At 46.9% G+C, this 230,686-nt stretch carries 196 protein-coding genes and 2 pseudogenes (2 of these 198 cut by a window edge); 85 read left to right on the top strand and 113 right to left on the bottom strand.

Annotation, left to right across the window (positions count from 1 at the left end; all coding sequences use genetic code 11):
- The 9 genes from ACJJI4_RS06905 to ACJJI4_RS06865 form a co-directional block, all read right to left on the bottom strand.
- A protein-coding gene (locus ACJJI4_RS06905) for an RHS repeat-associated core domain-containing protein (protein ID WP_444927528.1) crosses the window boundary here: on the bottom strand, window positions 1-4,884 show its 5' portion. The gene continues 39 nt to the left of window position 1, outside the view; 4,884 of the gene's 4,923 nt are visible here — the first part of the coding sequence; it begins with the start codon at window positions 4,882-4,884; its stop codon lies off the left edge, out of view.
- A 365-nt stretch (window positions 4,885-5,249) separates the two neighbouring features.
- Window positions 5,250-5,969, bottom strand: coding sequence for a hypothetical protein (locus ACJJI4_RS06900; RefSeq protein ID WP_444927527.1), 720 nt, complete (start codon window positions 5,967-5,969; stop codon window positions 5,250-5,252).
- A gap of 51 nt (window positions 5,970-6,020) precedes the next feature.
- On the bottom strand, window positions 6,021-7,202 hold the full coding sequence (locus ACJJI4_RS06895; RefSeq protein WP_444927526.1) for a hypothetical protein: 1,182 nt from the start codon (window positions 7,200-7,202) through the stop codon (window positions 6,021-6,023).
- 601 nt (window positions 7,203-7,803) lie between these two features.
- Window positions 7,804-8,712 (bottom strand): phytanoyl-CoA dioxygenase family protein, encoded by a 909-nt coding sequence (locus ACJJI4_RS06890; RefSeq protein WP_444927525.1) that lies wholly within the window; start codon window positions 8,710-8,712, stop codon window positions 7,804-7,806.
- Window positions 8,637-9,029: a hypothetical protein gene (locus ACJJI4_RS06885; RefSeq protein ID WP_444927524.1), complete on the bottom strand. Its 393-nt coding sequence runs from the start codon at window positions 9,027-9,029 to the stop codon at window positions 8,637-8,639. Before ACJJI4_RS06885 ends, ACJJI4_RS06890 begins: the two co-directional genes overlap by 76 nt.
- Before the next feature lie 36 nt (window positions 9,030-9,065).
- A complete protein-coding gene (locus tag ACJJI4_RS06880) occupies window positions 9,066-10,292 on the bottom strand; it encodes a phytanoyl-CoA dioxygenase family protein (protein WP_444927523.1) in 1,227 nt (408 codons plus the stop codon).
- Between the two features lie 67 nt (window positions 10,293-10,359).
- Window positions 10,360-12,366, bottom strand: a complete 2,007-nt coding sequence (locus tag ACJJI4_RS06875) for an alkyl/aryl-sulfatase (protein WP_444927522.1) — start codon at window positions 12,364-12,366, stop codon at window positions 10,360-10,362.
- 176 nt (window positions 12,367-12,542) lie between these two features.
- Entirely contained in the window at window positions 12,543-13,697 is a 1,155-nt protein-coding gene (locus ACJJI4_RS06870) for an acyl-CoA dehydrogenase family protein (RefSeq protein ID WP_444927521.1), read from the bottom strand.
- A 254-nt stretch (window positions 13,698-13,951) separates the two neighbouring features.
- Window positions 13,952-14,461 carry an Lrp/AsnC ligand binding domain-containing protein gene (locus ACJJI4_RS06865; protein WP_108732847.1) on the bottom strand — a complete coding sequence of 170 codons (510 nt, stop codon included), beginning with the start codon at window positions 14,459-14,461 and terminating at the stop codon, window positions 13,952-13,954.
- 141 nt (window positions 14,462-14,602) lie between these two features.
- Between ACJJI4_RS06865 and putA the strand changes: the two genes are divergently transcribed.
- The gene (gene putA / locus ACJJI4_RS06860) at window positions 14,603-17,749 is read left to right on the top strand and encodes a bifunctional proline dehydrogenase/L-glutamate gamma-semialdehyde dehydrogenase PutA (RefSeq protein WP_444927520.1); all 3,147 of its coding nucleotides are present in this window, start codon (window positions 14,603-14,605) and stop codon (window positions 17,747-17,749) included.
- Window positions 17,750-17,907: 158 nt separating this feature from the next.
- Here the strand turns inward: putA and ACJJI4_RS06855 are convergent, their stop codons facing one another.
- Window positions 17,908-18,243, bottom strand: a complete 336-nt coding sequence (locus ACJJI4_RS06855; RefSeq protein ID WP_444927519.1) for a hypothetical protein — start codon at window positions 18,241-18,243, stop codon at window positions 17,908-17,910.
- Between the two features lie 698 nt (window positions 18,244-18,941).
- Here ACJJI4_RS06855 and ACJJI4_RS06850 point away from each other — a divergent pair.
- Both ACJJI4_RS06850 and ACJJI4_RS06845 read left to right on the top strand, forming a co-directional pair.
- Complete coding sequence (locus ACJJI4_RS06850; protein WP_444927518.1) at window positions 18,942-20,921, top strand: alkyl/aryl-sulfatase; 1,980 nt, start codon at window positions 18,942-18,944, stop codon at window positions 20,919-20,921.
- Window positions 20,922-21,636: 715 nt separating this feature from the next.
- Complete coding sequence (locus tag ACJJI4_RS06845; protein WP_444927517.1) at window positions 21,637-22,320, top strand: hypothetical protein; 684 nt, start codon at window positions 21,637-21,639, stop codon at window positions 22,318-22,320.
- Between the two features lie 528 nt (window positions 22,321-22,848).
- Here the strand turns inward: ACJJI4_RS06845 and ACJJI4_RS06840 are convergent.
- The 5 genes from ACJJI4_RS06840 to ACJJI4_RS06820 all read right to left on the bottom strand — a co-directional run bounded on the left by ACJJI4_RS06840 (window position 22,849) and on the right by ACJJI4_RS06820 (window position 27,432).
- The gene (locus tag ACJJI4_RS06840; RefSeq protein ID WP_444927516.1) at window positions 22,849-23,904 is read right to left on the bottom strand and encodes an acyltransferase family protein; all 1,056 of its coding nucleotides are present in this window, start codon (window positions 23,902-23,904) and stop codon (window positions 22,849-22,851) included.
- Between the two features lie 861 nt (window positions 23,905-24,765).
- Window positions 24,766-25,647: an acyltransferase family protein gene (locus ACJJI4_RS06835; RefSeq protein WP_444928221.1), complete on the bottom strand. Its 882-nt coding sequence runs from the start codon at window positions 25,645-25,647 to the stop codon at window positions 24,766-24,768.
- Entirely contained in the window at window positions 25,647-25,922 is a 276-nt protein-coding gene (locus tag ACJJI4_RS06830) for a hypothetical protein (RefSeq protein WP_444927515.1), read from the bottom strand. Before ACJJI4_RS06830 ends, ACJJI4_RS06835 begins: the two co-directional genes overlap by 1 nt.
- A gap of 64 nt (window positions 25,923-25,986) precedes the next feature.
- Window positions 25,987-26,154 carry an IS3 family transposase gene (locus tag ACJJI4_RS06825; protein WP_444927514.1) on the bottom strand — a complete coding sequence of 56 codons (168 nt, stop codon included), beginning with the start codon at window positions 26,152-26,154 and terminating at the stop codon, window positions 25,987-25,989.
- A gap of 456 nt (window positions 26,155-26,610) precedes the next feature.
- Window positions 26,611-27,432, bottom strand: a complete 822-nt coding sequence (locus tag ACJJI4_RS06820; protein ID WP_444927513.1) for a trypsin-like serine protease — start codon at window positions 27,430-27,432, stop codon at window positions 26,611-26,613.
- Window positions 27,433-28,361: 929 nt separating this feature from the next.
- Here ACJJI4_RS06820 and ACJJI4_RS06815 point away from each other — a divergent pair.
- On the top strand, window positions 28,362-28,604 hold the full coding sequence (locus ACJJI4_RS06815; protein WP_444927512.1) for a transposase: 243 nt from the start codon (window positions 28,362-28,364) through the stop codon (window positions 28,602-28,604).
- Between the two features lie 661 nt (window positions 28,605-29,265).
- Here the strand turns inward: ACJJI4_RS06815 and ltrA (ACJJI4_RS06810) are convergent.
- The 7 genes from ltrA (ACJJI4_RS06810) to ACJJI4_RS06780 all read right to left on the bottom strand — a co-directional run bounded on the left by ltrA (ACJJI4_RS06810) (window position 29,266) and on the right by ACJJI4_RS06780 (window position 36,187).
- Window positions 29,266-30,555, bottom strand: coding sequence for a group II intron reverse transcriptase/maturase (gene ltrA, locus ACJJI4_RS06810; protein WP_444925282.1), 1,290 nt, complete (start codon window positions 30,553-30,555; stop codon window positions 29,266-29,268).
- Window positions 30,556-31,187: 632 nt separating this feature from the next.
- A complete protein-coding gene (locus ACJJI4_RS06805; protein ID WP_444927511.1) occupies window positions 31,188-31,631 on the bottom strand; it encodes a DUF4240 domain-containing protein in 444 nt (147 codons plus the stop codon).
- Window positions 31,632-31,763: 132 nt separating this feature from the next.
- Window positions 31,764-33,053 (bottom strand): group II intron reverse transcriptase/maturase, encoded by a 1,290-nt coding sequence (gene ltrA / locus ACJJI4_RS06800; RefSeq protein WP_444925282.1) that lies wholly within the window; start codon window positions 33,051-33,053, stop codon window positions 31,764-31,766.
- 686 nt (window positions 33,054-33,739) lie between these two features.
- Window positions 33,740-34,096, bottom strand: a complete 357-nt coding sequence (locus tag ACJJI4_RS06795; RefSeq protein WP_444927510.1) for a hypothetical protein — start codon at window positions 34,094-34,096, stop codon at window positions 33,740-33,742.
- 133 nt (window positions 34,097-34,229) lie between these two features.
- On the bottom strand, window positions 34,230-34,538 hold the full coding sequence (locus tag ACJJI4_RS06790; protein WP_444927509.1) for a hypothetical protein: 309 nt from the start codon (window positions 34,536-34,538) through the stop codon (window positions 34,230-34,232).
- 178 nt (window positions 34,539-34,716) lie between these two features.
- Complete coding sequence (locus tag ACJJI4_RS06785; RefSeq protein ID WP_444927508.1) at window positions 34,717-35,118, bottom strand: hypothetical protein; 402 nt, start codon at window positions 35,116-35,118, stop codon at window positions 34,717-34,719.
- A gap of 487 nt (window positions 35,119-35,605) precedes the next feature.
- Complete coding sequence (locus ACJJI4_RS06780; protein WP_444927507.1) at window positions 35,606-36,187, bottom strand: HAD family hydrolase; 582 nt, start codon at window positions 36,185-36,187, stop codon at window positions 35,606-35,608.
- A gap of 180 nt (window positions 36,188-36,367) precedes the next feature.
- On the opposite strand from ACJJI4_RS06780, the gene ACJJI4_RS06775 reads away from it, so the two are divergent.
- A complete protein-coding gene (locus ACJJI4_RS06775) occupies window positions 36,368-37,750 on the top strand; it encodes an amidase family protein (RefSeq protein WP_444927506.1) in 1,383 nt (460 codons plus the stop codon).
- A gap of 24 nt (window positions 37,751-37,774) precedes the next feature.
- On the opposite strand, the gene ACJJI4_RS06770 is transcribed toward ACJJI4_RS06775, so the two are convergent.
- From ACJJI4_RS06770 to ACJJI4_RS06755, 4 genes are all read right to left on the bottom strand, one after another.
- Window positions 37,775-38,644, bottom strand: coding sequence for an SMP-30/gluconolactonase/LRE family protein (locus tag ACJJI4_RS06770; RefSeq protein ID WP_444927505.1), 870 nt, complete (start codon window positions 38,642-38,644; stop codon window positions 37,775-37,777).
- Between the two features lie 146 nt (window positions 38,645-38,790).
- Window positions 38,791-39,615: a transporter substrate-binding domain-containing protein gene (locus ACJJI4_RS06765; RefSeq protein WP_282933242.1), complete on the bottom strand. Its 825-nt coding sequence runs from the start codon at window positions 39,613-39,615 to the stop codon at window positions 38,791-38,793.
- 303 nt (window positions 39,616-39,918) lie between these two features.
- On the bottom strand, window positions 39,919-41,049 hold the full coding sequence (locus ACJJI4_RS06760; protein ID WP_444927504.1) for a methyltransferase: 1,131 nt from the start codon (window positions 41,047-41,049) through the stop codon (window positions 39,919-39,921).
- A 74-nt stretch (window positions 41,050-41,123) separates the two neighbouring features.
- Window positions 41,124-41,717, bottom strand: a complete 594-nt coding sequence (locus ACJJI4_RS06755) for a TetR/AcrR family transcriptional regulator (RefSeq protein ID WP_444927503.1) — start codon at window positions 41,715-41,717, stop codon at window positions 41,124-41,126.
- A gap of 547 nt (window positions 41,718-42,264) precedes the next feature.
- On the opposite strand from ACJJI4_RS06755, the gene ACJJI4_RS06750 reads away from it, so the two are divergent.
- From ACJJI4_RS06750 to ACJJI4_RS06695, 12 genes and pseudogenes are all read left to right on the top strand, one after another.
- The gene (locus tag ACJJI4_RS06750; RefSeq protein ID WP_444927502.1) at window positions 42,265-44,502 is read left to right on the top strand and encodes a M12 family metallopeptidase; all 2,238 of its coding nucleotides are present in this window, start codon (window positions 42,265-42,267) and stop codon (window positions 44,500-44,502) included.
- Between the two features lie 146 nt (window positions 44,503-44,648).
- Window positions 44,649-45,098 (top strand): annotated as a pseudogene (locus ACJJI4_RS06745) (DUF4291 domain-containing protein).
- Window positions 45,099-45,570: 472 nt separating this feature from the next.
- Window positions 45,571-46,149 carry a hypothetical protein gene (locus ACJJI4_RS06740; protein ID WP_444927501.1) on the top strand — a complete coding sequence of 193 codons (579 nt, stop codon included), beginning with the start codon at window positions 45,571-45,573 and terminating at the stop codon, window positions 46,147-46,149.
- A gap of 707 nt (window positions 46,150-46,856) precedes the next feature.
- Window positions 46,857-47,885, top strand: coding sequence for a TonB-dependent receptor plug domain-containing protein (locus tag ACJJI4_RS06735; protein ID WP_444927500.1), 1,029 nt, complete (start codon window positions 46,857-46,859; stop codon window positions 47,883-47,885).
- A 181-nt stretch (window positions 47,886-48,066) separates the two neighbouring features.
- Complete coding sequence (locus ACJJI4_RS06730; RefSeq protein ID WP_444928220.1) at window positions 48,067-48,609, top strand: IS3 family transposase; 543 nt, start codon at window positions 48,067-48,069, stop codon at window positions 48,607-48,609.
- 550 nt (window positions 48,610-49,159) lie between these two features.
- Entirely contained in the window at window positions 49,160-49,684 is a 525-nt protein-coding gene (locus tag ACJJI4_RS06725) for a hypothetical protein (RefSeq protein ID WP_444927499.1), read from the top strand.
- A 75-nt stretch (window positions 49,685-49,759) separates the two neighbouring features.
- Window positions 49,760-49,960, top strand: a complete 201-nt coding sequence (locus ACJJI4_RS06720; RefSeq protein ID WP_444927498.1) for a hypothetical protein — start codon at window positions 49,760-49,762, stop codon at window positions 49,958-49,960.
- A gap of 280 nt (window positions 49,961-50,240) precedes the next feature.
- Entirely contained in the window at window positions 50,241-50,891 is a 651-nt protein-coding gene (locus tag ACJJI4_RS06715; protein ID WP_444927497.1) for a porin family protein, read from the top strand.
- A gap of 223 nt (window positions 50,892-51,114) precedes the next feature.
- Window positions 51,115-51,501 (top strand): hypothetical protein, encoded by a 387-nt coding sequence (locus ACJJI4_RS06710; RefSeq protein ID WP_444927496.1) that lies wholly within the window; start codon window positions 51,115-51,117, stop codon window positions 51,499-51,501.
- 947 nt (window positions 51,502-52,448) lie between these two features.
- A complete protein-coding gene (locus ACJJI4_RS06705) occupies window positions 52,449-53,942 on the top strand; it encodes a lytic polysaccharide monooxygenase (protein WP_444927495.1) in 1,494 nt (497 codons plus the stop codon).
- Window positions 53,943-54,515: 573 nt separating this feature from the next.
- Window positions 54,516-54,814 (top strand): annotated as a pseudogene (locus ACJJI4_RS06700) (DDE-type integrase/transposase/recombinase); the annotation flags it as partial.
- Between the two features lie 435 nt (window positions 54,815-55,249).
- Window positions 55,250-57,226 carry an NHL repeat-containing protein gene (locus ACJJI4_RS06695; protein ID WP_444927494.1) on the top strand — a complete coding sequence of 659 codons (1,977 nt, stop codon included), beginning with the start codon at window positions 55,250-55,252 and terminating at the stop codon, window positions 57,224-57,226.
- 201 nt (window positions 57,227-57,427) lie between these two features.
- Here the strand turns inward: ACJJI4_RS06695 and ACJJI4_RS06690 are convergent, their stop codons facing one another.
- The 12 genes from ACJJI4_RS06690 to ACJJI4_RS06635 all read right to left on the bottom strand — a co-directional run bounded on the left by ACJJI4_RS06690 (window position 57,428) and on the right by ACJJI4_RS06635 (window position 68,966).
- On the bottom strand, window positions 57,428-58,045 hold the full coding sequence (locus ACJJI4_RS06690; protein WP_444927493.1) for a response regulator: 618 nt from the start codon (window positions 58,043-58,045) through the stop codon (window positions 57,428-57,430).
- A 16-nt stretch (window positions 58,046-58,061) separates the two neighbouring features.
- Window positions 58,062-59,150 (bottom strand): sensor histidine kinase, encoded by a 1,089-nt coding sequence (locus ACJJI4_RS06685; protein ID WP_444927492.1) that lies wholly within the window; start codon window positions 59,148-59,150, stop codon window positions 58,062-58,064.
- Entirely contained in the window at window positions 59,150-60,175 is a 1,026-nt protein-coding gene (locus ACJJI4_RS06680) for an alpha/beta fold hydrolase (protein ID WP_444927491.1), read from the bottom strand. Before ACJJI4_RS06680 ends, ACJJI4_RS06685 begins: the two co-directional genes overlap by 1 nt.
- Before the next feature lie 730 nt (window positions 60,176-60,905).
- The gene (gene ahr / locus ACJJI4_RS06675; protein WP_444927490.1) at window positions 60,906-61,925 is read right to left on the bottom strand and encodes an NADPH-dependent aldehyde reductase Ahr; all 1,020 of its coding nucleotides are present in this window, start codon (window positions 61,923-61,925) and stop codon (window positions 60,906-60,908) included.
- Between the two features lie 552 nt (window positions 61,926-62,477).
- On the bottom strand, window positions 62,478-62,873 hold the full coding sequence (locus ACJJI4_RS06670; protein ID WP_444896834.1) for a YMGG-like glycine zipper-containing protein: 396 nt from the start codon (window positions 62,871-62,873) through the stop codon (window positions 62,478-62,480).
- Between the two features lie 176 nt (window positions 62,874-63,049).
- A complete protein-coding gene (locus tag ACJJI4_RS06665; RefSeq protein ID WP_444927489.1) occupies window positions 63,050-63,784 on the bottom strand; it encodes a hypothetical protein in 735 nt (244 codons plus the stop codon).
- Window positions 63,777-64,292 carry a DUF2878 domain-containing protein gene (locus tag ACJJI4_RS06660; protein WP_444927488.1) on the bottom strand — a complete coding sequence of 172 codons (516 nt, stop codon included), beginning with the start codon at window positions 64,290-64,292 and terminating at the stop codon, window positions 63,777-63,779. The genes ACJJI4_RS06665 and ACJJI4_RS06660 overlap by 8 nt, the downstream gene beginning before the upstream one ends.
- Window positions 64,293-64,428: 136 nt before the next feature.
- Window positions 64,429-65,697, bottom strand: a complete 1,269-nt coding sequence (locus ACJJI4_RS06655) for a class I SAM-dependent methyltransferase (RefSeq protein WP_444927487.1) — start codon at window positions 65,695-65,697, stop codon at window positions 64,429-64,431.
- Window positions 65,694-66,491, bottom strand: coding sequence for a DUF1365 domain-containing protein (locus tag ACJJI4_RS06650; protein WP_444927486.1), 798 nt, complete (start codon window positions 66,489-66,491; stop codon window positions 65,694-65,696). Before ACJJI4_RS06650 ends, ACJJI4_RS06655 begins: the two co-directional genes overlap by 4 nt.
- A 13-nt stretch (window positions 66,492-66,504) precedes the next feature.
- Window positions 66,505-67,755: an NAD(P)/FAD-dependent oxidoreductase gene (locus ACJJI4_RS06645; RefSeq protein ID WP_444927485.1), complete on the bottom strand. Its 1,251-nt coding sequence runs from the start codon at window positions 67,753-67,755 to the stop codon at window positions 66,505-66,507.
- Window positions 67,755-68,534, bottom strand: coding sequence for an SDR family NAD(P)-dependent oxidoreductase (locus ACJJI4_RS06640; RefSeq protein ID WP_444927484.1), 780 nt, complete (start codon window positions 68,532-68,534; stop codon window positions 67,755-67,757). Before ACJJI4_RS06640 ends, ACJJI4_RS06645 begins: the two co-directional genes overlap by 1 nt.
- Window positions 68,535-68,966 (bottom strand): nuclear transport factor 2 family protein, encoded by a 432-nt coding sequence (locus ACJJI4_RS06635; protein WP_444927483.1) that lies wholly within the window; start codon window positions 68,964-68,966, stop codon window positions 68,535-68,537. It abuts the gene before it with no gap.
- Between the two features lie 251 nt (window positions 68,967-69,217).
- On the opposite strand from ACJJI4_RS06635, the gene ACJJI4_RS06630 reads away from it, so the two are divergent.
- Both ACJJI4_RS06630 and ACJJI4_RS06625 read left to right on the top strand, forming a co-directional pair.
- Window positions 69,218-69,832, top strand: a complete 615-nt coding sequence (locus ACJJI4_RS06630; RefSeq protein WP_444894208.1) for a sigma-70 family RNA polymerase sigma factor — start codon at window positions 69,218-69,220, stop codon at window positions 69,830-69,832.
- Between the two features lie 7 nt (window positions 69,833-69,839).
- Entirely contained in the window at window positions 69,840-70,511 is a 672-nt protein-coding gene (locus tag ACJJI4_RS06625; RefSeq protein ID WP_444896826.1) for a ChrR family anti-sigma-E factor, read from the top strand.
- Window positions 70,512-70,535: 24 nt separating this feature from the next.
- Here the strand turns inward: ACJJI4_RS06625 and ACJJI4_RS06620 are convergent, their stop codons facing one another.
- Window positions 70,536-74,048, bottom strand: coding sequence for an indolepyruvate ferredoxin oxidoreductase family protein (locus tag ACJJI4_RS06620; RefSeq protein WP_444927482.1), 3,513 nt, complete (start codon window positions 74,046-74,048; stop codon window positions 70,536-70,538).
- Between the two features lie 637 nt (window positions 74,049-74,685).
- On the opposite strand from ACJJI4_RS06620, the gene ACJJI4_RS06615 reads away from it, so the two are divergent.
- Window positions 74,686-75,174 (top strand): Lrp/AsnC family transcriptional regulator, encoded by a 489-nt coding sequence (locus ACJJI4_RS06615; RefSeq protein WP_108732808.1) that lies wholly within the window; start codon window positions 74,686-74,688, stop codon window positions 75,172-75,174.
- 117 nt (window positions 75,175-75,291) lie between these two features.
- Here the strand turns inward: ACJJI4_RS06615 and ACJJI4_RS06610 are convergent, their stop codons facing one another.
- Window positions 75,292-76,026: a hypothetical protein gene (locus ACJJI4_RS06610; protein ID WP_444927481.1), complete on the bottom strand. Its 735-nt coding sequence runs from the start codon at window positions 76,024-76,026 to the stop codon at window positions 75,292-75,294.
- Between the two features lie 167 nt (window positions 76,027-76,193).
- Window positions 76,194-76,985, bottom strand: a complete 792-nt coding sequence (locus tag ACJJI4_RS06605; RefSeq protein WP_444927480.1) for a nucleotidyltransferase domain-containing protein — start codon at window positions 76,983-76,985, stop codon at window positions 76,194-76,196.
- A gap of 204 nt (window positions 76,986-77,189) precedes the next feature.
- Between ACJJI4_RS06605 and ACJJI4_RS06600 the strand changes: the two genes are divergently transcribed.
- Window positions 77,190-78,041, top strand: a complete 852-nt coding sequence (locus tag ACJJI4_RS06600) for an alpha/beta fold hydrolase (protein WP_444927479.1) — start codon at window positions 77,190-77,192, stop codon at window positions 78,039-78,041.
- 182 nt (window positions 78,042-78,223) lie between these two features.
- On the opposite strand, the gene ACJJI4_RS06595 is transcribed toward ACJJI4_RS06600, so the two are convergent.
- Entirely contained in the window at window positions 78,224-79,807 is a 1,584-nt protein-coding gene (locus ACJJI4_RS06595) for a D-arabinono-1,4-lactone oxidase (protein ID WP_444927478.1), read from the bottom strand.
- A 117-nt stretch (window positions 79,808-79,924) separates the two neighbouring features.
- A complete protein-coding gene (locus ACJJI4_RS06590; protein WP_444927477.1) occupies window positions 79,925-81,793 on the bottom strand; it encodes a carotenoid oxygenase family protein in 1,869 nt (622 codons plus the stop codon).
- A gap of 566 nt (window positions 81,794-82,359) precedes the next feature.
- Between ACJJI4_RS06590 and ACJJI4_RS06585 the strand changes: the two genes are divergently transcribed.
- Window positions 82,360-82,740 (top strand): VOC family protein, encoded by a 381-nt coding sequence (locus tag ACJJI4_RS06585; RefSeq protein WP_413665310.1) that lies wholly within the window; start codon window positions 82,360-82,362, stop codon window positions 82,738-82,740.
- A 65-nt stretch (window positions 82,741-82,805) separates the two neighbouring features.
- Here the strand turns inward: ACJJI4_RS06585 and ACJJI4_RS06580 are convergent, their stop codons facing one another.
- A complete protein-coding gene (locus tag ACJJI4_RS06580) occupies window positions 82,806-83,576 on the bottom strand; it encodes a hypothetical protein (protein ID WP_444927476.1) in 771 nt (256 codons plus the stop codon).
- Window positions 83,577-83,711: 135 nt separating this feature from the next.
- Window positions 83,712-85,112 (bottom strand): aminotransferase-like domain-containing protein, encoded by a 1,401-nt coding sequence (locus ACJJI4_RS06575; RefSeq protein ID WP_444927475.1) that lies wholly within the window; start codon window positions 85,110-85,112, stop codon window positions 83,712-83,714.
- 119 nt (window positions 85,113-85,231) lie between these two features.
- Here ACJJI4_RS06575 and ACJJI4_RS06570 point away from each other — a divergent pair, with 119 nt between their 5' ends.
- Window positions 85,232-86,143, top strand: a complete 912-nt coding sequence (locus ACJJI4_RS06570; RefSeq protein ID WP_444927474.1) for an EamA family transporter — start codon at window positions 85,232-85,234, stop codon at window positions 86,141-86,143.
- Here the strand turns inward: ACJJI4_RS06570 and ACJJI4_RS06565 are convergent.
- Window positions 86,074-86,934: a LysR family transcriptional regulator gene (locus ACJJI4_RS06565; RefSeq protein WP_444927473.1), complete on the bottom strand. Its 861-nt coding sequence runs from the start codon at window positions 86,932-86,934 to the stop codon at window positions 86,074-86,076. The genes ACJJI4_RS06570 and ACJJI4_RS06565 overlap by 70 nt on opposite strands.
- A gap of 135 nt (window positions 86,935-87,069) precedes the next feature.
- On the opposite strand from ACJJI4_RS06565, the gene ACJJI4_RS06560 reads away from it, so the two are divergent.
- The gene (locus tag ACJJI4_RS06560) at window positions 87,070-88,155 is read left to right on the top strand and encodes an NAD(P)/FAD-dependent oxidoreductase (RefSeq protein ID WP_444927472.1); all 1,086 of its coding nucleotides are present in this window, start codon (window positions 87,070-87,072) and stop codon (window positions 88,153-88,155) included.
- A 125-nt stretch (window positions 88,156-88,280) separates the two neighbouring features.
- Here ACJJI4_RS06560 and ACJJI4_RS06555 read toward each other — a convergent pair whose 3' ends face one another.
- Window positions 88,281-88,730 (bottom strand): phosphate-starvation-inducible PsiE family protein, encoded by a 450-nt coding sequence (locus tag ACJJI4_RS06555; RefSeq protein WP_413665304.1) that lies wholly within the window; start codon window positions 88,728-88,730, stop codon window positions 88,281-88,283.
- A 146-nt stretch (window positions 88,731-88,876) separates the two neighbouring features.
- Window positions 88,877-91,045, bottom strand: a complete 2,169-nt coding sequence (locus ACJJI4_RS06550) for a jacalin-like lectin (protein ID WP_444927471.1) — start codon at window positions 91,043-91,045, stop codon at window positions 88,877-88,879.
- 754 nt (window positions 91,046-91,799) lie between these two features.
- On the opposite strand from ACJJI4_RS06550, the gene ACJJI4_RS06545 reads away from it, so the two are divergent.
- The 7 genes from ACJJI4_RS06545 to ACJJI4_RS06515 all read left to right on the top strand — a co-directional run bounded on the left by ACJJI4_RS06545 (window position 91,800) and on the right by ACJJI4_RS06515 (window position 97,786).
- Window positions 91,800-92,483 (top strand): hypothetical protein, encoded by a 684-nt coding sequence (locus ACJJI4_RS06545; RefSeq protein ID WP_444927470.1) that lies wholly within the window; start codon window positions 91,800-91,802, stop codon window positions 92,481-92,483.
- Window positions 92,484-92,794: 311 nt separating this feature from the next.
- Window positions 92,795-93,355: a hypothetical protein gene (locus ACJJI4_RS06540; RefSeq protein ID WP_444927469.1), complete on the top strand. Its 561-nt coding sequence runs from the start codon at window positions 92,795-92,797 to the stop codon at window positions 93,353-93,355.
- A 273-nt stretch (window positions 93,356-93,628) separates the two neighbouring features.
- Window positions 93,629-94,129, top strand: a complete 501-nt coding sequence (locus ACJJI4_RS06535) for a P-loop nucleotide/nucleoside kinase family protein (RefSeq protein ID WP_413665300.1) — start codon at window positions 93,629-93,631, stop codon at window positions 94,127-94,129.
- Window positions 94,130-94,383: 254 nt separating this feature from the next.
- Complete coding sequence (gene arsH, locus ACJJI4_RS06530) at window positions 94,384-95,106, top strand: arsenical resistance protein ArsH (RefSeq protein WP_444927468.1); 723 nt, start codon at window positions 94,384-94,386, stop codon at window positions 95,104-95,106.
- A gap of 95 nt (window positions 95,107-95,201) precedes the next feature.
- Complete coding sequence (locus ACJJI4_RS06525) at window positions 95,202-96,152, top strand: alpha/beta hydrolase (RefSeq protein WP_444927467.1); 951 nt, start codon at window positions 95,202-95,204, stop codon at window positions 96,150-96,152.
- Between the two features lie 21 nt (window positions 96,153-96,173).
- Window positions 96,174-96,935, top strand: coding sequence for an amidohydrolase family protein (locus ACJJI4_RS06520; protein WP_444927466.1), 762 nt, complete (start codon window positions 96,174-96,176; stop codon window positions 96,933-96,935).
- A 194-nt stretch (window positions 96,936-97,129) separates the two neighbouring features.
- Window positions 97,130-97,786, top strand: coding sequence for a hypothetical protein (locus tag ACJJI4_RS06515; RefSeq protein WP_444896811.1), 657 nt, complete (start codon window positions 97,130-97,132; stop codon window positions 97,784-97,786).
- A gap of 1 nt (window position 97,787) precedes the next feature.
- Here ACJJI4_RS06515 and ACJJI4_RS06510 read toward each other — a convergent pair whose 3' ends face one another.
- The 3 genes from ACJJI4_RS06510 to ACJJI4_RS06500 form a co-directional block, all read right to left on the bottom strand.
- Window positions 97,788-99,185 carry an MFS transporter gene (locus ACJJI4_RS06510; protein ID WP_444896810.1) on the bottom strand — a complete coding sequence of 466 codons (1,398 nt, stop codon included), beginning with the start codon at window positions 99,183-99,185 and terminating at the stop codon, window positions 97,788-97,790.
- Between the two features lie 110 nt (window positions 99,186-99,295).
- Window positions 99,296-100,375 carry a LacI family DNA-binding transcriptional regulator gene (locus ACJJI4_RS06505; protein ID WP_444905658.1) on the bottom strand — a complete coding sequence of 360 codons (1,080 nt, stop codon included), beginning with the start codon at window positions 100,373-100,375 and terminating at the stop codon, window positions 99,296-99,298.
- A gap of 71 nt (window positions 100,376-100,446) precedes the next feature.
- Window positions 100,447-101,706, bottom strand: a complete 1,260-nt coding sequence (locus ACJJI4_RS06500) for an MFS transporter (protein WP_444927465.1) — start codon at window positions 101,704-101,706, stop codon at window positions 100,447-100,449.
- A gap of 101 nt (window positions 101,707-101,807) precedes the next feature.
- Between ACJJI4_RS06500 and ACJJI4_RS06495 the strand changes: the two genes are divergently transcribed.
- The 3 genes from ACJJI4_RS06495 to pgmB all read left to right on the top strand — a co-directional run bounded on the left by ACJJI4_RS06495 (window position 101,808) and on the right by pgmB (window position 105,184).
- Complete coding sequence (locus tag ACJJI4_RS06495; RefSeq protein WP_444927464.1) at window positions 101,808-102,002, top strand: hypothetical protein; 195 nt, start codon at window positions 101,808-101,810, stop codon at window positions 102,000-102,002.
- A gap of 66 nt (window positions 102,003-102,068) precedes the next feature.
- Entirely contained in the window at window positions 102,069-104,486 is a 2,418-nt protein-coding gene (locus ACJJI4_RS06490) for a glycoside hydrolase family 65 protein (RefSeq protein WP_444927463.1), read from the top strand.
- Entirely contained in the window at window positions 104,486-105,184 is a 699-nt protein-coding gene (gene pgmB / locus ACJJI4_RS06485; RefSeq protein ID WP_444927462.1) for a beta-phosphoglucomutase, read from the top strand. Before ACJJI4_RS06490 ends, pgmB begins: the two co-directional genes overlap by 1 nt.
- 179 nt (window positions 105,185-105,363) lie before the next feature.
- Here the strand turns inward: pgmB and ACJJI4_RS06480 are convergent, their stop codons facing one another.
- The 6 genes from ACJJI4_RS06480 to ACJJI4_RS06455 form a co-directional block, all read right to left on the bottom strand.
- Window positions 105,364-106,230 carry a NosD domain-containing protein gene (locus ACJJI4_RS06480; protein ID WP_444927461.1) on the bottom strand — a complete coding sequence of 289 codons (867 nt, stop codon included), beginning with the start codon at window positions 106,228-106,230 and terminating at the stop codon, window positions 105,364-105,366.
- A gap of 124 nt (window positions 106,231-106,354) precedes the next feature.
- Window positions 106,355-106,582 carry a hypothetical protein gene (locus ACJJI4_RS06475; RefSeq protein WP_282933298.1) on the bottom strand — a complete coding sequence of 76 codons (228 nt, stop codon included), beginning with the start codon at window positions 106,580-106,582 and terminating at the stop codon, window positions 106,355-106,357.
- Window positions 106,583-106,889: 307 nt separating this feature from the next.
- Window positions 106,890-107,348, bottom strand: a complete 459-nt coding sequence (locus ACJJI4_RS06470) for a cupin domain-containing protein (protein WP_444927460.1) — start codon at window positions 107,346-107,348, stop codon at window positions 106,890-106,892.
- A gap of 170 nt (window positions 107,349-107,518) precedes the next feature.
- Window positions 107,519-108,325 (bottom strand): right-handed parallel beta-helix repeat-containing protein, encoded by an 807-nt coding sequence (locus ACJJI4_RS06465; RefSeq protein WP_444927459.1) that lies wholly within the window; start codon window positions 108,323-108,325, stop codon window positions 107,519-107,521.
- Between the two features lie 314 nt (window positions 108,326-108,639).
- Entirely contained in the window at window positions 108,640-109,413 is a 774-nt protein-coding gene (locus ACJJI4_RS06460) for a class I SAM-dependent methyltransferase (protein ID WP_444912723.1), read from the bottom strand.
- 271 nt (window positions 109,414-109,684) lie between these two features.
- The gene (locus ACJJI4_RS06455) at window positions 109,685-110,074 is read right to left on the bottom strand and encodes a winged helix-turn-helix transcriptional regulator (protein WP_444912722.1); all 390 of its coding nucleotides are present in this window, start codon (window positions 110,072-110,074) and stop codon (window positions 109,685-109,687) included.
- A gap of 143 nt (window positions 110,075-110,217) precedes the next feature.
- On the opposite strand from ACJJI4_RS06455, the gene ACJJI4_RS06450 reads away from it, so the two are divergent.
- On the top strand, window positions 110,218-111,141 hold the full coding sequence (locus ACJJI4_RS06450) for an alpha/beta fold hydrolase (RefSeq protein WP_444912721.1): 924 nt from the start codon (window positions 110,218-110,220) through the stop codon (window positions 111,139-111,141).
- A gap of 130 nt (window positions 111,142-111,271) precedes the next feature.
- On the opposite strand, the gene ACJJI4_RS06445 is transcribed toward ACJJI4_RS06450, so the two are convergent.
- The 6 genes from ACJJI4_RS06445 to ACJJI4_RS06420 form a co-directional block, all read right to left on the bottom strand.
- Entirely contained in the window at window positions 111,272-112,195 is a 924-nt protein-coding gene (locus ACJJI4_RS06445) for a DMT family transporter (protein WP_444927458.1), read from the bottom strand.
- 121 nt (window positions 112,196-112,316) lie between these two features.
- The gene (locus tag ACJJI4_RS06440; RefSeq protein ID WP_444927457.1) at window positions 112,317-113,465 is read right to left on the bottom strand and encodes an alpha/beta hydrolase-fold protein; all 1,149 of its coding nucleotides are present in this window, start codon (window positions 113,463-113,465) and stop codon (window positions 112,317-112,319) included.
- 58 nt (window positions 113,466-113,523) lie between these two features.
- Entirely contained in the window at window positions 113,524-113,925 is a 402-nt protein-coding gene (locus tag ACJJI4_RS06435) for a GFA family protein (RefSeq protein ID WP_444912718.1), read from the bottom strand.
- A 248-nt stretch (window positions 113,926-114,173) separates the two neighbouring features.
- On the bottom strand, window positions 114,174-115,097 hold the full coding sequence (locus ACJJI4_RS06430; protein ID WP_444927456.1) for a haloalkane dehalogenase: 924 nt from the start codon (window positions 115,095-115,097) through the stop codon (window positions 114,174-114,176).
- Between the two features lie 489 nt (window positions 115,098-115,586).
- Window positions 115,587-116,198: a CHAP domain-containing protein gene (locus ACJJI4_RS06425; RefSeq protein WP_444912716.1), complete on the bottom strand. Its 612-nt coding sequence runs from the start codon at window positions 116,196-116,198 to the stop codon at window positions 115,587-115,589.
- Between the two features lie 468 nt (window positions 116,199-116,666).
- The gene (locus tag ACJJI4_RS06420) at window positions 116,667-118,949 is read right to left on the bottom strand and encodes a TonB-dependent receptor (protein ID WP_444927455.1); all 2,283 of its coding nucleotides are present in this window, start codon (window positions 118,947-118,949) and stop codon (window positions 116,667-116,669) included.
- A gap of 386 nt (window positions 118,950-119,335) precedes the next feature.
- Between ACJJI4_RS06420 and ACJJI4_RS06415 the strand changes: the two genes are divergently transcribed.
- From ACJJI4_RS06415 to ACJJI4_RS06385, 7 genes are all read left to right on the top strand, one after another.
- The gene (locus tag ACJJI4_RS06415; protein WP_282933309.1) at window positions 119,336-119,692 is read left to right on the top strand and encodes a hypothetical protein; all 357 of its coding nucleotides are present in this window, start codon (window positions 119,336-119,338) and stop codon (window positions 119,690-119,692) included.
- A gap of 367 nt (window positions 119,693-120,059) precedes the next feature.
- Entirely contained in the window at window positions 120,060-120,422 is a 363-nt protein-coding gene (locus ACJJI4_RS06410) for a hypothetical protein (protein WP_444927454.1), read from the top strand.
- A gap of 182 nt (window positions 120,423-120,604) precedes the next feature.
- The gene (locus ACJJI4_RS06405; RefSeq protein ID WP_413665278.1) at window positions 120,605-120,949 is read left to right on the top strand and encodes an ArsR/SmtB family transcription factor; all 345 of its coding nucleotides are present in this window, start codon (window positions 120,605-120,607) and stop codon (window positions 120,947-120,949) included.
- Between the two features lie 284 nt (window positions 120,950-121,233).
- The gene (locus tag ACJJI4_RS06400) at window positions 121,234-122,667 is read left to right on the top strand and encodes a hypothetical protein (protein ID WP_444927453.1); all 1,434 of its coding nucleotides are present in this window, start codon (window positions 121,234-121,236) and stop codon (window positions 122,665-122,667) included.
- 133 nt (window positions 122,668-122,800) lie between these two features.
- Window positions 122,801-123,883, top strand: a complete 1,083-nt coding sequence (locus ACJJI4_RS06395) for a permease (RefSeq protein ID WP_413665276.1) — start codon at window positions 122,801-122,803, stop codon at window positions 123,881-123,883.
- Window positions 123,884-123,910: 27 nt separating this feature from the next.
- Complete coding sequence (locus ACJJI4_RS06390; RefSeq protein WP_413665275.1) at window positions 123,911-124,075, top strand: NAD(P)-binding domain-containing protein; 165 nt, start codon at window positions 123,911-123,913, stop codon at window positions 124,073-124,075.
- Between the two features lie 39 nt (window positions 124,076-124,114).
- Entirely contained in the window at window positions 124,115-124,546 is a 432-nt protein-coding gene (locus ACJJI4_RS06385) for a phytanoyl-CoA dioxygenase family protein (protein WP_444927452.1), read from the top strand.
- Between the two features lie 8 nt (window positions 124,547-124,554).
- On the opposite strand, the gene ACJJI4_RS06380 is transcribed toward ACJJI4_RS06385, so the two are convergent.
- Window positions 124,555-125,631 (bottom strand): FAD-dependent oxidoreductase, encoded by a 1,077-nt coding sequence (locus tag ACJJI4_RS06380; RefSeq protein WP_444927451.1) that lies wholly within the window; start codon window positions 125,629-125,631, stop codon window positions 124,555-124,557.
- Between the two features lie 126 nt (window positions 125,632-125,757).
- On the opposite strand from ACJJI4_RS06380, the gene ACJJI4_RS06375 reads away from it, so the two are divergent.
- The 3 genes from ACJJI4_RS06375 (at window position 125,758) to ACJJI4_RS06365 (ending at window position 127,626) form a co-directional block, all read left to right on the top strand.
- Window positions 125,758-126,390, top strand: coding sequence for a LysE family translocator (locus ACJJI4_RS06375; protein WP_444927450.1), 633 nt, complete (start codon window positions 125,758-125,760; stop codon window positions 126,388-126,390).
- A gap of 86 nt (window positions 126,391-126,476) precedes the next feature.
- Window positions 126,477-127,223, top strand: a complete 747-nt coding sequence (locus tag ACJJI4_RS06370) for a metallophosphoesterase family protein (RefSeq protein WP_444927449.1) — start codon at window positions 126,477-126,479, stop codon at window positions 127,221-127,223.
- Window positions 127,224-127,269: 46 nt separating this feature from the next.
- Window positions 127,270-127,626 (top strand): DUF4870 domain-containing protein, encoded by a 357-nt coding sequence (locus ACJJI4_RS06365; RefSeq protein WP_413665269.1) that lies wholly within the window; start codon window positions 127,270-127,272, stop codon window positions 127,624-127,626.
- A gap of 105 nt (window positions 127,627-127,731) precedes the next feature.
- Here ACJJI4_RS06365 and ACJJI4_RS06360 read toward each other — a convergent pair whose 3' ends face one another.
- From ACJJI4_RS06360 to ACJJI4_RS06335, 6 genes are all read right to left on the bottom strand, one after another.
- Window positions 127,732-128,502, bottom strand: coding sequence for a zinc-dependent metalloprotease family protein (locus ACJJI4_RS06360; RefSeq protein WP_413665268.1), 771 nt, complete (start codon window positions 128,500-128,502; stop codon window positions 127,732-127,734).
- Window positions 128,503-128,734: 232 nt separating this feature from the next.
- Window positions 128,735-129,412 carry a protease inhibitor BamI-like protein gene (locus tag ACJJI4_RS06355; protein WP_413665267.1) on the bottom strand — a complete coding sequence of 226 codons (678 nt, stop codon included), beginning with the start codon at window positions 129,410-129,412 and terminating at the stop codon, window positions 128,735-128,737.
- A 615-nt stretch (window positions 129,413-130,027) separates the two neighbouring features.
- A complete protein-coding gene (locus ACJJI4_RS06350) occupies window positions 130,028-130,975 on the bottom strand; it encodes a hypothetical protein (RefSeq protein ID WP_444927448.1) in 948 nt (315 codons plus the stop codon).
- 284 nt (window positions 130,976-131,259) lie between these two features.
- Entirely contained in the window at window positions 131,260-135,201 is a 3,942-nt protein-coding gene (gene cobN / locus ACJJI4_RS06345) for a cobaltochelatase subunit CobN (RefSeq protein ID WP_444927447.1), read from the bottom strand.
- Window positions 135,202-135,203: 2 nt separating this feature from the next.
- Window positions 135,204-135,557: a DUF2149 domain-containing protein gene (locus tag ACJJI4_RS06340; RefSeq protein ID WP_413665264.1), complete on the bottom strand. Its 354-nt coding sequence runs from the start codon at window positions 135,555-135,557 to the stop codon at window positions 135,204-135,206.
- Window positions 135,557-136,087: a MotA/TolQ/ExbB proton channel family protein gene (locus ACJJI4_RS06335; RefSeq protein WP_413665263.1), complete on the bottom strand. Its 531-nt coding sequence runs from the start codon at window positions 136,085-136,087 to the stop codon at window positions 135,557-135,559. Before ACJJI4_RS06335 ends, ACJJI4_RS06340 begins: the two co-directional genes overlap by 1 nt.
- Window positions 136,088-136,316: 229 nt before the next feature.
- Here ACJJI4_RS06335 and ACJJI4_RS06330 point away from each other — a divergent pair, with 229 nt between their 5' ends.
- The gene (locus tag ACJJI4_RS06330) at window positions 136,317-138,488 is read left to right on the top strand and encodes a TonB-dependent hemoglobin/transferrin/lactoferrin family receptor (protein WP_444927446.1); all 2,172 of its coding nucleotides are present in this window, start codon (window positions 136,317-136,319) and stop codon (window positions 138,486-138,488) included.
- Window positions 138,489-138,585: 97 nt separating this feature from the next.
- Here ACJJI4_RS06330 and ACJJI4_RS06325 read toward each other — a convergent pair whose 3' ends face one another.
- Together ACJJI4_RS06325 and ACJJI4_RS06320 are read right to left on the bottom strand one after the other, a co-directional pair.
- The gene (locus tag ACJJI4_RS06325) at window positions 138,586-139,119 is read right to left on the bottom strand and encodes an SRPBCC family protein (protein WP_444927445.1); all 534 of its coding nucleotides are present in this window, start codon (window positions 139,117-139,119) and stop codon (window positions 138,586-138,588) included.
- Between the two features lie 206 nt (window positions 139,120-139,325).
- A complete protein-coding gene (locus tag ACJJI4_RS06320) occupies window positions 139,326-140,237 on the bottom strand; it encodes a LysR family transcriptional regulator (RefSeq protein ID WP_444927444.1) in 912 nt (303 codons plus the stop codon).
- 123 nt (window positions 140,238-140,360) lie between these two features.
- On the opposite strand from ACJJI4_RS06320, the gene ACJJI4_RS06315 reads away from it, so the two are divergent.
- Window positions 140,361-141,095, top strand: coding sequence for a glycine betaine ABC transporter substrate-binding protein (locus ACJJI4_RS06315; RefSeq protein WP_444927443.1), 735 nt, complete (start codon window positions 140,361-140,363; stop codon window positions 141,093-141,095).
- Between the two features lie 27 nt (window positions 141,096-141,122).
- The gene (locus ACJJI4_RS06310; protein ID WP_444927442.1) at window positions 141,123-142,229 is read left to right on the top strand and encodes an L-dopachrome tautomerase-related protein; all 1,107 of its coding nucleotides are present in this window, start codon (window positions 141,123-141,125) and stop codon (window positions 142,227-142,229) included.
- A 44-nt stretch (window positions 142,230-142,273) separates the two neighbouring features.
- Here the strand turns inward: ACJJI4_RS06310 and ACJJI4_RS06305 are convergent, their stop codons facing one another.
- The gene (locus tag ACJJI4_RS06305) at window positions 142,274-142,480 is read right to left on the bottom strand and encodes a DUF2905 domain-containing protein (RefSeq protein ID WP_444927441.1); all 207 of its coding nucleotides are present in this window, start codon (window positions 142,478-142,480) and stop codon (window positions 142,274-142,276) included.
- 122 nt (window positions 142,481-142,602) lie between these two features.
- Here ACJJI4_RS06305 and ACJJI4_RS06300 point away from each other — a divergent pair, with 122 nt between their 5' ends.
- From ACJJI4_RS06300 to ACJJI4_RS06285, 4 genes are all read left to right on the top strand, one after another.
- Complete coding sequence (locus ACJJI4_RS06300; RefSeq protein ID WP_444927440.1) at window positions 142,603-143,769, top strand: PQQ-dependent sugar dehydrogenase; 1,167 nt, start codon at window positions 142,603-142,605, stop codon at window positions 143,767-143,769.
- Between the two features lie 67 nt (window positions 143,770-143,836).
- Window positions 143,837-145,489, top strand: coding sequence for an amidohydrolase (locus ACJJI4_RS06295; protein WP_444927439.1), 1,653 nt, complete (start codon window positions 143,837-143,839; stop codon window positions 145,487-145,489).
- 203 nt (window positions 145,490-145,692) lie between these two features.
- Window positions 145,693-146,154, top strand: coding sequence for a GNAT family N-acetyltransferase (locus ACJJI4_RS06290; RefSeq protein ID WP_444927438.1), 462 nt, complete (start codon window positions 145,693-145,695; stop codon window positions 146,152-146,154).
- 238 nt (window positions 146,155-146,392) lie between these two features.
- Window positions 146,393-147,025 (top strand): GyrI-like domain-containing protein, encoded by a 633-nt coding sequence (locus ACJJI4_RS06285; RefSeq protein WP_413665253.1) that lies wholly within the window; start codon window positions 146,393-146,395, stop codon window positions 147,023-147,025.
- A gap of 326 nt (window positions 147,026-147,351) precedes the next feature.
- Here the strand turns inward: ACJJI4_RS06285 and ACJJI4_RS06280 are convergent, their stop codons facing one another.
- On the bottom strand, window positions 147,352-149,568 hold the full coding sequence (locus ACJJI4_RS06280; protein WP_444927437.1) for a M3 family metallopeptidase: 2,217 nt from the start codon (window positions 149,566-149,568) through the stop codon (window positions 147,352-147,354).
- A gap of 906 nt (window positions 149,569-150,474) precedes the next feature.
- Here ACJJI4_RS06280 and ACJJI4_RS06275 point away from each other — a divergent pair.
- Together ACJJI4_RS06275 and ACJJI4_RS06270 are read left to right on the top strand one after the other, a co-directional pair.
- Entirely contained in the window at window positions 150,475-151,425 is a 951-nt protein-coding gene (locus ACJJI4_RS06275) for a right-handed parallel beta-helix repeat-containing protein (protein WP_444927436.1), read from the top strand.
- 307 nt (window positions 151,426-151,732) lie between these two features.
- Window positions 151,733-152,695 carry a right-handed parallel beta-helix repeat-containing protein gene (locus tag ACJJI4_RS06270; protein WP_444927435.1) on the top strand — a complete coding sequence of 321 codons (963 nt, stop codon included), beginning with the start codon at window positions 151,733-151,735 and terminating at the stop codon, window positions 152,693-152,695.
- A gap of 109 nt (window positions 152,696-152,804) precedes the next feature.
- Here the strand turns inward: ACJJI4_RS06270 and ACJJI4_RS06265 are convergent, their stop codons facing one another.
- From ACJJI4_RS06265 to ACJJI4_RS06255, 3 genes are all read right to left on the bottom strand, one after another.
- Entirely contained in the window at window positions 152,805-153,191 is a 387-nt protein-coding gene (locus tag ACJJI4_RS06265) for a RidA family protein (RefSeq protein WP_413665249.1), read from the bottom strand.
- An 11-nt stretch (window positions 153,192-153,202) separates the two neighbouring features.
- The gene (locus tag ACJJI4_RS06260) at window positions 153,203-153,571 is read right to left on the bottom strand and encodes a VOC family protein (protein ID WP_444927434.1); all 369 of its coding nucleotides are present in this window, start codon (window positions 153,569-153,571) and stop codon (window positions 153,203-153,205) included.
- Window positions 153,572-153,718: 147 nt separating this feature from the next.
- A complete protein-coding gene (locus ACJJI4_RS06255) occupies window positions 153,719-154,690 on the bottom strand; it encodes a LysR family transcriptional regulator (RefSeq protein WP_413665247.1) in 972 nt (323 codons plus the stop codon).
- A gap of 95 nt (window positions 154,691-154,785) precedes the next feature.
- On the opposite strand from ACJJI4_RS06255, the gene ACJJI4_RS06250 reads away from it, so the two are divergent.
- Window positions 154,786-155,856, top strand: coding sequence for an alkene reductase (locus ACJJI4_RS06250; protein ID WP_444927433.1), 1,071 nt, complete (start codon window positions 154,786-154,788; stop codon window positions 155,854-155,856).
- A gap of 28 nt (window positions 155,857-155,884) precedes the next feature.
- Here ACJJI4_RS06250 and ACJJI4_RS06245 read toward each other — a convergent pair whose 3' ends face one another.
- The 7 genes from ACJJI4_RS06245 to ACJJI4_RS06215 all read right to left on the bottom strand — a co-directional run bounded on the left by ACJJI4_RS06245 (window position 155,885) and on the right by ACJJI4_RS06215 (window position 162,197).
- The gene (locus ACJJI4_RS06245; RefSeq protein WP_413665245.1) at window positions 155,885-156,700 is read right to left on the bottom strand and encodes a DUF817 domain-containing protein; all 816 of its coding nucleotides are present in this window, start codon (window positions 156,698-156,700) and stop codon (window positions 155,885-155,887) included.
- 95 nt (window positions 156,701-156,795) lie between these two features.
- A complete protein-coding gene (locus ACJJI4_RS06240) occupies window positions 156,796-157,503 on the bottom strand; it encodes a hypothetical protein (protein WP_444927432.1) in 708 nt (235 codons plus the stop codon).
- 333 nt (window positions 157,504-157,836) lie between these two features.
- Window positions 157,837-158,232: a hypothetical protein gene (locus ACJJI4_RS06235; RefSeq protein WP_444927431.1), complete on the bottom strand. Its 396-nt coding sequence runs from the start codon at window positions 158,230-158,232 to the stop codon at window positions 157,837-157,839.
- Window positions 158,233-158,458: 226 nt separating this feature from the next.
- Window positions 158,459-158,683, bottom strand: coding sequence for a hypothetical protein (locus ACJJI4_RS06230; RefSeq protein ID WP_444927430.1), 225 nt, complete (start codon window positions 158,681-158,683; stop codon window positions 158,459-158,461).
- 335 nt (window positions 158,684-159,018) lie between these two features.
- Window positions 159,019-160,410: a class II 3-deoxy-7-phosphoheptulonate synthase gene (locus ACJJI4_RS06225; RefSeq protein ID WP_444927429.1), complete on the bottom strand. Its 1,392-nt coding sequence runs from the start codon at window positions 160,408-160,410 to the stop codon at window positions 159,019-159,021.
- Between the two features lie 69 nt (window positions 160,411-160,479).
- Entirely contained in the window at window positions 160,480-161,670 is a 1,191-nt protein-coding gene (locus ACJJI4_RS06220; RefSeq protein WP_444927428.1) for an amino acid aminotransferase, read from the bottom strand.
- 26 nt (window positions 161,671-161,696) lie between these two features.
- A complete protein-coding gene (locus ACJJI4_RS06215; RefSeq protein ID WP_282933355.1) occupies window positions 161,697-162,197 on the bottom strand; it encodes a MarR family winged helix-turn-helix transcriptional regulator in 501 nt (166 codons plus the stop codon).
- A gap of 273 nt (window positions 162,198-162,470) precedes the next feature.
- Here ACJJI4_RS06215 and ACJJI4_RS06210 point away from each other — a divergent pair, with 273 nt between their 5' ends.
- From ACJJI4_RS06210 to ACJJI4_RS06195, 4 genes are all read left to right on the top strand, one after another.
- Entirely contained in the window at window positions 162,471-163,601 is a 1,131-nt protein-coding gene (locus ACJJI4_RS06210) for a homogentisate 1,2-dioxygenase (protein ID WP_444927427.1), read from the top strand.
- Window positions 163,602-163,677: 76 nt separating this feature from the next.
- Complete coding sequence (gene maiA / locus ACJJI4_RS06205) at window positions 163,678-164,307, top strand: maleylacetoacetate isomerase (protein WP_444927426.1); 630 nt, start codon at window positions 163,678-163,680, stop codon at window positions 164,305-164,307.
- A gap of 165 nt (window positions 164,308-164,472) precedes the next feature.
- A complete protein-coding gene (locus ACJJI4_RS06200; protein ID WP_282933358.1) occupies window positions 164,473-164,754 on the top strand; it encodes a 2TM domain-containing protein in 282 nt (93 codons plus the stop codon).
- Between the two features lie 295 nt (window positions 164,755-165,049).
- Complete coding sequence (locus ACJJI4_RS06195) at window positions 165,050-166,531, top strand: ricin-type beta-trefoil lectin domain protein (RefSeq protein WP_444927425.1); 1,482 nt, start codon at window positions 165,050-165,052, stop codon at window positions 166,529-166,531.
- Window positions 166,532-166,639: 108 nt separating this feature from the next.
- On the opposite strand, the gene ACJJI4_RS06190 is transcribed toward ACJJI4_RS06195, so the two are convergent.
- The 4 genes from ACJJI4_RS06190 to ACJJI4_RS06175 all read right to left on the bottom strand — a co-directional run bounded on the left by ACJJI4_RS06190 (window position 166,640) and on the right by ACJJI4_RS06175 (window position 173,597).
- Window positions 166,640-169,066: a PKD domain-containing protein gene (locus ACJJI4_RS06190; protein ID WP_444927424.1), complete on the bottom strand. Its 2,427-nt coding sequence runs from the start codon at window positions 169,064-169,066 to the stop codon at window positions 166,640-166,642.
- 18 nt (window positions 169,067-169,084) lie between these two features.
- Window positions 169,085-171,802: a TonB-dependent receptor gene (locus ACJJI4_RS06185; RefSeq protein WP_444927423.1), complete on the bottom strand. Its 2,718-nt coding sequence runs from the start codon at window positions 171,800-171,802 to the stop codon at window positions 169,085-169,087.
- A gap of 263 nt (window positions 171,803-172,065) precedes the next feature.
- Window positions 172,066-173,052 carry a DUF4880 domain-containing protein gene (locus ACJJI4_RS06180; protein ID WP_282933362.1) on the bottom strand — a complete coding sequence of 329 codons (987 nt, stop codon included), beginning with the start codon at window positions 173,050-173,052 and terminating at the stop codon, window positions 172,066-172,068.
- Window positions 173,053-173,081: 29 nt separating this feature from the next.
- Complete coding sequence (locus ACJJI4_RS06175; protein ID WP_282933363.1) at window positions 173,082-173,597, bottom strand: sigma-70 family RNA polymerase sigma factor; 516 nt, start codon at window positions 173,595-173,597, stop codon at window positions 173,082-173,084.
- 227 nt (window positions 173,598-173,824) lie between these two features.
- Between ACJJI4_RS06175 and ACJJI4_RS06170 the strand changes: the two genes are divergently transcribed.
- From ACJJI4_RS06170 to ACJJI4_RS06095, 16 genes are all read left to right on the top strand, one after another.
- Window positions 173,825-174,457: a biliverdin-producing heme oxygenase gene (locus ACJJI4_RS06170; RefSeq protein WP_282933364.1), complete on the top strand. Its 633-nt coding sequence runs from the start codon at window positions 173,825-173,827 to the stop codon at window positions 174,455-174,457.
- Window positions 174,458-174,488: 31 nt separating this feature from the next.
- Window positions 174,489-175,442: a tonB-system energizer ExbB gene (gene exbB, locus ACJJI4_RS06165; protein ID WP_444927422.1), complete on the top strand. Its 954-nt coding sequence runs from the start codon at window positions 174,489-174,491 to the stop codon at window positions 175,440-175,442.
- A complete protein-coding gene (locus ACJJI4_RS06160; protein ID WP_444927421.1) occupies window positions 175,442-175,876 on the top strand; it encodes a biopolymer transporter ExbD in 435 nt (144 codons plus the stop codon). The genes exbB and ACJJI4_RS06160 overlap by 1 nt, the downstream gene beginning before the upstream one ends.
- Window positions 175,873-176,709: an energy transducer TonB gene (locus tag ACJJI4_RS06155; protein ID WP_444927420.1), complete on the top strand. Its 837-nt coding sequence runs from the start codon at window positions 175,873-175,875 to the stop codon at window positions 176,707-176,709. The genes ACJJI4_RS06160 and ACJJI4_RS06155 overlap by 4 nt, the downstream gene beginning before the upstream one ends.
- Before the next feature lie 239 nt (window positions 176,710-176,948).
- Window positions 176,949-177,365, top strand: a complete 417-nt coding sequence (locus ACJJI4_RS06150) for a YbaN family protein (RefSeq protein ID WP_108732723.1) — start codon at window positions 176,949-176,951, stop codon at window positions 177,363-177,365.
- 534 nt (window positions 177,366-177,899) lie between these two features.
- Window positions 177,900-178,628 (top strand): hypothetical protein, encoded by a 729-nt coding sequence (locus ACJJI4_RS06145; protein WP_444927419.1) that lies wholly within the window; start codon window positions 177,900-177,902, stop codon window positions 178,626-178,628.
- A gap of 182 nt (window positions 178,629-178,810) precedes the next feature.
- Entirely contained in the window at window positions 178,811-179,596 is a 786-nt protein-coding gene (locus tag ACJJI4_RS06140; RefSeq protein ID WP_444927418.1) for a PhzF family protein, read from the top strand.
- A 491-nt stretch (window positions 179,597-180,087) separates the two neighbouring features.
- Window positions 180,088-180,360: a helix-turn-helix transcriptional regulator gene (locus tag ACJJI4_RS06135; protein ID WP_444927417.1), complete on the top strand. Its 273-nt coding sequence runs from the start codon at window positions 180,088-180,090 to the stop codon at window positions 180,358-180,360.
- 302 nt (window positions 180,361-180,662) lie between these two features.
- The gene (locus ACJJI4_RS06130; protein ID WP_444916728.1) at window positions 180,663-180,962 is read left to right on the top strand and encodes a hypothetical protein; all 300 of its coding nucleotides are present in this window, start codon (window positions 180,663-180,665) and stop codon (window positions 180,960-180,962) included.
- Between the two features lie 1,064 nt (window positions 180,963-182,026).
- A complete protein-coding gene (locus ACJJI4_RS06125) occupies window positions 182,027-182,641 on the top strand; it encodes a bactofilin family protein (RefSeq protein ID WP_444927416.1) in 615 nt (204 codons plus the stop codon).
- A gap of 70 nt (window positions 182,642-182,711) precedes the next feature.
- Window positions 182,712-183,944, top strand: a complete 1,233-nt coding sequence (locus ACJJI4_RS06120; RefSeq protein WP_444927415.1) for a class I SAM-dependent methyltransferase — start codon at window positions 182,712-182,714, stop codon at window positions 183,942-183,944.
- Window positions 183,944-185,254, top strand: coding sequence for a MotA/TolQ/ExbB proton channel family protein (locus tag ACJJI4_RS06115; RefSeq protein WP_413665221.1), 1,311 nt, complete (start codon window positions 183,944-183,946; stop codon window positions 185,252-185,254). The genes ACJJI4_RS06120 and ACJJI4_RS06115 overlap by 1 nt, the downstream gene beginning before the upstream one ends.
- Window positions 185,247-185,948: an OmpA family protein gene (locus ACJJI4_RS06110; RefSeq protein WP_444927414.1), complete on the top strand. Its 702-nt coding sequence runs from the start codon at window positions 185,247-185,249 to the stop codon at window positions 185,946-185,948. Before ACJJI4_RS06115 ends, ACJJI4_RS06110 begins: the two co-directional genes overlap by 8 nt.
- On the top strand, window positions 185,945-187,018 hold the full coding sequence (locus ACJJI4_RS06105) for a hypothetical protein (protein WP_444927413.1): 1,074 nt from the start codon (window positions 185,945-185,947) through the stop codon (window positions 187,016-187,018). The genes ACJJI4_RS06110 and ACJJI4_RS06105 overlap by 4 nt, the downstream gene beginning before the upstream one ends.
- Window positions 187,019-187,831: 813 nt before the next feature.
- Entirely contained in the window at window positions 187,832-188,557 is a 726-nt protein-coding gene (locus ACJJI4_RS06100; RefSeq protein ID WP_444927412.1) for a hypothetical protein, read from the top strand.
- 562 nt (window positions 188,558-189,119) lie between these two features.
- The gene (locus tag ACJJI4_RS06095) at window positions 189,120-190,271 is read left to right on the top strand and encodes a serine hydrolase domain-containing protein (RefSeq protein WP_444927411.1); all 1,152 of its coding nucleotides are present in this window, start codon (window positions 189,120-189,122) and stop codon (window positions 190,269-190,271) included.
- Between the two features lie 885 nt (window positions 190,272-191,156).
- Here ACJJI4_RS06095 and ACJJI4_RS06090 read toward each other — a convergent pair.
- A complete protein-coding gene (locus ACJJI4_RS06090) occupies window positions 191,157-192,521 on the bottom strand; it encodes an IS4 family transposase (protein WP_444895875.1) in 1,365 nt (454 codons plus the stop codon).
- 411 nt (window positions 192,522-192,932) lie between these two features.
- On the opposite strand from ACJJI4_RS06090, the gene ACJJI4_RS06085 reads away from it, so the two are divergent.
- The 4 genes from ACJJI4_RS06085 to ACJJI4_RS06070 all read left to right on the top strand — a co-directional run bounded on the left by ACJJI4_RS06085 (window position 192,933) and on the right by ACJJI4_RS06070 (window position 197,624).
- A complete protein-coding gene (locus ACJJI4_RS06085; protein WP_444927410.1) occupies window positions 192,933-193,532 on the top strand; it encodes a glutathione S-transferase N-terminal domain-containing protein in 600 nt (199 codons plus the stop codon).
- Window positions 193,533-193,712: 180 nt separating this feature from the next.
- The gene (locus ACJJI4_RS06080) at window positions 193,713-195,140 is read left to right on the top strand and encodes an alpha-amylase family protein (RefSeq protein ID WP_444927409.1); all 1,428 of its coding nucleotides are present in this window, start codon (window positions 193,713-193,715) and stop codon (window positions 195,138-195,140) included.
- A 205-nt stretch (window positions 195,141-195,345) separates the two neighbouring features.
- A complete protein-coding gene (locus ACJJI4_RS06075) occupies window positions 195,346-196,230 on the top strand; it encodes an alpha/beta fold hydrolase (RefSeq protein WP_444927408.1) in 885 nt (294 codons plus the stop codon).
- 338 nt (window positions 196,231-196,568) lie between these two features.
- On the top strand, window positions 196,569-197,624 hold the full coding sequence (locus ACJJI4_RS06070) for an alpha/beta hydrolase (protein ID WP_444927407.1): 1,056 nt from the start codon (window positions 196,569-196,571) through the stop codon (window positions 197,622-197,624).
- Between the two features lie 139 nt (window positions 197,625-197,763).
- Here ACJJI4_RS06070 and ACJJI4_RS06065 read toward each other — a convergent pair whose 3' ends face one another.
- The 4 genes from ACJJI4_RS06065 to ACJJI4_RS06050 are packed head-to-tail and all read right to left on the bottom strand — an operon-like array spanning window position 197,764 to window position 199,848.
- Window positions 197,764-198,138 carry a hypothetical protein gene (locus ACJJI4_RS06065; protein WP_282933382.1) on the bottom strand — a complete coding sequence of 125 codons (375 nt, stop codon included), beginning with the start codon at window positions 198,136-198,138 and terminating at the stop codon, window positions 197,764-197,766.
- The gene (locus ACJJI4_RS06060) at window positions 198,131-198,685 is read right to left on the bottom strand and encodes an RNA polymerase sigma factor (RefSeq protein ID WP_413665211.1); all 555 of its coding nucleotides are present in this window, start codon (window positions 198,683-198,685) and stop codon (window positions 198,131-198,133) included. Before ACJJI4_RS06060 ends, ACJJI4_RS06065 begins: the two co-directional genes overlap by 8 nt.
- Window positions 198,686-198,696: 11 nt before the next feature.
- On the bottom strand, window positions 198,697-199,497 hold the full coding sequence (locus ACJJI4_RS06055) for a DUF6249 domain-containing protein (RefSeq protein ID WP_444927406.1): 801 nt from the start codon (window positions 199,495-199,497) through the stop codon (window positions 198,697-198,699).
- A 60-nt stretch (window positions 199,498-199,557) separates the two neighbouring features.
- Window positions 199,558-199,848 (bottom strand): hypothetical protein, encoded by a 291-nt coding sequence (locus ACJJI4_RS06050; protein ID WP_282933385.1) that lies wholly within the window; start codon window positions 199,846-199,848, stop codon window positions 199,558-199,560.
- 170 nt (window positions 199,849-200,018) lie between these two features.
- Between ACJJI4_RS06050 and ACJJI4_RS06045 the strand changes: the two genes are divergently transcribed.
- From ACJJI4_RS06045 to ACJJI4_RS06035, 3 genes are all read left to right on the top strand, one after another.
- Window positions 200,019-200,627, top strand: a complete 609-nt coding sequence (locus tag ACJJI4_RS06045; protein ID WP_444927405.1) for a DUF924 family protein — start codon at window positions 200,019-200,021, stop codon at window positions 200,625-200,627.
- Entirely contained in the window at window positions 200,627-201,244 is a 618-nt protein-coding gene (locus ACJJI4_RS06040; RefSeq protein ID WP_444927404.1) for a LysE family translocator, read from the top strand. Before ACJJI4_RS06045 ends, ACJJI4_RS06040 begins: the two co-directional genes overlap by 1 nt.
- Window positions 201,245-201,545: 301 nt before the next feature.
- Window positions 201,546-201,845 carry a YebG family protein gene (locus ACJJI4_RS06035; protein ID WP_108732704.1) on the top strand — a complete coding sequence of 100 codons (300 nt, stop codon included), beginning with the start codon at window positions 201,546-201,548 and terminating at the stop codon, window positions 201,843-201,845.
- 84 nt (window positions 201,846-201,929) lie between these two features.
- On the opposite strand, the gene ACJJI4_RS06030 is transcribed toward ACJJI4_RS06035, so the two are convergent.
- The 3 genes from ACJJI4_RS06030 to ACJJI4_RS06020 all read right to left on the bottom strand — a co-directional run bounded on the left by ACJJI4_RS06030 (window position 201,930) and on the right by ACJJI4_RS06020 (window position 205,181).
- Window positions 201,930-202,325: an MAPEG family protein gene (locus ACJJI4_RS06030; protein WP_444927403.1), complete on the bottom strand. Its 396-nt coding sequence runs from the start codon at window positions 202,323-202,325 to the stop codon at window positions 201,930-201,932.
- Between the two features lie 145 nt (window positions 202,326-202,470).
- Complete coding sequence (locus ACJJI4_RS06025) at window positions 202,471-203,772, bottom strand: amidohydrolase family protein (protein WP_444927402.1); 1,302 nt, start codon at window positions 203,770-203,772, stop codon at window positions 202,471-202,473.
- Window positions 203,769-205,181 (bottom strand): amidohydrolase, encoded by a 1,413-nt coding sequence (locus ACJJI4_RS06020; protein WP_444905736.1) that lies wholly within the window; start codon window positions 205,179-205,181, stop codon window positions 203,769-203,771. The genes ACJJI4_RS06025 and ACJJI4_RS06020 overlap by 4 nt, the downstream gene beginning before the upstream one ends.
- A 312-nt stretch (window positions 205,182-205,493) precedes the next feature.
- Between ACJJI4_RS06020 and ACJJI4_RS06015 the strand changes: the two genes are divergently transcribed.
- Window positions 205,494-207,125 (top strand): hybrid sensor histidine kinase/response regulator, encoded by a 1,632-nt coding sequence (locus ACJJI4_RS06015; RefSeq protein ID WP_444927401.1) that lies wholly within the window; start codon window positions 205,494-205,496, stop codon window positions 207,123-207,125.
- A gap of 285 nt (window positions 207,126-207,410) precedes the next feature.
- Here ACJJI4_RS06015 and ACJJI4_RS06010 read toward each other — a convergent pair whose 3' ends face one another.
- The 3 genes from ACJJI4_RS06010 to ACJJI4_RS06000 all read right to left on the bottom strand — a co-directional run bounded on the left by ACJJI4_RS06010 (window position 207,411) and on the right by ACJJI4_RS06000 (window position 212,826).
- Entirely contained in the window at window positions 207,411-207,989 is a 579-nt protein-coding gene (locus tag ACJJI4_RS06010) for a hypothetical protein (RefSeq protein WP_444927400.1), read from the bottom strand.
- A gap of 85 nt (window positions 207,990-208,074) precedes the next feature.
- On the bottom strand, window positions 208,075-209,697 hold the full coding sequence (locus ACJJI4_RS06005) for a vanadium-dependent haloperoxidase (RefSeq protein ID WP_444927399.1): 1,623 nt from the start codon (window positions 209,695-209,697) through the stop codon (window positions 208,075-208,077).
- A 1,653-nt stretch (window positions 209,698-211,350) separates the two neighbouring features.
- Window positions 211,351-212,826 carry a lytic polysaccharide monooxygenase gene (locus tag ACJJI4_RS06000; RefSeq protein WP_444916707.1) on the bottom strand — a complete coding sequence of 492 codons (1,476 nt, stop codon included), beginning with the start codon at window positions 212,824-212,826 and terminating at the stop codon, window positions 211,351-211,353.
- A 777-nt stretch (window positions 212,827-213,603) separates the two neighbouring features.
- On the opposite strand from ACJJI4_RS06000, the gene ACJJI4_RS05995 reads away from it, so the two are divergent.
- On the top strand, window positions 213,604-214,236 hold the full coding sequence (locus ACJJI4_RS05995) for an acyloxyacyl hydrolase (RefSeq protein ID WP_444927398.1): 633 nt from the start codon (window positions 213,604-213,606) through the stop codon (window positions 214,234-214,236).
- A 57-nt stretch (window positions 214,237-214,293) separates the two neighbouring features.
- Here ACJJI4_RS05995 and ACJJI4_RS05990 read toward each other — a convergent pair whose 3' ends face one another.
- From ACJJI4_RS05990 to ACJJI4_RS05960, 7 genes are read right to left on the bottom strand one after another with little or no spacing between them, the layout of a single operon-like run.
- On the bottom strand, window positions 214,294-215,460 hold the full coding sequence (locus tag ACJJI4_RS05990) for a glutathionylspermidine synthase family protein (protein ID WP_444927397.1): 1,167 nt from the start codon (window positions 215,458-215,460) through the stop codon (window positions 214,294-214,296).
- A 3-nt stretch (window positions 215,461-215,463) separates the two neighbouring features.
- Window positions 215,464-216,078, bottom strand: coding sequence for a DUF1190 domain-containing protein (locus ACJJI4_RS05985; protein ID WP_444927396.1), 615 nt, complete (start codon window positions 216,076-216,078; stop codon window positions 215,464-215,466).
- A gap of 12 nt (window positions 216,079-216,090) precedes the next feature.
- On the bottom strand, window positions 216,091-216,507 hold the full coding sequence (locus ACJJI4_RS05980) for a DUF350 domain-containing protein (RefSeq protein WP_282933398.1): 417 nt from the start codon (window positions 216,505-216,507) through the stop codon (window positions 216,091-216,093).
- A 14-nt stretch (window positions 216,508-216,521) separates the two neighbouring features.
- The gene (locus ACJJI4_RS05975) at window positions 216,522-217,175 is read right to left on the bottom strand and encodes a YjfK family protein (RefSeq protein ID WP_413665198.1); all 654 of its coding nucleotides are present in this window, start codon (window positions 217,173-217,175) and stop codon (window positions 216,522-216,524) included.
- The gene (locus ACJJI4_RS05970; RefSeq protein WP_444927395.1) at window positions 217,160-218,230 is read right to left on the bottom strand and encodes a potassium channel family protein; all 1,071 of its coding nucleotides are present in this window, start codon (window positions 218,228-218,230) and stop codon (window positions 217,160-217,162) included. Before ACJJI4_RS05970 ends, ACJJI4_RS05975 begins: the two co-directional genes overlap by 16 nt.
- A gap of 4 nt (window positions 218,231-218,234) precedes the next feature.
- On the bottom strand, window positions 218,235-218,930 hold the full coding sequence (locus tag ACJJI4_RS05965) for a PspA/IM30 family protein (protein ID WP_282933401.1): 696 nt from the start codon (window positions 218,928-218,930) through the stop codon (window positions 218,235-218,237).
- The gene (locus ACJJI4_RS05960) at window positions 218,927-219,331 is read right to left on the bottom strand and encodes a DUF2170 family protein (RefSeq protein WP_108732689.1); all 405 of its coding nucleotides are present in this window, start codon (window positions 219,329-219,331) and stop codon (window positions 218,927-218,929) included. Before ACJJI4_RS05960 ends, ACJJI4_RS05965 begins: the two co-directional genes overlap by 4 nt.
- Window positions 219,332-219,479: 148 nt before the next feature.
- Between ACJJI4_RS05960 and ACJJI4_RS05955 the strand changes: the two genes are divergently transcribed.
- The gene (locus tag ACJJI4_RS05955; protein ID WP_108732688.1) at window positions 219,480-219,794 is read left to right on the top strand and encodes a DUF6471 domain-containing protein; all 315 of its coding nucleotides are present in this window, start codon (window positions 219,480-219,482) and stop codon (window positions 219,792-219,794) included.
- Window positions 219,795-219,917: 123 nt separating this feature from the next.
- On the opposite strand, the gene ACJJI4_RS05950 is transcribed toward ACJJI4_RS05955, so the two are convergent.
- The 7 genes from ACJJI4_RS05950 to ACJJI4_RS05920 form a co-directional block, all read right to left on the bottom strand.
- The gene (locus ACJJI4_RS05950) at window positions 219,918-220,220 is read right to left on the bottom strand and encodes a hypothetical protein (protein WP_444927394.1); all 303 of its coding nucleotides are present in this window, start codon (window positions 220,218-220,220) and stop codon (window positions 219,918-219,920) included.
- Window positions 220,221-220,305: 85 nt separating this feature from the next.
- The gene (locus ACJJI4_RS05945; RefSeq protein WP_444927393.1) at window positions 220,306-223,032 is read right to left on the bottom strand and encodes a DEAD/DEAH box helicase; all 2,727 of its coding nucleotides are present in this window, start codon (window positions 223,030-223,032) and stop codon (window positions 220,306-220,308) included.
- 77 nt (window positions 223,033-223,109) lie between these two features.
- Window positions 223,110-223,661 carry a GmrSD restriction endonuclease domain-containing protein gene (locus ACJJI4_RS05940; protein ID WP_444927392.1) on the bottom strand — a complete coding sequence of 184 codons (552 nt, stop codon included), beginning with the start codon at window positions 223,659-223,661 and terminating at the stop codon, window positions 223,110-223,112.
- A gap of 239 nt (window positions 223,662-223,900) precedes the next feature.
- Window positions 223,901-226,102 (bottom strand): hypothetical protein, encoded by a 2,202-nt coding sequence (locus tag ACJJI4_RS05935; protein WP_444927391.1) that lies wholly within the window; start codon window positions 226,100-226,102, stop codon window positions 223,901-223,903.
- Between the two features lie 296 nt (window positions 226,103-226,398).
- A complete protein-coding gene (locus ACJJI4_RS05930) occupies window positions 226,399-229,506 on the bottom strand; it encodes an efflux RND transporter permease subunit (protein WP_444927390.1) in 3,108 nt (1,035 codons plus the stop codon).
- Between the two features lie 43 nt (window positions 229,507-229,549).
- Window positions 229,550-230,614, bottom strand: a complete 1,065-nt coding sequence (locus tag ACJJI4_RS05925; RefSeq protein ID WP_444927389.1) for an efflux RND transporter periplasmic adaptor subunit — start codon at window positions 230,612-230,614, stop codon at window positions 229,550-229,552.
- A 38-nt stretch (window positions 230,615-230,652) separates the two neighbouring features.
- A protein-coding gene (locus ACJJI4_RS05920) for a TetR/AcrR family transcriptional regulator (RefSeq protein ID WP_282933409.1) crosses the window boundary here: on the bottom strand, window positions 230,653-230,686 show its final stretch. 494 nt of this gene lie beyond the right edge of the window; the window shows 34 of its 528 coding nt (coding positions 495-528); the start codon falls outside the window, past its right edge; the stop codon is at window positions 230,653-230,655.

The following is a 230,686-nucleotide window of genomic DNA, read 5'->3' as shown; positions in this document are numbered from 1 at the left end:
ATCAATTGAGCGTACCACAACAGCCGCACCAGCTTTCACTGTATTTTCTCTCTTTTGTTTACTCGACATCTTAGGTGCTATTACGATGACAGGCTTTCCATTGGGGTTGACAATAGAATTTGTCAGACGCTCTCCCACTTGATTCGCCTTGCTTGACCTTCCCATTGTTGCCTCAATGATAAAATTCGGGGTTTCAATATCTATTTCCCCTGCGAGCCCCTCTTTCGAAGGATGAGGAATTGCTTTTCTGAACGAAACTAAGTAATCTCGAAGCTCGTTGGCAACCATCGCCTCAAATTTTGCGTCTCTAGCTTCGCTTTTAGGCAACAAAGCGCCTTTACAGTTTTTTCCTTCCAGTCCCAATGCAATAGCATCATCAAACTTTCCCACTTCTATATTTGAAAATTGAGCTTGCTGTAATTGCACTGCAGCAACTGTTTTTTTAGCTCTATTTGGATCTTCCTTCGTTGCTGTCAACCCAAGCGGGTCTACCCATCGAACAGGATTAGGCACATACTGGTAGTTATTTGTTCCACCTAGGAGACCAATCAGATCTTGCTGAGTAAATTGCCCAACTTTTGGGTCAAAATACCGATGTCGGTTGTAATGAAACCCTGTCTCTTCATCAAAGTACTGTCCCTGAAAGCGAAAAGGTTGCCCTATCTGGTTCTGATAGGCTAAGGCAATATTGCCATAGCTCTTGTAGGCAACACTCCATACCACTTCACCAGCCTGGTTGGTAAGGGTATCTGGGGTGCCAAGGTGGTCCAGGTGATAGTAGTAGACCTCTTCTTTATCTAGCTTACTTTCTTTTAAAGCAACCGGTTTAAAGGTGCTCGGTTCAAAGTAGTAGGTACGAGCGCTGAGGTCCTGCCTGGTTTGATTATCGGTATTAGTTTCCTTTAGAAGGGTGTCGCCATCCCAAAGGAAATCATTATTCTCTTTGTTTACAGCCTTACTAATACGGCGACCCAGCGGGTCGTATTGGTAGTGGATATCTTGTTGAAGGTGTTCTACACCCTCTTCCACCTTTAGCTTCTCCACACGTACCAGCTGCTGGCGACTGTTGTAGTGGTAACGCGTCTGCAGTTTTTGTCCTTTACCACGAAGCTCCGCAATCCGATTACCATGAATATCGTAGCGATAGTGTGTATCACCGCGAAAGGCGAGACGATTGCCTTTTACCCTGGTAGCGCTGGCTTGCTGTTTGGCTTCATCTTTTGAGTTGGCAGCGGCAAGGATATTGTGCGCAGGGTCGTGTACAAAATATTCTGGGTTGGGGCCGTCTACCTGAGTAAGGCGGTCCAGGGCATCGTAGTGATAGCTGCGATTACCGCGCAGGCTGTCTTCAATTTTGGCTATCTGACCAGCTTTGTTGTACTGGTAGCCACGCTCAAGGACTGGGTTTGTGCCTGAAGTGGGATCGGACGCTGGTTTTTGATTTACATTACTTGTTTTGCCCAGTCTGAGTTTTTGCAGGCGGCCTTGGGGATCGTAGTCTCTCTGGCTTTCCAGCCCATTGCCGTGTTGACGCAGGCTTTCCCTACCCTGTTCATCATGGCTGACACGGGTGATTAACTCATCAGTATCACTACCTAAAGGGCGACGGTGCAGGCTTTGGAATTGTCCGGCAGGGTTAAAAGTAAACTTAAGTACTTCTCCATCGGGCAAGGTCGTGGCAATACGATTACCTGCTGCATCGTATCGGTGGCTAAGCTTTTCTTTGCCCTGCCAGTCGCCGGTAACTCGGCCATTGGCATCGTATTCCCAACGCAATTTGCTGTGGGCATTTTCCGCCTCTATCAATTGCCCGCTGCGGTTGTAGCGGAAATTTGTATTGCCGTCCGGGGTAACCTCTTCCAACAACCGGCCAAAGGGATCGCGCTCAAAGATAGTATCGATACCTTTACCGCTGTCCGTATCGGTCACGGCTCTGGAGCTTACCAAGTGGCCGGCACGGTTGTAGGCATAGCGGGTAACGCGGCCGTCGAAGCCTACTTCTTCAATCAGGCGTTCGTTGAAGTCGTATTTAAGCTGGTAGCGCTCGCCATTTTCATTGGTGAGCCCGATTAGGTTACGCTCGCCGTCATAGTGATATTCCAGGCAGCTGCCATCCGGGTTGGTGCGGGTTTTTACCTGGCTGAGGCCATCGTAGGCATAGCAAGTGCTGCGGCCTTCAGAGTCAACAACTTCGGTAAGTAATCCATGGGGGTTGTAGCTGTACTGTGTGCGGGCACCGTCTGGAGTGGTCACCGCATGGATACGATCCTGAGCGTCGTATTCATAGCGGGTCAGCTGACCGGGGGCGTGTTGCACTTCTTCCAGTCGGCGAGCACGGTCGTACCGGTAGTGCTGGGCACGGCCCATAGGGTCTTTTACTGCGGCGAGCTTGCCTTCGGGGTTCCACAGATAGCGAGTGGTATTGCCGAGAGGATCGGTAAGACTACCGATCAAACCAACGGGGTTATAGCCGTATTGGGTCTTGTTACCGAGGGGATCTTTACTGGCCACGATCTGGCCATTTTCGTTGTACTCCCTTTGCCAGTTATTCCCAGCAGGGTCGGTAACTTTGGCGGGCAGGCCTTCAGCATTGTATTCGATACGATGGTTATTGCCGGCGGCATCGCTCTTTTGTATCAGGCGGCCCTGGTCATCGTACTGGTAAATTTCCTCGCGAAGGCTGCCATCGTCGCTGGGCAGTTGTACCCGAGTAACCTGCCCCAGGTCGTTGTAGCTGTAGAGAGTCTCTGTACCTTCGGGATCGCGGTGATAGATCGGCAGGGCCCGGTCGTTAAAGCGGTAGCGCTCTTTGCCGCCACGGGTATCAGTAACAGTAACGCCCTTACCATCATCGTCCCAGTCAAACTGGTAATTGTAAGTCGCCTGACCATCGATTGGGTCACCCCACTGTCTCACACAGCGGGCAGAAGGGCCTTCGGCATCCCACTCAAAATGGAAACGGTAGCCAGTTTTTATGATGCGCTGCTTAATTACATGGTGATGGTATTGGTACTGCTCACTGTAACCATCGGCGTCGGTGGCTTTAACCAAATCTCCAACATCGCTGTACTCATAGCTTGCGAGTACTTTAATGTGGCCATCGCGAGTTTCCTTCTTAAGCTCACCGATACGCAGGCTGTTCGACTGCCCTTGCGGAGGGCTGATATGCAAGGCTTCACCGAGGCTGCTCTCAATGCATATTAAACGCTCATCGATATAGTGGAACAGGTAGAAGTTACCATAGCCATCACGTATTTCCGCAAGCTTAAGTCCTCCTGTTACACCGGTTGCCTTAAAGTGTTTTTGCACGCCATTGGGAGCCCCGTAAGGGGTAATAATCCAATGATCGCCGGCGACACGAGTAAGTGTTAAATGCTCAACAACATTGTGGCTGCGGTCACTATCCCCCGGAAAGGGAAAACTAATTACCCGACCCTCCGCATCCATAAACTGAACACTTTTATCAGGTGCCGTTATTAACCTCTCTCCCAAGGTGTGAGTCCAACCATGACCTAATCCGAAATCTTTGGGATTACTACTGCGGTAAGTGCGCTCAAAAACAAGGGGAAGCGGTCCGTCTAATAGCGCATCGACTAAGGTCAAACGCTCTTCCCCGGTTTTTAAGTTAATGGGATCACCGCCTTCAATAGCACAACTATTATTAGGAACTTCCTTCCCAGTATGGCTTGTGCCGGTTATGGTCCCAGCTTTATCGGGCTGGTCAGAGCTTGTATTCGGGGAGCTCTGCGAACCCTGACTGCAGTCAGAACCCGCTTCAGGATTATCGTTGACTGTTCCTTTACCGCTTTGCGACGCTCCTGAACTTGATGTTTGCCCGCCGGAGGAAGGTGGTACTACAACTTCAGAAGAACTCAGATCAGAGAAGCTCGCCTTATTACCCTCAGCATTTCCTGCGCGTTTATGGAGAAATACATTGCGACGCTTTTTGATTTTGGCAAATTCCAGCATTAGGTTACTAACGCGCTGAAGAGACCTCAGTAAGCTCGCATTATCTTTGGAAATCTCGACAGCGTTGGAATCGCTCACGGATGCTACCATGGCGAATGTTAAGATAATCTCAAAAAGGCCATTTTCTGGTAGGGCAACCTCCGATGGGTATAGAGCTTTTAAGTAATCGCGGAAGAAACGTAAACTTGTTTCACGTATTCTCGCATCCTGGTATAAAGTTTCAGCTACTTCAAAGGCTAACTCTAAGTGCTGCTGGGTAACTTTATTGGCATCGAAACCAAGCGCAGCTACTAGGGATCTGCTAGAAGTCGGTATAGATTTTTCATCTTGCTTTTCAATGTTCTTTTCATACAGCAGATAGTTCTTAGCGGTGCACCCCTGCGCCATCAAAGGGCGAATAGAACTCACCAAAGTCTCTACTTCAGATAAATCTTTACGCCATATTGCTAGCCCTCCGGTAAAGTCACTCTGATCATTAGATTCATTGTTCGATAACCTTGAATTAACTCGCCCTAGGTCAACAATATATTGAAGGCCTGTATCGATTTTAGGAATCAATTGGGACTGCTTGTCGGCTAGCACCGCATCAGCAAATGGAGCCTCTTCGATTACCAAGCGGTTTTGAACTAACTCCTTATAAATAGCTCTCTCAACCCAGGAGTAGCTTGAAGGAGCATCTAAATGGAATGAGGCTGATAAGTCACCCCATCTATAAGGCTGCTTGCCTGGTTGAAGAGGATCTGAACAACTCCCTCCCATACCCAGGAAGTAATCGTAAATTTCTTGAAGAGCTGAAACACTGAACATTTCCAGGGTTTGCTCAGCACTAGCTGGCAGTGAAGATCCGGAGCTAAAACCGCTCCCTCTTCGAGCCAGGTAAACAATTCCATATGTATTCTCAACAAATAGCTGCATAACTCACTCTTTATTGATTACGAACCAGCCATGCAACATTCCTTCGCTGCTAGCTCAAAGCAAAATAAAGTCCACTAAAAGTACTCTGCCCTTTCCAACTTCAGTCTTCGCAACTCAGGGAGTCGGAACTTCTGTCACCACTGTTAACGAAAAGTGGTTTTCGGAACGGGAAAGCCGCGCGATTATACTGAGGGGAAATTAGGAAATGGATTACACAGGAGCACAATAAAAAATGATGCATCCTAATGTAATGGAACGTATATCTGAGTTACGAAAACAACTTAAAGAGAGGGAGATAAATTACTACAGATGCAGAGGTATAATTCAATTTGGGGCAAGCCTAAGCTTACCCCAAATCAGCGCAATTAATTTACGCTGTCAGAATGATAAACTATTGCCTGCCAAACATTTTGTTGGCCACCTATATAATTATCCAGGGTAGGTTTCTTAATATAGCTCCAGGCAACTTTACCATTACCCAAGTACATAGGCTCATCCAAACCACCCCAACCGTAGTCAGTCAGCTTTACCGGCCCCTCAAGTACATTCAAGTCTGCATCAATCTCCATTACATAGTAAGCTTTTGGCACCAACATACGCATGGCATCACCACTCTTATTGTTACTGCGATTGTACGGGAGGTTATCGGAGATACACTGGAACTGCGCGTACCCAAATAAGTAACGGCCATTTTTCAGATCAACCAACTGGGGATCACTAATTTGGCAGTCAGAATCCGTTGCCAGCCATTCAATGCCATTACCTTCAATACTGCCTTCCCCATCAACTTTTGCAATACCTACACGTGTCAGGGAAGTAGTATCCAAGGCATCTCCAGAGTAGAGACCCTGCCTCGAAATTACGGGATATTCACCACTGTCGATATATGAGAAGAAGCAATTGCGAATGCCGTTATCAGCACATTCCTCATCGAAGGGGCCATCACCACTTGTATCGATGCCCAGCTCATCCTGTAAGAACATATCCATGTTCGAATCTTCAATGTACTTTGGAGAGACAATAACTGAGAGATTTGTATCGGCATCAACCGGGACAACCGTATGGCCACCACCGTTGGATATCATCGCACTTGTAGATGGTACTAAATGATTATAGGTGCCTTCATAAACAGAAGATCAACTGTCCTCCATTTTAATGGCGATCGCATTCAGGCCCGGTGACGGATAATATTTATTTCCATCACTGGTACACAGAGCACCGTACATCTCATTCCCCGGATTATAAAAGGCTCGAATATTCAGAACGTGGCCATGGCCACACGCCCAGTACCAACCCCGGTGATCATCTCCAGAGAAGGACATTGACCAGTCATCCCGATTGATTACCGTCAGCCCTGCCGAATAATGCGAACCGCTAACAAGAACACGAGCAGTCACGGAAAATGCATAACTTGTGCGCCCTTGGCTATCATCCTCTACGTACAATAGCTCCTGAGTCCCCAAATGAGTGCCACCATGCATTTTATTGACAACATAGGCATCTGGAGTTTCTGTTATAGGCTTGTTATCCCACTCCATTAGCCAGATCTGGTCATTATACTTCTCTTCATTATCGGTACCTGCAACACTGTCAAGATTATCTTCAATCTTCATCCAGGTTGTACCGTACTCTTCTACCAGATCTTTCTCGATATCATATCGCTCACTGGCCTTATATTCGGTATTGCATAAAACAGCTACCCTGGAGCAATCCGAACTGGCCGTAATACCATGTGACTCATAGCATTGATTCAGAATGGTGGCGTTACCCGTCTGCTCGAAGCTCATGCTATCTGGGTTATATTGAAGCTCGTAAACGGACCCATAGGTTGTATCAGAGGCACTATTCCCCTCTGACAAAGTTGTGGATACATACATTTTTGGCTGGGCAGTATCCGTAGCACAGGAGGCCGTATAGCTACGGATAGGAATATCAATATTTTCCTCATCCTGCTCACTGTCCGTACGGCCAATATAGTGGGCCAGCTGGTAAACTTCCTGAGCATTTACCATTGCGTTAGGCAAAGTGATATCTGTAGCGGTAATTGTTGCAAACCCGAGTTCAGCTGTTGACACATCTCCAACGGTTACAGTCGATGGGTCATTATCAGGCAATGAGGGGTCATCCCCGCTATCATCTGACCCGCTATCACCTGTTCCACTTCCTCCATCTTGATTACCCCCACTATTATCATCTCCGCCATCGCTCACAGGTGGTGAATCGGAGTCAGAATCCGACGAACCTCCCCCTCCACCACAAGCTGCAAGTGCCGCGGTTAGTGCATTTACCAATAATTTCTGCCCGAATAACTTTTCCATAATCGCCTTAAGTGCCGTGTTTTTTATTTTGGTGTTAGGTACTGTCCAAAATATAAGTTCCGGACAGTCATGAAATGCAAAAGTGGGCGAAATTTTAGCGGAAACGAAATTTAATTCTGTGCGTAACTTAAAAAAATATGAACACAATAAGGAAGCTTAAAAATGAGACATTCAACACCGACAGAACCCTAAATAATGCGTACAAACTCCAGGCACCGAAAGATAAAAAGATAAAAAGATAAAAAGATAAAAAGATAAAAAGATAAAAAGATAAAAAGATAAAAAGATATTAAATAGGGCAGTATCCAACACTAACCTAATGATAGGATAGAAAAGCAAATAAAAAACCAAACTAACACACAAATATAGTCAAAAACTCCGCCGCCTGAATTCAGCCTCTCTCCTATCATAGATAGGTCAAACACATCAACTACACCTGAAGAAGAGGCTGGTTTTTCAAAGTATTTCAGCCAGAAAACTTATACAGCAAAGTAACAAGTGAGGATTTCCAACTGCAGACCGCATATAACTCTACAACACAACATAAAGAGCAAACTACAAGAGACCAAGTAAGACGCTCTCTTTTAAAGGTACATAAAGGTTAATCTTTCAATATCTTGTTGTAGCCAAAAGAATCCTTACCATAAACTTGAAAGCTACCTACCTCTGGAAGTTCATACTCCACCATTCCCTCCGCTGTTGAGTATACATCCTTACCTCCCGGTGCGACCCGTACATGATTTGCCGTACATCTTCCCACAAAGGAAAACCGAGAATTACTACTACATATATTTGGATATGATGCATGCATATTTAGAGATGAAAACACAATGCACTCACCCGGCTTCATCTCCATATCTTTAACTTTGAACTTATCAAAGAAATCCTCTCCTAAGAGCTTCGCTGCCGTAAGAAAGACAAATATACTCTTAGTGAAAATCCGACCAAACAAAACCACCTTAAAAACATCAAAAAAATATCGAAATGAAAAAGGAAGCAAAGAAATATAAAATAACTTATTATCTTGTATAAAGCTGTATAGAAAATCCATTCTTGCATCACTAAACGACCCCGGCAAAAATCTCAAACAGCCATTTTCAATAGTAGATTCTGATAGAGCGACCCAAGCAGTAAGCTGTATCACTGCGGGATCAGTATCTTTTGTAGGCTGCAGTTTCGCATATTTACCAGTCTCCCTAAAAGTCGCATTTTGGTGCCATATAGTGCCGCTAGCACCAGGAAATTTATCGAAAAACTGTGATCGCCAACACATCACCTCATCACCCAATAGACTGGCAAGCTTGTGCGATAATTTTGGATTCCTCAACAGCTCCCTAAAAGACTTCATTCTAAGAGCCTGGTAAAGTCCAGCACTTTCAATTACCCATTGTCCATGCCGCTTTTCTATCTCTCTTACTTTACTGCCAACATAGCTTACCCCTTGAAAGTCTTCAGCAAATGCGTCTTCAACCTCTTTACGTAAACTTGCTGCCTGATCTTCAGAAACCAACTGAAATGGTGGCAAATAACCATTTTTTTCAAAGTAACAAATTTCTCTTCTGTTAGGAAATCATCCTTACCACCATCCCTTGAGACATTTTTTCTCGGAATAGTCACCGTCATATTTCTAAGCTTATCCAGCTCATCAAACATCTGCTTCTTTTTCGAACCACGCCATGGGAGGATTAATAGCTTATAAAGCAAAACAACAGTGATCATTATTAGAACTTGAAAGGCTTGCACTTTGGAGATCGCAAAATCTGCAGCATCCCCCATAGAACCAAATCCCTTCAGCATCTCCGAAAAAGTACTTTTTCCAGTCTCCATAAAACTTAACCTCATTCAAGTAATGACTACCCCCCACTAGTTTCGCATTATTTTGTTGTACCCATACGAATCACCACCATATATCTGAAATGAACTAACCTCTGGCAACTCAAACTCAACCATACCTTCAGCACTAGGAAATCTATCTTTACCAGAAGGGGAAACCTTTACATGAGTTGTGGTACACCTCCCAAGAAAGGAGAACCGGCAGTCAATTTTTGTTATGTTCGGGTAAGATGCATGCATATTTAAGGCAGAAAAAATAAGACATTCTCCCGCCTTCATTTCAACATCAAGAATCTCGAAATTTTCAAAAAAATCCTCCCCTAAAATCTCCACAGCTGTGAAAAACACCAAGGCACTCTTTGCAAATATAGAGCCATGGAAGCCGATTTTTGCCATAAAGTATAAATGAGGAAGTGAAAGCGGAAGCTGCGACAGATAGAAGTATCTATTGGTTTGCATATATTCATATAGGTAACTAATTCTCGCATCCGAAAACGATCCAGGAAGTAAAAGTAAGCAGCCATTTTCACGAGCAGCATCAGTTAGAGCCACCCACGCATTCAGCTGAACTATCGCTGGGTCTGCATCTAACGCTGGTTGAAGCTTGGCATATTTACCTGTCTCACGGAAAGTTGCATTTTGATGCCAGGCAGTGGGGCCAGTTCTCGGCATCTTATGGAAAAATTGACTTCGCCAACAAATAACTTCGTTGCCAAGTAGACTAGCTAAACGGTGCGATATTTTAGGCTTTCTTAGAAGCTCTCGAAATGAAGGGGGACTTAGTGCCTGATAGGCTCCAGCATCTTCTATCGGCCAGTCCCCATGCCTAATTCCGATATCACGAACCTTATTCCCGAGAAAACTAATTCCATGGAAACTTTTATCATATTCATCAAGGGCAAGCCCCTTCAGCTTGACAGCCTCACCCTCTGAAACAACAGAAAATGGGACCAAAAAGCCATTTTTTTTGAAGAAATCCAATTCACCCTGTTTAAGGAAGTTGCTCTCCCCCTCCTCATTTATTTCATCAGGCTGTGGGAGTCTAAGAGGCAAGTTCTTCAGGGCATCCAGATCTGAAAAGAATTTCCTTTTCTTCCGCACTTTCCATGGGGTAATCAAGAGGCGATAGATAACAAAACCTATGATTGCCAAATATATATGTAACCTCTGAAACCAAGAAATAGTGAAATCGGCACTATCCTCCAAAGTACCTATCCCTTTCAACATCTCAGATAGAGTACTTCCCTTATTTGCCATTCACTTCACCCTATTCCTATGGATCAATACTTTTTCGCAATCCGCTTACTTCTGAGTCAACCCGATCTTAGAAATCCTTTGGCACCATCTTATCCATCGGTTCAGGCGTAACCAGGTTCCACCAGAAATCAAACCGGTCCATTAAAGAAAGTAATATCTTCAACTCTCCCGCATCGCCCTCAATTTTGATTTTCCCATCCTCCATCTTCTCCTGGATAGATGCACTACCCAAGATGATATCATTGAGATCTGAGCGGTTTATCTGCACACTGCTTCCTGGATTCTCAACTGGGGGGCCATAGTTCAACACCGCATTCTCAAGCACAAGCGCATACTTTTCTTTTACGTCCGGCATATTGATATTGATGGAGAGCTTTTTGCCAGTTGCCTTTGGGCCGTTGAGTCGAATTCCCAGGTAATCAAAAATCAAACCAGCCGGCATACTGCGAATAGTGTCCGGGCTCGCAGTCAGAGGAACCGGGTATCGCTGGATGCCATCCCGCAATTCCCTGGCACCGCTTAAAAAAAAGTTGCGCCAGGTACCATTTTCCTGCTGATAACCCAATTGCTCTAATGCATCTGCCAACAGGTCCCTTGCTGCACGATTATTAGGCTCTGCGGAAACCAGCCTGTCGAGCACCTCCGCAACCCAGCGGTACTCTCCTGCCTCATAGTCTTTCTTTGCCTGCTTGATAATATTGGCTGCCCCCCCCATATACTCGACGTACTTTATTCCCGCTGCCGTCGGTGGCATTGGATACAGGCGAGCGGGATTGCCATCGAAAAACCCCAGGTAATAGTTCCAAACCGCACGGGTATCGTGATTTACACTGCCGTAATAGCCTCGATTGGCCCAATACTGTGAGAGCTCTGGAGGCAGCTCCATCAGTTCAGCCGTTTGAACCATGTTGTATCCGTGATTGGCTAATCGCAGGGTTTGATCGTTGAGATATTTGTAGAGGTCACGCTGCTTTTTCAGGTGATTCACCACATTTTCTGGCCCCCAGGTTGGCCAGTGATGGGGCGCAAACAGGACTTCGGCTTTTCCGCCCCAGCGCTGCACTGTTTCATTGAGGTATCGGGACCAGTCACGAGCATTTCGGACCTTTGCTCCCCGCAGAGTGTAAAGATTATGCAGCGTGTGGGTTGCGTTCTCAGCAGCGGTTACGGCTTTGAGTTGAGGAATATAGAAGTGCATTTCTGCCGGCGCTTCAGAGCCCGGCGCCAAGAGAAACTCAAAGATAAGTCCATCCAGTTCTAAAGTTTGCCCAGTCTCAACAATGGAGTCTGTCGGTTCTATCAGTGTGATGGTGCCAGTGGAGGTTTCAAGACCGAGGCCAGCCCCTAAGGTACCTTTGGGATCTTTAGGGATCAGGTTCCCGTACATAAAACTGGCACGACGCGCCATATGATTTCCTGCAAAGACATTTTCACTAACAGCTTCAATCAGGAAATCTTGCGGGGCTATTACCTTAACCTTGCCTGATTTTACATCTTCCTCATCGATAACACCGCGAACACCCCCATAGTGGTCAACGTGACTGTGGGTGTAGATCACAGCAACGACAGGCTTGTTTCCGCGATGCTGCCGATAGAGGTTCAACGCTGCTTCAGCCGTCTCGGCAGAAATCAGCGGGTCCATAACAATGACCCCGGTATCGCCCTCAATAAAAGTTATATTGGAGAGGTCCGCACTGCGCACCTGGTAGATTCGCGGTATCACCTCGTAGAGACCGCCCTCCGAAATTAATTGCAGTTGCCGCCACAGACTGGGGTTGGCACTGTCAGGGGCCTCTTTATCGCGAGCAAATTGAAATTGCTCCAAGTTCCATACCGTATCGCCTTTGCTGTTTTTAATAACACCATTATTTGGTAGAGGAGCAATAAACCCCCGCTTTACATCCTCAAAGTCCTTCCGATTTGCAAAGGGGAGCTCTTTCAGTACAGCCTGGTTTGATTTCATTGTGACGACACTGGCGGGATTGGGTTCTTGCGCCATGACACTTACGGTCGTTAGCGAACAGGCAAGAAATACTAGAAATAGCGAAAACAGCGGCAGCTTGTTAACGTTCATCAGTTGTTTCCTTTCCATGATTCGCAAAGTGATGCGGCAGAGCCCCCTGTAGAGGATAGGTAGGAAACTATTAAACGGGCGGGTATTTATGCCGGTATCAGGAGAATAACCGACAAATTTATGGGGAAAAGAACAAAAAAGCCGGCGAAGAGCGCCGGCTTTTTTGTCATTAAATATTATCTGACATCCAGTAAATGCCTGGCAATAATCAGGCGCTGGATCTCACTGGTACCTTCGTAGATTGTAGTGATTCTCACATCCCGACTCATACGTTCGAGTGGATATTCACGTGTATAGCCCACACCACCGTGCATTTGCAGAGCTAGATAACATGCCTCGTTAGCCTTCTCACTGGCGAACAGTTTGCCCATTGAAGCGGCAGGGCCAAACGACATTCCGGCATCTTTCTGCCAAGCGGCTTGCAGCAATAGGAGTCGCGCACCTTCCATCTCAGTATATTTATCGGCAAGCTGCCATTGCAGCCCCTGGAACTCCGCCAGTTTTTTACCAAACTGCTCCCGCTCATGCAGATAGGCCCGGGCACAATCCAAAGCTTCAAAGCCGATACCCAGCGCCAGGGAGCCAATACCGATTCGGCCTCCAGCGAGTTCACCTGCAGCAATGCGAAAGCCGCGATTTTCTTCACCTAAAAGATGGGAGGCAGGAATACGGCAATTGTCGAAAGAAACCTCATTGGTAACAGAGGCTTTCTGTCCCATTTTTTCTTCGGCCTTGCCAATCACCAGGCCAGGTGTGCCGGCTTCAACCAGGAAGCAGGAAATACCTTTGCCTTTAGGCGCGGAAGAATCTGTCACCGCCCAAACAACAAAAATACCGGCAAATTCGGCGCTACTAATAAAGAGCTTACTGCCATTGAGAACGTATTCATCACCCTGCTTTTCCGCGCGGGTGCGCATAGAGGCCGCATCCGAACCGGAACCGGGCTCGGTGAGACAGAAAGAACCCGCAGGGTATTCTCCACTACAGATTTTGGGGAGGTATTTTTGGCGCTGCTCTTCCGAACCTACCGCCTGAATAACCTCTGCCACCATATTGGTTACGGACGTGGTCGTTGCAACAGAGGCACAGCCCCGCGCCAGCTCGGCGATCGCCAGGGAGAATGCGACAGTACCAGCACCAGTACCGCCGTAATTGGGATCAATATTGATTCCCATAAAGCCCAGCTCTGCCAATTGCTTGAGCTTTTCCAACAAAAGCTCTCTATGACCGGTCTTGTCGAGTTCGGCAGCAATGGGTTTCAGTTCACTGTCAGCAAATTGCTTTGCCGCATCCTGAATCATCTGCTGTTCTTCGCTCAGTGAAAAATCCATACAGTACCTACTTATAGTTATTACGGACAAATCACACGGCACCCACCTTGGCACCGCATCGCTATGCCGAGCATAATAAAAACCGCGCCGACAATGGTTGCCAATTCCATCTGTTCAGCCATGAAATCAGCAATCAATCCCTATGATTGAGGCCTGAGGAGAGAATTCAGATTCCTACCCAGGTTCATAAAAAAGCCAACCAGCAAAATCGCTACAGTTCTCTCACTCCGCACAGGATATTTGACTGCGCTCAATTAGCGCCGCGAACCTTTCACACTGGGTTCTGGGTCCGGTACCGCTACAGCGGTATCAGTCTTCACTTCCTCCATCACCACATAGGTGTGGGTTTCCCGTACTCCCGGTACGGATGCCAGCTTTTCACCGAGGAAGCGACGATAACCCAGCATATCCTTAATACGAATTTTCACCAGGTAGTCAAAACCACCGGCAACCATATGGCACTCTTGGACTTCCTCCAGCCCAGCCACATGTTCATTAAAGGCTTCCAATGCCTCAGTTGCTGTATTGTTGAGGGTCACCTGGATATAGACCACCAGGCCCGCATGAACTTTGAGCGGGTCGAGTAGCGCTACATAGTCGCGAATAAATCCTTCCCTTTCGAGCCGCTTGACTCGCTCCAGGCATGGGGTGGGACTAAGGTTAACCCGGCGCGCCAATTCCACATTCGGCAAGCGGCCGTGACGTTGCAGAATTCGCAGTATTTGGCGATCAATACGATCAAGATCTTCCAACTGTCGAGACATTACAAAATACCCTACTGGTAATCACGCAATTAGGCGTGATATTTAACCACAACTCGCTACATTATGGCGATTAATTCTAACGATTTTCGCACATAATCCGGTTTTTTATTCTGACCCTAGATATAGAGCTTGGGAGACGATATGTCGACAAACTTCGCCGGAGACCTCCAGAATGCCCGAGACCGGGCACGCGAGTATTTGCACGCCGACGAAAACCTCTGCGTGAGCGAGCTGCTGGCCGCACCACGCCCCAGCGACGAGATGCGCAAGAAAATTCTAAACACCTCGCGCGCACTGGTTCATCATTCGCGACAGCAGCGCAGCAAGCGCGGAACGCTGGACGCCTTCCTTCAGCAATTCGGCCTTTCCAATAAGGAAGGGGTTGCATTGATGTGTCTGGCAGAGTCCCTGCTCCGGGTACCAGACGCCGATACTGCCGACAAACTAATCGCCGAGAAAGTGCATTCCGGCAACTGGTCCAGCCATCGTGGCCAGTCCGACTCCCTGTTTGTGAACGCCTCAACCTGGGGCCTGATGCTCACCGGCAGCGTGGTGGAGCTGGACCCAGATATCACCGAGCGCCCCTCCCACTGGATGAAACGCCTGGTTAGCCGTATCGGCGAGCCCATGGTGCGCACCTCCATGATGCAGGCCATGAAAATTATGGGTGGCCAGTACGTACTCGGCCGCACCATCAAGGAAGCCCTGAAACGCGGCCCCAAAGAAAACCTCCCAGGCACCCGCTTTTCCTTCGACATGCTGGGCGAAGGCGCCCGCACCATGGCCGACGCCCACCGCTACTTCGATGCCTATATGATGGCTATCGAAGAGATCGGCAAAGACAACACCCAGCGGGATGTGGTTGAGGCCAACGGTATTTCCATCAAGCTTTCCGCCCTGCACCCCCGCTACAGTGTGCTGCAGCGGGATCGCGTAATGGACGAATTGCTGCCCCAGGTGAAGCGTCTTTGTGTCGCCGCAGCCCAATACGATATGGGCCTTAATATCGATGCAGAAGAGGCAGACCGCCTGGATATCTCTCTGGATATCTTCGAGGCGCTCGCCCGCGACCCCGAAATTAAAGACTGGCAAGGATTGGGCTTTGTACTCCAGGCCTACCAAAAGCGCGCCCCCCACGTCGCCGACTGGCTAATTGCCCTGGGCCGCGATACCGGCCGCAAACTGATGGTGCGCCTGGTTAAAGGCGCTTACTGGGATAGTGAAATCAAACACTCCCAGCAGATGGGCCTGCCGGACTACCCGGTGTACACGCGCAAATGCCACACCGATCTGTCATATCAGGTCTGTGCGAAAAAACTGTTGGAAGCTGGCGATGCAATCTATCCGCAATTTGCCACCCACAACGCCTACACCGTCGGGCTGATCCTTGAGCTGGCCAATGGCCGCACCGACTTTGAATTCCAGCGCCTGCACGGCATGGGCCACTTGCTGTACGCACAAATTGAAGCGGTACACGGCAAGCGTGTACCCGTACGCGTCTACGCACCCGTAGGGGCACATCGTGACTTACTGCCCTACTTGGTTCGCCGCCTGCTGGAAAACGGAGCTAATAGCTCCTTTGTTAACCGCTTTATGGACGAGGCAACGCCGGTTGAAGCCCTGGTCCAGGACACCCTGGAACAAAGCGAAGCCTGCAACCCCTACCGTCACCCGCAAATTCCTGTCCCGGAGAATATTTATATGGGCGCAGAAGCCCTGCCACGGAAAAACTCACACGGCATCGAACTGACTGATCCACTCTCCGTTGATCCCCTGCTGAAAGAGCTTGAGCAGCAACGCGAAAAGCATTTCCTCGGTGGACCTATCGTCAACGGCACCATGGGCGAAGCGGAAGAACCGGTTTTCAACCCGGCAACCGGCGAAAAAATTGGACACACCGCGAATACTGATAAACACCTGATTGAGCAGGCCTATGCCTCCGCCACTGAAGCGCAGATCGACTGGGATCGCCAAGGTGGAAAACACCGCGCGGATATTCTCGATAGAATTGCTGATCTCTACGAAGATAAAGCCAATGAACTGGCTGCAATTATTTGCATTGAAGCGGGCCGCACTCTAAATGATGGCATTAGTGAAGTGCGCGAAGCTATCGACTTCTGCCGCTACTACGCCAACGGCGCACGCCAGCATTTCAGTGAGCCTACCGAACTGCCCGGCCCTACCGGTGAACAAAATCAGCTGTATTTGAGTGGTCGTGGCACCTTCGTGTGCATCAGCCCTTGGAACTTCCCCCTGGCAATCTTTACCGGCCAGGTAGTTGCCGCACTCGCTGCCGGTAATGCCGTACTGGCTAAACCCGCAGAGCAAACCCCCATCATCGCTGCACACGCCGTGCGCTTGATGCTCGATGCCGGCGTGCCGCCAAAAGTACTGCACTTGATCACAGGTACCGGTGCCGCAGTGGGCAAACTGCTAATCGAAGATCCCCGCCTGGGCGGTGTAGCCTTCACAGGCTCCACCGAAACTGCACGCCTGATCAACCAGCAGCTGGCAGCGAAAGAAGGCCCGATTGTACCGCTGATCGCCGAAACCGGCGGCCAGAATGTCATGGTCGTAGACTCCACTGCCCTGCCCGAGCAGGTGGTAGACGATGTAATTCAGTCTGCCTTCCTCAGTGCCGGTCAGCGCTGTTCCGCTCTGCGTATCCTGTGTGTACAGGATGTCATCGCCGATAACCTGCTGAATATGCTGAAAGGCGCGTGTGAAGAACTGACCCTCGGCGATCCCGGTAAACTGGATACCGATATCGGTCCGGTTATCGACGAAAAAGCCCTCGGCATGCTGGAATCCCATCGCGAGCGCATGGCGAAAGAAGCCAAGCCACTATTTGCTTTTGAGGAAGCGAAGAAGCCCAGCGAAGGCACCTTCTTCGGCCCGCAGGTAGTAGAGATTGAAGACTTCTCTGTGCTCAAGCGCGAGACTTTCGGACCTTTCCTACATGTAGTTCGCTTCAAGGCAGACGAGCTGGAAGACGTAATCCGCCGCATTAATGCCACCGGCTACGGCCTTACCTTCGGACTGCACTCCCGCATCGAAGGCCGTGCCCACGCGGTATTCAAGCGTATCAACGTCGGCAACTGCTATGTAAACCGCGATATGGTTGGTGCAGTAGTAGGTGTTAACCCCTTCGGCGGTCACGGCCTATCCGGCACCGGCCCCAAAGCCGGTGGCCCGCACTACCTATTCCGTTTCGCTAGCGAAAAAACCAAAACTATTAACACTGTTGCCACTGGCGGTAACACTGCACTGTTTACATTGGGGCAATAAGCTCCCATAAAACAATGAGAGAGCGGGCTTTTAGCCCGCTTTTTTGTGGAGAATCATTTCGCTAACCACCCACAAAGTACCAACTCCAAACTTCCCTTCCCCGTAAATTTTTCAGCCCCTGTAAATTAATCGGATGAATAAAAGCAATTACTTCAATTTCAACCGCAGCTTTTTTCAGCAACTAGCCATGTATTTTCTTTAACAGCCCCACATAAGGTATAGTTGGCCAACCCTATAAAAGATTCAATGAAAAACATAATAGCTGGAATAACAATAGGCTTAGTCGCCGGATACTTAGGCCCATTAATTACAGAATATTCTGCAGCCATCGCTATACCCGAAGCTTTCAAAGCATTCCTTTCAGACGAAGGGGCTGTCCTTTGGGAAATTTTTGTTGTCCATTTACTAGGATATGGACTAATTGTTTTCACACTCATTTTCTTAGCATCTAGGCTGATAAAACTGCATCCATGGGCAACTGCAGCAATTGCCATTATTGCTTGCGAAGCCACTCTGTATATTTTCCACACCAGTGAATACACACTTTACCTGCCTCATATCGTAGCTCTAGTATTTTTCGCATTCTTAATGCGCAACGCTCTCTAAGAAGAGCGCAAATATATCACCTGCTGTTTAATTATTTCTCGAGTTAAGATTAATAGAAGTTAAAGAATTTTTGATCGGCGACCTGCTCAAAATCCAATAGATGGTGTCTTATTTTTAAAATAGAATTTGATAAATAAGACACCCTATTTTGAATGGCCAGCTTGGTACTAGTACCAACAGAAAAAAGCTAATAATAAATTTACCTTTACGACCATTCACTACCATAGAAACCTTCCTAAACCTGCTAAATATAAAATCCCTAAGGGCATATAAAAACAGATCAGATTAAACTATCAGCTACGACAATCCAGCGTCTTCGATTCAAGAACCACAAACTCTTCACTCATCACAGTGCCGACAATCGTGACTGTATTGGTAGAAAATACAAAGCCCAATGACAAAACTGGTTAACCAGTGGGTAACATCAAACTGTTTCCCTTGCAGAAAGACTTTTACGCCGCCAAAGGGATAGTTCTTGTCTTGACGCGCCACCGCAGGTGGGAGAAGCTAAGGCCACTCTGGGCAATAAAAACCCTGTCCCAGTATAAAAATGAAGTTTCATGTACACCGATTTTGGGGAGTCTCAATGCGCTCGCTGATACTGATGTGGTTGCTGTCCTTCTTTTTGATTGCCTGTGGTAGTGAACCGAAAACTCACACAGAAAATTTAAATACCGAGATCAAACCCGCCTCCAAGGCAACTATTTCCCACAATAGATCCCTGGCAAAACAACTCCCCTTCGGCGATGAAACTGATTTTCTGCTGGCTAAACGAGGCTTTATTGAATCTATTCCCGGCGCCCAAGTTAAAAATACCGAAGGTCGGGAAGTCTATGGGCTATCCCAGATGCAATTTTTACAGGGCACCCCTCCTGATACCGTCAACCCCAGCCTTTGGCGTCAGGCCCAGCTCAACGTCCTGAATAACGGCCTGTTCAAAGTGGTAGATGGTATCTATCAGGTGCGCTCGCTGGATCTGGCCAATATGACTCTGGTGCAGGGAGAGAACGGCTGGATTGTTATCGACCCTCTCACTTCTGCGGAGACTGCAGCCGCAGCACTTGCACTGGCCAACAAGGCACTAGGAGAGCAACCGGTAAGTGCAGTTATCTTTACCCATAGCCACGCAGACCATTTCGCCGGAATAACTGGAGTTCTGACTAAAGAACAGCTCGCGAGCGGTTCTATCGACATTATTGCACCAGAGGGTTTTGCTGAGGAGGCGATTAGCGAGAATGTGCGCACCGGAAATGTGATGCAGCGCCGTGCGTTATACCAATTTGGAAATTTGCTGCCCTCCAGCCCAGAGGGTTTTGTCTCTTCCGGCTTAGGCAACCGAGTATCAGATGGTGAGCACGGAATAGCTACGCCAACAATAGAGATTACTGAAACCGGTGCAGAGATGACAGTTGATGGAGTGGACATCGTCTTCATTAACACGCCCGGGGCCGAAGCACCCGCAGAGATTGTGTTTTTCTTCCCTCAATTTAACGCACTCTGCATGAGTGAGATCGCCAACCATACACTGCATAATATTTACACTCTGCGTGGTGCGAAAACCCGCGATGCCAAGGCCTGGAGTCGCTATATTGAGTACGCCATGGAGAAATTTGGCGATAAGACAGAGGTGGTTTTCAGCAGCCACCACTGGCCCACCTGGGGCAAAGATGAAGCAATGGATTACCTGGCTAAGCAGAGGGATCTTTATAAGTACATCCACGACCAAACTCTGCGCCTAGCTAACCACGGTTACGATATGGTCGAAGTCGCAGAGCGCCTTGAGCTGCCCGAGAACCTCTCTCAGGCTTGGGCCAATCGAGGATACTACGGCACTATCAATGTTGGAGCCAAGGCAGTTTACAATCGCTATCTGGGTTATTTCGATGGCAACCCAGCAAACCTCCACCCTATTCCTCAGGAAGAAGCTGCAGAGCACTACATCGACTACATGGGCGGGGGAGAAGCCATTATGGCTCGGGCCCGGCAGGATTTTGCCCAGGGCAATTATCGCTGGGTAGCCATGGTGCTAAAGCACTTGGTTTTCGCTGAACCTGAGAACGAGCAAGCCCGTTATCTATTGGCTGATAGCTTGGAGCAACTCGGCTACCAGGCAGAATCTGGTATCTGGCGCAACTTTTATCTCTCCGGAGCCAAGGAATTGCGTCATGGTATCGAATACCGTGAAGAAATACTGCCCGATGAAGAAATAGTAGCGCGAGTCCCTCTCCAGCTGCTTTTCGACGCGATGGCGGTGCGCCTTAACGGTGAGAAAGCGGCAGATGCAGATATCCGCTTAAATATCGATATGACTGACACTGGAGAAAAGTACTTAGTCGTAGTGCAAAATGGGGTACTGCACGGCTACCCAGGCCGACACAGTAGCGAGCCCTCTGCCAGCCTCGCTCTGAACAGCACCGACTTACGTATGATGTTTAGCGGGTTAGTAGGCGCCCCTACTCTAATCAAAGATGGTCGACTAAAGGTGAGCGGAAATCCTTTGGCCCTAATAAAATTTGGGCGCTTATTTGATAAATTTGATCGTAATTTTAGCCTTGTAACGCCTTGAAGAAGTTAAGCGCCCAGCGTGTAAAATTCTAACTAACCACAAACTGTAATACGCCTGATAACAGCAGATATCTGACCCATACCAACCCAAACAATACAGAGCCTTTTGGGCTCTGTATGTTTACAAGGCTAAATTCTCCCTACCCAAGAAAGTCATACTACCGATTGATAGAATGTGCCCCGCATAGCACGTGAACCCATCTGCCAAACTAACTACCCATTCGTCTATTTCAAACCTGCATCAGCATTCAATAACTGTTCAACCAAATTGAAAATCATGACACACAGAATGCAAAGTTCTGCAGGAAACTTCTTAGATAGATTAATTTACAAGAGCCTCTAAAACAGCCTCTGCAGTGATTAAGATAATCTCGGCACATAATAAGATTACTCACCACCCCACCTCACTCCGCCCTAAAAGCCAACCTGCTATAAACCACGAATAAAACCTATAACCGCAGAATCACAACCTAAGCCAACCATATATTAAATCCAACTTAAAAACCCTCAATTTACTCACAATAGAAATAGACAACACGCACAAATCAAACCTATTACTATTTATTGATATTACGCACCAAACAACAAATACGTAATAGTTCTTCTAGCCGTCAACATCGAAAATTACAAAATCTTACAACGGCTTGATTGGCTCACATAAAATATTTACTGTCCACACCGCATTATTAAATCGTATTGGACAATGGAAATGGACAATGGAAGATATAATGGAACTTTCGGTAGCAACAAAGATTGCTGCAACAGATACGACAGCCAGGGACTTTAAGTCTTATCGATCATTTCGCACCAAAATCCTTGCAGCAACAAGGATTGAAGATGGTCTTGCGGTAGATTCAAAATACTACGATGAGTTGCTAACTTCCTCCGGGGCATTAAATGTCTGGTCGCTGTATATGCTTCAATCACTTGAATGCATGATTGAAGCGTCTCAGGTTGCACTTGAATCTCTTGATCAACTCAAGGATAGTCTTTCAGAAATTCTAAGGCTTGATGCGGATTCACTTTTAATACAGATACACGCCAATACAGAGGTCGATGAAACATTGGCGACAGCGCTTAAAGAAGGTTTAAAAAAGTATGGCACTACGGAGAAATGGCTCTTAACTCTTCGACAAGCACTTTTAAGCAGAATAGAAATTAGCGAAGAAGGAAAGCGCCTAGTTGAGGCTATTCAGGAAGGTCGACCACCGGAAAGACCACAGCTGTTTCCCGTCTTAACCTACCTTCACGACGACTCTCTTGCTTTAATTTTTTGTTTGCTTGGCGGCCTCACAATGAAGGCAATCTGCGTTGTTACTCTACTAATTGCCCTCGCACCGCACAGCCCTAGCGAACCACCGCCGCCCCCTCCACCACCACCGCCACCCCCTGAGGACTAGCATAATTAACAATTCTAATAATACATCGAGTTCATTGTGGTATGCAGTTAAGAATTAGAGTACAACTTAATTGCATGAGTTATCGCTAGTGGCAAGGGCGGCAGAGATAAAGCACTGAGCGCCCTTGTCAGTTTCCATCTATATTTCTATGATTCTATTTGCAAGGAAAGCTATAAATAAATCCACCTAACTGCACTGAGAGCTTTTGCAAGAACTGTTAACTAACATTCAGTAAGTCATCTGATTATATATTTACTAACTGAAAGCCAAACCTTATTTGCCTATCCATGCTTAGAATTTGGGCAGTATCGATAACTTAAGTTATTTGTCGCCTCGTAAATATCACCACAGGATACGCTCTCATTAATTTGGCAATAGTAACCATGTCGACTTGAAGATCTTCTGTTGGAGCTACAACTCCAACTTTGAGCTCTGATGCATATCCAATCACACGTTTCTCACTTACTATTTTATGCGCACTCTTCTACCCTATCCAAAAGGCAAGCATCTACTCGATAAGGAGAGGTTTCAAACTCCTTTAGCAGAGGCGCAGCCTTGTTTCGCCCTTTGGTTTGACTTGTTAGATGACATGCTTCGTATTTTCTTAGCAATAGGCTTCTCAAAAAAATGAAAAGAAATGTATGCAGCCAGTACACTTAAAGAGAAAGATAGTGTCAACTTTAGCTCAACAGATAAATTTAATTTATTTACCTGCACAACAATTGGCATATGCAGCAAGTACAAAGAATATGAAATCTTCCCGAAAAAATCGCCAAACCTATTAGCTAGTAGAATATTATTATTCGGAACTAAAAACACTACACAAAAGAAAACACAACTCATTACCAGTAACACTTCGTAACTTAGCCACATTTTCTGTTTTGCATCAGAGGTAATCATTGTTAAATCAGGATACATCAGAGGAATTAAACAAAGCGCTAATATAAACCAGTGCCCTCTAAGATACCGCGGAACTTTGAGAGATTTATAGTTCATCCCGAATATAACACCGACAAAGAAAAACGGCAAACTCCTAAGCACATTAAACTCATTGTATGGAATACCATAAATTTCACCATGTATTCTCGGAAAATTAGAGAAAAACAGCAAAATCATTACAGAGAAAATTGATAGATAAATATAACCAGACCGATTCCTAGCACATGCCCAGAAAATTATAAAAATGAAATAAAACTGTATTTCTGGTGGAATTGACCATAGAATACTCTCTCCATACAAGAACAGCAAATGACCTAATAGTGCATTATGATCAGGTATACTGTAAAGAGTATTGTCACCTGAAATTGATAGCAAATAAGACCCAACTACCACAACCAAGTATAAAGGTAAAACTCTTCCCATTCTCGCTAAAAAATAATATGTGACGTTGGCTTTTGTGAAGTCTTTCTCCAAATAGAGATATGACATCAAAAAGCCACTGAGCAAGAAAAATAGCATTACACCGTATGCTCCAGAACCGCCACCCAATACGCCATCAAGCCAATTCGTAATGTCGCTAAAATGGGTAACAAAAACAATTAGAGCTGCTAATCCCCGCAATGTATTAAGCTTCCTAATTTCCAAAATCTACTCCTAACTAGAAAGACATTAGTCATGCCCACAAAAAGTAGGCATTCTAACTATGTATATTTACGCTCATGCCCTGATGGACTTACATTGCCCAATGCAGAATTGCCCATCAATCTTATTGTATAAATTTAAATATATTCAAACACTTCAGATTTTACTTACTCTTCACTTTCAAATGCGCCAGCAGATTATATGCTTTACGAACACATAATCTATCTAGGTAAACTAATGGTAAAAAATTGAACTAAAACCCAAGCTAGCAATGATATCTAAAATTAATACTCTTGGGTAAAAGCCAACAAAATTATCCATAAATAATATTGGTGACTGATAAATGGTAATTAAGATCCAAGGGTATGAAAGTATTAGTATCAGAAAGCCAGGGATATTGTAGCCATTATCCCAGTGCAAATTAGCAGCTCTGAATATACATCAGGAAATGTAATAAGAAATGCTCAATATGAATGGGATTAAGAACGCTTTTTCAATTTTGCTACCTATGCATATAACGTTGCAATAAAGGGCAGTCAAAGAGGAACGTAGGCTGTCCAACCTAGTCTCCGGCCGGGAGATCTTGCTTGGCCTGGTTACAGCTGACGACCTTTGAACGACCTACATACTCTGCCAACCGCCTTTGGCTAACCGCTGTCAGATAGATTTACAGGGAAAATACCATACTTTGCTTCTCAGTTAACTACCTGACAGTCCCTGACAAATAGCGCTGATAACTTGTGGAGCTTGTTAGCTCAAAATGTAGGCGCTCGAACGAAACGGCTATGCTAGCTTCCAGAAAAACTCTCTGAGATGTGTGTTCAGTGGTGCTTGCAACTACAAATCATCTAAAAAATGACCACCTCAAACTGAGGCATCGCTTGCAGCGCCCTGCTGACTTAAACTCTTATAAACTACACGCTTTGACTTTAAACCAAACAGATAACGAAAAATACCTATAGGCTTTACGACAAAATAACATAGCAAAATACATACAAGGGACGCACCAAGTAATAGGCTCATTGACTTTACCGCAATACTTGCATCCCATTGCACTATATAAAAGGCAAGCGCAACGATAACTGTTTGGTGCAATATATAGAATGGATAAATCAATTCATTTGCGGTATGTAGCCATTTGGGTGTTTGCTTGAAGAACGCACTTGCATACCCCACTAATACCAACAGCCCAGACCAAGAAACAAGTGTACAAACTAACCACCAAAGCTGCCAACGTACCGCTAGTGGTACATATTCGCTAATATCAGGTTTGAAGTAGTAACCATAAAATAGAACAGTGCTGAATATGAACCATTTTAAATTGATTGACCGGTTGTTAGTCACAGACTGCCATATTTTAGGACTACTCATGAAACACATACCAGCCATGAAGAACAGCAAGAAAAACAACGATACAGATAAGTTATCAATACTGTTATCTTGAGCAGGCATTAGAAGTTTAAGGCCGCACCTCAACAATAGAACTACAAGGACAAGTGAAAACAATCCATGCTTAAATAACGCTAGCCGCTCAAGTCTGATAATAAAGGCTTTACCCACTTGGCTGTCGAGCCCTGACTTAAAAGGCACGGCTAGTAGCATAAACACAATAAGGAACTCGATAAACCAAAGATGATTAGATTCAAATGTCAGAGATAGATGCTGATACGCATCAATTATACTTTTGTAGTCATTTATGTTTTCGAAGTAATTTTGAGGTGGCACTATGAGTACCATGCCAACAATTAGTGGGACAAAGAGCCGATGGAACTTATTGACGATAAATGTTCTCGTATTAATCTTTTTAGCAAAAGCAGGCTACCCACTCCAGCGATAAAAAAGAGAGTATGCAATCTTATCTGCTCAAAATACACCATGATATCATCAAGTAACTTACTTGATTTTTCATTCATCACATGCCAACCATCCCCATTAAACGGCATGAACACATGATGTAAGAATACGGCCAAGATTAGAAAAACTCTTAACCAGTCTAATTCTGAATATCTTCTTTCTTTCATTTAACCCGAACCTTCCATTGGCTTTGGACTTTCCCACAAAAAATAGACGCTCTAACTATGTGCATTAGCTCGCATACTCTACTGGACCCGTATAGCCTAATGCAGAGTGCCTACGAACCCCATAGTAGGAAACCTCAATATATTCAAACACCTCAGATTTTGTTTGCTCTTCGCTTTCGGATGTTCCGGCATAGACTAACTCGACTTTTAGCCTGCTAAAGAATGATTCCATTGCGGCATTGTCCTAACTGTCAGCTTGGCGACTCATACTCCGCTTGAACTTGCTTTCGGACAAGAGATCCTGGCATTTCTTCGAACGATATTACACAGCCCTGTCAGAGCGAACTATTAGTCTATGCTCCTGTTGTATAAGCTTAGCGACGTAGATCCGTGAGCACGACTCACCTAACTCTTAGTGCTTATCAGGCAACAATTTAAATCCGCAAATCTGCTGTTAACTGGCGCTGAGTTTTCGTGCTACAGGTCAATTATTGCCCCTGGCTTGGCCGCCCTCTAAACTGCCTCTCTGCAAACCCCCTTCGTATACGCCTGAGTTCTTTCTTACCCATGATATGCCCCTTGTTAGGCCTAATCTTAACCATACAGGGTGCCTACTAAACGTAGGTAAGTCTTATTTCTCATGCCGATCAACGCTTCGCTAGCTTCCCGTCAGCGTGGATCACTATTTTTATTCCTCGGCAGATATGGTGCTTTCGATCCATACTATATAATGAGAAATACGAACGCTATTTCCGAGATCACCGTAAAGTGGGCCACGATATGTACGAAGATCTTTTTCACTAGAGGCCCACGAAGCAAGGCCAGCAAGATACCATTTCTCATTTTCCTTAATGAGAACGGGGCTTCCGCTATCGCCACTACCCGACACACCCTCAAATGGAATAGCAGATTTTGGCGAATCGAATTTGTAGGAAATCCAGCGTGTATCTACATTAGAAATGACATTATAAGCTCGACGTAAAGTGGTTCGATGGGGGCTTTGAGGCTCCACTCCATCATAGCCATTGCCCGTCGCTCCCTTGCCGATTATTTGGACAGTTTTGCCTTTCTCATCATTACCAAGAAAAAGAGATATAGGTTCAACATCGATAACTGGTTCTTTAAGCTTAATAAGCGCAATATCGTCGGACAGTGCCAAAAACTCCCTCAAATTTGATCCATCACCCGAGGCTAATGCATCTTCAACAAGAGTTGAAGGTGGTTCCTTGTATCCTGGATGTATAATTACTGTCTCCACCTTACGCGATAGGCCGCTAATCATTAGCTCCTCAATACAATGCCGCATACAAGCTACATGTGCAGCTGTAACAACCCATTGAGGATAAATTAATACGCCGTGCCCTTCACCTGGAAAGTCAACAAGCGCTGGGAAGGTAGATGCGGGAATTTGATATTTATTGTCCTCAATATCATGACGAATGACTATGGCATTGGCCGCAAAAGATGCAGTAAGTATGAGCGAGAAAAAGTATGGCTTTATATTTTTCATATCCTTCATTCCAACATTTACTTCGAAACGACTGTCGATAGGCTTATGCCCTAAATACGAGTAGTGCTAAGCTAGCGGTTTACTCGTGTATTTTTCCAAGCAAAGTGACAGGTTTACACTTCCCTATGAGATTTATCTTGTATGGTTGTTCTTCCCTGATTATGCTGTTGAAAGTCCTTTTCAATGACGGATAAATTGAGTTCAACCTTCAGTGACCACCGAAAGCCTTGTTTATCACAGTTCGCTGCCTAGCCAGTTCCTAAATGAGCGATGACAAATATGAATGTAATAAGTACCCACTAAGTATAACTCGAATAGTCATCTGGGCATCGAACCCGAATAGCGAGTCGGAGATAGCTTATCTTATAGAACCTCAAGAGATCAATGTCGACATTAATACAAGCACTAGAGAACTCGATATTTATGTGCGACCTACTGGCCAGCACTTTAGTACTATCAATGATAAAAGTGGCATTAAGCAACTACAACCTATTAAGCCTTAAAGAGTATTAACAGATTCTACAGGGAGACTTGGAATAGAACTCGTAAGTGTCTCTGACATTGCGGGGCTGCCTATTGTCGCTTGCACCCCTTCGCAAATATGAAGCTTTACCTAGTCCGTCGGACGACCCGCCAAGACTGACAAACTAGGCGCTATTGATACAGCACATTTTGATGAGGATATGAAGCCTAGACTACATGCGATAAAGCCAGGAAAATTAGAGAGACCTGTAGCTTACTGGCTGTAAGAAGTCATTGTTTAGAAATGAGTAAAATGCAAAATAATCGGCTTCAGAGAATTCCGAAATCACTACACAAGCCTATCCAGACCATTCTAAGCACCATTCAAGAATGAGCTAAAAGGAATCGATAAGCAACTGAATAAACTGGTTAACAATGTACCTGATCGGCAGCAAAAACAAGATCTATTGTTGAGAACCAAAGGAACCGGAATTGCATTGACTTATACGTTAATATGTGATTTCCCTGAGCCAGAAAAATTGAATCGAAAAGAAATTGTTGAACTTGTAGATATCGCCCCGATGAATCGTGATAGCGGCAGCTTACAGGGAAAGAGATATATTCGGGGTGGAAGGCGTCGTGTACGAACGGTTTTGTTTGTTTCCATTATGTCAGCCATACAGTATCATCCCAAACTAAAGCCGATGTAAAAGCGATTAGTCAACGCTGGAAAATCTAAAAGGTTGCTCTAATTGCTTGCATGAGAAAGCAGATTTCGATCCAGAATACGATAGTGAAAATAACACCTACTGGGATGAGAGTATGGCTTCATAACTTGGTGAGTAACCATAGTCACTTGTTATGACCTCACCCTCTGTGTGGTTAATACGTTAGATTCTTTGAGTAATCCACGGTTTATGAACCCATAAACAGAGAGTGCCACCCCAAAAAGAATAACAAGAACCAGCCAATTGCTTGCACCTAATGGAGTGCTTATATATTGTTCGATTTTACTGTCTAGGAAGAAAATTATTAAGAAGAACGCGAAAAATGAATATGTGCCTTTGGCTTTTGGTCAAATGCCGTCTGGCCACTCAAATTATCTTTGATATTGGCACCACACTTTGGGCATAAAAAGCCAACTTTTACTCCATTTTTGAAGTCATCCTTGATTTGGCTACCTTCAAATCTAGAGCTACACACACAACATTGATATTTCATATATTCCTTGATGTAGATGTCGACACTTGATGTTCACCTTAGTAGTGGTAGGACAGCCGGTTACCCTAACTGCCCCCACGCAGATCCGGACGTGCGGAACTACCGCATCCGGCTCTTCAGTAATATATTCGCTCGTGTAAAGCACGAACCCTAATACCAGTCCACAAGTATACTGCGTTTGTATACTCGCGGTGGCTTTAGCCCAAAATATCCCAGCATTTCCTTTAGACCATTCCAGTTGTAACTCTTGCGCTGACTCCGCCGGTTGAGCCATTTGTGTATGCTGTGTAAAACATAGCTGTACAAACGGGACAAGCTTCGACTGTTGTCTGGTAGACCGAAGTAGTTCTGGAACCCCTGTAGCTTGCGCTTCAGTGTGGGCAGCCATTCTCTCAGACGCTCACTGCGCTTGGCTTTGATCCAGTGGTAGAGCGCTTCCATTGCGCCCTTCTGTTTCTGTGCGGCAGTCCGGCGCCTGAGCCTGGGGCGTTTGTTGACGTCCAAGCTCCAGTAGAACTCAAAACCCAGAAACTGGAACTGCCGTTTTCGGCCCGGATGGAAGCGGCTAAAGCGCTTCAGGTGCGTTTTCTCGGGGGCTAACTGCAGGCCAAACTTGTTCAGCCGTTGCGGTAGTACCCGGTAAAAGCGCTCTGCATCCGTTTTCAATTGGAAAGCCACTACATAATCATCGGCGTACCGGATTAGCATGGCTCTGCCACGCATACGCGGCTTAACTTTCTTCTCGAACCACAAATCCAGGACGTAGTGCAGATAGATGTTCGCCAGTACCGGACTGACCACACCTCCTTGCGGGGTGCCTGCTGCCGCTTTACTGAACTTACCATCTGGAGTTTGCACGCGTACTTTCAGCCACTGCTTAATCAGTGTCAGCAGGGCTTTGTCGTCGATACGAAGGGCTAGCATCCGCAGTAACCAGTCGTGATCCAGCTGATCAAAGAAGCCTTTAATATCGGCTTCAACGATGTAGCCGTAGCCTTTGAATTGCAGATTTAAGCCAAGACTGTGTACGGCTTGGTGGGCGCTTTTCCTGGGACGGTAACCGTAGCTGAAGGGCAGAAAATCCTGCTCCCAGATACTTTGCAGTAGCTGCGCTACGCTCTGCTGCACCAGTTTGTCTTCCACCGTAGGCAGCCCCAGTGGGCGCTGCTTGCCGTTGCCTTTGGGAATCAATACCCGCTTAATCGCCTGGGTGCGGTAGCGTTTGTCACACAGCCGTTGATGTAGGCATTGAATATTTTGCGGCAGTCTTTGCCGGTAAACTTCGGTAGTTACTCCGTCGATACCGGGGCGGGCCTGCTTATTGAGCTGGCCCCAGCTTTGATACAGCAGGTTGGAATTTAGCAGTCCGTATAAATTCTGAAACCTGTGTCTGGGGTGGCTCTGTGCTTTAAATGCGATGGCGTGCAAGGCGGTTGTCATAGTGTCTCCAGCCCTACTTTGTCCGGACTATGTTTCTGTTGCACACCGATATTACTGTCAGCCCCTTCGCCATGTAAGCGGCTTTCCCGCTCTCGGACTACTATGAGCTGATCCGACTTCCGAGTGGTCTTCGTTGGTTTCGCCATTAGGCTTAATGTCTCTACCTGCTCCTTCAGGAACCTGCTCGGATCTCTCAAGTTCTCAATACTTCTCTTTCTACATGCCACGGCTTAATAACCCCGCCGATCCGCAACAACCTTACCATTACGGTTGCATTGCCTGGACTTCGATGGCGTTACACATCTCGTCAATCGGAGCTCACTTTATTATCGGAGCGATACCAGCACTTCAGGATCACGATAATCCCTATGGCCTATAGAATTCTCTGTGTACGCTTCACATAGTTTGTTCACAGTTGAAAAAAAAAGATAATTATATTTTCTTTCCCTTCTGTTCCGCCCTACGCGCAACACTCGATACAGGTGGCTGGTTAGGCCTTACCCGACAGGGACTTCCACCCTGCAAGAAGCATCAAGCTTAGCTTGACGCACTAACGCCGCAATAAAAGGCGAGCGTAGCGAGTCCAGCCCACGCATTTTTGTGGGCGATTTTTGATTGCCTTGTTATGTGATTTACCACTGAGCTTCATTGCTAAATGACTCATAGCTTACAGTTGCTTCTCTATAGTAGTCTTCTTCATCGTTGCCTGTAATCTCTGCCCAAGCTTGACCAGCTACATACAACAATGACTCAGCCCATTGATCTGAGCTTTTTGGCATTGCACTAGGGTTGCCTAATACTTTTGAGTAGTATTCTTTGCCTTTGGCAACAACATAACAACGAGCATAAAGAAAGCCATCACCAGAACCACTAGAATCACCGGCTTGTTCTATCCATTTTTGACCGTCAATCGCATATAAAGCTTGTGAAAGATGCTCTTGAAACTGACCAATTTCTTCTTCCGATTTTATAGACAAGGCTGCAATTATAGGCTCAACTGCATCTTCTTCATCGCACTCTTCGAGAGCGTTTTGGTCAATTAGGGATATTACGCTCCAGAACTCTTCTGCATCCATTTTCTGAGTACCTTCCATTCACAGTAGTGGTAGGACAGCCGGTTACCCTAACTGCCCCCACGCAGATCCGGACGTGCGGAACTACCGCATCCGGCTCTTCAGTAATATATTCGCTCGTGTAAAGCACGAACCCTAATACCAGTCCACAAGTATACTGCGTTTGTATACTCGCGGTGGCTTTAGCCCAAAATATCCCAGCATTTCCTTTAGACCATTCCAGTTGTAACTCTTGCGCTGACTCCGCCGGTTGAGCCATTTGTGTATGCTGTGTAAAACATAGCTGTACAAACGGGACAAGCTTCGACTGTTGTCTGGTAGACCGAAGTAGTTCTGGAACCCCTGTAGCTTGCGCTTCAGTGTGGGCAGCCATTCTCTCAGACGCTCACTGCGCTTGGCTTTGATCCAGTGGTAGAGCGCTTCCATTGCGCCCTTCTGTTTCTGTGCGGCAGTCCGGCGCCTGAGCCTGGGGCGTTTGTTGACGTCCAAGCTCCAGTAGAACTCAAAACCCAGAAACTGGAACTGCCGTTTTCGGCCCGGATGGAAGCGGCTAAAGCGCTTCAGGTGCGTTTTCTCGGGGGCTAACTGCAGGCCAAACTTGTTCAGCCGTTGCGGTAGTACCCGGTAAAAGCGCTCTGCATCCGTTTTCAATTGGAAAGCCACTACATAATCATCGGCGTACCGGATTAGCATGGCTCTGCCACGCATACGCGGCTTAACTTTCTTCTCGAACCACAAATCCAGGACGTAGTGCAGATAGATGTTCGCCAGTACCGGACTGACCACACCTCCTTGCGGGGTGCCTGCTGCCGCTTTACTGAACTTACCATCTGGAGTTTGCACGCGTACTTTCAGCCACTGCTTAATCAGTGTCAGCAGGGCTTTGTCGTCGATACGAAGGGCTAGCATCCGCAGTAACCAGTCGTGATCCAGCTGATCAAAGAAGCCTTTAATATCGGCTTCAACGATGTAGCCGTAGCCTTTGAATTGCAGATTTAAGCCAAGACTGTGTACGGCTTGGTGGGCGCTTTTCCTGGGACGGTAACCGTAGCTGAAGGGCAGAAAATCCTGCTCCCAGATACTTTGCAGTAGCTGCGCTACGCTCTGCTGCACCAGTTTGTCTTCCACCGTAGGCAGCCCCAGTGGGCGCTGCTTGCCGTTGCCTTTGGGAATCAATACCCGCTTAATCGCCTGGGTGCGGTAGCGTTTGTCACACAGCCGTTGATGTAGGCATTGAATATTTTGCGGCAGTCTTTGCCGGTAAACTTCGGTAGTTACTCCGTCGATACCGGGGCGGGCCTGCTTATTGAGCTGGCCCCAGCTTTGATACAGCAGGTTGGAATTTAGCAGTCCGTATAAATTCTGAAACCTGTGTCTGGGGTGGCTCTGTGCTTTAAATGCGATGGCGTGCAAGGCGGTTGTCATAGTGTCTCCAGCCCTACTTTGTCCGGACTATGTTTCTGTTGCACACCGATATTACTGTCAGCCCCTTCGCCATGTAAGCGGCTTTCCCGCTCTCGGACTACTATGAGCTGATCCGACTTCCGAGTGGTCTTCGTTGGTTTCGCCATTAGGCTTAATGTCTCTACCTGCTCCTTCAGGAACCTGCTCGGATCTCTCAAGTTCTCAATACTTCTCTTTCTACATGCCACGGCTTAATAACCCCGCCGATCCGCAACAACCTTACCATTACGGTTGCATTGCCTGGACTTCGATGGCGTTACACATCTCGTCAATCGGAGCTCACTTTATTATCGGAGCGATACCAGCACTTCAGGATCACGATAATCCCTATGGCCTATAGAATTCTCTGTGTACGCTTCACATAGTTTGTTCACAGTTGAAAAAAAAAGATAATTATATTTTCTTTCCCTTCTGTTCCGCCCTACGCGCAACACTCGATACAGGTGGCTGGTTAGGCCTTACCCGACAGGGACTTCCACCCTGCAAGAAGCATCAAGCTTAGCTTGACGCACTAACGCCCGCAACAGGGGCGAACAATGCTATGCACATTTTGTGCAAAACTGGGAGCGTAGCGACCTGCACAAAATGTGCATAGCATTGGGCGTCCCGCGGAGGCCCGAAGGGCCGGAGTATCCTGCTTGCGTTTGTTAAGCATTTGCTAGGACACCGGACATCAAAGTAATACTCATAAACACAGCGAACGCGAAGGATAAGATGAATATGACTTGCACCCGAGAAAGCTTCGTCTTCATTCCAAAGTTGAGAAACTCCTGTATTCTTGGATGGAAATAGGATTTCACTCCAAGGATGGCAGAGACAAAGGCTATTGCCGCATACATTAGTACTACACCCCAGAATTTTTCCGGATCATCTAAAACATTGATAGTCTCGGATAGTCCAGCTCTTTGATATGCAATCACCACACCCAAAACAGCAGATGTTGCTGCATAGCCGCCGCTGATAATGGCCAAAACGATAAAAAAGGGCTGAATTCTTTTAGGCATATGTGTCTTGATGCTTAACGCCCGCAACAGGGGCGACCAATGCTATGCACATTTTGTGCGAAATTGAGAGCGCAGCGACCGCACAAAATGTGCATAGCGTTGGGCGTCCCGCGGAGGCCCGCAGGGCCGTAGTTTACTGCTTGCGCTTGTTAGCCATTTCTTGGAGCTGCGCCAGTCCCTCTTTACCGATATCCCCGAGCGAGCGAGTGTTTGAACAGGAACTAATTTCTGGAATCGAACCAGTTTTCCCAAAAACTACATACTTGTATCCTACCACCATGTGAGATGCACACATATCTTCGGAAAACAATGTATTTTTGACAGTTTTGGTATCTGCTACGCCTTTAATTTTTTCTAATACAACTAATTCGTTTGTGACTACGCCATTTTCACCAAGCGTTGAAGACTGAACCTGACCGAGATAAACATAGTCAGACTCCACATATCTCTCCTCAAGCGAAGCATCTACGCAGTAGCAACCGAACGCCAACTGAGCTTTAAACAGCAATAAAAATATTATGAATATCTTCATTCTAAGACGACCTTATGGCTAACGCCGCCAGCAGCGGCCGAGTGAAACGAGGTCCAGCGACCGCAGGGAGCGATGCTGGCTGGCCTGGTTATATGGATTGTTCAAGTGGATTACCGCCATTTATAAGTAACGATTTAAACAGCCCAATATTGTGGTAATTTAGTTCATAGTTGATCTCAGGGCTAGAAAAATAAAATAGAACATCTGCAACCCTACTACCATCGACAGTATCAGCATTCCACTCAAATGTATCAGAAGCCAGCAAACAAAAACCGATGTTTTTTAGCTCGGTAGGCGATAGTTTGTTGTTTAGTGCCGCATTGCATATTTTTACAACGTGCTCTGACCTAACAACAAACTCACTTTCCATGTCTTGTATTCGAACATGAGAAGTATCATTTTCTGATGTTGAGCTACCCGATAAATCAGCGACTAACGCATCAATATCTAGAGTGCCCTCAAAGAACTCTTTAAGTACGACTTCTTTCATTGTGCTCTTTGCATATAACATCTATATAGTAATCATTCTGACCACTATTATATTGACTACTATCTCATAATCAATCTACCGCCACCATTACAGTTTCTCTTTAGAAGTCAGCTAGTTACACTAAAATGGTACGATTAAACAAACTGCAAAAACGATCACTATGACTACTATCTCAATTTTACCCTACTCACGTAACCCCATAATTTATAAGTGTTTTTCACCGTTTCTCAACCAAACCCAGAAATAACACTCATCATGATCATATTTCACCAAGCTGGCACTTACTAACTGGCGCAAATTATAGTCTAACCAACATTCGAATGAACTTAGCCGTGAACCGTGAACAAGCTCCTAAAAATTAATATTTAGAAAGAGGGGGCAACTTGAGGGCAGGCATGTCTGGATAGCTTAAGTAGATTTTTAAGGCCAAGAAACTACCTCTACACAATAGTCTATTAGACCTCCAACCTTTCTTACTGCCAAAAATCTATTTTTGAATATTTAAACGTTCTATCACTTCCAACACCGAATCAAATCCCTTGGTATGAAACGCAGTCATACCCACCTTATTCGCCACCTCTACGTTTCTAGAGATATCATCCATATACACAACGCTACTGGCTTCAACTCCCAGCTGCTCAAGCGCGTGCCTGAAAAATTCTTCATCGGGCTTTGCCATACCTATAAGGTGGGAAGCGAATATTCTGCCCAAATAGTTATGTGCGTTAAATTCATGAGTGATGCGTGGCCAGTGTAGTTCATTGGTATTTGTCAATGCGGCCACTTTGTAGTTTTTCTCTAGAGAACTGAGTAATTCAATTGCTCCAGGATAGAATCCTGCGGGCCAGTTTGTGAAATGATCGATAATAGTCTCTATCGATTCCTCTATTTCCAATTGAGATTTTAAAGCGTTTGCAAATTCTTCTGTGGTGATCTCTCCTCTCTCAAACTGTCTTACAGGACCGGAAATAATGACATCTGTCACAGGCGCTTTACCGGTTGGTAATGGGCGACCTTTTAGCTCTATTAGTACGCCGCCGAGATCAAACAGTAATACATCAACTTTCAAAACCCATAACCCTCATATTTTCAACGGCCAGAAACGCGCTGCTCACTCCTCACCATCAGATACACCTCGGTGAGACCAAGGCTAGTGCTATCAAATTAGCCAATATCATTCTTATCGTCCTACTTTCTTCCTCTCTATAATCTAAGATCCCAAGTACAATCAGAAGCTAGTAAGCAAACTATGACGACTTCCCTTCATGAGCTTGTGGAGATGGTGCTCGCAAGAAAGATTAGCGCAGTATCACTGATTGAAGAAGCTTGTGACAATGCAGTTGCTCATTCCGAACTCAATGCTTTTATCTGCCTCGATCGGCATGGCGCCCTTCAAAAAGCCAAATGCATTGACAGGGAATTGGCCTCCGGTAGCCACCGTAGGCCCCTTGCCGGTATCCCCATCGTTGTTAAAGACAATATCAATGTAAAGGGTATGCATACCACTGCTGGGACCCTTGGCATGAACTTTCTGCCGAAGTCCTCTGCCCCAGTAGTTGAGCGACTCGAGGGATGTGGGGCCATAGTGGTTGGGAAGACCAATCTACATGAACTCGCCTTTGGCGTAACCTCCAATAACGCTGCATTTGGTGCCGTAAGGAATCCGTGGGACATCGCTTGCTTCCCCGGCGGTTCATCGGGGGGCACCGCTGTTGCTGTAGCCGCGGGGATTGTGCCCGCTGGCCTCGGCACCGATACCGCCGGCTCCGTCAGATTACCCGCGGCGTTAACTGGTATTGTTGGCTTTCGCCCTTCAACTGGCAGCCTTAGCTGCCAAGGAGTCGTACCCTCTGTGCCAGCATTTGACACGATCGGCCCTATGGCTGTTAGTGTCGAAGATACCATCTATCTGTTTGAAGTGATGACAGGAGTCTCCGTACCCCAATGCAAGCCAATCAATCAGTTGCGCTTGGGGCTTGCCCATCCTCTATTTGACAACCTCTCACCTGGAGTAAGCCAGTCTTTCAGGGCTCTAATCAGTACCCTTATTGATGCCGGAGTAGACCTGGAAGAAGTAGACCTTTCACCAATAGTCAGCGCCGCTCTCGAAATCGGATTTCCCGTCGGGTTTCATCAGATGCGGACAGCCATGGGGCATTTTCTGGCGAATTATCAACCACAAACTCAACTAGAGGGTTTGGTAGCAATGATCAAAAGTGAGGATGTGAAAGAGGTCTATCAGGAATCAGTGCTCGGCCCTAAGGCACCGCCAGACTCAGCTTATCAAGCGGCCTTAAAGAAATTGCCTGTTGTGCACGAGAGCTATTCGAAGATCATCCAGCAGCATCAACTGGACGCGATCGTATTTCCAACTGCACCTATCGAAGCGCAACCCCTGGAAACATCCTCATATCAACTGGAGCTAAATGGACAGACACTCCCCACCCTGGACACACTAATATACAACAATGTCTCCGCACCAGTTACCGGTGCCCCAAGCATCAGCATCCCCATCGGGCCAAGTACCAATGGATTACCGGTGGGCCTGGAGATAGATGGGTTACCTGGAGCGGATTTGGCACTACTTGCCGTAGCTAGACAGATCGAACAGGTAATAACACTCCAAAAGTAAGAGGAACTATCCCCCCTCTTCCCCTCAGGGCATTGTCTTCCATATAGCGGTATTACTTGATGAGTAAATTGCTTTACCGTCAGTTGCTACGCTATACACGCCGCCGGGAACAGGGTAAAGATTAACCAGAGAGCCGTTCTCTCGATAGTGTCGCAGTCCGTCACCTGCCGCCACCCACAGATCATTTTTGGGGCCAGTAACAATAAAACCATCAGGAATCCCTACTGGTACCGACAACACCCATTGCTTCTCTTCCAATTTTTCCGGGGATGGCAAAGCGCTTACATAAATGTCTTTTGTTTTTTTGGGGTTGTAAGGATTCTTTCCATCGATAGCTGCAGTATCACCAATATAAATTTGGTTGCCTATTGGAGAGATAGCCAACCCATGAGGCATCATGTACTCCGCTGACAAGCGAATTAACTTTTTTGTTGAAGGATCAAAAGCGTAGACAGCTGGCGTTAACATTGGCTCAGGCTTGAAGCCTTGGTTGTAGCCATAATCTGGATCGGTGAAGTAGATCCAGCCAGAGGGTGACTGTACAACTTTATTGGGTGAATTAAATGGCTTACCTTTATAGGCATCTACGAGCACTTCTCGTTGACCGTCTGAAAGGCTTATGCGGCTGATAGCGCCCGGGATTGCTCCTTTCCCCTGCTCTGCAACCAATAAATGTTCACCGTCATTGCTAAGCCACATGCTGTTTGCCATATTGCTTCGGTGCTTCCAGGTTACAACTTCGCCAGTAATAAAGTCGTAGTAACGGATCGATATTTGTGGATTCTCAATCTCTAAATCTGGAACACTGGTGAAGTAGAGACGTTTCTGGGAGGGTACATAAACAAGCCCCTCATGTGCATCCGTTTCCACCAAGATCGAATGGGTAGCCTGCATCGGGGAATTCCCCAGTAGATAATTGCTGTAAGTAATAGCCAAGAAAAGGACTGAGCTGAAAAGCAAAGAAAAGAAGACACTGGGGGATTTAGTAGTCATATCGCCCCTAATTAGACTTTATCTGTACGGATAGTTCTGCGACTATTCTACTGTGAGCCGCTGAAGGTATCATCAGGGTCATTCTCTGAACCCACACTGGAAACGGCCTTATCCAGCATTCTATTGATCTCCCCACTCTCCTTTAGGCTTTCTAGAGCAGCATTTAATCGTTCGAGCAGTTCCTTATTCCCTTTCTTAACACCGATACCAAAGGGCTTTGGCGGGAAGTCTCCACTAATATTCACCAGACGATATAAAGTCGGATAGGCTGATGCCTTACGCAAAAGTACCAGGTTAATAATGTCATTGGAGGCAGCATCAGCATTTCCGCTTTGAACAGCCTCTAAGGTCGCTGAGCTTGTGGGCGCTACAACCAATCTTGCCCCCTCCAATGACGGCAGGACAGCACGCATTCTTTTTAGGGAAAGTGAGCCTTTAGTAACAGCAATTATCTTACCTTCCAGATCGATAAAGCTCTCAATATCGCTATCTTTATGGACCAGTAAACCCTCCCCAGTGACGTAATAAGGAATCGAAAAGTCCACTTTTTCTTCGCGCTCTGGAGTGATGGTAAACTGGGATACCACCATATCTACTCTTCCGTCTTCAAGTGCCTTTATACGATCCTCATCCAGCACACGGGTTAGCCTTATATAGCCAGGGCCGCCAAATAACTTCTCCCCAATTGCCCTGACCAGGTCAGGCTCAAAGCCTTCTATAGCGCCAGAAGAGGGTTCTCTATACGCCAACCCTGGAATATCATAAGTAACCCCAGCAACGAGCTCTCGGTCCTCAAGATCAGCCCAAACATACCCCACATAAATAACCGATAAAACTAGCAAGCTGCCTATCAGACGGGACACTAGATACATAGCTAAGATCCAGTAATTTCAAATATATTGGCCCAGAGCCCCCTAAGTAATTCTGTAATATCCACTGAGACACCAAAGGCCGAAACCTTAGTCGACTAGCAGAAAGAGGCTATAGGTAAATATAGGCGTATATAAAACCTATACAGGTGATACTGCACTTTAAGCTACTACGGATATTGGCTTGCTGGCGTATCTATAGTTGATAAGCGGACTATTCGTGCCACCAATACAATAAGCGCAATGTTTTTTCATTTTCACGATTAATAACATTGCGCTTGTTGACACCCATTTACTGCTTAGCACCTAATCCTTTCTCTTTTTCAATACCATCAGTTTTGCAAAGGTGCGCACGGAGACTGTCTCCACCAAGTAGAAAGGACTATCACTAAAGAGTTGATTCCATTCACTCAAAGTTCGCTCACGCCCACGAGTTCCCATCAGCATCTGCATGTCCATGGCAGCCAAATTAAGGTCTGCGCCCTTCTCAGGTAATACTGCGTCAACAATGGCGAGCGTAGCATTTTGCCCTTGCATGGCAGAGTAAATATTATTTAGGAGTCGCTTTGCCTTGCTGTCATTCAACAAGTGAAAAACGGCCGTACACAAGTAGATATTCTTATCACTGTTAGCTACCGGCAGCCTATCGTTAATAATATCTGCTGGGAAGAAGTCCAATCGCTCTTCAACTGAATCACTCAATGAGTTTTTCCAGTACTCTCTTGCCGTCCCCTCAACATTATTCCTGTCGACCACCATCGCCGTTATGTGTTTATATGAAGAGAGGACACTCGCACTTTTGCTGCCTTTTGCCCCACCCAAGTCAATAATTCTATCAAACCCGCTCCAATCAAAATCTTGTAAATACTGTAGCCCGGTAAGATTATCAACGGTATCCATAGCGTCCGAAAACAGCGTGCTAACAGATTGATGATCATTCATATAATCAAACATTTCCTGATCATAAACAGCTTCAAAAGGCACACTCCCATCTTTAATATGGTCTTCAAACCCATTAAACCAAGGCTTGCTGAATTCTGGGGAGTTATGCATAAGCACCATGCTTCTTACGCTGTTACTGGCATCACTGCGCAACACTTCAGAGTTTCGATTGTGCGAAAAGTGCCTGGCTTTTACCTCCTTAAAAATTCCCATTGCACACAACATTCTCATCAATCGATATAGATGCTCTTTATCTGCATGACAATCATTTGCCAGTTTTTCTACCGGAACAACTTCACCGTTAATATGATCAGCTATATTTAATCGGACAGCCGTATACAGACATCTAGACTGCCAAAATAGCGATCCAATTTGCATTACTCGAAATGGCGGCGGCATCAGAGCATTAGGAATATTACAAATACTATTAATCATATTAGAAGCGCGTTGAAAGACCCAATTTATGGCTCTATTTCTTTGCATTGACTGGGGCATAAGAACTCCTCAGAAGTAACATCTGATTAAAAATAGATATAAGAGACCAGCCCCAACTTGCTGAGGCCTTATCGCTATAAGCTTTGCAAACCTGACTTCAGAAGTCGGCCATTAAACTCTGCAAGCTGTTTTAAGAAATCGGGGTCCATAACGTGCCCCATTTGCTCTTCCAGGACGGGTTTGGCCAACATCGGCAACATAGCCAAACTGACAAATGAAATCCTGAGCAAATCATACTTGGGGTCTTCAGATTCGGCTTCTTCACCTTTAATTTCAGCTAACCGCCGAGAACCCCTTTGACGCCCCCGCTCCAGGAGCTGACGGATCACATTTTTCCCCGGCCCTTGATTAAGGGCCATGACTTTCAGGATCAGAGCCGGAAACTTGGGATTCTCTTGCATGGTGGAGTAGTAAAGGGCAAAGAAATCTCCAAAATCCCAATCGCCATCAAGGCTGAGTTGCTCTACGGCCTCGATCAATGGCAGAAGGGTTTGGCGGATCATATCTTCATAGAGGCCATCCTTGCTACCGAAGTAATATCGAATCATCGATACCGCCACTCCAGCCTTAGCAGCAATCTGGCGAGTTGTGACCCGTTGGTACTCATCGTTCAAAAAGCACTCTCGCGCCGCATCGATTAGCCGATTGGCAACATCCGACTCCTGCATAGACCCGCTCCTTCCTATCTAGCTTGCAAGAGAGGCTAACAGGGCACTCTACTGCCTTCCAGGCTATTTGTTGTTCAATTTGAGGGGTTTGTACGACTGGTTGACGTGGCCCCATATCCCCAAACTGGATACGACCCCACTCATTCATATGAAATTGTCTCGAAGATATTCGTAGTTTAGAGCAAGTGGATTTGAATCTGGTACTAATTACCCAGCTAACAAAGCACCTGGGTGATCTCTAATATTCAGAATACAAGTATTGCTAATAACACCAAGATATACACTCAAAATTGATAGTCATCCTCTACATTTTATCTCGTTCGTAAGCCAGTCCTTCGAAAAATGCCACGAAGCAAATCTCGCATTCTGAATCAACTTAAAACCACCTATCGACCTCAAATCCAAACATCGGTATTCTCCCGCGCGGCGGCATATTCATCCTGATTTAACTTGTTGCCAGAGTTAATCAGACATGCCCCCTACTCGACTATTTATGGATAAAAGTTTGGCAAAACTTTAAAAACATTTTCAAAGCAGGAACATGAAAATGAAACTATTTACCAGTACCGCACTGGGAATTTCAGCAACCCTAACTTTAACTTTAACTTTTCAGTCTGCAATGGCATACAGCCAGGCTGTAGATATAACGATACCAAGTTACACCGGCAATGAGTTTGCTCAATTGGAAGAGCAACCCAAATCGAGCCAAGTAATTATTGATGGCAAACTATACCAGCTGACCGGAGATATGCTGGAGCCAGTTCAAGAGGATTCCGGTCAAGTTAGCATTATGTCCGCTGTTGAAATATCAGCGAATAAGTGGCCTGATGGAATCATATATTACGACTTTTACGATAGTGTCACTGAAGAAAATCAACAGCGTTTTATCGACGCCACCAAAGTCTGGGAAGAAATTGCGGACTTACAATTTTTAAGGCGCACCGATCAATCAGACTACGTTCACGTAAGAAACGGAACTGAAAACCGCTCCATGGTTGGAAAGACTGGCGGCGGGCAATTCTTCAGCATGAACAACTGGGATACCAAGTACATTATTGTCCATGAATTGGGCCATGTTATTGGTATGAGGCATGAACATCAGCGATCTGATCGTGATGAATATGTCGAAATTATTGAGGACAATATTAAACCCGAGTATGTCCACAATTTTGATATACGGCAAACCCACAACTACAGTAACTATGACTTCCTGTCTGTAATGCACTATCCATCACGTGCATTTTCGGTTAATGGGCAAGAGACTATTGTCCCTAAAACGGGTTATGAGCACTTCAGCCGTATAATGGCCCAGCGTATCGACTTGGGCGGCGGTGACCAGGTTGCAGCAGCATCCCACTATGGCGTGGTCAATATTAATATTCCTGACCCTGCATTCAAGTCATATTTGACCTCCTATTTCGACACAAACAATGATGGTGAGATCGACAGCCTGGAAGCAGCAAACATTGAAGAAATTCGCACTCCAGGCAACGGGGAAATCCAGTCACTGCAAGGTATTCACGTATTCCGATACTTAAAGCACTTAACCGCTGTTAATGAAAACCTCACAGAATTACCCGAATTACCTAAACGTCTAGAAACGTTAAATATTGCCGGCAACTACTTGGATACTGCGCAATTCGAATGGGTAATGGATCGACATTTCTTAACCGCTATTGATGTTACGGACAACCTCCTCGATGTCTACTCCTGCGAGGCACTTGAGTTAATTGATTCTTATCTTAATGAAGGGAGCATTAGCTTCAGCCCCGCTAAAGGCGGTAATTCATTAGTTTGTGATGAGGAGGCAGAGCTAACTCTTATCCCATCAAAAACACGAGAGAATTTAAGTAGCAAAGGCGAAAAAGTATTCCATATCGACGTGCCCGAAAATGCTCAAACCCTGACAATTATTACTGACAATTCAGGCGATGAACTGGGCGGTGAAATGAATATGTACGTGGCCTATAATCGCCAGCCTACCACAGCCGATTTTGACTTCAGTTCTGAAAATAGCGGTAATATTGAAGGTATTGAGGTCACTTCGCCAGAAACCGGCCGCTGGTACATATTACTGTCTCCTATCGAACGCTCCTTCGAGGGTGTAAATTTAACGGCAACGGTAACCCTGGCTGATCAGTCCGACAATATTCTGGTTAATCAGAAACCTGTCAGCGGTCTTAATGCCAGTGCAGGAGAGTCGTTGTTCTACACCATCACAGTACCGGAAAATGCCAGCGACCTTTCATTTGAGATAACCGGTGGTAGTGGCGATGCGGATCTCTATATTCGTTTTGCTAGCAGACCTACTGAATCGGTCTATGATTATCGGCCCTATTTAGGTGGTAATAAGGAGTCCGTTGCTATAGCAAACCCAACTCCCGGAATCTGGCATGTCATGCTCCACGGCTATTCAGACTTCGATCAAGTATCCCTGGTCGGCTCTTTTACTGAATCATCTACTGATGAATTTTTAATCCCCGGCGAGATTATCTCTGACCTGAATGGCCATGCAGGAGATCAATTAGAGTTTAAGATTGCAGTTCCTGAAGGAGCGACCCAGCTTTCTGTAGCTACGGGTGCAGCTCTATTCAACTCCGTTGGTGATGCAGACCTCTACATCAAGCACGGTGAACCCGCCACTGAATCAAATGCCGACTACGCTTCTGAAAACTGGGGCAACTATGAATCCATTGATTTGAACACTCCTCAATCGGGCACTTGGTATATTACCATCTATGGTTATACCGACTTTGAAAATGTTTGGATTAGTGCTGATTATTGAAGCATGAATAATTAACTAATAATTTGGTAGTAGAGCTTCGTTAAATCAACGGACTCTACTACTCCTTTTGAGGAGTAAATTTGCATAGAATTTTACTAATAACTTAACCACTTGTAACATTACAGTATGTATTTAGAGGTTAAGAAATGACTATCCCCACGCGCCAGATCCGCGCTAGCTTTAATAATCACACCATTCGCGTCTACCAAGCATACAACACAGCCATTGCAGATTCCGCCCTACAAAGCGGAACTTTTGTATCCCCACCATTCAAAATGGAACGTATGACCTGGATTAAGCCCTCTTTCCTATGGATGATGTATCGTTCGGGTTGGGGAGAAAAAGACAGCGGACAAAACCGCATTCTGGCGATAGATATCACTAGAGAAGGATTTGAATGGGCCTTACAGAATAGCCTACTTAGCCACCAAACCGATCAATACCCAACGAAAGAAGCATAGTTGGAAGCTAAGAGAACTACACCTGTCCGTATTCAGTGGGACCCTGAACGGAATTTAGATCTGGAACCCCTTCCTCACAGAGCTATTCAGATTGGGCTGTCGAATAAAGCTGTAATGCTTTACGTTAACGACTAGGTTCAGTACATTACTGATATCACTGAGCATGCTCAAGTAGTTCACAAGCTATTTATGGAGAGGAATACAGAAGAAGCAAATAGACTTCTTCCATCAGAATATGAGTATCCTATCAATAGTCAGTAGAAACAAAATTACATATGTTATTAAGCCCTAAAAAGCAGCCTTTTTCTATCAAAGCGAGAAATGGAGTATATCGTCAAGCATGCCATAGAAATCTATATATTTATCCAGCCTATTTTCTCTCAAACAGGCCATAGAAACATTTAATTCAGGTTTCTACAAAGACCCCATGGTCTAATATAGTGATATAAACACTCAATATTGACGTCATATCACAATTCTACTAGATCGCCAATTTATAGGCTATTATATTCATCCAAATCCTGTGTATATTCAGCCTAATCTTGTATAATCGCCACGCTTTTAAAAAACACGCATAAAATTATCGTTCTATTTAGAGAGTAGTATTGTGAATAAGCTTTTAGGCTTGACTTCAGTTGTTTTTGCCATTCTTCTGGCCGGGTGTGGGCTAATAAAAGAACAACGACAAGTAGCTATATCTAAAATCTATACTGATTTACAGGAAGTCGCAAAAGAAGTCCCAGCTATATTAAGTTTAAATAAAGGAGAGTCACCGCAAATCTTGATATCAGAAGATTTCTCACCTCGCCTAGCTAGAAATAAACATACTGACTATTTTGAAGTGGTAGAAGTTCAAGGGGTAAAAGATCAAGCATTTTCTTTAATGGTTCATGCCGTATGTGATTGTCTGGGAGTACGCAAGTGGGCAGTTTTATCAGAGGTATATCTAGTTAGCCCCTCAGGAAAGGAAGTCCAGCTGAGTCAATCAGGATTACAAACCAGGCAGGTTTCTGGAATTTTTTCTGATGCAGGAACCCATAAGCTTATTATCGTTGCCGCCTCAAAGTATTCAGGCCAGAGAATGGGAAGGATTTCAGGATATATATTTGCCGCGAATGCAGCAGTGCCACTAAGTTTACCCTTAACTGTTCATCCTACAGGGACTCTTAAGCTTGAATATAAATAGTATGAAATAACTTTCTCACTGAAAATATGGGCGCTTACTCTAATAAAATGACTTCAAGTAAGTTGCCCTCACCCTAGGTGGTAATCAAATAAAGTTGAGCGTTGACAATATTTTTCCATTTCTAGATAAAAGCAAACAAATATATTAGGTCGTTCTTCTGTTCGCATGCAGACGTCTATCGACAATAGATATCTGTAACTGCATTAATGCTTTTTGCTTTGGCAACCAAAGAAAAACATATAAATTATTAAGTTTAATGTATTCTCCAATTAAATCCATTCTCTACTTTGATTTTGGATTCATGCTCCCAAAAACCCTCTATTCCTTACGGGTAGTGAGAACCTAACTATACGGCAGGGGCAGTATGTTTAAGTGAGCAGTTGCATATTACTATTCAGTTGCTATGAAGTTAATCAATAGCAGGAAGATGAAATACGATTTAGGCAGCCGATTACAATTCCTGCTCATCACTCATCCCTATTTAAAACGCTATCCAACCAAATAGCACCTTAGCCAACCCTTTCCAGCACACTCATTATTCGAAATCTAGCTTCTTAAGCTTAGGAGCTTCTGCAGAGCTCATCATGCAAGTATTCCCATTCGAACTAGGTAGGCACCAGGGGCACCAAAACTACCACCTTTGCTCACTTGCTACGCAAATGCGAATCATTATCATGTTCAGCAGTTTACTTGCTGGAAGTCCTCTCATGTTTCGCAAATCCCTGCAGGCGGTTAACCTCACTGACGCCATTGAAAAGTCCCCCGGTGTTCGGGTTTCCAATGAGTGCTCCATGTGCGGGGTTAAACGAATAATGCTGAACGGTATGCGCGGTGAGCACTCCACCATCCTCACCGACGGCGTTCCCCTTCACACCATGATGGCTGGCTATTACGCAGTGGATGCACTGGCCACAACAGGTGTCTCTCGTATCGAAGTGGCCCGAGGTGCGGGAGCATCGCTGCTCGCACCCGAAGCAATCGGCGGAACCATCAATGTCATTTCCAAGGAAGTCGAGGAAACCGGCCTCAACATCAATGCCTCTATGGAGGACAACGACAGCTATTTTCTAGGCATGATGGGCGGCTATGTAAGCGATGATGAACGCACCCGTACATCACTGGTCATTCAGGACGATAAACACCACCAGATGGACAATGATAACAACGGAGTTAGCGATGCACCACTGCAAGAGAACACCAGTTATGTAGTTCGCCTCTCCCATGACCTGGGTGAGCGGGACAACGTGGTACTGCGCACAGCCTATACCGACTCCAGTATTTTTGGCGGCCCCCAGGGATACAGCATTGATTCCGTCCTGCAAGGCTACGATGGTGTGGAATCTGACCACTTGTTTGTTGACGACGATGTACGGCAGCAATACATTGGCAAACCCTGGGAAACCACCGAATGGATCTCCACTACTCGCAGTGAAATTTCCCCAAGCTGGCTCCACGAATTCAGTGAATCCTATAACACGCTGTTTACTGTCGCCTGGTCTGAGCACAAGCAGGACTCCTTCTACGAAGGATTCGATTACATCGCTACAGACACACTCAACTACTTCGACCTGCGCAACAATTTGATCCTTAACGATCAGCACATGCTCACCTTTGGTGTCGATCTTCGCGATGAATCCATGCGCTCCGACTCTGTCGCAGGGGAGGAAAGTGATAATTACATCGAAGATAGTTTCGGCTGTAGTGGTCTAATACTTCCGGACACTTCGCTAAGATAGTAAAATTACCAAGCGGGGTTAAATATGACAAAAGAAGGTGCACATCGGCAGTTCAAGCCGAAATTTAAGAAAGACCCCGTAGCCCTAGTCTCTGAGCAAGAGTATTCGATTTCTAAGTCCGTAGAGGCTGTAGGAACCATTCCCAGCAACCTGCGACGCTGGATACCCACGAGCGTGCTGAATTGGATCGGTTGCGACACGAAATCAAGCAATTGCGGATGGAGAAAGAAACCCTAAAGAAGGCTTTGAAATTGGGTGCTACCGAGTGCGTAGGCTCATTAACAAGCTAGGTTTGGCGGTAAAACGCAAGAAGCGATTTACACTGACGACAGATAGCAAACACCAACTTCCGATTGCAGATAATCTTCTGAATATGGAATTCTCACCGAGTGTTAAAAATCAATTTTGGACGACTGACTTTACGTATATCTGGACTGTGCAGGGCCGGTTGTACTTGGCGGTAGTGATTGATCTTTATTCGCGCCGGATTGTTGGTTGGCATCTAGATCGCCAGATGGAGACTGCCTTGGTAAGCCGTGCGTTTCTGATGGCTGTCAATTTGCGTACACCACCAAAAGGCTTTTTACATCACTCTGATCAAGGTAGTCAGTATGCCAGTTGTACTGGCCAAGTACTGTTCAAGCAGCATGGGATGGCATGCTCAATGAGCCGCAAGGGAAATTGTTGGGACAACGCGCCAGCTGAATGTTTTTTAGCGGCCTGAAATGGGAGTGGTTAACGGGAAATCCCATGCAACAAGGGTGTATGCCATAATCGATGTGAGAGCCTATATTGCTTATTACAACTCACGCAGAATACATACTACTCTGAGCCCCTATCGAATTTGAGAAATGTGCTTAAGGAGATGTCCGGTTGGACTTGACCACAACACCGACGTATGGACAACTCTTAAGGTCTCTCACTATATAATCTACATGTACTCCGGTGCCCTTTAACATAGGGGGGCCAACAGACATTGAGCAGAGCATTTCCCAACAATACCGACATATTTGTCCCGGTGGTGGGTATTCGGGCGGCTTTCCGGATACAGGGGGGGGCAGCAATACCAAGTCATTTCTGCAAAGACATCCATACCATGGGTCTTAGCTCAACGCCCCCTAAGCTGTAGCCATTCATAGTCGTCCGCAACGTAACAACAATCGGCAACGGTGCTTACTGGAGCGCGACACTACATGCCAAAGCTGTTCTCCCGGCTGGTGTCGGCCTCAGCGCTCAACTATGACTGCCATGTCAGCTAGAAAGTCCAGCCCGCAATGACCACGTCGACATTGTTTCGCTCCGCCGACCAGACCGTAATGATGGCGGGCGCCTGCCTTCTTTTTCTCGGCGGACTCTTAATCGGTATTCCTGTCAGCGCTCCGGGTGCGTCGATCACCGGCATGGCACACACGCTCGGTCTACTCGAAGCCGTGTTCATGCTCGCTTTCGTCATGCTCCGGCCGTCTCTCCGGTTCAACTCGTACAACGCCTGTTTTTTTTGCGGAGTAACGATAGCCTGCTTCTATTGCAACTTTGCATGTGCCTCCCTGACGATGCTGACCGGCGCCGGCCAATATCTACCGTCATGGAGTACGTATCTCGACAACACGCCATCGCCGGCGAACACGGTGGTCGCCTATTTACTTAATGTCAGCGCACTCGCGCTAGTGCTTCCGTTCATGCTGTTCTCCGGCTGGATCGACAAGACGTGCCAGCGCGACTGGCTTCAGACCGTTATAGCCATCTTCGCGACACTGGCAACGATCGCGCTTGTGGCCCTCACAGTGGTGACGTCCTGAGCCGGGCCCAACCGCACAACACTTTCCGCTCGGATAGCGGTCGATTGATCCCTCCCTTCAACAACGGACACACCAATGAGCAACTGGTTTTTCCTCAACGGCTGTTCCCTACTCACGCCCAAGAATCAGCAGGAAGCTAGCAGGTTGACCATAAAGCGACAAACTGGCGAAAACCCAAGAACTGATACGAATGACTTGATTGCAGTATTAGGAGTGAAGGGAAAGCAAGTAAAGTTAGGCATCCACGCCCCACATATCTTTACCAGCTCACAGTAAAGAAATCTTTGTATGTGAGCCTAGCTACCCCACGAACGTACCAATAAAAAATTTAGCGGTTAGCATAAATTAAGGGACAAGCCAATCTTCTAGAAGATACAAAAAAGACATAAACCTATCAAATAAAACCTATTTTTCTTTATCTTGTTTTCAAAACAACAAAAGCTAAGTCCATAAAAAAACTCCTTGACTCTCTCCCTCATTCAAAACCAGTATGGGTCCTGTCTATTTTGACATTTAAGAAAAAACAAAATTTTTTACACTACAGAGCCAAATCAACATGAAAATTTCAAAGCTATGTTTACTACTTCCCGCTCTGGCAATTTCCACTCTATCAACTGCTGAGGAGAACCCCTTCTATTTTGGGGTTGGTTACGGCCAGCAAGATTTCGAGGGAAAAAGTAACCTATCTGTAGATTTTATTGATGGGGAACGATTTAAAGATCAATCCAATTCAATTGATATCTATGCTGGCTATCAGATAAACCCGTATTTTTCTGTCGAAGCTGGATATAGTCACTATGACAAGGCAGCTGATACTTACACCTATAACCTCGCGTCAATAAATGACAAATCTATCGATAGCCTCGATGAAAACCCATTAAGCAACAACTACGAAGAAATACAAGTAGATAGCGCACAACTTAATGCCGTATTTCATTACCCCATAATCGACAGAGCTACCATGAGCGCCTACCTCGGACTTGCCTATACCAGTATTGATAGCGAGCTCAGATTCTCACCGGGAACTGTTTCTATATATCCCGAAATAGTCACCCGATCCAGCGACAGAGACTATGACCTGGCCTACGGCCTCGGCGTGAAGTATGATTTTACCGATCGCTTCGCAGGCAAACTACAGTGGAAGAACATTGATAACGGCACCCTCGAAATAAGTGGGTTGCACCTGTCACTAGAGACCCGCTTCTAAGTTGCTGAACAAAAGGGGCTCCTAAACAAGCAGTCACCAAACAAGTACTCGCACCTTTGTGGGGCCCCTTCCCTACTTTAGAGTCACCATTACAATGCGCTCGCATCTGCGGCCCATTCCAGCATAGCTCTGTGGAAATTCCAGGCGTATAGCGCCAGTTCCTATTATAGTGAAGCCTTGGCGAAGATTATCCCAATAGCAACAGTTCCGGACACCCACCAAATTGAGTGTTGGCATTGCTTCAGTAGAGCAGCGTGCACTATTCAATCTGGATTACAAAGCCGATTACTGGATGCTATACGCCAGCGCTACCTGGGTGGGCTCCCAGGACTTGGATGAATTTGGCTGCGAAGGTTTCAATCAGTTGTGCGACTCCACTTTAAAAAGCAGAAGCGCAGACGCCTATTGGACAATAGATCTTAAATTAACCTTTGACGTCACTGAAAACCTGAGCCTGTATCTGGGCGGAAACAACCTGACAGATTACACCCAGGTTGAGGAAGGTGAGAGCCCTTTATTCTGGAATGCCAGTGGTGCCTACGACGCAGCCTTTATCTACGGCCCGCTACGAGGGCGTGAATATCACCAGGGTTTCGACTGGAACCTATAATGTGTAGTAGTTCAGACTTGATCTGACAGTTACTGGTTTTTCAGGAGGTACTCTGTCAGGTCAAGTCTGAACTACTACAGCTGATAAACTCCACCTGAGACTCAATGTCTACAAAATAAGCACAAAGACATGTGCAAACCAGTTCTAGCACCTGAATCTATTGAAGCCTACAGTATTAACTTATTGACCGATTTATCTGATACAACAAGCAAATAGATTGAAAAAATAATTACAGTTCAATTTTTGCCCGCTACATATTTGAAGGCCGAAGCTTCTCAATTATTGGTTTGTCATTATCACTCCCCTATTCCCGCCTAATCCCCTATCAGCTCCACCCAAATAAATTAACATTCACTTAAAGAATAGATAGAGACTAGACCATCGAAAGTGCAATAAATTTACTTTGCAATAGTCTATGCTGCTATGAGACAAAACCTCCCACTACCGATGCGATTTTTCAGAGCTAGCCTAGAAAACCTTCCTACTCCAATACTATTTAGGCAAGCTAATGAGGCTCGTATATATTTTGCGTTTTCATATTAACCCGTGGCCCCTGTATTTAGCACATAAACTTCAAGCTTTTATACCGCTCTTCATGTTTTACTTTCTTTGACAGTCATCACACTGTCACAAAATATCAAAAATGACCTCATTTTTTGGCCCACCGCTCAAGCAACCATTGATCAATAGAAAGGTAAATTTCAGTAAAACATGCTAATTCATGTATGGCATGGAACCCCTATTCACATGAAAGGTCTGTCTTATTAGCAATTTTTAAGGGGTAAATATTTATTTACTAACTGAATTTTTTGATCCTGGTGACAAGGAAAGAATGGCCGGCATTCTCAAACACCAACTTATTTCACAGTATTCACCAGGAAATTGAACTTAATATTCCAGTCGTTCTAAATAAATCGACGAGAATAATGTAAACCAGGAGTAACCTTATGCTTTTAAGAAAAAAAAGCGCGCTTGCGACAATGTTGCTGATACCTTTCAGCTTACAAGTACACGCTCACGGCTGGTCTGAATTTCCAAAAGCCAGGCAAAAAATTTGCTATGATCAAGGCAATATCTGGTCTGGAACACCATCCAATCCAGGCTGTGCCCTGGCAAAATCCATTTCTGGATCTTATCCTTTCCAACAACACAACGAATTCTCTATTAACATCCCTGACTACAATAATTCTGCCGCTGTAAAAAGTGCCATTCCTGATGGAACTCTTTGCTATGCAAATGATTCGCAGAAAAAAGGGATGGGAGCAGCAACTGATGCCTGGTCCCGTGTAGAAGTTAATGCTGGAACATTCGAATACGTATTCCAGGCAACAGCGCCACACAATCCATCTTTTTGGGAGTTTTACCTTACGAAAGCGGATGCAGACCTATCACAACCACTGGCATGGGATGACCTTGAGCTTATCCAGGAGGAAGGGGACGTACCTGTCGTCAATGGTCAATATCGCATGAATGTCACCATTCCAGAAGACAGGGTAGGTAATGCAATTTTATTTGTACGTTGGCAGCGAGTAGACCCAGTTGGTGAAGGCTTCTACAACTGTAGTGATATCACTATTGTAAATACTGATGTTGAACCGCCTAGCGAACCTGATCCCGGCACCACACAGCCGCACCTGATTCAAGGCAACACCTTTATTCCAGAAGACATTAGTATAGATTCGGTTAATGTGGGGGACACCGTCAATTATACGGTATTCAATAAAAATGGTGAGGAACACTCATCATTTTCGCTGGCAATTACCGAGGATAATAAGAATGACTGGGACAGGCTTTTAGCTTCTCAAGTCACCGGCTGGTACCAATCAAACCACAATGGAAATGTTTTTATTGGTCGCTGGCATGAAGAAATGAATCATTACATGTACTTCCAGGGTGATTTACATGGTAACTACTTCAACTCCAAAGACTCACGTGCCTCCGGTCAAATCACTATTACAAGCAACGGAAGTGAGTTAATCGCCACTATCACACCTAAGGTTTTAAAACCGCTTGATATAGCTAGAGTAGAGCATGGGGATTTAGTGGTACTTTCATCGGGAGAAAGTGCCGGAAATATCAATAATACGGAATGGTCACAGGTAAGTGGAAGCCCTGCTGAAACCGCAACCGGGCCCAGTGGTGCACTGGTTATCGACACGTCAAGCTTAACAAATGAACAGCATGAATTAAGTTTCAAGTTAACCGTAAGCGGTGACTCTGCTGTTGATGATGAGATCTACTCATTTACTGTTGAACCATCAACTACCACAGATCCCACAGATCCCACAGATCCCACAGATCCCAGTATTCAAGCTTGGGATAGCAACCAAATCTACACTGCAGGTGATATCGTTAGCCACAATGGTGAAACATGGACTGCCGGATGGTGGACAAGGGGCGAGGAGCCGGGTACAACCGGCCAATGGGGTGTTTGGCGTTAAGTTAAAGGTCACCAACCAAAACAAGTAGCTAGTAGAAAATTATCTGCTAGCGCTTATTAAAAAGGCCTCAATAATCTTGAGGCCTCTCATTATAGAAACTCACCCCAAAAGAGTTACCCTTCAACTGGATCATCATTTGGAGCTTGTGGACTAGAGTAGTCAACATTTAGATCCCAGAAAGCGCGGCGCCTTTACTGAGAATACTCCCCTATTCTCCAGCAGCTGGAAATTCCATCAAAATACTGATTCAATCTCAATCGAAATTTTGAAAGCCACTATAAAGATAATGTAAGCGCTGAAGAGGCTGTACGACATGCTTGCAGTGAGCGCGATAAGCGCTGGGTACACAGCATAAGGACTGTCGACGCAACCTTTCTTTAGCGCACTGCTAACTCCACTCCATCACCACCATCATTACTTCCAGTTTTCACCTAAAACTGAAATTCTGATTTCTTGATACTTTCATTACACCTTAGAAAACAAACAGTCTGAGAGAGCACCTGCTTCACCTCTAGCACCTCTCTTCAATCTGTTGGTATACTGGTTTTCTGGTGCACCGAATCACGAAAGGATTGGTTATATCTAGCAGTAGTGATCGACCTATATAGTCGGCTAGTAATTGGTTGGGTAACGTCGAAAACGGATGGCTAACTTATGACGCTATTCAAATGACTATATGGAGATGTAAGAAGCCTACGAATATTCTCCTGCATACTGACAGGAGAATTCAGTATTGCTCTAGGAATTATCAATCTTTAATTACAGCGTATGATCTGCGGTACAGTATGAGCGCCAAGGGTAATTACTACGATAACGCCTTTGCAGCTACCTTTTTCCACTCACTTAAAGCAGAACTAATCCATGGTATCCGCTGTTGATGGCTAGGATCAAAAATTGCCACTTTCAAATAGTAATACCTGCTATCTCTTGCACTTCTAGCTGCCTATCAAACCCTCTACAGCTCAACAAAATAAAGATCAAAAGTACTTCTCATCGAAGACAAAGTTGCATGTGTATTTTACAGCAACCTCTATTAGAGCCAAATAAACCTTACTTTCTGCCAGATCACTATTCTACTTATTTCTAGGTAAGATGGAAAATGGTAATGACTACCCATTCCTATTTTTTCTTACATACAAATCAGAACTCTCGGTAAAATATATCAAGTACCTCTGTGTATTTCTTTGAAAAATCTTAACCTTCTTATTCAGGCAATGTTCACATAGATAATTTAGAATTAGTTTTCTAGCAATAACATTAATTTAAATGCTAGAAGGTTAACCTTTGTTGTTAATGGGGAAGTATGTATGAAAGTGAATTCTCAAAAATTAATTATATGCCTTGCAGTTACTGCTCTGCTCTCTGGATGCGGAGGTGGTTCTGGAAGTAACAAGTCAGCGAATAGTAATTCTGAAAGCGAACCAGTTAGTAGAGGTGGGAGTGGCTCTGGAAATGGGACAGGGAATGGTTCCGGGAGTGGATCTGGAGATGGAGATGGAGATGGAGATGGAGATACCACTACACCTCCAACGGATGACCCCGATGCTGGCAGCTCGCGCTTCACAGTTAGTTTTACACCTTTAAGCGGCAGTACTATTGGCAAAAATAAGGAAATCTATTTAGATTTTAGCGAATCTATTCTGATCGACAACATTGTCATATCTGGAAGCATGGGAGAGGCCGGTGAACTTTCTCAACTCGATGAAGATACGCTTATATTACATCCCAGGGGAGACTGGACCAACTCTTCGAACTACTCCCTAACAGTTAACGCCACAGATGATTCCGGCTATGATATCGAAGCGCTAACTGCCACCTACTATATTGATACGCTCTCCCCTTCCATTACTAGCTTCGAGCCAGATATCACTCGCCTGGAAAAAGATGACACGATCAATGTCCTCTTCTCTGAGACCATGGATATCGAGAGTCTTGCCCTATCTGGTACTCTCGTAGAAGATGACTATACAATCAACTGGTCAAAAACAAATATACCCAATGATACCTTAACGATTAGTTCTGTAGATGGCTGGAAATCAGCTCAAGATCGTAGCATTCAGATTGATATAGACGATCTTGTAGGGATTCCAATGATCACTTATGAGAATAGCTTTACTGTTCCCTTTTACTTTGAGAATTTTGATCCCGCACAGGTCGTTATAGGGCAAGATAGCTTCTCCAGCACAGATTTGGGAATAAATGCTAAAAATTTTGCCTTTCAGCCATCCGGTGATGTCAGTATCGATGATGAGGGGAAACTATTTATATCAGATACTTCGTCCAATCGCGTCTTAGTTTTCAATTCAATTCCTATTACAAATGGCTCACCTGCAAATGCAGTAATAGGCAAGGACGGACTGGACACTCTGGCCTTATCAAACCCGGAACAAGAATTATTCGGTCCCTCAGACATTAGTTTTGATGGAGAGCACCTGCTAATTTCTCAATACCGGGAAAGGCATATTTCTATTTACGATAGTGTGGTATCCGGAGCAGGAGCAGCGCCTACACTGACTTTAAATATTGGAGATTATGACATCTCCCCCTGTAGAAGCCTGGGACTTTGGATTAACTGGGGAGCCACCGTTACTGATGGCAAAATATTGGTTACTGATGCAGCTAATTCCAGGGTGTTAATATGGAGCCAAATTCCTGAAAGTAGTTATACCTCCCCGGATCTCCTTGTTGGTCAGTCAGGGTTAGAAAACTGTGATCCAAACGATGTAGACCAAAGTGGTATATCATATCAACTATCAGCAAGCACCCTATACGATCCAACAGATGTTTGGAGTGACGGAGAAAAGCTGGCCATTATTGACAATGGAAATAACCGAATTCTTCTTTGGAATAATTTTCCTACCAGCAGTTTTGCGCCTGCTGATATTGTTCTCGGACAACCCTCATTCAGCGAAAGGAATATTGAACTACCCGATGTGGACGGTACTGAATGGCCAGTAAATAGTAAGACCCTAAATCGTCCAGAAACTGGCATCTGGTCAAATGGCATTCAACTCTTTGTTGTCGACGCGAAGAACAATAGAGTTTTAGTCTGGAATAATTGGCCAACCAGCAATTTCGCCCCAGCAGACACAGTGCTTGGACAAGCTGACTTTGTAAGCTTCAAGCCAAATGATGCCAACCAAAACGGTATTAGCTATCCTGATGAACCTGAATCACCTACTGCTTCGACTTTAAAGGAACCAACAGGAATTTTTGGATATAAAGACAACTTATTTGTTACTGACTCTGGAAATCATCGAATTCTGATCTTTAAATCTAGATAAAAACATCGCTTAACAAATGGCTGTATAATCCGTAAGGGATATATACAGCCATTTTCAATGTATACCTTAATAGCTAACTCCGCTCATATGAATATCTTAAACAAATATACGATCTAGAAAAAACACAAAGAAATACAAAAAAACCAACTCAAGCGCTTACCAGCCCCACGATTTTATACTATTGGAACAATCGATTTTAAGTTATTCAGTAGGCCCTATCCAACCATAATTTTGGGCCAAGCGTGCCGCTTCAACTCTATTGCTGACATTCAATTTTTGACAGCTGCTATGGATATAATTTCGAATAGTACCCGCGGAGAGTGAAATTTCTCGTGCAATTTCCTCAGTAGTTTTCCCAGTATATGCGAGCTGGAGAATCTTCTGCTCTTTAGTGGAGAGCGGATTGTCCCCACATTTGAGTGCTTGCTGCACTAATTCAGGAGCTACCACGGTTTTACCTGCTGAAACTTGACGGATACAGCTTGCGAGCTGGCTCGGCGGAGCATCTTTAAGAAGGTAGCCGTTAACCCCTGCATTGAGTGCGCGACGAATATAGCCACTCCTTGAGAAAGTTGTCAGCATCACAACCTTGGGAGGATTTATAAGGCGCTGTAATTGCTCTGCGAGTTCAAGACCTGTCATCCCAGGCATTTCTATATCACTAACTACCAAATCCGGGCTGCAATTATCGCAAATCTCAAGGGCCTCTCGCCCATTGCTCGCAGTTGCGACGACCCGAATATCTTTCTCCAAGTCAAGTAATGCTCTCAATGCACCGAGCACCATCGCTTGATCTTCAACTAAAAGTACTTTAATCATTATTTTATACAACTACTTATTTAAGGGGAATTGTGGCGTAAATATGACAACCACCTTGGAATTGTATTTTCAAACTGCCTCCAAGCTGATTCCAGCGATCGCTCATACCGCTGAGGCCATGCCCCATAGATACCTTTCCCACAGCCTTTCCATTATCACAAACATGTAGAGAAAGTAGTTGCTTATCAAGCCACAGCGAAACTTCACACATGCTCGCTTGGCTGTGACGTAGAATATTCGTGGTGGCTTCGCGAATAGTCATTGCCAATGTATTGTCAACCTGAGGGGGTATTTCTGTGGCCTCGATATGATGTATACAGGTAATATTCACTGATTCCAGCGCAAACTTTGAACTCGCCAGCTCATTGGCCAGTGTACTGATTTTATAATTCGATACAGTTTCTCGAACCTCGGTAATCGCTGTTCTGGAGATTTTTTTAATATCAAGAATATGCTGCAGTGCCGTTGCTGGATCAACTTCGAGAAGCCGTTCGGCAAGCTCCGCCTTTAAAGTGATACTCGTGAGACTCTGACCGAGGGAATCGTGCAAATCTTGCGCGATACGCTTACGCTCAGAAGTCTTTGCCATAGAGGAAATTTCCTTTTGGCTTTGTTTAATAACCAGGTTAGATAAGTACTTTCTCAGTTGAAATAGAAAGTTCAGGCCGTTGATAGCTGTAAAAAATAGTCCCGTCAAAACAGCATATAGTGATTGTCCAGTTAAGTAGGCAGTACTCAAATAAGAAAAAGTAACAACACACAGTAAAATAATAGATGCATAGAGTTGCCTGTACGCCGAGCAAGCTGCAGCTGCAAAGGCAAAGAAACCGATACCTGCAAGTGAATAGAAAGAAGTGATAACACCTAAAAGGTTTAACGCCAGGACAATACCAATAACTTTGGTTCCTTTGCACCAAAATACGAGGAAGAACAAAGGAAAGAGAAGCAAGTGGCAAATAACTACCACCCCAAAAGCAATTTCACTAAAAGTATGAAAAATAAAGGGCAAGTATATAAGGATTTGAAAATAAGGTACTAATTTCAGGGCACCTCTCAGATTCCCAGGGAAACTATAGAACCTTTGTAAATAGTGATATGTCGGCATTAGTTATTAGCTTCCAAAAATTGTACTTCATGCTCCATCCATTCTTTCACATATACAGGTGCCATGGCATGGCCCATACCTTCTACCCACAATGTTTTAGCACCAGGAATGCGAGCTGCATACTTTTTGGCCTGAGCAATACTTAACAGGGGATCTCTATCACCGTGAATAACCATAGTGGGGACCTCTAAGTCCTCCAATCGCTCTAACCGCGAGCCAGAAAGAGAGATTGCTGTAAATTGCTGAACTGGCAGATTAGGATCAAATCCTTGCCTATGACGTAGTTCGTAGAGAGTAGTGTGTGCAATATGTTCAACATCAAAGCCTCCCTGCCCCTGAAGACTGTGATAAGTACTTACCATCAACTTAGCCATACCCTCATCGGAGCCACTGAGTCCATAGCGAAGAAATAGCCGAAGCATATTGTATCTGAAGGTTTTTCCCTGGGGTAACTCGGGGTCTTCGAGAAAACCTGAGGACATGATTGAAGTAAGGCTTTTCAAGCGATTGGGGTATTGCAGGGCCATTTCTTGCGCAATCATCCCTCCCATTGAGGCGCCCATAACATGAACTTGCTTAATCCCCAGGGAGTCCATAACCGCAAGGTTATCGCGCATCATGTCGGAAAGGTCGTAAGCAGTCTCCTTAGTCCAGTTGGTAACCCAACTCGAGGCACCGCAGCCACGATGATCGGTGAGTAGTACTTGATAGCCAGCAGCTAAGAGTGGCTCATAGACTTCAGATGGCCAATACAAAGAAGAAGAGCCCATACCGTTTATCAGTAACACTGTGCCACGAACAGGTATCCCCTCTGGGTTTTTTAGCTGATACCAAATTTTAAGGCTCCCTGAGCGAACATATCCGCTCTGACCTGAGATCAGTTCAGGTAGTGGTTTCTCAAGACTCAGATTTAGCTGTTTCTGGATATCCTTGGGTAGCGGGGGCGTTGTAAGGACCCAAATAGTACAGACTACCACCAGAAGGAATACTATCGCGCCAACGATTAAAGAAACTTTCTTGATCAATGTAAGCCTCCATAAACACCGTAACACCGGTGCAGAAATAATATTTATATGTAATATCAGGTAATAGCGGAAATTGGGTAAGTCATTTCTGTCATCAAATTTATATGACACTTGTCATCTTTTGTTGATGATTAAACAGTCTAGTCACAACTGCTGGACAGTAAATGTACATATATTGGAGTTAATCCTTCATTATGGGAGGCTAAGGTTACCTGCAGCTAATAGCTTCTAGTATCGCTCAGCAGAAATCTAAAGGTACACAAACTTGCCTAAAATCGCTTTAAGATAATAGCTGCTAGTCAAGATTTAACATCTATAAGACCAAACAGAGTAAATAGTGCACGAAGCTGCTTTACTAGTACCCCTCACGATCTTATTTTTTTCTGCGATAACTTTTTAATATAGAGCATCAGAAAAGACACCTAAAAGTAAAACATGAGAAAATGTACAGCTAACTTCTCATGTCTGAATCCTTTGATATCAACCAGATCAAAAAACACACACTTTTGACAAGCTAATTAGAAAAAAAGAATACTTGAGGCTGGAAGACACCTTTTTAACTCGCACTTGTTACCGCTATGTCTTTTTGGACGCTGCACCCTAGCATTTGGATTATTATTGTTACTTGTATCTATTTCTATCTAGACTTGTGGATACTTGCTTAGGATTTAAAACAATAGGACTTTGGACGCTCTTTTCTTTGACATCATGGTATGAACACAATAGCCCCCTACCCTTCCTGCGACAAAACAATCCGATACTTAGCCTTACCAGATTTCAAATGCTCAAATGCCGCTTCTATCTGGCTCATTGGGAAAATCTCTATCTCAGGTTTAATCTTATGATGCGCCACAAAATCAAGCATAGTTTCGATCGTACCAGGACTGCCGACAGGAGATGCTGAAATTGAACGCTGTCCGAATAACAAGGGAAATAGAGTAAATTGTATTGGATTAGTTACAGCTCCAACAAAGTGTAAGCGCCCTTTTGGTTTCAGAGCCTGGATATATAGATCCCAATCAAGACTGACATTCACAGTCGACAGAATAAAATCAAAGCTCATTGCCGCCGCTTGAATCTCTGCGGGATCACGGGAGTTCAGTGTTTTATGAGCACCCAGAGCTAAGGCTTCTTTACGTTTTTCCTCACTGGATGTAAACGCGGTAACTTCACAGCCCCAGGCATTGAAAAACTTCAAGGCAAGATGGCCCAAGCCACCAATACCAATCACAGCCACTTTGTCAGTGGGTTTGATATCAAATTGGACCAATGGATTGAATACGGTAATACCCGCACATAAAAGGGGGCCGGCTGATGCATAATCCACACCATCAGGGATAACAACCAGGCTACTCATGTCCGCCCTGGCTTTATCGGCAAAGCCTCCATTGGTGAGTATGGTGAACTTTGCCTCTCTACATAAGTTGAGGTCACCAATTCGGCAAGTATGGCATGTTTCACAGTAGCCTGAATTCCACCCCAACCCAACCACCGTGCCCTTTTTAAGATGAGCTACTTGCTCCCCCATCGCGGTGACACGGCCGATGACTTCGTGGCCGGCAACCATGGGATACTGTCCAATACCCCATTCATTTTCAATCATGCTCAAGTCACTTTGGCAGATACCACAGTACATGATTTCCAGTTCAACCTCTGTTGCACCCAGCTCTCCTGCTGCAATTTGATAAGTCTTAAATGGACCGCCGGCCTCTAGGACTGCATAGGCATTAATAGTTGATGCAGTAGGCATGGCGGGCTCCTTGAAGAAAAGGAAATCACAAATGACCTTAAAAGTTTAGACGCCATTCAGCTGTAGACTTTATTACACCCTTACAATTTTATTTTCTAGAAACTAGTGGCCCTACTATCCAGGGAGCCTCTGAATAATTCCGTGATGCCTCTGGCATGCAGAGCGGTTCACAATCAAGGCGCGACTTCGCAGGAATGTCTAGACCTTTCAAGAAGTTGCAACGCGGAGTGTGAATCGCTCTGCATGCCCCGAAGGGCGGGCCTTGAAGGCCGCAGCTGTTGCGTTGCAGCTCTTGCAAAGGGCTACGGCCATTCGCGGCGAGCTGCGCCTAACATCTGCAGCCTTCAAGACCCGCAGAGGCATTACGGAATTATTCAGAGGCTCCCTAGCACAGAAATTAAAACTGCTAACCGGGAGAAAGAAAAAGATTGAAATTAAAGCTGTAAAACAGAAAAAAGGCCGGGGGTACTTCCCCCGGCCAGTGCCAAGTCCTGTGAGGTTGCTGAATAGCAGAGGACTGATAAAAATTGGACCGCAGTTTTTCGCAGAAGATCAATTCAACACTCGATATCCGCGACCAACCAGGCAATTCTTGATGATGTAGGTTGCCTCAGAGCTCGCACTACCCGCCCCTGACAAGCCCCCAACAAGCGCGCCGGCACCGGCTCCGGCTACCGCAGCACGCCCACTGTCACCGACTATTGCACCGAGCGCACCACCTACTACAGCTCCACCCGCAGCACCGGCAGCAGTTCTGCGCCCTTGGTCACTGTACGTGGAGTAAGCGATTCCCTTGCACTCTGCAAGGTCCGCTTGATACTGATTCATATTAACGCCCCAGGTATCGATAACGATTCCACCGGCACCGGGAACCTGCTCTGGCTGATTCGCACAGCCGTAAAGCAGCGACATCATAATTCCAGCAGTTGCAGAAATAGCAGTCTTCATCAAACACCCCATATCGCTTTCGCCACAGGATAGTGAGCTTGTCACGCTTTTCTTCTTTAGGTTTAGCTGCTGGTAGAACTTGGCGCCAGTCCGGCGCCTAAAAATGAATGACCCGCTGGGCAACAAATCCAACAGGCGTAAATAGTGTTGTAGCTATTAGTGGGGGCGCCTTTTATCTATGGATCTGCAGGCTGGGTTCCTACAGGCAGAATTGAATATTGGTAAAACACTTCTAATTCTTGAGATTTCGCTTGTGGATCGAGGATATTTACTATGCCCTTAAAACTCTTTAATCGCCGACTCTCCGTATCGTAAGTGAGATTTAAGTCCTCTACGAAAAGACGGATAAGAGGCTGGGCAACATCTACTCGTATACAGGTATCTTCACCTACCGCCTGACTACAGGATACTGCCTTAGCGCGTAGCTTTATCGATCGACCATGCAGTGGCGAAGCAAAATTGAATTTAAGAGTTTTTCCTGAAGACAATAAGTCCCAGTGGTCACGCACATAAGTATCAAAGCCTGCATCAACTACATCAACACTTCGTGCCTCTCGCAAACTTACTTTCCAAGCTTCGCCCTCGTTGGCTCTGTAGCGCATCATCCACTGGCCGTTACCCCAAAGGACTTCACGGACTTCGCCATGCCTCCGATCTATTTGAGTGACGCTAGGTAAGGCACTGCGACCAGCTGCGGGGCCATTTCGCTCTCGAAGAGTTTTCTCTGCTATCAAATCACCCTGGGGTGCATAGTAGAAAACAGTTATTTCGCCATTATCTTGCGAAGTATAATATTCGCAGTACTGCAACTGTTGATTATCCGGATCATAGGCCAAACCTTTGACCAGGAAAGGCCCTTCATAGTGACAGTTAGTTCCGGCAATAGCCGACATCGCAATAAATTCAAGCATTGCTCACCTCTTTTTGACAAATCTCTCTTGCCAAATAGGCAAACAACGGCAGGATGCAGGCCCAAATTACACTTAATGTTCCCAGGGATTGCCACAAGGGCCTGTGCAATTCCACAGTGCCATTTAGGAATGCACCGGTAAAGTAACTAAATGGCCCAAAAAAACCACCCAGGATTACCGCCAACCATAGATTTTTCTGTAAGAAAACCAAACTGTATCGTAAGGTCATGGCAAAGTTCAACCACAGGCAGATCAGCCATAAGGGAGGCCAGGAGGAGCCGCTGTCATTTCGCATCACCCCCAAATGAAACAAGATAGAGTCTATAGACACACCAAAGATAAACACCCCCGCTAACCAAAGCGGTTCCCTGGGCAAATTGGCGATAAAGCGCAGATGTACAAAAAGGTTCAACAGAGTAAAGGGAACCACCAACCACACCTTGGCCACTATGACGCACAGTGGCCAGGCGATATCGAAAAGTAAGGCATTAGCGACAAAACGCCACATGCAGGAGAGCCTCTGGTTGATTCCGTAATATCCTTGGATTGCAAACTCTTAAAAGGTTTAAACAACTCCCTGAAATCACGCATTGATCCTGAGCCATTCTGAAAGACAAACACTTCACAAGATTAACTTGAGAAGTTTAGAACCTGCCCAGAAACCGAGGTTTAGCGAACACAAATTGAGCGGTACCAATCACTCGCTGCAAAAATCCCCCTTCGCAATAGCATAAATAGAATTCCCACATACGAATAAATCGCTCATCAAAACCTAACTCGCGCACTTTGGAAATTCGCTCAAGAAATGCTTTGCGCCAGTCACTTAATGTGCGGGCGTAATGGGCGGTGATGTCTTCGAGCCCAACAATCTGCATATCGGTTGAATTGGCAATATGGTCCGCGATAACCTGATTAGACGGCAGGCAGCCACCAGGGAAGATATATCGCTGAATGAAGTCGACCTCTTTACGATACTCGTGGTAGCGCTGGTCGCGAATGGTGATTGCCTGCATCACCATCAAGCCATCGTCTTTGAGTAATTCGCTACAACCAGCGAAGAAAGTCTTGTGAAATTCGTGCCCTACTGCCTCCACCATTTCAATCGATACAATTTTATCGTACTGACCTTTCAGGTCCCGATAGTCCTGTAATAAAAGGGTTATCTGCCCCTCTAAACCCTCATGCTTCACCCATTGACGGGCATAGTCATATTGCTCTTGGGAAATAGTAGTGGTTGTTACTTTACAGCCATAGTACTTGGCAGCATGAACGGCCATTCCCCCCCACCCAGTACCAATCTCAAGGAGGTGATCGGAGGGTTTTAACTTTAGCTTTCTGCAGATCAGTTCCAGTTTGTGATTAGAGGCTTCAAACAAGGTTGCGTTTTCAGACGGGTAGACCGCAGATGAATACAGCATGGTCCTGTCCAAAAATAACCGGAAAAATTCATTGCCCAGGTCATAGTGTGCAGAAATATTCTTGCGTGAGCCATTGTGGTTATTCGCATTCAACTGATGTAACCAGCGCAGGCCTAATCGGGGTAAATAGCTCCAACGACTATCGATACCTTCCACCAGTTCCATGTTGTCCACCATCAGGCGAATCAGGTCCACGGTATTGGTTGAGGTCCAGGCTCCCTGCATAAAGGCTTCTCCGGAACCAATGGTTCCATTTAAAAGCACCTGTATATAGCTGGATGGATCATGTACGCAAATATGTGCCGATATCTCTGCTTCTTCTGGCCTCTGGCCAAAGTGGTAACACTGCCCCCCCTCTTCAATTAGCAAGTGGCCACGATCAATACCTTTGAGTTTTTCCAACACCAGCTTACGCGCCAGGCGAACGGGCCAGGACTGTGCCGATACTTCTGATTTTGACGACGAAGCCTGATCAACTTCCTGAACTGCTCTCATAGTTTTTTATCTCCTGCCTGAACCTCGGCGTCGTCGCGAGGGTGCGAAAATACCGGGATACGCTTGACCCATAATTTCAGTGCCTGCCAATAAATGGCGGCTATAACTTTTACGGTCATCAAGGGGTACTGGATCAATATTGAATCAAGCGATCGGCCGCTAATTTCGCAGCGCTGTAAACTCAGGGTTGCATCAAACATTGGGCGAGCGCCATCTTCTGTATCATCGGCACTCGCATCAAAATTTTGCAGGTAAGCTGTCAGCTTTTCTCCAGGTTTTGTGCCCCTCCATCGATACCCTTGGGCCATGGGCATAAAAGGCGAGACATGAAATGTTTTTGCGAAGGTCGCTTTTTGCAGCTTGGTATTATTACGACAGTCCAAAACATAGCTGTGACACTCTTTCCAGGGAGTGTTGTGCACATCCAGGAGCAACCAATCCACATTCTGGCCCTCAGCATCGAAACAATAGTAAACACTGAGTGGATTCATGTTGTAGCCAAAGTAGCGCCAATTGGCCAGCAAGCGAATAGGTCCCGCAGGCTGCTCTCCCGCTTCCTCCTCCACCCGCTGTCGAACCGCCTTATCAAGACTGAGGGATTCATCGCCAAAAAAATCACTGCGACAAAATCTTGCAGGTGCGCGCCGCTGGGAGGACCAAAGAGGTGAGAGCTGGCAAATGGCTTCCACCTCTGCCAGATCAACGTACATCATAAAAACCTGGTAGCGAAACTGATGAGCTCTGGGCGCAAAGCGCCGGTGTTCCAACCACCCGGTATAAATCGCACTTTCCATGATACCGGCCTCCTTACCAGTCGACACCCAACCCCCGAGCCACTCGCAACGCACTGGTTACACCGTCTTCATGAAATCCATTTGCCCAATAAGCACCGCAGAACCAGGTGCGGTTAACACCATTAATACTATCCCACTGCTGTTGCGCTCGTGTTCCGGCCACAGAGAACTGGGGATGGGAGTATTCAAAACGACCGAGCACAGACTTGGGATCGATACGCTCTTCGGCATTCAGGGTGACACAATACGTTTTCTCGGTATTCAAGCCCTGAAGTATATTCATGTTGTATGTTAAAACAGGCAGTGCATCCTGTTCACTGCGCAATTGGTAATTCCAGCTCGACCAACTGCGACGGTGACGGGGTAGCAAGGTGCTGTCTGTATGCAGGACCACGGCATTTTTTACATAGGGTATAGCCCCCAGGATTTTTTGCTCACTGCCGCTGGGGTCGGTCAAACATTGAAGGGCCTGATCGGAATGGCAAGCGAAAACAACGGCATCAAACTCCAAATTTTCCCCTGCTGCGGTGCGAACATTCACACCTTCCCTGCAGCGCTGCACCGCCTCAATGGGCGTAGATAAGCGAATTTTATCGGCGAAAGATTGTATTAACGGATCAATATATTCACGCGACCCGCCCTTGATCACTCGCCACTGCGGGCGACGCACCAGGTTGAGCAGGCCGTGATTGACAAAGAAGCGGACAAAGAAACTGACAGAAAACTCCAGCATTTGCGCCACACTGGCAGACCAGATAGCAGAGCCCATAGGTACCAAATAGCGATTGGCGAATTCTGCGGAGTAACCGTTCGCAGGTAGATACTCACCCAGGGTCAATGTCTCGCTCAGCCTCCCCTCCTGCCAGTCTCGGAGGGCATTGCGGTTAAAGCGCACTATGTCCCAGAGCATACGCCAGTGCCCGGCGCTGACGATGTTCGAGCGCTGTGCAAACAGGCTGTTGAGATTGTTACCCGCATATTCAAACCCCTCCTGATCGCAGCGCACACTAAAGCCCATGGAGGTGGGTTGGGATTGAACTCCCAGCTCTTTAAGCAAGCGAATAAAATTCGGATAGGTCCAGTCGTTGTAAACAATAAAGCCGGTATCCACTGCTAACCGGCGTCCCCCCTCGTCAATATCAACCGTAGCGGTATGCCCTCCCAGGCGCGCCTGTGCTTCAAACAGGGTGACATCGTACTTTCGATTCAATAGATAAGCGGCAGTAAGACCGGCAATGCCGCTGCCAACAATAGCGATTCGCATCAATTCTTCCTTAGTGTGCGGATTCTTGTCATTTTGGGTACGAAAAAACGGAACCAGGCTGCGCTGAAAAAACCCAGAAACCGCAGAGGCCAGCTGAGCCGCTTGGGAAAATCGACTGTGTGCCCAACGCCACAGAGCCCCTGTTCAATACGCTCGGCAGCCTGCTCTGGAGTCATTAAAAAGGGCATGTCAAAGTCATTGCGCTGGGTAAGGCGGGTATCGACAAACCCCGGGCGAATGTGGACCACCCGAAGTGGAGTAAGACTGGTATCGGCGCGCACCGACTCTAGAAAATAGGCCACCGCCGCTTTGGAACTGCCATATGCTTCGGCTCGAGGAAAAGGTACCACTGACGAGAGACTGCCGAGCGCGGCAAATACCGGAGACCGACTTGCGGCTAACAGTGGCTGCGCGCACTTTAAGGTATTCACCAAGGCAAAGAAATTGCCATCAAAAACCCGTCGGTACATGGTGACATCCAATTGAAGGTCGTCGTCATATTCACAGGTACCAGCGCAAGCAACCACCATATCCAGGTGATCTGTGAAGTCCGCTAGTCGCCGAGCAACACCCGGCATCACCGCATCATCACTAAGGTCACAGTCTAAAACCCTAAGGCGACTGGGGGCTATTTTCTGTAGCTCCGTCAGCGCATCCAGCCTGCGACTGCTGGCAATCACAAAATTATTCTGTTCCACCAAGCGCAATGTAAGCGCGCGTCCGATACCCGAGCTAGCACCTGTGATCCAGATGGTTTTATCGCGAATTCCCTGGGACACTTAATTGCGCTCCAATCGCGACTTGATAAAACCAATACACGAACCCAATACCGGCACCTGCTCGTAGACCATGGCACCCATATCGTAAAAGTCCTCGTGGTAGTGAATCTTATCGGTGTAACGCAACAGGCTACAGCCACGAAGTTGTAATGGGCGTCCACCTTTGAGTGATTGGTGTCGGTAGTGCATGGTCCACGAAAGGCAGGCGCTGCCCTCGCCCACCACCGGCAGATCATCAAATTGGAAGCGGCACTGGGTAAGCCCCCTGCTCATTCCCGCAAAGTAACTCTTTAAAGCAGGCAATCCCTCTATCCGATGCAACGGGTCACAAAAAATGACATCGTCGCTATACAGTGATCCAAGGCTGCCAGTTTCCTGCATCAGGAAGTCTTTGTAGTACTCCTCTAGCTCCTCAATCAACGCGCTCATCATCGGATTCCTTACTGTTCTAGCTGCAGATAAATACGCCACACCCCATCGGGTGGATCACCGCTCAATAAAAGGTAGGACAGAGTGATCCAGTTATGCCCTCTCTGCGTAAGTAGTTATCAGACAACTTGGAAGTCTCCCCCTGAGAGTCTGTTGCAGAATGTGGTACACGGATGTACCACAACAGCTCCCAACTCTAATTTCCAGACATGCTTGATTGCGTGAGTATCGACAACGACAGAAAGACCGTTAACATGGCGCATAGCCCCCAAGCAAAAAGTGAAATAGGCCCGGTGAAACTGCCACAAAGAGAGGACCAGGACTGGAGTGCCCTGCTGACGCGAGTCGGTGCGGAGCGTGATCGCCAGTCCTTTGAGCAGCTCTTTCACCACTTTGCCCCACTAATTAAGGGTTTCCATCACAGCCGCACCACTCAGGCAATTAGCGCTGAAGCCGCCGATGAGCTAGTTCAGGAAACCCTATTCAAAGTCTGGCGCAAGGCCCCCAGCTTCGATGCCAGTAAGGCTTCTGCCAGCACCTGGATATTCACCATTATGCGCAACACTCGTATCGACATGTTGCGCCGCAACGGGCGTCATCAAAACGCCGAGATTATTGAAGCCATGGATGTTTGGGATGAAACCCCCGAACACCAACCGTTGATATTTCTACAGAGAAGACGCAACGAAAAGGAAGTTGCGGAAGGCCTGCACAGCCTGCCAGCAGAACAGAGCCACGTCTTGGAAAAGGCTTATATGGAGGGAAAATCCCACAGTGAGATATCCAAGGAGCTGGAATTACCATTGGGCACGGTAAAGTCCCGCGTGCGACTGGCCCTAAAGAAGTTACAAGCGAGGTTGGCCAAGTAGGTTTAGTATGATTCGCCACCACCCCGATAAAAATTTACTCCTTGAATACGCTTCCGGCAGCCTGCCCAAAGGCGCCAGCCTGGTCGTTTCCGCCCATATACAAATGTGTGCCGAGTGTCGCGCTCAATATCGAACCATGAACACCCTGGGTGGCTCCATTCTGGAGTCCTGTGCACCACAGGCCGTAAACGATGAGGCTTTCCAACGCCTGATGGGACGTATTGATCAGGCAGCTAAACCGGCGCAACAAGTGGCTCCCGAGAGATCCAAATCCACAGAGCCCATGCTGGCGGATGCGCCGCCAGTCGTGCACAAGCTGCTGGAAAAAAATCCCCCGATCAAATGGAAAACTATCGCGCCCGCCTTAAAAATGTGTCGACTAAAAACCGGGCAGGATCAATATGAAGTGAGCTTTCATCGCCTGAGTTGTGGCGGCAAAGTTGCAGAGCACGATCACCGGGGCTACGAACTCACCCTGGTTCTGTACGGCAGCTTCTCTGACAGTGATGGTGTTTATAGTCCAGGGGACTTTCTTTTGCGGGAACCCGGCGACGTGCACCGCCCGACGGTCACAGAAGATCAAGAGTGCCTGTGCTTCTCTGCGGTACAGGCACCGGTGGCGATTACCGGTGTCAGCGGCTGGTTGCTAAACCGCCTTATCCCGTTTCGTCCGGGCTGACACCGATTAAAAGAGCTGCGGCGTCTAGGACGCCGCCAGAGAAGTCGGCTCTTGCTCCCCATCCACAAATACTGCAGAAAGCTCATCCCAACGATCGCTGACCGCCGCGAATTTTTCCTCGCGCACATGGCCATAGCCTCGCACTTGAAGGGGGATTTCGAGCAGCTCTTGTGCCTCTGACAGGTTTTCGCCGGACAGATGCGCGGCCACGCTATCAACTGCTTTGGCCACCTGTTGGGCCCAGCGCCGTTCAGCACGGCGCTCCTGGGTGTAACCGAAGACATCCAGTGCAGTACCGCGAAGAACTTTACCCTTAGCCAACAGCGGCATCAGCTTGCCCATCCAGGGGCCAAACTGCATTTTACGCACGCGACCACTGCTATCGGGGCGCGCAAGAAGCGGCGGCGCCATATGGAATTTCAGGGTGTAGTCGCCGCTGAATGTCTCACGTAGCTGTCGCTTGAAATCTTCACCGGTGTAGAGACGCGCCACTTCGTACTCATCTTTATAAGCCATCGCTTTATAAAGGCTGCGCGCACCTATACGGGTAAGATCGCCCCGAGCAGCTGGCAATGAGGACTCTGCTTTGCGCAGCGCCTCTATATGGCGAAGGAATTCTGCCGCATAGGCCGGGCTTTGATAGTCGCGAAGCTCTGCTGCCAATCGCTCCAGCAACTGCTCCACTGACTCCTCAGGCTCCACCAATTTCACAGGCTTGGCCGGCACTGCCAATTGCTCGATCGCTTTAGGGTTTTCCGCCAGCAAACGGCCCGCGCGGAAAGCGCGCAGATTGTTCTCTACCGCCACACCATTGAGCTCAATGGCCCGTTCCAAGGCCGCTTCACCGATTGGCAGCAGTCCTTTCTGGCAGGCAAAACCCATAATCATCAAGTTACTGGCTACGGTATCGCCAAACAGTGCCTGGGCATATTTATTCGCATCAAAGGCAAAATACTCCGCACACAGGGACTCAATACTCTGTTGGGTCGCATCGGCAGGGAATGCCAGCTCGTTGTCGCGAACAAAGGCAGCCACCGGTACTTCAGCAGTATTTACCAAGGCACGCATTTCGCCGGTGGCAAATTTGGTCCGCTGGCCAGCGGCGGTGACCATATCGCAGCCTAATAACAACTGCGCCGCACCATCGCGAATACGAGCGGTGGTAATCGCCTCGGGGTTTTCTCCCACTTTCACGTGAGCCACTACAGCGCCATTTTTTTGTGAGAGTCCGGTAAAGTACAAAGTTGTACTGCCCTTCTCTTCCAGGTGCGCCGCCATACCCAGCAGTGCCGCCACGGTAAGTACACCACTGCCACCAATGCCGGCCACCAAAATACTGAGTGGCTGGGCCAGAGTCGCGACCGGCGCAGAAGGTAATCCGGCAATAGCCACGTCCAGGGCATCCGCCAGGGACTGCACCGGGGGCTTTTTCAGTTCTCCCCCTTCCACAGTGACAAAGCTCGGGCAGAAACCATCGGCACAGCGCATATCCTTGTTGCAGCTGGACTGGTTGATCTGGCGCTTGCGCCCCAACGGGGTTTCCAGCGGCTCCACGGCAATACAGCTGGACTGCACACTGCAATCGCCACAGCCTTCGCAGACCCGGTGGTTAATCAGCAATCGCTGGGATGGATCGACCATCTGTTTTTTCTTGCGGCGGCGGCGTTTCTCGGCCGCACAGACCTGCTCATAAATAATCGCCGTCACACCAGCAGTTTCCCGCAGGCGACGCTGCACGGCGTCCAGCTCAGAGCGGGGAAGAACTTCTACGGCAGTGGGCAGTTGGCTGCGGTGTTCGCGCCAGTGGTCGGGGTTCTCGGTCAAAAGAATAACCGTACCAACCCCCTCGGCCAGCAACTGTGCAGCCAGGGAGGGAGCATTAACTTCGCCATCGGCGGGTTGGCCACCGGTCATGGCCACCGCATCGTTCAGAAGAATTTTGTAGGTGATATTCACCTGGCTCGCCACGGCCTGGCGAATGGCCAATAGCCCGGAGTGGTTGTAGGTTCCATCGCCCATATTCTGGAAAATATGCTCGGCGCTGGAAAAACGGTGCAGTCCTACCCATTGGGCGCCCTCGCCTCCCATATGGGAATAGGTATCGGTGCGCAGGCCTTTACCCAAAGCCATAATATGACAGCCAATACCGGCACTCCCCAAACTGCCTTCTGGCAATTTGGTGGAAGTGTTATGAGGACAACCTGCACAGAAAATGGGTTCACGAGCCAACAAGCCCTGAGCCTTTGCAGCGACATTGCCCCCCAGTTTTTCTGCCAGGGGAATCAGCTGTGCCGCCAGTTCAGTATCCACCAGCCAGCGGGCAATGGCCTTGGCCACCTGATCCGGGCCAAAGCCCCACACTGCCGGCAACAGGTCCTTGCCATCCAGGTCTTTCTTACCGACTACCTTCGAACGATAACTATCTTCCCAACCGTAGAGCAGGTTTTTCAGCTGATCCTCCACCAGGGGACGCTTCTCCTCAACTACCAGCAAGCGCTCCATGCCCTTGGCGAACTCGCTGATGCCCCTAGGCTCCAGCGGCCAGGACATCGCCACTTTATAGATGGAGATGCCTGCTGAGTTCAGATCTGCCTCTGATAAGTTGAGCAGTTTCAAGGCTTCAAGCAAATCACCGTGGGCCTTACCCACCGTTACAATGCCGAAGCGTTTTTGCTCCGCACTGTGGGTGGTTTTATCCAGGCGGTTAGCATAGGCGAATGCCTTGGCTGCAGGCAAACGCTCCTCCAGCATACGGCGCTCGTACTCAAGGCGCTCGGCAGGCCAATTCAGGTGGGGATCGTAGTTCAGGCCGTGCGGGGGGATTGGGAAGTCAGCTGGAATTGTAAACTGGGGCAACTCCGGCACAATCAAGGAAGCACCGGCCTCTACAGTTTCAGTAATTGCCTTAAAACCCACCCACAAGCCCGAAAAACGGGATAAGGCAATGCCCGCGAGGCCCAGGGTCAGGTACTCATCAATGGAGGACGGAAATATCAGCGGCATCATTACCGACTCAAAAATCTGGTCGGTATTGTGGGAAAACATGGAGGATTCTGCAGTGTGGTCATCCCCACACAACGCCAAAACACCACCTAGTTTTGAGGTGCCCTGAATATTGGCTTGGCGGAAAACATCTGCGGTGCGATCTACACCGTGGCCCTTGCCATACCAAATAGAAAAGACGCCGTCTTTCGTTGCCTGCTGGCGATAGTGATCCAGCAACTGGGTGCCCCAAATATTGGTCGCCCCCAGGTCTTCATTAATGCCCGGCTCAAAATGGATTTCCCGCTCGGCCAATAGCTTCTTGTGCCGCCACAGGGCCTGGTCGTAACCGCCCAATGGGGAACCGCGATAACCGGAAACAAAGCCAGCTGTATTGAGACCCGCCAGCTCGTCCATGCGCTTTTGCATTAAGGGCAAACGAACCAGGGCGTCAATTCCGGTCAGGAATACACGGCCGGATTCACGGGTAAAAGCCGCTTTCAGCGAATACTCGCTATCAAAGCCCAATTCCTGATCGCCTTCGACCATTGCCATGGGTACCACCTATTTTATCTTTATTGCTTTTATCACTCCGGTTCTCGCCGCCAGTAACGTGTCGCGAAAATATTCGCGGCATCTCCCGAGTTACAGCAGAACAGACCAGAGCTGTTTAATAGCGCTAAAATTAACACTGCCCGGCAGAGCAGGTCATACCAAAATTGGCCCAACTCAGGCATAATGCCGCCATAACTCGCTAAAGATGACCAGCTACTGGCAACAAATCACTCAAAATGAAGTATTTTGGGGGATACAACGGAAAGGACATGCCCTCTTATGGTGCTCGCCTCTGGCCTTTACACTCTGTGTGACTAAATAAGTGCCAAAGGTTCAGCTTTTTGAGAGGCATAGCCTGGAACTGATCAGGGGGTATCAGTTTCTACCCGATTGCAGTTAACTAGTATCAACCGGTTGGGCAAAGTACCCATTAGCGGGAAATTAATAAAAAACGAGAAGGTCTCACAAAAGATGCGCAGTATAGGAAGCTACTGCCATAACAAACCAAAAAAAACCATGTACGAAATGCACACAATTTACCGGAGAACGCTGGGAAGCATAAATTCACTGGCAGGTTGATGATTAGCAGCCGGCGATACCGGCGTACGTTCAGAGAGATGAGATACGGAATATAACCATGGCCTATTTACTGGATGCCATCGACAAAAAAATTCTGGAAATCCTTCAACAGGATGCCACCATTCCAAATATTGAGCTTGCAGAAAAAGTCTGCCTCTCACCCTCCCCCTGTTCACGGCGGGTTAAAAATCTAAACGAGCAAGGGTTTATAAAACGCGCAGTTACCCTGCTTGAACCGGAAAAGGTTGGGCTACCGGTAAGTGTATTTATCCAGGTTACTCTTAACCACCAAGTGAAAAAAGAGTTGCAAGACTTCGAATCGGTTATCGGCCAATGGCCGGAAGTGATGGAGTGCTACCTGATGACCGGTGATTTCGACTACCTGCTGCGAGTTGTTGTACCCAATTTGCAGGCCTATCAGGAATTCCTGGACAAAAAGCTCACTGAGCTCCCAGGCATCGATCATATTAAAAGCAGCTTCTCTTTGAAGCAGGTGCGTTACCGCACTGAGTTGCCGCTGGACCAGTTGCTAGAAAGCCAAGGCTAACTTCTTGGTGCGCCTGTATATCTATAGGCGCACTCAACTCCTGTTTAATGCACTTTCAAAAGTGTGAGTTACTTTTTCACACCATTCGGTTAACTATAAATAAGCAGATTTACACGTTTACTCTATTGGATTAGTCGCGTACTGAGTAACGATGCCTGCCCAGGTCTTCTCAATTTCCGGCAGTAAATCCTGAAACGCGGCTTTTTCTGTTGCTACTCGCAAATCATCAACCGCATCTGAGGTACTCCAAACACTGGCACTCGTACTGTCTGTTGCTGTGGCTTCAGAAATACCGAACAGATACTCGGTGCGGACATCAAAAAATGCTGCCGAGACTGTGGTTGTTACCTTTACCTCCTTGTTCTTTAAAAAACCCAGGGAGATAACATTGAGTGGTGCAAATTTCTGCTCACCGGCATGAAAAGAAGTATCAAAAGTATACACCAACAAAATATCAGCTTTTAGCCGGGCCGAAGCCTCCCGAAGTGACCGTACTGAGTCCAGATTGGTCGGCAGTAGGATTTTATTGAGCGGCGCTACATTCGATACTGCCGGCAGCTGCGACAAACGAAGAAAATCCCTGTCGGTCTCCACCTCCCGAGTAGTAACAACACTGTAGCGACCTGTGCCAAAGCTATTGAGCCGGTAAGATTGGTACCCCGGTGCCTGAACTCGGGCAATCGAGATATTTGCAGGGAATGGCGTTGCTGGCTCTTTAGACATCAATTCATTGATATCGGCATCTGCCAGCTCACTCAAATGTACCGAGCCTCCTGGAGTGGTATATGAGGCACAGCCACCCAGAACAAATAAGGCAGTCAGCAGTAGTACTCTTGTGCACACTTTCATCATAAATCCCTATCAAAGTTTGGTGAGATATAACGTTATCACAAGGTAACAGGTGGCTATATAGTTGCCTGTTAATCCAGCCTAATCCCCACAGCTGCTCTTCTCACTACTCGCCATAATCCTATGCGCACCGCATATGCACAAGATTCCAATGCGTCCGCTTTAAAAGACTATACACCCAGCACTTTACGAAAAAGCCTGTCAAATTCCGGAAGATCCAGCTTTGGCCTTTCTTCTATGGAGTTGGCAGCGGATCTATCCAGATTTGTTTGAATCCAGCCATCCAGTTTGCTATCAACGGCTATCAAATCGCCCTCTTCAAGCAACTTCTTTTTCACAATCAAACTGGAAAGAACATCCAGGAGCCACTCATTTTCTGAGGAGGGCAACAATTCGTTGTACATGCAACTAAAGTCCACAGGAGGAATTTGTGTAAACTCTTTTATATACAGCGCATTAAGCAGTGAACGCAGTACATAGAGTAACTTCTTGACCTTAATCTCTTTAAAACCTCGATCATCCTCACGAACAAACCTGGAGTAATTATTAAACCCCATACTGACATAGTGATGAGCTAATGCTCGCGGCTGCCAACATTTTAGAGCCAAATCCTGCAATAGCTCCAAAAACCCTTCATTTCTAAGATAGACCTTTGGCGAAAATAGCCACTCGATTAAAGTGGGGTTACTTGCCCTCATTAAAGTTAAAGTCTTTTTGATATCCCAACCGACCAAGTCCAGTTCATCGCCAAGTTTCTTATCAAATGGAACCTCAACGACATCTCTGGGAGTACTTATAGTGAGATATTGTTGAATATTACGCTTGTAGATAAATCTTACATCCCAGTCACTATCAGGGGATTCAAATCCCCATGCGCGACTTCCTGACTCACAGGCATAGATAATTTCAATATCTCGCTCTACTTCCAGTGATTTCAAGCGATCCTTTATCAGCGATTCCATATACATCTGTCTACAACTTCAAAAAAATCAACTATACCCGAAACATTCCTTGATTTCTCTTACGAGGGCTACAAGTGCACTTTCGTTAGAGAGTCATTAGGGCAACTGTCTTTTTCTCCCAACAACTGAACTAGAAAATGTTAAACATAGCCCCTCAGTAGACTATGATAAAAACTAAAAAATGACTCTCAGGAGGTAGGCTCCATGGACGGAAATCCGAAAGGCTCGATCACTGTAAACAACTACTCTATCTCTTATGTCCAGGAGGGACAGGGCGAACCCATTGTTCTTGTACATGGCGCACTGGCCGATGCTCGGATGTGGCAAGAGCACTGCAAAATCCTGTCAAAAGAGTTCAAGGTAATTTCATTCACTCAAAGGTATTTCGGCAATCCGGGTAGTCCTTCGGAAGGCCCCTTTGGGATTGATACCCATGCGCAAGACCTGATAGGACTGATTGAGGCTTTAAATTTAGGCCCTGTCCACCTAGTAGGATGGTCTTATGGTGCCGATGTGAGCTTAAATGCTGCCATAAAAGCTCCTCGTTTAATCAAAAGTCTGTACCTTTATGAGCCCGGGCATCCGGGATACATTGAAAACAATGACATGGAAGAGTATCGCCGAGATGCTGAAACTATGTTTGCAGAAATTTTCAAAACAACAGCTGAAGATAAGCTGGATACCGCTACTAAGCTACTTATCGATGGCTCAGGAAATCGAGCGGGCTACTTTTCCCAACAGCCTATTAAATATCGTGTACAGCAGCTGGATAATGCCTACACCCTGCCTCTACAGCTTAATCAAACTGAGCAACCCACACTGAACCCTAGCAGCCTTTCAAGCATATCTATTCCAGCCTGCGTGGCTTTTGGCTGTAATACCCGCCAGCTATTTAAAATTGTATCACTTGCGGTCGGCACATTGCTTCCAGACACTCATCTACAAGAAGTAAGTGCAGAAAATCATATGCTGCCTCTGGAGGACCCTGTACGCTTCTGCCACCTTGTAAGAGAGAGCATCGCTAATTACTGTGATCGGCAACTTGTAACTTACTAACATTCAAGAAGGAAAGAATACATATAAGGCATCGATGCTGATTACAAATTTGCCGGGAGGTGCTCACAGCATGTCTTGAGTATTCTTTCCCGCTCAGCAGTTAAAAGCCTTTTATTGTTACCCACTACACGATATTAAAATAATGCAGGGATTGGAATTATCCATCCAACCCCTGCAACACTCTAATCAGCCTTACAAATCCTCGCTTCTGCGTACCAAGCTCCCGCTTGACAGCTAGCCCCGTCTTCACAGTGCTCGTCAACCTGGCAGTAACACTGACCATCCGGGTTGCAGCCAGGGGTTAAATAATTCTCCAACGGATCAGCCCCGCTTACCCGATCCCAGAAGGGGTTGGAAAACATATTATTTGGGTCCAACTCTTCTTTCACATCTATAAACTGGGACCATTTAGGGAAGCGCGCGGCCATATCCTCAAAGATAGCGACTGAATTCTTACCCCAATGAGGCCTGGCTCCATACTTCCTGAGAGACATCTGCTCAATTTCCAAATTGACAAAGTAGTTCTTGGGCACAGCTTCACCTCGTTGACGCAAGGTATATTCAATTCCTACAAACGCTGTATCACGGCCTGCTGTCATCCCTAAATAACTATCGGAAGCCTTGCCAAAACGAAAATAAATACCATTCAGTGGGAAACAGGTTTTTTCACTATTTGCAATAATCTGGCGGACATCTCCAATCCAGTTGGGCAGCTCTTCAAAGGGAATCGCGACCTCCTGAAGTGCAATTGGAAGGTTGTCCCAGACACATTTGTCGGGCTCTTTACATACAAAGTGCTGCATCAGATCCGCATGCCCAGTGGGTTTGATCAACTTCTTCAGGCCTGAATCGACATCCCTGAAATAGGAACTGGAGCGCGCAGTATGGCGAAGGGAGGCTGCAAAACACTGCAGTGCGGCACTGTCGGCTTCATGAAGGCTATCGAATATCAATCCGAATAAATATTCGGAAAAGTCTGACACATCAGCCTGGGCATTGTAGGCATTGCCCGTAGTAGACAAAGGCACCTTGTTGTAAGTTGTTACAGTATAACGTCCTAAACCCGGGAACCAGGCAACATTAGCCGAATGATTATCGCGAGCCAAATCAAGTACAACTTCCTCAAGCTCGTCATCGCTATGATACCCTTTTACTTTCGCTTCTACCTTATAGCCAGGCTCAACCTCTATAGTCGCCTCAACAACTACGCCCAAAACACCCAAGTTTACCCTGGCGGCATTGAGCATCTCACCACTGATTACTCGCAAATCCCCATTACCATCAACCAACTTCAATTCGGTGACATAATCAGAAATCATACTGCTTTTTTGTGTAAACGTTGAACCGTGAGTACCGCTTCCCAGCATACCGCCTATTGTGAATATGGCCAGCTCTGTCACCATGGGTACACTTAGTTCGTACTCTCGAAGATAGGTGGTTAAATCCCTGAACCTCATACCAGCCTGGACGGTTACCAACAGGTTATCTTTGTCCAGGCTAACGACCTGGTCCATATTTTCCAGGGTAATTTGCACCTCTCCGTTACCCGCACAGGCAGCATCAATCTGACTGTTGAATCGGCGACTCCCGGTCATCACTTTACGGCCTTGATCCGCTGCGTCACGTACTATCTGCTGAACTTCATCGATACTGGTCGGATCATATATAACGCCAGGGAAACAATCCTGAGTATCCTGGTAGTTTTTTAAAATCTCAGGTACTTCAATTGGTGGCGGTAGTTGCTCTGCAACACTTGTTGCAGCCAAGGAAAAACCGACTATGAAAAGAGCTTTTTTACATCGCCTTAAGAAATATTTGGATTTGGTTATTATTTCTGCACACATAACGAACTCCCTTTTTTGCATTAATGTAGACTGGATAAATCAACCAAAACGGGGAAGCAGTTCCCCATCGATGATGTCCCGAACATTACTGCTGTGATCAGGCGCTTTACTGCGAAGAAAATCGGCGTAATTTGATCGATAGGCCGATATAGGGCGACGATCTATAGAAGGCACCCACAATGCATGATTCGTAGTTGCAAATTCCAGTAATCGGTTAGCCAGGATACAAATTGGCCCATCGCTGAGACGTGCCGCATCAAAAATCCAAAACTCTTTACCATTGGAATCAGATGTCGTTGGATATTTGCGTACAACTGCTGTAATCACATAACCGTCATTCTGGGCCGTGGAACCCGGGCGGGCCATAAATTGCGGTGTACGCATTACGCAATCTTCTGGGAACTGAAAGGCATCCGCAATTTTCATATTGACACAGTCCATATGAATCAAGGCGGAAGGGCGGCTTTCTTCAGGCATACTCCAATAGCCGTAGTGGCGCTCAGGATAATCGCGATATGCCCAGGAAACCCGCATAGATATATGGTCAGGCCTGTAACCCACAGCAGCCCAATAAAGGTGCTCAAAGGTTTCAGGGAACTGGAAGTGCCCACGGTAAGCCGGATCATTCATATCCCAGGAAAGCGCATCATCCCGAATAACCCTGTAATCTTCTTTAATCTCAGAAGCTGAATTGGAGTTAACTCGAATCCGGGCACGTACCAAACCGCCAACATCCAGCGGTGCTGCAGGGTATCCGGACAACCACTTGGGTACCAAACCTCCCTTCTGCAGGATTTCAAAGCGGAATAACTGCTCAGATTTATCCATTGCCCCCATATATTGGCCATACAGGGTAACCTCACCCGCATTGTCATCGTAGTTGCAGACAATGTCCGACGTATCAAAGCCCAGCTCCAGGTAATCTGCGATAATAGTATCAGCACCCGGCTCCATATCGGCCTTCCGAATAACCCAACACCGGGTCCTGTGTTCTTGAGGCAGAACAATTCGTGTTCCAATAATTCGGGTAGACTCAACCCTGGCTGCAGTTTCAAAGACAATAATATGATTTCGCGTTACTCCAAGAGAGTGTGAGCTTGCAGCAATATAGGCGTTGTTACCCTGACGATCCCGAATGCTCCAACTTTCAAACGCGCCCTCTCGATCCCAGCGAATTAAGCGAATAAATCCTGAGCTACCAGAATCACCAATATTTCCACCATAGTTGATGGTGATACAGTTACCTGTTTCCAAATCAAAGAAAGGGTGGCCGGTAGTCCGAACCTGGGGAAATAGCCACTTTTCCGGAGTTAGATTTTCAAGCAGCGGGGGTAAGCTCGATTTCCATTCATCCACCTCTCCAATAGGGGTTACCATCTCTAGAGTTGTAGCATCAAACTCATAGGGCATACCCCCTTCATAACTCATTGCAAAACGGTTATCTCCCATATAATTGGGGGCTGTATTGCAGTAGTTCATAAATCCAAGATTCGGGCTTGAATATATTGTCCCACCCAACAAACTAAATTTATCGAAGCCTGTTAAATCCTGCTCCTGCATTATCGCAGATGCAGTGCGTATCATTTTTCGGACATAGGGAACTTCACTGTTGTTGCTCCGCCCAGTAAAATCGAGCCGGGTCAAAGCCCCCTTTCCATTAGGTGTAAGATGGTTGGATGCCAGTGGAATACCCTCGGCCATAAGAAGATGGCCAATAACATCATCGGGTAAGGTTCCCTGTATTACACTGAGCACTCCGGAGGAATCTGACAAATCACCAACCATTATTGACTCTGGGAAACTAGAGCCATCCAAAGTATGGCCTGTCCCAGCCTTAACTGATGCCACTCCCATAAGCGGTGATGCAGACATTACACCTGCGGCCTTCAATAGATCTCGACGCTTCATTTTTTATCCCTAAAAAATACGGTCGGCAGCTTAATCTGACCATAAAATTAAATTTTTAATTAAATAATTGGCGCAATTCACGCCCAAAATAAACCTTTAGGCGAAAACCACTTATTATTCTTATCAAACCAACCCTTTAGAATTTTAACCCCTTAAAATTCACACCATCAACCTATATACCACAATAAAAACAAACCAAACCAGAAAACAAAACCTATCAAACAGGACAAAAAACAAGCACCAATCAGTCAAACAAAAAAATATCGATAAGAAATCCGATACCACCCAGAACAACCACCACACTAATGTTAACAACAGAATTTAAAATAAATATTAATACTCATTGAATCGCACAATATTTAATATATCCATGAGGCATCTCATATATATGCGCCAACAGGCAGAAAACTGCATCAGTCCACAACCCTAAGAGGTACAGCTAGGAAGCATTGGATATATGACAATTCTATTAGACATTGAAAAAATGATTATTCATTGATGTTTAATAGTATTGGTATACAATCTTTCACGCACAACTACCCTAAAATTAATTTAAGGTGACATCAATGTTTAGTCATATTATGGTCGGGGCCAACGATATCGAGGAATCAAAGGTATTTTACGATTCCACTTTTGGAATATTGGGTTACAAACCCGGCACTATTGATGATCGTGGCCGCTGCTTCTATTTTAATGACAACGGTATTTTTGCCATCACCAAACCCATCAATGGGGAGCCCGCAAGCCATGGCAACGGCAGCACTATTGGCTTTACAGTAAACAGTTCTGAAGAGGTTGATGCCTGGCATGCTGCAGGTATTGCCAACGGTGGTACCAGCTGCGAAGAGCCCCCAGGCGTACGGGATAGCGCCGTAGGCCCAATCTACCTCGCCTACTTACGAGACCCTGCTGGCAATAAGCTCTGCGCACTGTATAGAGCAAGCTAATTAAGATTCGCAATCAGGTGCCTCCCCTTACAGGGAGGCGCTTTATAAGTGGACTAATAGAGTAATCAGTCCCAGCGGTTGAAAATAACGTGCATGCCGTGATGATCGTCACTCACGAATACGAAATAGCCGGCGCCAGTATGTGCAGTTGCGCACACCTTCGTCCCCTGGGAGGTCTCAGAACACTGCATTTTGTAGGCTTCAATTCCCGCAGTATCGTATTCACACTGACTGTATTGGCTGTCAAGAGTTTGCACTAAATCGCGACTGCTCCTTGCCAATACATAGCGGTAATCACCAAAGTAGCGATAGTTATAGGCATCCAGGTAATATGCCTGGGAATCAATACCCCCTTCCAGAAGCTCGCTATAGCAGAGTTCAGGTCTGGCCATCCACAGAGTTTCCTGATCATTCGAAGAGTGTATTCCTGGCCAATTCTGTTGGTCATGTTGAGAGAGTACTACGTTGGTTGAATCAACATAGTCTTTCACAATGACGTAATCACCTTCATCACTTTCTATTCTGCAAACCGGTGCGCCGCCAATAAAATTATCACACTGAACCATATCCAGGCTGACTTGAGTTGTCTCCCCGGCACAGCCTTCTGCAAAGCTTTCAGCCCAGTATTGCACAGCCTTAACTGCATACTCTCGAGAGTCTTCTATTTCATAATAGAAGTCTGAAAAGATGCGATAAACATCGCGATCATTAGTATTACTTGCAGAAGCTGCTACAGAACACTGACTAAACTTAGGCAGTTCAAAACTCTGTTCTGCTTGAGCGGGAACCGCACCGGCAATAGCAATCGCTGCTGTAAAAGTGGCAAGAGTTTTCATTAGATGTCCTCCGTGAACAATCATCCTAAAAGGGACGCGGATTCTAGCAGAGGAAAAAAAACTATCAAAAGCAGTGTAACGATATGAAAGTTCAGGTACCTTCTTCCAAGGTTGTGAATATCTGAATAATATTAATTATCGGCATGAGTGAGTTAACTCGATAAAACGTTCCAACTGAAATCCGGCCTCAGTCTTCCCTCCATCTTTACTTTCAAGCGGCCAACCACAATTCACCCGCACACAATCACCGTAGAGATCGAGCGTGCTGAAATCTGCACCGCCCAACAAGGCTATATTTTCTTCGGAAGCCATACGGCAAAGACTCCGGCTATCCAACCCTGGGATCTGCAACCAAATCACCATTCCTCCATGGGGATCACTGATGCGCGACTCATCGGGCAAGTTTGAACTTAAGTAGTTGCGATAGGATGCGACCTGCAAGGCAAGCTTTTGCCTGAGTCCCTGCACATGACGGGAGTACTGGTTGGTACCGGTGAAATCAGCTACCGCTAATTGGACAGGCAAGTTCACACCATAACTTTCGGTAAATCGATAGTGTTCATATTGTTTTCGATACCTTCCTGGTAAGCACCATCCCAGGCGATAGCCTGCGCTCAATGTCTTGGAGATAGAGCCACACCAAAGCACATACCCGCTCCGGTCCCAGTAGCGCACGGGCATGGGCAAACTTCTTTGAAATCCGAGCTCCAAATACACATCATCCTCGACAATTGGAACCCGATATTTACCAGCCAGTACGGCCAGGTTCTCTTTCTGCTCCGAGCTCAGGGACACGCCCGTAGGATTCATATGACTGCTACTAAAAAGACCCGCCTGGGCCAATCCCTGCTGCATATAGCGCTCTAGCTGTGGGAGGTCTAAACCGTTTTCAACAGTCGGTATCTCAACAACTTTTCGTCCCATCAAAGCCAACAGATTAAGAAGACCGTTGTAACAAGGAGAACTGATCGCAACCGCATCACCGGGCTTAGTCGTAATCGCAATCGCTGTGCGGACGGCATCCATACAACCATTTGTCACTACTAATTCATTGGCAGAGAAATGCAAATCATAACTGGCAAAGTGTGCGCTAAGCGCACTGCGCAAAAGCGGCTCCCCTGAGGAAACCGGATAGCCATGCATACTGGCGCCAGCCTCTCGGGTTGCCCGCCGCATACTGCGCTCCAGGGAATCTAACGGCAATAGCCCTGGGGATAAAGACGCAACACCCAATGGCCCTGTTCCCAACCCACGAAAATAGCAATCGTGATTTACTGGGTCTGTTGTTCGGCAGGTGAATGCGGGCATTATGGGAGGCGGGTTACTGCTGGGAGGAACTGAGGCAAAGAATCCAGATTGCGGTCGAACCTTCGCCCAGCCGAGCTCCTCCAGCAAGTAATAGGTGCTTTGTGCTGTTGTCAGGCTGACTTCGTTTTGTGCAGCGAACCGCCTGAGGGACGGTAGTTTATGACCACTTGGTATTCTCCCTGACTGAATATCCTCTATACAGCGTTCGGCAAGCTCTTTATACCGCACCTATACCCTCTCCGATTCCGTCTACGCTCAAACTGTATACCTATTTTATACAAAAATTGCATCTGTATACCTTTTTTCATTTCTTGGATAGTTAGCCCCGAAACCAATTGGAGGGGCTGATGCGGTATTCGGATTTATTACTTGGTGTGCTACTAATGGCAATGTGGGGCTTCAACTTCATCGTTATCCAGATGGGGACGGAAGATCTAGACCCACTCCTTCTGGTGGCTTTGCGCTTTTCTTTGGCAGCCTTTCCGGCAGTGCTTTTCGTTTTCAGACCGACAGTCAGCTGGAAGTACGTTCTGGCCTACAGCCTGACTTTTGGCTGTGGGGTTTGGGGGATGGCCACCTGGGCAATCTCTAGCGGACTCTCTGCGGGTATGGCCTCACTTCTTTTGCAAGTGAATGTTGCGATTAGCCTACTATTTGGCTGGGTATTCCTGAAAGAAAAGATTATCCCGCAGAAAGCTCTTGGGGCTCTACTTGCCTTGGGAGGGCTGTTGCTAAGTTTGATGGTTGAAGATGGCACGGTGCCACTTATCAGTATTGCACTTATCCTAATAGCGGCTACCAGCTGGAGCATCAGTGGGCTCATTGTAAAGGCCAGTGGCACACAGCAAGTATTTAGCTTTATTGTCTGGGGGCTATTTTTTGCACCGCTACCACTGTTTGCAGCTACCTATATTCAAAATGGTGCGGCTGTATTTTATGAAATTCAAAACAAGCTTAGTGGAAAGTTGATTTTTTCCATATTGTTTCAGGCCTACCCAACCACTCTATTGGGATACTGGTTCTGGAACCGGTTAATCGTTAAGTACCCGCTGTCTACTGTTGCACCTTTAGGTTTACTCTGCCCCGTTTTTGGACTCTTTTTCAGTTGGTTATTAACTGGCGAATCGATTGGTCCAGAAAAGTTAATGGCCGCTATTATGATTTTCTCTGGACTGGCACTTGGAATTGTTCACTTTCGCCAGAGCTTTAAGATGCTAAGAAACTCACGGATTTTTGGCATGTTAAACATATCGCGATGAACAAGTATCCAAGTTGAGATTTGCCAGCTTTCAGGCGCAGGAATCTCAATAATGTCTTCAAATTTTTTAGCTTGGATTCTCGGCATGGCGCCAATACCGCAGCTTGAAAGCACTGCCTGGTTAAGAATTTGCTGACTGGAAGCAGTCAACACAATCTTTTGATCGGGAATATGATTATAAATCCATTCATTCCAGCCAAAGTGTAATGGGCGATCACCAAGAGCTAGAAACCTGTGCTCTTGGAGATTACTTTTATCGGGAAGCCCATACTCTTCAATATAGGATTTGTGTGCATAGAAAACGAATTCTGTTGTGAAAAATGGCAGCACGATATTATCGGGGGTCGTTGGTTTCTCGCCGACACGAATCGCAATATCAGCTTCACCGTACTCTAGGTTAAAATTGCGCAGGTCCCCGATTAAATTGACAAGCATACCTGGGTGCTGGGCCTGGTACTGCCTAATGAGCGGCATCAACAGGTCTACCATTTCGCCGACAGAGGTGATGGTGAGGTTGCCTTGCAAATTCTGCTCTTTGCTTTGTAACTGCGAGGACAACTGAGAAAAATGGCTGTCCGTGACCGCTCCCAGTCGCATAACCTCCAGCCCCGCCTCCGTTGGAATATAGCCTTTGTCATTGCGCTGAAATAGTACAACCCCAAGGCTCTCCTCCAGTACATTAATATGGCGCATCACGGTGGACCTATGAATACCAATCTCCTGGGCCGTTGCACTCAGAGTGCCCAGCTTGGCCAGCTTATAAGCGGTCCTTAACTCAGTCCATTTATTCATTATTTACCTCAAGCCCCCCATGCTCAGCATGTGCAAATATGCACATCAGAGTCTCATAATCACACATTCACAGCATATTCGCTACACCATAAAATGGATTCAAATGACCTGTACACCCTCTAATGGTTGAAAAATATGGTAATTGAAGCGGAAGTATTGATAGTAGGCGGTGGTTTCGCCGGTGTGTCTGTCGCACAAGCACTGGAAAGAAATGGCGTCCATACCATTCTGGTAGACAAAAAAGATTATTTCGAAGTCACTTTTGCCACCTTGCGCAATGTAACCGATCCATCCAGCACCGGGAATCAAGCGCGCAAGTACTATAGGGACTTTTTCTATGGCCGCTTCATTCAGGGGGATGTAATGGAAATGTCTGCGAAATCAGCGCGTTTGGCAGATGGAACAGAGTTACATTTCAACAGGGCCATACTCGCTTCCGGCACCCGATATCCGAGTATGCCAATGGCCAAATCCCTTTGCGCAATGGATATTCAATCCAGAAACCAAGAACTGTTGAACGAGCATCAGCGACTGAAACAAGCAAGGAAAGTCATGGTGATAGGTGGAGGGGTCGTTGGTGTCGAATTGGCGGGAGAGATCGCACACGCTATGCCGAGAACTCAAGTAATTCTGGCACACAATAAAGAGGTCTTATTGGACAACTTCAAGCCTAAAGCACAGATCAAAGCCCATAGACAATTAGAGAATTTAGGTGTAGAAATTCAGTTTAATAGCCGCTACCAAAATCAGAATGGCCGCTATATAAATCTCAACAATGGCCAAGCCAGCGATGCAGACCTGGTTTTTGAAGCAATTGGTGTGCTGCCCAACAATGATTACCTAAAACCGCACTTAGCGCATATCCTTAATGAGCAGGGATTTGTGAAAGTCGATAACAGACTTCAAGTTATTAACGAACCAAGCTTGTATGCACTCGGAGACATTGCAGATATTGGTGAGGCCAAACTGGGCTACCTCGCCTCTCAGCAAGGTGAATACCTGGCAAAGGCCATCGCCAGAAATAGAAAAGGAAAAAGTACCAAAAGCTATAAACGAAACCCACTAATGGCACTAGTTCCCATTGGCCAGAAGCAAGGATTAGTGCAGTTACCTTTCGCAGTAACAACCTGCAACCACCTCGTTCGGTTGAAGCAGAAAGACCTATTCATTAATAAGGTTTATCGTGGATTTGGCACTCAGCCAAATGCCCGGCTCTCTTAGTTCGGGCTAACTATTGTAAGTAGCTATTAATGCAGTTAACGATATGATTCTATTTTGGTCAACTGTATAAATACAAAAAATAAAATCATAAAGTGAGCATTATCAAGGACAAAAAATCACAAGTACTAACCAGGTTTATTACTTTTTTCCCTCACCAGCCAGTAGGAAACTCCCAGGGCGATAGTCACCAGGGCAATACCGACTATTTGCTCCGCATTAACAAATTTTAAGTCGAGCACAATAACCTTCCGAGCTACAGCCATTAAGGCTGTAGCCAATACCAATTGCACCGGTATCACATTAGTACCCAGGTAGAGTCGGATATTAGTGAAAATTTCAATGGCAATAAGAACGGCGAGAAAGGCCCCAAAAGTCTCGAGGATATCTTCCATATCCAGCAATAGGAATGGCGTCTCCATTAGCCTTTCATAAAGTACATAGACGACATCCGCAATGGTCCAGAATATGACCAACACCATAAGAATGGCGAGAAATTTAACGGCATATTTTATTGCTCGATGTAATTGGTTGATCAGGGGATCAGCATGATCCTCATGTATCTCGTCATATTTCATGGGCTTCGCTCTGCCGATTGATACCGCACATTGCTTGAGTTCGACTATAGGCGAAATCCCCGTATTCAGCCGAGAGAGCTTCCTTTAGTGAGTGAGTAGTAAGAGGAATCCCGGCAGCATATTCACCGCCGGGATATTGTGAGTCGTTAAGGTAGGCAGGCTGCGTTAGTGAAGAAATACTTTACTTCGTAGTCACTACAATCCTCTGTTGCACAAAAGAAGCGGTAATTAGTGCAGATATCGCCTATATGCATGCTTTCGCCGGTTAAGGAATAATCCAACTTCGTATCAACAACCCTTGCCTCAATACCAGCAACATCACTGACAGCACAGCTATTGCTTATATTTCCCGCTGACTTGTGTTCGTTAAAGCTCTCATAATCAATGCCACCTGAGGAGGGATCATCCAGGTCCAGCCACTCGGTTGCGTAGTACCCTGGATTTACCAAGCTGTTGGACAACTTGTGCACGCCCAAAGCATTGATTTCATCACCGTGGCGCCCGTGGAAAGCAAAAATTTGCTGGGATGAAGTGGAAGAATAAGTTGTACAAGTCCCCTGCTGAGTCCCCCCGGAAATAGATGAGCCATTGCTCGACGTCAATTTAAGGTAGTAAACACTACCCGTTTCATGCTTTTCATCGTCGACACAAATTTTAACGTCATCCAGATACTCGCTGCTGGCGGAGTTAAAACTCAGCACACTCCCCATCGAGCCACCGTCTCCATCACCGTATTCAATACAATATTCATGATCACTGGCTGTGGCATGGCTTAGGGATTGCTTAAATTCATAGCAAGCTTTAAAACCGTCAATTCGACCACCGGAACGAATCTGGACAGATTTCAGATTCATAGTACCGCTGCCGAGTAGCTTACGTTTTACCAGGTCGATTGAATCAAACGCATCACCTCCGGTACCACCCACAACATCTTTTTTGATATAACCAAAATCCGAGTAGCTATCTTGGTTGGCGATCCAGAACCCATCAAATGGTTCGTAGTAATTCACCCACACCGAGGTAGTTACACCTTCCGAATTCCTCTTGGCATAGAGAGCGGCATTTTCCAAAGCGTTATAAGGCATTCCATAGCGATAGCCATCGGCTTCACAGGCGGAATAACCTTCACTCCAGGCTCCCGATGCACTGCTGATGTGCCAGTTTCGCTCATCGTCTACACAGGCAAACACTCGCTCCGTACTACAGCTATAGTCGCGAATTTCACCGTCATTACTTAACCAGGCGCAACTATTGTTACCACTGGGAGAGTCATTCCGCCAAGACCACGTAAAATCTTCAATCTGGGGTGCTTTAGAAGCACCTATAGTGGTCGCATTGGCCTCAACCAGCGCCAACTCAAGCATGTTATACCCAGATACTGCTTTCTCCAGGATCTCACTGCCGGAATACTTGATGTCATCCTTGCTATATTCGGTTGTTGCATCCAAGGCGACACTTAAATTCCCATTGTTGTAGTGGCTGGTTGCGCTGGCATTACCGTCGATATCTGCTGTTAACTGGCTGGAATTTTGTGCAAGTGGCTCATTGGAAGTGAGGTTTCCAGATGCATCCATCTCATCCACACCGATCCAGACATTGCGTCTGAATTTCGATGTGTTTGACTCGTCATGGTAATCACACAGATTGTTATCACCAGTGTGCGGATACTCTCTGGGCACCTGAATAAATAGGATAACGTTGCGTCCCGCATCCAACACATTCTGTTTAGTCAGTGTTTGCGCCGGCAGGGAGGCGCAATCATCTTCTGTATAGCCCCAGTCGGTAGGCTTAAATACCAGATCCCCCAACCTGCTTTCAATTTTCTCACCAATCTTATTGCGGAAGTTCTGGTGGTAATCAGAATCGTAAGCCTCAAACTTTAGGAATATGACTTCATCGTTATTATCTTCAAGAAAATCCTTAATCTCATCCAGCCCATCCCCCAGCGTTGCAGCTGTACCAAACATATAAATACACATAGTGGCCTCTTCCAGGCCCATATGACACAGGTGCGGTGTTGAGCTGAAATTGGAAGCAGGGTAAGTATCATATTCGACCAGACGTATTCCCCGACTGAATAATTTCTCCGGCGCGTACCACTGGTTTACATCGGTATATACACCCTGATCCCACTGATAGGATGCATAGGCATTATGCGCTCCCGCCCACAAGGTCTTTGATAAGGGAGCCTTTGTATCAATCTGCCCCTGTAAATCCAGGCGCTTCACTTTATCATCGCTAGCATCAATTTCGCCGACAACAGACATCGAAAAACTCAAAAGCAAACTTGATACCAAACCAATTGTTTTATGCATTATTCTTTTCCTGATAAGTATCTTGATAGTTACCGCTAAAATAAAAATCCCAGTAAGTATTTCCCCTCAGTTGAATTGACCAATTGGAACAAGCGTACACGCCTGTCGTGAACCGCTAAATTACAACAGTACTGACTGGTCAATTTTAGTCATTTACCCTACTTTACATTTTCATAATTTGCGCACTTTTCAGTACTGACAAACATCCATCTCCGAATTAAACATTCATAAAACTACCCGCTAGCGGGGGGCGCAAATAGTAGCTACAGAGCATGACCAATCAGTTACGAGCTTAAGGCAGTTATGTAAATATCTGCCCATTTGTAACAGGGCCAACATAAATGACAGACCAAATGTCCCTCCAGTATTTAAGGTTCAATCACAACCTTGGAAGTAATATCACGCACGTTAAATCTTCTGGTTTAGGAGCAGAGTTTGGGCACCTAATTCATCTTTTCAGATTATTGATAGTTTCAAAATATAATTGGGACAAACCTTAAAAGAGTCGGCATCAACAATCTTCAGCTAACAACGATAGAAAATAGACGACAAAAATCTTTTCCAAAAGGCGTAGAATTGATTTAAAGCTAAGCCGGATTCAGGATATAAGAAGAGTACAACTTAGATATTTATACTTACCAAACAATGAATTGAGCACCCAAGGAGTGGTAGGCTTATTGAAATATTACATTCATAGAACAAATAGAAAATTATAATTTCCGCCCCAGGAAAGCAGCCTTATCAAGGAGAGAGAATGAAAAGCAAGGCACTTATTATACTGAGTAGTATTCTTATCGCCTCATGTGGATCTATGCGACCGCAAAATGCAAGCAATTATCAGCAAGACCTGATCACCCCAGAAGAAACAGATAACTTTGTACTCACCGAAAGCAGCACCTTCGATGAACCCATGCTGGGAATTGCCCTAAAGTACGATAATAAGCAGTATCCTACCGATATTATCAATGTCTATGTATACCCTATCGATAGCATCACATGGGAAAATACAGATGAAATCATCTCCATTGAAATGGGCGATATTATAGATGAAGTTGACTTTGCTATAGAGCAAGGGCATTACAAGTCAAGATCACCAGAGACTATTGAAAACTTCAGTTTTAAAATCGGTGAAAAGCGATATTCTGGAAAAAAGTCATCTTTCACACTTACCAACAGAAACGATGCTGAATACTTCTCAAATAGCTATGTATTTGTCGATAAGGATAAATATATAAAGTTCAGAACCAGCTTCGACAGCAGAGCGACCGTAGAATGGAATGGCGACTCAGCAGTGAAAGAAATACTGCCTGAAATAGTTGTTCCCGACGAGTCTGCGTACATGAAGAACCTGAGAGCTGAACACCAAAAAGAAATCACCAAGAATCTGATAAAATCACTATTCCAAGCTTCTCAAGAAGCACAACCTAACACAGAGTAATTTCTCAACTAACTTAATAGCAATTGCGACAAATCCGACTCTGTAAGAGCTGATGGCTACTAGGTGCCGCTTAGCACCAGAGAATTGCAAGCGGCACGCTTTAACTGAAGTCTCCTGTACTTCAACGGCATGAAAGCACACTTCTTCCCCCATTGGCAGGAGATTAGCCCTAGACATCTCCAATTCAGATTTTTAAACAAATCTCACTAAAACCCACTCCAACTGGCGAATAAATTTCTCAGGTGGTTGAGATAATACTGGCACTTCGGCGTCTATGATTAAGGAGGCACTAAGGAAAGGAAATTCGAATCATGAGCAAAATCCTGCCTCCAATTCTTGCTCTTCTGCTCGCCGCATTTGTTTTAGGCGCGCAAGCCAACAACTATGTCAGTAAGGATAGTCAAGCCACTTCGCCTCTCGGATGTATCAGTGCCACATCAGTACTATCTACCCATACACCGACAGATATTACTGCTGCCGCCAAAACATGTACCGAACAATCCAAATTTGATGAGGCAGCTGAGTTGTTAATGGTTGCCAGTGCCTTTGCTTATTTCGACACACAGAGGGTTAGCGACAAAACCGGGCACAATGTATTAAGAGTGATTTTCAATAAAAAATTTAATTCGATGCCAGAGGGAGATCGAAAAAAACTATTCGCCAGCATTAACTCTCTTGATCAGGGCGGCGCAAGGAAGCTGGAAGTTTGTAACTATTTGACAGCCGCAAAGCCGCCATCCTATATACCAAGCTATATGATTTCTCATGGGTTAAGAAAATTTACAGGCGTTACTGAAGCCCCCCTGATAAAAGATTTTGATGCCGTTCAAAGCTGGTTAAACTCAATGGTGTTTGTCAAATGCCGCAGTTAATCGGTATCTTGTTGCATAGAGACGAAATACTTACATCAGGCTCACCTTTGGGCTGAATATAAGCATCCAAGGCAGTAAAGATTCCCACGACGTAAATACTGGCCATCTAGATGGTCTCAAACATATTCGGCCACCGCAAGTCTGGCATTTCCCTGACACTTGGCTAAATCGCCACTTCAAGAGCTCCCTTTGCCACTATTTACCAAGCGCAAAGTTTCAGGCATGATTTTCCCATAGCCGAAATTTTCTCTAATCGGATTAATGGGAAGAACTGTGAAAGAAAACGGAATGCTCTTTTTATTTTGTGGAAAGATGGGCGCAGGAAAAAGTACAAAAGCTGCGGAGATAGCACAAACTACAGGAGCTATTCTTATTTCCGAAGATGAGTGGCTGTCTAATTTATATCCCCATGAGATCTGCTCACTCTCCACTTACATAGAGTATTCTGCAAGATTAAAACCAATGATCAAGTCACATACTCAAGATATCTTAAGGAGTGGCATCTCGGTAGTACTGGATTTTCCCGGCAATACAAGAAAACAAAGATCTTGGTTCAAAGAGATATTTCTGGATAACCTCTTTCCCCATCAATTAATCTATCTTAAAGCCGATGATAAATTATGTTTACAGCAAATTGCCCAAAGGCAAAAATCACATCCGGAACGAGCCGCCTTTGATACCCCTGAGACCTTCAAACAAGTTAATAAGTACTTTGAAGAACCTAGCCAATCAGAGGGATTCAATATTGAAGTAGTCCATCAGGGAGGCATTTAAACGTACCCACTCCCCCTAACAATTGGGAGCAACCTCTGCTGGACTCTCTTTCCGTTTGCGCTATCTCCTCCAGTGTTGGAGAAACTAAAGGAAGCCTAAGTCTCGATGCTGGCCCAGTATTTTGAGTCCCTGTGCACCCGTTATTCGAGTAGCCGGTTCCAAGCGGATTCAGAAAGGCCCGACTCAGGCTGCTGTACCTTTGCTTTGTCTTATATTTCGATTATTATAGAAATATAGAAATTTGGAGGTAACTCATGATGCTACCGAACCACACCCCCATCAATATTCTTAATCGCCTAGTGGACTCCCCTCCCAGTGGTGACCCTACCAGGATTCTAGTGTTGTACGGATCCCTGAGACCCAACTCCTTTTCGCGTCTATTGGCCAACCAGGTTGTTGAAATATTGCAGTATTTTGGTGCCGAGGTTCGCTTGTTTGACCCTGTCGACCTCCCTCTTTACGACGGCACCAGCCAGGATCACCCCAAGGTGCAGCAATTGCGCGAGTGGTCTGCCTGGAGCCAGGGTCAAGTGTGGATTAGCCCGGAAATACATGGAAATGTCTCGGCCGTTTTCAAGAATCAGATCGACTGGCTACCACTGGACCAATCTGCAAGCCGGGCAACCCAGGGAAAAACCCTGGCGGTCATGCAGATTTCCGGTGGCTCACAGTCATTCAATACCGTCAACAATTTGAGGGTTCTCGGCCGCTGGATGCGCATGTTTACGATTCCCAACCAATCCTCTATTGCCAAGGCCTGGCAGGAATTCGATGAACAAGGGCACCTCAAAGATTCCCCATTCCGTGACCGGGTGATTGACGTTCTGGAAGAGCTGGTAAAAACCACCATTTTGTTGCGTGGCCAGGGTAACTATCTGACCGAGCGGTACAGCGAGAACAAATCAGAGGTGCAGTCAGCTTCGACAACATCTATTGAGACCTTGGTGGCTGAAAGCGGTGTCGCAGAACCCAGCTAAAAGTACTGGCATTTCGCTGCCGAAGGTCCACATTTAGCAAAGGTCCACTAGCAATGGACCACTAGATGATAGGAACTCCGATAAGGATCTCGTCAATGAGTTTTTCCCTGGACCCGGACTTTTCAAGCGCCCTTGGCAAGTTTGGCGACTTGCTGGATACCTTGGCAGAAGCGCCTATTGGGGATGTGGATACTCGCCGTAAGAATGGAGCCGTGGTCACTCAAGCACTATTTCAGGGTCGCAGTTTTCCATCAGATGTGTCTTTTCGGGACTTTACACTAAAGAGTTCAGACCAAGAGGGGATCCAGTTACGCTGGTACCAAAAGGAGAATAGCAAGCCAGGCTCCGCCATTCTCTACATTCATGGCGGTGGGCTCATCTGCCACGATATCTCACGGTACGACTTGGTCATCGCCAAATACGTAGCTGCCAGCGGCGTCCCATTTTTATCAGTTAATTACCGAAAGTCTCCGGAGTTCCCCTACCCTATACCGATTGATGATTGCTATCGGGCATTCATTTGGCTGGTACAGCACTCACAGGAACTCTCCATTGACCCCACGCGAATTGGCATCATGGGAGATAGTGCCGGAGGGGGTCTGGCTGCAGCCCTGACAATTGTCGCTCGCGACAAAAAAGGCCCGTCCCTGGCACGGCAGATTTTGTTATACCCAATGCTGGACGACAGAACGGTTACTCCCGATCCCGAGTTATTGCCATTTATTATCTGGAGCTATGAAGACAATCTCACCGGCTGGACTGCTTACCTGGGTAATCAGGTGGGCAGCCCTACGGTCAGTCCTCATGCTGCCCCTGCCCGCCTGCAAGATGCCAAGGGTCTACCGCCAGCATTTATCGATGTTGGCGAACTAGACATTTTTCGCGATGAGGATATGCAATACGCCCAATTACTCACCGATGCCGGTGTCAGCACGGAGCTCCACGTTCGACCTGGCGTGATTCACTCTTGGGAGCTATTCGCCCCGGACATTCCCGTTTCACAGCGCGCTCTTGCAGATCGAGTGAGAGTCATCCAGGAAATCTAAGCGAGCACAGTGCACCTGACTATGGAACAGCAAAAACAGAGACTATTTGATAGTCACTTCCACATAATAAATCCCAAGTTTCCCCTATTCCCAAATCACGGCTACTTGCCGCCAACATTTACCGTGGACGACTATCAACTCAAGTTACAAAACTACCAGCTAGTGGGGGGCGCTGTAGTTTCCGGCTCATTCCAAAAACAGGATCAAACCTACCTTATTGATGCCCTGGAAAAGCTGGGCAAAAACTATGTTGGGGTTACACAGCTATCCGCCGACACTCCCGACAACACCATTTTGTCACTCCACAAACATGGAGTCAGAGCCCTGCGCTTTAATTTGGTAAGGGGTGGCTCGGAACAGATCAGTTTTATCGATACTCTTGCCCGGCGAGTTTTTGACTTGGCAGGCTGGCATGTCGAACTATACGTTGAAGCCTCTGCATTAACCCCTCTCTATAGTAAATTGATCGCGTTACCAGCCGCCTCTATCGATCACTTGGGAATTACTAAGCAGGGTTTTCCCATCTTGCTCAAACTGGCAGAAAAAGGGGTAAAGGTAAAAGCGAGCGGCTTTGGCCGCCTGGATTTCGACCCCGCAGCGGCAATTGTCGACCTCTACCAGGCCAACCCACATTGCCTGATGTTTGGCTCCGATCTTCCCTCTACCAGGGCACCGCGCCCCTTCAAACCTGAAGATATTTTGTTAATTCGCGACACCCTCGATGAAACACAAGCAGAAAATGTCCTGGTAAAAAATGCCTATCAATTTTATTTAAAAAAATAATGGAATGATGGGGCAGTATCAGGAACTGAGTTCTTCTTCTGCTGTCATTCACTACGCTGTATTTTCTAAAAGCGCACGATATGCCTAAATTCGTGCACTTCTCTATACCCACTCAATTCATGCTACAGCAGTGTAATCTCGGGTCATCGATCATCTTTATAAATCACTGGCAATTAAAACATGCGAATTGTAGGATGCGCCGAATATTTCAGGCCACAGGGAACCTGGAAGATACAGTGCAGGAGGTTGTAGTGAAAGGACTGGTAACGGTTATTTTTTCCCTATTTGTGCTATCCGGATGTACCGGCATTGGCACAAAACCCCTGGGAGAAAAAGAGGTAGCGCTAGGCGTAGATACTGAGCAATCCATTAAAGAGAAGCTCGGTAAGCCTTATGAAAAAGGCGTGTTTGTAAAAAACAACCAACAAATTTTAACACTCGCTTATGCTTACCCCACTACTGGCAAAAAGGCGGTTAGCGAAAATATTAGCGGTACCCGTAACCAGGGTTTCTACTTTTATAACGATAAATTGGTTGGGCAGGATTTTGTCAGCTCTCTCGCTGAAGATTCCACCGATTTTGATGAGTCAAAAGTACCACTTATCAGCGAAGGCCAAACCAGTATTCTCGAAGCTCTGGATTTATTGGGCAAACCCTCCGGCGAATATCAGTACCCACTGATCAGCAATAAATCCGAGAAAGCCAAAGTGTATATGTATAGCCAAACCAATAAGGCTATTTTCCAACCGGCCTCTTATCAAAAAGTATTGATTCTCAGTTACAATACTGATGGCATCATCACGAACGTGAATTTTGCAGAATTAGGCAATAGAAATTTAAGCGAGCAATAAATCATTTCTCAGACAGGGGAGCCTTATCCGCTGGCTTCCCCGAAACAAATAAAAGGCACACCACCAGTCCCACCATCGCCAGATAGGCATTAACCGTGAAAGCGCGATCGATCCCTGTAGAAATATCGGGAGCCATTGCCACAATTGTGGTATTCATACCCAAGCCTATTGCTCCCCCACCAATCTGGAACATATAGAGAATTGCTCCCGCCAAGCTCGCTCGCTCCGGCGCTACAACCGTAATTGCGGCAGTAGTAATAGCAGAATAAAACAGGCCAATACCCGCCCCGAGAACCACCAGTCCCGGTACCATTTGCAAAAAAGTTGTTTCCTTATGTAAATGAGAAAGCATAAACATACCGATACACATGGCAATGGTGCCCGCTGAGACAATCGTTTTTGCACCGAGCGTTTCGTAGAGCCCACCGGCAATAAAAGACACCAAACCAAATGAGACCATCATAGGAAGTAGCCCCATTCCCGAGTACATCGCCGAGTGATTATGGACTTTACTCAAGTATTGGGGAACGTATACAAGGGCTGCAAAGAACACCACAGACAGCAACAAGGTAGCTATACCTGCGGCAAAGAAACCGTGATTCGTTGCTACATCTACGGGAATTAACGCATCTCTGCCCACATGGCGCTCAACCAGGATAAACGCCCCCATAAACAGCAAGGTGGCTAGTGCCAAGACAATAATCACCGGGCTCTTAAAGCCGATATCCACGACTAAATCCAGCGCCAGCAGAAGGCAAAACAGCGATGTGGTCAGGGTGATTACACCACCGTAATCAATGCGCTCGGTGACATTTTCCGGTGTGTCATCCGGGATAACCTTCCAGCAGACCCAAAATGCCAATGCAGCCACCGGCAAGTTGATAAAGAAAATCCAGCGCCAGCTCAATAAGTCTGTAAGAATGCCCCCCAATACCGGACCAATTGCATTCGCAGCGGCACACATGCCCATCACCAAGCCCCCGGCAAAGCCCGAGCGGTCCTCCGGTAACATCCCGTAGATCAGCCCCAGGATTGCCGGCCACATAAGGGCACTGCCGATCCCCATCAATCCCCGCGCCGCCAGTAGCATTGGAATATTGGTAGCTATGCCACCGAGGAGGGAGAAAAATGCAAAGGAGGCCATGCCGATGAAAAAGATTTTGCGCCGGCCAAACATATCCGCCAAACGCCCGCCCGAGATCAGCAGTATCCCAAAAGCCAATGTATAGCCGTTGATAATCCATTGGGTGGTGGTGATATTGGAGTTGAAGTCTTTTTCGATGGCTGGAATTGCTACGGAAAACGCAGTGAGATCATTTCCGATCAGAAAAATTGCCAAGCTTAGGGCAAACAGTCCCAGTACCTGAATTCTGGTCAGTTTAGTTTTCTCATCTACCATGTTTCGAGTCCAGCCACAGAGTTCGGTTTTACAAGTGTGGCTCAAACTCGGGAAACGGCAGGGACACTAACTACGCCCCTGTTGGCAAACAAAATGGTGAGAGCCTGCGACTAACGCTCACCTGAAGTGTCTTGAAAGAACTCCTCTACAGGCTGGTAATCCGGATTGGCACCACAAGAACCCCGCACGACCAACTCGGTAGGTAGTACATCTGGCATCGCCGATTTTCCAGAGAGGAGTTCCATCATTTTCTCCACCATCAATTCACCACCTCGGTGGATGTTCTGGCGAACGGTTGTCAGAGGAGGGGTAAAAAACGGGGCGATTGGGATATCGTCAAAACCCACTATGCCGACATCTTCCGGCACCTTATAGCCACGGGCCTGTAGCGCTTTTATCGCCCCCATAGCGATACTGTCACTGGCGGCGAAAATGCCATCAAAACTAAGCCCTTCCTGCGCAACCAGGTCGATAATGGATTGATAACCACTTTCACTGGAGAAGCCGGCGGTCAACTGCCTCGTCGTGCCAGACAGATCAGCTTCATTGAGCGCGGCACAGTAACCTTCAAAGCGCCCATTGACCTCCGGGTGAGCCGTGTCGCCGAGAAAGAGAATTCGCCGCCGCCCCAAGTTCATTAAGTGCTCTGTGGCCTGACGCCCACCCATTTGATTGTCACTACTGACGATGCAATATTCGGCCCCCTGCCTTGAGGTCCCTCCCCAGACAACAAGAGGGTCCCCCTGCTGCTGCAGATCACGAAGTGGGGTATCGTCCACCCCCTGGCCAATCACAATAACGCCATCAGCCCGCCTGGAGCTCATCAGATAAGAATGCCAATCCGAGCGGCTGGCGATACTGCTGGAAAACAGTAAATCGTATTTATGCACCGCAAGGCGATCAGCAATTGAACCAATCATATCGATCATAAATGGATCAGAAAATGTCTGGCCGCCACTGCGCCCCGTATTAATCACAACCGAAATTGTATGGCTGCGTTGCAGGCGTAAGTTTCGCGCGCTCTCATTGATTTTGTAATTCATGGAGCTCGCGATTTTTTGAATACGCTCGCGAGTCTTTTCGTTAATCAATGGATTATCGTTCAGCGCTCGCGAAACAGTAGATTCAGAAACTCCCGCCAACCGAGCAATATCGGACATGGAAACGGGAGAGGAGGACCCCTTGGGCATGGCGTACTTCACCTTGTTCGCGGGAAAAATGCCATCTTAGGCCCGTCGCCCAAGTTTGTAAAACCACCCCGCTACCCAGCCAGGGGGGCTGAGGCCTCAAGCGTCTCATCCCCCCGCTCTACGGCGCGACGGAAAAAGAACAGAGTAATCAGAATCACTGTGATGGGCACTAAGGATAAGTAGAAAGCCACCTGGCCATCAAAAGCCTCGAAAACCGACCCGGTAATCAGGGAGCCCGTTGTACCGCCCAGCGCAGAAAAAATCACCAGTAAACCTGTCATTGCAGAGTGCTGGTGGGTGGGCAATGAACTGAGCATCACAGAATTTATAGCCGGGTACACAGGTGCCATAAACAAGCCAATCAGCGGTAAAACAAAAGCTGCCACTGGGGCACTAAGCCAGTTTACATCGGGATTCGCCACAATATTATTCGCCAGGGGCAGGCTAACGACCACCAGTAATCCCATCGCAACTAAGCACACATTCAGCATCGGGTACCAGTGTACTTTACGCATCATCACACCGGCACCAAGTCGCCCCAACGCCAGCCCTGCGGCAAAGATACTTGCAGCCTGAACACTCATTGCAGCCGGCAGCTTAAGAATTTCATTATTAAAGGTCGGCAACCAACTTCCTATCCCCTGCTCAATCAATACATAGAAAAATACGGAGATCACGTAGATGTATACCAGAGGTTTGGCCATCAACTTTATCATCGCGATAAAGTCCTGTTTCGGGCTAGCCTCTTCGATTCGCGCCCCGGATTCATCCAGCTCTGTGCACCAGAGCAATACAAATGCAATCACACAGACCACCGCCAGCACCCAATACACATTGAGCCAGGCAGTCGACCCTTGGTTCGATGAATCAATAAAAGCGCTAAATAGCCAGTAGCCACTGAGAACTCCCACCATAAACACCCCCTCCAGGGTGTTTAGAAGGCTCGCATGTGCGCTGCGGCCCTGCGCTAGTAATCCCACGGTGGAGTATGCGGCAACCTTTACCAATGCGAACGCAACACCCACGGACAAGAACAGTAACTTCGCCGTCCAAAACCCGGGTAACAGGGGCATAGCTGTACAAGCCAGGGTGACGATTGCCAGTCCCGTCAGCATCGCCCGCTTAAACCCCAGTCGGGGAAGCTGGGAGGCAATCAGGAAAGACACAATACCGATGGGGATATCCTTGAACCCCTCCAGCACACTCGCAGCAGATTTGCTCACCCCATAGGTATTGATTACCTGCAGGATCACCGTGCCTACGCTGTTCAACAAAATGGCAAAGACAAAGTAGATAGCGAATAGAGATAGGAGTATGCGCTGATTCTTCATAGTGGATTCTATCTGGCTCTGTGGTTTAGGCAGTCAGCCGTACCAACCTGTTATTGTACATTTTTTACCCAGACTTTGTGGAGAAAGGCGACTTCGCCCCAATGCCTGAAGATACCCAGTATGTATCAGTCAGACAAAAATTTGCAATCGTTTGCATAAAAACCAATGAAAATTTGGGAATGCCTTATGCAGATCAGTCACAAAACAACTGGCAATTGACCCAGGAAAAGAAAATAACCTCTATTTTTCAGCAGGTTACAGACTTTTCGGAAATGAAAATCAGGTCTATCTTCTAGTATCAGCCAGGCTTAACCCCAGGCCTGCAATCGATTGCAAAAAGACATCAACTACGGATAGACTGAATGCCCGTAGCCGGAGGCCCAGCAGACCCGGCCCTAGAACCCAATCTCCAATCCAGTGAAAGTGGTATGAAGCAAAAACAACAAATCAAACACAAGATCCACCCCTGGGACTTGGTGGAGGACACCTTCCAGCCCGAAGATTACAGCCTCAATGCCACCCTATTCTCCCTCGGTAATGGCTATATCGGCTTGCGCGGTACCTTTGAAGAGGGTTTCGATCCAGAACCCTTTACAGATGGTTGCTACCTAAATGGAGTCTACGCCAGCGAACCTATCACCTATGGTGAGTCTGCTTATGGCTACGCGCGCAACAACCAGAGGATGTTGACGGTTCCCGACGGTAAGACCATTTATATCAGCTTGGATGGAGAACGCTTTAATCTCGCCCAAGGCGAGCTGCTCAACTACGAGCGTCGCCTGGACATGGCCGCGGGGATCAGCGAGAGAAAACTCACTTGGCGCTCCCCAAAAGGAAAAACCATTGAACTCAAAGTGCAGCGCCTGGTTTCCCTCAGTGAGAAAAACCTGTTAGCTCTGCAACTGGAACTCACACCCATCAATTTTGACGGAGAGGTACACCTGCAATCCTGCCTTGATGGTGACCTTGCCCAAGCAGAACGCAGTGAGGACCCACGCCTTGCCTCCCCTATTGATCGGGGAGATATCGAATGGCAGGAAAATACAGCTGAAGATGGTTATTTAGCCCTGCCTCTATCCGTTAAGAGCAGTGGCTTCTCAATACGATGCGCAGCCCTGCACCTTTGTGAGAGTGACAGCGATTACACGTCCAATAACCTCCGCAGTGAAGACTGCGTCTCGGTTGACTATCGCTTTGCTGCCCGCCGCAACACCCCTATTCGCCTAACCAAGTACGTCGTTTACTTTGCACAGCAAAATGCTGAGCCGATATCAGCTGGCGAATTGCATGATTACCTGGAGCGCTGTGCGGCTAAAAGTTTTGCGGACCATATCGAAACCCAGCGTGCCCAAATGGACAACTTCTGGCTTGAGTCCGATATTCAGGTCAGTGGAAATGATGCCCTGCAGCAGGGAATACGTTTCAACCAGTACCACTTGTTCCAATCCCTAGGTCGGGATGGCAATACCAATATTGCAGCCAAAGGACTTTCCGGTGACGGCTATGACGGTCACTATTTCTGGGATACAGAAATCTATGTACTACCGTTTTTCCTCTACACCCAACCCGAATTAGCGCGCGGTCTACTGGAATACCGCTACTCAATCCTCGATGCCGCACGAAAAAGGGCGAGGGAAATGTCGATTCAAAAGGGAGCACTGTTTCCCTGGCGCACCATCGGCGGTGAGGAGTGCTCAGCCTATTACCCGGCAGGCACTGCGCAATACCATATCAATGCGGATATTGCCTACGCCGTGCGACATTACTGCCGGGTTACCGGTGATGTCGATTTTCTGCGCAACAAGGGCGCAGAAGTCGTGATAGAGGGCGCGCGTATGTGGTTGGAGATTGGCCACTTCAACGCACTTCGCGACAACCAGTTCTGCATTAATGAGGTTACCGGACCAGACGAGTACACTGCCCTGGTTGACAATAATTTCTACACAAACCTGATGGCCAAGGCCCATCTTGAATATGCTGTTGAAGTATTACAGTGGTTAAAATCATTCGATCCTGCAGCATGCGATGAGTTAACCCAGCGTATTCAACTCGACATACAGGAAATTGATAACTGGGCCAAGGCCGCAGAAAGCATGTATCTGCCCTACGATGAAAAGCAGGGTATACATTCTCAAGACGATAGTTTTCTAAACAAACCCCGCTGGAATATTGCCGAAACGCCTGCTGATCAATTCCCGCTGTTACTTCACTATCACCCTCTGGTGATCTATCGACACCAAGTTTGTAAGCAGGCGGATGTCGTTCTTGGCCTGCTACTGGAAAGTTCAGAATTTTCAATTGAGCAAAAGCGTCGGGATTTCGACTTCTATGAACCGCTCACCACACACGACTCCACTTTGTCCGCTTGTATTCACAGCATTATTGCCAGTGAAGTTGGGTATCCAGAAAAAGCGCTGAACTATTTTCAGCAAGTTGCGCGAATGGATCTGGATAACCACCACAACAATACCCAGCACGGCATACACACTGCCTGCATGGGGGGCACCTGGATGTGTATGGTCCAGGGATTTGCAGGAATGCGTCTGCACGGCAATGAGCTCAACTTCAATCCATATCTGCCCAATGGAATGGACGGCTATCGTTTCCGGTTGCAATTCCGTGGCCGCACGATCGCAGTCGATGTCGATTCTTACAGCGCCAGGTACACCTTAGTGAAAGGTGAAGCGCTCAGTCTTCATCACGGCAAGAAAATTCTATTCCTGGAGACACCAGGGCAAACAGAAACCATTCAAATAGCACCGATGGAGGAGGTATCCTGATGATCTATCGTGCAGCAATCTTTGATCTCGACGGCGTTATTGCAGACACCGCACATCTCCACCTGATCGCATGGCAACAGCTGGCTGAAGGGCTCAACCTTCCCTGGACAGCGGATACTGAAGAGCGCTTAAAGGGCCTGGAAAGAATGGCTTCCCTTGAGGTGATTCTCGGGGAAAAAAGCAGCAATTACACTGAAGAAGCAAAAATCGCACTGGCTGCTAGAAAAAACAGCCGCTACCAGGAATTAATTCGCAGCCTCTCTCCCGCAGACTTGTTACCGGGCGCCGGTGAACTGCTCGCATGGTTAAATTCTCAGCATATTCCGGTTGGCCTCGCCTCAGCGAGTAAAAACGCGCCGGCGGTATTGGAAGCCCTCGGAATATCCCGTTGCTTTTCTGTTATTGCAGACCCAGAAAAATCTGCACCTAAACCTGCACCAGATATATTCCTAGCCGCCGCCAAAGGCCTCGGAGTTGATCCAGAGTTTTGCATTGCTTTTGAGGATGCGCCCGCAGGAGTCAGTGCAATTAAGTCCGCTGATGGTATGACGGCTGTAGGCATAGGTAATCCAGATTCGTTAAAGGACGCAGACTATACGCTGGACAGTCTGGAACAATTTGTGCCAAATGATTTCTTTCTATCAGTACTAGCAGAATCAGGTATGCGCCAAAGTAAAGGCTTGGCTGTTAACGAATAAACTGAGATAAGCACAAGAGTGAAAGCCTATTTATAGAGCAAGTATTTAGCTCCGATAGAGTCTTTCTACCAAATTGCTATTCCATTATTAATAGCTAAAGGCTGCTACTCCTCTACAACTTACATATTGCTTTGGAGATGTAAAAAGTAGCAGCCATACTGATTAGAGACATTCAACCTCTAATTTTCAAAGCAAGCGCCCTCAACAGCATCAGCCGTATTCCCAACCCAAGAGTTCACACATGGAAAGTTGTTATCGCCAAGGTCCGCATTATTATTGTTAGTCGCTTCATTACTAACAATGGTATTGCCTTCTTGACCGTCATCGCAAACAAAAGTATCTCCCGGTAAATAAACACCAGTTGCAGTATTAGTAATTTCCACTCCATTGCCTTCTACAACATTTTGCGAGATAACATTCCTATCACTACAAACAATCACTCCATACTGATCAAAACCAGATACCATATTCGACAAAATATAAGAGCTGTCCGCACCCACTTGAAGAATCACCCCCCAAGCTCCACTAGCACTGGTAGATGTAGAGACTTCATTTGCAATAAGTGTAGAATTACTGCCGTTTATAGCTACTCCAATTTCCGTAGTTTCAGAGATTACCGAGTTAGACAACGTATTATTGTCTGACACAAAAGCCACTGAAACGGCATTGCCCTCAAAGGCTATACCTGTCACCGTATGCGCCCCGCTTCCTATTGCCTCTACACCGAACCCACAACCTTGTACCTTGCCACTTGATAAAGCTCCGCCAGTGACAACAGCTCCAGTGCCATCTAGAAATATCCCATCAACATCAAAATCACACTCAATAGTAAATCCATTTAAATCAAGATAACCACCAGGTCCGACGACCGTCAGTGCAAGGTCAAACGCTGATGAACAAGACAAATCCTCCGTGAGAACTTCAGCTGTAGTAATGATATCACCGCAGGAGACATCAGCCTTTGCGCCGTAGGATGTAATCAATACACATCCTGCAAACAACATACGAATCAAACCTGAAGGCCGTTTGATGTATCTATCTTTCATAAAATCTCCTCAAACGAAATTATAAATGCCCACCTATAAAGTAGACCTAACCCATATTGGTCTAAATTTGAGAATCAACCATGAGAAATTATTCTCAACGAAAAAGTTATCAGCTTAAGGGGCCTTACTTCGCCTGATAAAACGGGGGCGGATATTCTTTAGTTACCAGGGAATCAGCAATACCAACAACTATTAAGGAGCCTCTGAATAACTCCGTAATGCCTCTGCGGGTCTTGAAGGCTGCAGATGTTAGGCGCAGCTCGCCGCGAATGGCCGTAGCCCTTTGCAAGAGCTGCAACGCAGCAGCTGTGGCCTTCAAGGCCCGCCCTTCGGGGCTTGCAGAGCGATTCACACTCCGCGTTGCGACTTCTTGAAAGGTCTAGACATTCCTGCGAAGCCGCGCCTTGATTGTGAACCGCTCTGCATGCCAGAGGTATCACGGAGTTATTCAGAGGCTCCTTAAATACATTGCTATCACGGCAATACTTGGCTCAGTGAAACAGCACAACTTTCATCATAAGTGCCAGTTATATTTTGAAACCAGCATTTAGACAAGAAGGTTGTTTTCATGCCCTAGACATCAGCAGAAAACAACTCCAAGCTAAAATAACATTGCCACTCGATACTATTAGATAATCTAGTGGCAGTTCGATAAAATCCTATTGTTCAATAAATCTTACCAGGGAAGGATCTATCTTGCAGATATAACCTGTTATTGGATCTTCAACATCAATCAATTTAAAGTCACAAAACTCGAACCCAGGCCCCACCGAACAGCCCACAAGTACGGGGCCTGAAATTGGCTCTGCAGCCTGCCACGCACCAGCAGGAACGACATGACAAAACGCATTACTTTCTGCAGAAATTTCAATCTTTTGTAAACAACTATCTTGTTCAGTCCAAATATAGAGATATAAGCCTTCCCCCTGATATAAATTCCAAACCTCATCAGATTCGACCCGGTGAAATTTCGACACTTCACCTTTCTGTAAGGAGAAGTAAATATGCGTCAATGCACTTCGCTTCTGCCCATCCTCCCTTGTCACTTTTGAATTCGACTTAAACACCTGAAGAAATTTCCCGCCTTCAGGATGATCAATTAAGTTATCAGGCTTCATGGATTAATCAGCACCTTGTAATCAGAGTTAGAAACATGTCTGATACTACATTACCACATAATGTATCAGTGAAATTTAATCCTTATAGAACAACAAGCAAAATAGTTGAGCGGATACGAATTGAACACAGGCTCACCCAGATTACTTTAGGATGAGCCTTGCAGGCAGTTCTAGTTTAAGCAGCTGGGGTTAGCAGTAGTAAAAGTATTTCCAAGCCAAACATTGGTATTACTACACGCATTTGCATTTAGTTCTTCCAAGTCAAAATCCGTGTTACTCTCAGATGTATTATTGAGAATATAATTAAAAAACTGATTATCCGCTTCCATATAGATACCCACTGAACCATTCATCTCAGAGGTGTTCTGGCTATAGTTCCCGAAGCTGGAATCAGCAATATAAATTCCATATCGATTATTATCATATATATAATTCTGGGTTAAATTTGGGGCATCACCATCCAACTGAATCCCATCCAATAAATTACTTTCGATATTGTTTGAAATTAAGGTATTTCTTAGCCCAGTAACTAATATACCAGTATTACCATTACCATTAGCACTTGAATTAGTAATTAGATTGAAGTCGCTCGATACCGCCAACCCTACAAAGTCATTATTGTTAGCAGAAATATTGGTTACATTATGAAATCCATCACCAGCCAATCTAACGCCCGTCTGACAGAATGATATAGTACCTGCGCCCTCCAAATACCCCACAAGACCGACAACATCTATGCCTATTGCAGAATTATTGTCACAAGTAATGGTATGACCATTCATATCCAGGCCACCAGTTGGGCCAACAATGGTTATCGCGATATTGTCTGTACATACCAAATCATCATCCAAAACTTCTCGGGTGTTAATGGTATCACCACAATCAACCGCCGATGCAAGCCCGGATATTAGCAAGCAAAAAGCACCTGCAAATATAGATAAAGTACACTTCATACCTTGTAATTGCCATATAGCCATCTTACTACCCTCTATAAAATCAGTTAATAATGACCTTCTCCTGAACAGAGTGTGATCCAGCTTGCTAAAAGGGCTATAAGAAATTTCTCTTAAAGAAATGGCAACTAAGTACGGAGTCTAAACATCTGTGAATGGTAAATAGTGGCTATCTACGCCAATTAGACAAAACGCAAGAAACAGTGTTGGATATGAAGCCAGTGGGCCTTTACATGGGAAGTTTAAGGGGGCGGTACTCATTACCCTCCTTTTCCCTCCCTTAAAAAAGGCTCTGCACAAATCTACCGCTAGCCTGATTACTGTTATTGCTCTTTATCTCAAGTAACTTTGACACCTTTAATAGTATAAATTAGCGGAATCTCATGTCCTTTAAAAGGCAGGTAGTATTTCCCCTTCTCACGCTCCTCCATGCCATCAAAACAGTTGTAAGGGCTATACGGGTATTCTTTTAGTTGAGTGATTTGAATACCATATTTTAATAATGCACTCACAACATCGCTAATCGGATGTGACCAGGTGGCTAGGGTAGACTTGTCACCCCGATCATTCTCTGTATAGGTACCCTGCTCTTCAATATCTGGATCGGCTCGATGAAAGTATGTGTAACCAGAGAAAATATCATAAAATGGATGAAATTCTGCGATGTAGAAAGTCCCCCCCGGCTTTAAGCATTGAGCAACAACTGATGCCCATCGTTCAATATCCGGCAACCAACAGAGTGCGCCGTAGGAAGTAAAGACGATATCAAATTCTTTATTGTTTGACTCTCCAAAACTGTAGATATCATTGCAGATAAACTCTCCATGTAAACCTGAACGGTCAGAAAGAGCCTGTGCTTCAGTAATGGCTACAGAAGAAATATCAACTCCCGTCACCTTCGCCCCCAATCGAGCCCAAGATAAGGTATCCAAACCAAAGTGGCACTGTAAGTGGAGTAAACTTTTTCCAGACACACTACCTATATCTGAAAGCTCGACTTCATTTAAAGTAGATTTTCCGCTTAGAAATCCATCAATATTATAAAATTCAGACTTAACATGAATACGGGTGCGGCTATCCCAGGAGTGTCGGTTAATTTCAAAAAAATCCATAACTCACCTTCTAATTACTTATATTTATCGATTCTATTTAATTATCAAGGGTAAGAAATTTAAATTTACTTGTAAGTCCTATTCCGTTATGCCTCAAGTTCAAGAAAACTAAGATTGCCAATCATTCTAACTATATATTTTTAGCAATGCTCCAGTCACAAAACGCCCTATTGAACTAAATTGCAAGTACAGATCATGATTTACTATAAAGCAGGCTAAGAATCTTTGAGAAAAGCCCTAAATGGGGGCAATAGAAGGTAGAATCCTTAATCTACGATTGATTATCCTCATCATATCTTAGGCGCGCTCTACGAATCTCGGGATGATGTTCATCTGCCCAAGAGACTAACTTCCACACAGCTGCAGATAACCCCCTTCCCAGGTCAGTTAATTCATACTCCACTTTAACTGGAACCTGCGCAAAGACAGTACGGAGTACAAAACCATCGCGCTCTAAGTCGCGCAGGGTTTGCGTCAACATTCGCTGTGAAATCCCTTCAATGCGCGACTTCAGGGAGTTGAATCGATCTGGACCATCAACAAGGGCAAACAATATCAGGATGGACCACTTGTCACCAATTTGAGCTACCACATTGCGAACGGGACATTCATCATCATTCACAAACACGCGTCTCTCACTATTTTTATTCTGCTTCCCCACCCTTCCACTCCATAGGTTATCAAAAAGTAACTTAACCACTTAATAGTGCCTTATTGGCAACCAACTCTCAAGTGAGTAACCTAGTATAAATAAGTAACTTAACCCGAAATCACCTATAGACCCATATAGATATATACCCTGTTATGACCCAAGCTCTCTTAAACAAGGCCCTCACCCAATACGCCTCCAATAGACCCTCAACCGCTGACGATATATTTACACCGCAGTTTGTCTCTGTAGGGAAATTTAACATTCGCTTTCTACGCAAGGAAAAACCTCAGGCTCCCAGCCTACTACTGCTGAATGGTCTACCCCAAAGTATTCGCATGTGGGAGTCATCCATTGAAGCATTTAGTGAAAAGTTTGATGTGCTAGCCTTTGATATCCCAGGATTTGGCTTATCAAAAGCAGAGGAAGGAGATATGTCTCCAAGCAGCCTGAGCGCAGCCCTTGTTCAAATAATGAACCATTTTGGCATCAAGCAGGCCCACCTGGTAGGGCCGGATGTGGGTGTGCCTATTGCTTTAGCGGCCGTTATTAACCACCCTCAACGATTCTTGAGTCTCAATATCTTTGACGGCCCAGGCACCTTCCCTCCAAAACTCTCTCCTATTCTTATGGCCGTTGTCAGATCCCGAATGGTTCGCTGGATAGCAAAAGGCTTAAACAAGAAGTCAGTAATGAAAACCAACTTCCTGACTGCCGTCAAAGACGGCTATCACAACTACAAACCCAGCAAACGAGCTATCCAAGAGTACTATGACATAGCCTTTGATAATGACAGTCACAAGTGCGCCATCAGTTTCTTTGGAAGCTATTCGAAAGAGCTTCCATGGATTGAGAGAAAACTAAATGGTATTAAAGTTCCGACATTGATCACTTGGGGCAAGAGAGATCCATTTGTTTTAGTGGATAATGCGACTGCCTTATCCAAGCATATCCCCAATAGCAAGCTAGTTATATTTGACAACGCATCTCACTTCTCATCGGATGATGCTGGACAAGAGTATGTTGACTTGATAATCAATTGGGTAGATGGCGGCTTCCTTGAGCATCGTGACGCATGAGTTTTTAAATATTCTAAGAACAAATACCTAATCACTAACTGAATTCAAGGTGGCGTTAAACAATTTCGCCACCGATATATTAATGGGGCTCAACTACCATCATTAGAGCGCCCTTTATCAAATTGGTTTTTTAACTCATTAACTTTGACTCTGATTCAGCATCATCCTTCCCCTTTTTGGCCTTAATCTGTGAAACACCAATCAATGCGCGGCCTAGGTCTGAAGCATAAAATCCCGCAGCCAATATTACGAAGGCGCCAAATAATGTAATTCCATCAGGCAGATCTCCGAAGATTACAAAGCCAATAACAATAGCCCAAAATAGTAAAGCGTAACTAAAGGGCTGCAAAATAGAAGCTGGAGTAAGTGCCAGTGCCTTAATCAGTAAATAGTGGCCCATTGCACCTAAGAGCCCATTTAAAATCAACAATTGCCACCCTGATACTGTCGGCTCTACCCAATAAAATGGTGCTAAGCATCCAAAAATAATAAGACCCATGGTCGCGGTATAGAAAACGGTTGTATCGGCACTATCAAAGTGTGAAACACGGCGTGAAAGCACTTGATATGCGGCCCATAGGATAGCTCCCAAGATGGGGACCAAGGTTTGCCAACCCATCATTCCCATTCCAGGCCTAATGATAATAAGGGCACCTATAAATCCGGCCGCAACACTTACCCAGCTCCTTGTATCTATCCTCTCCCCTAAAAACCATCCAGCCATTAATATTGCGAATAATGGGGCTGTCGCAGCTATAGCATGCACATCAGCCAAAGACATCATACTAAAAGCAAAAACAAATACTGACACCTCAAGTGCGAGAACAATAGAGCGGGCTAATTGAGTGCCAAATATTTTACTTCGCACTAACTCCAAGCTCCCTTTGAGTCTCGCCAAGCTTATAACGATGAAGAAAAATATCGCGAAACGAATCGCCATTATTTGAACGATAGAATAGTTCTGAACGAGAAGCTTACCTGTTGCATCCATACCAGCCAAACAGAGCATTGCCAAAATAGTCAGAATAATTCCACGACCGTCTTTAAACTTCACTTTAAACTCTCTAATAACAACTATAGTTTCTATTGAAGTGTGGCATTTCCAATCTACATACCAAGTTTATCGCCCCAAAACCCTACTGTAATCTTAGGCTGGTACTACCCTATCCTCTCTCTTATATATCTCCCAAAGAACCTTCTACCTGCGTGGCTCTAAGCTGAGTATTTTGAGTATTTATTTCGCTGAGAAAGATTGAGTTGGTCTCTTCTGCTAACTTAACGGCTCGATCTGAAGCACTCATTGCACCCTTTAGTTTTCCGCCCAACTTATAGGCAGTTGCCAAACTATCCCATAAAATCTCAGAATCGGGAAATTCCTTAGCTCCCTGCTCTAGGATCTCAATCCCCCAATCAGTCTTACCTTCATAGGCCGCTTTAAGCCCATAGACATTATATTGATGTACAGAAAGTGGGAATAAATAGCCATACTCATCAACTTTAGAACTATAAAACTCTTTTAATTCATTTAAAGACATAACATCAATTTCAGGCACAGCATTCCAACCAGAGAAAACTGCTTGCAATCCCTTTGCATTGCCTACTAACGGTGTACTGTCGTGTGTTTCATTGCGGAATCGTGCATAAGAGACGTGCAATCCTGATCTTGGCATATCATTTAATGCTTGAAGCATACCGTTAAAAGCCGCCGGCATTTCATTTGGCTCATTTGCCATACTCAGAAACCATCTAAAAGGCTTATTCTCCTTACTTGCATGGCTACCCTTATAATCATCTATAAGAGATGAATCATCCCACCATAAACTGGGACTAATTGAAATTGCTGCATCAAACATAGATTCATTATTAATTGCCAAGTAACTAGTATATAGCCCAGAAAGTGAGTGACCTGAGATAATAGAATATGGAGAAATTCGATATTTCTCACTCAAGATTCCTGAGAATTCGTCTTCCAAGAATTTTGTCAGTTTGTCAGCTTTGCCTGAGCGCCCCGCGTAGGCTTCGAGCTCAGTGGGAGTAAAATATGCGAGCCGATCCTGAGTGCTGATACCGACCACTATCATTTCAGGTATAACAGCATAGGTACTATAAAAATGTACACTAGACGCCATATGATTAAATTGCGTTGAGCCATCCAATATCACTAGTAGAGGATAAGAAAAACTCTCAGAATGGTGATAGGTATCCGGTAAAGATACGCGAGCTGTAACCTCCTCCCCCAGGATCTCTGAATCTATACGAAAATGTGCAACCTCCCCTAAGACATTAGCCGAAAAGAACAAAAATAAAACAAATATACTTCTCATTCAAATACCCTTTTATTACAACCCAACTTACCAGCCCACAGTTTCTAACTCTGTCTTATCACTCGGAGTAATCATGTGTGAATACCGGTAGATTATCGCTAATACTGCACCAAGAGGGCATCTCACTAACCCACATGTGACCAGATATACTAACTTCAGGATTATCATCAAGTAATCCCAGACGAATCCGACAGAGATTAGACTGGGATTCCACCTCAACAAAAATCGGGGCAAAGCAAGTGGGACAATAGTGCCGAGTTTTTCCTGGTTTAGAAATATATTGTAAAAGCTTCTGGGGAGAACTAATAATCTTAAACTGACTCTTATTCACCAATGCTACCACTGAATAATCAGCTCCACTTAGTTTTCTACATGTTTCACAATAACACTTGCGAACATCCAGTGATTTCTCATTAACTACAAATTGGACACTTTTACAGTGGCAGCTACCATTGATCATATTAAACCTCCAACTCAAAATAATGGCTTAAGGTATCTATTCGAGCTGTGCAGATTACCATTAACCTTATAAAAGGTAATAGTTATCGATAAAAGCCCCATTTTGAGCACACTGAAGTTTGATGACAAGACTAAGATAAACAGAGTCCCAGTGGTAAATTAGCCATGAAAGATGAGAGCAACCCAAACCTCTTAGGCTGCACAGGAATAAAGCGCCAGGATCTAACTTATCCCGGCACTAGTACGCTCTTAATTTTCAGTTACTGTAGAGGAAAGCTTGAAGTGGCTGAGAGCCTTTTCAGCAATTTCTTTACCATATTCCTGCACAAAGTGGCCCGCCTCCGCTATTTTGAGAGGCTCGGGGCAGTTTTTGATGGTTCCCCTCAGCAACTCCATCACTTTCTCACCAAGTACAAAGTCCCTCATTCCAATCGCCATAAAGCTCTCACCACCCCAGCTCCTAGACCAGAATTCTCGAGCCCTTACCCCTAGCTCTGCTCCCTCCATATCTGGATCAACCGGTACAATTGACGGGAATCGACGAACGCCAGCCTTATAGCGGTTGTCCGGAAAAGGCGCGTCATAGGCTACTATATCGAATAAATTGACCTCAGATTGAGCATCATTGGCAATGAGCCCTCCCACAGGGATTTCAGGTACATTGACAGAGAAATTCCGCCAGTGGTAGAACCCCTCAGATGCACCATCTCCTGCTGCGATAGCCGTATTCATAACCAGTAATCGGGTAAATCTATCCGGCATATCCATTGGAAGTGTCAATCCCAGAAGTCCACCCCAATCCTGACAAACCAGCGTAATATTCTTAAGGTCCAAATGCTCAATCAAACGCATCAGGCTGTTACGATGGAAGTTAAAAGTGTACACATCTTCATTGACGGGCTTATCTGAGCGACCAAATCCAAACAAATCTGGAGCAATTACCCGGTGTCCTGCCTCAACAAAAACTGGGATCATTTTTCGATATAAGTAACCCCAACTGGGCTCCCCATGGAGACAAAGAAAGGTGGTATCCGAATCCTTCTCCCCCTCATCGATATATGCCATACGCATAGAATCATAGCCTTCCAGGCTATCAATATAGTTAGGAGTATACGGAAAACCCGGTAGTAAAGAAAAACGCTCCTCAGGAGTTCTCAATCGTTCAATAGACATCGGCAACCCTCTTTTAGTTGAAAGTTAAGTTAGCGCCTTGCTTCTGAAAAGCTAGATCAGTGGGAATCCAGAGATCATCCATTGTGGCGCTTTTATCGGTGCTTCATATCTGAAAGATAACTGTAGAAAAATAACTATTATCCTACTAGATAATAAGGATAAATATGCTCCTAAAACATGGCATGATCTCTAATTTTTACATTTAGAAACCTTATTAGGCGCCAGATCACTTAAATTACCTCATAATGCCAATCTGGCAAGTCTGAAACTATTGAGCTAAGTACAGCCGATTAATCAAACTTCTTACCATTAAAAACATGTTAGATGTATTGAAATACCCATCTGGATGTAAGCTGTCTACCAGCAATATATCTCAATTATCAGTGAACAGGAATTGAGCCTAGGAGAAATTAGGCTACAAAAATCACTGGGATGCATATATCACTGTAAGAACAATATCTCTCATGACTATGAATCATGGACAACACCTCAATACACTTTACCAAAGCCCGCCAAGATCCAGCCCCTTTTCACTGGAGAATCCATTTCTACTTCCCTGGCGAACAGGGTTTTGGGTGCTGACTCCATGATTTTATACCCCCTATTATCAACATAAGTAACTAAAGCAACATGGGCAATATATCCTTTTTCAGTCTTTCTATAAAAAACCAAATCCCCCAACTGCGGCTTATAAGATGCTGGTTTCAAAGATTGAATTGACTGGAAATAGGAATATAGATTTCTTGCTCGGCGATGGAAAAATGGATTCTCTGGATTATTACCATTTCGAGCATCATAAAAATTTGGATTTTCTACAAAACTATCTCTCAATAAGACCTGAAATGAATATCCAGCCATTCCGTAAGCGATATTAGGTACATCACTACAGACAATAAATCCAAGTTTCCCTCCTATATTATTATACATCCCCATCAGTGGATCATAAGGCGTAAACCAAAGAGAATATGCATTATCGACAACCAGATTAACATTTGGAAGGCCATGATGATTGGTAAAACTTCTTTCCCCCTTATAGGTAGAAAAATAGACGAGCAGTGGTATTGCCAAAACAACAACAAGAAAGCCAATAAATTTTTTCATATTACCAAAAATGTACCAACCCAAAATCACTAATACATATGAAACATTACTAAACTAATAATAGGTGGGGGAAAAGAGTACAGCTAACAAACCCTTACGCCACCTTAATGCCACTTTTTAGTCCGAACGTCAACATACAGCTAGCAATAGGAATTGGGGTAACTTCTCATAACTTAATAGAACTATCTCCCACTGCCAAATTAAATTTGTATATGAACGTTAAGGTTTCACACCTGCAATGACCTTAGGGCTCTCAACCTCGACTCTAATTTCGCTTCATGAATGCAGTTTAATCACATACTTTATTGGGGAGCCTCCGGAAGGATTTGGGTTAGACCACAAAGATCGAAGCTCCATTATTTGTATGGATTTGAAAATAGATTGTAGTTAAATTTTTCAGGCAATAAAAAAGCCGCACACTGGAGAAGTGTGCGGCAAAGCTTGGAAGCCTATGGGAGAGGCATGAGGTTAAAAATCGTACGCGAAGCTAAGCTTGATATTGCGCGGTAAGATGTAGCGGACATTAGACGCTAGCGGATCGCGGGGATCACCTTCGGTGATACCATCTTCATCAGTTAAGTTGTCCACAGCCAACTGGACAGTAATATCATTGATATAAGCCACCGCACCCAGGTCAACTTTTGTATAGGCTGGCAAAGTTACTTCATTATTGCTTCCATTAAAGCGATCACCTACCCGACTGATATCGGTATACACAGCCATATCAATGTCATTCAGTGTGAAATCATAATTCTGGCTCAGGCGCACCTGGTATTCAGGCTGACGCATAACCTGGTTGCCTTCATATTCACCACTCGTGATTTCTGGCCTTTGCAGGGTAGTATTTAACCCAAAGGTAAAATCTCCCCAGTGGACTTTACCGTCCAATTCGAGACCAAGCGCCTCAGTCTCCAAACGAGTACAGGTACTGCTGCCGATGATACAGTCAGGCATACCCTGGGTTTCGTTGTAGAACAGCGTCGCAAAGAGGGAGTAATCTTGCTCCTGTAATTTATAACCCAGTTCGTATTGGTCAATGTCGATTACAAGGTCAGACCCAGCAATGAAGCTATCACCGAACTCACGATAGTTGTCAAAGTCTGCGAACTTAAAGCCGGAGTTTATACGGAAGAAAGTGCCCATATTTTCGGCAAAGGCCCAGTCCACTGCGGCAGTATAAGCAGTGCCATCTTCGTCCGCTTTATAAGTGGTAAAATTGCCGTCTCGCTCACCATGATCCACGGAGTAATTGGTTTTACGGTTTGCGGAACGCACGCCCAGATCGAAGGTAAAGTCCCCTAAGTAGAACTCACCGGCGACATAAAGCGCGTTTTCACGGGCATCACCCACGGCATCCACATCATATTTCCAATCACAAGTGGAAATATCTGCGGATGTATTACAAGCGAGATCACCAGTTAGCTCAGAGCCATCAGCAGTTCCTGTGATCAGCTCCCCATCTTGACCCAGTACGTAGTATTTCTGGTTACCCAGGGACCACCATTCATCAACTTCCCAGCTTGAGGTGTAATAACCGGCTGTTACTTTAAAGTTATCCCACTCTTTTGCCAGGCTAATGTCATTTGTCGTAGCCTCGATATCTTTGCGTACTACCCAGGCACCAAACTGCTGTACCACAGTACCGCCACTAAGTTCGTTTCCAGAGGCGGTTACTACTGCTTGATCAGTAAGAGAATTCAGCGATACAGGCGCACCATTAGGAACAAAACCCAAAGTATCAGCGTTACCTGCTGTAAGTCCAAAGCGTTCGGTGAGACTCCAACCATCCCCCAGGTCTAGCTCCAGATAAGCACCGGCTACATTGCCATTCCAACCGCGCCCTTCGCCCATATCGAAAGTTTCCCAGGTAGTTTCTGAGCCGCCATTACCGTCAGCCTGAGTAATGGGTACAGAAACCTTGCGATTACTGGGGCCTACCTGGGTGTAATCTGTTTCCAGAAATGCAGCATTGGGCAAATACCAGGTACCAGTATCTTTTGTATCCCGGATGTAAAAACCCGCTTTGCCGTTATCCATCTCTTTGGTGATGTGCAGGGTAAATTGATGCCCTTCTTCCGCATCAAAACCCGCATCGCGAATACCCGGGGAGGAAGATACGTAGCCCCCGATCATATAATAAACATCATCTGCGAGCTTACCAGTCATTAGGGCATCTGTTCGCTGCAGATCATAGTCAGATAAAGTGTACTTAAAGCGCCCCTCTGTCTCTTCAGTACCTTCTTTTAAGATAAAGTTGGTAGTCAGACCTGGCTGGCCATTGGAGAAAACCGGATTGGGTCCACCGCGCAGAGCTTCCACTCGCTGAATAGTTTCATCGACACGAAATAGAGAAGAGTTTTCTAAAAATGAGAGTGTTGGCGCTGGATACAGAGGCAATCCGTTCATGGATACCGTGACAAAGGGTGCATCACTACCGCCAGGGAAACCGCGAACATCGATATTTGCCCCAGAAACACCGCCAGAGCTCTCAACCCACAGGCCTGGAACGGACTTCAACAGGTCTGCAGTACTTGAAGGAGAGGCTTTGCTAATCTCATCATCACTTAAAGTTGTGATAGAAAAGCTGGCATCCAGCTTACGCATGCCTGCACCGCCAGGGGTGCCTGTTGTGATGACTTCCTCCATCACCATATCGTTTTCAGGGCTAATTTCTTGGGCTGCGGCATAGCCGCAAAGACCAACGGAGAGCGCGGCCATGGATACGGCCTGCGCCAATGGTTTCTTGCTCATCAACTCTTCCCTCTCGTCGTCATTCTTATCTGTTCTGATACTTCGGTGCTATTTTTATAAAGCTTTATGCAATCGATTGCATAAAGAGTTGCTAAACGCTACTTGATGCACCGTGCTTTAACTATAATGCGCAAATGCAATCGATTGCAAATTGAATTGATGGCTAGATTTGAGTGACTAGTCATCCGTAAGGCCATCGCAGATCAAGATTTGAGGGGTAGGGGCAGATTTTCTGCCATTGATAGAAGATCATATTTGGAAACTACACCCGGATGTTCTTAGATTTAGTATGTAGGGCTGTCCAAGTGTGGCGCCAAATTATTGATTCTAGAAGCATTCGGCGACGAGTGCTTCCATGCAAGTGCCAAGCGGCCGGGAGAGTTATCGTGGAAAAAGGCAAGTGCCAACAGGCGGAGCATCATTCACATACACATAACAGCCACTGTGGCCACACAGCCATTCGCCACGGGGACCATATCTGCTACCTCCATGACGGCCACCTACACCATCCCCACAAAGACCACTACGACGAGCACGTCTTGGAAGTAAGCACCCAAAACCCGGAGGGTTGCCACCCTGTTACAGGGGGCTACGACAGCTCCCATGTCCACGGCAAAAACTGTGGCCATGAGCAGGTTCCCCACGGAGATCATGTTGACTACCTGGTTAACGGGCGACTTCACCATGTTCATGGTGATCACTGTGATGACCATGGACCGGTCGAATTGGCTAAACATCAGTAAGCCTGCTAGCCAAAACTTGGCGAGGCCAAGATTTATAGCAATCCAAAGTTACCTGAGCGCCGATCACATAAGCTGAGATTTTATTTCTACTGACGGCGCCCTTTCATGTTCAGATCTCGTTTTAGCTGCTCTCTATGCCTATGCCGTTAATCCAACTGCTTCGAATTTGAGACTCAGATCAACTCATTAACACTAAAGACTTTTGCATTAAAAACTCCTGAAATAAAAATATCTGGGCAACCTAAATGAAAGCCCCACCGAAGAGAAAGAAAAGTACATTGGCCAACCTGTTTTCTAGCGCTGAAGACGAAAAGGAGTTGCCAAGCAATTCCTTTTTGGCGAGATCTTTCAAAAAGGGGCCATCCTTTTGTTCAACGCAAGGGGAATTATTAAAGAAGATCTCTTTGGTGATCTGGAGGTAAAAGACCTGGAAGTGAAAGCCGGTAAATGCCTTATTTTCTCACCCCTAAATATGCACACATCCTATGCAAACACATCAAAAGATAAATCTCGATTTTCGTTTGCCGGGAGGTATATAGCTAATTACATAAAAGTTGTTCCTTATGGCAAAGACAACATTTCAACCATGGTGGGCTTGCTGGAATTCACATTGCCCAAAGTAGGTAATTTTCAGGTGTTTGGCAAAGATTCTTACGACTACAATAAAATTCTGGATGATAATGAGTCTACTTCAGAATCGGTGTTACCCCTTCTACTATGGGGCAATTAGCAGTAAAAGCGTTATTTCGGTAAGTTTGGTAATATAGTTTAAAGAAATATAAGTAATGTAGCTTCCTCTCAATATCCTAAGAAACTAGTGGCAGCACTAGCTTGAGCAGCCCCCCACACGACACTTTATCTTTAGCACTAAACTGTATATATTTCGACGAATATAGAACTTATGACCAAATCATGATGGAAATCGAAGAAGTAGCCAAATCGCTTAAAGAGCTGGGACACCCAACCCGCTTGTTGATCTACAAAAAAGTAGTCAAAGCTGGCCTACCGGGTATTCCTGTAGGCAACATCCAGGAGCAGTTAGATATCCCCGGGTCAACCCTTTCCCACCATATTTCCAGTCTGATTTCGGCGGGATTGATCTTCCAGCGTCGTGAGAGCCGAACCCTGTTCTGCGTAGCCGAATATCAGCACTTAACTGAGGTTATTCAGTTTTTACAAGATGAATGCTGTCACGATGATTTCAATACACCGATAAAGTGTCCTGATATCAAGTGTGCGGTACCGGATCAGCACTGAACAATGTCGCTCCTGCTTTGGGCGACCTCTATCGATGACGTCCGAACTTTCCTCTCTTCACCCCGATAGGTACATGTAGGCCCTAAATTCTGCATTAGGTACCGCTAGAATGACCATTCACAGCAATAGCCAGCTTTAGTTGGCTCCCTTCCCTTGATACCTTTCTTAGATACCTCGGAAATAACTCGAACACACACCTTTACTTAACACCTATATTTCCATTATTCTAGAAATATCATATCATTTGAGTTGTGTACCCCAGCATACAAAGGCCAGAGGAAACCATGAAAAAGAGCCATCCAAACGCCATTCAGGCAGCCAATGAAGCGGTAGAGTGGGGGCTTGCCCATGGCTTGGCTTTCAAATCTAGTCGTGGCTCAGCGAGCCATGTTCCTTTTAGCCTTACCCCAAGTACTATCGCTCTGGAACGGTTTGAGACGTTAAAGAAAGCAGTACCCCTATTGGGAAAGCTGATCCATCAAGTCTCAGAAGATCACCAATTTCTTCACGAAGCTATCAGTCCTGTTGCACATGGAGACCCGTTTTTCGGTGCCTTACTCGCCATGCATGGTCAAATAAAAAATGCGCCCCGCCTCCCCCTCCTGATTATGAGAAGTGACTTTATGGACGATGTGAGCCAAGGACCAAAGCTCATTGAGTTCAATGGAATCGCAGCAGGAATGGGGCCCTTTGGGCAGCGTATTTACGAGTTGCACCAATTCATCCGCTCGCAAAGTCCTGAGACCTATTCCAATTGGTCCAATACTTCGAACGGCCAACCTATAGAGAACCCAGCAATTGAGCGACTCTCCCAAGGCCTTGCCGATGCGACAAGAGCCATCAAAAGCGAGTTTGGAGATGGTGGCAACCCAACATTTCTAATGGTGATACAGGAGCATGAAGACAATGTCTTCGACCAACACCTTCTTGAATATGCCTTAGCTGAAAAAGGCATACGTACGGTACGAAAGACCTTTCGCGAACTCAAAGCGGGCCTGGTAACAGGCCCCAACAATAGGCTCCTGCTGCAAGGAATAGGCCCTGTAGATTGCGTGTATTTACGAGCCGGCTACAACTACTGTGATTATGTCGCCAAAGACCTGGATAGCGAGCGCTGCTGTGAAACACTGATGCAATCGCGAATTTTGCTTGAGAGCCATCGGATCGCAATTAATGCAACCGTAAGCCAACAACTGGCTACCAGCAAGCGTGTACAAATGATCCTTTCGTCCATGTCAGTAGAAACGCTAACCGGATTCAATGTATCCCAGGATGAAGCGGTTCTAATCAAGTCATTACTTGGCGAGATGCAACCAATTTCATCAGAGACGATAGGATGGTTCAGTCAGCAGAACGCCTCTAAGTGGGTGCTCAAAAATCAGGGAGAAGGCGGCGGGCACTGTGTCTTTGGCCAGGATATCAAGCTGAAACTCAAACAGCTCTCAGTAGACGAATACCCTGCCTGGGCACTAATGCCACGCTTGAGCCCGCCCCCTAGAAACAACCCCGCCCTGGTAGTCAGAGACTCTGAATTATATTTAGTAGGCGATTTAATCAGTGAAATAGGTATGTTTACGATTCATTTCAATGGTCAACCAGCTACTTCAGAGCAAGGTTTTGCCGGCTACTTAGTTCGGAGTAAATCCTCTCAGGAAATGGAGGGTGGCGTGCATAGCGGCAAGGGCGTTTTAGATTCACTGATATCCAATGTCGCCTGACAACATCACAAGCAATCCGTAAAAGGGATCTCTTGGCACCATAAATCACACTTCAAAGCTAATGAAAACACACTGACAAAATTCATTATTTCTATATTTCTAGTACTACCAATTTAATTAAGGAGCTAAAACAATGCCCCCAGAGTTCGTATCCATGCTAGAAGAAGCTCTCTCTATGTTTGCTTTTCTTGCAGTTGAGCTGACAGTATTATTTTTAGCTATCAGCTACCTCGTTGGTGTATTGCAGCAGTACATTACACCGGAAAAAATCCAAGCGACCCTAAGCTCACGCAATGGCCGAGGCTACGTAATAGCCGCATTACTTGGCTCCATTACACCTTTCTGTTCATGCTCTACTATTCCATTTTTGAAGGGTCTACTTCGCGCCCGCGCTGGTTTCGGACCAATGATGGTGTTCCTATTCTCCAGCCCTCTACTTAATCCGATTGTTATTGGCTTGTTGATCTTTACATTTGGTCTCAACGTAGCGATTTTTTATTTCACTCTAGCGATGACTGTGTCAATTTCTGCGGGATTTGCACTGGAAAAATTTGGATTCGAGCGTTTTGTCCGCGATGGTGTCTACCGAGACACAAATAGTAAAAATCCCCCTTCACCCAGTGAGAACAAAGGGATAGCCAATAATTTGGCATTTAATAATGGAGTCTTGGCTACAACTGGCGCAACCAATACAGCAACAATATCTTCTCTATCATCAGCTGCAAAAACTGGAGAAACTACATCCTGCTGTATCAATACTCCGGCAAATAGCTGTGATTCTGAGGGGGGAGTAGAAACCCAGAAACTAAATCGCTGGGTCATTATTTGGAATTCCACCTGGATAGATTTTAAAAAAACACTCCCCTATTTACTGCTCGGTATTTCTCTGGGATCATTCATTTACGGATTTGTTCCTACTGATTTGATCGTAACCTACGCAGGAGAAAACAAGTGGTACGCGATTCCAATTGCAGCTGTAATCGGTATTCCACTCTATATACGTGCCTCTGCTGTTATCCCTCTGAGTGCTGGTTTGGTGCAAAAGGGCATGGCTCTCGGATCGGTAATGGCACTAATTATCGGCAGTGCTGGCGCCAGCCTGACAGAAGTTATCCTATTAAGGTCCATCTTTAAAACCCAGATGATCGCAGCATTTTTAGTGGTTGTTTTAGGTATGGCTATCACAGCGGGTTACCTGTACACCCTTCTGTTTTAATTCCAGGTATTTTGGAGGTAGAGACTTATGAACAAGATACACGACGCGATTATCATTGGCGCAGGGCCTATTGGAATTGCTGCCGCTGTACAGCTCTTGTCGAGAAAATTGAAGCCCTTGGTTTTAGAGAAAGGCATATCGGCCGGCAGCGCCATGCTGGATTGGGGCCATGTTCGGGTTTTTACACTCTGACCCTATATCATTGATAAAGCAGTTGCTAACCTCCTTGATATGAATGGCTGGGTATATCCAAATAGGGAATACTTACCTACAGGCCGTGAAATAGTGGACGAGTATTTAGATCCATCAGCCAAAACTTTGGAGCTAATTAATAAAAGTACTCTTATTTTATTTAGCTCCATAAAATTAATTGGAGATGATTTCCTTAATCAATTTATGGTGATAGATTTAGAGATGAAAGCTGGGGAGTGTTTGATCTTTTCTTCATTGAACTTACATGCTTCCCATTCCAATACCAGCGATAATAGTAGAAGGTTCTCCTTTGTAGGAAGATGCACTGCCAACCACATAAAGGTAGCCCCCTACGGAAAAGATTTATATTCAACCTATGAGGGACTTGTCGAATATGATACCCCTAAAATCGACACTTTTCAGGTTTTCGGCAATGATACCTACGGTTACAACGAAATCCTTAAAGAATAAACGTTCATTTAAAGCTTTGTCAGGTTTTGGGTATATGCTTGTCGTACCACCGGAAAAGATACGGCGAGCTTTGCCAACATCCGCACCAATATTTTATTTAGCAAGGAATTTGAGCTTATAATCCGCCTAACAATTTCTGTCTTTCGAATCGTCGCCGCGCCTATTTTACGCCTTTCATCGGAATAACTATCTACTGTGCCGTTTATAATCGCATCAACTGCAGCTATCGCATCGGCAATACCCAGATTCATACCCTTGCCACCTACGGGAGAATGGCAGTGAGCGGCGTCTCCGACTAAAAGTACGCGCTGGGAGCGATAACTCTTCGCCTGGCGAATGGAAATTTGAAAACTACCGGAGCGATGGATATTCTTAATTTTTAGCGGCACATCTAGTGCTCCCAACGCATCTGGCTGGGTAGCAACTACTCTTAAACGCTGTTTACCCATAGGTAAAGTAATTGTAAATTGATTGCCGGGCCGCTGAATATCCACGCTAACTAAATCGGGATCACACTCTCCTTCTATATCTACATCAGCGACTCCCCAAGGTTCCGGCAAATCTGTACCAGAAAATGGAATACTCAGCTTCTCACGAATTGTTGAATGAACTCCGTCAGCAGCAATTAACCAGTCAAAGCATTCGACACTGCCGTCAGACAGGGTAACTACCACCCTGTGATCACTAGAATCCACTTCAGTAGCAGCCACGCCATATTCAACTGAAACGCTTTGCTCAAATAAAGCATCTCGCAAAATTTCCTCGGTGCGATTTTGCGGCAGCCCAAAGCCCACATACTCTTTATACGCATCGCCCCGGTTATCCAAAAATAACAGCGGCCTACCCGCTTGAAGATATTGAACTTTGCAGAGTCGCATCGCCTCAGAGACCAAGTTATCTGAAACGCCCACCTTAAGAAGGCGTCTGATGGTGCAGGGAAAAATACCGACTGCCCGAGAGAGTTCACTGGGCTTGGTACGGCGTTCAACTATTCGGCATTTGATTCCATAGAAAGACAAAGCACAAGCTGCCGCCAACCCTGTTGGGCCCGCACCAACCACTAACACCCGGTCTATATGGCTCACTGGTAGTGTTGCACTCTGTCGTTGAACTCACGTCTATTGTAGAAGCCCGGGAAAAAGCAAGGCACGGCCATCATAGAAGTAAACACACCTGCTGTGATAAAATCGCAATTTCAAGGCACCCCTCATATGATCGACCTCAGTATTTTACCCGCCTTCTTGATCGCAGCGATTGTTCTAGCGGCCTCCCCTGGTCCTGACTTACTGTTAATATCTGCTTACTCTTCGGCTCGCGGATTTACTGCTGGAGTAATGATCTCGCTGGGCATTTTTACTGCTGGGATAGTGCAAACGGCGCTAGTTGCTCTCGGACTCGGACATATCATGCAGACGATGCCTCTGGTGGCAATGGTAGTAAAACTGGTGGGAGCCGTATATTTAGCTTGGCTTGGATTGTCACTCCTTCGCAATTGGCGTTCAAATAAAGTGGCACAAAATAACCAACCAGATACCGTGGCACTGTCGGCAGCACAGCTGATGGCCCGGGGCTTGCTCAACAACCTAATGAACCCCAAAGCCCTACTTTTCTTTAGCCTTTTCCTGCCTCAATTTACCGTGTCATCCCAGGCAATCACGACCCAAATCCTTGTATTGGGCGTACTCTTAAGCATTACAGCGCTGGCTTTTAACACCCTGGTATCCCTATCGTTTAGCAAGCTGGGAAAATCTCTTGCTAGACAGGCCAATATTCAGCGGCACCTGGATGGCTTTCTTGGAGTTATTTTCCTCGGCTTGGCCTCTCGCCTGGCTTTTGACCGCTGATTTTTATAGTTTTATGGACGACAGGAAGCTTTCTGTGAAAATATAGCGGCAGTCAAAGTACTTTCAGCAGTCCAGCGGAGAGCTCAATGCGAATAGCGGTCCTGTCTGACATCCATAGCAATGTTTATGCCCTCGATGCCATTGTTACTGATCTAAAAAAGAGAGGCGCCGATCTAACGGTGAACCTGGGTGATATTTTATATGGTCCTATTGCGCCACGACTCACCTATGAACGCTTAATGGAGCAAGGTTACACGACAATTCGCGGTAATCAGGACCGGCAAATATATGAAGCCACATCTACCGAAATAGAAAGCAACCCAACCCTGCAATTTATTCTGAAAGACCTTGGTGTTAAACCACTATTATGGATGAAGCAGTTACCACCCAGCTTACAAATCACCGATGAAGTCTTTCTTTGCCATGGAACACCCAGTAGTGACCTCATATATCTGCTGGAAGATACCAGCAGCGGCCGCCCCCAGATACGTTCCAACCATGAAATCCTCAACCTCCTTGGAAAGATTTCCTCAAAAGTCATTCTATGTGGGCATACACATCAACCCCGCTGTGTCTCTGTCGGTAGTGGCCAGCTGGTCGTAAATCCAGGCAGCGTTGGGCTACCGGCTTACACTGACAGTGAACCGCAACCCCATATAATGGAAACCTTTAGCCCCCATGCGAGTTACGCCCTGATAGAGAGAAGCAAAAATGGAGCCTGGAGCGCAGAATTTTTTAAGGTAAGTTATGATACAGATAAAGCTGTTAAAGCTGCTATTGCGCAAGGGAGAGATGACTGGGGTTTCTATCTGTCAACCGGACGAGCTAGCTAGGTAAGTCAGCTTACACAGGACATTGAATCAAAAGGAAAGTCGCCAAATGGAAGATTATCGCCCTTGGGATATGGAACTAAATACCTTCCTAATGTTGCTTCATCTAAGTCAATTGGCTTGGGTCGTGATTCCTGGTGCTGGTTTTGTTTTACCCATTATTATGTGGGCGACAACAAGGGACCGCTCTCAAGAAATTGACAAACACGGCAAGATGATATTCAACTGGATGTTAAGCCTACTTATCTATTCTATTATTTCCGCCATACTGATATTTTTTATTATCGGTATTTTTGGACTGATTGCACTAGCAATAATCAATGTAATATTTATTGTGATTGGAGCAATCCGGGCCAATGAAGGCCAATTTTGGCGCTACCCACTCAGTATTCGATTTTTTGGTTAAATAGTTAACCGTTTTTTTCAGATGGAAAATCGGGAGAGCACCTCCCGATTTCCCTTGGCTATAAGCCAGTAATCTCTACAATTACTTTCAGCAGATTAGCGCCGATTAGTAGTAACCAGAGATATCATCGGTGATAGGACCGAGAGCACGGTAAGCGTTAGAAATGTCTACGCCGTTTGAGCGCTCACCACAGGCCAAGCCACCACACTCGTACCAGTCAGGATCAGAGAACCAATCGTACTGGGTAACGTTTTCGCCGTATTTCCAAGGGTAAGCCATGATGGTAGAGAACTTGTTATCTACACCGTGACCCATACCGTAAGAGTAAACGCCACCAGAGGTATCACCCTGCTTGGTTGAGTGAAGCAGACCCATATTGTGGCCCAGCTCGTGAACGAAGGTGTTATAACCACAGTCAACGCCAGTTACGCTGTAAGCACGCTCTTTTGCGCTGGAGTACATGGTGCCATTGCTACCCTGTCCAACCCAGGCAATACCACAGGTGATGTAGGTGTTGCCGTCGATTACAGTTTCTTCAGCTTTACCCAGGAAAACCACCATATCCGCCTTTTCAGAGGAACGCCAGTCATTCACAGTGTCGTGGAAGGTAATCAGGTCCAGGGTTTCTTCGTTAACACGGAGATCGGAGCTGGTAGCTTGCCAGGTGTCTACCAGGTTCAACTGGATATCAATACCATTCCTTGAAAAGGAATTGTTCGCATAGCTGATATAGCTATCGATCTTGGCTGAGATATCACCGGTATACTCCGCAGCTGGTGCAGTGTACATAATAGCGATATCGACGGTATCGGCACTCGCAGCGCCAGAAACAGTCAGTGCTGCAATAGCAGCGGCCAGGCTTTTCTTCAGGTTCATTATAAGACTCCTTTTATTATAATAAGTAGTGCACACTCCTCCCCCAGCAATTAATTAAAATTGCTGCCCAAAGGAGTAACAATACGCTTTTAATACCCTGACTCGATTAAAAAACTATCCCTAGTCTTTTAACCGCCTGAGGAGACGAGCCCCCGGTATCTGCAGGATTTACTTGGGCCTTCCTTTGCCTGATTATTAATTCAAAGCATAATTACTTTGAATCAATTTCTTCTTATTTGAAGTCGTTTAGCGGTAAATCGTCATCCGACCAGGTCTTTTCACGAGGTGCTTCCGAGGACATATCCTTATCGTGTTTCTCTACGTGGTTTTTAATTAATGCACCATTAGGCGCTATCCACGCATAACTACCCTGACCTTCCATAGTGTATGACCCGGAAGGTAAGTTTAGCTGTGCATAAACAGAGTTTGCTCCGAGAGTAAAAGTTACGCCATGCAGGCGAGTCATCCCCGGGAGATTTAATTGTACGCTTTTGTTGCCACTGGCATGCTCTTCGATACTGCCAACCTGAGCATCGTAATCACCTTCAATACCTGGCAAGTCAATGTCGACGTAATCACCAACAGTGAGATTCCGGAGCATATCAATATCCAGCTCGAGATAGGTTTCACCATTGAGATCTACGGGTAGGCGACCATTTTCATGAAGAGCTTCCCTAGCCAGCTCTGACTCAACCCAAAGTGCTTTTTCTTCATCACTTTCGAGGAGTTCTTCTTCACCCACCTGAACCTCCTCAGGTTTAAGCGGCTCTGCTTTTTGAGCAGACTTACTGATAGCTGGCTTGGGTTTTTCTAGCTCAGCGACTGGTTTTTGACCTTCAGATTGGCTTTTGGCCCAAACGAAATACCCTGCTGCCACTGCAATGGCGACGAGAGGAATTATTTTTCTCACAAGCTTTTCTCTCAAAATAATGCTACGTGCAACGGCAAAGCACGTCCTATCGACAGCTTAACCAGCCTTACCTCATGTTGGCATCTTTACGATTCTTAACATTCGATATTTAGTTGAGACGATCGATCCTAATTATCACGCAGCTTTTTTTTGGGAAATTTTTCACATAATTTTCATAAAAACTGAACAGAATCTAAATTATTTTTCAAAACTGTGGGGAACGTCGGAATTAAAGCAGACATGCTTCACGAAAACCCTTTTTGCACCAAATTAGTTCAAGCCAAGTACCAGTGGTGAGATTCCCCCAAATACGAGCAGGAATCACCTGCAAAAAACCAAAAAAATAAGTTTCACAAGAAACAAATTTGATAGATTTTTAAGCAGAATCAACAATTTCAGCGTGCGAAAGACAATAGAAGAAAAAAGTGAGAGCTCAAAATTTCTCTTCAATTTTGGAATGGAATTTTCTGGTAGAAAAAAGTGAATATAAGGACAAACTGGAAAATCGTAACTAGGCAGGCAATTCAGACAATCTGTTTATTCTTGATTGGGTAGAGATAAAGCTGTACGCAATAACTGCAGCGTACAGCAATTAATTGGCTAAAGGTGACACCGTTAATCAACTCGATAGCGCAACAACACCAAATTATCCAGGACTATGTTTTTTGACCAGATAAATTTAGCACCACTGCCATAAAACTGTTTCCGAAAATTCATATACGCCGCTTTATTGTCCACACCTATCTGCTGCTCCGCGTACTCTGTCGCATAAGGCCAAGAAAGATAGCGATCGTCGACTTTCCAATTTTTCGGAATATCCCAGTGCAGAGAATAAACTTGTGCACCTGGTTTTGGGGGCCTCTCAGCACAGTCCGAGGAGGCTCGCTCTTCTCCCCGCTTTTTCAAGCACCCCAAATCATAAATAGGTGCTGTATAAAAAGTTTGTGCATGCCACTTTGAATTCGTCTTGGTACCATCTGAAAAGCTTGCAATAAAGCCACCGTCACCGGCATGGGTGCGGACACCTCTGTTACTCTCTGTGCCCTCCCCTAAGTTCTCCTCCCAGTCAACCGCTTTTACAGCGATATCGTAAGGCCTCTTCACCCTGAACTTAACCACACTGGAGTTAAACGGCGTAAATGGAACCGGATCAACAGCAACTAACTTGCCATTGATATATAGCTCAAAATAATTGTCGGCAAAGATATAACCGGTAACCACCTCACCTTCTTTGTCGATATCGACCACCGGTACCTTTGTAAGATCCATATCCTCCAATGAGGATGGAGTGACCCCAGAGCACTGGTTATAGAGATCCGCAGCAAAGTACCGCTTGCTATAATTCACTTCAGCCGGAACGGTAAAGGCTTTGCCCTCTACCTGCTTCACCCCCATTGGCGACAACCGGGAGCGACCGGAAGCACAGGAAAACAGGTTCTCCGTTTCTACTTTGGCAGAACCCTCAGCCACCGCCCCATTGCTCGAGTAAGGGTTTTCCAGAGACCAGGCATTTGCCGTAATCGATATAAGGCCCAGAAAGGCCGCCTGATATCGTTCTCCCATCGTTCCAACCTCCTTTCGAGAGACAGCTTTAGCCGGAAGTGCACCAAGCTGTAGCCCTATTAACCTGAGAAGCTGCAAGATTAATGATTTACAAAGTAATCAAAATGCACTTTTCACCTTCTAAATAGAAAGCTAACACAGTAAGAGAGTAATAGTTGCCGGGGTCAACAATTCTTAACCCTGTAGCCGAGGCAGTTTTAAGATTATTTACACGGGAGGGGTACAACAGAGGGAGGTTAACGGCACCCGGCCTTAAGCAGATCGAGTGCCGTTTAAGAAGGGCATTAAGCGGGCTTGGTTCGCACCCACTTATGATCAAAGAAACCGCTGACAAAGCCTGCCAACACAATAGCCATCAACAGTAGCCATATCAGCTTTTCCGGCTTATCACTGGGAGTCGGCTCTGCAACCTGCTCCAGCTTCTGGCCACTGACCTGTTGCGCGGCATTGGCGCTGCTAACCTGAGGGTTATCCAATACCTGGGCATTGGCCAGGGCCGCGAGGCCGAACCCTAGTGCCTGCTGATTGACGAATTCCTTGAACTTGTCATTGTCGGTAGCCACATCAAACTGATTTGCCAGCTCGGTGTAGGTCTCTACCATTTTCTCCAGGGTTTCAGGCTTCGCATCCCAATATCCCTTGCGCACCGCTTCCAGCATTCGCTCCAACATCTGGGCCAGGGCCTCGGCATTGTGCTCTTCGAAGAATTCGCGCATGTCCATTTCATATTTGTCATCCACGTAGACTTCAAACATTTCCTGCCATTGGTCGTCGCGAATGGTTTCCGGAGTCATTACTTCCCAGCCCCACATATTGTTGACGCGATCCAGGATAGCGGTAGCACCTGCGTAGCCGGAGTCCTGCATCGCCTCAATCCAGCGGGGATGGAAGTAACGGCTGCGCATTTCCTGGTTAACGAACTCCGCAAGGGTTTGCGCTTTTACGTTATCTTTGCGACGCAAATTGGAAACATACATTTCCGGCGTTGCGCCATCCAGATTGCGAACCGCCAGACCGATACCGCCAAAGTATTGGAAGGGATCGTCATTGGTCATCATGGCGTAGAGGTTGGTGGAGCGGGAGAAAATCACCCCATCAGTGCCAGACAGCACCTTGCCGTACAGCTCAACACTGCGCTGATCCTCGCTCCAGCGGGATTCATCTTTGCCATAAGCAAAGCCCATGCGGCGCATATAGAGGTCAGCGAGCTTGTCATCCCCCTCCCAACTGTCAGAGGCCAGGCTGGCAGCGGCAAGGCCCGTTCCGTAGTTGCCGCTTTCATTGGAGAAGATACGCACCGATGACAAATAGCGAGCATCCTCTTCACTGTTGCCGTCTTCCAGCAGCTGCTGTTGCAATGCCTGGCTGTGGCGGTAGACAAAGTTATTGTCTTCTTTCATCTGCGCCACTTTATCGATGGCTTCTGCCAACCACAGCATCACGTTGGGGAAAGCATCCCGATAAAGGCCTGTCGCAGAGATTACGACATCAATACGCGGGCGCTTTAATTCCGAATAGGGAATAACTTCTGTACCGGTAACATTGCCCTGCTGGTTCCACTTTGGTTTTAGGCCCAGGGCGTGCAGGATCTGGGCTTCCAGGGCCCCCTGGTGGCGCATGGTTTCAAGGGACCACAGGGAGAATGCCAACTTGTCCGGGAAGCGGCCGTGCTTTGCATGGTAGTCAGCAATGGTCTGGTCCATCAGCTGTACACCAGCTTCATAGGCTTCCTTCGACGGCACCTTAGCCGGGTTAAAGCCAATCAGGTTACGGCCGGTGGGCACCGCCTGTGGGTTGCGAATCGGGTCACCCCCATGGCTTACAGGAATGTAGTTACCATCGAGTGCCGACATCAGGTTTTCCAGCTCGGCAATTTTGGCAAAGTTATCGGAGTATTCCCGGGCCTGATCCAACTGGGCCTGCAAGGGCTCAGGAACCTGCTCCAGCTCACCGCCCTCTAGGAAGGTATCCAGCAACTGGAATCCCGCCTGCGCTTCCAAAGCCACAACATTGCGCTCGTCCCGGGTTTGCTCTTCCGGCAAACGCAACCCGTGCTCCGCCTCATATTCATCCGCTGCGGTGATAAACCCTTCACCCAACATTTGCAGCATGGTGCTGGTGAGGTGTTCGGTTTTGGGCAGCTGACCAAAACGATGGATACCCAGCGGCTGGCTCATCTCTGCCAGTTGACCCAAATGATCCTGCAAGCGGCTCAGTTGGCCATCAAAATCCGCACTTAAGGCTTCAGCACTGATTTCCAGATCCTTGAGCATATTGAGCTCTTCGGCCAGACCGATAATACGCTCTTGGGTATTGGCCCGGGTCTGCCCCTCAGACAATACCAGGTAATTGCCAATTAACTCGGACAACTCAGCCACTTCCGCATATAGGCCCGCTTTCGCAAAGCCTGGGGTCAAGTGGCTGATCATGGTGGCACGGCCACGGCGCTTGGCCTGCATAGCCTCTCCCACATTATCGATAATGTAGGGGTAGAACACCGGGATATTTCCCAGGGCCAAGCTAGGTGCATCGTAAACCGACAGGCCCCGCTCTTTGCCACTGAGCCACTCCTGGGAGCCATGGGTTCCAAGGTGAATATAGGCATCGGCACCAAAGGTTTCCCGCGCATAGAGGTAAACCGCCAGGTAGGCGTGGTTCACCGGGGTTTTCATATCGTGGTATAGGGAAGAGTGATCCTTGGCATTGTCCGCGCGAACGCCTTGCGGCAACACAATCAAATTGCCGAGGGTCATCCGAGGAATAACAAATGCAGGCTCGCCGTTATGTTCGGCCAACATGGCATTGTCTTCCGGCTTGCCCCAACGCTCTACAATAGGATCCCGCACAGTTGCAGGCAGTTGGTCAAACCAGGCTTGATAGGTCGACAGCGGCATCCAATCAGCCAGCCCTTTATCGATCAAGGCTACGCTGTCTTCGCGACGATAATAGGGGCGCAACAACTGCCCGGCCCAATCGATAAGGGTTTTTGAATCCCTGATATGTACCTCATAGCCTCTTTCGCGCATTGCCTGGGCAATCGACTCAATCGAGCTGGGTACATCCAGGAAAGCCGCACCGATATTTTTTTCCCCGGGCGGGTAGTTCCAAATAAACGTTGCCACCTTTTTATTGGTGTTGCTTTGATAAGCGAGGGAGGCGTGATTCCAGGCGCGCTCTATCAAGGCCTGCATCTGTACATCCATCACTACTTTATTGCCGTCTTTATTAGCAGCGATAATCACCGGATCGATGCTGCCAGTATCTTCAGGCATTACCAGGAAGAATGGAGTCAGGGATGGAGATACACCGCTATTATCAGCAAAATATTCTTCTTCGCTGCCCTCGGTGTAATTGAGCGCGTGAATAACCGGCACTCCCAACTTCTCAAATTCAGCGCGGCGCTTGCTGACATAGTGCAGGGAGCGGTAATTAATCATCAAGTCGACACGGGTATTGCCGCTGTCGGTTTGCAATAAGTCTGGATAGGAAAGCGGCAAGTCTTCGCCTTCAAAGAAGAAGGCGAAAGCCTTGGCACCTTTAGCCTCAAGACCATCCAACAGGGTGTCGACAACCTGCTGCTGCTCGTAATCCACCACGGAGCGATGGATAGCCACAGCAATCACTGGCTGCTGCTCAGCGGGCTTTAACCAGTCAAAGAAAAATTCCTCTTTATCGGTGACAAGCTGCTCCAGGCGGGGATGATAAAAACCCACCTTGGGTACAATTATCGGTTCCGGTACTGAGCCACTGGAAAGGTCAAATACCTCTGCCGACAAAAACTGCATCATATGCCGGTAGTTTTTGCGGCCCGCATTATTAAAATAAGCGGCTATCGCCCGATGCTCGGACTCTGCCAACCCCTGGTTCATGGACTTATTATCTGCATCCCCCAGGGAAATCACCGGAACTTGCGGATGCTTGGCCAGCATTGGCTGGAACTTGCCAAACATAAAAGCAGAAAGCGCCGGGTTGATGCCATCCAGCATTATCAGTTCAGCGGAAGACCAAGCCAGGTCGATTTCCTCATCACTCTTACCTTTGCTGTTAAAGATCTCCAGCTCAAAGGGTTGGTCTGCAGAGAGATCAGCCAGCAATGTACCTTTTGCCTTGGCCGTGTGGCTCGACATCATCAAGAGTACTTTGGGTTTATCACTGGCCTGGGCAAAGGTTGCAAAAGCCAAGCTCATCAATAGGCACACAAACTGTGCCCATAGTTTATTACGCACCACTAATTCCCCCCCGAAGCTTTTTCACCGGCGGGAGCATCTTTACCTTCCCCTTCCGGTACATAAACCAGGCTGCCATCGGCCATCTGGTAGGCCACACCTGCACGGGTGCCCTCCCCTGAGCCAATTTCCCCGGTGGATTTGTATTGTTTGATTTCCTTACCGTCCTTGACGATCACTTCCATATTGGGTTCGCCGGCATTTTTAATCACCGTGACCTTTTCATTGGAAAAAACGTTCAAGGGATTTTGCGCAATGGCAATCAGCAGCGCGGCGATAATGACCAGAAACACATCGATCAGGTTCACCGCACTCAGAATAGGATTCAGTTCTTCATCTTCGTCGAGGAAGCGCATCAGTCGGCCTCCTTCAGTTTGCGGATATTGATCAGCTCAGAGGCAAACCAGCGTTTTTTCACTGAGGCGGGCCAGAAGGTAATCGTGGAGATTACCAAGCCCCAGATCACAGCGGCGAAAGCAATAATCAGGTTTTCACTGATTCCCTGGATATTGCCATCGGCCAGGGCGCGAAGTGCCGGCCCCATGGGAATCATGGTGGCAATCAAACCCAACATGGGCGCGATCCGGGTAGCCATGCGAAGAAGTTCCAGTTTTCTCAACGCAAAAACTTCCAGTTCGTCGTCACATGCCAAAGGGTTATTCACGTAAAAGTTGTGTACTTGGTAGCCCGGCAGGCGCTCAACCCGACCTTGCTTCAATGCCAACCGATAGGCTCCGGCATTTTTGCGGCGAAGCATCCACAGTGAAATAAAGCGCCCGGCGGCATAAAGCGAGTAGATAAAAAGTACCAGGATCGCCAGTAATACTGGGGCCATAAACAGGTCGGCCACATCCGCCATTAAGGTCTCAATTGATTGAATATTCACTGCAAGCCTCCCAAGCCCCACTATTGATGCCGTTCACAAATTTGAGCGGAAAGTACCCAAAGAAACTTTTAAGGTCAAATTTAATCTAATTGATATTGATTCGCATTTACCTTTACATTTTGATAAGTATCCATATAATCTCGCTCCGAACTGGTCGACAAGACCAAGCGAAAGGGCAACCAGAGACCCTTAACGAGCAGACCGAATCAACGACATCAAGGAATTCACCATGAAACGTCGCCCACTAGCAGCAGCCATTTTGGGCTTAGCCTCCGCCTCAAACCTGTACGCAGAGACCCCGACCTCTCCGTCCAGCAATGAACTCGAGCTGATCGTCGTCAGCGGGCGCGCAGAAAAACCCCTGAAAGACGTTGCGGGCAGCGTTTCCGTGGTGACCAATGAAGAAATTGAGCAGCTTCAGCTCAATGACATGAACCAGTTGTTCCAATACGAGCCCGGTGTTGAAGTAACCGGTGAAGCTGGCGGCGCGCAGAATATTCTGGTGCGCGGCATGGGCGGTGACCGTGTACTGATTATCAAAGACGGTATGCGGGTGAACGAGGGTTATGGCGCCAATGGCCAAAACGACATTATTGGTCGCGGCTTTATTGAAGTGGACACCCTAAAGCAGGTTGAAGTTGCCAAAGGCGCAGCCTCCTCCCTGTACGGTTCAGACGCCCTTGCCGGTATCGTAGTATTCACCACCAAAGATGCTTCCGACTACCTGGAAGATGGCGAGCAGTTTGGCGGCTCTATCAAGACCGGCTACAACGGCATCACCAGCCAGCACAATGTTTCCCCTACCCTTGCCCTGCGCACCGGCAATTTTGAGCAACTGCTGCACACCACCTTCCGCGATGGTGAAGAACAGCAGAACTACGACGAAACCCAGGACCCCTTCGAGATTGAATCGAAGAGCATCCTGTACAAGGGTAAATACAACCTGGGTGGCGAAGACTTTATCAGCTTCAGCATCGACCACTGGAACCAGGAAACTGTCGGTGACAGTGCCGATGGCCTGCTGTATTACTTCCGCGGACTGGCCGACTACGGCTACAACATCGTCGCTGAACAATCTGTTTCCGACAAAGAGACCACTGCATACCAGCTCCGCTACCACAGCGAGACCCCAACTGCGATTTACGATCAGGTAAATATCAGCTTGTACAACAACAAGTCTGAACAGGAAGACGAGCAGTACGGCCAACTGGACATCAACGCCCCCATGTTCGGTGTGATCGAAATCCGCGACATGTGGGAAACCGGCCTCTACCGCCAGGACACTATCGGCCTGCTGTCCAACGCCAGCAAAACCCTGAATGAGACCCATACCCTGGGTTACGGTCTGGACCTGGAACAAACCGAGAGTGAGCGTACCGTTCACCAATATCGTGAAGTTGCGGGTAGCTCCACCCTGGACTCCACCACCGAGAAATTCCCAGAAAACGAAGTGGCTCGCGCCGGCCTGTTTATCAATGACGAAATGTCATTCGCCAATGGCCAGCTGACCGTTACCCCGGGGCTTCGCTACGACTGGTACGAGATGGACCCCAACGGTGCATTGAAGTCTGATGACACTCCATTTGCCACCATTGAAGAAAGCAATGTTTCCTTCAACCTGGGTGCGCTGTACCGAATCAATCCGAAACTGTCCGCCTTTGCCCAATACGGACAGGGCTTTAAAGTGCCGGCCTACGATTTAGCCTATATCGAACACTACCTGCAGCCGACCTCCAGTTACATCTACGAGGTTCTGCCCGCCGACGATCTGTCACCAGAAACCAGTGACACCTTCGAACTCGGCCTGCGCGGGCACCTGGGCCCGGTAGCTTTCAGTACTGCAGCGTTTTATACCGAATACGATGATTTCCTTGAAACCACTTTAATTCACCAAGAATTTGTAAATGGTGATGACGGCAGTTTCTCCCATGTATTTGAACAGTACCAGTACCAGAACATCGAATCTGTCACCATCAAAGGTATAGAGGCGAGCGCCAGCTGGTACCTGTCTCCAACAATCGAGTTGTTTGCAAATGCCAGCTACCAGCGCGGCGAAAACGACACCACCGGTGAATACCTTACCAGCATCAGCCCACTTTCTGGCGTGGTCGGTGCAAGCTACAGCGGAGCCAAACTCTCCAGCCAGGTACTGGTGCGCTGGGCAGACCGTATGGAAAAAGTGAACGACGGCGCTACTGAAACTGCCGGTTATGGCACTGTAGACTGGACCCTGGGTTATCAGGTAATGGACTCCATGTCTGTGAACTTGGCGGTTAACAACCTGATGGATAAATACTACGTTCCCTACCTGAATGTTGCAGGCTGGGATGAAGGTAGCGATCTTTCTGTCAATGCGGCGCCGGGGCGTACTTTCTCTGCGTCAATCAGATACGATTTTTAATTAACGAGTTTTACACTCTCCTATCTCGCAAATAAGTCCCTTGATGGCCGTACTCCCATGCGGCCTTTTTTTATTTTGCAGCGTCAAAAAAATACAATTAATCCGTGTAAATCTTCTCCATCATTTCTTTCACTTCCGCCTGGTATAGCCGCAACGCTTTTAACAGCTCAAGCCTGAACAACGGCAAATAAAGCAAGTACACTAGCTGATAAATTGGGTTCGCAGAGTGCATTTTAAAATAACACTGTCTCTCCCAGTGACTTGCCCCACCCTTCATTTCGGTAATGGTGTAACTGAAGTGGCCCGTGATGTGTTTAGTAATTGGTAAAAATAATAGAACCAGCGCACCACCGTAAATCGTCTTCCCCTCCCAGGAAATTTTATTGGGCCGCTCATAATTTATTAATTGATGCTTCATTACGTGGTAGCCAGTAATCCCCCAATATTTTTCGATCGCCACGCTACCTACAGTGGATTTGTCGCCCCCCAGATTGTATTCCGCAAATAAAGTGTTCGGATATTTGCTTTCCCAATTTCGCAGGTCTACCACATAATCAAACAAGGCTTCGGGTGGAGCTTGTATAATGGCCGTATTTTTGTAGAAGTAGGACTTGTCTTTAAAATACAGCACCAGGCAAATCAACACATACAGAATAATTACCGCATATATGATGTCTAGTATCATCAACTGCCTCCACCACGAAAAAACTTAATACCGGCACTGATATAAATGAACTAGAAAGTCACAAACCTAATTATAGAAGAATAAAAAAATGCCATAGCTTTACGGCCTGAATTCAAAATAAATAAAGATAACAATCAACTTGAGAGGGGCGATTAAATCCTCGCAGAAGTGGACATAAACTTCATGGCCAATCGGTCTGCAAATACCGTCACCCGGCGCGGCTGGGCCCGGCTTGGAGGGAACAACATTTGAAGCGGTACCGGCGGAGGAGTGTATTCTTCTAACAGGCGAACCAGCCTGCCCGCCTGAATATCCGACCCTACATCCAGTTCCGATTTTAAAATAATGCCACTTCCCTTCAGGCACCACTGGCGAGCCAGTTCCCCGTCATTGGTCACCCGGTCACCACGCACCACCACAGTTTGCTCACTTCCCGATCCATCGCGGCCGTCGAGAAAGCGCCAGTGGTTATCCAGGTTTTCACCGAAACGCATTACCAGACAGTTGTGACCCTTCAGGTCGTCAGGCTTTTGTGGAGTGCCGCGCTCTTGTAAATAGCTGGGAGAAGCGCAGAGGATGCGCTGCTTTTGGCTCAGGGTCCTGACCCGAAGTGAACTGTCGGTGATTGCGCCGAAACGCAAGGCAATATCAATACCCTGACCGACAATGTCCACATAACCATCCGATAACAGCAATTCAATAGAAATAGTCGGGTGATCCAGTAAGAAGCGGTCAATTTCCAGGGCCACAATCGCACGCCCCAAGTCGCAGGGGGCACTTACGCGAATGCCACCGGACAGGGTCTGTGCTCCTGATCGAATACGGCTTTCAAGGTCATCTACTTCGCCCAGAATCTGTTTAGCACCCTCAATCAGGGTACGCCCTTCCTCTGTCAGGCTAATTGCCCGGGTTGTTCGATTCAATAACACCACACCGAAGTGCGACTCCAATGCCGCAAGGCGCTCGGAAACCCTACTGGAAGATAGGCCCGAGTCCCGCGCTGCGGCGACCAGGCTACCTTTATCAACAATTTGCAGGAACAACTTGAGATTATCTATCAGCATTGATCGGAAATACCGAATATTGATTTCTATTAATAGCAGTTTATCCGGTAAATCAAAGCAACCACAATACCCCTATCGCAGTAACTACTGCACAGTCACAAACTTACACTAGGGAGTTTCGGTATGGATAACAGTATTCGCATCGGACACATTGCGCTCTCTTTCCACGAGGCCAGCGCTCGGGAAGTCGCCAAGGTTCTTGAGGCTCACGGCCACCAAACCAGCTTCAAGTCCGCCCCCCATGAAGCGGCCTTCGAGTTGCTAAAAAACGGGGAAATCGACCTTTTAACTTCGGCCTGGCTGCCCTCCAGCCACGAGGTCTACCTGGATCCCCTGCTGGACCAGGTAGAAAAAGTGACCGTGCTGTATGAGCCCTACTGTATCTGGGGTGTACCGGATTATGTGCCCGAAAATGCAATTGCCAGCGTTGATGACCTACTCAGCGAACCTGCCCTCACCCGTATGGATCGCCTGATCCAGGGAATCAATCCCGGTGCGGGTATTAGCCGCTTTTCCGCTGAAATGATCCAGGCCTATGGCCTCGATAAGGCAGGTTATGAATTCCGACCGGGAACAGAAGCGGACTGCTTCAACCGTTTTGAAGACGCCGTAGCGCAGGAGCGCTGGGTAGTGACCCCCTTGTGGCACCCGCAATTTCTCCACAACCGCTACACCATCCGCGCACTAAAAGAGCCCAAAGGGCTTCTCGGCACTCAAGATGAAGCAACGCTCATCGTGCGCAAAGATGCCAAACAGAAAATTGGCAGCGCCGCCCTGGCTGCCCTGTCCCAGCTTTATATCGGCAACAAAAAGCTCAGCGCCTTGGAAGATGCGCTGCGCAAACAAGCCAAAAACTGAGACACAGTAAAATTTAAGGAAGTCGCAATGAAGTCCCCAAAAATACTATTTGCCGCTCTGGCTCTTGCAGGTGTTGGCAGCTTAGCCACCAGTGTCACTCACGCAGCTGAAGCGGAGTCCCTGCAAGCAGTCACTGAATTCAGCGAATCCCGCGCTGCCGGAGTCACTATCACCCCCAATGGCCGGGTACTGGTCAGCATGCACCCACTGGATGCGCCAAAACTAAAAGTACTCGAGGTAATGGCCAACGGCTCCAAGCAACCCTTTCCCAATCGAGATTGGGCGGATGGGCCTGAACAGGGTGAAGTGGGCTTTGGGTCAGTAATTGGCATTCACTCTGACAGCAAAGGCATCGTCTGGATCTTGGATATGGGCGGTGAAAATACACCCGTCCAACTTGTCGCCTGGGACAGCGTCAATAATAAACTGCACCAACAGATTGAAATTTCCAAGTCAGCATTAGTGGAAAATTCATTTCCGCAGGATTTTGCCCTGGATGAAAAGCGCCAAAAAATCTACATCGCCGATATGTCCTTCGGTAATTTTAACGGCGCGACCAAACCGGCAATTATTGTCGTCGACCTGAAAACCGGACGCTCTCGGCGCGTACTGGAAAGCGCTAATGAATTTATGCCGCCAAAGCAGGATCTCATCATCGGTGGAGTTTTGCTAGCGGCTAAAACTGAAGGTGATACGAATAAAAGCCTGCACTTTGGTCTCAATCCCATTGCCCTGGACGACAAGTCTGAATGGCTCTACTTTGGCAGTCTCAGCGGCGATAAAATCTTCCGCCTTCCTGCTGCGCAGTTGGCGGACGCCGATATTTCCGAGAGTAAACTAACCGCACAAATTGAAGAATTTGGCCCCAAAAACCCCAGTGATGGCATTGCAATGGCACCGGAAGGTGGCGTGCTGGTTACCGACCTGCAGAATAACGCCATTGGACTGACCACCCAGGGCAATTACCAAATCCTGCTACAGGACAAACAACTCTCTTGGCCTGACAGCCTCGCTATTAGCAATGGCTGGGTATATATCACCCAGGATCAGCTTCACCAGCATCCAGCTTTCAGTTCTGGCCTTGGTAATGCCAAGCCACCCTACAAGCTGATGCGCTTCCGCTACACTCCATAAACTCCCTCTCACCGCCAGGAGATAGTTACCCTGGCGGTTTTTTATTAACGTCGAAAAAAGTTCACCAGTAAACTCAATACCAAACTAACGATAATCATCGATACAATTGGAAAGTAAAAACGGGTGCGCCCCGACCCCACACGAATATCTCCCGGCAAGCGCCCGAACCAGCTGAATAACCCTGGGGAAAAGTGCAATAGCACCCCAACCAACACTAAAATTATTCCTGCGATAATCAACCAGCGGGACATCTATTCACCTCCCTACAGAGTGATTTAACGCCCTGACAATTACCCCGGCGTACTGCCTGGACATTCCCCAGTGACTACTCTATCTATGCTCAATCCCGAGACAAATCGATAGAGGCCATGTGGTGAAATACCTCCTTAGTGTAGTTGTCACAACCTGCATCTTTTTTAGCACTGCTGCCAATAGCCAGGGTAATCCTTTGATTTCCCGGGGCACTATCCCACTCGCCGAAGAGGTTACCCTTGCTTCAGTCGCCGGCCCACTTGAATACCCTTGGGGTATAACCAACTTGCCCGATGGAAGTTTTCTTATCACCCAGCGCAGCGGACAACTCAGAATTGTAAAAGATGGAAAATTATTGGCGGACCCTATCGGGTTTCCAACAGAAATCTTGTTTCTTGGCCAAGGGGGCCTACTGGATATCGCTGTGAGCCCCACCTTCCCTCAAGACCAGATGCTCTACTTCAGTTATGCCATTGGCAATATGGACAACAACCGACTTGCCATTGGTCGGGCTAAATGGAATAACGGCAAGTTGGAAAACTTTGAAGAGATATTCAAGTCCGCGCAGGGTAAAAATAACGGCGCACACTTCGGTTCCCGGCTCGCCTTCCTACCCGATAAAACGTTGCTGGCTACCATTGGCGATGGCGGTAATCCCCCACAAGAATTCCTCGATATTTTTGCCAGGGAACAGGCCCAAAACCTACAAACCCACTTCGGCTCTATTATTCGTATTAATGGGGACGGTTCCATTCCCGACGACAACCCTTTCAAAAACCAAGCAGATGCCCTGCCGCAAATCTGGAGCTTTGGCCACCGCAACCCCCAAGGATTGGTGATCGATCAACAAAGTGGAGAGATCTGGTCCTCCGAACACGGCCCCGCTGGAGGCGATGAATTGAACCGCCTCAAAGCTGGCAGTAACTATGGCTGGCCAAGGGTCACTTTTGGTCGGGACTACCGGGATGGTTCCAATATAGCCTTTAAAATCGAGGATCCAGAATTTACCTCGCCCGCACTGGCCTGGCTCGATACCCATGCCCCTGGAGGACTGGCCTTCTACACCGGCAATGCCTTCCCCGAATGGAAAGGACGGCTTATTTCCGCCGGATTAGTTAGCGAAGATTTAAGGATCATTCAGATAAAAGATGGCGCTGCCATTGGCGAGCTAAGGATACCTATTGGGGAGCGCGTACGCGACGCAGAAGTTGGCCAGGATGGCAGTCTTTACATATTGACCGATGGCCCCAAAGGCCGTTTACTGCGCATAGATCCAGCAAAACAATAACTAGAATTTTAAGATATTCGACTAGTTGGGGCGAGGTTCAAAAGTCGCCCTATAAGGCAAGCTATCTATGCGTTTTTTCCGCCCCCTTACCGCCACTCTACTTATGGCCACCTCACTGTGTGTTCAGTCCGCCACGCTGATTCACAATGTTTCCGGCTACCAAACTACTGATGATCAACTACTCACGTTCGATGCTTTAGCCTTTGATCAAGGTAAGGTACTGGCAACTGGAAGCTATCAACAGCTGGAAAAGCAATTCCCTACAGCCGATAGAATTGATGCGCAGGGTAAAACCCTACTCCCAGGCCTAATTGATGCCCACGGCCATATGCTGGGCCTGGGCCAGCTCACCGGGGAATTGGACTTACGCGATCACTCCCTTGCACAAGCACTCTCAGCCATCAAGAAATACGCCCGGGATCTGGGGCCCGACGAATGGCTATCGGGCCGTGGCTGGAACCAGGTTACCTGGCCCAACAAAGCTTTCCCAACCCGTAAACAACTGGATAAATTGGAAATCAAGCAGCCAATTTGGTTGCGCAGGGTCGATGGCCACGCAGGTTGGGCCAATTCCAGGGCCCTGGAGTTAGCGGGGATCGACAAGGAAACCCAATCACCAGATGGCGGTGAGATTCTACGGGATGAAAACGGCAACCCGACAGGCATCCTGATCGATAATGCTATGAGCCTGATGTACAAGGCGATACCCGCACCTACTTTAGCCCAGGAGAAAAAGAACCTACAAAATGCATTTACCACCGCTCTCTCCCTGGGATTAACCAGTGTGCATGATGCGGGTATCAGCGAACAGACCCTGAACGCCTACCGAGACCTGGCAAATAAGAAAGCCATCCCGTTGCGTATTTACCCCATGCTTTCAGTAGATAGCCACAACTATGCCCAGTTACTTCAGGCGGGGCATATTGGAGAGCCTTCGGACCGGCTGTATATGCGCAGCATCAAACTTTCCGCCGATGGCGCCTTGGGAAGCCGAGGCGCTGCCCTGCTGGAGCCCTACCACGACCGCCCTCAGGAAAAGGGGCTGCTGCTCTACCCGGAAGACAAAATGTTGGCTTTGCTCAAGTTGGCTACCGACAATAACTTCCAGGTTAACGTACATGCGATCGGCGACAGGGCTAACCATATCGTACTGAACCATTTGGAAACCCTAAACAAGGCAGAGAGCCAGGCTAGCTATCGTCATCGCGTGGAGCACGCCCAGGTTATTGAGGTGGAAGATATTCCGCGCTTCGCCCGGCTCAACCTGATTGCCTCTATGCAGCCCACTCACGCTACCAGCGATAAGAACATGGCCGGAGACCGCCTGGGGAATGAGCGCCTGATCGGCGCCTACGCTTGGCAGACCCTGCTGGAACAAGGCACTCCCATCGCCGCAGGCTCCGACTTCCCTGTAGAACCCGCAAACCCGCTTTTCGGTCTACACGCCGCAGTTACCCGCCGCGACCGCCAGGGAGACCCCAGTAAAGGCTGGCGCGCAGAAGAAGCTATGACTCTGGAGCAAGCCCTGCGCGCCTTTACCCTGGATGCAGCCTATGCCAGCCATCAGGAGAAAGTCATCGGCAACCTTGAAGCCGGGAAGTTCGCCGATTTTATTTTGCTGGATAAGGATATTTTTACGATAGCTCCCCAGGAGATCTGGAAGGTACAAGTTCTGGAGACCTGGGTTGAAGGAGAACAGGTCTACCGTAAACCCCTTTAGCCATTCACTGACCTTCATTTTTCCCGCACTTCAAACCGCGAATACCGGCGAAAATCGGTATTCGCAGAAACAACGACTGCCCCATAATTCACTAAGAGCCTTGTATTGCGCTATTGCTATACTACTTTTTGTGAATACAAGAAAACATTATTGATAAAGCGCATATAGGTTAATGCCTCAAAGAGAAACAAATAGACCGCGCTATGAAATACATCCAAATACCCGTAAGCGATGCACCTTTATATCTTCTACTCGAAGCAGATCCCTCTAAGAAGAAAATAGACAGCTATTTACCTGAATCCTGGTGTTTCGCAGCAATTGATGCTGGCGCTGTGGAAGGTATATGCGTAGTAAAAGAAATTGATACCGCAATCGCTGAGATTTTCAATATCTCAGTTTCTCCTGAAATGCGACAGCAAGGGATTGGATCAAAACTGTTAAAGTTCTCTCTATCAGAGCTCACCACCAAAGGGGTTCACCGAATAGAGCTGGGCACAGGCACATTTGGTTACCAGTTAACCTTTTATCAACGCCATGGTTTCAGGGTTGAATCTGTTATTAAAGATTATTTTTTGCACAACTATGATCAACCCATTATTGAAGACGGGGTCCAACACAAAGATATGTTACGACTCTCACTAGATCTTACAATTAGACGACAATAAAACTGTCTGCGGCATAGTGCCTACCCAAAGTGGCAGGCTTGTACCTATTAATCATCGCTCAATCATCACCCAACGCGCCGGAATCAAAGTCGTCGTAAAGCCATTCAGTTATAATTGAAAATTTCCTTTCGCCTAATCTAACTTTACCTGCCAAACATCAACATTAAACCACCCACCTTGAATACTGTATTTATAAACAGCAAACTTAAAGCGACCTAGAAAAAACCAAGGGAATACTATGCCAGTAAAGCATGAATGGCGAAAAAAAGAAAAATCTCTCTATCTCCCTAAAACTCAACCTGAAGTTATCGATATTCCTAAACTTAATTACATTACTATTCATGGAGAAGGCAGCCCTGCCGGGGAGGCATTCACGAACTGTATCGGCACCCTATATTCCTTGGCTTATGCCATCAAGATGCTTCCCAAAAAAACGGATGAGAAGCCGACTGGATACTTTGATTTTACAGTCTATCCATTAGAGGGAGTCTGGGACATCAATGAAAAGGCCAAAGAGAGTTATTCTGGGGAGATCAAAAAAGAAGATTTAATCTATAAGCTGATGATACGTCAGCCTGACTTTGTCGAGCTACCCTTTTTCAAGGAAATACTTAACTACGTTAAGAACAAAAAACCAAATCCATTACTGAATCAAGTTAACTTTGAGACTATTTTAGAGGGGAAGTGTGTACAAATGCTCCACTTAGGGAGATTTGAGGATGAGCCTATCAGCTTTGAAAAAATGGAAGCTTTTGCTAAAGATCAGGGCTTAAATCGCCTATCCAAGGTACACAAGGAAATTTATCTTTCAGACACAAGAAAAGTTGCACCGGAAAAATTGAAAACCGTATTAAGGTTTCGGGTTAGCTAAACAATGGCTTATTTTCACCCCCACAACCAACTTTTATCATCAGATCCCCCCCCAGTATCCCAAACCCTATTTTAGTACCAGCTATACACTAACTCTTATCAAGAAACCCTCCAATTCTGAAAGCCATTTATTAAGTTATACACCGGGAATATATTCAAGGTGTTAATGTTTCCAGCTAAGTTAATTAGCGCCTGCGGCTAAACAAGTAAAAGAACTTCACAGAGGGTGAGATCAGAAACCAGCTGAAATACTCACAGACCAAGTTAAACCAATAAAAAAAGCCGCATCGAAGGATGCGGCTTTTTTGTCACGGGGACTATTGCTAATTAGTCCTTAACAGCTACCGTGCTCGCTTTCTTTTCAGGGATCGGGAAGCCACGATCGCGCATTAACGCTTCGATATTGGCATCGCGACCACGGAAAGAGCGGTAAGCGTCTGCCGGGTCCAGCGCATTGCGAGGAGCGAACAAGTATTTCACCAGTCTCGCCGCCACTTCCTTATCGTAGAAGCCGCCTTTGGACTCGGCGAAAGCCTCAGAGGCATCGGAGGTCAGTACGTCGGCCCACATGTAGCCGTAGTAGCTGGCCGCATAGCCTTCACCGGAGAAGATATGACCAAAATGAGGAGAGCGGTGACGCATCACCAGTTCATCCGGCATACCCAGCTTCTTCAAAGTTTCACGTTCAAACTTGTCTGGATCGATACCTTCAGGATCAGCAGTATGGAATTTCATATCCACCAGTGCAGATGCCAGGTACTCAGTAGTAGCAAAACCTGAATTGAACTTAGCCGCCTTCTTGATCTTCTTCACCAGATCCGCAGGAATCGGCTCACCAGTTTTGTAGTGCACCAGGTAATTGTCGATAACCGCATCGGTAGACAGCCAGCGCTCCAGCAGCTGAGATTGGAACTCGGTGTAGTCACGCACACCGCCATTTAAGGTCGGATAAGTAACGTTGGACGCGAGGAAGTGCAGCGCATGACCAAACTCGTGGAAGAAAGTCTCTGCATCGTCCCAGCTTACCAGCACAGGCTCACCGGGAGCGCCCTTGATAAAGTTGGAGTTGTTGGAAGAGAGAACATTCTTCTTACCATCGAAAGTAGAGTGATCGCGGTACATGGTTGCCCAAGCTCCAGAACGCTTACCTGCGCGAGCAAATGGGTCCAGGTACCAGAGGCCGATATGATCGCCGCTCGTCTTATCGGTAACTTCCCAGACCTTAACATCTTCATGGAATACCGGTACTGAGCCTTCCTTCACTGGAGTGAACTCAAAATTGAACAGCTCTCCAGCCACATAGAACATGGCTTCACGCAGGTTATCCAGCTGCAAGTACTGTTTAACTTCATCGGAGTTCAGGTCGTACTTGGCCTTGCGAACTTTTTCTGCGTAGTAGCGGTAATCCCAGGGCTCAATAGTGATATTGGCTTTCTCGGCATCAGCCACAGCCTGCATATCAGCCACTTCTTCCTTCACCCGACCAACTGCCGCCGGCCATACCGCTTCCATCAACTCCATGGCACGCTCAGGCGATTTCGCCATACGATCACGCAGGCGCCACTGGGCGTAGTTGTCGAACCCTTGCAGGCCAACACGTTCGTCGCGCAACTTCAGGATTTCAGCGATGATAGCGTTGTTATCATGCTCATCACCATTGTCACCACGGCTGTAGTAATTGGTCCAAATCTGCTTACGCAGCTCGCGATTGTCAGAGTACGTCAGGAAGGGATCCATGGAGGAGCGGGTATTGGTAATCGCGTACTTACCTTTTTCGCCCTTCTCTTCCGCCAGAGCCGCCGCAGCAGCGACAAAGGAATCCGGCAGGCCGCCCAGCTGATCTTTAGTCAGGAAGATGTCGTAGCCTTCCTCATCAGCCAGTACATTATTGGAGAACTTTGTATAGAGTTCCGCCAAGCGCTTATTGATTTCTGCATAGCGCTCTTTCTTTTCCCCTTCAAGGGTGGCGCCATTGGTTGCGAACTGGGTATATACCAACTCGACTACGCGCTTCTGCTCAGCGTCCAAGTCCATCGACTCACGCTGATCATAGATAGACTTAATGCGCTTAAAGAGGGCCTTGTTCTGATAAATCTTGGACTCGTAGTCAGCCCACAGAGGTGCCAGTTCGCGCTGGACCTTACGGAATTCCGGGGAGGACATATTGCCGGCCCAGATTCCATAATAAGAAGATGCACGGCCCAACTCTGCACCACTGCGCTCCATCGGAACAAAAGTATTGGCGAAAGTAGGCTTGGCAGGATCGGCAGCGATGGCGTCCAGCTCTGCCAGATTCATCTCAATACCCTTCTCAATTGCGGGCTTGAGATCTTCAAGATTCATCTTGTCAAACGCAGGAACACCACCAAAAGGACCTGTCCACTCCGCCAATAGCATGTTGCTGGCGTGCTCAGGACTAACAGCCATGGACTTCTCGGCATTCACGGTATCTTTGACCACCTCAGCCTGTTGTGTCTTTTCACCACAACCGCCCACTACCGCAAGAGCTGCGGCCACGGATAGTGCGATCATTGTTTGACGCATCGGTATCTCCTCTAGAATAGAGCTTTGTAATAGTTTTAAGGGCGGGAGTTTAACCCCAGTTGGCCTATGCCCGCCAATACTACCGCCATTCTCAGCCAGGGCTGCGACAGAGTGAAAGAAATACACGACGACTTCCTTCAGTTTTGACCAAATGGTCTAGATGTCCTGTTGCCCGCACTTCGGCCACTTAGTAGTCCTTTTTTCTAAAGTAACCAAATCGGTAAATTCGACCCAAATCCCCTACCCGGTCAAAATCAGCGCATTTCCGTCACCGCCGGAATCTCACTTAAAACTCAACATAAATAAAGCCTTCAGCAGCCAGCTAATATAACTCCACACCTTTGCTTACCTTTTGAAAATAAAAGTACGCTGTCTTGCAGCTAAAACTGAGTCTTTAAATCAGAGGGTTTTTGGAACAGCAATAAAAATTTCACTTACAACAGTAAACGACCTATAAAGCCGCACCTAAACTCAACACAAACAAACACATTTAAATATATTTAGAAAAACCTATTCCCATTCATAATTAGGTGGAAACTGTTCTTCTACTCAAAAAACCCTCTTCAACATAAAAGTCACGATTACTGGAAATATTTCCCCATAAGAAAATGCAATGAGTGACAACCCGCAAAACCATCAGAATATTTACCATATATATCAATGAAATTCAGAAATAAAGCTAGAAGCGCCAAATGAAATTGCCCATCTTATGCAATTTTTTATAATTATTTCCATTAAAAAATACTATCAAAACTTCAAAACAATATTTATCTAATCAAGACAAGTCGGGCAATATTTAAACGAAAAGCAGGTGCCCTTTTTCAGGCACAAATAACAAGCCCGGAAATCCGGATTTTTATTTTATTAACCCACTCATTCAACTGATTAAAAGTTAGGGACAGACTCATGCAAAAGAAATCAATTTTATCACTTAGCACAGCTATAGCAGTCTTATCAATGGGTATTGCCACAGGCTCTCAAGCTCAGGCAGTTAGCTGTGGAGACGTAATAACCACACCGACCACTCTCGACAGCGATTTAGTCTGCACTATTGCTGATGAATTTTCTGTCGCAATAGCAATTGAGGGACCATCTGGCAGCCTTTCAATGGGAGATTACAGCTTGACCTGTTCCACCAATGAATTTGGTACAGGTATTATTTTACTGGAAAGTGGCGCCCGGCTTAGCGGGGGTAGCGTAATCGGTTGCGGCGATGCTGTGACTGTTGGAGGGGATGGTAACCATTTTGTTACAGGTGTCACTATCACTGATTTTGGTGATGATGCTGTATATGTCGAAAGCGATTTCAATGTGGTCAGCAACATGACAATCACTGGAGATGGGTGGGATTCCGATGAAGGTATCGATATCCAGGGTAATAACAATCTAGTCAACAACAATCTAGTTGAAAATGCTGGTGACGAAGGTATTGAAGTTGCAGGAGACTACAATACGGTTACCTTTAACGAGGTCTATTTTTCAGGAAACGATGGCATTGAAATTGACGGTATTTTTGCAAATATCACCAATAACATATCCGCCTTCAATGGTAGCAGCGGTATTGAAATTGATAGTGACAACGGCACTATCTCTCTAAATAATGTTACTGATAACGAGGAAGGGGGAATCGACCTAGATCAAGGCGATAGCAATAGTATTGTCAATAACAACGTTGTTGATAATGGCACTTATGGAATATTTATTTCGGACGATGAACCTACCAACAATACGATTTCTGGTAATTTCTCTGAGGGCCAAACCTACGACTTATTTGATGCAGTTGACTTTGATTGCACAGGCAGTAATACCTGGCAAAACAATACATTTACCACATCTGATCCCTCTTGTTTAGATTAAATACTTGAGGGAATTTACAAGCAAGCAATTCAAGAAATTATAAATAGCCAACCTCCTTGTCAACCCACTTTAAACCTTAAGGCGATTCTCTTTCCCAAAAAGAGAATCGCTATTCAATTAAAATGTTGCGCACCCACAACCATTAATAAATAGTTTTACTGTCGACATTAGCAGACACTTAAACCCGCCTCAACAATAAGAGACCATATCCGACAGATTAAAAGATACAGACACCCTAAATCACTCCGCTAAATATTCTCAATAAAAAGATATCTACACTTATTAAATCTGTTAAAAGGAGTTAGACATGTTGTACCCCAACCATTACCTTCAAATTCTATCCGCGGCACTACTTTCTCTAGGTGCTTCCCTATCACCAAGCATTAACGCTGTAGAATGCGGCGATATCATTACAGAGCCCGCAACACTAACAGAAGATCTAACCTGTTCAATCAGTGACCCAAATAGCGCAGCTCTCACTATTCAAGGACCAAGTGGCAGCCTATATATGGCAGGATTTTCACTTACCTGTTCCGGACTGGATCAGTCAAACGGGATAGTCCTTACAGGCTCATCCGGTGAACTATCCACAGGCACAATTAATGGCTGTAACGACGCAGTAGTACTATCAGAAGGTGGGCTTCATACCGTATACGGCATCAATATATTACTTCCACTGGACGATGCCATTGTTGTAAGCAGTGATAGCAATATCGTCACAGGCAATTATACACTTGGTGACGGGAATGACTCAGATGATGGAATCGATATCAATGGTAACCTTAATTTTATTTCCCAAAACATCATTGAGTTATCCGGTGACGAGGGCATGGAAGTTGACGGCACTTCCAATACAATAATCGGCAATACTATTACTGGATCCGACGGTGATGGAGTCGAATTAGATGGGGATTTTTCAATCTTTGTCTCGAACATTGTACAAGACAATGACAATACAGGTATTGAAATTGAAGGAAGCTCATGCACCGTTTCGAATAACATAACAGTAGAAAATGGATCTTCTGGAATTTCATTAGAATTTTCCGCATCCAACAATGGCATCAGTCAAAATACCAGTAGTGACAATGGAGCTTACGGTATATTAGTTATCGGTGTTAACGCCATTGGCAATAACATTGTCTTTAACACTGCCACAGGAAACGGCTTATTCGACCTTGAAGATCTTTTTGAGAGTGAGGATTGTAGCGTTAACAATAACCTTTGGTCAGGCAACACCTTCACATCCGCGGAGCCAAGCTGCCTTGAATAAACCCTAAGTTACGTCTGCCGGGGTTATTAGCCTTTAAACTAAGGCAATAACCCCGCCCCCCTTTACTGCCAATGCTACTATTTCAGGTCGGCATTACCCCCTTTTCAAATTAACTTTCAGAGACAACGGCATCCATCTCAATTTCCACTAACCAATTAGAGTCAATAAACCCCTTAACCTCCACAAAAGTACAGGCAGGGCGAATATCTGAAAACAGTTCCCCATGTGCCCTGGCCGCATCCTCCCAGCGCTTTATATCAACTAACATAATCCGGGTTCTAATAACGTCAGGCAGATGTCCACCAGCCTCCTTCAGAGCAGCGACCGCAATATCCAAGCAGAGTTTGGTCTGGCCATAAACATCACCGATAAAGGCAGTTTTGCCCTCTGATATAGGAGCGGTCCCCGATATAGCGATTTGCCCCCCGATCCTACAGGCTCTTGAAAACCCTATGGGATTCTCAAGGTATGAACCGGAACTTACCAATTTTCTCACTTTAACTCCTTCTAACGAGTAAATACGGCTATTTTATTTCCATCCAAATCCCTAAAATAGGCCCCATAAAAAGATTCCGAATTCCTATAGCCTGAATCACCTTCAGATGTCCCTCCAAGTCCAAGCGCTATAGAAAAGATCTTATCGACTTTATCAATACTGCCAACGTTAAGGGCTAACATTGTACCGTTACCAATACTCGCCGGCTTTTCATCATAGGGAGCAGTAACAGCAAGTTTTGTGGAGGAGCCTTTAAACTGCCAGAAAATAACTGTATCAGAGTGATAAACTTCCTCTGCAGCAATAGGGGCTAAAATCTTGCAATAAAACAGCCCCGCCCTTGGCAAGTTATTTGTACCTAATGTTATATGAGAAATCATGTCGTAAAGCACCCTATTGGAAAAGTAAAACCTAAGATTTTATGGTCTAACCGCTAAAGCAACTACTGTATTTCAAAGTTTTCAATCCGTGATCAGGTCTCTATTTAGTGAGAACGGCACCTCCAGATTATTGCCCCTACCTAAAATCTACAAATTCCCAGTAGTCAACGGGCAGGTTTCATATTGGCACAGCTGGTGATCAGGACCGAACTCAAACCGGCCTTTAATTTCATTTAAATACTCCAACAGTGCCGAGACTCTCTTGGGCTTATTGACTCCGGGCCGATAGACTACATAAATTGGCATAAATATCGCGTGCCATTCGGGAAATATTCGTATTAACTCCTGCTTCTCCAACTCACAGATCATGCTGTTAACCGGAATTTGAGCTATTCCCACCCCGCCAGCAGCAGCCCTTTTTGCCGTTTCTGGATTGCCACAATGGAAGTTACTTCGCACTTCGATAGATTCCGTTTTGTTTTCGGATACTAGAGTCCAAAAAGCAGACTCAGGGGCAGTCCCGGCTGTAATACAATTGTGCTGCCTGAGCTCCTGGGGTGACTCAGGTATTCCGTATTCCCTTAAATAGTCCGGACTGGCTACCAGAACCTGAGTCGTATACCCGATTTCTTTCGCCACCAAACGGTCATCGGCGATCTGCCCGACACGAATTGCCAGGTCTATACCCTGAATAAACAGGTCATCAAAAGTGTTGGATAGCTCCAGCGAGATTTGGGCTTTCGGCCACTGCTGGAGAAATGGAGGGAAAATATACTGGGCCAGGTAGCTCCCCATGGCCGGGGGGGCCGATACACGCAGCAACCCCTGTACTTGCTGCTCTATCTCCCGCACATCCTCGCGCAAGGATTTAAACTCCTCCACCAGTAAAGAGGCCCGGCGAAGGGTAACCCTACCCGCATCAGTAATCTCAATTTTCCGTGTAGAGCGCTCCAGCAGCTTGGCTTGCAGTTGCTCTTCCAGCTTCGAAATGGCTTTGCTCACTGTAGATTTGGGCAGCCCCAGCTCCTCGGCACACTGGGTGAGACTCAGCAGTCTGCAAGTGGTCACAAAGATCGATAAAGTTCGAAAGTCTATAGTTTCCAAATCGCGAACAATCAATTTCCAAACACCTTATTGTTTCCAATAAGCTGTGAGCTTAGTCTGTGCGCCATCGATAGACAACTGCTTTTCGTGACAACATTGAGGCACACAAGATGACTGCGACACAGGATCTGTTTACAGGTATTCAATTAGGTGATGTGAAGCTTGCCAACCGTGCGGTGATGGCCCCCCTGACCCGCGCAAGAGCTGAAAACCACGTACCTACCCCTTTAATGGCTGAGTACTATGCACAGAGGGCTGGCGCCGGCCTGATTATTGCCGAGGCAACTATGGTGGCAGAGGGAACTTCAGCCTTTATTTCTGAGCCAGGTATCTACTCCCAGGAACAGATCGAAGGCTGGAGACAAGTAACTGACGCCGTTCACGAGAGAGGCGGCAAGATATTCCTGCAACTTTGGCACGGTGGGCGAGCCAGTCACCCCGATTTGAATAATGGCACAACGCCGGTTGCAGCCAGCCCAATCGCCATTGACGATACGGTTCACACACCGAACGGAAAAAAACCTTACACCACCCCAAGATCCCTTGAAACTGTGGAGATCCCAGGAATTATCGCGGCTTTTAAACAGGGAGCAATCAATGCTAGAGATGCTGGCTTCGATGGAGTTGAGGTTCATGGTGCAAACGGCTATCTCTTGGACAGTTTTTTGCGGGATGGCTCAAACCTTAGAACAGACGAGTACGGTGGGTCTTTAGAGAATCGTGCACGCTTGCTGTTTGAAGTTCTGGAGGCCGTTATCGAAGTTTGGGGCTCCGGCAAAGTTGGATTGCGAACTTCTCCCCTAAACGGATTCAACAGCATGCGCGATAGCGATCCTGAGGGACACACTCGCTGGTTTGCATCAAAATTGAATGAATATAATTTGGCCTACTGGCACTTGATGCGAGCCGACTTCCTCGGCGAGCAACTCGGAGATGTATTGACTCCAGCAAGGGAACTGTATCAGGGCAATCTGATTGGCAATATGGGGTACGGGCGAGATGAGGCCAATACAGCCATTGGGCAGCAGCAAGTAGATGCGGTTGCCTTCGGCGTTCCATTCCTGGCGAACCCGGACCTGCTAAAGCGTTTTAAAGCCGATGCGAGCTTAAATGAAGCAGACCCAAACACCTTCTATACCGGTGGCGCAAACGGATATACCGATTACCCCACAATGCCCTAACCTTTAAGGAGCAAGCAGCTAGGTCGCCTTAAGCGGGCGACCTGCTTTCCGTACTCGGAGCACCAGCAGTCTCGGAGCGGATCTTCACGTTATTAATCAGTGAGACCAGTACAAAACTCAGCAGCATCAGTAGATACCATGAACTGAGCTTCGCCAGAGATACCATTTGCCATTCATGGGATTGATTAGGGTAAATCCATATATTTGCAAAAGTAGCAATATTTTCAGCAAACCAAATAAACAGTGCTACCAGCAACCACCCCAAAAGAAGCGGCATAGAGCGATGCTTTTCAACGACCTTAAAGTAAATATTGGTTCGATAAAACAATAACACTGTTCCCGCTAGTAACGCCCAGCGGAAATCCCAGATATAGTGATGTGTAAAGAAGTTGACATAGATAAACACAACCAGAACAACTGTCAGCAATTTCGATGGATAGTGAGAATATTCAAATTCAAAAATTCGCCACACTCGAGCAATGTAACTGCCCACTGCGCTATACATGAACCCTGTAAACAGTGGCACATTACCAATTCCAAAGAAGTACTCTTCCGGGTAACTCCATGAGCCAATAGCATCGGAGGTCTTAAATATCTCCATGACGGTCGCAACGACATGAAATACGACAATAACTATTGACTCCCTGAATGTTTCCAGTTTTGTAGCTAGAAGAAAGACCTGAAAGGCTATAGCAGCCAAAAAGATAAAGTCATACCGGTGAATCGATTCCAGTGGATACCAATAGTTGGTGACAATCATAATTCCCAGCAAGAAGCCACCAAAAATACAGGCATAAGCCTGCCTCAAGCCAAACAACCAGAACTCACGAATATATCGTTTCAAATCCACACTTGATAACACTGCAAACAACACCTAAGAGGAAAATTTCTGTGGCTTCAAGCCTACCGATTCCAATACCTTTCTATCTTTAGAAAAAACTATCTGACATTTATGTTTTTAAATCCAAACTCTTTACTCCCGGCCTTAAAGCCGAGATTCAAGATTTCAGTATAGTTCTCAGGGACTTCAAAAAACACGATTTCCAGCTCGGCCTCAGAACCGCGGGGAAGCTCCAGATATACCATTCCCCTCACTTCCTGCCCACCCCTAAATGCCTCATACTCCTTGAAGACAGCGCCATCTTTCATAATCAGGCGCCAGGAGGAAAGCCTTACTTTTTGCCGACTTCTCCGATTAGTCATGGTCATACGGCACTGCACTGTACCGCCCTGTCTTACACAATGATTGTGATGAATCTCGACCCCTTGCAGGTAAACAACACCACCTTCAGAAGTCGTTTTTGGAAGACCTGCAACAAAATCCGGACTGCGATACTCCTTCCCCAGAATAAAAAATGAAAAACAGGAGATCGAATAAGCCAAAACCACAACCACACCAAATAGGTAGCGATTTTTTAAGTAGCTCCAAATACATAGAGATAGCGAAGTGCACACAATCACAATGGCCATAAAGGCTACAAAATACTCAGGGCGCCATATGCCGTATAGGTAAATCATGGGCTCAGGAAATAGATACTGGGTAAGTGCCCATAGCACTGCTACTAATGCCGACAATACGCCCAATATTTTTGCAGCCAAAAACTTCCTGCGACTGATTGAGTAATGTCCCTCTACCATATCTGTCATTTTGCTTTATCCCTATACAACCAGCGTCAAGCTGGTTAGCTAGCACTGCTGACAAGTCACTTAAGCTCCAAGTCAGTGCAAAATGGTACATGATACAGATTTAAAGACCGAAATCGATTACACCTTATTTCTAAACCTATCCCGGCATAATCGATCAAAACTTAAACACCACACTCTTCAATAAGCTTGTAGCGCCCTTCTTGGAATTTGAACATGACTTAATTACATTGAAAATACAGTCATACTAGTTATAGAGAGAGGAATGAAAAGTCAGGGAATTAATCAGAAAGGGAATGGCGGGAAGCCAAACCCTTTGTCGATAAAGAACCCGAACTACTGAGCTCCTACCGCATTCTGGTAGTCTACATAGGCAGGTATCGCTACTGCAGCAAGAATACCCAAAATAGGAATTATCAACAAACAAACACCCCAAACAGACCACTTTTTCTGAACAGAATTAAAATGCTCAAGGCTTTCCCATTGCTTATTTTTCCAGGCGAGTTCGCGCCCCTTAATTCCCAGGTAAATAGCAACAATTAACCCAATATAAGGAATCAAAGCCAGCAAACCGATATAGGTTTTATTGAAAATTGCCCATATCCAATTCAAGAAAAAGGCACCCCAACTCCAACCTTTCACTCCCTCTGGGATAACATCGCTTTTCTGTCCAGAATTATTAACAGCATCAGTACTCACATCCGAGGTTGGTGCCACATACGGATTGGTCATAACTTCCCCCAATTTTCATATTATAAATAGAATAAATACAGCAAGGTAAAGCCCCCAAATAAAGGAGGTAGACAGCCTCTCATCAGAATATTCAAGCCCCCTGCACAGGGCATAAATTCTAATTGGCGGGTATTAACAGCGCAATAGCTCACCCCGATAAATGCGAGTCAACGCACGCACAACCAGCAAATATAACAGCCTCCAAGAATAATTTGTCAGACAGAAACTAGTCATCGCTGCTGCAAGAACTACCGCTCGAACTACTACCAGAATCACTATCGAACCAACCATCATCCTCATCTCTACTGGAGGAACCGAACCATCGTGCCATCAAACCTATACCAAATACGACTAGCATTATCGCGTAAACATCGATTTCTACAGTGATCCCCCGATAAATACCAAGGCCAACAAGACATAATCCCAACAAAAACTCGATAGTCCGCACCATTACCCCACCCTACAATTTTACTTTTACAAAAATTGACAGAATAAACTATCAAATATTATCAACAATGTCGTTTAAGGGATATCCATCCCCTAATCTAATAAATGAGGTGGCTTTAATTGATACTTAAATACTTTCAATCGAAGTAAAACCTGGAGAATGTTCAGCTTGAATGACTTAACTGTAACAGGAGCAGCTCCTCACATACAGTCTGACAAATATAGAATACTGATTTAGAGGGAGTTTCAGTCGAGAGAAATGAAAACCTCTTATTCGAGCCAAAGGCTCAAGATAAGAGGTTTTACATTCAGAATTTCTTAATTAAAGAGAACAGCCAATTAAGCGATTCGACCAGCGCGCAACCATTCAGAAACACAAAACGCCAGTTCTAACACCTGATCGGCATTTAGTCGCGGATCGCATTGGGTGCGGTAGCAACTGGCGAGGTCTGCTTCAGAAATTTTCCAAGCTCCACCAGTGCACTCAGTAACATGCTGTCCGGTCATTTCCAAATGGATACCGCCGGGATGGCTTCCCTCAGCCCAGTGTACCGAGAAAAAGTCACGAATTTCCCGCAGGATTTTTTCAAAATCGCGAGTTTTATAGCCGTTACCCGCTTTAACGGTATTGCCATGCATGGGATCAGTGCTCCATACCACCGAGCGCCCCTCCGCTTGAATGGCGCGCACCAATGCAGGCAATTTTTCTCCCAAAGTATCGGCGCCCATACGGGTAATCAGTGTAAGGCGACCTGCATCGTTCTCGGGGTTGAGCTTATCGATCAAACGCAGCAGCTCATCCGGTTGCATCTTTGGACCAACTTTCACCCCAATCGGGTTACAAACACCGGAGAGAAACTCCACATGAGCGCCATCCAGTTGCCGAGTGCGTTCACCAATCCACAGCATATGTGCGGAGCAGTCATACCATTTGCCAGTAAGGCTATCGGTTCGTGTCAGTGCCTGCTCGTATTCAAGCAATAGCGCCTCATGAGAGGTGTAGAGTGAAGTCTCACGAATTGCGGGAGAGTTCTCTGAGGTAACACCACATACCGCCATAAACTCTAAAGCTTCCTGAAGGCGTTCCGCCAGCTGGGCATATTTTTCTCGCTGAGGGTTATTTTTCAGGAAGCTGAGATTCCATTTGTGCACCTGATGCAGATCGGCCAATCCCCCCTGGGCGAAAGCTCGCAGTAGATTCAGGGTTGCTGCCGATTGGTTATAAGCAGTTACCATCCGCTGAGGGTCAGGTATGCGCGCTTCAGCGGTAAAATCAATGCCGTTGATAATATCGCCACGGTAGCTGGGTAGTTCTACTCCGTTCACCGTCTCGGTATTCGCCGAACGGGGTTTGGCATATTGGCCGGCCATTCTCGCAACTTTCACCACCGGCAGGTTACCGGCAAAGGTGAGCACGACAGCCATCTGCAACAATACCTTGAAAGTATCGCGAATGCGGTTTGCATTAAAATCGGCAAAAGATTCAGCACAATCGCCGCCCTGCAAAAGGAAGGCTTTCCCCTCGGCAACCTGAGCCAGCTGACGGCGCAGCTCGCGAGCCTCTGCCGCAAAAACCAGGGGCGGATGACCAGAGAGCTGTTTAGCCACCTGGGCAACATCTTCGGCAGACGTGTATTCGGGCTGTTGATGTGCGGTGAAGTTTCGCCAGCTCTGGGGGGTCCAAATTTGGGTGGGGGATTCGGGCACTGGGACTCCTAGCTCAACTTCCATCTTTCACTCTTACTTCTAAAGGATAAATCTTAAGGGTGAGCATATTGCTCACCCCCAAATGTGCCGAATTTACAGCACGCTGGCAACAGCCTTACAGAAGTATTCCATATTATTGGAACTCAGGCCGGCAATACTGATGCGACTCGAGTCCACCATATAAATGGAATAGTCCTTTTGCAGCTGTTGTACCTGTTCGGGATTGATACCCAGGAATGAGAACATCCCTTTCTGCTGGCGGATAAAGCCAAACTCACCGGCAGCACCCGCTGCGGCGAGCCCTTCTACCAATCCAGCACGCAAACCGTTAATACGCTCGCGCATTTCGGTCAGCTCAGCTTCCCAGTTCGCTTTCAGTCCCGCATCAGTAAGAATAGATTCTACAATGGCAGCACCGTGGGAAGGTGGCATGGAATAGTTGCCACGAATAGCGCTCAGCAACTGGCTATGGCCTTTATTGGCGGCTTCACCATTCGCATAAATCACCATGGCCAGGCCGACACGTTCGCGATAGAGGCCAAAATTTTTCGAGCAGGAAGCCGCAACCAGCATTTCTGGAACGGACTCAGCCATTAAGCGCAGGCCGTAGGCATCATCTTCCAGGCTCTCGCCAAAGCCCTGATAGGCCATATCGATAAACGGCGTGAAGCCCTGCTTTTGCGCCATTTCCGCCAACACTTTCCACTGCTCACGGGACAGATCCGCACCACAGGGGTTATGACAGCAGGCGTGGAAAAGAACAACATCGCCCTCACCCACATCCTTCAGAGTCTCGACCATTTTGTCGAACTGCAAACTGCTGGTAGCGCGGTCGTAGTAGGGGTAGCTCTTGATTTGCAAGCCCGCATTACCCAGAAGCGGCACATGGTTAGCCCAAGTGGGGTCACTCACCCACACGGTTGCCCCAGCTTTGGCGCGATTAATCAATTCCGCCAGAACTCTTAATGCACCACATCCACCGGGAGTTTGAGCTGAGCGAACGCGACCGCCCACCAACGCGGGGTGCCCGGCACCCAGTACCAGCTCCTGCATGGCTGTGTTGAAACCTGGAGTTCCGGCCGGGCCGATATAGGCCTTGGTTTCCTCACCCTGTAATAAGCGGGTTTCGGCTTCCTTGACGGCTTGCAAGACAGCGGTATGGCCTGCCTCATCTTTGTAGACGCCCACACCGAGATCAATTTTACTGGGGTTTTCATCCGCGCGGTAGCTGGCCAAAAGGCCCAAAATCGGATCTGGCGGAAGGCTGTTTAAATGCTCAAACATCTGAAAACTCCTCTTAGTTATCTCATTTATTCATCAACGAGGCCGCGCTCAGACCATTCCTTCGCGCGCACCATTAACTTATCAATAATGCTATCCAGTTGTTCCCGCTCCTCAGTGGAGAGGGATGCCATCAAGTCATTCTCGTACTGATGGGCCAGCGGCACTATGCGAGCATAAATATCACGCCCCAGCTCCGACAGGTTCAGCACTTGCCGGCGCCGGTCACCGGGATCTTCACTGCGTGTAATGTAGTCATTCTTTAACAGGGAAGAGACGGCCCGACTGATTGCGACCTTGTCCATCGCCGTCTGCTCAACCAGCTCGGCGGCAGATAAATCGGGAAAACGACCCAGAATTGCCATCACCCGCCAAGCGGGAATGGTGAGGTGGAAGCGCGCACCATAAGCTTGCGCAATAGCATTACTCACTCGGTTGGAAAGTACCGAGAGGCGGTAGGGTAAGAACTTTTCGAGGCGCAGCTCGTCGTTCTCAACAACCGTGGGTCGCGTGTTTTGTTCGATTGTCATAGCTGCCCTCAAACCTGCCTGCTCGGGTGTCCCGGTTGTACCTGATACTCAATTTAACTAACATTGGTTTCAATTGTAACCACTATCGGCACAAATACTTTCTGGAAAAGTTACCGGGCCATACGAAAAAATGGCCGGACAGTATAGGTTTTTTTGCGCCATATTTGCGAACTAATTGGGTCTATGGCGCAAGAAATTTGCGTGTAAGTGGCGCTGAGATGCTCAATTTTTCGCCACACCTTCGAACCATCCGCACAGAAGCGAGGCCACGCTATGAAACAGTGGATCAGCTTTCCGCGAACGGAAGGAAGTACAAGCCGCCAAGCCCATGCAGATTTCCCACCCAACAGCTTTGAAAGGGAAATGGGCAAAGAGGGTTTTTTTGGGCCCTGCACCCACTTCTACCATCGTCATCCCCCCACCGGCTGGAGTCAGTTCGAAGGTCCACTGCGTCCCCACGCTTTTGATGCCACGCAAATGAAGCACAAAGGAACAAGCCCCTGGGATCAAAAGCCGATCCTGCGAAACCAGGATAGTCAGGTCGCCCTCTGGACCTGCCGGGAGCCTATGGATCATCTGGTGCGCAACGCTGACGGCGACCAACTCCTGTTTATACACAATGGGAGCGGCGACTTGTTCTGTGATTTTGGCCATCTCTCTATTCGCGATGGAGACTATATCCTGCTGCCCCGCGGCACCTTATGGCGCCTGACGCCGACCGAGGATGAGCCACTGGAACTATTGATGGTGGAGGCGATAGGCAGCCATTTTCAGCTCCCCGAAAAAGGGATCCTTGGCCCCAATGCGATTTTTGACCAAGCGATGCTGGATGTGCCTCGTATAGATAAAGCCTTCCTCGATCAACAGGGCGATGATAAGTGGCGGGTTGTGGTTAAGGCCCGGCAACAACTGTCGACCATTACCTACCCCTTCAACCCACTGGACGCCTGTGGTTGGACTGGGGACAACCTGGCCGTTCGCATCAACTGGCGCGATATACGCCCGCTGATGAGCCACCGCTACCACCTCCCCCCTTCAGCTCATACCACCTTTATCGCACAAGGTTTTGTTGTAGCGACTTTTGTACCCCGCCCGATTGAGAGTGACCCGGGCGCACTCAAAGTCCCCTTCTTTCACAACAATGATGACTTTGATGAACTCATCTTCTATCACCGCGGTAACTTCTTTAGCCGCGACAATATTCATCCGGGGATGCTTACCCTCCACCCCATGGGATTTACCCACGGCCCCCACCCCAAGGCATTTGCTACCGGAGCCCGGCATGCACGCAAGGAAACCGATGAAGTTGCTGTAATGATCGACAGCCGCACCCCCTGGGATATTCTCCCGGATGCCCATGCCGTAGAGCTAACAGATTATGTAAACTCCTGGAAGCCAAAGTGAATACAGCGCATCCAGACAACACCAAGAAGGCTGACATTCAAACAGCCAAACGCCAAAACAAAGAAAAGGAAAGAGAATGGACCTTTACGGATACTTTCGCTCATCCGCCAGCTACCGAGTGCGTATCGGGCTCAACTTGAAAGGCCTGGAATACGAGTATCACCCGGTAAACCTGCTCAAGGGAGATCAGCACGGAGACGACTACCGCACGCTGAATCCACACGGGCTACTGCCAACCCTGAATGATGGCGAAACCAGTCTCACCCAATCCCTCGCCATTTTGGAATGGCTGGATGAAACCCATCCAGAACCAGCGCTACTTCCAAAGGCTCCTGAAGCCCGCGCACATATCCGCGCGCTCGCGCAAAGTATTGCCAGCGATATTCAACCTATACAGAACCTCAGGGTTCTGCAGTACCTCCAGGCTGAACTCAAAGTCAGTGATGAGCAAAAAATTCAATGGATTCAGCACTGGATACACCTGGGCTTCTCCGCACTGGAGAAGCAATTAAGACCCTCGCCTTTCGCCGCTGGAGACAATCCAGGGTTGTTCGAGTGTTGCTTACTCCCGCAAGTATACAGTGCGGAGCGCTTTGGCCTGGATATGACCCAATATCCCAAAATCCAGAAAATCACAGACGCATGCAATGAACTACCGGCCTTTATTAAAGCCCACCCTTCAGAACAACCAGACTGTATTGTGTAGTACCCTTTTATGGATGCCCGGTCGCATCGGGCATCCTACATACACTCGAAAATTTCACTACTTGCCACATTTCATTGCCTGTGGTTAATATCTCTATCCAAACTTGAAAATAACTCGAATAATAATATTCCCCACTGCTGTAGCTAATCAGCCGAGGTCATCAATATGAACTCCCAAGACCAGATCTCCCCCAAAGAAAAAGAAGTCATTAAGCATGTCAAGAAGCTGAAGAGCTTTTACCAACACCTAATCACCTATTTATTAGTTATCTCGGGACTAGTAATTGCCAACTTAATACTCGCCCCAGGATACTTATGGTCACTCTGGGCGGCATTTGGCTGGGGTATAGGGCTCGCCTCCCATGCAATTAGCACCTTCAATTTATTTAATTTCTTTGGTGAAGATTGGGAGAGAAAGCAGATAGATAAGAGAATGGGGCGTAAATAGCAATAAATCGTGTGCGATGGAGCATCGCCAAATACAAGCATATGCTTTAGATGTTAGAGTACTTTCCCAAAGTACTCTTCTCCTAGCCCCTCACTGTCAACGCAAAAACTCCAAACACTTGCCTACTTACGAACAATTACCTGTAATCTAAATAAAAATCTACGCATCCCAATGCCGTTTGAAAAAAAACAGTTAATTAACAGGCTTAAATTATCGAGTTCTGGTAACAAAGTATTAACACACTTTTTATATAACAAATAATAAATATACTATTAAAATGATAACAGGAACCCCAATGTCCTTCCTCAAAGTCTCTACAGGCGCTCTATGTCTATCACTTTGGGTATCTATACCCAGCATCAGTAAAGCTGACACTTTTCACTGGCCCGATTACCAAGCAGAAGCGGCCACCAGTGAGTATCGTATTGATGAGCTTTATTACTTACAGCCCCATAACAGCTATGAGCGGCTAGAAAACGGTGAAACACTGACTGACTGGCTCGACAAAGGCTTTCGATCACTGGAAATCGATGTCGTAGATCACGGTGCCTGGCAAGGTAGCAGCCATGGGCCCTATGTTGCTCATGGACAAAACGACATCGGTAATCACATGTGCAATAGCAACGGAGACGATGATCGTCTGGAACACTGTCTGGACGATATCAAATCCTGGCTCTCCGTTAACACTATTGAAGCGCCAATAATGCTGTATATCGATATGAAAACCAATTTAGATTGGTTTAACGCCTGGTATGCAGATGAAATTTATTTGCTTGACCAGTATATCCAACAAGAGCTGGGCGACCTTCAGTACAGCTACCAGGATATGCTTACATATTTACAACAGATTTCTTCCTCAGAAAATTACCGTACCACGCTTACAAGTACGGGATGGCCTAGCGTTGGCAACTTATTAAATAACGGCAAAAAAGTAATCGTTATTTTTACCGGAGGACAATCAGGCAACGTCAATAATCGAATGGAATCCGCATTAGACTCTTACGAGATGAGCGCATTTTTATGTCCTGATATAGATACCGCAGATCCAGAAGAATTTACCGGCTCCATTGATTCAATAGACAGCAGTAGTTCGCAAAGAATATTTTGCGGCAATGTCCAGGCTGGCGATCATTACCAGATAACAGCCAACGCAGCCGCTGAAACCAAACAGCTGATGCACCTATGGGATAGTTCTGGCGATTTTAGCAATACCGACTACGGCTACATATTTACAGCAATCGCACATGGTGCCACTGCAATTGGGATAGATCCTGATACAGTCGCAACCACCCCCAATTATACTGGCACGGCAATTCCTTTTGTAGGAGTAAGGAGAAGTCTTCCCGGCTATTTGAGAATCCGTTCTGCCTCAAATGCTGACTTGTGCATGACCGTCTCCCAGGGCTATAGCAATGGTTCAAACCTAAATATGAACAACTGTGGCTCCAGCAATGAACAGCAGTTTGTTTATACTGCTGAAGGCCAACTCCGTCCCAAGGGTAATAATAAATACTGTGTTGACTTCAACACTGGCTCTGCTGATAACGGCGATAAAATGCACCTGTGGGATTGTGACGGCGGCAATTCGGAAAAATGGCAAATTCAAACAAGCGGTATCATCCAGAACCGAGATAAGAACTGGGCCTATTGTATAGACGCACCGGGCAGCTCAACCGAAGAGGGTGAGCGTCTTCAGGTTTATAAATGTGATAAGAACGATAAGAGCCAGCAGTTTGTTTTAGAACCTGTCGAAGATTGGGAGCAGAGCAGCTTTTAAAGTCAAATTAAAAAAGGGCGCCTGTAAAGGCGCCCTTTCTCATAGAGGTCACAATGCTATAGAACCACTGCAATAATATGTGTTATTGCAGAAGTAAACTCTGAAAGATTAATTTAACTCCCCTGCTTCACACTGTCTCCAGCCCTCGCTAAAGATACCATCATCTATGGCTACCCAGGTTTCGTAGGTGAAGGTCAACTCCGGGATTTCTTTAATATTAAATGAGAAATGGAAGCCTTCTATTTTTTCATCTGTGCGCATACAGGGAACAGAGGGTACCCATGTCTTGAAGTCCAGAGACTCTCCCTCGCTAATAACCTGTCCCTCTGCAACACCCTCGAACCATGGTGTAAGGCTAGCCAAATCGCCATTGATATGCTTCACCTGTACATTCTCAATAGTGTAATCGGCATCAACTGCAGTCAGAGACCATTGTAGGTATTCATCTTCGGTAGGGGATGTATCCCACCGTAAATCTGACGGAGTACCGTAGCTTGGAATATTTTCGTACGGCATGGGCAGCCAAAGGTTCTCTTCCCAGGAGTTGATATTACGCAGACGCACGCCCTTGGCTTCGCTCATGGGCTCAACTTCTACAACAAAATCGTATTCCGGCGCATCATCAATCAAATCTGTGGCGTAGTAGCGGAATACGTAGGTGCCCGCTTTCGAAAATACGGTACCAGTTGTATTTTCACAATCTTCACTATCTGGATAGCTGGTAAATTCACCACCTTCCGGCGCGCTGATCAGCTCTTCATAAGTGAATACTTCATCACCGTCGGCATCTACCACCACAGGGCGATGCAGCAGGGACATACAGGGCAGGATTTGGTAATAATCTTCACCGGTGGATAAGCTACCCCAGTTGCGCACCCAAACTACAGAGCGGATTTCTGGTGCCGTGTTGGAGACTTTGGCAAGACCATCGTCTTCAGAGTAGGTTTTGGCATATAGACCACGATCATCACTGACGATCAGGCGAGCGGTATAGGAACCCGGCACATCGGTAACTACCTGAGCACGGCGAAGCTCCCCACTCTCCGGTTCGGTAACCGGTTCAATCACTGCATTACTCCCATCGGGCCGGTCAACCAGCTCCCAGTGGAAGGTCATTTCATCATTATTAGGGTCGCTACTGGAGGCATCAAACACCAAGGCATCGCCAACGAGCACAGACTTGGACTGAGCTTCGACACTGCGGGTAGAAGGATAACCATTTACCTTGCCAATCTTGGCTTCCATAGTAGCTTCTAGGTCTATCTGGTTGGTTCCGTCAGATACGGTCATGCTTACGCGATAGGTACCTACCACATCCAACTCTTGGATTTTCTTACCCAGCGGTTTCCAAGAACCAATATCAACCAGTTCGGCAACACTACCTTCAGGTTTTTCAATTAGCTCCGCTTCAATAATTTGCAGAGCATCACCTTCAGGGTCATAGCCGACAAAATTAAATTCAGCGCGAAGACCCAGCTCTTGCTCACCAATACTGTAGGATGGGTAATAACCAGTAGCTTCTATCTCACCAATCGGAGCTTCATTGACTTCCGCTTCAGAATCGGCTTCAACTACGATAGTAACTTCACGCTCCTCACTCTTTCTTGCGCCATCAAAAACAAACAAAATTAAATTGTAAGTATCTGCCGCAATAGGAGTAAATTTAACGGTAGACGTTGTCTCTCCCTCTAACTCGGGAACCGGAACACCATCAGTTTCCACTGGGCTATAAGCCCACTTCCAACGGTATTGCAGAGAGTTACCTTCAGGGTCATAACTCTCGCTCGCATCCAGTACGACTTCTTCACCTAGAGTAATCGTCTGGTCTTCTGTTACTGCAACAGGTGGAGCATCACCGGCGGAAACGGTTACCAGAACTTCCGCAGGCTCACTGGCAACTCCATTATAAGTAACAACTAATTCAAGTTTGTAGTCACCTTCGATATCCAAGTGCAATGTAGCTTGGCTAGAGTCACTGTTAGTCAGGTACGCAGCACTGTCGAGAGGCTTTTCAACCAGGGCCCATAAATATTCCAGATCTCCAGTCTCACCCGTTGGCGGAGTACTCAAGCTGCCATCAAGGCCCAGGGTCTGAGTACCCAGGATAACACTGTGCACCGGCTCAGTAATTGCTACTGGATTCGGGCTGGTTGCAGTCAACGTTATACGGGATGCTTCACTGGTTTCAGTACCGTCATCCACAATCAGGCTCACAACATAGTCGCCTGGAAGGTCAGCGGTAAACTCTGTGTAGGCATCCTCAGTACTGGCCAACTCTGCCAGGCTAAGCTCAGGCCACTCAATCAGCTCCCAACGATAAGTCAGGCTTGCATCTCGCGAGCTGCTACTGTCAGTACCGCTCAATTGAACAGTGACATCACCGCCAGCCAAGGAGAAAGTTGTGTCTACAGGGGACAACAAACTGATACTGGCGGTAGGTTTATTATTTGAGCCGTCGCCCGAACCACCGCCACCACAGGCGGCCAGCACGAGAGACAGACATAGCATGCCGATAAGGGCTGCTGCTCTTTTCATCTGTGGAACTCCAAATGTTTAATATTGATAAGTGAGACTGAGTCTTGCCGTACGTCCCGGTGCAGGCACCAAGCCGAGACTCAAAGCATCGATGTAATATTGATCGGTTACGTTGTCGACGGTGAAATCCACCGAAAAACTATCGTTAAATTGGAAGCTGGTATAAAAATCTAACAGTTCGTAGCTCTGCCACAGCACCGGCTCAGTAAATCCAGCTTGATCGCCGTAATAAGGAACAGGGTTTCGCTCCCCCATAAAAGTACCGCGCAGCCCGAATTCCAATTTTTCCTGGAATAAACGGAAGCCAATATGCGCACTGGCATGCCAGTTAGGTGGGACCATATTATTGAAATAACTGTTTTCTATACCCCAATCCGTGCAGTAAGTACGCACATAGCTGGCAACATCACAGACTTCAATGTGGCTGTATTTGGTAGCACTCAGCTCAACTAACCACCAGAGGGCATCGTATCCAAGGTTGAACTCAAAACCTTCAAGGTCGAGGCTATCGATATTTCGCATACGGAATAAATCGGAGATACCGCTACCTTGCTTTTCTTCATTGGCGTTGACCCCGGTGCGAGTCAAATAGTCGTCAACATGGTTTTCGAAGTAAGCAACTTTCGCTCGGAGTTGATGATGAGTTTCAAATAACTGGCCGTTAAGATAATTAATCCCAACCTCATTATTTTTTGCATGCTCAGGCTTAAGGGTGATATCCAGTGCGGGGCTCGATGAGAAACCAGTGGTACCTTCAAACAGGCTCGGCATACGCAAAGCCTGCGCATGGCGGGCATAGAATTGCAAACCCTTGATCGGCTCCCATGTCAAAACCACAATAGGTGCAGTGCCGGAGCGACTATTGCTGTAGTAAACGTCCTCACAGCCCCCTTCCCCATTATCTACACAAAAATCGGAATCAATGCTCAACGGGAGGGGATTATTGTCTTTTGAAGAGAAATGGGTATAACGAACTCCAGACTCCAGCGTCCACTCCGGCCACGGTTGCCATTCAATACCGGTGAACAAGCTGTACTCATCGCGCCCACCACTGCGGGAACCCGCATAAATACCTTCAGCGGTCTGGGTATCGCTATCCAAGTCTTCCCACTGTGCAGAAACACCATAATCCCAGCGCAATTCACCCATGGGGTAGAAGCGCATACTATTGGTGATATCAAGGCCAAAGCGCTGATAATCGTCATTTCGCGCAATATTATCCTCCAGCTCGATAGAGAATATATTCGGTGTGTTCAGATCAGTGACCGCATCGGTGTGCCAAAAATTGACACGCAAGTCGGCCCAATCATATTCCACCGGCTGCCAACGATAGCGTGCAGTGTAGGTTTGGTTAAGCACTTCACTATCGAGCCACTCGCGCGCCTGACCGAAATTTGAAAGAACTTGCGAGGGCATCATCTCACCAAAGATACTGTTATAGCGGATATAGCCCAGCTCAAGACTTTGGTCTTTTGGCAAATGGAGACTGCTTTTTAACAACCAGGAATCGCTAGAAAAACTAGTATTCGGAATCCGCTCCCCGGCGCGGTAAGGGATGCTTTCTCCCAGTTCACTCTCTAGCTCAACCTTAGTCTCGGTATACCAAGCCATTTCTTGAGGCTCACCAATAACCACTTCCGGCGCGGGGCCATCAGTACCCGCATAGTAATTTCCCTGTTCGCGCTGGGCGTGAGCCAATACCAGATCACCCCACTCAAAACGCTGGGCGCCCGCAAAGCTCGCCGCATAACCCTCAAAATCCAACAGGCTGGGCCTGTCCATTCCATGGTCCGGCGCAAAGCTGTCCGGCATTGTATAGTCAGCTGTGCAATCACTAGCAAAACGGCAATCGGAGCGATAAACAGGGCGCGGCAAGTGGTAACCAGCGTAAGTACCAGCCTCTGGAGCCTCGCTATTGTTTCCAATACCACTGACACGAACACGGAAACCCGACAATTCGCCGGGTTTAACGACATCTTCCGCTCGCAGGGTATTGACACTGACAACACCACCGGTGGCTCCAGTGCCTTCGGCTGTCATTACCGGCCCCTTGTCGATACGCATGGAACCGATCAAGTCAGGATCAATATAACTGCGGCTAGATACTCCCGCATAACCACGATAAACGGTGGTTTCCTGGCGACTGCCATCGATTAAGACAGGAACCCTGCCCTGCCCTTGCATACCGCGAATATTGACATCCAGACCACCGGAATTGCGGTTTTCACTGATAAGTACACCGGGAGTGCCCTGAAAAATATCGCCAACACTGGTACCGCGAAAGCGCTCAATATTTTCCTGGGTGAGAATATTTACTGAACCGGACTCGCGAAATGCCTGGTCTTTTTCACCGCCATCACGAGTCTCAACCTGAATGCTGTCCAGCACCATCAGATCCTGCTCGCCAGCGGACTGGATCAGCCAGGCTCCGCTACCAACGGGAACCGCTTGCAGATTAGTACCGCGCAACAAGCTCAACAGAGCTTCTTCTGCACGATAGCTGCCAAATAGTGCTGGAACAGAAATAGCTTCCACCAGGCTCTCGTCGAAAGAGAGCGTTACCCCGGCCTGGCGTGAATAGAGGTTGAGCACATCTCCCAGATTGCCCGCTGGCAAACTGAATTCGATCAACGCTGTATTGCCCTGCTGGGATTGCGCAAAACTCGATACGGGAACTACGGCCAACAACAGTGCCAACAAGGTGGGCAAAATATGTCTCGGGGCGCGGGACTGCATTTAAGCGGCTTCCTATTCTCAGGTGTATAACTAGGAAGCCGAACGAAAATCAAAAACCCGTAATCTAAATGAGAATTATTTTGTTTTTTTTGCTTCGGAGGGAAAACTAGCAATCAAAAGCGTCATCAAAAATAAAAAATGACACCTTCGGATAACTTTTTTGTGGTCATCTGGCAATAAGAGCAGGAATTAAAGGTTGCCCGTTCCGAAAAAACCGTCAGCCCGGACGCATAGGGGAAGGCAGGGAGCGATACGACTTACTATCAGCCCGGCAATTGAATCGTTGCCCACCAGCGCGTGGTATAGCTCAGTTCAGCTCCCGCCGAACGCGCCAATATTTTTAGGATGGTGTCGATATCGTGAAGCTGGAAAACCCCGGAAACCTGATGATCTCTTAATGCCGGATCACAGCGTAAAAAACCAACTCGATAGCGAGACAACTCTTCAAGCAGTGCCCCTAATGGCATGCTCCGAGCTGAAAGCACCCCGTCAATCCATCCGCTGTAATCAAACATCTTGCTGTCCAGAGCGAGCGAACCGGCTCCAGTAAGACGATAAGCCTCACCCGCTTTAACTGCAAAGGGCTCTATATCCGCACTCGGTTGAACCTGCACCCCACCTTCCACAACCTGCAAAATCGTGTGGCCATCGCCATTGCGCACAAAAAAGCGTGAGTCATGGGAAATCAGCTGCCCCTGAGGCACCGATACCTGCATTGGCCTCGGGTCAGCGGCACTGGTCAAGTGCATTTCACCTTTAGTCAGCACAAGGGAACGGATTGCTGTGCCCGACTCCCATTCAATGGCACTTCCGGTGTTTAACCAGACCTGGCTCTTATCATCCAGAGTATATTGGGCCGGCTTAGAACCAGAAGAATAATCGGCGGACATATACTTCAGCAAACCGGTGTCATATCCCACCAGGCCAACGGCAAAAGCCCCAAGGACACCACCGCCCATGGTTTTAAGAGCAGCCCTGCGATTTAAACGGCGAATTTCTGCATCGGTTTGATTTAGGGTGGAATGGGCCAAACGCGGCGCTCGGCGAGCCACCGTATCTAGAGGTGACTCCATCCGCTCAAAACGCTGCCACGCCAGTTCATGCAGAGGGTCCGCCGAACGCCATTGACTGCAAGCATCGCGCTCTGAGTCAAGCGCCTCACCGGAACCCAGGCGAACGCGCCAGCTAACGGCTTGCAACAGCACCGCTTCAGGAATTTTTTCTCTATTTTTTTCTGGGGCGTTTGACATCAGCGAGCAAGTTCCAAGTCCATAGAAAATTATTCGTTATCGTACGCAGCGGCATAGCATTTGAGCATGGCTTTTGCGATGTATTTCTCTACTGAGGAAAGGCTCAACCCCTGCTGCTCGGCCACCTGGCGGTATGTTAAGCCGTCTAGTCTCGCCATTAGAAAGACCGTTTTCTCTATCGGGCGCAGACCACTGAGCAATTGATCGATTTGCTCCAAAAGCCCCAATAGCTCCCACTTATCTTCTGGGGAAGGACATTCCGGTTCCGGCAAATTTTCCAGCAGCGCTAAATAATTTTTCTCCAGCACTTGGCGACGGGCTTGGTCGATCAGCAGGTTCCCGGCCACTTTGGTTAACCAAGCCCTCGGGCTTCGAATTCCCGCAGGCAGGCTCGGCCTATCCAGCAGACGAATAAAAGTGTCCTGAGCTAAATCCTGGGCATTATCAACACCGGAAGTTCGGCGCGCTATCCAACGGACAAGCCACTCGTGGTGCTCTTGGTAAAGCTCATCAAATCCTGGGGTTGAAGGGGTTTCCGGGGCCAAAACTCAGACCTTGCGCTGTAATCTTTTGAGGGCGGGGACTGTAAATGATATCTATTCTCATTTAAAGTAGCTGAGCTGAGAATGTTATATCAATTTGGAATAACCCGGTGAATTTTTCAAAAAATATTGATCAACGGGATGGGTTAATTTGAATTTGGTCCGTCACCCATTACAAAGCCACCGGAATAACCGGGCGGTTATTGTTTAATTTGTTTTGGAAAAAACCCGTGAGCAATCCAGCAGAATGCCAATCCATTGAACCCACAGAGCCCACCTTTTCCGCTTGGCTGAAAGAAGGCACTAATACGACCCACGAGAGTCTTGATAAACGCATTATGTCCTTGTCACCATTTTCCAATCGCGAGCGGTATGCACTGTTTGTTCGCACGCAGTCGCGATTGCATCAAGCGGTGTCTGATTGGTTTCAAAGTGACGAATTAAATAATTTTTTGCCCGGCCTGAAAGAGAGAGACCGCTCTGAAGCAGTCCTCCAGGACTGTGCTGATTTCGAAATGCCCAAGAGTGATTTGAAAGCTGATCAGCAAGCCGCAGCAGAAGTCACAATTAGTGATTTCCACTCTGCACTTGGCTGGCTCTATGTAGTCGAAGGCTCCAACTTAGGAGCAGCATTCCTTCTCAAGTACGCGCGCAAACATCTGGATTTATCAGAAGAGTTCGGCGCACGCCACTTGGCAGGACATGAAGACGGTCGCGGGTTACACTGGCGCCAATTCAAAACTGCGTTAGATGCTCTTGAACTCAACGAAGAGCAAAAAGAAGTAGCCCTCAGTGGGGCCAAACAGGCCTTTGCTTTTGCACGACAAAATGTCGAACAATTATTAGCGCCCGCTACACCCTAATTTATTTTTCACCTGAAGCCAGGAGTCGGTAATGAAAATCTGGACTGTAATTTTATTGTGCCTGCTAGGCAGCACATTGGGACCATTACCGGCTTTAGCGCAGGAAAATAATTCCAACTCAAGCGAACAAAGCAATACAGAAATAGTTCTTGGGGGAGATGTGGAAACCTCCGTGGGGTTGCAAGAAAATCAAGACAACTCTACCTCGACTGCAACCTCCAACGTCGGAGATACCGCTTTCAGCGCACACGATTTATCTCCCATGGGAATGTATCACGCTGCAGATATCGTCGTTAAAAGCGTAATGATCGGCCTACTGTTGGCCTCTGTTTTAACCTGGGCGATTTGGCTTTTTAAAACCGTGCAGCTGGTAATAACACGTCGCAAGGCCAAACAATTATTGGCAACCCTGATCCAAAGCAATACGTTCGCCAATGCCGAATCGAAGCTTTCAGGCCAAACCGGCGGAGCCCTGCTATTGGTAGAAGCGAGTCGCCACGAACTCGAGCTATCCTCTGGTGGCCCAGTGTCAGATGACGGCTTAAAAGAGCGTGTTCTGGCTCGCCTGGAACGAGTCCAGGCTTCTCTCGCTACCGACATGAACCGTGGCACCGGGATTCTGGCAACCATCGGTTCCGTCGCCCCCTTTGTCGGTCTATTCGGTACGGTATGGGGAATCATGAACAGCTTTATCGGTATCGCAAAAACCCAAACCACAAACCTGGCCGTGGTGGCTCCAGGTATTGCGGAAGCCCTGCTGGCAACTGCGATCGGCCTGGTTGCTGCGATTCCGGCGGTAGTGATCTACAACTACTTTTCCCGGGCTATCGGCAATTATCGCGCGGTATTAGCCGATAACGTCACCGCCCTAATGGTACTGATTAGTCGCGACCTGGATCGCCACCACCCAAATGCTCGCCCGCTCGCCGAACTGGTTGCCGAAAATAAAAAGCGTGCGGTACCGCAGGTTCAGGGCGTCAACTAATGGCATTCAATCTCAACAGCGGCTATAGCGAAGAACTGCCCGAACAACACGATATCAATGTCACACCTTTTATCGATGTGATGCTGGTATTGCTAATTATTTTTATGGTTGCGGCTCCGTTGGCCACTGTAAGCGTGCCCGTCAATCTACCCTCGGCGATAGCTCCACAACAACCCCAGGCAGAAGATCCGAAATATCTCACCCTGCAAAAGGACCTCACCCTGACTCTCGGTGAGGACAAAGTTATTGTGCGGGAGAACTTAGCTGCTGAACTCCAGGCAAATGAAATTGGCACAGAACAGCAAATCCTGCTGCGTGCCGACAGCAAAGTGGAATATGGGGATTTGATGGACCTGATGAATCGCCTTGCCAGTGCCGGATACCAGAAAATCGCTCTGGTAGGTCTGGATAAACCGGCGACCGTAAACCAATGAGCCTCTTGGCCGGCCCGAAGGTAAAATCTGCGAAGCGTCCGCGATTTCTTCTATCGCTCTGCGCCTTTTGCTGCGCCCTAGCCCTTCACGGACTTATTGCCGTCTATTTTTTATGGCAGCCTAAATCCGAACTGGCGCTGCCGCCTGCTGCAGCACCACAGGTATTTGAAGTCAGTATGGTAGCCGCTCCAGTGGCACCACCCACGTCGCTAGCGGTAGGTCCCCAACAACAGGAATCCTCTCCCGCAAACCAGCAGAGCAACGAGCCACAAAAAACCTCTGCGCAGCCAGAGCCTGTTATTTTGCCAGAAGCCCCCTCGGAAATTGCCATTGAGAAGCCCGAAGAGGAGCCCCCCACGGAGGAAAAGGAAGAGACCCCTGAGCCAGTGGAAGAGAAGGAAATCGCACAGCAACAAGACTCCAGTGGAGCGGCTACTGGAGAAACTGTTGTTGAAGAAACATCAGCCCCTCTCGCGGCAGATGTAGCAGAAGCAGAGCAAGTTGCGGCACCGGAAGTGGGCGCCTTGAACCAGAGGGAATCACAAGCCAGATTAACCTGGCAGAACCAATTACAGGCTCACCTTGAGCGAAGAAAACGCTACCCCCGTAGCGCCCAAATACGGCGTCAACAAGGTATTCCCTGGGTACAATTCACGATGGACAGAAAAGGCAAAGTACTAAAGGTTGAGCTGCATCGAGCCAGTGGCATATCGTCTCTCGACCGAGAAGTCGTGGCCTTGGTGCGCAGGGCAGAACCACTGCCCAGACCACCAGAAGAGGTACCCGGTGATCCTCTGACAATGGCCGTTCCGGTCGAATTTTTTATTCGTTAACCAAAATAAATTGCTTTCTCAGAACTGGGAGGCCTAGCTTCACATAAACCAGAAAGTCACCTCCCTGGACAGAGGAAATCATCCACATAATCCGTTACCCTGCACTAGCGACCTATCGGCCTGCTGACTCTATTTACTAGGTGCTGGGCAAACTGCTTATGAGCAAGCAGACCAAGCGGACAAATATTGTTACTTTTGATGCACAACTACTGCAATAAGCTAGAAGGTAGAGGTACCGAATGAAAGAATCCACTGAAGACAGCGTAATGTCCTACACCCCGCCGTTGGCAAAGGGCTGGATGCGCTGGCTGTGGGGCGCCGCTGCTTGCTTTTTTATCGCCCTTGGCATTATCGGAGCCATTCTTCCCGGCTTGCCGTCGGCTGTATTTATTGTCCTCGGTGCCTGGGCCGCATCACGCAGCTCCCAGCGCCTGCACCAATGGATCGAAGAACACCATCTCTTTGGGCATCTATTGCGGACTTGGCGCAGTGGTTATGTAAGCCGCAGAACCAAGTTACTGGCCAGCCTGACAATGGCTATATCCCTAGCTTTTGCCATCCTTCATATCAGTAATATTTACCTTCTTTGCTTTACCATTGGCGGCATCAGCTGCGGCGCCTACTGGATTTGGTCCCGGCCGGAACCCAGGGAGTAGACAACGCTACTTTCTACCCCTATTTGGCAGCAGACACCCGTAGATTTTAGCGCTATAGTCCCCCAACAAGGATTTGTCTGGGGGACAGGATGTACAACGTAGTACTTTTTTTTCACCTTCTAGGTGCAACAATTTGGACCGGTGGGCATCTGATACTTGCCTGCACAATACTACCCAAAGTTTTACGGGATAAGGATGTAGCTTTTCTTTCCCGGTTTGAAAGCAGCTACGAAAAGATTGGCATCCCCGCCCTGCTCATCCAAATACTCTCCGGGCTATATCTCTCATATACCCTAATGCCTGACTTATCTCAGTGGCTCAACTTCTCCAATCCAATTTCTCGCCTGATATCCTTCAAACTGATTCTTTTGGCATGCACTTTCTTACTGGCAATTGACGCAAGGCTGCGAATCATTCCAAATCTTTCTGCAAAAAATCTCACTGCGCTGGCATACCATATTATCCCAGTTACAGTGCTGTCCGTTCTCTTTGCTTTTGTTGGAATTTCATTTCGAACGGGATGGTTGTTTTAGATTGCGCCCCAGCGCACATACTGCTGAATCAGAAGGAAAAGCCAAAAACGTCCCCACTGGCTTGCTTGATCGATATACTGAGCAAAAATGGGATATGAAAGGAGTTCGGGGTTTGTCTATAGCTGAATACTATGAAGTGATTTTCGATACGCTGGAAAAAAACGAATCCATCCAAGACGGCCTTGAAAACCTTTCTTTTTGGGCTGATAGCCGAACCCCCAATTTGGCATGGCTAAAGCTGCCCACTATGCTAGGAACTGATGAACTTGACCTAGCCCAAACATGGTTCGATACAGAACTGGTAGCTGCTGGGGACTCGCTTCCTCCTTCAGTCCTATATTTCGAGCTGCGTGAATTCAGAGATAGTATCGGCCGGGAATTCTCGGATATCAGCTTAACACTACTTCCTCAACTATTTAAAAGCAGACGGGATTGGATATATTCGAATTCTGATTTGGGCTCGAGATATTTGAGAAATATTGCAGCCTTGTGTAAAGGAGCTAACAAGCCGAAACACCTAAATAGAGACGGATACATTGGTTTCAGTTTATGCTATACATCCCTACTAGCACGAGAACTCTGCAAAAACGAACAACTTCTCCAATACAGTGAAGAAGCACCGATTAAAATTGTTGTTGGATTTTCTTCTGGAGACCTTCTTGAGATTATGCGTATATCCAACGGCCTGCTTTATTACGAACGTCGCTTTGCGCAGTTAGAGAGCCTGTAAATAATTAGCTATATCTCTGTGGACTTTGTAGACCCGCCCTAAAGGACACCCAGGTATAAGTATCCTAGCTTCCCTTAGCCTTAGAAAATTGGTACCACAAAGCAATCTGGCATAAACACACCAACTATCACAATAATTTTATACTGACCGAAAATAGCATCTATTACTCAAGGAAAAAACTAATGGAACTAGCAATTTATCAAGTAGATGCCTTTGCCTCCGAGGTATTTGAAGGTAATCCTGCTGCTGTGTGCCCTCTTGATAACTGGCTTGCGGATGAGACGCTGCAAAAGATAGCTGAGGAAAACAACCTCTCTGAAACCGCATTCTTTGTTAAAAATGAAGATTCCTTTTCTCTGAGATGGTTTACTCCTGAGGCAGAAGTAGATTTATGTGGCCACGCCACACTCGCAGCTGCCCACGTTCTATTTACTCATTTAAGATACTCAGGCCAAACCATCCAGTTTGATACAAAAAGCGGCCCACTGTTAGTCCAGAGATCGGGAGTTGTCTATAGTATGGACTTTCCGGCTAGCAATCCGGTATCCACAGAGGCACCAGATGCTCTTATTGATGGCCTTGGCATCACTCCGCGAGAAGTTCTGTGTGCATATGATTATATAGCTGTATTGGGTAGCGAAACCGATCTAAAATTTGTAAAACCAAATTTTATAAAACTTTCCCAGCTGGATAAACGAGGAGTTGTCATTACCGCTCCTGGGATGAGTGATGATATTGATTTCGTTAGCCGATGCTTCTATCCAAAATTAAGGGTAAACGAAGATCCTGTGACAGGGTCAGCGCACTGTCAACTGGCACCATATTGGAGCCAACAATTTAAAAAGGATGTACTTTTAGCTAAGCAACTCTCCAAGCGGACTGGACTAATTCACTGCGAACTGCATAGTAACAGAGTCTCTCTTAAGGGAGGCGCTGTAGATTATCTTCACGGCAGTATTAAGATTTAATAGCTTGGAGCGTTAAATTTATATAAGGAGCCTCTAAATAAATCCGTGATGCTTCTGGCTCACAGAGATATTACGGAATTGTTCAGAAGCTCCATAAGTCATCTTGCTACATATTCTCATTGAAAGCTCTTTGGCTTTGCTTAGCGGTAACCTTCCCCCCCAAGAAAACAGAAAAGCTACTATCCGAACCTCCAGTTACAACCTGACTCAACTCCCTAGCTTTTTACTTATCTCAAAGTGAGAACTTAGAGCCTATAGATGTCTTCCCGACCCAGAATGTGGATCCAGGCAATAGTTAAAGGTTGTGCGCCCCTTGTAGTACATCAGTGAATCACCTAACCTTCAAACACGCCCACCATTGAGCGCAAGTCGTACAAATAGTCCATTATTTGGACAAAGTCATATAGCTGTCAGGTAGGTGTCGCAAGAACATCGTAACCAATAAGGACTGTCCCCCTGAAAATGGAGCTCTATTTTCAGAGGGCAGAAGTATGGAAGTGAAAGTTAACTCAAAGAAAATTATTAAACTGAGAACAACTAGGGCTTGGAGTCAACAACAACTAGCCGATGTTGCATCATTAAGCCTTAGAACCATTCAACGGATAGAAAAAAGTGGAAATGCCTCTCAAGATTCAATAAAAGCAATATCTTCAGCATTTTCACTGAAGCCCATAGATATAATCCTTCAGGAAAACCCAAAAATATCAATAGCCAAGCAGGGCAGAAAATATCTCACCGCAATATTGGCCCTAGGGAGCCTCTGAATAACTCCGTGATACCTCTGGCATGCAGAGCGGTTCACAATCAAGGCGCGGCTTCGCAGGAATGTCTAGACCTTTCAAGAAGTCGCAACGCGGAGTGTGAATCGCTCTGCAAGCCCCGAAGGGCGGGCCTTGAAGGCCACAGCTGCTGCGTTGCAGCTCTTGCAAAGGACTAGGCCATTCGCGGCGAGCTGCGCCTAACATCTGCAGCCTTCAAGACCCGCAGAGGCATTATGGAGTTATTCAGAGACTCCCTAGGTACGACTTTGCTCTTGTATACCTCCTTATCGTCAGCTTCTCCAATAATGCTTAAGATAGATGCCAGCACCAGAAACGAGAACCTGGCCTCCGTCCGCCTCCTCAATAACGAAGGAGATGAAAGCGAAATCCAAATCGAAAACACACTTAGGTTCGAGGTATCTGCCGAACAAGTTTCTGAAAACCAAATTCGATTGCAGACAAAAATATATGAATTTGGGGCTTCTAGTGGTTACAAGCAGATAGCAAGTCCCATTCTGGTGACAGGGTTCAACCAAGCTGCAGAGGTAGAGTTTAAAACTTCAAACGGAACTCCGTTTAAAATCCAAATTACCCCTGAAATTTAGCCAGCCCAACAAGGCTGGCACCCCTGCCAACGCCACCAAAAAATATCTCTTGGGCCTACCTTTTTGTAGGTGGGACTGAGAGGTATGCGGTGAGTGACATATATCCTAGCAAAAACTGCCTGCAGCTCCACCCTGTGAAAACAGCCTTCCTGAGGACACCCAATAGTCATTGCAAATAAGTGCACACTTACATTTAGGATAGAATTTTGAAAGCGCAAGAATGCTAGGCTCAGACATTAATCCAAATGCCAACATAAACAATTCTTTACATAGGAATACATCGCATATTGCAACAATATTTTAAGCCGTAAATCATTAGCGGATTAAAAAACAGGAAACGACGATCATCACGACCAAAAGGTGCTACAAGTCACACTTTTAGCATGCAATCCGTGCTAAATTCAGCGCATTCAAGTCGAGGTCAGCTTGATTGATTGCCAGACCGAAAACGCTGGTAAGCTCGCTGTAGGTAGTATTCCAATCATATATTGTTTTGTGCCAATAGGCTCGATACCCATCAGCAGACAATTAGAAGTATGCCCTCCACAAAAGAAAGTAAATATTTACTTACAGGTCGAGCCTGAAGCAAATAGCGGGAATATAGCGATATCAACAGCAATCGCAAAAATCGATCGTAGGTTAAGGTCAGAAGAGACTCTTCTTCACCTTGATGCAAGCACGAGAAAACGGGCATTGCAACTCTACGAGAGAGACGAAAACTGTAAAAGGACAAAGGAAGTCGTTCTTAAGGTATGTGCACAATAGGGAAAAGGCAGAGACAGGGATATTTTAGGTGACCAAAAGCACTGATAGTCTAATTTTCTTTTTTAGCAAAACACTCACAGCAAAGAAAAAAAATTGACATAAATGTAGGGACGTTTGTTTTGATAGGTTTTACTCAGTATCAAAATAATCCGTACCCGCCATTAAAAAGTGCCTTATCACTTTTAAAAATTTTGATTTTCTGATTTAACAAAAACCCAACGTATCGACAACCTTGTAACCACGGTTATCGGTGCAATCGACGCAACAGCTGACTTTTCTAAACAGAGAGACTTATTTCTATGAGCACTGACAAAAGCAATGACTCCACACCATTTTTAGCGGGCATGAGCGCTGTTGAGCAGCAATCAACTCTTTCGGGCTCAGGCTCCAAGTCAGTGCTGGGTGAAGGTATTAACTTTCGTGGCGAGCTGATCGGCACCGAAGATCTGCACGTGGAAGGTACTGTTGATGGTACCGTGATCATGGTTGGCCACAATCTTTCTGTTGGCACTGGCGGTGCAGTTACTGCCAATATCCACGCAAAAAATATTGTTGTAGAAGGCACCTTGGATGGCGACGCCCTTGCCGATGAGTTGATCGAAATCCGCAACACTGCACAAGTTAATGGCAATCTGATTGCACCGAGAATCAAGCTGGACGACGGCGGTAAATTCCGTGGTTCCATGGACATGGTTGATACCGATTCCGAAATGAAAGAGCGCCACAAGGAATTCTCTGATCGCCTGGTACACCCAGACCTGCCCGCAGCAGAAGAGAAGCCCGCAGCCCGTACTCGCGGCAGCTCTACCTACTCCTCCAGCAGCACTAGCACGAGCGATTCCTCTCGCCTGTCCGACACCAGCGACTACCTCTTCGGCACTAAAGAGACCGAAGAAGAAGCTGAGGAAAGCTAGGAAACCTTCTTAGTTAATCCTCAATATGGGCCCCGGCTAATGCCGGGGCTTTAGTTTTGGTGTGGGAAATATGTTGCAGCATCATTCATTTGGTATTGCTGCTTTGGTGGATGAAGTCATTCAACCAGGTAGTAAAGTTTTAGATTTGGGATGCCTTTCGTTTGGCACCACACAGCCTTTATTGGAGCGCTCCTGCCAGACATTTATCGAAGATTTACGCAGTCTGCTACTGGATACTTCTGCCCTCGATAAAGAAGTCAGGGCCGTTAAGCTTTCTGAATATCTCACCAAAAAGCCCCAACGAATCAAGCTTGATGTGGTGCTCTGCTGGGATCTATTCAACTTTATGGAGCCTGAGCTTATTACCAAGCTCATTGAGGAAATCCGACCCCACTTAAAGCCGCGTACCATTTTCCATACAATGCTGTACACCGGCACTATGCCCAAGGGGCCCGCGGATTTTAAGCGCCTTTCTGGCTTTACCTTCAATACAGAACCGCTCCACCTGGAAGAACCACTGCCCACCTATAGGTACTCATCCCTGAATTTAATGAAGACTATGGGCAACTTCTCCCTGCGCTCCTCACTGCTACAGAGAGAGGGGATGCGTAAAGACCTTATCGAATTAATGTTTGAGTATGGCAATGTAAAATCGCCAACTTCAGTAATGGCCAGTGGATCATCAGCAGCGGTATCCGCTTTCCAGAAAAACCGCCTTACTAATATTTCGCTAACCGCTCTGGACACCGCCCTGACTCACATCAAGCGCTCACCGGTCAGCAAAGTTCTGGATATTGGGCAAAAGGCTGGGAGAAATATGGAGCACCTCCAAAGGGAGGTGGGCGAACTGTTTATTTCTGATTTTTACTCATCGCTCGCTTGGCAAACCAGCAGAAAAGTGCCATTTGAAGAAGCCGTTCAGGCCGCGTTGCGACAGGCAACTCTGCCAAAGGATCTCAATTGCATCCTCCTCTGGGACCTTCTCAACTTCTTTTCCACCGAGCAAATACAATCGATCACTAAGGCCCTGTATCAATATCTCAGTGATGGTGGCGTGATGCACTTTTTGCTATTCAAACAAAACAAGCTTCCCGTTAACTGTGGTGTATTTGAAATTCAAAAGTCGGGCCAGGTTGGAACCTATATTCACGCTTCGGGTAGTAAGCAGCCCCAGCTCCGCACGATCACCGATGTTGTGAAATCTCTACCGGAAATGAAAGTACTCAGCCAGGGAACCGGGCGAATACCCAACGGACCTTTTTATCACGAAATAACAATGCAAAAAGTTGTAAAGGATAAATAATGACCCAGTTTTTCTATCACTGGTTAACCAAGTTGTCTGCGGAACAGGTTACCGACACCTTTCTTATGGTCATGCTTGCCATTGGTGCTATAGCCATAATCCTCTACCCTTTAGGCAAGTTTCCCCGCTTTGTAAAGGAAACGCCGTCACTACTGACAGCCCTCGGTATTTTAGGTACGTTTATCGGTATCATTATCGGTATCTATGGGTTTGATCTAAACGATATTGACACCTCAATTTCAGAACTGATGCAAGGTCTGGAAACCGCCTTTATGACCAGTATCTTGGGACTCTTCCTGTCCCTGATATTGCGAACTATTTTTCAAATATTCACTAAAGAACAAGCCCCTAAAGCGACAGCGGATGACATACTGCAGGCTATTAATGGTCAGCGCGAAGATCTGGCAAAATTCCAGCGACAGATTAGTGATGAAGTCCTACAGTCACTCACTGCAGTTGTAGAAAAGTTTAATAGCGGCCTGAATGCCCAGATGGGTGAGAACCTACAGCAGTTTACCCAGCAATTGGAGGCCGTATCCCCTGCCCTGCAGGCCCTAATAGATCAGCATCAGCAGCACGCAGAACTCGCAACTATTTACCGCGACCAAACTGCAACTCTTCTCAATGAAATTAATGGTGCTCAGGAAAACCTTCTGCTGTTACACCAGCGTATTACTGAGCTGCCAGAAATTTTCAACGTGATTCCGACCCTGGTAGAGCAGCAGCGCAATCACGCAGAGCAGATATCAATCATGCTGAATGAGCAACAAGCTTCTATTGAAGTTCTACAGCAATCGATCCCCGATATTGCGCCCAAGTTTGAAGCGCTCACCCGAGGAATTGACCAAGCTCAACAGCAACTGGGGGCCCAGGTTTCCAACCTGATCTCCCTGAGTAGGACCCAGGCGGAAGTATTCGACCAAAGAACCAGTAAGGTCGTAGCCCTGGCCGATGTGGTTACCAGTATGGACCCCAACCACTTCTCTAAAGCAATTCACGAGCAGGCTACCAGTCACCGGGAATCCATGGCCGAGCTAGCTCAGCTGATCGCCAAAACTCACAACCAGATGATTACCGAATTGTCACAAGTGATTACTCGCGATCTTAGTAATGCCGATGTCAGTATCAAGCGTCAATATGAACTTCTGGATGAACGTCTGCGCGATGAAGTAGAGAGTGTTATGGCAGCGATGGGCGATGCCCTTGGCACGTTAAGCGGTGAATTCTCCAGAGACTTCCGTCAGCTCATCCAGCAAATGAAGAGAATCGATGCGCAAGCTCAGAGAGTCACTGGAGAGGCGCATGTTTGAAAGCACGCAAGCCAGTAGTGACTCTAGCGATAGTCAATGGATTAGCCTATCAGACATGATGGCTGGCCTGATGATGGTATTTCTCTGTATTGCCGTCTTTGTAATGCGCTCCCTTATCGACGAACGCGCCAAGATCCGCGAACTCGCAGAGTCTTACCGGGACACCCAGTTGGCCATCTATCAAACTCTGCAACAGGAATTTGCCCACGACTTAACTCGTTGGGGGGCGTCTCTGGATAAGCAAACCCTGGCCATCTCCTTTAATAACAGTGATGCCCTATTTAAAACCGGTGATTTTACCCTGAGCGACAATGCCCGCGACATTATGTCCTCCTTTGTACCTCGCTACATCGAAGCACTCACACCCTATATGGATTCCATTGCCGCAATCCAAATCGAAGGGCACACAAGCTCTGAATGGGGAGATCAATCCGCACCGGAAGCTGGTTATTTCCACAACCTGCGACTTTCCCAACAACGCTCCCGAGCCGTAATGCAATATGCCCATTCATTACTGCCTTCGCAGCAAGCCGTCCTGGTACGGGCCAAGGTAGCAGCTGTCGGTTACTCCTCGGCTCGCCCAGTTTTGGATAAGAATGGGGTAGAAGATCCAGATCGTTCCCGCCGGGTAGCATTCAGGGTAGTTAGAGACTCTGAGAGCCATATCCTGCAAATCCTTGAGGAAGCTCTGTGAACCTCACAAAATTTCAACCCATTCAAAACCGTCAGGCTATCACAGCATTCCCAAGCGCCACACGAGCACTATCAGTACCTTATGTCATTAACGATGGGGATTCATTCTCAGCCGGCAAACGTCCGTTAGCACAGCGCTTGTCTGAAATGCCTGATCGAAACAGCTTAGCCAAAGCCATTCGTACTGGAATGCAACTCGATTCAAGCGATCTGGACAACGTACCTGTGGCTTGGCGCTACCGGGGTATACCGGTTTTTTTATTTGGCCTGGAACAAAACCCGGACTCTTTTGGTCAAGTCCATATTTACCCCAAGTGCCCAATAGTGCACAACTATAAGGGTCCGGTTTGGATCAGCAGTGACTATAGCGAAGCGCGAAAGGCATTTCCCCAGGATCAACTAAAGCCATGCCCTCACTGCTTACGTCACCTTTACAGCCACAATATTCCCGATGTTGTACACAAAGACCGTTTCGGCAATGTGACCAATATCGACTGGCTGACCTATACCCGATACTTTGCCAGCAATCTTTTTAAAAGACACTCTCTCATCTGGAAAAATGGCGAACGCCCCCAAAAAGTTAGTTCTGTATTCACCCCTGAAAACCCAAAATATAAGTGCTCTATCTGTCAATGCGATATCAAAGCTGGCGGATGGGCACTCAACCAAGAGCTTGCAGAAAGTAGCGGTCTCCCCAAAGAAATTTGCTTACTCTGTGCAGAGAGAAGGGCCCGTGCCGTTATACTCGCACCACCCCAAGCCTCACTAAGAGCCGCTACATTGCGCTACGAATCCCTGGCAAAGCAACTGGGTAGTGATCCCCAGGCCTCATGGATGATCGCAGAACAGGTAGTCCCCGCATCCTGGCTACCATTAATACAGAGACTCAAATCCCTAATGGGGCCCCCCAAAGTCTTCCAAGTAATCGCGCCCAGGGTATTGGCCGTACTATGCTGGCCAAACCTCGGCCGCGCCATCCTTGCCGATGGCACCAAAGAGGCAAAGATACCAGCCAGTTACTCAGTTTGGAGAAAGGCTCAGATTGAGCGGGAATTAGGACTTAGCAACTAGACATATTAATGTGCTGCCTCCGGGCAGCTTATTATTGTTACTTATCGGCCAAACTGGCAACTCTATTTCATCTTGTAGCTCTCTACATCACTAGATCAACCCAGATTAAAATCTATTCTCTTCTACCCCACCGAGAATTAGCACCTCCTCAATTTATGGATCCAACAAAACCATTCCAAGAACCTCAAGACTTTTGACCAAAAATGTGGCTACAAATAAGCCACAAAAAAAATTAAACTTTTTAGCTCGGAGTGCCGTAAGGGGATGCAGTATTAGATAATGTGGTCACACTACCCCTTCATTCTTTACACATGTAGAAGATTTTCTACTGTAGATTACTTTTTTTACAAAAGCTATCCCTATAGAAAATAACCAATAGAAAACCAGAAAAAATACAATTAGCCCAAAATATCTATCACAGAAAAACCGACTTAAAAGACCAAAAAATCTACCCTAGAAATCATACTCGATACGACCATCTCCAAGATTGCCAATATTAATAAAAACCACACTACAGGACATTAAAAGGGAACCCACCTCACAAAGGACACAAACCCCAGGACAATAAACACCCCCGAAAGAAATAACTCACAAACTAAGACAAAATTTGGAAAGGTGTTGCATTTATTTCTTGAACCTAACTTTCATGAAGAGTAACTTGATTAGCAATACATGCATTACAAAAACCGAAACATGATAACTCCTGCTTTTGCAGTTGTGTCCAAGCCAAATAAAAAGGTACTACTCGACGAGAAATACACCGAGCACATTCGACGCTAAACCAGTCGTTCTATAGCAAGATGGAGATATAAAATGCCAGTAAACAATATAACCCTGCAAGACGCAAAGGCTCATGTTCGAGCCACATTGCAAGCCGGAGGGCTAGTGATTGTCCAAGAGCCGCACAATGATGTACCTCACGGTTTCTCCTTTGCAGCTGAAGCTATAGCTGATAATAGCGATCAGCCTCACTCATTGTTCGTCGAAGCACCGCATGAAATAAAAGCTGCAGGAACTCTCTCCGCTTACCCCAATAGGATAAAAGACTATTTCGCGGGTGGCGTAACTGACACTGAAACATCAGCGCTATTAATCAATATAGCTTCTCGGAAAAGTTGGGATATAGCCTGTGTGGACTCATGGAGAGGAAATGGAGAGTGGAAATCTTCAGAAAAACGTCAAAAGGGAATAGCAAGAAGAATTATTCACCACTTTAATATAGGCGGACGCCCAGGCGGAATAATCCCTATAGGTTCTGCGCATGTCACAGGGTTAAGAATGGGAAGAAACATGATTGGAGGCCGACGTGTTGCTCGTACTATAAGCACTCTTTCAAACCAAATCCCCGATGATCAAGCCATTAACTATCAGGGTTACTGGGGATTGGGAAGGTATATTGCCGGACGGAACTTACAAATGTATAAATTTACAGCTACCGGAGATTATTCCCATATCAGTGCACCGAATGTTTCTCGAGAGCTACACATTCAGTTTGTTCCTCGCGACAGAATTTTTCGAGCTCGAAATCTTGCTATCTAGAAATCCCAAAAGCTCTTGCTTTTTTAATGTTTAACATGCATCTGATCCCAGATGATAAACTCAGCCATGACTCAAATTTTCATTTTTCGTCAGCAATCACCACCTACGCGATTGCTGACGGGCTTCTCTCACAATGACACCATTTCTAATAGATAATAAATATAGGCTTCCTAGGCCGCATACACTAAAGAATCAAATTCTAAAAGAAAGAGTATTGAGAAAATACTGTTAGCATATATTCCAGTCAACGCCTTAAAGCAAGGAAAGATCATTACAAAGAGATATCAAAGTTAACTTGAAATCGAAAAAAGGATGTCCAGATCAATACGATTATCAGGTGTCTGTTATAACCTATAATTCTTCGAACAGAAAGACCTCACAAAACACCCTTCCCTAGCACTTACCTGAAAATAATTACGAACAATATTTAAAACAACCACTTGGCAACAATGTACCAAAACCCTTCATTACATCGAAGCCTCAGAGTATACCAATCGACATAAAATATCTGTATAAACACAGATCCAGCACTTGCTTTAAATATTCATTCGGGCTTATTAAAATGCATATAGGATTTAATAAAACTCTACCAAGGATTCTCCTGGCAGTCACACTTCTAACGTCACCCTTTATCGCACATGCCGACGATTCGTTACAAGAGTTTCTCGAACAAATACTTACTAATGCCCGAGATAGCAACAACCTTCCAGCAGTCGGTGTACTAGTTCAAATCGATGGCGACATCGCTGCCATGGCGGTAGACGGAGTTCGCGCACAGGGCCATAATGAAATAGTAACTATCAATGACCGCTGGCACATAGGTTCTAACACCAAAGCGATTACAGCAACAATGGTAGCGCGCTTAGTCGAGCAGGGCATATTACAATTTGAGGATACACTAGCTGACTCATTTCCCTCTTTTGCAAAAGATATAGACCCCGCTTACCGTAATATTACGATCACACAATTGCTCAGTCATACTGCCGGCCTACCCCCTTTATCCAGCTGGTATGAGCTTCCTACATTAATGAAAGTAATCGAGCCAGAACACAGTATTCGAGCGCAACGCATGGCAGTCGCACGCCATTACCTCACTATACCTCCCAGCTCCGAGGCTGGCTCAGCTGAATATTCTAATCTCGGCTTTATCATCGCTGGGGCTATCGCCGAAGCTCAAACAGACAAGACCTGGGAAGATCTCATCAAGGAGCAGATCTTTGCTCCACTTGGTATCAAGAATGCGGGTTTTGCAGCTCCCGGCTCTTCGACCACATTAGATCAACCACGCGGCCATAAAAAATCCTGGCTGGGCAAGCTCACCCCGCTAGATCCTGCCGACAAAAATAGTGATAACCCACAAGTAATGGGTCCCGCAGGAACTATCAATATATCACTCCAGGATTGGACTCTTTTTTTAGAAGATCAACTCAATGGCGTACATGGTCGCGGTAAATTGCTAAAGACTGAAACCTATCGTAAGTTACATTCACCGGTGACAGGCAATTACGCTCTCGGGTGGGGCGCAGTGTACGACTCTGAGTTATCACTTCTTGCACATACTGGCAGTAATGGATATTGGTTTACTGATGTGCGTATCATGCCCAAGCATGACATAATCTTTCTAATTGCGATAAATGCGGGGCACAAGACTGCGGAAAAGTCGATGAAAGATATCCGCAAGCACCTTACAAAACGTTTGAAACCATTTGAGTGATTCACTGGAGCAAGCGGGCTTGATTGTTCAGGTCCGCAGCAGTTTCTCACTCTCTCCCCCTATAGACGTCCACATTTTGTGGAAAATAGCAGCCGCATTAAAGAAAGTCGCCCACCTTTAAATATATTAAAATAAACAATTCTGAAAATTAATTTTAGAAAACCACACCTCAGATCCTTAAACAGAATAAGCCAGAATAATTATCAACCCATACGGACACATAGTAAAACCCTATTTACAACTAGAGGGCCAGCTAAAATTTAGCAAACACCGAAATTCGATTCAAAAAGGATTTAACACCAAAATATAGAGATACCCCCTTGTAAACAATGGTGTGATTGGCCATTATTGAACTACCGCTGAGTAATAAGGCACAAGTAAGTAGCGACCTGTGAATTGACTCTCCATATTCTGACTAGAATAGAAAAACTATCGAAACCAGACAGAAATACTAACATTACTGACGAAAACAGCCATTAAAAAGCTCCACCCTAGGCAATCAATGTTGTGCCTGGTATAACCTACAAAAATAGATAATACTCATGAAAAAGCTGATTTTCTTTTTACTATTTTCTAGCTATGCAAATGGAACATCTATAGAGCCTGCAACACTGGAACAGCTTCTAGAAAGCACCGATCACGTTCTACATGTTTTGGTTTAAAAGGTAGATATGATCACCTCAAACGGAGAAATCACCTTTAATCCAGATGGGAGAACCAGTCCTTTATCAGGGAATAAGATTAGGCTCCATGTTAAATTGATGCCAAATGGTGTAATTAAAAGCAACCTTGATCATGTCCCCCCGGAATTTTACGTAGAACTTTGGGAAATGTGGCACTATCAACTCGGTAATATCTAAGGGTCATCACTGTGTTTTATACACATCATTTAAGCCCATTTAAAGCCTCTGCTGCTTCAATATAATGGAGCAGTTTGGTATATCCCTGCCAAACAGTTTTAACCCCTGGTTCGCCATCACCTTTACGTCCTAGAAATCCCCCTAGGCCTGCCAACATACGCGTTATATCTCTCATGCTTGGAGGTATATTCGGTGGGGAACTTTTATCTCGCATCATCCATACCATGCGCCATTCTTTTTCAGAGTAAGCACTCGTACATGGTTCATCAGGAAGACTTCTTGCTTGTGTAGTTATCGAATGTAGTCGCCATCCAATAATCATATAGATCGCAATACAGTTCAACATTCGCTGCTCTGTTCTAAAACGATTACTTTCTATCTGGCATCCGCCTTTTACCACCCGAAAATAGGTTTCAATTTCCCACCGGCTTCGATACCACTCAATGATAACTCTCGCCTGCTTAAAGTCTTCAACTGGAAGATCAGTTAACAGCATCCACTCAATGCCTTTTTCACCCTCTGGTGGGGTTAATTCTTTAGCCAATACAGCATAGAGAGAAAGTGGTCGTTTAGATCTTCCTTTTCCTAGCAACCGTATCTCAGTAGTGGATACGTTGACCTTGGCTTTTCTTCCAGGCTCTCCATTCCGTTTGGGAATATCTACCGTGTATAGACCGACAGATTTCTGCTCATTCATATGATCCCAAAGCAAAACCGTTTCTTCTCCATCGAGCTCTAAAGTGCGATTGGCCTTAGCTCGAACGATATAGCTCGCCCGCCGCTGTTCACTTTGCTCTTCAGCCAGCTGAAACCACTCATGAATATCACCCTCTCTATCAGCAATACTCACAATTGTGCTTTCAGGGCAGTGCTCTTGTATCTGACAAGCCGTTTCGTAATGGTCTAGCCAGCGTCGACTCTCCTTATCCTTTATCGACTTGGTATAGCGGGAATTAGAACTTGATTCCTTATCTCTCTGCCACATACTACCTTCAACAACACCCAAATTAACTCTGGATGGTGTTATCGCGATGGAGGTGTGCAAGAGTTGTTGGTTGGTCTCTTTACGCCTAAGTGTTCCCATCTCTTTACTTTCTAGGTCAGTGGCAAAATTTAGAAAGGTAGTATCTTGTGGGATAAGAACAACAGGCTGCACTTTGATTCTCTCAAGAGTTGCCGATTTATGACCGCTCATAATAGAGTCAAAGTTGACTTTATCATTTTCTATAAAGCGATAAGCTGCAAACGTTTCTGCCCAAGTTTTGTTTGCACAAGGAATGCTATTGTTTGGGTCTGAACTTAAATTACTGAGAATATTAGACAAGCGCTTATTCAAGCGTGTATCACCCATAACCTGATTTTTTACTTCGTCCATGACCCAGTCCTGCATAATTATCCAGCCAAATCTGTAGTTCTTACTGGGCTAAACTGTAACTTATTGATTTACATAATAAAACTTAAAAAACTTGTGTATAAAACTTAGGGGTCATCATTAGGCGAAGAATTTATTTTTCTGCTGAGAGGTCCAGACTTAAACAAGGTATACCCCCGGTATTTTATGAGAAAAACAAATGAAAAACCTAACATTATTGAACTACTGAAGAAGCTACCTGACTAATTAATACCACCTCTAAATTCACCCTTAAGTTTTCAGTCAGCATGAAAGTCTCAGCACAATGTTTAAACACTAGATTCTGTATACTCTTTTCTAAATATCGCGAAGGGAGGCAACATATAGCTTCTCAGATACTCTTGAATACCCTGCCACTTTCTCCAGCAACACCAAAAAGGAGTACATATTTTGAAATTAATCACAGGCACTGATTCCACCTGGTCCTTAAGAGTCTGGATATGCGCCCAAATCGCAGGCCTTGACATTGAGATCAAAGCCATAGACCTCTCCAGCCCTAACTACAAAAACGAAGTACTTAAATATTCCCAAGCTGGACTTGTACCTGTGTTGTTGCTTGAAGATACTTATATTCATGATTCACTGGCAATCGCTGAGTATTTTAATGAGCTCTCCAAAGGCATCTTGTACCCTTCATCAAATATTGAGCGAGCACAATCAAGAAGCCTATGTGCTGAACTTCACTCCGGTTTCATCGCCTTAAGAAGCAACTGCCCTTTCACTCTAGATAAAAGCAACTCCTCCCCGGATATGAACCCTGGAATTCAGGCTGAGTTAAAAAGGATTGAAGATATTTTCTCGAAAGCAAAACTGCCCTTCATGTTCGGCTCTGCTGGGGCTGTAGACGCATTTTACGCAATACTCGCTTATAGACTATATGTTTATAATATCTCATTAAGCGAGAAAGCTACCAGATACCAGCAAAGTCTGTTGGAGTGGCCAATCTTGCAGCAAGCAATTGACCTGGCAGCAGCGTGGAGAAACCCGTAATTAAAGCTGTCACCAAATGTCGCTTTGGAACTTTCTTATCAACTCATCGATTACAAGGTTGGCTGTAGCCAGCCTTGTAGTTACAACAGCATCAACACGGCGAAAATTTGTAAGTTATTTACCTAATTTGCCATAATCACTAATAAGGCAATCAATCTTAAAGGGCCTCGGATAAGATACATGCTTATATCCAGCCTACACTTAAGTACTGAGCAAGCAAGAAGCGCCACATCTCAAACTACTTGGCTAGCCATTATCAGCCTCCTCTTAGGCGCAGCCTGTATTCAGTTAGTTATCATGCGCTTTTTTAATGGGCAAATGGCACCGGATGTCTTCGCAAGTTTATTACATCAGCTTGTACAGACTAAGGGTACACCTGCACTTGTCAAATCACTGGCCAGCCACCTTATCCCCTACTCAGCTTTTGTGACCTATACACTCCATCTAGCACTATTGCTTGCTGGGACCCTCTTGATATTGCGTGTTTTTATTGTTTTGGGCGCAACACTCATGTTTTTCGGCTTTATCTTGCTGTGGGGGTTGACTTACATGGGAGAAAACAGCTGGTACTTCGAGTTTTTGTCACCTGCGTTATTTGCCTTAATCTTGGCAGTTAGCATTTACAAGCTCCATAAAGACTCTCAATACAATTTTCGTTCTCGGTTTTTAGGCGCGGTGATAGCACCGAGAGTAAGCCTATTAACCTGGGGCTGTGCGACTCTTGTAGCATCAGCTCTCTTATTTGGGGTCTTTACCATGTCACGCAATGGTGGCGATTACGTATTCACTGTAAGCGCCCTATCCAGCATTACCATTGCCATTTTATCAATAGCTTCAAAGTATTTAGACAAGTATCGAAATACTCCCCCCAAACAGGATTCAACTCCGATATTAGGGCGCTGGATTGATCTTTTTACCTTCACCGTCGGGGTAATGTTAGTCTTTCAGGTTTTTGAGGATGGGCTATTAAATTGGTTTACTGTAGAAGGGTACCGAGGTCTCATTAACTCCTATGTCGAATACGGGAATACACCGTATTGGTATCGGGGAGCCTTGGCCTGGGTAGCGGATCACGCCGAGATCTTTATGCCAACCCAGAGAGTATTCGAGACCTTTGCTGCAATCTGTATGGTAATTTTAGTCTTTCGATTTCCAGTTGTACTGCTGGCGACCGGTCTCTTTGCCATCCTCTCTTTTACAGAATTTGGAGTTACGAATGCTTGGCCTCCCGCTCCAGGCAAGCCTCCCGCCTGGGTATTTGAACTACTGCTTACAACGTTGGTTAGCTTTACCTGCGGCCTCTATTACTTACTAGATGCTATTGCGCACAAATCCTGGAAGTATTGGATATTGGGGCCCAAAATATTTGACTCAATATCAGATTTCAATAAGTGTTTTTTATTTATTTTCTTACTTATTATCGAAGTAATTATATTTTCCTCCACGCCCATACAAGAGGAGACCAAATTCATTGCACTACACTTCTCAGTACTGTCACTTATTCCTTTATTCTTCATTATGATAATTCTGGATAAATACCGAGCAATCACACCCAATATAGATTTTTATACCAACCCAAGCGGGAAAAATCATAACCAACTACCGTAAGCTCCCACCTGCTTTGGCTTTAAGCAATCAACCCTATAAAACGGACGTTTGTGCAACTTATATGGCCGGCAATATTGCAGCAACAACTAATAGCAGTAATTCCACGGTACAATGTGGGCATAAGCGAATATTGGTAGCCGAAGCCCCTTCGCCTACGAACTTCCTCTGATAACGTTATAGAAATTTTATTGGGTTAATTTGCGTCATGAAGACTCTTCATCTGGTAATTTTATTTAGCATCCTGTCTATTTTTTCTACTTATGTGGCAGCAGAGAGAATTAAGATCGACAACTCTCTCACTATCCACTACGAACAAGCGGGTAATGGCGATACGACAATCATCTTTATTCCCGGCTGGATGATGTCTACAAAGGTTTTCGAGCATCAACTTGCCCATTTCAAGGACTCCACCCAGTATCGCGCGCTAGCTTATGACCCTCGCGGCCAGGGCATGTCATCCAAGCCTGTTGAGGGCCACACCTATCAGCAACACGCACGTGACTTGGCAGTACTGATTGACAAGCTGGACCTTGATAGTGTGATTCTCGCAGGCTGGTCCTATGGCGTAACTGAGCAGCTGGCCTACCTAAATCAGTTTGGCTCCAACAACATCAAGGCCATGATTATGATTGACACCGGCCCGGATATCACTGGGGCCAGCCGGGACGAGTGGGTTTGGTATCTGAATGATGATTCAGACGGATACTCGCGCTCATTCACTGAGGGGATTATTGAGGATCGCGAAAATGTGATTGCAGAGTTCGTCAAATGGATGCTTGAAAATCCCACTGCAGAAAATATTGCCTGGGTGTCTAATATCGCCAATCAAACCTCTAGCAGCGTCGCCGCAATTACCAACGCTACTGGTTTTTACCTCGACTACAGCAAAGACCTTATCGGCCTTGAAGGGAAGGTTCCCATGCTATATGTGGTACGAAATGAAGTTAAGGAAGTGGCTGACAAATGGATCAAAGCTAATACCCCTTCCGCCACTACCGCTTATATGGGAAAGCATATGATGTTTTGGGAGAGGCCCGATGAATTCAATGCAGTGGTCGATCAATTTCTGGAGAATATAGAAACTAAGTAGCATTCACTATTTTGTTAAACTTAGGACAGACTGACTTCAGCCTGTCCTAAGCTTTAAGTCTGCAGACCCTACTTCTTCGACTTACCCCCGCTCAACAAGGCATATCTCCCAGTCAAGGCACTTGACATCTAAAGGGTCAATAAATAGATTTAAGTCATATAACAATAAATTGGCAACTTCTTCCGGCACAAACATCGGCGCACGTCGACACGAGTACCCTCTACTGAAAATACCTGACAAGTAGGCAAAAGCAGCTTTCTTCAACCAGTTTTAGCTGGTTAATTTAACCCGAACTTTAGTGTTACACCCTAAAATAATACCTACATGGAGAGTGGAAAATGAGAGTTCTATTTTTAGCCTTGATAAGTGTTTGTTCGCTGATAGCAAATGCTTCAGATTTTATTCTCGCACAAAAGACGGAAATCAAATCAGATTTCCTTGGTGAAAACCGAACCATCTTGGTGAAACTTCCCGAACAATATAAGGATAATGACAAAGAATATCCTGTGCTCTACGTATTACATGCTCAGTGGGACATGCTTTCTACTTTGTCTACTGTCGATTTACTTGAAGGCCAAGTGCCCAATTTTATCGTGATTGGTGTAGAGGGAATGGGCAAGGAGTTGCGCCCGGATCAAGGTAAATCGACAGCATTTTCTCAGTTCCTAGCGAACGAGGTTGTGCCCTATGTCAATAAAAACTATCGAACCGCAGATTTTAGTATTTTGTCTGGGCACTCCAACTCTGGCCGCTTCGTACTGGACTACTGGCTAAACGACAAAGCATCATTTTCACAGTACTTTGCTTTTAGCCCGTCATTAGAGGATAAATATATAACCGGGCGAGTTTCCAATTTAGCACCTAAACAACTCAAAGAGCTTTCCCCGCTGACCGTGACCATCGCTAACGAGGGGAATCATATGCAAGTCCCATTTGACAAGTTGAGCCAAACTCTCGCAAATGTACCGGGTGCAACCTTTACCTTCCAGAAATTCCCAGAGCAATCCCACAGAACGACCAAACATCACTCTATGCAATTTGCCCTTCAACACACCTTTACAGGGTGGGAACCTACTTACGAACTTAAAGTAAGTGGGCTTGATGGACTGACAAACCACTACCATAATTTATCAGATAAATTTGGCTTCAAAGTAGTTATTCCCACCAATACCCTGCAGCGCTTGATGGCCCACCATGCCATTTCCGATTCTGAAAATGCTGCTAGCGAATTGAAACTCCATATCGCATACACCATCAAAGAAATTTCCACCGGGATCGATGCCACAGTTGAGACAGCAGACTACCTGCTGAACAATGGCTATGAAGAGGCGGGGGAAACCATATTGAAAGAGATGTGCAACCAGGCTGAAGAGCACGCTCGCTGCAAAGGCTGACAAAATCCACTCGAAGGCCAGACACACTCTCAATGTGAAGCGAGCCCACTAAAACTTATCGGAAAGTTTGCAAAGTACAAAAGGAAGCTGCCCGCCCTATCATGATTTAGGCGCGGGCTTTCATAAAGGCAGGCTCTCGTTAGCGGCGTGCGGCGAAAATGCCACCGGTCATTACCGCTAAAGAAGATAAAAGTCCAACACCTACCAAGCTATACAAGCTAATGGATTGCTTGGCCATCTCGGCAACTACCTCACTGAAAGGGAACTGCCAGGCAATGATCCCTAAGGCAGCTGCTACCGCGATGTACTGAGAATAACTGGAACGACGCTTTGAGCGTTTAGGCTGCGCAGGGAGCGCGGCCATCACGCGGTCACAAAAACCATCGTTATCCAAATGGGGCTCATTGAACTGGAGCTGTTCACTTAGCCAGGCGTCAAACTCCCGGTCGTTGCCCTCTAAAGCCATTTCACTCAAGGCGTTACCTTTCGTGTTGCGCTGTTCAAAGTTAACCATTTACCACCTCCTCACGCCAGGGCTGTAGCAAGCTACGCAGCTTGGCCCGAGCACGGTTGACATGGGATTTTACCGTACCAAGCGGCAATTTCATAATACTTGCCGCCTCCTCGTGAGAAAAGCCCCTGTGCATACACAGATGGATTGCTTGCCGCTGCGGGCCACTCAGGGTATCCATCGCGGCAGTGAGGTCCCTAGCCATCCCTAACTGCCGAGATTCTTCAATAGTCTCATCGGCCTGAGCCCTATCCACTGCCTCTTGATCCACATCGGGCATATTCTTACGCTTGTGGCTCATGACAAGATTATAGGCGATACGGTACAGCCAAGTGCTGAAGCGGGCATCCCCCCTGAACGCCGGCAACGCCTTATAGGCCTTAATAAAGGCCTCCTGCGCCATATCGTCTGCCAGACCCTGGTCACCATCACACAGCTGTCGGAGCGAGTATCGCAGCTGAGATTGATAGCGACGAACCAGCTGGGCGTATGCCCGCTGGTCCCCGTCTTTGACGGCTCGCCTGATTAATTCCTCGTCATTGAGGTCCATACTCGCCTTTCCTACACCTGCTTGTTATCAAGCTTCCAGTTCACATAGCGAGCCACACCGATAAACAGAGGGATCAAGCCAAGACTGCCTACTCCAATACCTGCAAGAGCTGAGAGGGAGAGGAATACTGCAGCGCCTATTGCGATCAGAGTGATACCGCGATCACTGGAGCTATTTGGCTCTCTCTCATCCAAAAGATCAATTAGCTCCGGGGGCACATCCCGACCATCAGCAACCATCTGGTTGATATTGCTCATAACCAGTTGTTTCTTGCGATAGCTGCTGCGCGTTACCAACCAGACAATAAATACTGGCATGCCAAATACACAGAGCAGCGCTACTATTGGGATTACAGATGAGTCATCACTTCCAGAGTGGTGTGAATCATGATGGTCCCAGTGCCTGTCCCGGCCCCGGTAGTCACGACTCTCCGATAACCTGATTCTGACATTGTCCGGTACGCTATTCAGGGTATCTTCAGTAACCTTGCCGTCTACATCCAGAATGCCCTTGCTTTTCAGCCGTTCAATAATTTCCTGGCTTAGGGGGCCGCCAAAGTCCTGCCCCAAGTCAACCCGCACTTCACTTTTCTCACCATTTTCTCCTTCGGATTTGATCGTGAGAACACCATCTTCACGCAATATACGGACGCGGGTTTCAGATTCGGAGGCCTCCACACCTGGCGGCGGCGGGGGCTCTGGGACAAATGAGTCCTCCTCCTGGGCCCAGCTGCCCATGCTTATGCTGGATGCCGCAATGGCCACCCAACAGCAGATGACTGCCTGGAATGATTGTTTATTTCTCGCTCTCATTACTTACTCTCTAATCATTTTCGTTATCAGTGGTGTGAACCGTCGTTGGGGGGAGGTGACCTACATCACCATCATTCGAGCCTTGGAGTAGGGGTAAGCCATTCCTCCTCGGGGCTCCTTTTCCTCAGCAATACGCACAGGAGTTAGCCGGCTAACCTTCTCACTCTTATCAGTGCACTCACCAAGCTTCCTAAGTATTTGCTGATCAATTTTCTGTGTGAGCTCTCGGTGAATCCCATCCTGGGAAAGCGTCAGCTCGGAGGCATTAACCTGACCCACTTGCAGAGCCGCAACTATTAGAGATAGCGCGACGCAAAATTGTACCTTTTTAGTTGATCTCGCAGTAAACATTGTGATCTCCCGTTTTTCCCTTGTACGCCACTATGACGATTCGGGGAGCCCAGTTGGATGCAGCTGTATAATTTTTTTTACGCCAACACTTGGAACCACCTTCTAATGGTCATCACTGGGCTGGAACGATCGGATAAACTCGGAACACAATACGGAATGAGAACTTCGATATGACAACCCCTGATGATGTCCTGGTTTTTTGGTTTGGCAGCACTGATATTCGTGGCAACTCTATTGCTGCGGAGAAGCAGGGTTTATGGTTTGCCGCTACTCCGGAAGTGGACGCCGACATCAAGGCAAGATTTGGAGCTATTGCCGAGTCAGCGCAGCGTGGAGAGCTGGACCGCTGGCAGCAAACTTTGGAAGGCGAACTTGCCTTGCTGCTGGTTTGTGACCAATTATCCAGAAACATTTACCGAGGCACCCGCCAGGCATTCGCTACAGATTCCCAGGCTCTGGCAATTACGATGTCACTGATTCAGCGAGGAGAGGCCCCGAATCTTGGGCTCTACCAGCAGATATTCCTGGGCATGCCGCTAGAGCACAGCGAAGACCTCGTGACCCAGCAACACTCGGTAGACTATTTTCGGCAGTTGCAGCAAACCTTCGCAGAAGACAAAATTGCCTCGCCCTATCTCGACACTCATTATCGATACGCCCTTGCCCATCAAGAGGTCATCGAGCGATTTGGGCGCTTCCCTCACCGCAATGCGGCTTTGGGTCGCACTTCCACTCAAGCAGAAAAAGAATGGCTGGCTCAAGGGGGCGGCTTTAAATAATGGATTTACTCAGTTGGTTATCTCTCGCGGGGATCTGTGCCCTCGGTGCCATGTCACCGGGACCAAGTCTTCTTATCATCTTGCGCAGCGCTTCCTCTGGCCTACAGCAAGGCCTGGCCAGTGCTATTGCTCACGGAGCCGGAGTCGCTATATACGCAATTCTTACCGCATTTGGCCTGGCGGTGCTGATTACTAGCTCTCCTCTTCTATTTAACATTCTGCAGTGGGCCGGTGCAGCAATGCTGGTCTACCTGGGCTGGAAAGCCCTCAGTGCGCCCGCACCGGGTACCGGTACTGCAACCGTACAACCTCCACACCAGAGCCTGAAGCGCTCTATCGCTCAAGGTTTTGGTGTTGCCTTCTTCAACCCCAAGATCGCCGTATTTTTCACCGCCCTATTCAGCCAGTTTGTGTCAGAACAACAGGCCCTGAGCACCAAGCTGGGCATGGCGGCCCTGGTTTCAGGAGTGGATGCAATTTGGTACTGTATCGTTGCCCTGGCGGTTCACGCCAGCCGTAAACGCCAGCTGGTCAGCAAGCATATTGGCCATCGCATCCAACAGGTTTTCGGGATCTTACTGATAGGACTGGCTGCCCGGCTGATCCTTAGCATCTAAAGCGTCAGGCCTGCAGAAAACTTCACTACCTCAGTTTCACCACACCCAAATAAAAAACAGGCCCGCAAGCGGGCCTGTTAAATGATGTGAAGACAGCCAGTCGCCCCGGGGGGAATGCGTCTGGCTGTATGCACATTATGACAGTGTTCACGCTTAATGGCGGACCAATCATCGCATCTGCTGGTCTTTTGACCGCATAGGGCCCTTTCTTCACCCCATCGTTGACACTGAATATTTATACAGTTAGGGTAGCGGCATACAAACTAAGTGGACAGTCTAATAGACGATTGGGAGGCACACGATGGCCGTAGTAGCTGTTTGGAAATGCGATAGAGACGGAGCAATGTTCGACAACAAAAAAGACGCTGAAGAACACGATAAGATGCTGGAGCTCGCAGCTAATATCACGTCGCTGATTGAGCGCCACATCGACAGCATTGATGAGCAAGTGGGCGAAGAGATCGGCCTGCTGTTGGCCAAACGCCGCGATGCCCTGGCTAAAGCCTGTAAAGGGAAGCCTGAAGTACTACTCGAAGAAGACGAAAACATGGTGCAGGAGAGCGAAGATGATCGCGTAACTCCGCTCGCCGCCAATCAGTAAACGCTTGTAGATTCATCCCTGTACTCTGCCCGGTTCTACCGGGCTTTTTTGCGTGGGGCTCATACTGAGCCTCACCAATAAACTTCAAAGATTAATTACGGCATTAACAATGTTAATGACCGCCAACACAACAATAACGACCCAGCTGATTAAAGTTCCCCAGAAGCGCCCAAAGTGCAGCCCGCCTTTGCCCTTGGTCAGTCCATAGGCATGAAATATCCGTGAGATAAAAAAGAGCGCCCCGAAGAGGTGTAACCACAGTGCGGGCAAACCACCCAACTCTGCAGCCAGCAACAGAAGCAACGCTATCGGGGTGTACTCAATCGCATTAGCGTGAACTCGCACCCTAATCTCATTGAAACGATCATCTCCGGTTCCAATTCCCACTTTCTTTGTGCGACGAAACTCGACTACCCTGAATGCCAAGTAAATAATCAGAAGCGCACAAAGGCCGGTGTAGAGTGCTGTGATATTCGCCATGTTTTTTCCTTGTTCTTATCAATCTGGCCAGGGAATATACCCCCGAAAGCAAGTATTCCGCCACACAAATCCTACACAAGCCAATGGGCCTTTCAGACCAATAGGCGGAAAAAGAAAAGCGGGCTAGAAGCCCGCTCTTTGCATATTAGTGCTTGTAACCAAACTCATGGCCCTTTGCGGGCTTGAGGTGTCGATCTCTGAGGCGCGTTGAGCGATTCACCAGGGATTGATTCTCACCCTCAATCAGGACCTGCTCAGCGTAGCTGGTAACTTCCAAGGGATCGCCGCTCCAGATCACAATATCCGCAACCGCTCCCTTCTCCAACGTACCGCCCTCAAGGTTAAAAATCTCAGCAACATTGCTACTGATTGCCTTTAGCGCTTCCTCATAAGGCATACCATGGGCTACAGCGTTGCCCGCCGACTGGCGCGAGAGGTAAACGTTGTGGCTAGCCACCATATCTGGGCCACTGATACCTACCGTCACCCCAGCCTTGGCCAAAAGTGCAGCATTATCCAGGCGTGCGCCCAAACTTGAGAATGATGCTGGAATGTTGTTGATTGCATCGATCACTACAGGCACTTGTGCTTGCGCCAGTTTATCGGCAACCATCCAGCCCTCAGCTGCGCCGATTATAATGAGATTCACCTTAAAGGCTTCACCCAGTTCTAATACCGCGAGGATATCACTGGCCCTGTTGGCAGTTACCATCAAAGGCTCTTTACCATCGATCACAGGCTGCAGAGCTTGCAGATCTGCCAGATCGTAATCCAGCTCTCGCCACTCTCCACGGTGAATCGCTGCGCGATTATCACGATACTCCTGAGCTTCACGCAGAGCACTCTCCACCTTGGCATAAGCATTGGCACGGCTGCCACCGGCCAGCTCGCCACCGGACTCTCCCAGATAAGCTTTTTGCGCAACATTCTTTGCTTCGACGCTATCAAATTCACCACTCAACTTGATGGCAAAACTGCGCCCTGCAAATATCCGCTGAGCATCGATAGCACCGCTGTCCCAAGTGCTGATTCCCGGTGAAACAACGGCACTGGTGACTCCACCCGCCCGGTTGAATGGGATCAGGGTGGACTTAGGGTTGTAAGCAGGTACCGGATTGAAGGCACTACCGATACTGTCACCGGTCACCTGGTGATCATTGGTGGCGCTGGCCGCACTGATCTCGACCAACCCCAGTTCAGAAATGGGCGCTATCACACCGGGCGTCACCACCTTGTTGCGCGCATCAATTACCTGATCTGCATTCACCTCCAGTGAGGGGGCTACCTGCTGGACCTTGCCATCCACAACCAGAATATCTGCGGACTCCAGGCTGCCCTGTCCCGCCAAGGTGTGTACCTTGCCACCCTTGATCAGGATGGTCTCTGCCTGGCCAGCGGCTGACATCAACCCCAGGGCCAGCGCACAATAAACAGCTACTTTTCTCACAGTCGCTCTCCCTCTGCATCGAGAATACCCAACTCGAAATCGGTGCGTGGCTGACGTTTCTTGTCCGCGCGATCGAACATCAATTCCCCATCGATGAAAACTTGATCTACATGGGTGTAAACACTGAAGGGGCTGCCGGACCAAACAACGATATCCGCCATCTTGCCGCTCTCAAGGCTGCCAGTTTGATCGGCAATACCCAGAGCCTTGGCGGGGTTCAAGGTCATCCAAACCACTGCATCCTTTGGCTGAATATCGAAGCCCGCACGCTGTCCTGCAGTCATTGCCTTCGCGGTCTCCTCGTGCAAATGCTGTACGCCAACACCGGAGTCCGAGTGAATCATTGCGCAGGCTTTGGCTTGATCCACAATGGCGATATTGGCCTCGGTCATATCGTAGGCCTCATGCTTAAAGCCCCACCAATCAGCCCACATTGCCGCACAAACATTGTTTTCAGCCAGCAGGTCAGCAACCTTGTAAGCTTCCACTGCGTGGTGGAAAGTGGAAATTTTGAAATCAAACTCCTTGGCAACGTCCATCATTACCGCCATTTCCTCACCGCGGTAGCAATGGTTATGAACGAGAATATCTCCATTGAGTACGCCCGCCAGAGTTTCCATCTGCAGGTCGCGCTTGGGCTCATCCCCTCCGTTCTCAACGTAATCCTCCCACTCCTGCTTGTAGGCACTCGCCTTAATCCAAGCATCGCGATAACCGGCGACGTTACCCATTCGAGTTGAGGGAGAGCTACCTTTACCACCGTAAACCCGCTTGGGGTTTTCACCACAGGCCATTTTCAAGCCGTAGGGAGCACCGGGGAATTTCATATCCTGAACACTGCGGCCGGGTACATTTTTCAGGGTGACACTGCGGCCGCCAAACAAGTTGGCCGAACCCGGCAGGATTTGCAGGGTTGTTACACCTCCGGCAAGAGCTAAGGGAAACTGGGGGTCTTGGGTCCAGACAGAGTGCTCCGACCAAACCTGGGCAGTGTTTGGCGAGGTCATCTCATTGCCATCCTGGGCAGATTCAATCCCCGGAGCTGGATAATCACCCAGATGAGAATGCACATCGATAATGCCAGGAGTGACCCACTTACCTTTGCCATCGACAATCAAGGCACCTTCAGGGGCCAGTAACCCCTTACCGATCTCCTTGATCTTGCCATTTTCAAACAACAGGTCCGCATTTTCTTGCTGCTCCCCTGTACCGGTTAGCAGGGTAGCTCCCTGAATCAACACAGGGCGGGACTGGGTTACAGAATAAGTGGAAGGGAAGGCGTCCACACGAGCGAAGTCGAGAGATCTCGGCTCACTGTCAACACGCTTCTCACCGCATGCGGACAGCAGTAGCGAGGCACTTAACAGAGCCGCGATACTGCGCCCGAGAAATCGGGGTTGCAGCTGCATAGTCATTCATCCAATCGTTTTGAATATGGCGGTGAATGCTACCAGTTTGTGCTGACAGCGCCACTATCCAAATTGTCACAAACGACTGTTTAGAGATATGCATCTCCCAATCCAAGGGGCCATAACTGAGCCTGGGAGTTCCCCCAGTACCACCAAAGCACACTTGATAACAATACGAACTAAAAATAACAGCCAGTCAGCAAAGAATGTCTACACGGTCAAAATACGCCGCCCCAGCTATATACTTTTGTACGTCTTCATGGTGGAATTTCTGGCGGAAAAACAGGCAGCCGCACTCAGGAGGAGAAATAGGTGATCAAGGAAAGTAATATGCCCATTTTTCCCCTTTCACCATCTACTGCTACAACCTCGGATAGAGACTCAACCCAGGTCTATGAAGCCTTACGTAAAAGTGAGGAGCGCTACCGGGAGCTGGTGGAGCATGCAAACTCGATCATAATGCGATGCGATCAACACGGCCGTATCACATCCTTTAACGAGTACGCTCAACAATTATTTGGTTATACCGAAGCCGAGATTATTGGCAGGCATCTAATTGGTACGATTGTTCCCGCCAGCGAAACGAGCGGCCGTGACCTGCGGCAATTGATAGACCGTATTTGCCAGTTCCCAGAGGAGCACCGTTACAATATTAATGAAAACATTACAAAGTGCGGGAAGCGAGTATGGATCGCCTGGACCAATAAAATTATTTCAGATGAGAAGGGAGATCCTGCTGGAATTCTCAGTATTGGTTCGGATATCACTAAACAGCGGTTGCTGGAGGAAGAGCTTCGGCAAGCTCAAAAAATGCAAGCTATCGGTGAGCTTGCCGGCGGTATTGCCCACGACTTCAACAATATGATTCATGGAATCAATGGCTATGCTGAAGTTATTCGACAAATTTCCACCGATGCCAGAATCAACGAGTATACCAACCATATACTGACTACTGCCCGCCATGCCGCAGAGCTGACCAAACAGCTACTCACTTTTGCTCGCAAGGGAAATTATCAACTTAAGAGCTGCAATACCCACGAAATCATTCGCGATGTTTGTGCAATGCTAACCCGCACTATTGATCGCAGAATCGAGATTGGTCAGCAATTAGATGCAAATCGTCCACATATTGTGGGTGACCCTGCTCAACTCAAGAGCGCTTTGCTAAATATCGGAATCAATGCCAAGGATGCTATGCCCTCTGGTGGCTCCCTGAGCTTTGTCACAGCTAATATCACCATAGAAAAATCGGCTTCTATCGCCGATTTTGAGATCCAGCCAGGCCAGTACCTATTAATAACGATTACCGATAATGGCACCGGCATGTCTGACGAAGTGCGACGCCGTATCTTTGAACCATTTTTCACTACCAAGGAAAGTGGACGTGGTGCTGGACTGGGCCTTGCCGCAGTGCACGGCACCATTCATTTACATAAGGGCGCTATACAGTGTCAGAGCCGTGAGGGAATTGGCAGCAGCTTTAAGCTATACCTGCCAATTTCCAAGCCCCCAATCAAAAAGAGAACTTACCAGGCCAAGAAACTAGCTCGCGAGCGCAAATTGCGCATTATGGTTGTCGACGATGAGGCAATTGTCCGCACCTACTCTAAAGCCCTGTTCGAAATGAACGGCCATAGCGTCGTTACCTTTGCGACGGCGGAGCAGGCAATAACTTACTACCGAAAATATAGTGATGAAGTAGATTTGGTCCTGCTGGACATGATTATGCCCGGCATGGATGGGCAAGAATTGTTCGCTTTTCTAAAACGGATTAACCCCGAAGTAAAGGCTATTCTCTCCACCGGTTACAGCGTGGATAGTAAAGTTCAGGAAGTAATTTCTGATGGGGTGCTAGATTGCATCCAGAAACCATTTACATTCGAGCATCTCAGTAAAAAGATTGAAGAGATGATTGCCAGCGGAAAAATAACTCTCCCCAGGTAACAAAAAAATTCTATCTAAATCGCCGCAACTAGCCTAGCTGACAGCTACGTCACAGAGTTCAGATACCAATTAGTTAGCTAATGAAATGACCCCTATGATAATCGGTTGTAAAAAAGTGAAGTGATAAAGTAATCAGGATAAGGCTACACAAAAGCAGCTCAAGTGGAATTTCCCATTATTTTAGTGTTTGCAGACTCCCACAAACCAACATCAATCTATATGTCATTACTTTCCTGCTCGGTGCAATCTCGATAGTTTTGAAGCCGATACTTTATTAGTGGTATGTCACAATTTTGCCGCTACGGTCCCCTTCCCCACCAATCTTGTCAGCTTGGTGTGCTCGTCTCCTATTTCAGTGGACACAGTCTCCACGAAGCGTACCATGCCCGCTAAAATTGCTGCGTTATAGTGCTCTCCACTTGCCTCAAGCTCTTCAACAGCTGCGTTCATATCCTTGAGAGCCATGGATGCTTCCAGATCCCACTCCTGCAGCTTGGCGAGACTCGCCCTCGCAGATGCCACTTGCTGCTCATCCACCCCGTCTTGAGTCGCCGCAAGACTCTCTGCTCGAACGGCCTTTATCTCAGCATCGTACTTACGAATAGTAGCCAGGGAACGGCGAACAATACTGTTCAACTTGATAACTGTATCCCGCTCGAATGCAGCCTTAATGTCGTTGCTAGCCAGTGCCACTGAAGCGGGTGTTTTTGCAGGGTGGATAACGCTTTCAACATCCGGTGCCGACTCCTGTTCACCTACCCAGACCTTCTCGTTTTCGACTGGCTCTATGAGTGTGTGCGTAGCTAAAAACCCAAAAGCGATTATTCCGAACACTACCACTGCAATATATCGTTTGCTATTCATACGGTGAGTTACCTTTGGTGTGGCCGCCCCTTACGGAGCGGCACCTGATGGAGAGCGAGAATTTAGCTCATAGCGTAAAAATAGTTTACCTGCGAGCCCTTGATCTACTAATCAGGCTAAATGCTTCGACGTTGTTCATTAAATTCTGCGCGATCTGCTCGCCCATGACTTGGCCTGCAATATTGTCAAAGTCCCAGTGCACTCCGTTATAAATGCGGCTGAGGCCATTTTCCTGTTGAGCGGCGGTATAGGATTCAAAACGGACAGGTACCAAAGGCCTCGGTGTATCCGGCGTGAAAGGGTCGAAGCCTTCCCCATTGTATTCTTCCGATACAAAAGTAAAGGGTTGGTCTCCAAACATACTGCGCATAATCTCGAAGGTGGAAGCACCGAAGGTAGCATGACCCGATGGGTAGGAGGGGAACGGCGGTGTTGGCCTAATCGCAATGGTGGTATTGATGACTGACACCCCTACCGGCAACCATTGCTCATCCTGCAAGGTCGATGGGTTGTCGTCATCGATGCGAATACCGGTAACCGGTCTCCAGTAATTGTAATAGTATTTACTGTCCCACGCAGCGATACCAGAATCCGCCAGCCCCACATTGATCAAAGCAAAATACCGGGCCAGATCCAGCTCATTCTCGACTTTGTTATCCAGTGCTGCCTGCAGGGCGATAAGGTTATACAGTCTCGGGGGAATGCCCAATAACGGTACACCGTCATATCCCCAGTAATTCCCGATAAATCGTGTCTCTGCTGTGGATGTCGATGGGGTAATAGTATTGGCTGGGGACCCGCCGAGGGCCGCCACTTCCTCATAGGCTTCGGCATATTCCTCAGACGTAATTGTAGGCGGAATCGGACTGCGGAATTGATCACCTGAACTTAGTGAAAAAGGTGTCACACTGCCCCAATAGGCTCCGAGAGCCACGGAATCGTGGCCAACTGGATCCACGGGATCAGGCTGCCATTCTCCCGGTACCGTAGCACCCGTGTTGACCGATGTAGAGTGATAGGTGTCATCCCCATCCGCGACAGCGCCGCCCTCACCATAAGCGGGCTCCAAGTGGTCGGCCTTATCGTTGCTTCGCACCGCGAGCATGGCCGCAGCGGCGGCTTCGCCGATCACTTGGCCCTTGGCAATTCTTTCGGCACTATCTCTTGACTGGTCGAGGTCGGATTGCAGTAATTCCTGCAATCGCTCTGCCTGATCGGGGTAGAGTGCGCGCAAGGTTTCGTAAGCGGCGTAAGCGATAGCTGCATCTTTGGATGCATCTCTGGTGTCGAGCACACCGAGATCATTATAAGGTTGGTATTTATCGTCAAAGGCATTCAGAGCGTCAAACACAGCAGTTTGTACGATGGCGAATGCGCGACTGGACCGGGTAGGCCCCCCCTGGTAGAAATCCACTTCACCGGTATCAGGGTCGGGAGTATGATCGATAGCCGATGAGTCGAGCATCGTGTTAAACCAAAACACAACACGATCTCTAGGTCTATTAAGCTCACCAGACTTCCCCGATGTCCGCTCAAGCCGATCAAGTACACCTTTGGAAAGAGTTGATCGGCTGGTTTCTCCTAGATAAGCACTGGTTTGTCCCTTGGGCTGCTTACCCTTCGTCTTCTGAGCCTGTACAACATCCGTTGCCAGTAATAAGCCGGCTGCTAAAAAGCAGGCTGATGTTTTTAAAAAGATATGGTTCATTGTATTACGTCCTTAGATATTAAAGGGCGCGCTGAATCAGTACATCTATCAGTGGCCGTAAGTATGCTTTCGTAAATCGCATCAGGCTGTAGAAATCATGCCGAGTAATATTTCTCGCAAGTCTCTGCTTGCAAACTACAAACCTGCCCCCTATGTTGATCCCTACCGCTTCATATCGATTAATTTCATACATCCCTATAGACATGGCGCCGATAATAAAGAGAAGGCCAAACATCAAAATGGTTCTCTTATCAGGTAGTTATTTTTTAGATGCTGAGCCAAGCTGAATACGGCTCGCTCTCCCATTCCCTGCTACTAAGGGAGACAAATTTCTCAACAAATTGCGGACAATGGACCTGCATAAAAGTGCTAGATAAAGGTTTTTCAACCAGAGCGAATATAATTTTAAAATTAGCGATCAGACGCTGTTTCCCGCACCGAAAATTTACCCATCGGCAGCCTCTTCATCACTACGACTAAAAGTCTTTGATCTAACCTCGAACAATACTCCAGCCTTAAGCAAGCACATAAAAACGGATTGATTGACTACCGATGCTAGTTTGGATTTTTGTAAATTCATCTCTTTACCTGTTATTCAACCTTGTCCAATTTCCCCATTTAAAACAGGTTAGTATTACCTGGCGAGGCAAACCTCGAATATAATAATTATTACAAATCTATAGACCACGGTTTATCAACACGGTTCCTGACAATTATTTTCATAAATTTACACACCCATTAAATTCAAACCAGTGGAATTTCCCACCACAAGAAAAACTTAAACAACCAACTCCCAACCAAAAACCCAACACTAAAAAATATTAATAAATACGTAACTACAATTAACATCTAAACGCAAAAATCATAGTCAGCACAACAAAAACAAAGTCGTCATACGCAAGGCCCTGAGCATCCGAAATAATTAAATTGCCAGTAGATGACAATTCACAGACAGTGCTATGAGAAATATACTCTTGAGATCACACACATACAGAACCTATAGAAGCACCCTCCACTCTCACGCTATTGAGGCATTAAAATAATAAAATACATTACACATTCACTATGACCCAATGTAAACACCGCTTAAGGAATTAACAACTTTCTATGCAGACAGTTAGACTTTTAGATCAACACTTAGACTAGGCAAATAGTTTATTTTCCAGTTTCAGAAACTATTGCCCCTGAAATGCTCTATCTACTCAACTAAATTTTACTTGGAATGACAGACGATATAATCCAGCATTTAAATAACCAAGCCTAAAAAAGCAATTGCTATTACTTATTTATAGTTCCATAGCTAGACGGTATTATTCGATCGCAAATACCGATATGGAGATAAAACATCAGGCGTGCAAGCTAACTGTTGAGCCATTTTTGACCCAATAAAGCGGACATAGTGCAGAAATGGAGATTGATCATTGTTCGTGGAGCCATCCAATAACAACGCTTGATTATCTCAACCCAGGAGCAGAGAGCTGATTAGGAGTGGAGAAATATGCCTGTTCATCTAACAGGAGAGAGCGAGATTGGTGTATCACAAGAAGTAATACACCAGATAGGTTAATAAATCTTTCCGACTTCAGAAAACCATGCTCTTAGATTTAACCCAGTTCAATCACCTACCGAAAGGTAGGTGATTGAATTTGCTAGTTACTGACAGGAGCTCTCTTCCCAAAACTGCGGAGCAGCAGATGGAGACCACCAATTTGGTCCATAGGTTGAGACATAAACTTGGCCGCCGAAGGTCACTCTATCTCCAACCTGGTAACCGTTATCACCCGCGTAAGGCTGCTGGAACTCAGGGCAGGAAACTGCAGAGCTATCGTCTCCACTATTGCTATCAGAGCTATCATCGGAACCGTTATCAGAGCTATCGTCTGAACCACTATCGGAGCCATCACAGGTAGTTTCATTCCAGAATTGCGGCGCGGCACTCGGCGACCACCAGTTTGGCTCATGTGTAGATTCATAAGCAACATTGTCATAGATAACTACGTCGCCAATCGAGTAACCTGGATCACCGCCATACTGCTGCACAAACGCTTCACAGCTGGAATTGCCGGAATTTCCAGAATCGCCATTGTCTCCACTATTATCCGAACTATCATCACCGGAATTATTGTCGTCATCGGTAGAGTCATCATCCTGGTCTTGAATAAGCTCATATCCAATTTCAACATTTTCTAAACTGCTACCTTCTAACAAGTAGATACTGTTGATGCCATATAGAGGCTCAAAGCTGCTGCTACCATCATAATCACCGGCGCGGATGCTGCTCTGTTCCTGGTTAATCAGCTCAGCCAGATCGTGAGACCAGTTTTCAGCGATACCCTGTTCATCTGAGGCAATTTCCAGAACAGTAGAGTATGAGGAGTTCTCACCGGAGCTATCAAATACACGAGTGTAAACTTTATCGCCCACATTCAGGTCTTGAGTTGGGTTAATAGTGCCCCCGACACTCCAGTCAGTATTGACAACATTATCACCATCAAACTCGACATCGATAACGTTATAGAAGGCATTAACCGTATCACCTACATCCCACACAGCAAGAATTACATGGTAGCCTTCACGTTCCGGCACCTGACACTCGTGTGTTGTATTTACCGCAGGCTGCTCATAGTTGCCATCAACCTCGCAGAATGGATCCAGATCAAATTGGTCGCGGGTCAAAACCGCATTTGGATTCCAACCTTCTTTGGTAATGTAATATTTCCAGTCCCGGGTTACATGATTGGCCGTAAAGCGCCATTTAAAAGTTTGCCAACCGGAGCTAATATAATTCTTAACCCAGCGATCTGAGGATTGCTCATTTAATTCTGACCAAGAGCTATCTCCTGCACTGGCTATCTGCCCATCAGCAGGACCACTTTCAGGAAAACCTTCATTCCCTTCAATGCTTTGCGGTTCCCATTGAACAGCACCGCAGTTAACATTCATCTCTCCTGTATCGAGAGCATATTTACACAAGGTCCCACGAGCGGATGCAACACCACCATCAGCGGCCTCTACATAGCCGTGGCTAAGTGCATTTGAACTCATACCGGCCAATGCTATTGCCATCAGGGCGCTATTTAATACGGGTAGTTTAATTGCAGATGCTAGTTTGGTTTTTCGTAAAATCATATCTATGCCTGTTATTCAATTTCGTCCAACCTCCTTCCCCAGCTGAACCAGGTCCTTATCCTGAATACACATATTCGATGTGTAATGTTGGCGACAAGATTATGGACCGCTACTTAACAGCACGGTTCCTGACAATTATTGATATAAATTTACAAACCTCAGAAGATCACCAGCGCACCATTTTCCCTTAAAAATAATATTAAAGGGTATTTTTTTTCAAGGAAAAATAATCAATTAAAAAATAGGACGAAAAAACTACAACGATCCCTAAAATAGAGAACAGGCAAACCTTTAACAGGATGAGAAATTTCCAGACGATTTTTAACTTAATACAAGTTCCCATACTCATTAATTATCAATAGATGACACCCCTCTCTCACGAACAACCCCCTATTACAATTCAAAATAGATAAGCCTGACTGCCTTAAAACCATAAATCTCTCGATATTACCTACCCGCAAAAGTTGCCAGCAAGGCGGAAATTGGCAGCTACCCCAACCTACGAACACGTATTTCATCCTGAGAAAAAAACCTCTTTACAAATCAGAGAACTATCACTGTCACCGCTTTTTTTAAACTGTCACTGCAAGTGTTTTCCTGGCAACAAATACAACTGCAGACCAGTAAATTATTCCTATTAGTAAATTACCACTGGGATAAAAGACCTATATTCGCTCACCTCTGTCTACACTGGAAAAGAACCCGGATGATTTTGAGTTTCCCTAACCAATCATTTTCTTGTAGTCACCATTCGTAGTAGGAAAGGTAGGATCAGGGATGATGTTGTACTTGATTATCCGCAGGCTCGGCCTGTGTCTGTTATGTTCTTCTCTTTTGCTTCCAGCCTGGTCTTTGGCTGAAACGGCAACAAACCCGGATAAACGGTGGGCTGCAATTGTTGGAGCCGGCCCGGGATTTTCCAATCGTCGCAACGAGCTCACCCAATATCGCCTTGCCATATCCAAGGACCTGCCCTGGCAGTGGTCCCTTGCTGAAAAATGGACGCTCAAAACGCGACTGGAGACCAGTTACTTTGAATGGCACTCCAGCCTGGACGATAGCGATCCAGACGTCTCCAAACGGGGAGAGGATTTAGTTCACGGTATGTCAGTGAGTCCGGTATGGAGGCTTGAGTACCTACCCCAGTGGGACAAGCCTATCTTTCCCTACTTCGAGTTTTCCGTGGGGGCCAGTTACATTACTGAGTCCAATATTGTGAGTAAAAACACAAATCACACAACTCTGGGATGCCATTTCCAGTTTGAGGATCGAATTGGATTGGGCTCTGACTTTGGGAGTGAGCGCCGCTGGGGAGTCACAACTTACGCACTGCACTACTCAAATGCAGGAACCTGTTCTGAAAATTCCGGAGTGAATTTTTTTGAGCTGCGGTTGCACTATAACTTTTAAAGAAGAGGATTGAGCAGGCGCCGGCTTGATGTCAGCGCCTGCAGTCATTGGCGGGCCCTAGAGGATGATATGTGGCAGATAACGGCTCATATCCTGGGTAATCAGGTTTGAATCTTCCCGGATGGACATCCCCGCTGCCAGGTCATCAACGAGCCAGCTTCCCACCAGAGTATGGTTCTTTCCAAATTTGGGGAGAGGATGCAGAGCCTGATAGATAAACCCTTCTTGCCCATAGGGGCCATCGGACAGCAAAGTGGTATCCGCCCCTTTTACTACCGAAATATTCGCCCCTTCTCGTGAAAAGATTGGCTTCTTAACTAATTCCGGGAAATCCGCAGCCTTGTCCAGCTCATCCTCAAAAAAAGAGGGAAGCAGATTCGGGTGCTCTGGAAAAAGCTTCCACAACATTGGCAAAAGCGCCTTATTGGAAATAATCGCCTTCCAGGGCGGTTCCAACCAACGGACATTGCTTCCTGCCAACAGGGTCCCGAACTCCTCGCGGAGCATAAATTCCCATGGGTACAGCTTAAACATCCAGGTGATTACCTGATCATTCAAATCGGTAAACTGACCCGCTTCATCCCGGCCAATATCTTCGATAAAGACAAAATGATTATTGATCCCCGCTTCGTAGGCACAATCCTGTAAATATTGAACCGTGCCCCGGTCCTCTTCCGTATATTTACAGCAGGCGAAATGCAACTCCCTCCCCGGGGTCAGGAATTGTAAATCATGGAAGCGGTTAACCAGCTTTTCCTGCAGGCTATTGAACTGATCAGACTGTAGCGGCAGAGACCTGCGATCGACATTGTCCTGCAGCCACAACCACTGCCAGAAGCCGGTTTCATACAGAGAAGTGGGAGTATCAGCATTGTTCTCATAGAGCTTTGCCGGCCCCTGTCCGGAATAGGCAAAGTCCAGGCGAGAATAGAGACTGGGGTCGCCATTACGCCAGGATGTTCGCACAAAGTCCCAGTGCTGCTCGGGTATACAGAACCGCCTCAGCAACTCCTCATCCTCAAGCACACGGGCAACGACATCCAGGCACATCTGGTGAATTTCTTCGGTGGGATCTTCAATGTGCTTTTCTATCTGCTCCAAGGAGAATTGATAGTAGGCGCTTTCATCCCAGTAGGGTTCGCCATACATGGTATGGAAGTGAAACCCGAACTCCTGCGCTCGCTCTTGCCAACGCGGGCGCTCACCAATCGGCAACCTCAGCACAAATCAGCCTCCCCAGCCGCGCGAACCGCCACTGCTGGAGCGGCCTCCTCCCCAGTTGGATTTGGCCGATGCCACTGCACCAAAGCCTCCACGGGAAACAGTTTTGGTAACTTTAGGCTTAGGCGCCGTAGCGCTTTTATCCACCTTATAAGATGAGCGGCCATAGTTGCCAATGATACCGCCGTCAGCAGTCATCAGCTTGTCGCGGTAACGGGAACCTGAATAGCGGTAGACCGGATTGTAGTAGCCATAGTTATAGTGGCGATCCCTGTCGTTGAGCATGGAGCCAACCATAAAGCCCGCCATCAGAGGCATCCACACACCGCTACTGGTCTCTTGGCAGCTACCGAACTCAGCCTCACACTGAGAGAGACGGGAATACTTGGGCCCGGTGCGCTCCGCTTCCTCAACCGCGCGCTGATAAGCTGCTTCACATTGAGCTTCGTCCAGCTGGGTATTGGCCACACAGTCATCTACTGAAGAGACAACTTTAACTTCCTCATCTGAGGAGCAACCGACCAGGGCAGCCGCTACACCTAAGGCAAGTGGGCGCAGTAAAAAATTGGAGCCACCGCCCTTGCGCATCCTTGCCAGGTTAATATTCTTGGTACGCTTCATTACCACCCCCAATTAGTAGCTCATGCAAGCCGCATTCAATACGCCAACAGCGATTGTAGTTGCAGCCAACATAACACCGGCACTCACCTCTCCATCTTCGATACGCTCAACAATACGCGGCATAAACCCAAAGCGGATAATGGCAAAAGCAATTAACTGGGCGATCAATGCAACCAGGGCCCAGATGGCGAAATCGACAATAGAAATAGAGTTACTGGCAGCACCACCAACGGCAATTGCAAACCCCAAAACAGCACCACCAAAACCAATAGCGGCAGCCGTATTCTTATCTTCGCGGATCAACTTCCACTCATCGTGAGGCGTCACCAGTGCGTATAAAAATTTAAACGCGATCAAAAGTACCAGCGACAGGCCGAAGTAGGCCGCAAAATGCAAGATACCAGTCAGTAAATCATAAGGCTGGTCCATTAAATATCTCCTTATTATCCGTGTATTGTTATTTGCGAGGGGGTCAGAGTAATGCCGGTGCTAATCACCAGGCTGCGGCTTAAGTAGCCTGCATCTTCTTCTTTCTCTTCAGCTGAGAGAAAAAGGGATTCGGTTTGCTGATCAGACAATTCGCGTTCGAAAAGCATGGTAAATTGATCCGTTACTGAATAATCACCATCTTCATCGTAAGTCTTCTCGGCCATATGCACTGGGTTATGGTAGTCCCCTGCTGCGGTCCATACACGGCTATAAGAGCGATCCTGCAGGTGATAACTGGGTGCGCCAATATCACTCTTTAACAATTTATTCCAAGCCTGCTCCGAACCGACATCCAGTGTGTCGTAAAAATGGAACAGCTTTACATCGACAACATGCTCATCCCGCTGACCGCCCTCAGCAATCACTTGCAGCCAGGCATCATCATCAGTGTAAAAGCGATAAATCCAGGTACCATCTAGTTCGACAACACCAGCTGCTTTAATAATCTGGGTCGGTGAACAGGATTCAATGGTCAGTTCATCGAGTATCAGACGAATGGCCAAAGGGTCCAGCTCAAAACTCGCCCCCATTCGCAAGCCCATAATTTCTGGAGTCTTGACCTTTGGAGCGTCCTTTCCCTTTATTTTATTTATCAGTTTGGTAAACATGTACCAACACCTTCTTCATTACTTTTTATATCGAAACAGCTTTTTTCATCGAGCCGCTTTGCAGAGATATAATACAGCATGTCGCCCTCGGTGACCTGATCGGTAAGCCCCGGGTTCACGTCAATTTTAACCACACCCTTTCTACGTACCGCAATTAAGGTCGCGGAGAGATCCCGCTTAAAATGGTCAAATAATTCACCGACAGGAAGAGGCTTCTCACCCCGATATTCAACGCTGTATTGGGTCATGCCGTAAGTGCTATCGAGCAACTGTCGGTGCAACCTTGCGGAACCGGGGTCAAGCGAGGATTTTGCCAACATCTCTACAGCGACAGAGGGAATACATTCAATATTGGGACAGTGGGCACGGAGCAATTCACCCACATTTTCATCTTGAAAATAAGCCGTTTTATGGCTGTTCGGGCTGAGCTTGTCGCAGAATAAGGCGGTTGTAAGGGTTACATCATCCAGAGGGTTGTCGATAATAATTCGAGCGGCATCGGCCAACCCTGCCCTCTGCATACTTTCCCCGTGGGAAAACGATTCAACCCGGACAAAATCAATCTTACCCGGCATCGGATTTTCGATATCGGCTTCAACACAGAGGACAATCTCTGCTGCGCTACCATTTGTTTTGGAGAGTAGCAACTCAATCAAGCGGAGCGTTCTGGTACCGTTCCAGCCGATAATTACTGTGTGATCAATATGGTTTGTCATACGCAAGCCCTTCTTGCCGCGATGCACAAATTCTGAAACCGCAAAGCCAATTCTTGTGACCACCATGGCAAACAGGCTGAGGCCCACTGGGATCACCCAAGCGGCAACTACGACTTTACCCTCAGGGGTTACCGGGGAGAAATCGCCGTATCCTACTGTCGATGCGGTAACGACTAACCAGTAAAAGAAATTCTCGCCCGCGACAATATCAGTTTCACCGGCAATTTTGAGCAGCCAATAGGAGATGAAAACATAGCTGCCTACAGCTATGAGAATTGTGGTTACATTGGCCCGAATGAAAAGCGACGCCAGAAGGCGTCGCACTCGATAAAGCAGCACTGTGTTAAGCCTTTTCGCGGCCCGCTAACAGTTGAGCCAACTTATCGCTGCCACTTTTCTGACCACCGGGCTTGATGCCCGCCGCTTTCAGCTTGGCATCCAGGCTGGAACCGGTTTCCTCTGAAGCCAGCTCTTCCGCAGCTTCAAGCTCAGCAGCACGCTGCTCCTGCTTGTTTTTGATGCGATCCAGGCTGTCCAGCGCTGTTTTGATCTTGCTGTTCGCACCCATGTGGCGGGAAGAAACCGCTACCTGTGCTTTTTGAACAGACTCAGTCGCTTTGATCTGGTCAATCTGCTGCTCCATACGGCGCACATTGGTTTTTGCCTGGGTAATGTTACCTTTCAGGGTGCTCTCTGAACTCAGGAATCCGTCCAGGATGCTGCGCTCAGTTTCCAGCTGGCTTTCCAGCTCGGTAACACGCTCTGCACACTCAAGAGCGAGTTCGTTATCGCCCTTTTCACTCGCGTTGATTGCGTGAGTGCTATAGGTTTCAACGTCGGCTTGCAGCGCTTGGACCTTACTCTCAGTAAGTTTGCGCTTCGCCATGATTTTGGTCAGGTTTTCATCGCAAGCTTTCAATTCTTCCTTCGCCTCGCGCAATTCTTGGTCAAGAATACGAATCGATTGGCTATCCGCTACTGCTTCTGTTCCTTCGTTAACTGCGCCTTTCAAAGCAGTCCAGATTCTCTTAAGGCTCATGCTACACCCTCCGTTTCAAAATGATCGGCAAATAAATCCAGGAAGTCACCCACATTGGAAAACAGGGTCTCAACCTCCTCGATAACAACTTCGTCCTTGCTGGACACCGACAGAGCACCGAAAGCGACGTAGTAGTTCTCACCACCAATATTCTTGATCGCAATGGCTGTCAGGGGCACCAGCTGATGTGTTTGCAGAACCATTTCATTGAGCGCTGCCACATCATCTACCTGGCTCACGGGAAACAGAATGCTCTCTACAACTATCTGCTTCTCGCCAACATAGACAAACGCATCGACGCCTTCATCGTTGGAAATACTGAGGCAATCCCCCTCAGATTCGACCACCCATCCGGAGTGGTTTTCCGCCAATTGGCGCAGGTTCTCATTGTTCCAGGTCATCTCAACTCCCTCGCTGTGGAATATTGGTCACAAATATAGCACCAAAAAATCTGCGGTCAATAACTTATTACAAACTAATGTTGCAAATAATACACACAAAGATAATATTTACCACATTGGTGATAGTGAATAGGACGGAGTAGAGCCCATGGACCACAAGCAAAGCCTGAGCAACCAGCAAGCACTGACCCCTTACAAGCAGGCAATTGCTCGCTATGTGCGCGCATCAATGGCACTAAAGGGCATGCGTTACGGGGATCTCGCCCAAGCACTGGCCGAGAGAGGAATTTCAATGACACCGGAAAACCTGCGCAGCAAAGTCAGCAAGTGCATGTTTTCAGCAGATCTGCTGGCAGCCATCATCGATGCCATGTCGGTGGAGGACAGCGCCATGCTTGAAATCCTCAAACAGGCCCGTGAGCTGCAAGATCGAGGACTCTATGCCGAGCAGGAGAAAAGCTAACACGCCATCTCCTTGGACACCAGTACACGCGATCACACTTTGACTCCGTCGTCAGTAATCAAGCTTACCCGCTGAAAAACCGGGGTATCCACGACTCACCTGCACAGCTCCTTTACAGGTGAGTTAGTAGTGATGCAATTTGACGACCGGCTCACCATTACCGCACTTTCCGACAACCTCAGGCTCTGAGAGCTTGGCCCCCGCAGGAATAATCTTATTCGTTGGCCACCAAACAAAGCAGGCATACCTGAAATTGACTGCCCAGTTACAGTAGAGGCGTCCGTTCTCTTCCTCATAGAACCGCGCCTGGCAGAAACTTAAAGTGGGACTTCGCACCCCTTGAACCTGCTGGGGATCAGCCAAAGAAACTTGCACTCCGGCAATTGCAACCACAGAGAGGGAGAGAATCAGCAACCAGGATTTCATAGATCTACTCTGGAAGTTTGCTCAAATCTCCTTGAAGACTAGCAGCTGCGGCGTAACTTTCATCTCTGAGCCCTAAGCAGCGGCACTAACCGTCAGGAATAGCAGCTTCAGATACAGGCACTTTTTCCTGCTGAAGGATCGTCAATAACTGCTCGATGCAGCCCTGCCGGTCTTTTCGCCAGTTAATATACGGCAGGGGAAAGACCGGAATGCCCGCCCGATACAATGCCTTGTAGACCTTTACACTAAAGTAAGACTCGTAGTCGCCGGGATACCCAATCAGGTCAATACCGATAAAACGCCCGCTCACAGCACAAACCACATCTACAATCTGCCCAGCCACAGGAAAGCCTACCCAATGGGGAATTTCGTGCTGGGTTAATAAATGGCTAACTTCGCTCGCAAAACGACATACGATTTCATCACCCTGCAAATGACTGCCAACGGAGTGTGGAAACTCAACATATTGACGCAAGAGATGATCCGTAGGGAGAGCTTGGGGCTCAATCGACAATGCAACCAACTGCTTTTCTTTTGCCCTGGTAATTGCGACATTAAACACATCCGCCCGGTTTAAGTAGCTGGCTGCCCGCAACGATTGATTATCAATAGCCATGGAGATAAGCATTAAATCTCGCTCCTCTCCTTGAAAACCATAGGGCGTGGCAACGCGTACAGAAAAACTCTGTAACTTCTGAGAGGAGAAAACCTTAATCAACTCCCCTTCCAAATAATCGGCCTGATCCCGATAGGGAGACGAAACACCGACCGACGGCCGAATTGCAGCATCGGCATAGCGCTCGAAATGCGCTTTCAATTGCGCAATAACCCAGTCGCGCTCTACGGTGTTTCTCCCATTTTTCCTCCGGCGCCCTGGCAGTTGATAAAATTCTAGCGCCGACTCTGGTAATGGTTTGGGCCTGGCCCTCATAACTTTCAAGCGGCCGGAGTAAAAAGCATGGTTACTGAATGCGATCAGCTCTGGATGGCTGCGAAAGTGCTCATCCAGCATCACAACAGCTTGTTGAGTGGGAATCACGTCTGAAGCCAAATCCAAAAGTGATTGATCCCTATAGCTCAGTTTTGGCGGCACCCCGGCATCTTTTACCACTCCCTGCCAGATACTTTGCTGCCGGTTGCGGGAAAGAAATGAAACATGCCGCAGTTGCTTACTGTCACCGACGATCACTGCCCGCTCAGCTCGAAACAGAGCCGGCAGTGAACTCGCAATATCACACTGGGTTGCTTCATCAAAGACTACCAAATCGAACATGGCGGGCGATAACGGCAGCACTTCATTGAGTTCATCTGCCTCCACCAGCCATATGGGGAACGCCTGCATTACCACCCGCATATCAGTTTGGGCAAAGCGCTCCGCCTGTACTTTTGAAGTTCGAGATCGCAAGGCTTGATTGAATTGGCTCAGGGTACCTCGATTCTTTTCCAGCAGTCTGTGCAATGTATCGCGGCGATAAGTATTCAAATACTGACTTGCCAGGCTTTCAAAGTTGCGCCGACAATCATCAATCGCACCTTGTGATTGCCACAGACTTTTAACACTCAATCGATTTGCAAAGAAGCTCCAGGCATGTCGTGCTACCCACTGAGCAAACCGACCTACACTAACAGCCCGCGCCAATCCCAGCTCTTTGGAGAAGCGCTTCTCCAAGCCCCTCAAGGCTCGATAAGCCCTCTTCAGTTCCCTCTTCACCTGGGCAGGCTTTCTCTCTGGAAGTTCCACCCCCTCTTTCAGCAGCCTATCCAGATGAGCTTTCAAGCTGGGGATAAAACCCCGCTCCTCTCGATGTACATACCCCTGAGTCAGCCCGTACTCATCTCGCAACTTATCCCGCACCACATCCAGTGCTTGCTGGTTTTTCGATACCACCAAAACACTTTCACCATGCAGCACTCGATCGAGAACCATAGCGGCGATTGTAAAACTCTTTCCCGTGCCGGGCGGACCTGAAACAAGACTAAGAGGAAAGCGAGCCGCATTTTCAAGTGCCCTCTCCTGAGCCCCACTCAACAGACCCGGCAGCATATCCGGCTCACACGCTTTCTGTGCAGTTTCCCAGTGGCGCTCTCCCAGTAATGCCTGTAACGGAGGAGATAATTTTTTTTCCCTGCCTAAAAGTTGTAATTCGTGCAGTACTCCACGAGAGCCCCTCGATCTATCCGCAAGAATTACCGCACCCGCCGAGACCAAGGACAACTGAGCACCCTTCGATGCACTTTCAACAGCTGCCTTACCACTCAAGTTAGGCCAGCGCCCCAATTCCTCTACATTTTCCAAAATAGTGTAATAGGTTAGCCAGCGACCGACGTCAGCCAGCTGTGTCGAAGAAAGCGGCGAAGCAAGCACTGGGAAACTATCTGTTATTGAGGACTCAACATCAGGTTTAAGTAGTTGACGTAAAACAGGGAGATTAACGTGAATGTTTGCAGGGTTGATCTCTACAAAACAATCCTCATCAAAATGTAGCTTGGCGGGAAAATAAAGTAGTGGTGCACAGAACTTGCGTTTTGCACTTAGTCCAGATTGGAGAGCATAGTTACCACAAATAAACAGGCAACCATAAATCAGCCGCCGCTCCTTTCGGTAAGCATCCACTTGTTCCAGGAGTTTTACTCCCGCAGTAGCGGAGACAGGTACACGTGGTAACTCATCAGCTCCCAAATAGTCCCGCTCATCTAAGAACAGACGCCGATTCGATTTGAGATTTAGAATATTGTTGAGGGAGAGGTCGTAACTGTCAGCTTGATAGCAGCGCCGAAAGTATTCGATTAACTTCTTGGGGTGGTGCTGCATTGCAAATAACTCCTGGGGGACAACAAAATTCTAACGGATGCCGGAACCTTGTTATACCCCCCGGAGATTACTTGTCCTCAGCCATCCGCCATTAGCGATTGATATTTGCGGCGCTCGCCCACACTCAGCTGAAGGTCATACTTATCTACGATTGCCATAAACCGCTTGAGGTAAACTTGCTTGACCGGTCCATAGGGCGGCATCCACTTGTCCGGCCCTTTGTGGCCTTTACTTTGGTTACGACCGTCATCAACCAGCCATAAATTCTCGATGTCCTCAGCAAACCGCTGCTTTCGCTTGCGCGTCCAATCGGCTCCCCCGTGATCGTGCGCCCACTTCAGCGGCACAATATGTTCCACATCAAGATCTGAAGCTTTTACAAAGAAGCCGCCTGTGTAGGGATCCAGCCACAAACCGGTGTCTACTTTGCAGTGATTGGAGCGGGTATAGGTTACCGGGGACAGTGAATAGCGAATTAACAACTCATGGCGGGTATCCTGGCAATCCCGATCGGAATCAGACCACTTGGGCAGCCACTCCGTCCGATCATAGGACGCTGCAAAAGCGGAAAAACTGAAGGAGAAAACTACAGCAATGGAAAAAAGCTTAGAAACTGACCGAACGCTCATACATCAACTACCAATCAAACCAGAGCGCTAGGTTACAAGAAAGTGTGTACCAATTGTATGCGGCAGTTCAAATCAATAATAAATGGTTCAAACGTTATACAAAACACCCCAAATGAAAAAATAGGGCTATAGCAAGGGTAATGAAGAGCAGGATATTTCGATCAATTTTTTTACACCTGATAAAAATGCCCTGCCTGATTAATGCTTGACAGGGCATAATTTATCAACGATAGATTTTGCTACTTGTCCAGCCCTACCGCTTGAGGGATATAGATTGCGTGCAACTGTCCTCCGGCCATCATTTCCTGAATCAATTGTGTAGTGGGACCATTTTTTTGGTCACGCACATTAAAGGAATTCAGGTAACTATCCACTCGACCTTCAAAATCATAGTGAAACTGGGTTGAACTCAAGAACCAACCATCACCCAGAATATCGCCCATATAAATAACCCCGGATGCTTCAGCATCGGTAGAGAGCGCAGCCTCTATCCCGGTATCATCCAGCCCACTGCGAACCTTGGAGGATTGTGAGTAGTATTGACGGTAGGGCTTACTCGCCACATGCTCTTCCAGCAGCATTTGGTATTCCTCCTCAGTAGGCTCAGCTTCCAATTCTCCACTTGCCAGCTGTTTCTCGATCTTCAGATCGAGCTCGTCTTCACTATCGCCAATAATTTCCGGGTTAAATTCGGCAACACGAATCATCTCTCCGGTTTCAGGGTCGAGAACGTAGATTGGTGAGTAATAATTAGATTTATCAAATTGCAACACCAAGCGAGTCTTATTATCGACACCAGCAACCGCTGCCATATTGTCGAAATTCTCATAGTTGTCAGTTATATCGCCATCGGATTTGCTACTCACTACTCTCTTGATGATTCCACCATCTGTTGGATTGGTGATATCCGCAAACTCAAGCTGGTATACACCGTACTTGGCTCCAAAATAAAAGCTATTGGGATCTAATGGGTCCCAATCACCATCTTCCGGGGAACGCCACTGGGAGACTTCCATTCCAGTGGTATGAATGCGGAAGGCCTGCTGGCTCATATCGCGAATATCTTCTGGCTTCCCATCTCCGTCGGTATCCTGGCTGGAGAGTTGTACCAACTCAAACATCAATTCGTTATCGTCAAACAGCGCTCGATTGTTACTATCACTAAAATCAACCACCGGCGCGCCATCGCTATCCAGAACCCGAACCGCATACAGCTCACCATTGGTCAAGCCAGCCTTATCAACTTCACTGCCTTCATTGGTTTTTTCACCAACATAGACTGTGAGAAAACCTCCATTCCGATAAGCATCATCTTCATCACCCCGAGGCCGTTCATCATCGACAGACAGCAGTATGGTTTTATCCTGTGCTTTATAGTTGGGTACGATATTCTCAAAGCGAGATTTACCGAGTAGTGGCAATTCATAAGCATCACCAGCATTGTCTCCGGTTGTCAAAACAGCGATACCGCGACCGATATAAATTTCCGATTTGTCGTACTCGTAGACAGACTCGATCTCACTCTTGGCTTTCGCCTCACCACTGATGCTACCAAAAGCATCAAATCGAAGGCCTTCATAACCACGCTTCTCAACCAAACCATCGTAATAAGTTTTGAGGCTCTCGCCACCGTCACTCTCTTCGCCGGTCAAGAACATCCGTACCTGGGTGCCCTTGCCGCTTTCCGAATTGTAGAAAGCAGTTTCAGCTGGCAGAGTTGCGGAGCAGAAGCGCTCGAATGCTCCCGTATTCACAAGGTCCCCATCCGCATCAAAATAGGGTTTCATTTGTGTTACGTAGGTATATCCTGGAGATTCAGCAACCCCACCATCCGTGTCATACAGGGTACGCCGCCAGGCATAAACACCTTTAATCAGGTCCTCACCACCCTCAATTTCCCCGGTGGTTTTATTGATTACCCACTTTGAAATGAAGGTGCCTGTCGATCGGAGACTGCGATTTGAGTTCTCCAGCACCACCCCGTCACCACCAACAAAGTTGTAGTGTTCCTGGTTCATAAACAAGGTAAATGTACCGTCGTCATTATCCAGATACCCCAAACCATCGGGTTCTCCAGACAATACATAAAGGCCATCCGTATCCGCAGCATCGAGACTTGGGTGCTCCTCGAATATAGGAAGCATATCCTGTTGGGGAACGTTTTCACTGGAGTAATCGGTAGGGAGATAACCATTGCTGAGCAGATTAATTACCTTGACGTTTTCAGCCGTGGCGACAACATGTGGCACCTGCATTGTTGAGGGACCAATATTCGCAGCAACCTCAGAACCAGCAACTGATTCAAATAGACTGACTTCCTCAGGCACTTCCGGATCTGGAGTTATCACTACCGGATCATCATTATCGTCACTGCAACCAGCCAAAATTGCCGGTATAGCGATAGCTAACGCTGCTCTTTTGAAAAATTTATGATTTTTCATTGCCACTCCAATGCGTTGATTCCCCACCCGAAGGCAGTTCCAGTTATAAAGGCGGCATAGAGTAGTTGTGCTAAATGACAGACTTAATAAGGTTTGATTACAGACGAAGAATAATTTAGTTCAATAAATTTAATTTTCTGCACAAAGCTCTTCATATGTTTCAATGAAAATCTCCCTCTCAGAAAACAACCTGGTAATTAATGGATGAAAAACGAAGACAAAAAAAATCCCGTACCAAGCGAATAGCAACTTGGTACGGGACTCTTAAATCAGCCCCCAATTAGGGCTAGCATGTTTTAAACGGATACAGGTTCGCTAATAGCCGCCTCTTTGCGTTTCTCTTTGGTTTCAGTTTCCCCGCCGATTACTTCGTTGGGTCTCACTTTGTGGAATACCGCATAGAACACAGGGATTGCAATCAGTGTCAACACCGTAGCAAATCCAAGCCCACCCATAATTGTCACCGCCATATCCGCAAAGAAAGCGTCGAACAGAAGCGGGGACATTCCTAAAATAGTAGTGACAGCGGCAAGGAATACCGGACGCAAACGGCTAACGCTGGCCCGTTGGATAGCTGTCAACCTCGGCAGGCCCGCATGGGTCTGGACCTCAATCTCATCCACCAATACCACGGCATTTTTAATCAACATACCAGACAAACTGAGGACACCGAGAAGAGACATAAATCCAAATGGTAATCCCGTCGCCAACAACCCGACAACAACACCGACGAGACACATAGGAACAACCAGCCAGATAATCACCGGCTCCCGAACAGTACCGAACAGCAGTATCGACACCAGGATCATAATCAGGAAGCCCAAGGGTAAACCTTTACCTAACGACTTCTGCGCATCGGTAGAACTTTCGTACTCACCACCGAATTCAATCTTGAAGCCAGGTGGCAACTTCATTTCTTCAACCCAGGGACGTATACGGCCAAAGGCTGACATTGCTGTAACACCTTCAGGCGCATCCGCACTGATGGTAATAGTCGGCACCCTGTTGCGTCTTTGGATCAATCCTTCATCAGCGGTTAACTCGAAATCAGTAATCAACTGTCCTGCCGGAATATATCCCTGCTCATTGGGGCTCCACACCAAGCGGTCTTCCAGTGAACCCACCTGATTGCGATCTCCCTCTGGCATACGGGCAACAATAGGGATAATACGGTCACCGCTTTCAAAGTCGCCAACGGTGTAACCCGCAGTGGCAAACTGAATCATACGGCTGACATCAGCATTGGTAACGCCGGCAACCCGCGCCCGCTCATCATCCAGATGTGCGTGCAGAGTAGGCTCTCTGCTGCGCCAGTTGTGACGAATATCTTCCAGTCCTTTTTCACGGAACTGCTGTTCTACACTGACTGCCAAGGTACGCAGTGTCTGGTAATCCGGACCTGAAATACGCACTTCAACATCCGATCCGCCACCGGGACCAAACACCAATCGCTTGAAAGTAATCAATGCTTCCGGCTGCGCTACACGCAACTTCGTCTTGGCACTCTCAATCAACTGGGGGATTTGCTCCCGGTTTTCAGTGCGGACAATCAACTGGCCATAAGACGCATTGGGTGGCTCGGGAGCATAGGTCAGCATAAAGCGATCAGCCCCGCGACCAGCTACCGCCGTTACGGAGACAACTTCATCCTGTTCCTGGAAGAACGCAGTCGCTTCCTGAAGCGCCTTGTCGGTACGGTTAATATCACTGCCCTGAGGCATGAAGTAGTTAACATAAAAAAGAGGAGCATTTGAATTGGGGAAAAACCCCTGCTTCACAAACCCGAAAGCAAAGTAGCTGGCCAGGGTCACCACAATAAGTACTGCAATGGTTAGGCCCCTGCGCTTCAACGCTCCTGATAAAGCACCGGAATACATGTTGTAGAAGCGGCCATCGTACGGATCATCCGAGTCGGCTTGCTTACCCGGCTTAAACAGGTGATAGCCCAAGTAAGGGGTAATAGTAATCGCCAGTATCCAGCTGAGTAGCAGGGAGATACCAATTACCGCAAACAGGGAGAAAAGGAATTCGCCAGTAGCATCATCGGACAGACCGATACCGGAGAACGCCATAATACCGATAATAGTCGCACCGAGCAGTGGCCAGAAAGTCTGGCGGACTACGCGCCTGGCAGCACTCTTAGGCTCTTCTTTTCTCTGAACCCCCATCAGCATCCCTTCGGCAACCACGATGGCATTATCAACCAACATACCCATGGCGATAATCAGGGCACCGAGAGAGATCCGCTGCAAATTCAAGCCAAACAGGTTCATGATTAACACGGTGCCCAAAACGGTCAAACCAAGGACAGTGCCAACCACAACACCGGAACGCCAGCCCATAAATACACAAAGTACCAGAGTAACGATCACGACAGAAGAAACCAGGTTAAAGAGGAAACCGTCAACACTCTCCTCTACTACTTGGTGCTGCTCGTAAATAGGATGGATTTCTACACCCAGGGGCAATGCCTGTTTAATCTGCTCCAGCCTGGCCTCTACCGCCTTGCCAACGTTCACGATATTGGTATTTTCCGCACCGGCCACACCCAGCAGAATGGCCTGCTTACCATCAAATCGAGCAATAAAACTGGGGCTCTCATCGTAGCCGAGAGAAATATCGGCGATATCACGGACGGCCAGCATCGCGGTTGAACCGGGTACGCCGACGAGAATATTACGAATGGATTCCAGGTCACTCGCAGGATTATCAACCAGTATACGGGTACGTAAATCCTGACCTCCAATCTCGCCGACTTTCTGGGTCGAACTTTCAGATTGCAGTACCTGCGCTAAGTCATCCAGGGAAAAACCAAACTGGGCCAGGCGGGATTCATCAATATCCAGGTAAGCCACTTCGTCGATAATGCCTGAACGGGAAACCTTGGCAACCCCCTCAACTCCCAGTAACTCCCGGCGAATCGCTTTGGTAATTTCACGCATTTCAGTCAGCGAAAACCCTTCTCCGGTAATCGCATAATAAATACCGTAAACCTCACCAAAATCATCATTCACAATAGAAGGTAAAGCACCGCTGGGCAGGTCACTTTGAGCATCATTAACCTTGCGCCGCAATTCATCCCAAACCTGGGCAAGTTCCTGCGAGGCATACTGATCTTTGATTTCCACCCGAATTTCAGACATCCCCGGACTTGAGGTGGAGGAGACCTTGTCCAGCTGTCCCATTTGTTGGACGGCCACCTCAAGCTTTTCGGTGACCTCCTCTTCTACACGCTGGGCGCTGGCGCCTGGGTAGAAGGTGTAAACACGGGCTTCCTTGATCGTAAACGCAGGGTCTTCGAGGCGGCCAATATCTGAAAGCCCCCAAAGACCACCGATTAAGCAAATCAGCATCAACAGCCAGCTATAAACTGGCTTTTCTATAAATATGTCAGAAATCTTCACAACATTTTCCCTACTGTTAACAGGGCCAGAGCTAACACACTAATTAGTGCTGTGCGTAATTGCGTACTTTTGCACCGTCATAAAGGTGCTGGCCGCCGGTAGCAACCAGTTTCATAGCCGGGCCAATGCCATCCTTAATCTGTACCGACTCACCATCAGTACGCCCGAGGGTCACGGAAGCTTTGGAAACAGATTGGTCTGCATTAATTTGCCAAACATAGGGCTTACCTTCCGGGCCAGTCTGCACTGCCGAAAGGGGAACCCACAGGTCACCACTCGCTTTATTCAACTTCACACTAACGCGAGCGGTCATGCCGGGAAGGATCTGTACATTTTCGGGGCGGGGCATTCCAAACTCGACAACGTAAGTCTGGGTAACGCTGTCTGCCTCAGCCTGGTGCTCACGGTAAGTAAGTGGGAACTCCTTGCCCGGCAAAAATTCAAATTCGGCGGTCATGGAGTTGACTTGCTCTTCATTAACCGTGGCCAACAGCTTTTCAGGCACGGAGATTTGAATTCGAACTTCAGAAATATTCTGCAAACGGACAATTGCCTGGCCGGCCTGGACGTTGGTGTAATTCTCTACCAGCTGGCGAGTTGCCAAAGCATCGAAAGGAACCCTTAGCTGTGTATAAGCCAGGTCCTGCTCAGCACGTTCCAGGGTCACTTTAGCCAAGTCAAAGTTACTTTTCGTTTCATCCAGCTGCTGCTGTGAAATAACTTTTGACCCTGCCAGAGAGCGCTGACGATTGAGGGTTTTTTCCAGCAACTCTACATTTAATCGGGCTTCTTTTACCCTGCGCAGGTAATCCCGCTGATCAAGCTCTGCTATCAGGGTTCCCTTTGGAATAATTTCACCTTCGCGAATTGTGAGCTTGTCCAGCTTCCCACCGACCTGGAAAGATAGATCGACACTCTGCACTGCCTTAACACGACCGGCAAACTGTCGATCTTTGACCTGGTTATTACTGGCAACGGTAGCTACTTTCACGGGCCAGACGTGCTCTGCCTGCGCCTGCTCCGTCTTCGATTCGGAGCATCCTGCCAGAACTGCAACTGCTGCGATCAAAACGGCCAATGAGAAACGCGATCTTGGCGATATATTCATAATCATCATCCACAAACTGTATTAACTGGGGCTGACCTTTAGTTCAGGTCGGCAGAGAGCGCCAGCAGACGT

The sequence above is a fragment of the Microbulbifer maximicatervae (SeqCode) genome (assembly GCF_052467305.1).
Note: the sequence above shows the minus strand (reverse complement) of the source record. Positions and strands in the feature narration are given on the sequence as shown.

Coding starts and splice junctions, on each gene's coding strand:
- ACJJI4_RS06900 (WP_444927527.1), bottom strand. CDS start 5,969: ATGATATCCAACGGTGGTGGCCATACGGTTGTCCCGGTTGATGCCGAT.
- ACJJI4_RS06895 (WP_444927526.1), bottom strand. CDS start 7,202: ATGGAAAAGTTATTCGGGCAGAAATTATTGGTAAATGCACTAACCGCG.
- ACJJI4_RS06885 (WP_444927524.1), bottom strand. CDS start 9,029: ATGGAGACTGGAAAAAGTACTTTTTCGGAGATGCTGAAGGGATTTGGT.
- ACJJI4_RS06880 (WP_444927523.1), bottom strand. CDS start 10,292: ATGGCAAATAAGGGAAGTACTCTATCTGAGATGTTGAAAGGGATAGGT.
- ACJJI4_RS06875 (WP_444927522.1), bottom strand. CDS start 12,366: ATGAACGTTAACAAGCTGCCGCTGTTTTCGCTATTTCTAGTATTTCTT.
- ACJJI4_RS06870 (WP_444927521.1), bottom strand. CDS start 13,697: ATGGATTTTTCACTGAGCGAAGAACAGCAGATGATTCAGGATGCGGCA.
- ACJJI4_RS06865 (WP_108732847.1), bottom strand. CDS start 14,461: ATGTCTCGACAGTTGGAAGATCTTGATCGTATTGATCGCCAAATACTG.
- putA (WP_444927520.1), top strand. CDS start 14,603: ATGTCGACAAACTTCGCCGGAGACCTCCAGAATGCCCGAGACCGGGCA.
- ACJJI4_RS06855 (WP_444927519.1), bottom strand. CDS start 18,243: ATGGCAATTGCTGCAGTTGCCCATGGATGCAGTTTTATCAGCCTAGAT.
- ACJJI4_RS06850 (WP_444927518.1), top strand. CDS start 18,942: ATGCGCTCGCTGATACTGATGTGGTTGCTGTCCTTCTTTTTGATTGCC.
- ACJJI4_RS06845 (WP_444927517.1), top strand. CDS start 21,637: ATGGAAGATATAATGGAACTTTCGGTAGCAACAAAGATTGCTGCAACA.
- ACJJI4_RS06830 (WP_444927515.1), bottom strand. CDS start 25,922: ATGAAAGAAAGAAGATATTCAGAATTAGACTGGTTAAGAGTTTTTCTA.
- ACJJI4_RS06825 (WP_444927514.1), bottom strand. CDS start 26,154: ATGGAATCATTCTTTAGCAGGCTAAAAGTCGAGTTAGTCTATGCCGGA.
- ACJJI4_RS06820 (WP_444927513.1), bottom strand. CDS start 27,432: ATGAAAAATATAAAGCCATACTTTTTCTCGCTCATACTTACTGCATCT.
- ltrA (WP_444925282.1), bottom strand. CDS start 30,555: ATGACAACCGCCTTGCACGCCATCGCATTTAAAGCACAGAGCCACCCC.
- ACJJI4_RS06805 (WP_444927511.1), bottom strand. CDS start 31,631: ATGGATGCAGAAGAGTTCTGGAGCGTAATATCCCTAATTGACCAAAAC.
- ltrA (WP_444925282.1), bottom strand. CDS start 33,053: ATGACAACCGCCTTGCACGCCATCGCATTTAAAGCACAGAGCCACCCC.
- ACJJI4_RS06795 (WP_444927510.1), bottom strand. CDS start 34,096: ATGCCTAAAAGAATTCAGCCCTTTTTTATCGTTTTGGCCATTATCAGC.
- ACJJI4_RS06785 (WP_444927508.1), bottom strand. CDS start 35,118: ATGAAAGAAGTCGTACTTAAAGAGTTCTTTGAGGGCACTCTAGATATT.
- ACJJI4_RS06775 (WP_444927506.1), top strand. CDS start 36,368: ATGACGACTTCCCTTCATGAGCTTGTGGAGATGGTGCTCGCAAGAAAG.
- ACJJI4_RS06770 (WP_444927505.1), bottom strand. CDS start 38,644: ATGCAGGCTACCCATTCGATCTTGGTGGAAACGGATGCACATGAGGGG.
- ACJJI4_RS06765 (WP_282933242.1), bottom strand. CDS start 39,615: ATGTATCTAGTGTCCCGTCTGATAGGCAGCTTGCTAGTTTTATCGGTT.
- ACJJI4_RS06760 (WP_444927504.1), bottom strand. CDS start 41,049: ATGCCCCAGTCAATGCAAAGAAATAGAGCCATAAATTGGGTCTTTCAA.
- ACJJI4_RS06755 (WP_444927503.1), bottom strand. CDS start 41,717: ATGCAGGAGTCGGATGTTGCCAATCGGCTAATCGATGCGGCGCGAGAG.
- ACJJI4_RS06750 (WP_444927502.1), top strand. CDS start 42,265: ATGAAACTATTTACCAGTACCGCACTGGGAATTTCAGCAACCCTAACT.
- ACJJI4_RS06735 (WP_444927500.1), top strand. CDS start 46,857: ATGTTTCGCAAATCCCTGCAGGCGGTTAACCTCACTGACGCCATTGAA.
- ACJJI4_RS06725 (WP_444927499.1), top strand. CDS start 49,160: ATGACCACGTCGACATTGTTTCGCTCCGCCGACCAGACCGTAATGATG.
- ACJJI4_RS06720 (WP_444927498.1), top strand. CDS start 49,760: ATGAGCAACTGGTTTTTCCTCAACGGCTGTTCCCTACTCACGCCCAAG.
- ACJJI4_RS06715 (WP_444927497.1), top strand. CDS start 50,241: ATGAAAATTTCAAAGCTATGTTTACTACTTCCCGCTCTGGCAATTTCC.
- ACJJI4_RS06705 (WP_444927495.1), top strand. CDS start 52,449: ATGCTTTTAAGAAAAAAAAGCGCGCTTGCGACAATGTTGCTGATACCT.
- ACJJI4_RS06695 (WP_444927494.1), top strand. CDS start 55,250: ATGAAAGTGAATTCTCAAAAATTAATTATATGCCTTGCAGTTACTGCT.
- ACJJI4_RS06690 (WP_444927493.1), bottom strand. CDS start 58,045: ATGATTAAAGTACTTTTAGTTGAAGATCAAGCGATGGTGCTCGGTGCA.
- ACJJI4_RS06685 (WP_444927492.1), bottom strand. CDS start 59,150: ATGCCGACATATCACTATTTACAAAGGTTCTATAGTTTCCCTGGGAAT.
- ahr (WP_444927490.1), bottom strand. CDS start 61,925: ATGCCTACTGCATCAACTATTAATGCCTATGCAGTCCTAGAGGCCGGC.
- ACJJI4_RS06670 (WP_444896834.1), bottom strand. CDS start 62,873: ATGAAGACTGCTATTTCTGCAACTGCTGGAATTATGATGTCGCTGCTT.
- ACJJI4_RS06665 (WP_444927489.1), bottom strand. CDS start 63,784: ATGCTTGAATTTATTGCGATGTCGGCTATTGCCGGAACTAACTGTCAC.
- ACJJI4_RS06660 (WP_444927488.1), bottom strand. CDS start 64,292: ATGTGGCGTTTTGTCGCTAATGCCTTACTTTTCGATATCGCCTGGCCA.
- ACJJI4_RS06655 (WP_444927487.1), bottom strand. CDS start 65,697: ATGAGAGCAGTTCAGGAAGTTGATCAGGCTTCGTCGTCAAAATCAGAA.
- ACJJI4_RS06650 (WP_444927486.1), bottom strand. CDS start 66,491: ATGGAAAGTGCGATTTATACCGGGTGGTTGGAACACCGGCGCTTTGCG.
- ACJJI4_RS06645 (WP_444927485.1), bottom strand. CDS start 67,755: ATGCGAATCGCTATTGTTGGCAGCGGCATTGCCGGTCTTACTGCCGCT.
- ACJJI4_RS06635 (WP_444927483.1), bottom strand. CDS start 68,966: ATGATGAGCGCGTTGATTGAGGAGCTAGAGGAGTACTACAAAGACTTC.
- ACJJI4_RS06630 (WP_444894208.1), top strand. CDS start 69,218: ATGGCGCATAGCCCCCAAGCAAAAAGTGAAATAGGCCCGGTGAAACTG.
- ACJJI4_RS06625 (WP_444896826.1), top strand. CDS start 69,840: ATGATTCGCCACCACCCCGATAAAAATTTACTCCTTGAATACGCTTCC.
- ACJJI4_RS06620 (WP_444927482.1), bottom strand. CDS start 74,048: ATGGCAATGGTCGAAGGCGATCAGGAATTGGGCTTTGATAGCGAGTAT.
- ACJJI4_RS06615 (WP_108732808.1), top strand. CDS start 74,686: ATGGCCTATTTACTGGATGCCATCGACAAAAAAATTCTGGAAATCCTT.
- ACJJI4_RS06610 (WP_444927481.1), bottom strand. CDS start 76,026: ATGATGAAAGTGTGCACAAGAGTACTACTGCTGACTGCCTTATTTGTT.
- ACJJI4_RS06605 (WP_444927480.1), bottom strand. CDS start 76,985: ATGGAATCGCTGATAAAGGATCGCTTGAAATCACTGGAAGTAGAGCGA.
- ACJJI4_RS06600 (WP_444927479.1), top strand. CDS start 77,190: ATGGACGGAAATCCGAAAGGCTCGATCACTGTAAACAACTACTCTATC.
- ACJJI4_RS06590 (WP_444927477.1), bottom strand. CDS start 81,793: ATGAAGCGTCGAGATCTATTGAAGGCCGCAGGTGTAATGTCTGCATCA.
- ACJJI4_RS06585 (WP_413665310.1), top strand. CDS start 82,360: ATGTTTAGTCATATTATGGTCGGGGCCAACGATATCGAGGAATCAAAG.
- ACJJI4_RS06580 (WP_444927476.1), bottom strand. CDS start 83,576: ATGAAAACTCTTGCCACTTTTACAGCAGCGATTGCTATTGCCGGTGCG.
- ACJJI4_RS06570 (WP_444927474.1), top strand. CDS start 85,232: ATGCGGTATTCGGATTTATTACTTGGTGTGCTACTAATGGCAATGTGG.
- ACJJI4_RS06565 (WP_444927473.1), bottom strand. CDS start 86,934: ATGAATAAATGGACTGAGTTAAGGACCGCTTATAAGCTGGCCAAGCTG.
- ACJJI4_RS06560 (WP_444927472.1), top strand. CDS start 87,070: ATGGTAATTGAAGCGGAAGTATTGATAGTAGGCGGTGGTTTCGCCGGT.
- ACJJI4_RS06555 (WP_413665304.1), bottom strand. CDS start 88,730: ATGAAATATGACGAGATACATGAGGATCATGCTGATCCCCTGATCAAC.
- ACJJI4_RS06550 (WP_444927471.1), bottom strand. CDS start 91,045: ATGCATAAAACAATTGGTTTGGTATCAAGTTTGCTTTTGAGTTTTTCG.
- ACJJI4_RS06545 (WP_444927470.1), top strand. CDS start 91,800: ATGAAAAGCAAGGCACTTATTATACTGAGTAGTATTCTTATCGCCTCA.
- ACJJI4_RS06540 (WP_444927469.1), top strand. CDS start 92,795: ATGAGCAAAATCCTGCCTCCAATTCTTGCTCTTCTGCTCGCCGCATTT.
- arsH (WP_444927468.1), top strand. CDS start 94,384: ATGATGCTACCGAACCACACCCCCATCAATATTCTTAATCGCCTAGTG.
- ACJJI4_RS06525 (WP_444927467.1), top strand. CDS start 95,202: ATGAGTTTTTCCCTGGACCCGGACTTTTCAAGCGCCCTTGGCAAGTTT.
- ACJJI4_RS06520 (WP_444927466.1), top strand. CDS start 96,174: ATGGAACAGCAAAAACAGAGACTATTTGATAGTCACTTCCACATAATA.
- ACJJI4_RS06515 (WP_444896811.1), top strand. CDS start 97,130: ATGCGCCGAATATTTCAGGCCACAGGGAACCTGGAAGATACAGTGCAG.
- ACJJI4_RS06510 (WP_444896810.1), bottom strand. CDS start 99,185: ATGGTAGATGAGAAAACTAAACTGACCAGAATTCAGGTACTGGGACTG.
- ACJJI4_RS06505 (WP_444905658.1), bottom strand. CDS start 100,375: ATGCCCAAGGGGTCCTCCTCTCCCGTTTCCATGTCCGATATTGCTCGG.
- ACJJI4_RS06500 (WP_444927465.1), bottom strand. CDS start 101,706: ATGAAGAATCAGCGCATACTCCTATCTCTATTCGCTATCTACTTTGTC.
- ACJJI4_RS06495 (WP_444927464.1), top strand. CDS start 101,808: ATGCCTGAAGATACCCAGTATGTATCAGTCAGACAAAAATTTGCAATC.
- ACJJI4_RS06490 (WP_444927463.1), top strand. CDS start 102,069: ATGCCCGTAGCCGGAGGCCCAGCAGACCCGGCCCTAGAACCCAATCTC.
- pgmB (WP_444927462.1), top strand. CDS start 104,486: ATGATCTATCGTGCAGCAATCTTTGATCTCGACGGCGTTATTGCAGAC.
- ACJJI4_RS06480 (WP_444927461.1), bottom strand. CDS start 106,230: ATGAAAGATAGATACATCAAACGGCCTTCAGGTTTGATTCGTATGTTG.
- ACJJI4_RS06470 (WP_444927460.1), bottom strand. CDS start 107,348: ATGAAGCCTGATAACTTAATTGATCATCCTGAAGGCGGGAAATTTCTT.
- ACJJI4_RS06465 (WP_444927459.1), bottom strand. CDS start 108,325: ATGGCTATATGGCAATTACAAGGTATGAAGTGTACTTTATCTATATTT.
- ACJJI4_RS06460 (WP_444912723.1), bottom strand. CDS start 109,413: ATGGATTTTTTTGAAATTAACCGACACTCCTGGGATAGCCGCACCCGT.
- ACJJI4_RS06450 (WP_444912721.1), top strand. CDS start 110,218: ATGACCCAAGCTCTCTTAAACAAGGCCCTCACCCAATACGCCTCCAAT.
- ACJJI4_RS06440 (WP_444927457.1), bottom strand. CDS start 113,465: ATGAGAAGTATATTTGTTTTATTTTTGTTCTTTTCGGCTAATGTCTTA.
- ACJJI4_RS06435 (WP_444912718.1), bottom strand. CDS start 113,925: ATGATCAATGGTAGCTGCCACTGTAAAAGTGTCCAATTTGTAGTTAAT.
- ACJJI4_RS06430 (WP_444927456.1), bottom strand. CDS start 115,097: ATGTCTATTGAACGATTGAGAACTCCTGAGGAGCGTTTTTCTTTACTA.
- ACJJI4_RS06425 (WP_444912716.1), bottom strand. CDS start 116,198: ATGAAAAAATTTATTGGCTTTCTTGTTGTTGTTTTGGCAATACCACTG.
- ACJJI4_RS06420 (WP_444927455.1), bottom strand. CDS start 118,949: ATGAGCAAGAAACCATTGGCGCAGGCCGTATCCATGGCCGCGCTCTCC.
- ACJJI4_RS06405 (WP_413665278.1), top strand. CDS start 120,605: ATGATGGAAATCGAAGAAGTAGCCAAATCGCTTAAAGAGCTGGGACAC.
- ACJJI4_RS06400 (WP_444927453.1), top strand. CDS start 121,234: ATGAAAAAGAGCCATCCAAACGCCATTCAGGCAGCCAATGAAGCGGTA.
- ACJJI4_RS06395 (WP_413665276.1), top strand. CDS start 122,801: ATGCCCCCAGAGTTCGTATCCATGCTAGAAGAAGCTCTCTCTATGTTT.
- ACJJI4_RS06390 (WP_413665275.1), top strand. CDS start 123,911: ATGAACAAGATACACGACGCGATTATCATTGGCGCAGGGCCTATTGGA.
- ACJJI4_RS06385 (WP_444927452.1), top strand. CDS start 124,115: ATGAATGGCTGGGTATATCCAAATAGGGAATACTTACCTACAGGCCGT.
- ACJJI4_RS06375 (WP_444927450.1), top strand. CDS start 125,758: ATGATCGACCTCAGTATTTTACCCGCCTTCTTGATCGCAGCGATTGTT.
- ACJJI4_RS06370 (WP_444927449.1), top strand. CDS start 126,477: ATGCGAATAGCGGTCCTGTCTGACATCCATAGCAATGTTTATGCCCTC.
- ACJJI4_RS06365 (WP_413665269.1), top strand. CDS start 127,270: ATGGAAGATTATCGCCCTTGGGATATGGAACTAAATACCTTCCTAATG.
- ACJJI4_RS06360 (WP_413665268.1), bottom strand. CDS start 128,502: ATGAACCTGAAGAAAAGCCTGGCCGCTGCTATTGCAGCACTGACTGTT.
- ACJJI4_RS06350 (WP_444927448.1), bottom strand. CDS start 130,975: ATGGGAGAACGATATCAGGCGGCCTTTCTGGGCCTTATATCGATTACG.
- ACJJI4_RS06340 (WP_413665264.1), bottom strand. CDS start 135,557: ATGCGCTTCCTCGACGAAGATGAAGAACTGAATCCTATTCTGAGTGCG.
- ACJJI4_RS06330 (WP_444927446.1), top strand. CDS start 136,317: ATGAAACGTCGCCCACTAGCAGCAGCCATTTTGGGCTTAGCCTCCGCC.
- ACJJI4_RS06320 (WP_444927444.1), bottom strand. CDS start 140,237: ATGCTGATAGATAATCTCAAGTTGTTCCTGCAAATTGTTGATAAAGGT.
- ACJJI4_RS06315 (WP_444927443.1), top strand. CDS start 140,361: ATGGATAACAGTATTCGCATCGGACACATTGCGCTCTCTTTCCACGAG.
- ACJJI4_RS06310 (WP_444927442.1), top strand. CDS start 141,123: ATGAAGTCCCCAAAAATACTATTTGCCGCTCTGGCTCTTGCAGGTGTT.
- ACJJI4_RS06305 (WP_444927441.1), bottom strand. CDS start 142,480: ATGTCCCGCTGGTTGATTATCGCAGGAATAATTTTAGTGTTGGTTGGG.
- ACJJI4_RS06295 (WP_444927439.1), top strand. CDS start 143,837: ATGCGTTTTTTCCGCCCCCTTACCGCCACTCTACTTATGGCCACCTCA.
- ACJJI4_RS06290 (WP_444927438.1), top strand. CDS start 145,693: ATGAAATACATCCAAATACCCGTAAGCGATGCACCTTTATATCTTCTA.
- ACJJI4_RS06285 (WP_413665253.1), top strand. CDS start 146,393: ATGCCAGTAAAGCATGAATGGCGAAAAAAAGAAAAATCTCTCTATCTC.
- ACJJI4_RS06280 (WP_444927437.1), bottom strand. CDS start 149,568: ATGCGTCAAACAATGATCGCACTATCCGTGGCCGCAGCTCTTGCGGTA.
- ACJJI4_RS06275 (WP_444927436.1), top strand. CDS start 150,475: ATGCAAAAGAAATCAATTTTATCACTTAGCACAGCTATAGCAGTCTTA.
- ACJJI4_RS06270 (WP_444927435.1), top strand. CDS start 151,733: ATGTTGTACCCCAACCATTACCTTCAAATTCTATCCGCGGCACTACTT.
- ACJJI4_RS06260 (WP_444927434.1), bottom strand. CDS start 153,571: ATGATTTCTCATATAACATTAGGTACAAATAACTTGCCAAGGGCGGGG.
- ACJJI4_RS06250 (WP_444927433.1), top strand. CDS start 154,786: ATGACTGCGACACAGGATCTGTTTACAGGTATTCAATTAGGTGATGTG.
- ACJJI4_RS06240 (WP_444927432.1), bottom strand. CDS start 157,503: ATGACAGATATGGTAGAGGGACATTACTCAATCAGTCGCAGGAAGTTT.
- ACJJI4_RS06235 (WP_444927431.1), bottom strand. CDS start 158,232: ATGACCAATCCGTATGTGGCACCAACCTCGGATGTGAGTACTGATGCT.
- ACJJI4_RS06230 (WP_444927430.1), bottom strand. CDS start 158,683: ATGGTGCGGACTATCGAGTTTTTGTTGGGATTATGTCTTGTTGGCCTT.
- ACJJI4_RS06225 (WP_444927429.1), bottom strand. CDS start 160,410: ATGGAAGTTGAGCTAGGAGTCCCAGTGCCCGAATCCCCCACCCAAATT.
- ACJJI4_RS06220 (WP_444927428.1), bottom strand. CDS start 161,670: ATGTTTGAGCATTTAAACAGCCTTCCGCCAGATCCGATTTTGGGCCTT.
- ACJJI4_RS06215 (WP_282933355.1), bottom strand. CDS start 162,197: ATGACAATCGAACAAAACACGCGACCCACGGTTGTTGAGAACGACGAG.
- ACJJI4_RS06210 (WP_444927427.1), top strand. CDS start 162,471: ATGAAACAGTGGATCAGCTTTCCGCGAACGGAAGGAAGTACAAGCCGC.
- maiA (WP_444927426.1), top strand. CDS start 163,678: ATGGACCTTTACGGATACTTTCGCTCATCCGCCAGCTACCGAGTGCGT.
- ACJJI4_RS06200 (WP_282933358.1), top strand. CDS start 164,473: ATGAACTCCCAAGACCAGATCTCCCCCAAAGAAAAAGAAGTCATTAAG.
- ACJJI4_RS06195 (WP_444927425.1), top strand. CDS start 165,050: ATGTCCTTCCTCAAAGTCTCTACAGGCGCTCTATGTCTATCACTTTGG.
- ACJJI4_RS06190 (WP_444927424.1), bottom strand. CDS start 169,066: ATGAAAAGAGCAGCAGCCCTTATCGGCATGCTATGTCTGTCTCTCGTG.
- ACJJI4_RS06185 (WP_444927423.1), bottom strand. CDS start 171,802: ATGCAGTCCCGCGCCCCGAGACATATTTTGCCCACCTTGTTGGCACTG.
- ACJJI4_RS06180 (WP_282933362.1), bottom strand. CDS start 173,052: ATGTCAAACGCCCCAGAAAAAAATAGAGAAAAAATTCCTGAAGCGGTG.
- exbB (WP_444927422.1), top strand. CDS start 174,489: ATGAAAATCTGGACTGTAATTTTATTGTGCCTGCTAGGCAGCACATTG.
- ACJJI4_RS06160 (WP_444927421.1), top strand. CDS start 175,442: ATGGCATTCAATCTCAACAGCGGCTATAGCGAAGAACTGCCCGAACAA.
- ACJJI4_RS06155 (WP_444927420.1), top strand. CDS start 175,873: ATGAGCCTCTTGGCCGGCCCGAAGGTAAAATCTGCGAAGCGTCCGCGA.
- ACJJI4_RS06150 (WP_108732723.1), top strand. CDS start 176,949: ATGAAAGAATCCACTGAAGACAGCGTAATGTCCTACACCCCGCCGTTG.
- ACJJI4_RS06140 (WP_444927418.1), top strand. CDS start 178,811: ATGGAACTAGCAATTTATCAAGTAGATGCCTTTGCCTCCGAGGTATTT.
- ACJJI4_RS06135 (WP_444927417.1), top strand. CDS start 180,088: ATGGAAGTGAAAGTTAACTCAAAGAAAATTATTAAACTGAGAACAACT.
- ACJJI4_RS06130 (WP_444916728.1), top strand. CDS start 180,663: ATGCTTAAGATAGATGCCAGCACCAGAAACGAGAACCTGGCCTCCGTC.
- ACJJI4_RS06125 (WP_444927416.1), top strand. CDS start 182,027: ATGAGCACTGACAAAAGCAATGACTCCACACCATTTTTAGCGGGCATG.
- ACJJI4_RS06120 (WP_444927415.1), top strand. CDS start 182,712: ATGTTGCAGCATCATTCATTTGGTATTGCTGCTTTGGTGGATGAAGTC.
- ACJJI4_RS06115 (WP_413665221.1), top strand. CDS start 183,944: ATGACCCAGTTTTTCTATCACTGGTTAACCAAGTTGTCTGCGGAACAG.
- ACJJI4_RS06110 (WP_444927414.1), top strand. CDS start 185,247: ATGTTTGAAAGCACGCAAGCCAGTAGTGACTCTAGCGATAGTCAATGG.
- ACJJI4_RS06100 (WP_444927412.1), top strand. CDS start 187,832: ATGCCAGTAAACAATATAACCCTGCAAGACGCAAAGGCTCATGTTCGA.
- ACJJI4_RS06095 (WP_444927411.1), top strand. CDS start 189,120: ATGCATATAGGATTTAATAAAACTCTACCAAGGATTCTCCTGGCAGTC.
- ACJJI4_RS06090 (WP_444895875.1), bottom strand. CDS start 192,521: ATGCAGGACTGGGTCATGGACGAAGTAAAAAATCAGGTTATGGGTGAT.
- ACJJI4_RS06080 (WP_444927409.1), top strand. CDS start 193,713: ATGCTTATATCCAGCCTACACTTAAGTACTGAGCAAGCAAGAAGCGCC.
- ACJJI4_RS06075 (WP_444927408.1), top strand. CDS start 195,346: ATGAAGACTCTTCATCTGGTAATTTTATTTAGCATCCTGTCTATTTTT.
- ACJJI4_RS06070 (WP_444927407.1), top strand. CDS start 196,569: ATGAGAGTTCTATTTTTAGCCTTGATAAGTGTTTGTTCGCTGATAGCA.
- ACJJI4_RS06065 (WP_282933382.1), bottom strand. CDS start 198,138: ATGGTTAACTTTGAACAGCGCAACACGAAAGGTAACGCCTTGAGTGAA.
- ACJJI4_RS06060 (WP_413665211.1), bottom strand. CDS start 198,685: ATGGACCTCAATGACGAGGAATTAATCAGGCGAGCCGTCAAAGACGGG.
- ACJJI4_RS06055 (WP_444927406.1), bottom strand. CDS start 199,497: ATGAGAGCGAGAAATAAACAATCATTCCAGGCAGTCATCTGCTGTTGG.
- ACJJI4_RS06050 (WP_282933385.1), bottom strand. CDS start 199,848: ATGTTTACTGCGAGATCAACTAAAAAGGTACAATTTTGCGTCGCGCTA.
- ACJJI4_RS06045 (WP_444927405.1), top strand. CDS start 200,019: ATGACAACCCCTGATGATGTCCTGGTTTTTTGGTTTGGCAGCACTGAT.
- ACJJI4_RS06040 (WP_444927404.1), top strand. CDS start 200,627: ATGGATTTACTCAGTTGGTTATCTCTCGCGGGGATCTGTGCCCTCGGT.
- ACJJI4_RS06035 (WP_108732704.1), top strand. CDS start 201,546: ATGGCCGTAGTAGCTGTTTGGAAATGCGATAGAGACGGAGCAATGTTC.
- ACJJI4_RS06030 (WP_444927403.1), bottom strand. CDS start 202,325: ATGGCGAATATCACAGCACTCTACACCGGCCTTTGTGCGCTTCTGATT.
- ACJJI4_RS06020 (WP_444905736.1), bottom strand. CDS start 205,181: ATGCAGCTGCAACCCCGATTTCTCGGGCGCAGTATCGCGGCTCTGTTA.
- ACJJI4_RS06010 (WP_444927400.1), bottom strand. CDS start 207,989: ATGAATAGCAAACGATATATTGCAGTGGTAGTGTTCGGAATAATCGCT.
- ACJJI4_RS06005 (WP_444927399.1), bottom strand. CDS start 209,697: ATGAACCATATCTTTTTAAAAACATCAGCCTGCTTTTTAGCAGCCGGC.
- ACJJI4_RS06000 (WP_444916707.1), bottom strand. CDS start 212,826: ATGATTTTACGAAAAACCAAACTAGCATCTGCAATTAAACTACCCGTA.
- ACJJI4_RS05995 (WP_444927398.1), top strand. CDS start 213,604: ATGATGTTGTACTTGATTATCCGCAGGCTCGGCCTGTGTCTGTTATGT.
- ACJJI4_RS05985 (WP_444927396.1), bottom strand. CDS start 216,078: ATGAAGCGTACCAAGAATATTAACCTGGCAAGGATGCGCAAGGGCGGT.
- ACJJI4_RS05980 (WP_282933398.1), bottom strand. CDS start 216,507: ATGGACCAGCCTTATGATTTACTGACTGGTATCTTGCATTTTGCGGCC.
- ACJJI4_RS05975 (WP_413665198.1), bottom strand. CDS start 217,175: ATGTTTACCAAACTGATAAATAAAATAAAGGGAAAGGACGCTCCAAAG.
- ACJJI4_RS05965 (WP_282933401.1), bottom strand. CDS start 218,930: ATGAGCCTTAAGAGAATCTGGACTGCTTTGAAAGGCGCAGTTAACGAA.
- ACJJI4_RS05960 (WP_108732689.1), bottom strand. CDS start 219,331: ATGACCTGGAACAATGAGAACCTGCGCCAATTGGCGGAAAACCACTCC.
- ACJJI4_RS05955 (WP_108732688.1), top strand. CDS start 219,480: ATGGACCACAAGCAAAGCCTGAGCAACCAGCAAGCACTGACCCCTTAC.
- ACJJI4_RS05950 (WP_444927394.1), bottom strand. CDS start 220,220: ATGAAATCCTGGTTGCTGATTCTCTCCCTCTCTGTGGTTGCAATTGCC.
- ACJJI4_RS05945 (WP_444927393.1), bottom strand. CDS start 223,032: ATGCAGCACCACCCCAAGAAGTTAATCGAATACTTTCGGCGCTGCTAT.
- ACJJI4_RS05940 (WP_444927392.1), bottom strand. CDS start 223,661: ATGAGCGTTCGGTCAGTTTCTAAGCTTTTTTCCATTGCTGTAGTTTTC.
- ACJJI4_RS05935 (WP_444927391.1), bottom strand. CDS start 226,102: ATGAAAAATCATAAATTTTTCAAAAGAGCAGCGTTAGCTATCGCTATA.
- ACJJI4_RS05925 (WP_444927389.1), bottom strand. CDS start 230,614: ATGAATATATCGCCAAGATCGCGTTTCTCATTGGCCGTTTTGATCGCA.